The organism is Sporosarcina sp. P20a (genome assembly GCF_002743175.1).
Lineage (GTDB): Bacteria > Bacillota > Bacilli > Bacillales_A > Planococcaceae > Sporosarcina.
Map to the genome: position 1 here is coordinate 1 of NZ_PDYT01000002.1, position 230,686 is coordinate 230,686.

At 40.0% G+C, this 230,686-nt stretch carries 233 protein-coding genes, 1 other RNA gene, 4 pseudogenes, 2 riboswitches and 2 other annotated features (1 of these 242 cut by a window edge); of the genes and pseudogenes, 46 read left to right on the forward strand and 192 right to left on the reverse strand.

Features of this window, described 5'->3' with window-relative positions; translation table 11 throughout:
* Positions 1–308: 308 nt before the first annotated feature.
* From CSV72_RS03435 to CSV72_RS03475, 9 genes are all read right to left on the reverse strand, one after another.
* Positions 309–779, reverse strand: coding sequence for a hypothetical protein (locus CSV72_RS03435; protein WP_099677141.1), 471 nt, complete (start codon positions 777–779; stop codon positions 309–311).
* A gap of 72 nt (positions 780–851) precedes the next feature.
* Positions 852–1,253, reverse strand: a complete 402-nt coding sequence (locus CSV72_RS03440) for a disulfide bond formation protein DsbD (RefSeq protein WP_099677142.1) — start codon at positions 1,251–1,253, stop codon at positions 852–854.
* Between the two features lie 167 nt (positions 1,254–1,420).
* Complete coding sequence (locus tag CSV72_RS03445) at positions 1,421–1,729, reverse strand: DUF3784 domain-containing protein (RefSeq protein WP_099677143.1); 309 nt, start codon at positions 1,727–1,729, stop codon at positions 1,421–1,423.
* A gap of 245 nt (positions 1,730–1,974) precedes the next feature.
* A complete protein-coding gene (gene hslO, locus CSV72_RS03450) occupies positions 1,975–2,838 on the reverse strand; it encodes an Hsp33 family molecular chaperone HslO (RefSeq protein WP_099677144.1) in 864 nt (287 codons plus the stop codon).
* A gap of 30 nt (positions 2,839–2,868) precedes the next feature.
* Complete coding sequence (locus tag CSV72_RS03455) at positions 2,869–3,084, reverse strand: DUF896 domain-containing protein (protein ID WP_085130816.1); 216 nt, start codon at positions 3,082–3,084, stop codon at positions 2,869–2,871.
* A gap of 22 nt (positions 3,085–3,106) precedes the next feature.
* Positions 3,107–4,075 carry an LLM class oxidoreductase gene (locus CSV72_RS03460; RefSeq protein ID WP_099677145.1) on the reverse strand — a complete coding sequence of 323 codons (969 nt, stop codon included), beginning with the start codon at positions 4,073–4,075 and terminating at the stop codon, positions 3,107–3,109.
* A 34-nt stretch (positions 4,076–4,109) separates the two neighbouring features.
* A complete protein-coding gene (locus CSV72_RS03465; RefSeq protein ID WP_099677146.1) occupies positions 4,110–4,583 on the reverse strand; it encodes an RrF2 family transcriptional regulator in 474 nt (157 codons plus the stop codon).
* A gap of 216 nt (positions 4,584–4,799) precedes the next feature.
* On the reverse strand, positions 4,800–5,447 hold the full coding sequence (locus tag CSV72_RS03470; protein ID WP_099677147.1) for an O-methyltransferase: 648 nt from the start codon (positions 5,445–5,447) through the stop codon (positions 4,800–4,802).
* 39 nt (positions 5,448–5,486) lie between these two features.
* Positions 5,487–5,846, reverse strand: a complete 360-nt coding sequence (locus CSV72_RS03475; RefSeq protein WP_099677148.1) for a winged helix-turn-helix transcriptional regulator — start codon at positions 5,844–5,846, stop codon at positions 5,487–5,489.
* 176 nt (positions 5,847–6,022) lie between these two features.
* On the opposite strand from CSV72_RS03475, the gene CSV72_RS03480 reads away from it, so the two are divergent.
* Positions 6,023–7,234, forward strand: coding sequence for an MFS transporter (locus CSV72_RS03480; RefSeq protein ID WP_099677149.1), 1,212 nt, complete (start codon positions 6,023–6,025; stop codon positions 7,232–7,234).
* 49 nt (positions 7,235–7,283) lie between these two features.
* On the forward strand, positions 7,284–8,114 hold the full coding sequence (locus CSV72_RS03485) for an aldo/keto reductase (RefSeq protein ID WP_099677150.1): 831 nt from the start codon (positions 7,284–7,286) through the stop codon (positions 8,112–8,114).
* Positions 8,115–8,310: 196 nt separating this feature from the next.
* Here the strand turns inward: CSV72_RS03485 and CSV72_RS03490 are convergent, their stop codons facing one another.
* The 6 genes from CSV72_RS03490 to CSV72_RS03515 form a co-directional block, all read right to left on the reverse strand.
* On the reverse strand, positions 8,311–9,057 hold the full coding sequence (locus CSV72_RS03490) for an ABC transporter ATP-binding protein (protein WP_099677151.1): 747 nt from the start codon (positions 9,055–9,057) through the stop codon (positions 8,311–8,313).
* 13 nt (positions 9,058–9,070) lie between these two features.
* Positions 9,071–9,820, reverse strand: a complete 750-nt coding sequence (locus CSV72_RS03495; RefSeq protein WP_099677152.1) for an ATP-binding cassette domain-containing protein — start codon at positions 9,818–9,820, stop codon at positions 9,071–9,073.
* Complete coding sequence (locus CSV72_RS03500; RefSeq protein ID WP_099677153.1) at positions 9,813–10,625, reverse strand: ABC transporter permease; 813 nt, start codon at positions 10,623–10,625, stop codon at positions 9,813–9,815. The genes CSV72_RS03495 and CSV72_RS03500 overlap by 8 nt, the downstream gene beginning before the upstream one ends.
* On the reverse strand, positions 10,626–11,594 hold the full coding sequence (locus tag CSV72_RS03505) for an ABC transporter permease (RefSeq protein WP_099677154.1): 969 nt from the start codon (positions 11,592–11,594) through the stop codon (positions 10,626–10,628).
* Positions 11,584–13,164, reverse strand: a complete 1,581-nt coding sequence (locus CSV72_RS03510) for an ABC transporter substrate-binding protein (RefSeq protein WP_099677155.1) — start codon at positions 13,162–13,164, stop codon at positions 11,584–11,586. Before CSV72_RS03510 ends, CSV72_RS03505 begins: the two co-directional genes overlap by 11 nt.
* A gap of 102 nt (positions 13,165–13,266) precedes the next feature.
* Positions 13,267–14,226, reverse strand: a complete 960-nt coding sequence (locus CSV72_RS03515) for an urea transporter (protein WP_233191061.1) — start codon at positions 14,224–14,226, stop codon at positions 13,267–13,269.
* Positions 14,227–14,658: 432 nt separating this feature from the next.
* Between CSV72_RS03515 and CSV72_RS03520 the strand changes: the two genes are divergently transcribed.
* Positions 14,659–15,051, forward strand: coding sequence for a DUF1259 domain-containing protein (locus CSV72_RS03520; RefSeq protein WP_099677156.1), 393 nt, complete (start codon positions 14,659–14,661; stop codon positions 15,049–15,051).
* Positions 15,052–15,433: 382 nt separating this feature from the next.
* Here CSV72_RS03520 and CSV72_RS16975 read toward each other — a convergent pair whose 3' ends face one another.
* The 4 genes from CSV72_RS16975 to CSV72_RS03535 all read right to left on the reverse strand — a co-directional run bounded on the left by CSV72_RS16975 (position 15,434) and on the right by CSV72_RS03535 (position 17,213).
* Entirely contained in the window at positions 15,434–15,574 is a 141-nt protein-coding gene (locus tag CSV72_RS16975) for a CPBP family glutamic-type intramembrane protease (RefSeq protein ID WP_369802876.1), read from the reverse strand.
* Between the two features lie 115 nt (positions 15,575–15,689).
* Entirely contained in the window at positions 15,690–16,016 is a 327-nt protein-coding gene (locus CSV72_RS16980) for a hypothetical protein (RefSeq protein WP_233191063.1), read from the reverse strand.
* Between the two features lie 174 nt (positions 16,017–16,190).
* A complete protein-coding gene (locus CSV72_RS03530) occupies positions 16,191–16,625 on the reverse strand; it encodes a hypothetical protein (protein ID WP_099677157.1) in 435 nt (144 codons plus the stop codon).
* A gap of 54 nt (positions 16,626–16,679) precedes the next feature.
* Positions 16,680–17,213, reverse strand: coding sequence for a dihydrofolate reductase family protein (locus CSV72_RS03535; protein WP_099677158.1), 534 nt, complete (start codon positions 17,211–17,213; stop codon positions 16,680–16,682).
* A 420-nt stretch (positions 17,214–17,633) separates the two neighbouring features.
* On the opposite strand from CSV72_RS03535, the gene CSV72_RS03540 reads away from it, so the two are divergent.
* Entirely contained in the window at positions 17,634–19,346 is a 1,713-nt protein-coding gene (locus tag CSV72_RS03540) for an ABC transporter ATP-binding protein (protein WP_099677159.1), read from the forward strand.
* 89 nt (positions 19,347–19,435) lie between these two features.
* Here CSV72_RS03540 and CSV72_RS03545 read toward each other — a convergent pair whose 3' ends face one another.
* Together CSV72_RS03545 and CSV72_RS03550 are read right to left on the reverse strand one after the other, a co-directional pair.
* Positions 19,436–19,972, reverse strand: a complete 537-nt coding sequence (locus CSV72_RS03545; RefSeq protein ID WP_099677160.1) for a CueP family metal-binding protein — start codon at positions 19,970–19,972, stop codon at positions 19,436–19,438.
* 142 nt (positions 19,973–20,114) lie between these two features.
* Positions 20,115–20,675 (reverse strand): YdhK family protein, encoded by a 561-nt coding sequence (locus CSV72_RS03550; RefSeq protein WP_099677161.1) that lies wholly within the window; start codon positions 20,673–20,675, stop codon positions 20,115–20,117.
* Between the two features lie 230 nt (positions 20,676–20,905).
* Between CSV72_RS03550 and CSV72_RS03555 the strand changes: the two genes are divergently transcribed.
* Complete coding sequence (locus CSV72_RS03555) at positions 20,906–22,264, forward strand: sensor histidine kinase (RefSeq protein ID WP_099677162.1); 1,359 nt, start codon at positions 20,906–20,908, stop codon at positions 22,262–22,264.
* A gap of 18 nt (positions 22,265–22,282) precedes the next feature.
* Complete coding sequence (locus tag CSV72_RS03560; RefSeq protein ID WP_099677487.1) at positions 22,283–22,957, forward strand: response regulator transcription factor; 675 nt, start codon at positions 22,283–22,285, stop codon at positions 22,955–22,957.
* Between the two features lie 155 nt (positions 22,958–23,112).
* On the opposite strand, the gene CSV72_RS03565 is transcribed toward CSV72_RS03560, so the two are convergent.
* Entirely contained in the window at positions 23,113–24,066 is a 954-nt protein-coding gene (locus CSV72_RS03565; protein WP_099677163.1) for a calcium/sodium antiporter, read from the reverse strand.
* A 585-nt stretch (positions 24,067–24,651) separates the two neighbouring features.
* Positions 24,652–24,769: riboswitch (TPP riboswitch) on the forward strand.
* A 118-nt stretch (positions 24,770–24,887) separates the two neighbouring features.
* Between CSV72_RS03565 and thiC the strand changes: the two genes are divergently transcribed.
* Positions 24,888–26,660, forward strand: coding sequence for a phosphomethylpyrimidine synthase ThiC (gene thiC, locus CSV72_RS03570; RefSeq protein ID WP_099677164.1), 1,773 nt, complete (start codon positions 24,888–24,890; stop codon positions 26,658–26,660).
* Positions 26,661–26,676: 16 nt separating this feature from the next.
* Here thiC and CSV72_RS17115 read toward each other — a convergent pair whose 3' ends face one another.
* The 4 genes from CSV72_RS17115 to CSV72_RS03585 all read right to left on the reverse strand — a co-directional run bounded on the left by CSV72_RS17115 (position 26,677) and on the right by CSV72_RS03585 (position 29,763).
* Positions 26,677–26,799 (reverse strand): hypothetical protein, encoded by a 123-nt coding sequence (locus tag CSV72_RS17115; RefSeq protein ID WP_255407580.1) that lies wholly within the window; start codon positions 26,797–26,799, stop codon positions 26,677–26,679.
* Positions 26,800–27,181: 382 nt separating this feature from the next.
* Positions 27,182–27,685: a hypothetical protein gene (locus CSV72_RS03575; RefSeq protein WP_099677165.1), complete on the reverse strand. Its 504-nt coding sequence runs from the start codon at positions 27,683–27,685 to the stop codon at positions 27,182–27,184.
* A gap of 369 nt (positions 27,686–28,054) precedes the next feature.
* A complete protein-coding gene (locus tag CSV72_RS03580; RefSeq protein ID WP_199170048.1) occupies positions 28,055–28,909 on the reverse strand; it encodes an aldo/keto reductase in 855 nt (284 codons plus the stop codon).
* 173 nt (positions 28,910–29,082) lie between these two features.
* A complete protein-coding gene (locus CSV72_RS03585) occupies positions 29,083–29,763 on the reverse strand; it encodes a DUF1361 domain-containing protein (protein WP_099677166.1) in 681 nt (226 codons plus the stop codon).
* Between the two features lie 186 nt (positions 29,764–29,949).
* Between CSV72_RS03585 and greA the strand changes: the two genes are divergently transcribed.
* Complete coding sequence (gene greA / locus CSV72_RS03590; protein WP_233191064.1) at positions 29,950–30,423, forward strand: transcription elongation factor GreA; 474 nt, start codon at positions 29,950–29,952, stop codon at positions 30,421–30,423.
* Between the two features lie 88 nt (positions 30,424–30,511).
* The gene (ytxJ, locus tag CSV72_RS03595; protein ID WP_099677167.1) at positions 30,512–30,838 is read left to right on the forward strand and encodes a bacillithiol system redox-active protein YtxJ; all 327 of its coding nucleotides are present in this window, start codon (positions 30,512–30,514) and stop codon (positions 30,836–30,838) included.
* Between the two features lie 299 nt (positions 30,839–31,137).
* Here the strand turns inward: ytxJ and CSV72_RS03600 are convergent, their stop codons facing one another.
* From CSV72_RS03600 to CSV72_RS03625, 6 genes are all read right to left on the reverse strand, one after another.
* The gene (locus tag CSV72_RS03600; RefSeq protein WP_029053893.1) at positions 31,138–31,395 is read right to left on the reverse strand and encodes an autorepressor SdpR family transcription factor; all 258 of its coding nucleotides are present in this window, start codon (positions 31,393–31,395) and stop codon (positions 31,138–31,140) included.
* A gap of 184 nt (positions 31,396–31,579) precedes the next feature.
* A complete protein-coding gene (locus CSV72_RS03605) occupies positions 31,580–32,023 on the reverse strand; it encodes a MarR family winged helix-turn-helix transcriptional regulator (RefSeq protein WP_099677168.1) in 444 nt (147 codons plus the stop codon).
* Positions 32,020–32,496, reverse strand: a complete 477-nt coding sequence (locus CSV72_RS03610) for a glutathione peroxidase (RefSeq protein WP_099677169.1) — start codon at positions 32,494–32,496, stop codon at positions 32,020–32,022. The genes CSV72_RS03605 and CSV72_RS03610 overlap by 4 nt, the downstream gene beginning before the upstream one ends.
* Before the next feature lie 14 nt (positions 32,497–32,510).
* Positions 32,511–32,930, reverse strand: coding sequence for an organic hydroperoxide resistance protein (locus tag CSV72_RS03615; protein ID WP_099677170.1), 420 nt, complete (start codon positions 32,928–32,930; stop codon positions 32,511–32,513).
* A 264-nt stretch (positions 32,931–33,194) separates the two neighbouring features.
* On the reverse strand, positions 33,195–34,808 hold the full coding sequence (locus CSV72_RS03620; RefSeq protein WP_099677171.1) for a GMC family oxidoreductase: 1,614 nt from the start codon (positions 34,806–34,808) through the stop codon (positions 33,195–33,197).
* Positions 34,809–34,985: 177 nt separating this feature from the next.
* Entirely contained in the window at positions 34,986–37,148 is a 2,163-nt protein-coding gene (locus tag CSV72_RS03625; RefSeq protein WP_199170049.1) for a M28 family peptidase, read from the reverse strand.
* A gap of 444 nt (positions 37,149–37,592) precedes the next feature.
* On the opposite strand from CSV72_RS03625, the gene CSV72_RS03630 reads away from it, so the two are divergent.
* Complete coding sequence (locus CSV72_RS03630) at positions 37,593–38,654, forward strand: thermonuclease family protein (RefSeq protein WP_233191065.1); 1,062 nt, start codon at positions 37,593–37,595, stop codon at positions 38,652–38,654.
* Between the two features lie 88 nt (positions 38,655–38,742).
* On the opposite strand, the gene CSV72_RS03635 is transcribed toward CSV72_RS03630, so the two are convergent.
* The 13 genes from CSV72_RS03635 to CSV72_RS03695 form a co-directional block, all read right to left on the reverse strand.
* Entirely contained in the window at positions 38,743–39,201 is a 459-nt protein-coding gene (locus tag CSV72_RS03635; RefSeq protein ID WP_099677172.1) for an OsmC family protein, read from the reverse strand.
* Between the two features lie 144 nt (positions 39,202–39,345).
* Positions 39,346–40,788 carry a DHA2 family efflux MFS transporter permease subunit gene (locus tag CSV72_RS03640; protein ID WP_099677173.1) on the reverse strand — a complete coding sequence of 481 codons (1,443 nt, stop codon included), beginning with the start codon at positions 40,786–40,788 and terminating at the stop codon, positions 39,346–39,348.
* A gap of 190 nt (positions 40,789–40,978) precedes the next feature.
* Entirely contained in the window at positions 40,979–41,398 is a 420-nt protein-coding gene (locus tag CSV72_RS03645; RefSeq protein ID WP_099677174.1) for a hypothetical protein, read from the reverse strand.
* A 162-nt stretch (positions 41,399–41,560) separates the two neighbouring features.
* On the reverse strand, positions 41,561–42,037 hold the full coding sequence (locus tag CSV72_RS03650; protein WP_099677175.1) for an RrF2 family transcriptional regulator: 477 nt from the start codon (positions 42,035–42,037) through the stop codon (positions 41,561–41,563).
* Between the two features lie 100 nt (positions 42,038–42,137).
* Positions 42,138–43,511, reverse strand: a complete 1,374-nt coding sequence (locus tag CSV72_RS03655; RefSeq protein WP_099677176.1) for an MATE family efflux transporter — start codon at positions 43,509–43,511, stop codon at positions 42,138–42,140.
* Positions 43,512–43,583: 72 nt separating this feature from the next.
* Positions 43,584–44,144 carry a class I SAM-dependent methyltransferase gene (locus tag CSV72_RS03660; protein ID WP_099677177.1) on the reverse strand — a complete coding sequence of 187 codons (561 nt, stop codon included), beginning with the start codon at positions 44,142–44,144 and terminating at the stop codon, positions 43,584–43,586.
* 399 nt (positions 44,145–44,543) lie between these two features.
* Positions 44,544–44,906 (reverse strand): hypothetical protein, encoded by a 363-nt coding sequence (locus CSV72_RS03665; RefSeq protein WP_099677178.1) that lies wholly within the window; start codon positions 44,904–44,906, stop codon positions 44,544–44,546.
* A 142-nt stretch (positions 44,907–45,048) separates the two neighbouring features.
* Positions 45,049–45,753, reverse strand: a complete 705-nt coding sequence (locus CSV72_RS03670; protein ID WP_099677179.1) for a hypothetical protein — start codon at positions 45,751–45,753, stop codon at positions 45,049–45,051.
* Position 45,754: 1 nt separating this feature from the next.
* Positions 45,755–46,627, reverse strand: a complete 873-nt coding sequence (locus CSV72_RS03675) for an ATP-binding cassette domain-containing protein (RefSeq protein ID WP_099677180.1) — start codon at positions 46,625–46,627, stop codon at positions 45,755–45,757.
* On the reverse strand, positions 46,620–47,000 hold the full coding sequence (locus CSV72_RS03680; RefSeq protein ID WP_099677181.1) for a GntR family transcriptional regulator: 381 nt from the start codon (positions 46,998–47,000) through the stop codon (positions 46,620–46,622). The genes CSV72_RS03675 and CSV72_RS03680 overlap by 8 nt, the downstream gene beginning before the upstream one ends.
* Before the next feature lie 225 nt (positions 47,001–47,225).
* Positions 47,226–49,055 carry a bifunctional metallophosphatase/5'-nucleotidase gene (locus tag CSV72_RS03685; RefSeq protein WP_199170050.1) on the reverse strand — a complete coding sequence of 610 codons (1,830 nt, stop codon included), beginning with the start codon at positions 49,053–49,055 and terminating at the stop codon, positions 47,226–47,228.
* Positions 49,056–49,211: 156 nt separating this feature from the next.
* Positions 49,212–49,925 (reverse strand): GntR family transcriptional regulator, encoded by a 714-nt coding sequence (locus CSV72_RS03690; RefSeq protein ID WP_099677183.1) that lies wholly within the window; start codon positions 49,923–49,925, stop codon positions 49,212–49,214.
* A 24-nt stretch (positions 49,926–49,949) separates the two neighbouring features.
* Complete coding sequence (locus CSV72_RS03695; RefSeq protein ID WP_099677184.1) at positions 49,950–50,564, reverse strand: sterol desaturase family protein; 615 nt, start codon at positions 50,562–50,564, stop codon at positions 49,950–49,952.
* 418 nt (positions 50,565–50,982) lie between these two features.
* Here CSV72_RS03695 and CSV72_RS03700 point away from each other — a divergent pair, with 418 nt between their 5' ends.
* Together CSV72_RS03700 and CSV72_RS03705 are read left to right on the forward strand one after the other, a co-directional pair.
* Positions 50,983–52,350, forward strand: a complete 1,368-nt coding sequence (locus CSV72_RS03700) for an MDR family MFS transporter (protein ID WP_199170058.1) — start codon at positions 50,983–50,985, stop codon at positions 52,348–52,350.
* A gap of 229 nt (positions 52,351–52,579) precedes the next feature.
* Positions 52,580–53,689: an alpha/beta fold hydrolase gene (locus tag CSV72_RS03705; protein WP_099677186.1), complete on the forward strand. Its 1,110-nt coding sequence runs from the start codon at positions 52,580–52,582 to the stop codon at positions 53,687–53,689.
* Between the two features lie 92 nt (positions 53,690–53,781).
* Here the strand turns inward: CSV72_RS03705 and CSV72_RS03710 are convergent, their stop codons facing one another.
* Positions 53,782–55,131 (reverse strand): S-layer homology domain-containing protein, encoded by a 1,350-nt coding sequence (locus CSV72_RS03710; protein WP_099677187.1) that lies wholly within the window; start codon positions 55,129–55,131, stop codon positions 53,782–53,784.
* 279 nt (positions 55,132–55,410) lie between these two features.
* A complete protein-coding gene (locus tag CSV72_RS03715; protein WP_099677188.1) occupies positions 55,411–56,625 on the reverse strand; it encodes an S-layer homology domain-containing protein in 1,215 nt (404 codons plus the stop codon).
* A gap of 206 nt (positions 56,626–56,831) precedes the next feature.
* Between CSV72_RS03715 and CSV72_RS03720 the strand changes: the two genes are divergently transcribed.
* On the forward strand, positions 56,832–57,632 hold the full coding sequence (locus tag CSV72_RS03720) for an arylamine N-acetyltransferase family protein (RefSeq protein ID WP_099677189.1): 801 nt from the start codon (positions 56,832–56,834) through the stop codon (positions 57,630–57,632).
* Positions 57,633–57,699: 67 nt separating this feature from the next.
* Here CSV72_RS03720 and CSV72_RS03725 read toward each other — a convergent pair whose 3' ends face one another.
* Positions 57,700–59,268 (reverse strand): Vga family ABC-F type ribosomal protection protein, encoded by a 1,569-nt coding sequence (locus CSV72_RS03725; protein ID WP_099677190.1) that lies wholly within the window; start codon positions 59,266–59,268, stop codon positions 57,700–57,702.
* An 816-nt stretch (positions 59,269–60,084) separates the two neighbouring features.
* On the opposite strand from CSV72_RS03725, the gene CSV72_RS03730 reads away from it, so the two are divergent.
* The 4 genes from CSV72_RS03730 to CSV72_RS03745 are packed head-to-tail and all read left to right on the forward strand — an operon-like array spanning position 60,085 to position 64,277.
* Positions 60,085–61,686: a spore germination protein gene (locus tag CSV72_RS03730; protein ID WP_099677191.1), complete on the forward strand. Its 1,602-nt coding sequence runs from the start codon at positions 60,085–60,087 to the stop codon at positions 61,684–61,686.
* Between the two features lie 12 nt (positions 61,687–61,698).
* The gene (locus CSV72_RS03735) at positions 61,699–62,889 is read left to right on the forward strand and encodes a Ger(x)C family spore germination protein (RefSeq protein ID WP_233191066.1); all 1,191 of its coding nucleotides are present in this window, start codon (positions 61,699–61,701) and stop codon (positions 62,887–62,889) included.
* 6 nt (positions 62,890–62,895) lie between these two features.
* The gene (locus tag CSV72_RS03740) at positions 62,896–63,129 is read left to right on the forward strand and encodes a hypothetical protein (protein WP_099677192.1); all 234 of its coding nucleotides are present in this window, start codon (positions 62,896–62,898) and stop codon (positions 63,127–63,129) included.
* A 35-nt stretch (positions 63,130–63,164) separates the two neighbouring features.
* A complete protein-coding gene (locus CSV72_RS03745) occupies positions 63,165–64,277 on the forward strand; it encodes a GerAB/ArcD/ProY family transporter (protein WP_233191067.1) in 1,113 nt (370 codons plus the stop codon).
* A gap of 386 nt (positions 64,278–64,663) precedes the next feature.
* Here the strand turns inward: CSV72_RS03745 and CSV72_RS03750 are convergent, their stop codons facing one another.
* The 3 genes from CSV72_RS03750 to CSV72_RS03760 all read right to left on the reverse strand — a co-directional run bounded on the left by CSV72_RS03750 (position 64,664) and on the right by CSV72_RS03760 (position 66,563).
* On the reverse strand, positions 64,664–65,128 hold the full coding sequence (locus CSV72_RS03750) for a hypothetical protein (RefSeq protein WP_099677194.1): 465 nt from the start codon (positions 65,126–65,128) through the stop codon (positions 64,664–64,666).
* An 82-nt stretch (positions 65,129–65,210) separates the two neighbouring features.
* The gene (locus CSV72_RS03755; protein WP_099677195.1) at positions 65,211–66,086 is read right to left on the reverse strand and encodes a DnaB-like helicase C-terminal domain-containing protein; all 876 of its coding nucleotides are present in this window, start codon (positions 66,084–66,086) and stop codon (positions 65,211–65,213) included.
* Between the two features lie 168 nt (positions 66,087–66,254).
* A complete protein-coding gene (locus tag CSV72_RS03760) occupies positions 66,255–66,563 on the reverse strand; it encodes a hypothetical protein (protein ID WP_099677196.1) in 309 nt (102 codons plus the stop codon).
* 266 nt (positions 66,564–66,829) lie between these two features.
* Between CSV72_RS03760 and CSV72_RS03765 the strand changes: the two genes are divergently transcribed.
* The gene (locus CSV72_RS03765; protein WP_099677197.1) at positions 66,830–67,237 is read left to right on the forward strand and encodes a DUF4181 domain-containing protein; all 408 of its coding nucleotides are present in this window, start codon (positions 66,830–66,832) and stop codon (positions 67,235–67,237) included.
* Between the two features lie 87 nt (positions 67,238–67,324).
* On the opposite strand, the gene CSV72_RS16660 is transcribed toward CSV72_RS03765, so the two are convergent.
* Both CSV72_RS16660 and CSV72_RS03770 read right to left on the reverse strand, forming a co-directional pair.
* The gene (locus CSV72_RS16660) at positions 67,325–67,681 is read right to left on the reverse strand and encodes a DUF6508 domain-containing protein (RefSeq protein WP_369802880.1); all 357 of its coding nucleotides are present in this window, start codon (positions 67,679–67,681) and stop codon (positions 67,325–67,327) included.
* 445 nt (positions 67,682–68,126) lie between these two features.
* Entirely contained in the window at positions 68,127–69,353 is a 1,227-nt protein-coding gene (locus CSV72_RS03770) for an S-layer homology domain-containing protein (protein WP_099677198.1), read from the reverse strand.
* A 290-nt stretch (positions 69,354–69,643) separates the two neighbouring features.
* On the opposite strand from CSV72_RS03770, the gene CSV72_RS16535 reads away from it, so the two are divergent.
* Complete coding sequence (locus CSV72_RS16535; RefSeq protein ID WP_143561147.1) at positions 69,644–69,859, forward strand: hypothetical protein; 216 nt, start codon at positions 69,644–69,646, stop codon at positions 69,857–69,859.
* Between the two features lie 346 nt (positions 69,860–70,205).
* Here the strand turns inward: CSV72_RS16535 and CSV72_RS03775 are convergent, their stop codons facing one another.
* From CSV72_RS03775 to CSV72_RS03845, 16 genes are all read right to left on the reverse strand, one after another.
* A complete protein-coding gene (locus CSV72_RS03775; RefSeq protein WP_099677199.1) occupies positions 70,206–70,976 on the reverse strand; it encodes an ABC transporter permease in 771 nt (256 codons plus the stop codon).
* A gap of 12 nt (positions 70,977–70,988) precedes the next feature.
* Positions 70,989–71,903, reverse strand: coding sequence for an ABC transporter ATP-binding protein (locus tag CSV72_RS03780; protein WP_099677200.1), 915 nt, complete (start codon positions 71,901–71,903; stop codon positions 70,989–70,991).
* A gap of 72 nt (positions 71,904–71,975) precedes the next feature.
* A complete protein-coding gene (locus tag CSV72_RS16665) occupies positions 71,976–72,122 on the reverse strand; it encodes a hypothetical protein (RefSeq protein ID WP_158232139.1) in 147 nt (48 codons plus the stop codon).
* A 57-nt stretch (positions 72,123–72,179) separates the two neighbouring features.
* Positions 72,180–72,323, reverse strand: coding sequence for a hypothetical protein (locus tag CSV72_RS03785; protein WP_158232140.1), 144 nt, complete (start codon positions 72,321–72,323; stop codon positions 72,180–72,182).
* A 356-nt stretch (positions 72,324–72,679) separates the two neighbouring features.
* Positions 72,680–72,919: an excalibur calcium-binding domain-containing protein gene (locus tag CSV72_RS03790; RefSeq protein WP_233191068.1), complete on the reverse strand. Its 240-nt coding sequence runs from the start codon at positions 72,917–72,919 to the stop codon at positions 72,680–72,682.
* Positions 72,920–73,159: 240 nt separating this feature from the next.
* Complete coding sequence (locus CSV72_RS03795) at positions 73,160–74,371, reverse strand: CaiB/BaiF CoA transferase family protein (RefSeq protein WP_099677202.1); 1,212 nt, start codon at positions 74,369–74,371, stop codon at positions 73,160–73,162.
* A 695-nt stretch (positions 74,372–75,066) separates the two neighbouring features.
* Positions 75,067–76,395: a (Fe-S)-binding protein gene (locus tag CSV72_RS03800; protein ID WP_099677203.1), complete on the reverse strand. Its 1,329-nt coding sequence runs from the start codon at positions 76,393–76,395 to the stop codon at positions 75,067–75,069.
* Position 76,396: 1 nt separating this feature from the next.
* Entirely contained in the window at positions 76,397–77,812 is a 1,416-nt protein-coding gene (locus CSV72_RS03805; RefSeq protein ID WP_099677204.1) for an FAD-binding oxidoreductase, read from the reverse strand.
* A 110-nt stretch (positions 77,813–77,922) separates the two neighbouring features.
* Positions 77,923–78,888, reverse strand: coding sequence for a 5-oxoprolinase subunit C family protein (locus CSV72_RS03810; protein WP_099677205.1), 966 nt, complete (start codon positions 78,886–78,888; stop codon positions 77,923–77,925).
* Entirely contained in the window at positions 78,876–79,607 is a 732-nt protein-coding gene (gene pxpB, locus CSV72_RS03815; protein WP_099677206.1) for a 5-oxoprolinase subunit PxpB, read from the reverse strand. Before pxpB ends, CSV72_RS03810 begins: the two co-directional genes overlap by 13 nt.
* A 504-nt stretch (positions 79,608–80,111) precedes the next feature.
* A complete protein-coding gene (locus tag CSV72_RS03820) occupies positions 80,112–81,536 on the reverse strand; it encodes an NAD-dependent succinate-semialdehyde dehydrogenase (protein WP_099677207.1) in 1,425 nt (474 codons plus the stop codon).
* Positions 81,537–81,692: 156 nt separating this feature from the next.
* On the reverse strand, positions 81,693–82,700 hold the full coding sequence (locus CSV72_RS03825; protein WP_099677208.1) for an ornithine cyclodeaminase family protein: 1,008 nt from the start codon (positions 82,698–82,700) through the stop codon (positions 81,693–81,695).
* A 22-nt stretch (positions 82,701–82,722) separates the two neighbouring features.
* Positions 82,723–83,994, reverse strand: coding sequence for a TRAP transporter large permease (locus tag CSV72_RS03830; RefSeq protein WP_099677209.1), 1,272 nt, complete (start codon positions 83,992–83,994; stop codon positions 82,723–82,725).
* Positions 83,995–84,010: 16 nt separating this feature from the next.
* Positions 84,011–84,508 carry a TRAP transporter small permease gene (locus tag CSV72_RS03835; RefSeq protein WP_099677210.1) on the reverse strand — a complete coding sequence of 166 codons (498 nt, stop codon included), beginning with the start codon at positions 84,506–84,508 and terminating at the stop codon, positions 84,011–84,013.
* 390 nt (positions 84,509–84,898) lie between these two features.
* On the reverse strand, positions 84,899–86,014 hold the full coding sequence (locus CSV72_RS03840) for a TRAP transporter substrate-binding protein (RefSeq protein WP_099677211.1): 1,116 nt from the start codon (positions 86,012–86,014) through the stop codon (positions 84,899–84,901).
* A 710-nt stretch (positions 86,015–86,724) separates the two neighbouring features.
* Positions 86,725–87,915, reverse strand: coding sequence for a sugar diacid recognition domain-containing protein (locus CSV72_RS03845; protein ID WP_099677212.1), 1,191 nt, complete (start codon positions 87,913–87,915; stop codon positions 86,725–86,727).
* Between the two features lie 620 nt (positions 87,916–88,535).
* Between CSV72_RS03845 and CSV72_RS03850 the strand changes: the two genes are divergently transcribed.
* The 5 genes from CSV72_RS03850 (at position 88,536) to CSV72_RS03870 (ending at position 94,593) form a co-directional block, all read left to right on the forward strand.
* A complete protein-coding gene (locus tag CSV72_RS03850) occupies positions 88,536–89,702 on the forward strand; it encodes an NAD(P)/FAD-dependent oxidoreductase (protein ID WP_099677213.1) in 1,167 nt (388 codons plus the stop codon).
* Positions 89,703–89,720: 18 nt separating this feature from the next.
* Positions 89,721–91,418, forward strand: coding sequence for a thiamine pyrophosphate-dependent enzyme (locus CSV72_RS03855; protein ID WP_099677214.1), 1,698 nt, complete (start codon positions 89,721–89,723; stop codon positions 91,416–91,418).
* Positions 91,419–91,435: 17 nt separating this feature from the next.
* On the forward strand, positions 91,436–92,746 hold the full coding sequence (locus CSV72_RS03860; protein ID WP_099677215.1) for an aspartate aminotransferase family protein: 1,311 nt from the start codon (positions 91,436–91,438) through the stop codon (positions 92,744–92,746).
* 21 nt (positions 92,747–92,767) lie between these two features.
* Positions 92,768–93,553: an SDR family NAD(P)-dependent oxidoreductase gene (locus CSV72_RS03865; RefSeq protein ID WP_099677216.1), complete on the forward strand. Its 786-nt coding sequence runs from the start codon at positions 92,768–92,770 to the stop codon at positions 93,551–93,553.
* Between the two features lie 269 nt (positions 93,554–93,822).
* Positions 93,823–94,593 (forward strand): LamB/YcsF family protein, encoded by a 771-nt coding sequence (locus CSV72_RS03870; RefSeq protein WP_099677217.1) that lies wholly within the window; start codon positions 93,823–93,825, stop codon positions 94,591–94,593.
* Between the two features lie 358 nt (positions 94,594–94,951).
* On the opposite strand, the gene CSV72_RS16985 is transcribed toward CSV72_RS03870, so the two are convergent.
* A complete protein-coding gene (locus tag CSV72_RS16985) occupies positions 94,952–95,107 on the reverse strand; it encodes a hypothetical protein (protein ID WP_233191069.1) in 156 nt (51 codons plus the stop codon).
* Positions 95,108–95,792: 685 nt separating this feature from the next.
* Between CSV72_RS16985 and CSV72_RS03880 the strand changes: the two genes are divergently transcribed.
* Positions 95,793–96,362, forward strand: a complete 570-nt coding sequence (locus CSV72_RS03880) for a hypothetical protein (RefSeq protein ID WP_099677218.1) — start codon at positions 95,793–95,795, stop codon at positions 96,360–96,362.
* A gap of 192 nt (positions 96,363–96,554) precedes the next feature.
* Here the strand turns inward: CSV72_RS03880 and CSV72_RS03885 are convergent, their stop codons facing one another.
* From CSV72_RS03885 to CSV72_RS03895, 3 genes are all read right to left on the reverse strand, one after another.
* The gene (locus tag CSV72_RS03885) at positions 96,555–96,734 is read right to left on the reverse strand and encodes a hypothetical protein (protein ID WP_099677219.1); all 180 of its coding nucleotides are present in this window, start codon (positions 96,732–96,734) and stop codon (positions 96,555–96,557) included.
* Between the two features lie 84 nt (positions 96,735–96,818).
* Positions 96,819–97,061, reverse strand: coding sequence for a hypothetical protein (locus tag CSV72_RS03890; RefSeq protein WP_369802877.1), 243 nt, complete (start codon positions 97,059–97,061; stop codon positions 96,819–96,821).
* A gap of 135 nt (positions 97,062–97,196) precedes the next feature.
* The gene (locus tag CSV72_RS03895; protein ID WP_099677221.1) at positions 97,197–97,466 is read right to left on the reverse strand and encodes a hypothetical protein; all 270 of its coding nucleotides are present in this window, start codon (positions 97,464–97,466) and stop codon (positions 97,197–97,199) included.
* A 445-nt stretch (positions 97,467–97,911) separates the two neighbouring features.
* Between CSV72_RS03895 and CSV72_RS03900 the strand changes: the two genes are divergently transcribed.
* Positions 97,912–98,340, forward strand: coding sequence for a HEAT repeat domain-containing protein (locus tag CSV72_RS03900; RefSeq protein ID WP_099677222.1), 429 nt, complete (start codon positions 97,912–97,914; stop codon positions 98,338–98,340).
* A gap of 176 nt (positions 98,341–98,516) precedes the next feature.
* On the opposite strand, the gene CSV72_RS03905 is transcribed toward CSV72_RS03900, so the two are convergent.
* The 11 genes and pseudogenes from CSV72_RS03905 to CSV72_RS03950 form a co-directional block, all read right to left on the reverse strand.
* Positions 98,517–99,992, reverse strand: coding sequence for a WD40/YVTN/BNR-like repeat-containing protein (locus CSV72_RS03905; RefSeq protein ID WP_099677223.1), 1,476 nt, complete (start codon positions 99,990–99,992; stop codon positions 98,517–98,519).
* Between the two features lie 579 nt (positions 99,993–100,571).
* On the reverse strand, positions 100,572–100,718 hold the full coding sequence (locus tag CSV72_RS16670) for a hypothetical protein (protein ID WP_158232141.1): 147 nt from the start codon (positions 100,716–100,718) through the stop codon (positions 100,572–100,574).
* Between the two features lie 127 nt (positions 100,719–100,845).
* Entirely contained in the window at positions 100,846–101,031 is a 186-nt protein-coding gene (locus CSV72_RS03910; RefSeq protein WP_099677224.1) for a hypothetical protein, read from the reverse strand.
* Between the two features lie 828 nt (positions 101,032–101,859).
* Entirely contained in the window at positions 101,860–102,024 is a 165-nt protein-coding gene (locus tag CSV72_RS16675) for a hypothetical protein (RefSeq protein WP_158232142.1), read from the reverse strand.
* A gap of 399 nt (positions 102,025–102,423) precedes the next feature.
* Positions 102,424–102,900 carry a YxiG family protein gene (locus tag CSV72_RS03920; RefSeq protein WP_099677226.1) on the reverse strand — a complete coding sequence of 159 codons (477 nt, stop codon included), beginning with the start codon at positions 102,898–102,900 and terminating at the stop codon, positions 102,424–102,426.
* A gap of 222 nt (positions 102,901–103,122) precedes the next feature.
* The gene (locus tag CSV72_RS03925; protein WP_099677227.1) at positions 103,123–103,506 is read right to left on the reverse strand and encodes a VOC family protein; all 384 of its coding nucleotides are present in this window, start codon (positions 103,504–103,506) and stop codon (positions 103,123–103,125) included.
* Positions 103,507–103,801: 295 nt separating this feature from the next.
* Positions 103,802–104,311, reverse strand: coding sequence for a MepB family protein (locus tag CSV72_RS03930; RefSeq protein WP_099677228.1), 510 nt, complete (start codon positions 104,309–104,311; stop codon positions 103,802–103,804).
* A 418-nt stretch (positions 104,312–104,729) separates the two neighbouring features.
* Complete coding sequence (locus CSV72_RS03935) at positions 104,730–105,638, reverse strand: TIGR03943 family putative permease subunit (RefSeq protein WP_099677229.1); 909 nt, start codon at positions 105,636–105,638, stop codon at positions 104,730–104,732.
* 15 nt (positions 105,639–105,653) lie between these two features.
* On the reverse strand, positions 105,654–106,598 hold the full coding sequence (locus tag CSV72_RS03940; RefSeq protein ID WP_233191086.1) for a permease: 945 nt from the start codon (positions 106,596–106,598) through the stop codon (positions 105,654–105,656).
* Positions 106,599–106,727: 129 nt separating this feature from the next.
* Positions 106,728–107,744, reverse strand: a complete 1,017-nt coding sequence (locus tag CSV72_RS03945; protein WP_158232143.1) for a CobW family GTP-binding protein — start codon at positions 107,742–107,744, stop codon at positions 106,728–106,730.
* A gap of 524 nt (positions 107,745–108,268) precedes the next feature.
* Positions 108,269–108,682, reverse strand: a pseudogene (locus CSV72_RS03950) (MepB family protein).
* A 325-nt stretch (positions 108,683–109,007) separates the two neighbouring features.
* Between CSV72_RS03950 and CSV72_RS03955 the strand changes: the two are divergent.
* Positions 109,008–109,979: a siderophore ABC transporter substrate-binding protein gene (locus CSV72_RS03955; protein WP_099677232.1), complete on the forward strand. Its 972-nt coding sequence runs from the start codon at positions 109,008–109,010 to the stop codon at positions 109,977–109,979.
* A 519-nt stretch (positions 109,980–110,498) separates the two neighbouring features.
* Here CSV72_RS03955 and CSV72_RS03965 read toward each other — a convergent pair.
* From CSV72_RS03965 to CSV72_RS04025, 13 genes are all read right to left on the reverse strand, one after another.
* Positions 110,499–111,059 (reverse strand): class I SAM-dependent methyltransferase, encoded by a 561-nt coding sequence (locus CSV72_RS03965; protein WP_099677233.1) that lies wholly within the window; start codon positions 111,057–111,059, stop codon positions 110,499–110,501.
* Between the two features lie 111 nt (positions 111,060–111,170).
* The gene (locus tag CSV72_RS03970) at positions 111,171–113,393 is read right to left on the reverse strand and encodes a transglutaminase TgpA family protein (RefSeq protein WP_099677234.1); all 2,223 of its coding nucleotides are present in this window, start codon (positions 113,391–113,393) and stop codon (positions 111,171–111,173) included.
* Entirely contained in the window at positions 113,390–114,436 is a 1,047-nt protein-coding gene (locus tag CSV72_RS03975) for a DUF58 domain-containing protein (RefSeq protein WP_099677235.1), read from the reverse strand. The genes CSV72_RS03970 and CSV72_RS03975 overlap by 4 nt, the downstream gene beginning before the upstream one ends.
* A gap of 11 nt (positions 114,437–114,447) precedes the next feature.
* The gene (locus CSV72_RS03980) at positions 114,448–115,392 is read right to left on the reverse strand and encodes an AAA family ATPase (RefSeq protein WP_099634475.1); all 945 of its coding nucleotides are present in this window, start codon (positions 115,390–115,392) and stop codon (positions 114,448–114,450) included.
* 2 nt (positions 115,393–115,394) lie between these two features.
* Entirely contained in the window at positions 115,395–117,026 is a 1,632-nt protein-coding gene (locus CSV72_RS03985; RefSeq protein WP_099677236.1) for an ABC transporter ATP-binding protein, read from the reverse strand.
* Positions 116,999–117,868 (reverse strand): energy-coupling factor transporter transmembrane component T, encoded by an 870-nt coding sequence (locus CSV72_RS03990; protein WP_099677237.1) that lies wholly within the window; start codon positions 117,866–117,868, stop codon positions 116,999–117,001. The genes CSV72_RS03985 and CSV72_RS03990 overlap by 28 nt, the downstream gene beginning before the upstream one ends.
* Positions 117,869–118,423: a DUF4430 domain-containing protein gene (locus CSV72_RS03995; RefSeq protein ID WP_099677238.1), complete on the reverse strand. Its 555-nt coding sequence runs from the start codon at positions 118,421–118,423 to the stop codon at positions 117,869–117,871.
* Between the two features lie 9 nt (positions 118,424–118,432).
* Positions 118,433–120,268, reverse strand: a complete 1,836-nt coding sequence (locus tag CSV72_RS04000) for a prenyltransferase/squalene oxidase repeat-containing protein (protein WP_099677239.1) — start codon at positions 120,266–120,268, stop codon at positions 118,433–118,435.
* Between the two features lie 18 nt (positions 120,269–120,286).
* Complete coding sequence (locus CSV72_RS04005; protein WP_158232144.1) at positions 120,287–122,419, reverse strand: DUF4430 domain-containing protein; 2,133 nt, start codon at positions 122,417–122,419, stop codon at positions 120,287–120,289.
* Positions 122,420–122,539: 120 nt separating this feature from the next.
* On the reverse strand, positions 122,540–126,115 hold the full coding sequence (locus tag CSV72_RS04010) for an S-layer homology domain-containing protein (protein ID WP_233191070.1): 3,576 nt from the start codon (positions 126,113–126,115) through the stop codon (positions 122,540–122,542).
* Between the two features lie 11 nt (positions 126,116–126,126).
* Positions 126,127–129,330 (reverse strand): S-layer homology domain-containing protein, encoded by a 3,204-nt coding sequence (locus tag CSV72_RS04015; protein ID WP_099677242.1) that lies wholly within the window; start codon positions 129,328–129,330, stop codon positions 126,127–126,129.
* A gap of 186 nt (positions 129,331–129,516) precedes the next feature.
* Positions 129,517–129,712: riboswitch (cobalamin riboswitch) on the reverse strand.
* A 128-nt stretch (positions 129,713–129,840) separates the two neighbouring features.
* Entirely contained in the window at positions 129,841–131,097 is a 1,257-nt protein-coding gene (locus CSV72_RS04020; RefSeq protein WP_099677243.1) for a hypothetical protein, read from the reverse strand.
* A 94-nt stretch (positions 131,098–131,191) separates the two neighbouring features.
* A complete protein-coding gene (locus CSV72_RS04025; protein WP_099677244.1) occupies positions 131,192–131,479 on the reverse strand; it encodes a 3-isopropylmalate dehydrogenase in 288 nt (95 codons plus the stop codon).
* 271 nt (positions 131,480–131,750) lie between these two features.
* Here CSV72_RS04025 and CSV72_RS04030 point away from each other — a divergent pair, with 271 nt between their 5' ends.
* The gene (locus CSV72_RS04030) at positions 131,751–132,170 is read left to right on the forward strand and encodes a hypothetical protein (RefSeq protein ID WP_099677245.1); all 420 of its coding nucleotides are present in this window, start codon (positions 131,751–131,753) and stop codon (positions 132,168–132,170) included.
* A 113-nt stretch (positions 132,171–132,283) separates the two neighbouring features.
* Here the strand turns inward: CSV72_RS04030 and CSV72_RS04035 are convergent, their stop codons facing one another.
* Positions 132,284–132,544, reverse strand: coding sequence for a hypothetical protein (locus CSV72_RS04035; protein WP_099677246.1), 261 nt, complete (start codon positions 132,542–132,544; stop codon positions 132,284–132,286).
* Between the two features lie 860 nt (positions 132,545–133,404).
* On the opposite strand from CSV72_RS04035, the gene CSV72_RS16845 reads away from it, so the two are divergent.
* A complete protein-coding gene (locus tag CSV72_RS16845) occupies positions 133,405–133,560 on the forward strand; it encodes a hypothetical protein (RefSeq protein WP_199170051.1) in 156 nt (51 codons plus the stop codon).
* A 524-nt stretch (positions 133,561–134,084) separates the two neighbouring features.
* On the opposite strand, the gene CSV72_RS16680 is transcribed toward CSV72_RS16845, so the two are convergent.
* Positions 134,085–134,264, reverse strand: a complete 180-nt coding sequence (locus CSV72_RS16680; protein WP_158232145.1) for a hypothetical protein — start codon at positions 134,262–134,264, stop codon at positions 134,085–134,087.
* A gap of 355 nt (positions 134,265–134,619) precedes the next feature.
* On the opposite strand from CSV72_RS16680, the gene CSV72_RS04040 reads away from it, so the two are divergent.
* The gene (locus tag CSV72_RS04040; protein ID WP_099677247.1) at positions 134,620–135,042 is read left to right on the forward strand and encodes a DUF1259 domain-containing protein; all 423 of its coding nucleotides are present in this window, start codon (positions 134,620–134,622) and stop codon (positions 135,040–135,042) included.
* A 430-nt stretch (positions 135,043–135,472) separates the two neighbouring features.
* Here CSV72_RS04040 and deoC read toward each other — a convergent pair whose 3' ends face one another.
* The 9 genes and pseudogenes from deoC to CSV72_RS04085 all read right to left on the reverse strand — a co-directional run bounded on the left by deoC (position 135,473) and on the right by CSV72_RS04085 (position 142,435).
* Complete coding sequence (gene deoC / locus CSV72_RS04045; RefSeq protein WP_099677248.1) at positions 135,473–136,135, reverse strand: deoxyribose-phosphate aldolase; 663 nt, start codon at positions 136,133–136,135, stop codon at positions 135,473–135,475.
* A 19-nt stretch (positions 136,136–136,154) separates the two neighbouring features.
* Positions 136,155–137,459, reverse strand: a complete 1,305-nt coding sequence (locus CSV72_RS04050; RefSeq protein ID WP_099677249.1) for a pyrimidine-nucleoside phosphorylase — start codon at positions 137,457–137,459, stop codon at positions 136,155–136,157.
* A 42-nt stretch (positions 137,460–137,501) separates the two neighbouring features.
* A complete protein-coding gene (locus CSV72_RS04055) occupies positions 137,502–138,683 on the reverse strand; it encodes a NupC/NupG family nucleoside CNT transporter (RefSeq protein WP_085426340.1) in 1,182 nt (393 codons plus the stop codon).
* 196 nt (positions 138,684–138,879) lie between these two features.
* On the reverse strand, positions 138,880–139,821 hold the full coding sequence (locus CSV72_RS04060) for a DNA-binding transcriptional repressor DeoR (protein WP_099677250.1): 942 nt from the start codon (positions 139,819–139,821) through the stop codon (positions 138,880–138,882).
* A 179-nt stretch (positions 139,822–140,000) separates the two neighbouring features.
* Positions 140,001–140,342: a hypothetical protein gene (locus CSV72_RS04065; protein WP_099677251.1), complete on the reverse strand. Its 342-nt coding sequence runs from the start codon at positions 140,340–140,342 to the stop codon at positions 140,001–140,003.
* A gap of 29 nt (positions 140,343–140,371) precedes the next feature.
* Positions 140,372–140,806 carry an SMI1/KNR4 family protein gene (locus CSV72_RS04070; protein ID WP_099677252.1) on the reverse strand — a complete coding sequence of 145 codons (435 nt, stop codon included), beginning with the start codon at positions 140,804–140,806 and terminating at the stop codon, positions 140,372–140,374.
* Positions 140,807–140,858: 52 nt separating this feature from the next.
* A pseudogene (locus tag CSV72_RS04075) lies at positions 140,859–141,506 on the reverse strand (HAD hydrolase-like protein); the annotation flags it as partial.
* Positions 141,507–141,615: 109 nt separating this feature from the next.
* A complete protein-coding gene (locus tag CSV72_RS04080; RefSeq protein WP_099677253.1) occupies positions 141,616–141,903 on the reverse strand; it encodes a MafI2 family immunity protein in 288 nt (95 codons plus the stop codon).
* A 271-nt stretch (positions 141,904–142,174) separates the two neighbouring features.
* On the reverse strand, positions 142,175–142,435 hold the full coding sequence (locus CSV72_RS04085; protein ID WP_099677254.1) for a hypothetical protein: 261 nt from the start codon (positions 142,433–142,435) through the stop codon (positions 142,175–142,177).
* Between the two features lie 100 nt (positions 142,436–142,535).
* Between CSV72_RS04085 and CSV72_RS04090 the strand changes: the two genes are divergently transcribed.
* Positions 142,536–143,552 carry a DUF1646 family protein gene (locus tag CSV72_RS04090; RefSeq protein WP_099677255.1) on the forward strand — a complete coding sequence of 339 codons (1,017 nt, stop codon included), beginning with the start codon at positions 142,536–142,538 and terminating at the stop codon, positions 143,550–143,552.
* Positions 143,553–143,584: 32 nt separating this feature from the next.
* Here CSV72_RS04090 and CSV72_RS04095 read toward each other — a convergent pair whose 3' ends face one another.
* The 7 genes from CSV72_RS04095 to CSV72_RS04125 form a co-directional block, all read right to left on the reverse strand.
* A complete protein-coding gene (locus CSV72_RS04095) occupies positions 143,585–144,022 on the reverse strand; it encodes a hypothetical protein (RefSeq protein ID WP_099677256.1) in 438 nt (145 codons plus the stop codon).
* A gap of 77 nt (positions 144,023–144,099) precedes the next feature.
* Positions 144,100–144,756, reverse strand: coding sequence for a hypothetical protein (locus tag CSV72_RS04100; RefSeq protein WP_099677257.1), 657 nt, complete (start codon positions 144,754–144,756; stop codon positions 144,100–144,102).
* 234 nt (positions 144,757–144,990) lie between these two features.
* Positions 144,991–145,209 carry a hypothetical protein gene (locus tag CSV72_RS04105; RefSeq protein WP_099677258.1) on the reverse strand — a complete coding sequence of 73 codons (219 nt, stop codon included), beginning with the start codon at positions 145,207–145,209 and terminating at the stop codon, positions 144,991–144,993.
* 19 nt (positions 145,210–145,228) lie between these two features.
* Entirely contained in the window at positions 145,229–145,699 is a 471-nt protein-coding gene (locus tag CSV72_RS04110) for a GNAT family N-acetyltransferase (protein WP_099677259.1), read from the reverse strand.
* Positions 145,700–145,726: 27 nt separating this feature from the next.
* A complete protein-coding gene (locus tag CSV72_RS04115; protein WP_099677260.1) occupies positions 145,727–146,149 on the reverse strand; it encodes a hypothetical protein in 423 nt (140 codons plus the stop codon).
* Positions 146,150–146,565: 416 nt separating this feature from the next.
* A complete protein-coding gene (locus tag CSV72_RS04120; protein WP_099677261.1) occupies positions 146,566–147,576 on the reverse strand; it encodes a proline dehydrogenase family protein in 1,011 nt (336 codons plus the stop codon).
* Between the two features lie 88 nt (positions 147,577–147,664).
* Positions 147,665–148,282: a DUF3298 and DUF4163 domain-containing protein gene (locus CSV72_RS04125; RefSeq protein ID WP_099634492.1), complete on the reverse strand. Its 618-nt coding sequence runs from the start codon at positions 148,280–148,282 to the stop codon at positions 147,665–147,667.
* 119 nt (positions 148,283–148,401) lie between these two features.
* On the opposite strand from CSV72_RS04125, the gene CSV72_RS04130 reads away from it, so the two are divergent.
* Positions 148,402–148,779, forward strand: coding sequence for a nucleotide excision repair endonuclease (locus tag CSV72_RS04130; RefSeq protein WP_099677262.1), 378 nt, complete (start codon positions 148,402–148,404; stop codon positions 148,777–148,779).
* A gap of 34 nt (positions 148,780–148,813) precedes the next feature.
* Here the strand turns inward: CSV72_RS04130 and CSV72_RS04135 are convergent, their stop codons facing one another.
* Together CSV72_RS04135 and CSV72_RS04140 are read right to left on the reverse strand one after the other, a co-directional pair.
* A complete protein-coding gene (locus tag CSV72_RS04135) occupies positions 148,814–149,164 on the reverse strand; it encodes a YolD-like family protein (protein WP_099677263.1) in 351 nt (116 codons plus the stop codon).
* A gap of 107 nt (positions 149,165–149,271) precedes the next feature.
* Positions 149,272–150,984, reverse strand: coding sequence for a methyl-accepting chemotaxis protein (locus CSV72_RS04140; protein ID WP_099677495.1), 1,713 nt, complete (start codon positions 150,982–150,984; stop codon positions 149,272–149,274).
* Between the two features lie 232 nt (positions 150,985–151,216).
* Here CSV72_RS04140 and CSV72_RS04145 point away from each other — a divergent pair, with 232 nt between their 5' ends.
* On the forward strand, positions 151,217–151,642 hold the full coding sequence (locus tag CSV72_RS04145) for a MarR family winged helix-turn-helix transcriptional regulator (RefSeq protein ID WP_233190439.1): 426 nt from the start codon (positions 151,217–151,219) through the stop codon (positions 151,640–151,642).
* A 591-nt stretch (positions 151,643–152,233) separates the two neighbouring features.
* Here the strand turns inward: CSV72_RS04145 and CSV72_RS04150 are convergent.
* Together CSV72_RS04150 and CSV72_RS04155 are read right to left on the reverse strand one after the other, a co-directional pair.
* A complete protein-coding gene (locus tag CSV72_RS04150) occupies positions 152,234–152,986 on the reverse strand; it encodes an SDR family NAD(P)-dependent oxidoreductase (RefSeq protein ID WP_099634441.1) in 753 nt (250 codons plus the stop codon).
* Positions 152,987–153,067: 81 nt separating this feature from the next.
* On the reverse strand, positions 153,068–154,066 hold the full coding sequence (locus CSV72_RS04155; protein WP_099677264.1) for an EAL domain-containing protein: 999 nt from the start codon (positions 154,064–154,066) through the stop codon (positions 153,068–153,070).
* 223 nt (positions 154,067–154,289) lie between these two features.
* Here CSV72_RS04155 and CSV72_RS04160 point away from each other — a divergent pair, with 223 nt between their 5' ends.
* On the forward strand, positions 154,290–154,703 hold the full coding sequence (locus tag CSV72_RS04160) for a DUF948 domain-containing protein (protein ID WP_233191088.1): 414 nt from the start codon (positions 154,290–154,292) through the stop codon (positions 154,701–154,703).
* A gap of 5 nt (positions 154,704–154,708) precedes the next feature.
* Positions 154,709–155,146: a DUF948 domain-containing protein gene (locus CSV72_RS04165; protein WP_099677266.1), complete on the forward strand. Its 438-nt coding sequence runs from the start codon at positions 154,709–154,711 to the stop codon at positions 155,144–155,146.
* Positions 155,147–155,319: 173 nt separating this feature from the next.
* Here the strand turns inward: CSV72_RS04165 and CSV72_RS04170 are convergent, their stop codons facing one another.
* From CSV72_RS04170 to yhfH, 4 genes are all read right to left on the reverse strand, one after another.
* On the reverse strand, positions 155,320–155,733 hold the full coding sequence (locus CSV72_RS04170; protein WP_099677267.1) for a hypothetical protein: 414 nt from the start codon (positions 155,731–155,733) through the stop codon (positions 155,320–155,322).
* Between the two features lie 485 nt (positions 155,734–156,218).
* Positions 156,219–156,713: a DUF948 domain-containing protein gene (locus CSV72_RS04175; RefSeq protein ID WP_233191072.1), complete on the reverse strand. Its 495-nt coding sequence runs from the start codon at positions 156,711–156,713 to the stop codon at positions 156,219–156,221.
* Positions 156,714–156,732: 19 nt separating this feature from the next.
* A complete protein-coding gene (locus tag CSV72_RS04180; RefSeq protein ID WP_099677269.1) occupies positions 156,733–157,155 on the reverse strand; it encodes a DUF948 domain-containing protein in 423 nt (140 codons plus the stop codon).
* Positions 157,156–157,469: 314 nt separating this feature from the next.
* A complete protein-coding gene (gene yhfH, locus CSV72_RS04185) occupies positions 157,470–157,601 on the reverse strand; it encodes a protein YhfH (protein WP_099627541.1) in 132 nt (43 codons plus the stop codon).
* A 687-nt stretch (positions 157,602–158,288) separates the two neighbouring features.
* Between yhfH and ilvA the strand changes: the two genes are divergently transcribed.
* Together ilvA and CSV72_RS04200 are read left to right on the forward strand one after the other, a co-directional pair.
* Positions 158,289–159,557, forward strand: coding sequence for a threonine ammonia-lyase IlvA (gene ilvA / locus CSV72_RS04195; protein ID WP_099677271.1), 1,269 nt, complete (start codon positions 158,289–158,291; stop codon positions 159,555–159,557).
* 918 nt (positions 159,558–160,475) lie between these two features.
* Positions 160,476–161,018, forward strand: a complete 543-nt coding sequence (locus CSV72_RS04200) for a GDYXXLXY domain-containing protein (RefSeq protein WP_158232147.1) — start codon at positions 160,476–160,478, stop codon at positions 161,016–161,018.
* 48 nt (positions 161,019–161,066) lie between these two features.
* On the opposite strand, the gene CSV72_RS04205 is transcribed toward CSV72_RS04200, so the two are convergent.
* From CSV72_RS04205 to CSV72_RS04260, 13 genes are all read right to left on the reverse strand, one after another.
* Positions 161,067–162,485, reverse strand: coding sequence for an NAD-dependent succinate-semialdehyde dehydrogenase (locus CSV72_RS04205; RefSeq protein ID WP_099677273.1), 1,419 nt, complete (start codon positions 162,483–162,485; stop codon positions 161,067–161,069).
* 14 nt (positions 162,486–162,499) lie between these two features.
* Positions 162,500–163,267, reverse strand: coding sequence for a tRNA threonylcarbamoyladenosine dehydratase (locus CSV72_RS04210; RefSeq protein ID WP_099634434.1), 768 nt, complete (start codon positions 163,265–163,267; stop codon positions 162,500–162,502).
* A 133-nt stretch (positions 163,268–163,400) separates the two neighbouring features.
* Positions 163,401–163,581: non-coding RNA, 6S RNA (gene ssrS / locus CSV72_RS04215), on the reverse strand.
* A gap of 76 nt (positions 163,582–163,657) precedes the next feature.
* Positions 163,658–165,427, reverse strand: coding sequence for an aspartate--tRNA ligase (gene aspS, locus CSV72_RS04220; protein WP_099677274.1), 1,770 nt, complete (start codon positions 165,425–165,427; stop codon positions 163,658–163,660).
* A 494-nt stretch (positions 165,428–165,921) separates the two neighbouring features.
* A complete protein-coding gene (hisS, locus tag CSV72_RS04225; protein ID WP_099677275.1) occupies positions 165,922–167,184 on the reverse strand; it encodes a histidine--tRNA ligase in 1,263 nt (420 codons plus the stop codon).
* A gap of 74 nt (positions 167,185–167,258) precedes the next feature.
* Positions 167,259–167,477, reverse strand: a binding site (T-box leader).
* A gap of 238 nt (positions 167,478–167,715) precedes the next feature.
* Positions 167,716–168,156: a D-aminoacyl-tRNA deacylase gene (dtd, locus tag CSV72_RS04230; protein ID WP_099634431.1), complete on the reverse strand. Its 441-nt coding sequence runs from the start codon at positions 168,154–168,156 to the stop codon at positions 167,716–167,718.
* A gap of 15 nt (positions 168,157–168,171) precedes the next feature.
* Complete coding sequence (locus CSV72_RS04235) at positions 168,172–170,370, reverse strand: RelA/SpoT family protein (RefSeq protein ID WP_099677276.1); 2,199 nt, start codon at positions 170,368–170,370, stop codon at positions 168,172–168,174.
* Positions 170,371–170,513: 143 nt separating this feature from the next.
* Complete coding sequence (locus CSV72_RS04240; RefSeq protein ID WP_085130996.1) at positions 170,514–171,026, reverse strand: adenine phosphoribosyltransferase; 513 nt, start codon at positions 171,024–171,026, stop codon at positions 170,514–170,516.
* A complete protein-coding gene (recJ, locus tag CSV72_RS04245) occupies positions 171,017–173,362 on the reverse strand; it encodes a single-stranded-DNA-specific exonuclease RecJ (RefSeq protein WP_099677277.1) in 2,346 nt (781 codons plus the stop codon). The genes CSV72_RS04240 and recJ overlap by 10 nt, the downstream gene beginning before the upstream one ends.
* Before the next feature lie 718 nt (positions 173,363–174,080).
* Positions 174,081–174,230, reverse strand: a complete 150-nt coding sequence (locus CSV72_RS16990) for a hypothetical protein (protein ID WP_233191073.1) — start codon at positions 174,228–174,230, stop codon at positions 174,081–174,083.
* Positions 174,227–174,439: a LapA family protein gene (locus CSV72_RS16995; RefSeq protein ID WP_233191074.1), complete on the reverse strand. Its 213-nt coding sequence runs from the start codon at positions 174,437–174,439 to the stop codon at positions 174,227–174,229. The genes CSV72_RS16990 and CSV72_RS16995 overlap by 4 nt, the downstream gene beginning before the upstream one ends.
* Positions 174,440–174,511: 72 nt before the next feature.
* Positions 174,512–176,779: a protein translocase subunit SecDF gene (secDF, locus tag CSV72_RS04255; RefSeq protein WP_099677278.1), complete on the reverse strand. Its 2,268-nt coding sequence runs from the start codon at positions 176,777–176,779 to the stop codon at positions 174,512–174,514.
* Between the two features lie 130 nt (positions 176,780–176,909).
* Positions 176,910–177,221, reverse strand: coding sequence for a post-transcriptional regulator (locus CSV72_RS04260; RefSeq protein ID WP_158232148.1), 312 nt, complete (start codon positions 177,219–177,221; stop codon positions 176,910–176,912).
* Between the two features lie 131 nt (positions 177,222–177,352).
* On the opposite strand from CSV72_RS04260, the gene CSV72_RS04265 reads away from it, so the two are divergent.
* Positions 177,353–178,870: a putative polysaccharide biosynthesis protein gene (locus CSV72_RS04265; RefSeq protein ID WP_099677280.1), complete on the forward strand. Its 1,518-nt coding sequence runs from the start codon at positions 177,353–177,355 to the stop codon at positions 178,868–178,870.
* On the opposite strand, the gene CSV72_RS04270 is transcribed toward CSV72_RS04265, so the two are convergent.
* The 7 genes from CSV72_RS04270 to CSV72_RS04300 all read right to left on the reverse strand — a co-directional run bounded on the left by CSV72_RS04270 (position 178,867) and on the right by CSV72_RS04300 (position 185,071).
* On the reverse strand, positions 178,867–179,502 hold the full coding sequence (locus tag CSV72_RS04270) for a DUF421 domain-containing protein (RefSeq protein ID WP_099677281.1): 636 nt from the start codon (positions 179,500–179,502) through the stop codon (positions 178,867–178,869). The genes CSV72_RS04265 and CSV72_RS04270 overlap by 4 nt on opposite strands.
* A gap of 108 nt (positions 179,503–179,610) precedes the next feature.
* On the reverse strand, positions 179,611–179,877 hold the full coding sequence (yajC, locus tag CSV72_RS04275; RefSeq protein WP_369802878.1) for a preprotein translocase subunit YajC: 267 nt from the start codon (positions 179,875–179,877) through the stop codon (positions 179,611–179,613).
* A 47-nt stretch (positions 179,878–179,924) separates the two neighbouring features.
* The gene (gene tgt / locus CSV72_RS04280) at positions 179,925–181,064 is read right to left on the reverse strand and encodes a tRNA guanosine(34) transglycosylase Tgt (RefSeq protein ID WP_099677282.1); all 1,140 of its coding nucleotides are present in this window, start codon (positions 181,062–181,064) and stop codon (positions 179,925–179,927) included.
* Positions 181,065–182,117 (reverse strand): tRNA preQ1(34) S-adenosylmethionine ribosyltransferase-isomerase QueA, encoded by a 1,053-nt coding sequence (gene queA, locus CSV72_RS04285; protein WP_099677283.1) that lies wholly within the window; start codon positions 182,115–182,117, stop codon positions 181,065–181,067.
* A gap of 18 nt (positions 182,118–182,135) precedes the next feature.
* Positions 182,136–183,134 carry a Holliday junction branch migration DNA helicase RuvB gene (gene ruvB, locus CSV72_RS04290; RefSeq protein WP_099677284.1) on the reverse strand — a complete coding sequence of 333 codons (999 nt, stop codon included), beginning with the start codon at positions 183,132–183,134 and terminating at the stop codon, positions 182,136–182,138.
* 19 nt (positions 183,135–183,153) lie between these two features.
* Positions 183,154–183,759, reverse strand: coding sequence for a Holliday junction branch migration protein RuvA (ruvA, locus tag CSV72_RS04295; protein ID WP_099677285.1), 606 nt, complete (start codon positions 183,757–183,759; stop codon positions 183,154–183,156).
* A gap of 745 nt (positions 183,760–184,504) precedes the next feature.
* On the reverse strand, positions 184,505–185,071 hold the full coding sequence (locus CSV72_RS04300; protein WP_099677286.1) for an NADPH-dependent FMN reductase: 567 nt from the start codon (positions 185,069–185,071) through the stop codon (positions 184,505–184,507).
* Between the two features lie 154 nt (positions 185,072–185,225).
* Here CSV72_RS04300 and CSV72_RS04305 point away from each other — a divergent pair, with 154 nt between their 5' ends.
* Positions 185,226–185,849 (forward strand): hypothetical protein, encoded by a 624-nt coding sequence (locus CSV72_RS04305; RefSeq protein WP_099677287.1) that lies wholly within the window; start codon positions 185,226–185,228, stop codon positions 185,847–185,849.
* A gap of 63 nt (positions 185,850–185,912) precedes the next feature.
* On the opposite strand, the gene CSV72_RS04310 is transcribed toward CSV72_RS04305, so the two are convergent.
* The 6 genes from CSV72_RS04310 to CSV72_RS04325 all read right to left on the reverse strand — a co-directional run bounded on the left by CSV72_RS04310 (position 185,913) and on the right by CSV72_RS04325 (position 189,152).
* Positions 185,913–186,437, reverse strand: coding sequence for a GNAT family N-acetyltransferase (locus tag CSV72_RS04310; RefSeq protein ID WP_099677288.1), 525 nt, complete (start codon positions 186,435–186,437; stop codon positions 185,913–185,915).
* A gap of 28 nt (positions 186,438–186,465) precedes the next feature.
* Complete coding sequence (locus CSV72_RS04315; RefSeq protein ID WP_099677289.1) at positions 186,466–187,011, reverse strand: hypothetical protein; 546 nt, start codon at positions 187,009–187,011, stop codon at positions 186,466–186,468.
* 122 nt (positions 187,012–187,133) lie between these two features.
* The gene (locus CSV72_RS16685) at positions 187,134–187,304 is read right to left on the reverse strand and encodes a hypothetical protein (RefSeq protein ID WP_158232149.1); all 171 of its coding nucleotides are present in this window, start codon (positions 187,302–187,304) and stop codon (positions 187,134–187,136) included.
* 196 nt (positions 187,305–187,500) lie between these two features.
* Positions 187,501–187,827: an SdpI family protein gene (locus CSV72_RS04320; RefSeq protein WP_158232150.1), complete on the reverse strand. Its 327-nt coding sequence runs from the start codon at positions 187,825–187,827 to the stop codon at positions 187,501–187,503.
* 31 nt (positions 187,828–187,858) lie between these two features.
* Positions 187,859–187,993 carry a hypothetical protein gene (locus tag CSV72_RS17120; protein ID WP_255407581.1) on the reverse strand — a complete coding sequence of 45 codons (135 nt, stop codon included), beginning with the start codon at positions 187,991–187,993 and terminating at the stop codon, positions 187,859–187,861.
* A gap of 202 nt (positions 187,994–188,195) precedes the next feature.
* Positions 188,196–189,152 carry a M23 family metallopeptidase gene (locus tag CSV72_RS04325; protein WP_233191075.1) on the reverse strand — a complete coding sequence of 319 codons (957 nt, stop codon included), beginning with the start codon at positions 189,150–189,152 and terminating at the stop codon, positions 188,196–188,198.
* A gap of 801 nt (positions 189,153–189,953) precedes the next feature.
* On the opposite strand from CSV72_RS04325, the gene tatA reads away from it, so the two are divergent.
* From tatA to CSV72_RS04340, 3 genes are all read left to right on the forward strand, one after another.
* The gene (gene tatA, locus CSV72_RS04330) at positions 189,954–190,154 is read left to right on the forward strand and encodes a twin-arginine translocase TatA/TatE family subunit (protein WP_099677291.1); all 201 of its coding nucleotides are present in this window, start codon (positions 189,954–189,956) and stop codon (positions 190,152–190,154) included.
* Positions 190,155–190,228: 74 nt separating this feature from the next.
* The gene (locus CSV72_RS04335) at positions 190,229–191,068 is read left to right on the forward strand and encodes a gluconate 2-dehydrogenase subunit 3 family protein (protein WP_099677292.1); all 840 of its coding nucleotides are present in this window, start codon (positions 190,229–190,231) and stop codon (positions 191,066–191,068) included.
* A gap of 17 nt (positions 191,069–191,085) precedes the next feature.
* Positions 191,086–192,834, forward strand: coding sequence for a GMC family oxidoreductase (locus CSV72_RS04340; protein WP_099677293.1), 1,749 nt, complete (start codon positions 191,086–191,088; stop codon positions 192,832–192,834).
* 81 nt (positions 192,835–192,915) lie between these two features.
* On the opposite strand, the gene isdG is transcribed toward CSV72_RS04340, so the two are convergent.
* The 34 genes from isdG to CSV72_RS04510 all read right to left on the reverse strand — a co-directional run bounded on the left by isdG (position 192,916) and on the right by CSV72_RS04510 (position 222,892).
* Entirely contained in the window at positions 192,916–193,236 is a 321-nt protein-coding gene (isdG, locus tag CSV72_RS04345) for a heme oxygenase (RefSeq protein WP_099634409.1), read from the reverse strand.
* Positions 193,237–193,382: 146 nt separating this feature from the next.
* On the reverse strand, positions 193,383–194,108 hold the full coding sequence (locus CSV72_RS04350; RefSeq protein ID WP_099677294.1) for a YebC/PmpR family DNA-binding transcriptional regulator: 726 nt from the start codon (positions 194,106–194,108) through the stop codon (positions 193,383–193,385).
* Between the two features lie 12 nt (positions 194,109–194,120).
* On the reverse strand, positions 194,121–194,990 hold the full coding sequence (locus CSV72_RS04355) for a phosphotransferase (RefSeq protein WP_099677295.1): 870 nt from the start codon (positions 194,988–194,990) through the stop codon (positions 194,121–194,123).
* Positions 194,991–194,996: 6 nt separating this feature from the next.
* Entirely contained in the window at positions 194,997–196,085 is a 1,089-nt protein-coding gene (locus tag CSV72_RS04360) for a LysM peptidoglycan-binding domain-containing protein (protein ID WP_099677296.1), read from the reverse strand.
* 595 nt (positions 196,086–196,680) lie between these two features.
* A complete protein-coding gene (gene pheA / locus CSV72_RS04365) occupies positions 196,681–197,565 on the reverse strand; it encodes a prephenate dehydratase (RefSeq protein ID WP_099677297.1) in 885 nt (294 codons plus the stop codon).
* Between the two features lie 31 nt (positions 197,566–197,596).
* The gene (locus tag CSV72_RS04370; protein ID WP_029053700.1) at positions 197,597–198,052 is read right to left on the reverse strand and encodes an ACT domain-containing protein; all 456 of its coding nucleotides are present in this window, start codon (positions 198,050–198,052) and stop codon (positions 197,597–197,599) included.
* Positions 198,053–198,079: 27 nt separating this feature from the next.
* Positions 198,080–199,375, reverse strand: a complete 1,296-nt coding sequence (gene obgE, locus CSV72_RS04375; RefSeq protein ID WP_099677298.1) for a GTPase ObgE — start codon at positions 199,373–199,375, stop codon at positions 198,080–198,082.
* A gap of 6 nt (positions 199,376–199,381) precedes the next feature.
* Positions 199,382–199,912 carry a Spo0B domain-containing protein gene (locus CSV72_RS04380; RefSeq protein ID WP_099677299.1) on the reverse strand — a complete coding sequence of 177 codons (531 nt, stop codon included), beginning with the start codon at positions 199,910–199,912 and terminating at the stop codon, positions 199,382–199,384.
* A gap of 329 nt (positions 199,913–200,241) precedes the next feature.
* Positions 200,242–200,535 carry a 50S ribosomal protein L27 gene (gene rpmA / locus CSV72_RS04385; protein WP_083031825.1) on the reverse strand — a complete coding sequence of 98 codons (294 nt, stop codon included), beginning with the start codon at positions 200,533–200,535 and terminating at the stop codon, positions 200,242–200,244.
* Positions 200,536–200,547: 12 nt separating this feature from the next.
* Positions 200,548–200,874: a ribosomal-processing cysteine protease Prp gene (locus CSV72_RS04390; RefSeq protein WP_099677300.1), complete on the reverse strand. Its 327-nt coding sequence runs from the start codon at positions 200,872–200,874 to the stop codon at positions 200,548–200,550.
* 6 nt (positions 200,875–200,880) lie between these two features.
* Positions 200,881–201,189 (reverse strand): 50S ribosomal protein L21, encoded by a 309-nt coding sequence (rplU, locus tag CSV72_RS04395; RefSeq protein WP_085131022.1) that lies wholly within the window; start codon positions 201,187–201,189, stop codon positions 200,881–200,883.
* A 13-nt stretch (positions 201,190–201,202) separates the two neighbouring features.
* Positions 201,203–201,279, reverse strand: a sequence feature (ribosomal protein L21 leader region).
* Positions 201,280–201,349: 70 nt separating this feature from the next.
* Complete coding sequence (locus CSV72_RS04400; protein ID WP_099632991.1) at positions 201,350–201,967, reverse strand: metalloprotease; 618 nt, start codon at positions 201,965–201,967, stop codon at positions 201,350–201,352.
* On the reverse strand, positions 201,964–202,506 hold the full coding sequence (locus CSV72_RS04405) for a peptidoglycan DD-metalloendopeptidase family protein (RefSeq protein WP_099677301.1): 543 nt from the start codon (positions 202,504–202,506) through the stop codon (positions 201,964–201,966). Before CSV72_RS04405 ends, CSV72_RS04400 begins: the two co-directional genes overlap by 4 nt.
* A 100-nt stretch (positions 202,507–202,606) precedes the next feature.
* The gene (gene minD / locus CSV72_RS04410) at positions 202,607–203,407 is read right to left on the reverse strand and encodes a septum site-determining protein MinD (protein WP_099632989.1); all 801 of its coding nucleotides are present in this window, start codon (positions 203,405–203,407) and stop codon (positions 202,607–202,609) included.
* A gap of 1 nt (position 203,408) precedes the next feature.
* Positions 203,409–204,080 (reverse strand): septum site-determining protein MinC, encoded by a 672-nt coding sequence (gene minC, locus CSV72_RS04415; protein ID WP_099632988.1) that lies wholly within the window; start codon positions 204,078–204,080, stop codon positions 203,409–203,411.
* 19 nt (positions 204,081–204,099) lie between these two features.
* Positions 204,100–204,621: a rod shape-determining protein MreD gene (gene mreD / locus CSV72_RS04420; RefSeq protein ID WP_099677302.1), complete on the reverse strand. Its 522-nt coding sequence runs from the start codon at positions 204,619–204,621 to the stop codon at positions 204,100–204,102.
* On the reverse strand, positions 204,618–205,511 hold the full coding sequence (mreC, locus tag CSV72_RS04425) for a rod shape-determining protein MreC (RefSeq protein WP_099677303.1): 894 nt from the start codon (positions 205,509–205,511) through the stop codon (positions 204,618–204,620). Before mreC ends, mreD begins: the two co-directional genes overlap by 4 nt.
* Before the next feature lie 24 nt (positions 205,512–205,535).
* Positions 205,536–206,549, reverse strand: a complete 1,014-nt coding sequence (locus CSV72_RS04430; RefSeq protein ID WP_099677304.1) for a rod shape-determining protein — start codon at positions 206,547–206,549, stop codon at positions 205,536–205,538.
* Between the two features lie 169 nt (positions 206,550–206,718).
* On the reverse strand, positions 206,719–207,417 hold the full coding sequence (gene radC, locus CSV72_RS04435; protein ID WP_085131030.1) for a RadC family protein: 699 nt from the start codon (positions 207,415–207,417) through the stop codon (positions 206,719–206,721).
* Entirely contained in the window at positions 207,417–208,016 is a 600-nt protein-coding gene (locus CSV72_RS04440) for a Maf family protein (RefSeq protein WP_099677305.1), read from the reverse strand. Before CSV72_RS04440 ends, radC begins: the two co-directional genes overlap by 1 nt.
* Positions 208,017–208,101: 85 nt before the next feature.
* Positions 208,102–208,728, reverse strand: a complete 627-nt coding sequence (locus CSV72_RS04445; RefSeq protein WP_099677306.1) for a hypothetical protein — start codon at positions 208,726–208,728, stop codon at positions 208,102–208,104.
* 91 nt (positions 208,729–208,819) lie between these two features.
* The gene (locus tag CSV72_RS04450) at positions 208,820–209,575 is read right to left on the reverse strand and encodes a prepilin peptidase (protein WP_099677307.1); all 756 of its coding nucleotides are present in this window, start codon (positions 209,573–209,575) and stop codon (positions 208,820–208,822) included.
* Between the two features lie 11 nt (positions 209,576–209,586).
* A complete protein-coding gene (locus CSV72_RS04455) occupies positions 209,587–210,273 on the reverse strand; it encodes a pilus assembly protein PilO (RefSeq protein WP_099677308.1) in 687 nt (228 codons plus the stop codon).
* Complete coding sequence (locus tag CSV72_RS04460; protein ID WP_099677309.1) at positions 210,266–210,973, reverse strand: PilN domain-containing protein; 708 nt, start codon at positions 210,971–210,973, stop codon at positions 210,266–210,268. The genes CSV72_RS04455 and CSV72_RS04460 overlap by 8 nt, the downstream gene beginning before the upstream one ends.
* A gap of 7 nt (positions 210,974–210,980) precedes the next feature.
* Positions 210,981–211,973 (reverse strand): type IV pilus biogenesis protein PilM, encoded by a 993-nt coding sequence (pilM, locus tag CSV72_RS04465; RefSeq protein WP_099677310.1) that lies wholly within the window; start codon positions 211,971–211,973, stop codon positions 210,981–210,983.
* A gap of 730 nt (positions 211,974–212,703) precedes the next feature.
* On the reverse strand, positions 212,704–213,150 hold the full coding sequence (locus CSV72_RS04470; RefSeq protein WP_099677311.1) for a type II secretion system protein: 447 nt from the start codon (positions 213,148–213,150) through the stop codon (positions 212,704–212,706).
* 118 nt (positions 213,151–213,268) lie between these two features.
* Complete coding sequence (locus CSV72_RS04475) at positions 213,269–214,480, reverse strand: type II secretion system F family protein (protein WP_099677312.1); 1,212 nt, start codon at positions 214,478–214,480, stop codon at positions 213,269–213,271.
* A 2-nt stretch (positions 214,481–214,482) separates the two neighbouring features.
* On the reverse strand, positions 214,483–215,520 hold the full coding sequence (locus CSV72_RS04480) for a type IV pilus twitching motility protein PilT (protein WP_099677313.1): 1,038 nt from the start codon (positions 215,518–215,520) through the stop codon (positions 214,483–214,485).
* A gap of 11 nt (positions 215,521–215,531) precedes the next feature.
* Positions 215,532–217,199 carry a GspE/PulE family protein gene (locus tag CSV72_RS04485; RefSeq protein WP_099677314.1) on the reverse strand — a complete coding sequence of 556 codons (1,668 nt, stop codon included), beginning with the start codon at positions 217,197–217,199 and terminating at the stop codon, positions 215,532–215,534.
* 15 nt (positions 217,200–217,214) lie between these two features.
* Positions 217,215–218,735, reverse strand: coding sequence for a VanW family protein (locus CSV72_RS04490; protein ID WP_099677315.1), 1,521 nt, complete (start codon positions 218,733–218,735; stop codon positions 217,215–217,217).
* A gap of 37 nt (positions 218,736–218,772) precedes the next feature.
* Entirely contained in the window at positions 218,773–220,638 is a 1,866-nt protein-coding gene (locus CSV72_RS04495; protein WP_099677316.1) for an autotransporter outer membrane beta-barrel domain-containing protein, read from the reverse strand.
* 4 nt (positions 220,639–220,642) lie between these two features.
* Positions 220,643–221,128 (reverse strand): PilW family protein, encoded by a 486-nt coding sequence (locus CSV72_RS04500; RefSeq protein ID WP_099677317.1) that lies wholly within the window; start codon positions 221,126–221,128, stop codon positions 220,643–220,645.
* A gap of 13 nt (positions 221,129–221,141) precedes the next feature.
* Complete coding sequence (locus CSV72_RS04505; protein WP_099677318.1) at positions 221,142–221,573, reverse strand: PulJ/GspJ family protein; 432 nt, start codon at positions 221,571–221,573, stop codon at positions 221,142–221,144.
* Between the two features lie 107 nt (positions 221,574–221,680).
* Positions 221,681–222,892, reverse strand: a complete 1,212-nt coding sequence (locus CSV72_RS04510; protein ID WP_099677319.1) for a bifunctional folylpolyglutamate synthase/dihydrofolate synthase — start codon at positions 222,890–222,892, stop codon at positions 221,681–221,683.
* Positions 222,893–222,951: 59 nt separating this feature from the next.
* Between CSV72_RS04510 and CSV72_RS04515 the strand changes: the two genes are divergently transcribed.
* From CSV72_RS04515 to CSV72_RS04525, 3 genes are read left to right on the forward strand one after another with little or no spacing between them, the layout of a single operon-like run.
* Entirely contained in the window at positions 222,952–223,818 is an 867-nt protein-coding gene (locus CSV72_RS04515; RefSeq protein WP_099677320.1) for an ATP-grasp domain-containing protein, read from the forward strand.
* Positions 223,815–224,600: an ATP-grasp domain-containing protein gene (locus CSV72_RS04520; protein ID WP_099677321.1), complete on the forward strand. Its 786-nt coding sequence runs from the start codon at positions 223,815–223,817 to the stop codon at positions 224,598–224,600. Before CSV72_RS04515 ends, CSV72_RS04520 begins: the two co-directional genes overlap by 4 nt.
* Positions 224,601–224,602: 2 nt before the next feature.
* A complete protein-coding gene (locus CSV72_RS04525) occupies positions 224,603–225,517 on the forward strand; it encodes an MBL fold metallo-hydrolase (protein ID WP_099677497.1) in 915 nt (304 codons plus the stop codon).
* 362 nt (positions 225,518–225,879) lie between these two features.
* Here the strand turns inward: CSV72_RS04525 and CSV72_RS17000 are convergent, their stop codons facing one another.
* From CSV72_RS17000 to CSV72_RS04535, 3 genes and pseudogenes are all read right to left on the reverse strand, one after another.
* On the reverse strand, positions 225,880–226,119 hold the full coding sequence (locus CSV72_RS17000) for a hypothetical protein (protein ID WP_233191076.1): 240 nt from the start codon (positions 226,117–226,119) through the stop codon (positions 225,880–225,882).
* A 114-nt stretch (positions 226,120–226,233) separates the two neighbouring features.
* A pseudogene (locus CSV72_RS17260) lies at positions 226,234–226,479 on the reverse strand (GIY-YIG nuclease family protein); the annotation flags it as partial.
* Positions 226,476–226,733 carry a DUF6980 family protein gene (locus CSV72_RS04535; protein ID WP_233191077.1) on the reverse strand — a complete coding sequence of 86 codons (258 nt, stop codon included), beginning with the start codon at positions 226,731–226,733 and terminating at the stop codon, positions 226,476–226,478. The gene CSV72_RS04535 and the pseudogene CSV72_RS17260, both read right to left, overlap by 4 nt.
* Before the next feature lie 93 nt (positions 226,734–226,826).
* On the opposite strand from CSV72_RS04535, the gene CSV72_RS04540 reads away from it, so the two are divergent.
* Complete coding sequence (locus CSV72_RS04540) at positions 226,827–227,411, forward strand: helix-turn-helix domain-containing protein (RefSeq protein ID WP_099677323.1); 585 nt, start codon at positions 226,827–226,829, stop codon at positions 227,409–227,411.
* 37 nt (positions 227,412–227,448) lie between these two features.
* Here CSV72_RS04540 and CSV72_RS04545 read toward each other — a convergent pair whose 3' ends face one another.
* The 6 genes and pseudogenes from CSV72_RS04545 to CSV72_RS04570 all read right to left on the reverse strand — a co-directional run.
* Entirely contained in the window at positions 227,449–228,045 is a 597-nt protein-coding gene (locus CSV72_RS04545; RefSeq protein ID WP_099677324.1) for a dienelactone hydrolase family protein, read from the reverse strand.
* A gap of 150 nt (positions 228,046–228,195) precedes the next feature.
* Positions 228,196–228,507, reverse strand: coding sequence for a hypothetical protein (locus CSV72_RS04550; protein WP_099677325.1), 312 nt, complete (start codon positions 228,505–228,507; stop codon positions 228,196–228,198).
* A 116-nt stretch (positions 228,508–228,623) separates the two neighbouring features.
* Positions 228,624–228,971, reverse strand: coding sequence for a hypothetical protein (locus CSV72_RS04555; RefSeq protein WP_143561149.1), 348 nt, complete (start codon positions 228,969–228,971; stop codon positions 228,624–228,626).
* Between the two features lie 139 nt (positions 228,972–229,110).
* Positions 229,111–229,629: a GrpB family protein gene (locus tag CSV72_RS04560; RefSeq protein ID WP_099677327.1), complete on the reverse strand. Its 519-nt coding sequence runs from the start codon at positions 229,627–229,629 to the stop codon at positions 229,111–229,113.
* Positions 229,630–229,675: 46 nt separating this feature from the next.
* A complete protein-coding gene (locus tag CSV72_RS04565; RefSeq protein ID WP_143561150.1) occupies positions 229,676–230,275 on the reverse strand; it encodes a hypothetical protein in 600 nt (199 codons plus the stop codon).
* A 17-nt stretch (positions 230,276–230,292) separates the two neighbouring features.
* Positions 230,293–230,686: pseudogene (locus CSV72_RS04570) on the reverse strand (S66 family peptidase) (it continues 638 nt past the right edge of the window).

Sequence of the window (230,686 nt, forward strand, 5' to 3'; positions counted from 1 at the left end):
ATTTCTGATTACTCTACAGAGTCTATTCAACGTATTTATCAGACACTGAATCAGTTGCCCAGGAAGATTTTAAACTATCGACAGCCATCCGTTTTGTTTGAAGAAGAGTTGGCTAGGTTAGCATAGTATTTCCAAAACGAACCCGCTAATTGAGAGATCACATTCCCCTTCATACATACACTGGATTTTATCTAAGTGGCTAATTTAATATTGCAATTTAGGATCTTTAATAATTACTAACTTTTGTAAATAAAAAAGCTACCTTTTAGAAAGGCAGCTTAAACTTCCACAATCAAACATCGGTTTACTTAAAAGGAGTGATGGTCTAATTGTTGCTTGGATACTTGCAAAATAAATTGGGTCAAGTATGCTCGAGTGATGTTTTCACTATTATCACCGTATAGAAAATCATCTATTAATTCACTTACTTCATACCAACGATCGTGTTCTTCACCATGGAAATGATCTCGCGCAATTGTATACACCTCATCAGCATTTTCAATTGCTAAGCCTGGATCATCCACGATTTGTCTTAACAAATATCGTACATAGTGTTTAGCACTATCTTCGTAAGAGGGTTCGGTAATGTCTAGCTCATATAAAGCCCTATTAAAGTACTCTTCTACTTCAAATATATTTAAAGGTTCTGTTAGAGAAGCTAGTATATTTAGAGATGGCGTTGACATTCGATTGTGCAACATAGTAAAAGCCCACTCTATATAATCAATAGCTAGTACTGTGCCTTCAAGTTTCTTAAAATACAAAACTTCCGTTTCCATCACCATACTCCTCATGTTGTACGCATATTCTTGAAAAACACCTGATGCTAGAATGGAATCTTTAAAGATTTGTTATACCTTTGTAGAATTCACATCACCAATCACTTTATAAATCACACTGCCAAAAGCTAATTGGATAGGAATCAACGAAAGTATAATAGCTATAAACTGACTAATTGTCTTGATCCATCCAGTTAAGCCTAACACGTCATTAATCAAGTAATTTGCTAGTTGAATAAGACCAAACACAATACCAATCGAGACAATAAATGCAGTTAATATTAATACAACTTGCGAAATTGTAATCTTTTTTATATTTTCCAATTTACTAATACTACCATCAGAAATGGAAAATAAAATATAAGTTAATGGCACTAATAATAAAAACCAACCTGTATAACCAAATGCGATCCAGAAAACCCCTATTCCTAAAAGCATAATCCATCCCATGGTGTTAAACATCTTTTCATTCACCTAAACACCAGCCTTCCGTAAGTAAGTTATAGCGTTATTTGGATTTAATTATTGAACAGGCATTAATTTAATATAATAAGTTCGCTTTCCATTATTAAGATCTTATGACCTTTTTGCATAGTTCGTGCTAGAGTAGCGCCCAAATAACTGTTTAAGTAGAGATTTTTCTATTTTTTAAATCTGTTTCCTGCATTCATATAAATTAGCATAAATACAACGATGGCAATAAATAAAACAAGACCAAAGTAGAACAACGAGTTGTTATCGTACACATCACTGAGTAACCAAAAAACCATACTAAACGACAATGCAAACATCATCTTACCCATGAATTTGCAGAGTGCAACCACGTCATACTTTGCTTTTTCAACTGGAGACATAGTGTTATAGCCCGCAATCAGTATTGAACCTTTGCCATTCATAAATACAATTCCTAAACCCATAAATCCTCCAATAATTAGTAGCGTTATTATCATATCGATCCCTCGCTTCGATATTCTTTCTTACTTTACATACGAATGAATATTTTAAAGGTTTCATTCCTTCGTGGAATAGTTTGATTATTGAATCATTTTGTATAATGCTATAAAAGTCTAGTTATTTTCTGTTTCCAAACACAGCACCTACATTTAATCAATTTAAAAAGCACCCGTATAAGAACGTTCATGAATGTTTACACAAACATGTTCGTTTCTCACACAGGTGTTCATTTTTTATTTTATTATAAAGCGACTTCTTTCAGTGCTTCCAAATGCTCGGTATCGAAGTGATAGGTTTCATTGCAGAAATGACAATTTGCTTCGGCATGTCCATCTGTTTGAATCATGTCTTGAATTTCTTCGCTACCTAAGCTGATAATTGCATTGGAGATGCGCTCTACAGAGCATTGACACTGAAATTGAACTGGCATGCTTTCTAACACGGTAACATGTTCCGAACCTAACACGTGCTCAAGTATTTGTTCAGGTGTACTGCCTTCCTCGATCATGGAAGAGAGTGGCGCAATTACTTTCATGCGTTCTTCAATCTTACTCATCACGTCTTCATCTGCGCCTGGCATGAGCTGAATAATGAAACCACCTGCGGCTTTCACCGTATTATCAGGGTTTACTAACACGCCAACTCCAACAGCCGATGCGGTTTGCTCAGATTTAGAAAGGTACGATGTATAGTCTTCTCCAATTTCCCCGGAAATGAGAGGGATTTGTCCTACGAAAGGATACGTTAGCCCCACGTCTTTTGAAACTGTTAGCAATCCATTCGTTCCGACTGCCTTTCCGACTTCGTTCAATTCTACATCCGTTTGGGGATTCGAGACATATCCACGAACTTCACCTTTTGCGTTCGAATCCACGATAATGGTACCGAGTGGGCCGCCACCATTAATTTTTACTGATATTTTCTCCTCACCCTTTAACATAGAGCCAAGAATTAACCCGGCAGTCATTGAACGTCCCAGGGCATCTGCAGCTGTTGGCCAAGCCGCATGCCGTCGCTGTGCTTCCGCTACTGTTGTAGTTGAATTCACCGCGTACGCGCGCACTTGATTTTGATACGCCACTGCTTTTACTAAATAATCATTCATTCTATACACCCTTTCTATAGTCCTAAACCTTTAGTTTAGCTTTGTTTCACGTAATTTTTCGGGTGTTACATCATTTCCAAGCGGATCGATGACTGTTAAACCTGAAAATGTACCGATGACTTGTCCGCGGATTTCACGCAAGTAATCTTGACGTAATACTGTCTGCTCGACTACTTCGGCATTTGTTAAGCCTTCTTCACGTTGTTTTTTAGCTAATTCATTAATACGACCTAATTGATTGATCATGTAAATCCCTCATTTTCATTTATTATTTACGTATACGTAGATTACTATGTGCACTAAAATGCGGAACAACAAATTCTTGTAGCTCCTGTATCACTTCCGTTATCGGACGGTCCTCATTACGGATCGCAAGAACGACATGATTTACTCCTATATCTTGCAGTGCGTACAGATAATCGATTAAAAACTGATGACCGGATGTGAAGCCGACTTTTATCGGAATGGGTCTGGGCGACGCATTCGGTTTCTCTGATAAATGAATAGTTAGGGGCTGTATGAACGGTTTAAATTCAGTTGTCGCTTGACGCCAAAGCTTGATCAGCTCTTTTTGGCGATTTGCTTCTTGGGCGTAAAACATCCAACCGTCTGTATTCTCAGCTAACCATTCTATCGTTTGTCCAGAATATCCGGTACCTAAAATCGGGATGTTAGACAATGGCGGCTTGGGAATCACATCACCTGCTTCGAGTCCAACACGTTCAGACTGGATTGTAGGGAAAGATTCTTTCCATATTGTTTTCATTACGTCTACAGACTCTCTAAACAGTTCATCACGTTGATCTCGGTTCACTTTAAATGCTGGGAATTCAATCGGACGATCTCCCGTTGCAACACCAAGTAATAAGCGCTGGTTAGATAAATCATCTAATGAAGCAGCTGACTTCGCCAAGTGAAGCGGATGCCGCAACGTCGTGACGACACTTGCCGTACCTAGCGCGATTTTGCTTGTATGCGCGCTTACATATGCGAGAAGTTGAAATGGATCATGCTTGACGCCGGCATCCCCGAAGTTCGGATCGAAAAGAGGTGAATCTCTTACATATAATGCTGCAAATCCTGCATCTTCAGCTTGTTTCGCAAGCTTTATTTGCTCAGCTATAGCCATCGGCATACGATAATCGGCAACTTGATCCATAGGAAATGTCAGGCCAAGTGTTAACTTATTTTCTTTGAACGTCCTAGCAAATCCTTGATGCGTTTGAAATATATTCATCATTACTCCACCTAGCTAGCTATCCTACTGGGACTTACACCATTTTTTCTTTTAGCCATTTTTGCAGTACTTGTACTTTCGGATTATATTCTATATTGATTTCTTCATAAAGTGACGCAACCGTTTCGCGTTTTAGAATGGATTTCCAAGAATTCTCAGCCTCTGCCATTAAAGCGGTTAATGCGCAGTCACGATCTTCTTCTATATTAAGCATGTCATGAAAAACACCACTTGGAGTAAAGAGTGATTGTTTGCCTTCAATCGCTAAATATATATCGTAGACACAAATCTCTTCAGGCTTTCTTGTTAACTTAAATCCACCTTTTACTCCAGGAACAGAAGTGATTAAATCCGCGCTGACTAATTTCCGTAGGATTTTTTGGGTATACGTAGGCGATGCGTGAAGTTGTTGACTAATAGCTTCCCCTGGTAATACTGCACGATCCGGTAGCATGTTCAGGATAAGAATGGCATACAAAGATTGTTCCACTCCGGTTTTCATCTGCATTACATCATCACCTTTTCTCACTCTTTTTTACACGTCAGATCCATTCTTTACTATCATGGATAATCATTGTCCTCTTTATAATAACATATACTTTTTTACTAAGTATAGTTTTCAACTTCGCTCACTCCAAAGAGTGTTTAAAATGTATAGTATCAATTAAAAAGCTAGCAAGCAGATGGTAGAATTCCATCTGCTTGCTAGCTATGTCTTTTAGTACTATGAGCGTACTGATTTCACTTGTGATACTGTCAATCCATCACCAATCGGCAACAATATGGACGTCAACCGAGGATGCTGTGCTGTGTATTCATTGAACATCCTCATATTCTGCGAGTATTGCTTACCTAGGATGGACGAGTCCGCTACTGAACCGCCCGCCAACACGTTATCAGCTACAATTACCGCATTCGGCTCAGCTAGCTCTAAACAGCCGTCTAAATAGTTTCGGTAATTCTCCTTATCCGCGTCAATGAAAAAGAAATCGAACGTTTTCCCTTCCGCTTTTAACGCTTCTAAGCTATCTACAGCAGGTCCAGTCTTATACGTCACTTGTTCACCAAATCCTGCCTTCGTTAAATTAGATTTCGCTAACGTCGCAAATGACTCCTCTAATTCTAGCGAAGTCAAATGTCCTTCATCGCCAAATCCTCTCGCAAGACATATACCGCTATATCCGCCAAGCGCACCAATTTCTAGAACATTTTTTGCACCCGTCATTGAAACAAGCATCGTTAATGCTTTGCCTGACGCTGGAGAAACCGAGATCGAACGCATACCATTTTCTTGTATGGAGAATAACACACGTTCGAGAACTTGATCAGTTGAAACAAAAGTTTTGTCAATATATTGGTTAATAATTTTCATTTTATAATTTCTCCTCCAACTAGTAAATTGAATGCAGCATTATTCATTTAACACACTTTCCGCAAGCACTTTAGATTTATCGCCATACACTTTTGTAATATGTACATCTCCCCATGCACATAGCGAGCTTAAAATAGCTTCTAAACTTTGGCCGTATTCACTCAATTCATACTCTACTTTAGGCGGCACTTGATTGTAGACAATTCTATTAATCACACCGTCCGCCTCTAATTCACGTAATTGTTGAGTTAACATTTTTTGTGTAATGTTTGGCATCAATCGTTTTAATTCACTTGTCCGCTTTCTACCATGTGTCAAATGACAAAGTATTACACACTTCCACTTACCACCTATTACTTCCAATGTTGCTTCCACACTAATATTATATATTTTGCTCATTTCTATCGCCTCCACTTTTGATAGGTACTAAAAGATGCCTACATTACTTTAAAGTGCGTACTTCTCTTTTAGATTTCTATACTTCATACTAACATTTGCAGGTACACTTCACTACATCAAACGTATTGATGTCATGAATATTGCATGCAACTTATTAGTAGGAGGAACGTGAGAAGATGTCAATTGATAAAAAACGCAGTACATTTGCATTGCTTGCATTAGCTATCAGTGCATTTGCGATAGGTACTACCGAATTTGTGAGTGTAGGACTATTACCACTCATCGCTCAAGATTTAGATATTTCTGTTTCACTAGCCGGATTAACTATTTCCTTATATGCTGTAGGGGTGATGATCGGGGCTCCAATCCTCACTAGTTTAACTTCTAGATTACCTAGAAAGTCCGTCTTAATCTGGATCATGGTCATATTTATTATCGGAAACAGTATAGCCGCAGCCGCAACAAGTCTAAGCGTATTACTGTTTGCACGAATCCTATCCGCATTTTCACATGGTGTCTTCATGTCTATTGGCGCTACAATCGCAGCGGATTTAGTGCCAGAAAATCGTAGAGCAAGTGCTATTTCCATCATGTTTACGGGATTAACAGTTGCTACGATTACAGGCGTTCCTTTTGGTACATTCATCGGTCAACAGGTAGGATGGCGTGCTGCTTTTGTTTTAATTGTGATTATAGGTGTGATAGGGCTTATTTCAAACAGCCTCCTAGTTCCTTCAAATTTACGACAGAGCGCACCCACTACATTGAAAGATCAAGCGAAACTCCTGACGAATAGTCGTTTACTAATAGTGTTCGCTATTACTGCCCTAGGTTATGGCGGAACGTTCGTCGTGTTCACCTACTTATCTCCTTTACTGCAAGAAGTGACTGGATTTAAGCAAAGCACGATTGTAATCATCTTGTTAGTCTATGGGATCGCAATCGCGTTAGGTAATATGATTGGTGGAAAACTGGCCAATAAAAATCCGATAAATGCTTTATTCTATATGTTTATCGCACAAGCTCTCATTTTATTCGTATTAACATTCACTGCACCATTTAAAATGGCAGGGTTAATAACTATTATACTGATGGGTATATTTGCTTTTATGAATGTTCCAGGACTTCAAGTATATGTCGTCATCTTAGCGGAGCGATTCGTGCCGAGTGCAGTCGACGTAGCCTCCGCTATAAATATTGCTGCCTTTAATGCGGGTATCGCCATTGGTGCGTATCTGGGTGGAGTCATTACGGAGTCAATCGGTATTATTCATACACCTTGGATTGGTGCAAGTATGGTAATGTTCGCAGCTATCTTAACTGGCATTAGCCGTTTACTAGAGCGTAAAGACAATGTAACAGTACTTGCAATGAAGGAGGTGATGTGAAAAAGTATGATGCACGATTATCCAACACTATGAAGGAGGAAGAAATTATATGAAAAACCTACAATCTACAACTACACTATCTAACGGGGTAGAAATGCCTTGGCTCGGTCTTGGCGTGTTTAAAGTGGAAGAAGGTACAGAGCTCGTAAACGTAGTGAAAACTGCAATTGAGCACGGCTACCGTAGTATCGATACAGCCGCGATTTACGGCAATGAAAGCAGCGTAGGTAAAGGTATACAAGCGACACAAGTGGATCGGAAAGAATTATTCATCACGTCTAAGGTATGGAATAGCGAACTGGGATATGAAAAAACACTTGTAGCTTTTGACGAGAGTATTACTAAACTCGGTCTTGACTACTTGGATCTATACCTTATTCACTGGCCTGTAGAAGGACAATTTAAAGAAGCGTGGCGCGCATTGGAAACCTTGTACGAAGAAGGAAAAGCTAAAGCGATCGGGGTAAGTAATTTTCAGCCGCATCATTTAGAAGAATTAATGAAAGATGCAAAAATCAAGCCAATGATCAATCAAGTCGAGTACCATCCTCGTTTATCTCAAAAAGAAGTACAGGCATTTTGCCAAAAGCACGACATCCAGATGGAAGCGTGGTCACCACTAATGCAAGGTGAGCTACTAGAGAATGCTGAATTACAAGAAATCGCAGACCGCTACAACAAATCCGTAGCCCAAGTAATTTTGCGTTGGGATTTACAAAATGGTGTAGTCACAATTCCCAAATCAACGAAAGCCCATCGCATTGCTGAAAATGCCGATGTGTTTAACTTCGAACTCACTTCAGAGGATATGGAACAAATCAATAAATTAAATCAAGATCAGCGAATCGGACCAGATCCTGACAACTTCGATTTCTCATAATCAAAAATGAATACTGTCCGAATTGCGGTTCGTACAGTATTCATAAATTATTCGAGCATTAGGGAGCAGCATAACTTCCATTGGAAATCCGATTCTGCAACTAAACGACAAAACCTCCCTACGTAAGGTAAGGAGGTTTTTTATCGTGTAAAGTCTAGAAATAAGTAATCAAGCATGATGGTTTGTCTAAAGTATTTTAATCCTTCATTCGACTACCAAGAACAGAGTCAAATAGTTGCCTGGCATACGTATGTGAAAAGTGAAATACTCCATCCTTTTTCACACTTTCATCTACCATTCGGCCATCCTTCATAACATAAATTCGATCACATGCATACATGACTGCTTGTAAGTCATGTGCAATGAATAAAATTGACATACCCATTTCTCGATTTAGCTCAAGAAGCAGGTCAATGATTTCTCTTTGAATTAATCGATCCAAATTGGATACGATTTCATCACAAATGAGCAGTTCAGGTTCAACTAACAATGAGCGAAGCAGATTGACACGTTGCTGCTCACCACCACTTAATTCTGAAGGATATCTATGTAAATGGGCTTCCGATAATTTTACTCTTTCAAGCATTCGTCGAATATGCGCTTCACGATCTCCTTTCATCGTACGAAGAGGTTCTAGCAAAATTTCGTGGACCGTCCAGGAAGGATTAAGTGCTGCTGATGCGTTTTGAAAAATTAATTGGCTCGCTTGATAAAATGACTTCCGGTTTTTTCGTGTGACTAGTTGACCGTTGAATGCAATTGAGCCCTCGTCTGCAGATTCAAGTTGCATCACGACACGAGAGAGCGTACTCTTTCCACAACCACTCTCTCCTACTAACCCCACAACTTCCCCTTTACTTACAGTCATGTCAATCTCATTCAACGTCTTTTTCGTATGGCTTCCACTAAAATAACTTTTCGAAACATTTGATACTTCTAACATCTGCTATCCACCCCTAAAATCTACTCTCCAACAATCGCTTCGTATAAGCATCAAGAGGATTCGAGAAAACCGTTTCTACTGTCCCCGTTTCTACGATAGTTCCTTGTTGCATAACCGCCATCTCATGAGCGGCTTCAGCGACGATGTCGAGGTCATGAGTAATGAGGAGAATTGTCGTCCCCCGTTCTTCATTCAGACGAATTAGCAATTGAATGAATTCTTTTTGAAGCACCATATCGAGTGCCGATGTGGGCTCGTCTGCAATGAGTACAGCGGGTTCCACGTAAAATGCGCACGCAATCATACATCTTTGCAACATTCCACCGGATAATTGAAAAGGATATTGCTCGACAACTTCCCAAGCTAGGCCCAACTGGTCTAAAATCACATGCATTTTTTCATTAAAAGTGTCTATCGAGTCTCCAACACGTCCCCCTGAAAATGCATACAGTTGACGCCCCAGCTTCACGGACGGATTAAAACTGTTCGAGGCGTCTTGGAATATAGTGAAAATATTTTGTCTTCTTAGGCTTGCCATCTCCTGAACAGACGCATCCAAAATGTTTCGACCTTCGTACATGACATATCCGCTTACTTTTGCGTCTATAGGCAACAAACCAAGCAGGGCGGATACTGTCATGCTCTTTCCGCTACCACTTTCACCAATCAAAGACGTGATTTTACCACGCGGTATTGTGAAATCGACGTGCTTCGTAATATGCTGATCTTTTATTTTAATCGATAGATCTCTTACTTCAATCATTGACACGCCTCCTCTCTGGATTCTTCCACGCTTCTCCAATAAAATTGATAGCGAGAATAGTCAAGAAAATCATAATGCCTGGAAATAATGCAATCCACCACGCGCCAATTAAAATATCGTTTTGCGCGTAGTACAACATATTCCCCCAAGAAGGAATCGCTGGAGGTATACCGATGCCGAGAAAGCTAAGCGATACTTCCATGAATATCGCGCCAGCAAAGTTAAATAGCGTCACGACAAATATAGCGGGTATGCTGTTGCGCAGCAAATGACCCCATAGTATTTTCCAAACAGGCGTCCCAAACATATTGGCCATTTTAACAAATTCTTCTTCTTTGAGCCGAATGAATTCGGAACGCACAATCCTTGCGGTGACAAGCCACCCCGTCAATCCAATGAGCAGTGCCATGCCCCACATCCCGCCTTGAATGATTGCTTGAAACACCAAAATAATAATGAGGGAAGGAATGGTAATGAGCGCTTCCAACAACCGCATCATAACGGTATCAATCACTCCACCGAAATAGCCACTAATCCCGCCATAGACAACTCCAATGACGAGTGACAAAATAACCGAACTACTTGCTACAGCTAGCGTTACTTTCCCACCTTCTAGTAAACGCGATAGAACATCTCTTCCTAAATGATCCGTTCCTAACCAATGCTCACTACTCGGTGCACTATATACTTCTTCCATATTCATTTCATTTGGACTAAATGGGGCAAGTAGGTTTGAAAACACCGTTAAAAAGACAATCAATCCAAGAAAGCAACACCAAAACCAAAGTGTTTTCCGTGACTTCATTTAGCGAACGCCCCCTTTGCGCAACTTCGGATCGATAGCGTACATAATGAGATCGACAATAAATAGTGTCATGACGACTAAAACACCCGTCACCATAATGCTGCCCATTAATAAAGGGAAATCCTTTGTTGCGACTGCCTTGACCGTCAATTGCCCTATTCCCGACCAAGCAAATAATGATTCCACAATAATAGATCCACCAAAGAACGATGGAATGGTCATGGCAATGTAATTCAAATAAGGAATGGACGCGTTGCGCACTATTCCCTTTCGAATAGAACTTTCCTTAACTCCATTTGCGCGTGCTACTTTCACATAGTATTGACTGTTTTCTATCTTAATACTTTCTTGTAGAAAACGAGCGTAAATTCCCACATGGGTTACAATGAGCACGCTAGCGGGCATAATTAGGTGACGGACTTTATCCACAACACCGCCATTCCCATCTACATCGCTAGATCCTGAAGAAGGAAGAACCCCTAGAGTTACAGCAAAGAAGTAGATGAACAAAATACCAAGCCAAAAGGCAGGTATGGAGGACGTCGCGATACTAAATGTGGAAAGTCCTTTATCCCAAATAGAACCTGCCCTCATACCCGCCACTGTGCCTAACCAGATGGAACCTATGACAATGAAAAACATCGTCACGCTAAATAACAGCAACGTATTCGGTAGCCGTTCCATGATGATCTCAGAAACAGGTCTGCCTTCTTTAGAGGACGTTCCTAAATTCCCTTTGACTGTCTCACCTAGCCATGCAACGTATTGCTCGGCAACCGGACGGTCTAATGCGTATGCACGGGTAATGCGTTCTTTTTCGGCTGCTGTTAACGTCTGCGCATTGCCTCCATAGAAAGCAGTAGCAGGATCTCCAGGCGCTGCTTGCATAATGAAAAAAGAGAGGAAGCTAACGATGAAGAGGACCACAATCCCCATCACCATTCGCTTCCCAACCCATTTACTGATCATTCCACTTCCACTCCTCGACGTTCCAGAGGAAACCAGATCCATGATGACCTAGCGTTCGTTCTTTCACACCACTTACATTTTTGTTTATACCATACACTGCATTTTCGTAGGCAATAAAGTCAAATGCCGGATCATTCGCAAGTTCTTCTTGGAACTGCATATAAATTGCTTTACGTTCTTCCGGATCCGTTGTTGTACGTCCTTTCGCAAGCAGTTCATCCACTTTTTCATTTGAATAACTACCATAGTTATAACCGGAGCTCTTTATGCTCGATTCATCCGAATGGAATAATATGTGTGTATGATGATCTGCATCATACGGACTGCCCCATCCAACCATAAACGCATCTGCGTCTTCTATCGTAATCGCGCTCCAGTCAAGCGCCGCTACTTTTACATCCGCACCAATGTCTTTAAAACCTTCGGCAACGTAATTTGCCATGTTCACACGAACGGTGTCACTTGCAGGTGCAGTAATCGTAAATGAAAGTTTTTCACCATCTTTAGTACGAATACCATCCTCATTTTCTTTCCAACCCGCTTCATCTAACAACGCATTCGCTTTCTCTAAGTTGTATGCGTACTTTTCAATTTGATCATTATTGAATTCATGACTTTGCAATGGTGAATAGGCAACAGAACCATGTCCTTTTAATATGCCTTTTACTATTTGCTCTCGATCGGTTGCGTAACTAAATGCACGACGCACATTGACATCTTTCCAAAGGTCCAAATTCATATTGAATAAAATGCCACGATAATCCGCGGATTCTATATCGTAAATAGTTAAGTTCTCTTCTCTTTCTAAGTTTTCAACTTGTACAGGGTCCAACAGTGCAACATCCACCTCGCCCGACTTCAACTGAAGTGCACGAACATTACTATCTGGAATAAACTTAAATATTACTTTTTCAATCGAAGGCTTCGTTCCGAAAAATTCACTATATGCTTGTAATGTCAATGAATTGCCACGATCCCATTTATCAAACATATACGGCCCTGCACCAATCGGATGGCTATTAAAGTCAGCTGTTCTCATATCCACTCCTTCAAAAGCATGTTTTGGAAGAATCGGTACGGTTAACTTGTCAAGTAACGGTGTAAATGGCTGTTTTAATGTAATTTCGACGGTATAGTCATCCAGCATTTTAGTAGATGCTACTTCTTCAAAATCAGATTTCAAAAATGAAGCATTTTGATCATCCATAATACTCTCAATCGTGAACACTACATCATCTGCTGTAAGCTCTTCCCCGTCGTGGAATGTAATACCTTCTTTTAGCTTAAACGTATACGTAAGTTTGTCCTCTGAGACATCAAAAGAGTCTGCAATATCCGAAACTACTTTATTACTTCCATCAAATCGCATAACTCCACGAAACAACAGTGCATCTAGATTCGTTTCTTCGAGTATTGGGTTCAGCCCTTCGAACTCTTCCTCAGAGGCATAAATGAGGCGATTCTCTTTAGATGGAGTTGATTCTTTTACAACCTCTTTTTTACTACAACCTGCCACAATAACTACAAGTACCATGACAAGTACAAGTATTTTCTTATTCCATGTAATCATTAGTATCTCCTTTTATCGTATAATTTTTTCCGCATTTCATAATTATTTCATGTTCGTCTACATTTGTCCTGTATAACGGTTTAGTTTTTCACTATAAACGAATTACAAATTCGGTAGAACTTTTCTAGCGCCTAAAATCAACCAAGTGCTCAGAACAAATGGCATCGTCAATGCGGGAAGTCCTAACGGTAATAACCAAATACTAACACTCGCCATGAGGGGAACTGTAATACATGCCGCCACCACACCTGTAACGGGTGCATAGCGATTTTCCTTCGTGTTGTACACAACCGATACGGCTAGAATGGTTAAAATAGCATTGTAACCATATAGCCCTAGCATGATCAGCGTATGTTCTCCGGCTAAAGCAAGGGCTGTAACACATGCAGCGGCGTTACCGATGACCGCATATATGCCCATTTTCCTGCTAGCCCAAAATACTGCAATGAATAATAAAAGACCAGGTAAAGTATCTGTGAGGAAAAAGATTTGACCGATACCATTGAAAGTTGCTTGGAGTAGATTGATTTTGCCTTCTATATGCAATTCCCAATTAGCTAAACTCTGAGGAGAAAGTGATTCACTTAACTTGATACTATCAAGCTTATAGGATGCTAGCAATGTAAACCAAGTTAATAATATAAATGGTAATGTTAGGATTGGGATGCCGAGGTGGCCTAAGAAATACATAAGTGTAGCTGTAAGTATGGCAGTGACCGCTGCTCCTACCAATGCAACAATCCAGGAAGTAGGTCCTGTTAGAAATGTTTGTAGTACTAATCCGCTAAGCACAGAGTTATAACTCATCAAACCTTTACTAACCAAAGCTTGGTCCGCACCGCCTACTTTGGCAACTAACGTACCGATCATGGCGGATAAAAGGGCAATGATGCCTAATGAAAATGACGATACTGTAATAGCTAATAAAATAAGGAGGCCAGTTATCGTGTTTTCGATATAAATGATTTGAGATATCCCCTTAAGAGATTCTTTAAGAAAAGTAGTTAAACTTCCTTCTTTTACCATGTACGTTGTTTGATTAGCCCTTTTTTTCGCTGCCAAATTGTCTCACCTATTTCATTTACTTTAGTGACATGCTGATTCAGTTAATATTGTATTTTTGTGAAGTGTGTAGTTTCCCTATTATCTAATTTTCTGCTAATGGTCTAGTTCTTATACATTCAATGTACATTGTTCTGCGATCAACTAAATGAGTGTATCAAACCACCTTTCTTAAACGTATAATTTTATGGAATAGAACTTCCACAGCTATTGCCCATAATAATCGTATTATGCTTTAAATTTCACGGACAAGATTCAATTGTCTTCTCATGCCCATAAGGTAAGAGTGTGTAAGGGGATAATTGACTAAAAGGGTTTATGCTTTAAATGAAATTATGAAAGTCGTATTAGTACGAATGATATGAGTATTACTTTTCGTTCTATGCATTTTCTATCCTCCATAAATTTCAAGGGAAATTGAGGTGTCTTTTAATGGAATACTTACAGAGTCTTTGCCAACAATATGCTCAGATTGTTAACGGAAAGCCTAAAATAGAAAAAGGTATTTGCTCTGTAGAAATAGGTAGAAACTTTCACTTGACTATACAAGGCCGTGAAAGTAAAAGTGCGCTTCCAGCTGGAATGACATTTGAATCACTGGATGCTCAAGGAAATGCACTTAATCTTGCAGAAGTAGTAGTACTTCAAGAAGAATTGCCCGGATTTATTTATGCTCTCGCTAGAAACGGATTAATCGTAAGCGCGATTCATAATCATTGGGTTTTTACTAACCCAACTATTCTCTATGTTCATGTCCAATCTGTTGAGCCGCCACTTTCTTTCGCTAGAAAATTCGCAGAAGCGTTTAGTGTATTGAAGCATTAACATGAAAACTTCTACATGACGTTACTCTTCTTCGATTTCCTAGAATGCGAAATCTGTTAATATTTACAAAACGACTGTAGTTATGACTGCTGACCGTCTTCGATCAGCAGTCTGTTGGCGCTTTATATTTCGAACTACGTAACAAGATTTATATTCCCATAAGACAGGTCCACAAAACGGTTTACTTATACATTATTGCAAAGGAGTAAAATGATATTAGCAAGAGCAATTATTGTTGAATATATTGCAATCCCGTGCTATGAATTAGTAGAGAACTAGGCTACAAGCACCAAAATGAAGCATCGTATTCTTGAAATCAGACACTATGAAACCTTTTGGCATCTATATATTTCTTTAATTGGAAAACAACCTACTCCATACATCACAATAATTTATATTTAAATAAAATGGTCATCCCGGTATTCATAATAAAATGAACAAAAACTGGAACTAAGATATTGTTTGTCTTAAAATATAACCAACCAAAAACTAGACTTGGGATACAGATATTTAATAACATCATAGGCTTTTTAAAATACTGGACGTGAAAGATCAATAAAAAATGTTAATAGAATCGCAATCCATTGGACATCTGTACTTATGAAAAGTACGTTTTAAATAATACCTCTAAATAATATCTACTCAAACATTGCAGCTATAAACATGAAAATAATAATATCTGTCAATGAATTATCTTGATGGGTTTTATTGGTATTATCAATGTAATTTGAAGGAATAGTAAAGGCTAAGATGACCCCGAATACTAATAAAGCAACAGAAGAAACTACTGAAATAATTATAGATTCTATTGGTTTGTCATGGGAAAGTAAGTTTTTAATTGTGAGTGCATCGAAAATCATAAATGCAAAGATAACAGCAAAACAAATGAATGTAAACAAAGAAAACACAGAAATTGCGTCTTTGATTTTGAACTCAGGCTTTTTATTTTCTGAACTGTTCTTCACATGATCCACATATGACGTCCACTCTAGATGACTTTAATAAAACTAGAATAGTGTAAATACCCATCACTACTTCTTCAGCACAACAAAATAGCTCTATTACAGAACAAAAAATGTTCAATTATTAAGACGGTCTTCATAGTCCATATATTTATTTATCAAAAAGCAATGAGTTTACTACTCCACTGACAACTCGTTCAAAAACGGTAATAACTCTTTTTCAAAGTCGACCGATTCATCATTGGCCAGTTGACGTAAATATTGTGCTGTTTTCGACTTTTGTTCAGCTGATAATTGTGCATATAAATCAGGATCAACAAATTCTTTCACAATACGTGCTACCGTGTACATTTCAGAATCTGTTGTCATACGCATATAGTTATATTGCACTTCCGCACATCCATACAGTGTATATAATGGCGCTACATACTCTTTTTTGTACTCTTCATTTTCAAAAAAGAGCGCACTTTCTCTTAGCATATCTTGAATGCCATTCTCCATTCCTGCTTCATAAACAGATTTTTTATTATAAAATACACATGTCGTAATTCCAAATAGGGTTGCCAATATGAACAATATAATTAGAGTCACTTTTACTTTCATAGAATTCACCCCAATTTCTCCAAATCAAGTAGATTACACCCGATAACAGTAAAATATTCGTACTCATTTAATTACTGTATAATGTAATTCAACAAATTGATTGAAAGTTCTAGTACCTCTAAGGGAAAGATCGAGTTTATAATCGTCTGGTTTAAATAAAGGAATTCCCTCTCCGATGATTGTTGGTGCAACTGTTACAATCAGTTCATCGACTAACTTTTCCTTTAAAAATGTATGTAGTATATCTCCACCGCCAACTATCCAGATATCTTTACCTTCTTCTATTCTCAAATTATTAGTAAAGTTAACAATATCCCCATTTATAAATGTAACGTCTTTTGTATCCGTTAAGGAAGACCTGGAAAAAACGTAACAATTTTTATTTGAATAAGGGAATTGACCTTTTTCTTGTTCCATAACCCAATCATATGTTCTCTTACCCATTAAGACTGTATTTATCGTTTCGAAAAACTCCGAATAGCCATTATCTCCTTCCCCCTCAACTTTAAATAACCATTCAAGTGAGTCATCTTTTGTTGCGATATAACCATCTAAACTTTGAGCAATAAATAATACTAACTTTCTTTGTTTTTTCATCATAATCCTCCTACTAAATTCATTTGATTTTCTCCGCCAGTTGTAAAACAATTTTCTCTAGACCACGAACGTAGCATAGCTTAATAGCTTTCTTCATATTGCTGAGTTTAACTAAAAATTTCTATTATTTCCTTATACGAACAGCCAATTTCTTCATTCCTGTTTCATCTAATTTTTTTAAAAAAACACATTACACTTCTTTTGAAACCGTCACGCCATTAGGATGCTATACCCGTTTAAAACCAGGTCAGGGACAAGCAAGGAAAGGCCTACTAGAGCAGAAATATTAGATGGTATTTTCTATGACTACGTTTGAAGTTCCTTCTATTATATATTTTACCTTTATTGACACGCGTCTAAGGTGATTTTTTCTCAGTCTTCTCTTATACTACTAGTACATCAACGGAAAGGAATTACTACATGATTACACAATTTTTCTCCTACTACAAGCCACATAGGCGCTTGTTCTTGATCGATTTTTTCAGTGCCATTTTCGTAGCGCTTCTTGAACTAGCTTTCCCTCTCGCTGTTCAGTGGTTTATTGATGGACTCCTGCCGTCAGGAGATTGGAATCGAATTATCACCGTGAGCTTTTTACTATTGCTCGTCTATTTAGTAAGTACGTTTCTTCATTATATTGTGAGTTATTTAGGACATAAGCTCGGGATTAACATCGAAACCGATATGCGTCGTGAATTGTTCGAACATGTGCAGAAGCAATCTTTCCGATTTTTTGACAATACAAAAACGGGCCACATTATGACGCGCATCACAACCGATTTATTTGATATCGGCGAACTGGCTCACCATGGACCAGAAGATGCTTTCATTGCGATCATGACTATTCTAGGTGCGTTCGGAATTATGTATACGATCAATCCTGAACTCGCTTTAATCGCTATCGTGATGGTACCGCTGCTCGCAGTAGTCGTCTCCTTCTCGAATAAGAAGATGAATGCAGCATGGCATAAGATGTATCAAAACATTGCGGATGTCAACGGGCGGGTTGAAGATTCCGTTTCGGGTTCGCGCGTAGTGAAATCATTCACGAACGAAGATTTTGAATTACGTCGTTTCCAGGAAGACAATGATCAGTTCCGCTTAGCTAAACTAAAAGCGTATAAAGTCATGGCTTGGGCTACGTCTTCGATGTATATGCTCACTCGCCTCGTCACACTTGTCATTTTGATTGTAGGCGCTTGGTTCACAGTGAATGATAAATTAACGTATGGTGAACTAGTAAGCTTTATTTTATTCAGCAATATTTTAATTAAACCTATTGATAAAATTAGTGCTTTGCTAGAATTATATCCAAAAGGTATGGCGGGCTTTAGTCGTTTCCGTGCGTTAATTGACCAAGAGCCAGAGATAAAAGATAAAAAGAATGCAAAAGTCGTCGATCAGTTACGCGGAGATATTACACTTAACGACGTAACATTTGGTTACGACGTAGAGCGACCGGTCTTACGCAATATCGACTTAACGATTCATGCTGGACAAACCGTTGCGTTCGTCGGTCCGTCAGGTGCTGGAAAGACGACTATTTGTTCACTTATCCCTCGTTTCTATGAAGTCAATGAAGGGTCTATTTCAATTGATGGATTAGATATTCGAGAAATGACGCAGAAATCATTACGCAGTCAAATTGGAATCGTCCAGCAAGACGTGTTCTTATTTACAGGAACGATTCGTGATAATATCGCGTACGGTAAATTACATGCGACAGACGAGGAAGTATTTGAAGCAGCAGAAAAAGCACATCTAACCGACTTGATCAACAGTATGCCGAATGGCTATGACACGCAAATTGGTGAACGTGGATTAAAACTTTCAGGTGGTCAAAAGCAACGCCTGGCCATTGCTCGGATGTTCTTGAAAAATCCACCGATCCTTATTCTAGATGAAGCGACTTCCGCACTCGATACAGAAACAGAGCGCATCATTCAACAATCACTAGAAGAATTATCCTTTAATCGCACTACACTCATTATCGCGCATCGTCTCACCACGATTCGCAATGCCGACCAAGTCATCGTGATGACGGAAGACGGTATTGAAGAGCAAGGAACGTATGAAAATTTAGTACAACAAAACGGTACATTCGCTCAATTACACCAAGCTAACCAAGTATAAATAAACAGTAAAATACCTGTGCCACAAACGTACATGTTTGTGACACAGGTATTTTTTTATATGGAGTTCCAGATAGAACACTTTCGAAATTACTCCAAACGCATAGTCGTGATGCATGTGTTATCCCCATCGAACGTAGTAATTTCAGACACTGTCTCTTTCGCATCTTGTTTAATCGTTACCGTGAATGTGTCATCACGTGGAAGCCACAAGTCGATAAATCCATTAGTTTCAGTTGTTTTGACTTCATCGAGAATTACATTACCTTCTGAATCTTCTATATGCACATCGAAATCTTCCTCAACGAGTTCACCTTGACACCCTGTTAGACTATGGACGTCACAAGGGTGTGTAGTGTTAACGAATGGAGCAATCGAGACAAAAAATTCATCTTCAGGAAGATCATACTTCGTCACGTTTTTATCATCATCTGTGACAATTAGTTCAGACGATGTAATCGAAGCGGACGCAGCTACAGCATTTCTCACTGTATAGTCGTTTACTAATTTTTTAATATCTACTGTCTCTTGTGGTGATGGTTGTACTTCATTATCCGCATTTTCATTGCTGCAACCGACTGATAAAGCGGTGATTAGTAGCAACACGGCCATCAATTTCCCTTTCATCTTCTCACAACCTATTCCAATTATTTTTATGTCTGTTTAGAAGAGCACATGTAACGAAAGTTTGACCTTTAAATAAAGTGTACATGACCTTTACATACATACAATGAAAAGAGCTGCGCGAGGCAACTCCATCATTGGACCATTACTTTTCTGATAGCTCGTCTTCAACAACCCACTTGTGATTCTGTACTTCTTCTCCATCAGTTGTAGACGCATAATCAATCATATAGACAGTCGTTTGCTCTACAGATTCAATTTCTGCTTTCGCGCCTTCCATGCCTTCCATATGATCAGCGAGTACAGTCACTTCAGTTCCCTTGTCTAAAGGAGCAGGTGCTGGATCTTCTATTTCTTCATGGACGACCCATTTATGATCCGACACTTTCTGGCCGCCATCTGTCGGTGTATAGTTGATAGAATAGGCAACCGTATCAAATGCGCGAACGATAGTTGCAGTAGCGCCCTTCATGCCTTCCATATGATCCGTTTCAATAATTGCTTCCGATCCAACCGGGTATGTCGGGTTTTCCGCTTCCATTAAACCTTCAGGAATACTGCCATCGCTCGAATGGTCCATCCCTTCCATATCATGGTGTGAAGTTTCTTCGCTCTTAACAGACTCTTCTTCTTTTGGCGTCGCCGCTCCACATCCTGCAAGCACTAGAGCAAACGCTGCACTTATTGAAAGTACTTGTTTTTTCATATGTCTTCACTCCTTTATTAAATTAATACTAGTATAGCAATTTCTGTTCTTAGTTTAAGCTAAATCCCTAAACTCCTAAGAAACTCCTTAATTGTCATAAGGCCAACGTAAAGAGGTTGGCACGATTTTTGTATAAGTATTGCCAGTCACACACGTAATCGGTGCTTTCTGCATACATTTTCGATACGTTTATCTTATACTGCTCAATAGAGGGAAAAGGAGCGCATGCTATGAATAAAATCTCAACGAAGTTAGCGGCTTCATTCATTATTTCATTTCTTATTTTGGATACATTGCTAATGGTCTATTTACATCAGACCATCACACATGCCCGGGTTGACGAAGAACTAGATCGACTCTTGAAGACGGGTAGCAATCATCGAAATGTGTTGGAAGATAATTATACTGAAACGACTCTGCACCATATTATTCTTATGGAAAGGGGTGGTGAACGAGACGTCGCGATTCTCGATGATAGAGGAAATATCGTACAGCATTCATTAGATAATGAAGATATTCTCGGTCCATATGTATCCCAAGTAAATGAAAAGCTGCTGACTGAAGATACTATATTACCCGTTGATTGGGAGAAGTCTCCTTATCTTGTCAGTGTGCATCCGTATGAAGCAAAAGGTGTTTCAGGGAATCTTGTCATGCTTCAAAGTACGGTTCCTATTCGACAACTTGTCAATCAACTCAATGTACATTTTCTACTTGCTGGTGGCGGAAGCATTGTCGTTCTGTTTGTTGTCTACTCATTACTATCCAAATGGTTGACACGTCCACTCATTCGAATGAAAGAAGCAACGGAACAGATGAGCGAAGGTTTGTACGATGTGGACTTGCCGAAGCTTTCGAATGATGAGCTAGGAGAACTGGCAGCTTCCATCCGAAAATTATCCAATGACTTGAGTCGTGTCAAACGCGAACGAAAAGAGTTTCTAGCGTCCGTGTCTCACGAAATGGGAACCCCACTTACGTACTTGATCGGTTATGCCAAAGTTGCTCAACGCACAGAACTGAGTGATACGGAGCGGTTCAACTACTTATCGATTATTGAGGAAGAAGCCGAGCGCTTAAAAACACTCGTGAAAAACCTGATGGATTTAGCTCAAATGGATGAAATGACGTTCACTGTGATGAAATCCGAATTCTCTGCTGAGGAGTTCATCCGAGATATTGTACAGCTCGTCCAACCATCATTTGATTTGAAAGGAATTACGCTTATGATTGAACAAGTCCGCGATTTCCCTATCGTGGCAGATCGAATGCGTCTTGAACAAATTATTCTTAATCTGTTAGACAACGCATTACATTATTCTGAAACTGGCAGTACCGTAATCGTTCGTGCGTTTAAAGATAAAAAGCATAGCATTTTACAAGTGGAAGATAGCGGATGCGGCATTGCAGTTGAAAATCAGCAACAAATATTTGAAAAGCTCTACCGTGTCGAGAAATCGCGTTCCCGTTCATTTGGCGGTGCTGGTCTTGGTTTGGCGACGGTGAAGGAATTAACAGAAGCACACGGTGGCACGATCGAGGTAGAAAGTGAATTAGAAAAAGGTAGTATCTTTACGGTACGATTATAATGAAAGTAGATGATGCATATGAAAACAATTTTGCTTGTTGATGATGAACAACGCATGCTCGATCTGCTCGAACTATTCCTCGCACCACACGGATATCGTTGCTTGCAAGCGACTGACGGCCAAAAAGCACTTGAGCTATTCAACGTGGAGGACGTACATCTTGTATTGCTCGATGTCATGATGCCTGGCATGGATGGATGGGAAGTTTGCCGCAGAATTAGAGAAGTGTCAGCTGTACCTGTAATTTTATTGACGGCTCGATCCGATAAATCAGATGTTGTAAAAGGACTTGACCAAGGGGCAGATGATTATATTACAAAACCATTTGACGAGCGTGAACTTACCGCGAGAGTGCGCGTGGCATTACGGCGTACAGAGGACGACATTCAACCGAAGTCTGTTCATGAAGGTCCATTCACTCTTAACTTGGAGTCCTATTCCATCCTATACGACTCGCAGGAAGTTCGTCTTACGTTAAAGGAATTCTATATTATTGAAGCGATGATGACTCGGCCAAATCGGACGTTCACACGGGAAGACTTGCTTCAAGTAGCTTGGGAATATGATACGTATACGGAAGTTCGAACAGTCGATTCGCATATTCGAAATCTACGAGATAAGTTGAGGAAATCAAATTTCCCTATTGACGAAATTTTGGTGACAGTTTGGGGCATCGGCTATAAGTGGAGATAACTATAGATCATGCCATACAGATAAAAAAGGCTACTTTCCATGAATGAATGGAGAGTAGCCTTCTCTTATTGATCGGCATGCCGATGATCGACTCTTTTGCCCTGTTGTACATAAGAGTAAGCAAGTCCCGTTATAGCAAACTTGGTGATTTTTTCTTAATTACGTAAAATAACATACACTAGATACAAAACGTACGCTACAGCTAGCATAAGACCTTCACGCTTACCAATTTTGAAGCCCGTTCTAGCGAATAGCAACAATACTAAGGTCAATACAAGCATAATGATGACGTCAATAAATACTTTATCGTTCACCGCGATGGGCGTGATGACAGAGGAAGCCCCGAGAACAAACAGGATGTTGAAAATATTACTCCCGACGATGTTCCCTAAAGCAATTTCGCTTTCCTTTTTCAATGCCGCTGAAATCGATGTAACTAATTCAGGCAGAGAAGTACCGATTGCGATGATCGTAAGACCTACCAATGTTTCACTCATGCCAAGAGAATAAGCTATTTTCGTGGCGTTACTAACGACTAAATCTCCTCCGAAAATAATTGCCGACAGCCCGACTAGGGTAATTAGTATATTCTTCCCCCACTTCACATTCTCAGTGGTTTGTGTAAGCGTAGCATTTTGACGGCTTCGGAGGCCAAGTTCAATCACATAGTACATAAAGATCGAAAGGAATAGTAAGAAGATAATCCCATCACCGCGCGTAATCATATTGCTGCTGAAGCCTTGTAGTGCCATATCACTCATCAACACCAACATAACTATACCTGCCAGTAAAGTGAACGGAATCTCTTTACGGATCGTTTCACTTTGTACCTTCAACGGAAACAGAAATGCTGCCATTCCGACAACGATGGTAATATTGAATATATTACTTCCCACTACGTTCCCTACTGCAACGTCCGCGTTTCCGCCCATCGCTGCAATTATACTGACCGTCGCTTCTGGTGAGCTAGTTCCAAGTGCTACAATAGTCAACCCAATCAATATAGGCGGAATTTGTAAAAGTCTTGCGATATTTGAAGAACCATCCACGAAATAGTCGGCTCCTTTTATTAATAATACAAATCCAATAATGAGTAAAACATAGGACATATATTGGTTACCTCCTCCATAGGAATGATATTTCTAATTAGCTGTATGCAAGCGTGTCTAGACTACAATAAAATCATTGCTTCAATTACTGCATACTTGAGGCACATAATGACATGCACCAAGATGAAAAACAGAATATGTATTTGACTTTACTTTCCCATAGCATTCATCCTTCTCAATCCCAGATATGTTATACGATGTAAGCTCTACTACTTTGCTCCTTCCCTCTTTTGTTTTTTCATTTTTGATTATCTCACGTCATCACTACTTATGCATCTTACAAGTCATACAAAGACATTCACATCTCGTCATTACATGCTTTCTTGAGTGGTGTTGAAATCTTTTATAAAAATAGCTTGTCCATAGATCTATCTTTACAGACAAGCCAGCGATATACTTTTCTACAAACTTACTATAGGACTGAATGTACAGTATTTTGGAGGTTTTCTTCTGATTATGCATTTCTGTTTCCTCACCGATCACACTAGTTACATGAAAATAACGGAATCTATGGAAATTAAAAGTATAATTACTCTTTGAAAACCGATTAAGGTATGGTAGACTGTTCCTGTTCGAACAATTAAATACTATAACTAGGGGTGTCCAACGTTATTGGACTGAGATGGAATGATAGTACACGCATTCCGGACTCTTTGGACCTGATCTGGCTCGTACCAGCGTAGGGAAGTTTTCATTTTATCAGCGACGCGTATTTTTGCGTTTTGAAGACCAGGTCCTATATACGGAACTGGTCTTTTTTGTTGCCGATTCCCATCACTTAAATCGAGTCATGTCGCCCCTTAAAAGGAGACGATGACAAAATGCAAGAGAAGCAAGAAGAAATCCATATCCATGAATGTTTTCCAGCCAGTAGAAAGATTTACGTACGAGGAAGTCGTCCAGACATACTCGTACCGATGCGTGAAATTGAGCTATCACCAACTGTAACTGATCAAGGTGAAATAGCGAATGAACCTTTCCGTGTGTATGATACAAGTGGTAAATATACGGAAGCTGGTTTTCAAGTGGATATCAAAAAAGGACTTCCAATTATCAAGAAGAGCTGGATAATTGAACGAAATGACGTGGAAGAGTATGAAGGCAGGCAAGTGAAGCCGCGGGATAATGGATATCGTTCACTAGAAAATATGCAAAAAGATGCAGAATTTCCATTGTTGAAACGTAAGCCATTACGTGCAAAAAGCGGTATGAATGTTACACAAATGCATTATGCGCGCAAAGGAATCATTACACCTGAAATGGAGTTCATTGCAATCCGTGAAAATGTAACGCCTGAACTTGTACGGGATGAAGTAGCGATAGGACGGGCAATTATTCCGTCTAATATTAACCACCCAGAAGCGGAACCGATGATTATCGGAAGTAAATTCCATGTGAAAATCAATGCGAATATCGGTAATTCTGCGGTCTCCTCATCGATTGCTGAAGAAGTGGAAAAAATGACATGGGCTACACGTTGGGGTGCAGACAATATCATGGATTTGTCAACAGGAAAGAACATTCACACAACACGTGAATGGATCATCCGCAACTCCCCTGTCCCAGTAGGAACGGTACCACTATATCAAGCGTTGGAAAAAGTAAACGGCAAAGTGGAGGATCTCTCATGGGAAGTATTCCGCGACACATTGATCGAGCAGGCAGAGCAGGGTGTCAGCTACTTTACAATCCATGCGGGTGTTCTGCTGCGTTATATTCCCATGACGATTCATCGTGTGACTGGAATTGTCTCACGGGGTGGTTCTATTATGGCTCAGTGGTGTATGTTGCATCATAAAGAAAGTTTTCTCTACACACACTTTGAAGATATATGTGAAATTATGAAACAGTACGATATCGCGTTTTCATTAGGAGATGGATTACGTCCCGGCTCAATTGCTGATGCCAATGACGAGGCACAATTCGCTGAACTTGAAACACTTGGCGAACTGACGAAAATTGCTTGGACACATGATGTGCAAGTCATGGTAGAAGGTCCTGGACATGTGCCAATGCATTTGATTAAGGAAAACGTTGATAAGCAAATGGAGATTTGCCAAGAAGCACCTTTCTATACGCTCGGTCCTTTAACGACAGATATTGCGCCTGCCTATGACCACATCACATCTGCTATTGGTGCAGCTATGATCGGTTGGTTCGGAACGGCAATGTTATGCTATGTAACTCCTAAAGAACATCTTGGTTTACCGAATAAAGATGATGTGCGTGAAGGCGTCATTACGTATAAAATTGCAGCCCATGCAGCTGATTTAGCTAAAGGTCATCCGAATGCACACAAACGTGACGACGCATTATCAAAAGCCCGTTTCGAATTCCGTTGGCGAGATCAATTTAATTTAAGTTTGGATCCTGAACGCGCGATGGAATATCATGATGAAACATTGCCGGCTGAAGGAGCCAAGATCGCCCACTTCTGTTCGATGTGCGGACCTAAATTTTGCAGTATGCGAATTTCACACGACATTAGAAAATACGCTGATGAAAACAGTTTAGAAGAGAAGCTAGCAATGGAAAGTGGCATGAAGGAGAAAGCTGAAGAATTTAAAAAATCCGGTGCTGAAATCTATCTTTAATAAGGAGTGAATGGAGTTATGACAACCGAACAGTTAATTCATCAGATCTCTGTAAAACGCCGAAATCTTCATCAGTTAGAAGAACAGTTGGCTCTCCTGCAAGCACAGTGCATACACGAATATACAGAAAACGTAACATATAGGAAGTGTATGAAATGCTTGAAGATCGAGAGTGTCCATTATTAATACATGTTCTGCTATTCAAGAACAGGATTTGTGCTCTTTTAGCTTCCTGAAAAACTCATCGGTATTGTGACTCAATATCGTTTTCCATTCACGCGCCCGATTACACAAATACTTTTAGCCGTTGTCCTTTAAAAGTTGAATTTGAAGTTGGTACAATAAAAAATGACCCACCTCGTCCCTTTACAATGCGGACCTTGGTGAGTCATTTTCATCATAATAACAGGATCTGAAATCGCAGACATTTTCAATGTACCCCTTTACTAAGTAAGTTACACTCAAAAGCCCTCCATTGCTGGAGGGCTTTTGAGTATTAATCTCAGTATTTAATCTATAGATTATTTTAAACACCCAGCTGCCGCACTCCCTGCTAGCCATACCCCGCCAACAACAGTACCTAAAGCCCATCCTGCTGGACCACTAACACCTGCAACTGTCATAAGCCCAGTAAAGGCTCCAGTATGTGCAAAACCAGCAAGAGTTGCAGCGCCACAGCCACTTATTTTAGCCATCGACACAACATTCGAGTTTGCTTCTTCGATTATTTCTTTTTTGTACTTCTCACCTTCTGGACGCGCTAAAACTTCATTAAGTTTTTCTAAGGTTTTTACTAACTCATTAAAATATTCTTTACCGATTCGAGATTCCAATTCTACTTCTCTTTCGATGATCACTGTGCCATCATTTTCATTCAATACAAGATATTCCGAAGTAATCTTAGCTACCTCATCCACATGTAAACTAGCAGCCTGAGTATTTTGTGGTGTCCATACAATACTAACCATCATCACTAAACAAGTAATAATCGTAAATATACTGAACTTATTTTTCTCAAATAACATTCAAGTCATTCCCCCTACTTCTAAGCAATAACCATAATAAATGTAAAATTAATTACAAATCTCATTTTTCCTTACGTGATAATAAAGAGATAAAAAAGTTTATTACAAATCCCGCTACTAACAATAGAATTAATAATGGCCAGGTAATTTCGTTTTGCACACTACTTATTAGGATAAAAACAAGAACAACACAAATTAACGTAATTAGCAAGTGGCTCATTTTCATTGAGATCACCTCCGCCATTGATATATATATAAAAATCTGTTTGGATATTACACTAACATATGGATTCAAATCACAATAAAGTAAATAAATAATTACATGTATTCATTAAACTGAATGTAACTTAATACTAAAAAATGATACGTTTAATCAAACTCTTCGTATTCATTCGGGTGCTGTCCTTCTACTCTTCCCGCTTCACCTTTATCTAAAGAGTCAATTTGTCTTATATCTTCTTCGGACAATTCAAAATCGAATACATCAAGATTCGCTTTTTGATGGGCATAGTTAGATGATTTTACGACCGTTAAAATATCATTCTGTAGGTTCCAACGAATAATAATTTGCGCTGGTTGCTTATTGTGTTTTTTAGCTATCGAGACAATCGTTTCATTTTCTAACACGTCGTTTAATTCGCGCCCTAAAGGACTCCAAGCTTCTGTTACGATACCGCGGCTTTTATTGTATTCTACTAGTTCGTTATTGTTAAAATACGGATGGCGTTCAATCTGATTGGTCGCCGGCGTTACACCTGTTTCCTCAATGATACGCTCTAGATGTTCCGGTAAGAAATTAGAAACACCAATCGTCTTAATCAGTCCGAATTTCTGTGCATCGACTAAAGCTTTCCACGCTTCTACGTATTGATCTTGTTTTGGAAGCGGCCAATGAATCAAGTATTTATCAAAGTAATCGATTCCGATACGATACAGTGACTCTTGAATCATCAGAATTGCTCTTTCGTAATCATGTGAAGCTCCGGGGAGTTTGGAACTGATCATCAGTTCTTCTCTAGGTACAGATGACCGCCGAACCGCTTCTCCTACCATTCCTTCATTATTATAATTCGTTGATGTGTCTATCAGTCTGTATCCTGCTTCAATCGCTGTTAACGTACTGACTACACCTTGCGCACCTTTTACTTTAACCGTTCCGAAAACAATTGAAGGAAGGCTCGTTCCATCATTCAATCGCATCAATTGTATATTCAACTGTTCCATTTTTATCTAACTCCTTTTTTAAAAGTACATTCTTCTACTCGTCTCATCCATGTAATTTCCCTTGCTGAAAGTGAACTAAACATTCATTCCCCTTTAGAATCAAAAAGCACCTGTGTCTGCAATACACATGAATAGCTAAACATCCACGTGTATTGCCGGCACAAGTGCACTTCTTACTTTTCCTTAAACGATCGATACAGCATATAGCAGAATAAAACAAAGCCAGAGAATGCGATAATAAATTGAATGGCAAATCGATCTACTTGCGCTACTTGTTGTAACACTTGAAGCGGATTGAAAACAACATCCCAACTATTGAAACGTAAAAACCTTCCAATATAAACGCCGATTCCTGTCAGTAAACCGATACTTAAAATATTAGCGTAGCCGATCTTCCTTGAATACTTCTTTCTGACAATCTGTTCGAAAATATACACAGACTCCAGACCCACTACGATGGAATAAAAGAAGCCCATAGCAATTACTAATAACTTGGTCCATATGAAAATGTCCTGGCTGTATACTATACCGCCACCTGGCGCATAGGGTCCTGCATTTGACACCCATCTGAACTTTTCATTCGCTATATGAATAAAATCCGTTACAAGATAGACAGAATTGGGGAAGAAAAATAGCCAAAGTAGTATCCAGAAAACAGTCCAACTGATCTTCTTCTGCCCTATCGTCGTGACCGCTTGATTAATGAAGAATAACGGTAATATGGCCAATAACACATTCCAAGACAACACAGCATAAAGGAAGTCCATACTCTTAAAGAGCATGACTAGACAGACGCCCCAATAAGCCAACATGAATAATACTAGTATTTTATGTTTCTCAATAAATGTTTTCATTGAACCTCCTGTTAGTAATAATTGGTATATGTTTCCCCTCAATTTCAAATTAACTACTAGTGTAAACGAATCCAATCAAGTTAAGTTGCAACTGCATAAAAAATTGTATAGAGTTCTCTAGATATAGGGAAGGTATTTCAAAAATAAACGCATCATGATACTTTATAAGAAAGGAGCTTAAATTACGTGGAACCTAACAAATACTTAATGACCAAAATGGGTAAAAAAGCTCTAGTAAAAGAGTTAGACGAGTTACAAACAAAGAAGCGCGAAGATGCATTACAGCGCGTTAAAAACGCACGCAAGTTTTGTGATTTTAGAGAGGACTCTGAATACGAAGCTGCAGTAGAGTCGCAAGCACAAATTGAAGAACGTATTGTATTTATCTTAGATAGACTTCGACATGCCGAAGTCACTTCCGTACCAGATCATGAAACAGATACTGTCGTTTTCGGTGCACCTGTGACATTCATTGAATTACCGGATGGTGAAAAAGAAAGCTATACGATTGTTGGTGTCGAAGAAGCTGATTTACTGAACGGGACTATTTCGAATGAATCGCCACTTGCCAACAGCTTATTAGGACATTCTATAGGTGACCAAGTATCTGTTCAAACACCAAGTGGAGAAATGACCCTTCTGATCGTAGCGGTACGATGATTACAATTAATCGTTTGATTATATACCGACAGGGGTATATAGTTACACTAGATACATTATATAAAACCTAGTAACTGGAGGACGTAAATTGAAACGCATAAAAACTATAGAAGAATGGCGTACTGTTAGAGATAGTTCTGAAAAACAATCCGTTCTTCTCTTTAAAATGAGTTTGACATGTTTCAGCAGCCTATCCGCAAAAAAAGAATTACATAAGCTTGTTACGGATTTACCACTCTATGTCATTGTCGTACAAACGGATCAAGCCATTTCAAAAGCGATTGAAAGTGACTTAAACGTTAGACATGAATCGCCACAATTGTTAATCGTAAAAGATCAAAAAGCAACATGGCAAGCGACACATTATCACATTAAAGAATCTGTAGTCCGTGATGCGATTGAAATGTATAGCTGATTTTAAAAACATCTGTGCAAGAGATTTTCAGCAATGTATATACATTCACGTTAGTTTCAGTCATGGGGATTTTTATAGACTTTCCCAAAAGCAAACAAAGTGTTATTTTGTTTGCTTTTGGGAAATGTGAAGCTTGTAGTGGTTCCCTTGTAGTCTCAACATCGTACTATCCGTTCTCTATCTCCCTTGTTAAGCACCTGTATCTCTTAACTCAAAGCCACGTACTCACCTTTACAATAGGACAACTCCACGCACACTAGAAGTATGTATAGATACATTTCCTAAAGCACTTTATGACTTTATTTATTCAACTTAATCATCCATACAAGAAGATCTTGCAGAACCGTTGTGTGGAGAGTGTAATGAATGTACTGCCCTTTTTTCTCCGAAGTTACAAGCCCTGCATTACGTAAAATGTTTAAATGATTGGAAATGCTCGGCTTACTCATCTCGAATTCTTCGTGTATTTCACTGGCGGTTAGAGATCCTTTTTCACTGAGTAGCGTTAGTATTTGTCTTCTAGTTTCATCGTTTAAAGCTTTAAAAATATCGTCCAAATCGAGTTTCCCCTTTTACTTCAAGTATTTAGATGTTTGCCTAATTAGTTATATGCCTAATTATATACTACTTAAAGCAATTAAAAAAGTACCTGTGCTGAAAACAAATAGGTATGGTTAAACACGCCTGTTTGTTTTCGTACAGGTACTCTTCGAAGAAATGTATACTTCAAGTTCATACGGCTTACAGCTTCGTGCGCTCTTTCAATTTACCGTGCAATTCGTTTAATCTCGCCATCAGTTCTTCATACTCCGACAAGCCGATATTGCACAATTGAATTTCTTCATTGACTCGCTCTATAATCGTATTTTTTTCGTTTTGCGCCTTTTTTTCGAGCGTGACATACACTTTACGTTCGTCTTTTATAGAACGTTCTTTGCGTAGCCAACCTTTTTCCTGCATACGAGAAATCATCGGCGTGAGCGTCCCTGTACCTAGGCCGACTTGTTCGCCAAGCTCTTTCATCGTGATTCCGTCCTGCTCCCATAACGCGAGTAGCACCAAGTATTGTGGATACGTAAGTCCAAATGGTTTCAAGACATTAGCGTATAGCTTAGTAAACTCTCCTGCCGTTTCATAGACAGCAAAACACAACTGCTTGTCCAGTGTCGAAAAGTCTCTCTTCATAATAGCTTTTCCACATCTTCTGTAAGTTTTGCGGGATCTGTTTGGGGTGCGTATCGCTTCACGACTTGTCCGTCGCGATCTACTAGGAACTTCGTGAAGTTCCATTTGACTTTCTTCGACAGCAGCCCGCTTTTTTCTGTTGTGAGGTGATTAAATAACGGATCTGCTTCATCGCCATTTACATGAACTTTCCCCATCATCGGGAATGAAACACCATAATTTAGCTGACAAAATTCAGTTGTTTCATCAATATTATCAAATTCCTGATCATTGAATTGATCGCAAGGGAAGCCAATTACCATCAAGCCATCTTCTTTATATTGTTCATATAGCGATTGTAAACCACCGAACTGTGGAGCAAAGCCGCATTTACTCGCTGTGTTGACGATGACTAAAGGTTTCCCTTCATACTCTTTCAAAGACAATATCTCGCCATTCGGTTTTTTTACTTCAAAATCGTAAACGGATACCATTTGAATACCTCCTCTTATTTTACTGTGATTTCAACTTCTACATTTCCATTAAGTGCTTTAGAATACGGGCAGTAATTATGTGCCTTCTTTGCATATTCTTCTGCCGTTGCTTGATCGACACCCTCAATTGTCACTTCAAGTTTCGCACCTAGTTTGACACCGCCATCCGTTTTATCTGGATAAAGTGCCACAGTTGCGATGACTTCACTACTAGCATACTCTATTTTGCCTTTATCTAACTGAATTTCGAGTGCACTGTTGAAACATGCGCTATATCCAGCCGCAAACAATTGTTCAGGATTCGATGCGCCAGACACAACACCGCCAAGTGCTACAGGTTTCGCTACATCTAGATTGAATATATTATCGGGTGAATAAACAGAGCCATCGCGTCCGCCTGTGTTAATAATCGTCGTTTCGTATAGTGGTTTCATGTAAAATTCCTCTTTTCATTTTTATGTTGTGTACGATTTAATCCTAAGCGATCTATTGAGTAATTGCAATGATTTTGTTTCTGAATAGAAAATAAAAAATATCCGCGCATGAACTTTCATGACTGTTACACAATCACATAAGTTCTTTTGCACGGATACTTCTTTTACAATTTATTTTCATTACACCAACTCGTCCGATATTGTTACATTACATAAGGTGACATTCTATAGGATATGATTTCCATTTGAATGAAAGAGTTATCTTTACGCATTCCCTTCATCCTGCTTTACTAATTGATCTGCAATGTTTGCGCCAATGAAGAAGGCTGGCGCCGATGTATTGCCGTCCGAAACAAACGGTGCAATGGAATCATCTGCAACAATCAAATCTTTCACACCGAATACTTCTCCCGTAGCATTCACAACACCACTTTCTTCATTTGGGGCCATTCTTAGTGTGCCTTGTATATGGTGTGTTGGAGCTAAGTTTTCCTTAATGAACGCTTCAAGTTTGCTGTCATCCTGCATCGTTTCCAGTGTAGGTGTAACGAGTTGGTAATGTGAATCAATTTTCGATAGTTCTTCTGCAATATTTTTGATATATACCTTATAAACATTTTTTATAGTTTCTAAATCAGAACGATTATTCAAAAACTCTACATCAGCAAGTACAATCTTTAATGGATCCGCGTTTTGGATTCTGACAGTTCCTTGGCTTTTGGGTTCCAATAAAATCAAGACGATACTTAGCGTTCCGCCAGTCCCGATTTGGCCAATTAGCTGGACGCCACGTCGGTTGGGGTCAGCACCAGGAGTTGGATCTGGCAGGAAGGCTCCACCTGTATAAAGCGCAAATGGATCCTCCTCCGGAAGTGCTTTATCGGTTGAATTCGTTGTGAACATCGCTGTATTCACCGGGTGGGTAGTCATGTCCTTCCCCACATTCGCATTATGATGAACAACGGGAATGCCGGCTTTATTCAGTGTATCAGCTGGTCCGATTCCAGAAAGCATTAATAACTGAGGGCTATTCATTCCCGCCGATACAATGATTTTTTTGCTAGCATATGCGGAATAACATTTTCCGTTTTTAAGAAATTCCACACCGATTGCTCGCTTTTCATTATCAAATATCACACGCTGTACCGTTGAATTATAAGATACTAATAACCGTCTTCCGTTTACCCCTTCACCATTTTCATTCATAACATCCGGTGAAAGAAAAGCGGTATCAGCACTTTCTCGTTGACCATAGGGAGTCTGGTATAGTTGCCATCTTGTAAAGGGGCCTAGTGGTGTATTGGGATCATTATAGTCTAAAATTCTAGTGAAACCCGTGGCCCTTTCCATTGCTGTCACCAATTTTTCAGTCATACTAGTTGGATTAGCAGGAGCCTGTCTAATATCCAACTGTCCGTTATATCCTCTAGCATTCGGATTTTGAGTTTGGCCATTGTAATTTTCTAGTTTCGAAAATTGATACGTTTCTTGTTCAGGTGACCAAAGCGGACCTAAAAGATTTTCCCATCGTTTCATATTTACCTGCGACGGTCTTACATATTGGTTATTGTTAATGGAGGATCCACCTCCCAAAGTTCGCCCTCCTGTCCAATCAAATGTTCTATTTTCGACATTTTTCTGCGCGACACTTTTCCCTTGCCAGAAGTATTGCGGGAAAAAGTCGTCAGTGAGAATAAAAGGTGGCGCAAACAAAGAATCTCTAATTGGCTGTTCCTTACTGTTATTATCTCCTGCCTCTAAAACTAACATAGAATTTTGGTGATCATCGGTTAGCTTTCTTGCAACGGCAGCACCTGCTGGCCCCGTTCCAACCACGATATAGTCATATGTCGGTTGGTTATTGGTTCCTTTATTCATTTCAATCCCCCTAGACGATTTTTGTGCAATATATCCTATGGCAAGGAGAGTTGGTTTATGAAGCATTGCATGGACTATAGAATTAATGCTAGCGATGCGGTAATCAACGAAACATAACAAAAAAAGCACCGCAATATGCGATGCTTCTAATGCACTAATTCTATGTCAAGCGGCTTGTTATTTCAGTTCACTCAACAGCTCACCTAGTTTTTTCACGCTAGCTGTTTCTTCTGTTACGGTTTGTTGCAATAGCTCTTTCTGTCTGCCGAGCGCATCTGTCAGAGTAGTGATTTCTACTGACAAATCTGGCTTCTTTTGTTCCTTCTTTGCTTTCAAAGACTTGATCGTGTCGAATAGGTCTTCATGATCGACGATTCGTCCAGCCCCCCACATAAGCTGCTCTTTCGGTGCTTTTATGACATAGTCCGTGAAGTAGTTGAATACTTCCTGATCGAAGTCATACGCATACCAGTTGTTGTCAATTGCGTATAAGTACTCGTCCAGTGGTGTGGCGATATCACCTGTCTTTAATGCCACAATGGAAGCAGCTAAGTTTTTCACGTTATTTTGCGCATGTTCATGAGGGAAAATTGGTTCATCTTCCCACGTCAATCGCACGAATTGGTCTTCCGCGTATTTATAAGCAGCCAACAAGTCGCTATTCAACTTACGACTTTCCTCGTACAGCTTCTTCGCTCCATCTGCATCCTCTTTTTTGAGTGCTTCGGCATACTTTTTATTCACGTCAGCGACTTTTGTATTCACTTGTTCTGCACTGGACATGGCGTGATCGATCTCTTTCATCAAATCGCCCGAAGCAACAGATGCCTGTTTAAATGCATCGGCGTCGATCAAATCTTTCATTGCTTGCAAACGTGTCGTAAAGTCTAAAGGCACAATCGCAGTTTGATCGTAGTGAATGGTCAATAATCCATAAATATTTAAATGGAATTTCAGCGCCTCTGCATTGAACGCCTCTTCACTGTCGAATTGAGAATGATAATGAGAGTGCATAAATTCACTATCTTGGAAATCATTCCGCAGCGCTGGCACACCGGCAATACTGAATGAAAAGTCATCTGACCATGTACGTAGTGGAGAAACGACTGAAATTCCATCTTTGTACACATCGGATAATGGCGGCACTTCTTTTGCGAACTCCGTCAAGTAGTTATTTAACTCGTAAGTCGAGCGAATTTCATCTTGTGTCGTATGTTCAAATGCTGGAAGTTCGAAGTTCATATTCGCAAACGTCTTTCCGACCCACTCGGGATGAATATTGAAGATTTGATTGTAAGCACCTGTCGACCAGTCGTATCGAGTATTCGACTTACCCCATTCTTCCGCTGCAATCGCATTGAAGATCAAAGTCTTTTCTGGTTGGTAGCCGCTGTCAATCATGCCTTTAGCGATTCCTAGCATCAAACCGATTGCTGCATTGTCATCTTGGAACCCGGCGAAATACGAATCGTAATGGCCAGATAATAGGATATAGGAATCCGGATCTTTTCCGACAATTTTCCCGTAATAATTATATGCTTCTTGATCCATCTTCACTGTAGACTTAGCATCAAATTTAACGGTAAGTGTGTCATTTTCACTTACTTCAAGTGCCTTCTTCAGTTCACCTGCATCGGTCTGAGACATCGAGAAAGCAGGTGCATCGTCCGGTCCACAAATATCCTGTGCATTCAACGCATCGGGATCAACTTCGGCATAACCAGCTTCTTGCACCGCAATGACCGCCGCTGCACCTTTCACATGGGCTTGATACGTAGGATAATTAATCCACCATTCTTCACGTTGATTAATGTCGATTAACACAAGTTTCCCTTCGATATCCAACCCTTCTAAATCTTCCGCAGTTCCTTTTCCTGCATAGACTATCTCAAGATCTTTCACACCGTTCGTGTCAAAGTTCACTTGATACCCACCTAGCACCGCGAGATGTTCTTTACCAGTAGTATCTGTGAAGGTTAAATCGGCTTTCTCAAACTCCCAACTATCTACCGTAAATGCATCTTTCGTCACTTCGGTCAATCCGATTTCCTTCATTTCTTCTCCAATTTTCTCCCCAGTCTTTCGTTCCGCTTCTGATCCTGCAGTACGATAGCCCAGTTTCTCATTGGTTTTATATTCTTCCATTCCTTTAGCGAATTCAAAAGCATATTCTACATCTACTTCAGACAAGTACTTGTCCTTTTCATCTGATAGTGGAACGGTCTTTACATCCTCCACAGGCTCTTTCTTATCATTGGAAGTATCTTGTTTAGGCGTACATGCAACGAGCGACGTTGCAACGAGCATGGACAACGTTAAGTAACTCACCATCTTTTTCATATATCACAGTCCTTTTCATTTTTTGCAATCAATTCATTAAACGATATAGAGTGAGTTTTCGCAATAGAAATTTTCAAATTTTATGACTAAATCTATTGAAACTTTTCGCTGAAGTATACTAGCGTTATTAATAGCAAACAAAACTAGTTATTGTTTGCTTTTTTTGCTGACGAATGGATTTTATTCCAATGGTTATGTATCTATGAGCGTGCGAACATCATTTCTATTTCTGTGTATCTCCATCTAATTCCGATGCAGTATTCAAGTGGTGCAGACTTCCTTACGTAAGTTCGCGTTTACATAAATGAAAGTACGTTTTCTAACGTGATCAGTTGTGATCTAATCGCACTACGTATTTAGTTGTGTATATCTTTCTTTAAAAATATGATAATCTCACTATTGGAAGCAAGTGTTAAGTAATTAAAGTGAATTGAGAGTGATAGTATGTTTGTGTTTTTTGCGTTATTTGGTTTTCTATTTATTTTGATTGGGACTGTCGGCTTCCTTATTAAAGCAATCTTTAAAAAGTCGAAGAGAAAGTTTGGCATTCTCGCTTTAGTAGGTATTGCGATGTTCATGGTAGCTGTAGTCATTTCACCAGATGATATAGAGCCAGAGAAAGAGAAAGCTGATTCAGTAGAACAGACACCTACGGATGAACCTGTTGAAACGAAGAAGAAAGCACCTGAAAAAGAGTCTGTAGAAGAAATAGAAAAACCTGAAAAGAAAATATCTAAAGATGTTGAAGAAAAATCCGTTCCAGTCGTCATGCCTTCAAAAAACCATTCTTCAAAAGTAACTCCTGAAAAACTAAAAGACTCCACAGAGACAAGCGGTACGACAGCGAGAATCCCTGTAGAATTAGTGAAAGTTATAGACGGTGATACGATTAAGATTATATATAACGACAAGGAGCAAAACGTTCGATACTTGTTGATCGACACGCCTGAAACTAATCATCCTAGACTAGGTAAGCAACCGTTTGGGGATGAAGCCAAAGCTAGAAATAAAGAGCTAATCGAGAGCGGTACGCTGGAAATTGAATTCGATGTCGGAGAGCGCTTTGATAAATACAACCGTTTACTTGCCTATATTTATATAGACGGAAAAAATGTTCAAAAAATCTTGTTGAGTGAAGGGTTAGCCCGCGTGGCATACATCTATCCTCCTAATACTCGATACGTGGATCCGTATGAGAAGACACAAGCGATAGCGAAAGAAAAGAAGTTGGGTATTTGGTCAGTTGAAGATTATGCTACGGACACAGGCTTTAACGCGCAGGCAGTAAAAGAGAAACCTGCAGAACCAGCACCCAACTCTTTAATAACAGAACAACCAGTTGCTCCAGCACCTGCAGCTAAACCATCACAACCAGTTCAAAGCACGGAATTTTTTCAAAATTGTACAGAACTAAGGAAGACCTATCCTAACGGTGTACCAAGCAGTCATCCCGCTTATCAATCTAAAATGGATCGCGATAAAGACGGATTTGCTTGCGAACGATAAAAATATGACTCTTTAAATAGTAGTTAAATAAAAAACCGTGTGAAATCAAGTTGCAAACTTGGTTTCACGCGGTTTTAATTTTGCATCATTATTTCTTTATCCATTTCGACTCAACAGGAATCCCTGCATCGGCAAATAGATTATATACCGGACATCTTCTTTCTACTTCTGCTTTCAATTGCTCGATCGCTGCATCTGATTCATTCGTAGTGATTTCACAAACAAAACGTACTTTTTGGAAATGCGTTTTCACACCTTCTTCGCCCATCAAACCTCGAGAATCTACGATACCCGTTGTATCAAAATTAATAGCTGTAAAAGCAAAGCCTTGTTCGTTCGCAATTAGTGGAATCATCACTGCTTTACAGCCATTTAGTGCTGCCGCGATAAACTCGAGTGGATTTGCACCAGTATCTGTTCCGCCTAAATGAACAGGCTCATCCATCGGAAATCCTTCAAAGTCCCGGATCGTATGTGTAGAGCGAACCCCTTCATCCCACTTCGCTGTAGCCGCAATCTTTACTAACGTATTGTTTGTTGTTGACATAACACCCATCCCCTTTTAATTCATACTAATATAATATGTATTGTAGCATATAAAAGTATTGAATGAAATAGGTATCGAGAATTTATTATAAGAATTAACAGAAACCTTTAAATTAAGTGGAAAGTATATGACGAAATCAGCTGATCAGCTATTATACAATTTGACTCGCTTAATAAATAATGAACAGATGAAACCAAGAATTGATATAACGGTCGCAAATAAAAATGCATTTTGTACACCTGAAATGACGGCTTCCGCTTGATGAGCAGCTGTAATGGGGTCGCTGATATTTCGTAAAAATGTATTTTGTGACGTGTTTAATATAGTAATACCAATCGCTGTACCTATTGCTCCAGACGTTTGGATTGCAGAGTTAACGATTGCCGTACCATCCGGGTAACGGTTTAGCTGTAGCGAGTTAATCCCATTTGTTTGAGATGGCGTCGTCACCATCGACATGCTCATCATTAATAACATAAAGAAGATGATAATTAAATAAAAACTAGTCGTCGATGAAATCGTAGCAAAAAATAGTGCAGCTACTGTACTCATTGCAAATCCACCAATTACTAAGCCGCGCGGACCATATCGATCAAAAATTCGACCACTGACCATCGACATAATCCCGTTAAAAATACCACCTGGCAACAGTAACAGACCTGCTTTCGAAGCAGATAAACCAAGCCCTGCTTGCATAAATAAAGGCAATAAAATATTGGAAGAGAATATAATGAGATTAGCAAACAACGTAATGATGATGCCTAACGTAAACATTGGATGCTTAAACACTTCCAAATGAAGCATCGGTTCTTCAATAGATAATTGACGAAAACCATATATAACGAGAGCGGTCAAGCCAGTTACAAACGCTATAATCACAATCGGGCTTGACCATCCTTCACTTTCGCCCGCATAGCTAAATCCAAAGACAATACCGCCAAAACCAATGGTAGATAGAATAATGGATAACACATCAATCTTTTGCTTCTGAACAGCGGATAAATTCGGCAAGTAAATGATACCAAATATCAATGCGAAAACAAGGATCGGTGCAATCATCCAAAATATCATATGCCAATTGAAATAATCAATAATCAATCCGGCAGATATCGGACCAATAGCAGGCGCAAACATCATCACAAGGCCCACTAAACCCATTGCAGTCCCTCTTTTCCATGGTGGAAAGAGAATAAGAACTGTATGGAATAACAATGGCACTAATAAACCCGTACCAATCGCTTGAATAATTCGTCCTGTTAACAATATCGTGAAACTCGGGGAAACCGCTGCAATAAGTACACCCACGATAGAAAAACTCATACTCGTTATAAAAAGATTCCTTGTTGGAACACGTTTTATTAGTAATCCTGAAACAGGAATGATAATACCGAGCACGAGTAAATACCCTGTAGTTAACCACTGCGCTGTAGAGGCAGAAATAGCGAATTCCTTTATCAAGTCATTCATCGTCATATTTAATGCGGTTTCGCTAAACAATCCGATAAACCCGCCAATCAATAGCACTGTCATGATTGGCGCGACTTTTAACTCTTTCCTTTTTATCTTTTCTTGAATTGAATCCTCCATCTATCGAACCTTCCTCCATAACTTTTACAGACCATAAAAAATAAGATAACATCTAGCCACTGCGATAGCTAGATATTACCTCAGAAAAGTGCTTATATAGAGTGCTTGGGAAGGATTCAGACATTCATTTGTTTTCATATTGAGTATTTTTTCTCGCCTTTTATCAAAAAACATAAGCTATATCTACTAATTACTGTATCTTTTCAGCTGGAGTAATCGCCTCATACGGAAGAGATGTCGTGCTGATTTTTGTAATGAACCAATTCTCACGGCCCAGTTCGGGATTCTTTTCTACCGTAATCAATTTATGCCCTTTGCCGAAACTCGCATACGAAGTGATCAGGTCGTACGCAAGAGTAAATTGTTGTGTTGTTTCACTGATTTTATTTACATGGACAATATGAATATTTGACACCCACGGACTGGATTGTCCAGTTACCCAATGGTCTTTTGCAAATTGCTTTTCTGTTCGTTTTTGAAGTGCTGGGGATAATACTGCATGTTGAACGGCGCCGCTTCGGTTTTGCACTCCTAGTATCCATAATTCAACCGTTTGTAAAGGATTTCTAGTTTGTAATCCATATATAAATGAACGTAATTGACTATCCATACACGTAGTCACCTTTCAAAATACGTTTCTATCATTGTATGTTTTGAAAGATTTTTCAGGTACTACATATTACTGCTGTTATCGTGCCTGTTGATAGGATTCTAAATTACTGGTTACTAAAATCAATCAGTACCGTGTCATGATTAAGCTACTTTATTCCTTTTATAATTGATTATGACGATCTTTAGTAGCCTCATCTAAAGTAGTTTGTATGGAGTGACTGTTTAAAAATTCGTGTAAGAAAATTTCAGCACGATCCATGACCTCTTTAATTCGACAAACACGTTGATCCTTTTCTTGCTCTAGTAATTGTCCATTACTTTCATCTATCAATAATGTATGTTGTTTAGAATCTGAATTGGAACAAGTAAACATGTTTTGTCTTCCTTCAGTGGACAAAATAACATCTAAAAACGTGATATCACTAGCTGGACGTGATAATTCATATCCACCTTTTACGCCAGGAACGGCTCGTATGATACCATCTTTCCGTAACTGAGTCATAATTTTCGATAAATAACTCTCCGATACGTTTAGCTTATTGGATAATTCTTTAATACCTACTTTGTCTTCGCTCTCTGAATTAGCCAAATACACTAAGGCATGTAGCGCATAATCCGTACTTTTCGCAAATTGCATTCTTTCAACTCCATTCATTGTATTTCTTCACGTTTAAAACTATCCATACTATCTATAATAGACAATTAAAAACCCTCCGAAAACTATTTGAACGTACTGTTTATTCGTCTTGTCCTTTTACTAAAATAGTCTCTTTATCTCGATAAAGCATAAAACTCGCTAACATAAATGATAGTACATCAGCGATAGGGAATGCAAGAAAGACTCCGTACACGCCGAAATAAATCGGTAAGATTATCACTAAAGGTACCAAGAAAAACACTTGTCTGGAAAGAGACAGAATTAAAGCTTGTCTAGGTTTCCCTATAGCTTGGTAAATACCTCCGGCAATAATTTGTACGCCCACAATAAAATAAAGCGAAAAAATGATCTGCATTGCTTTTGATCCTATTTCTATAAATTCTGGATCGCGTGTGAAAATCCCCATTGCATACTCAGGGAATATTTGAACGAGAAGAACGACGACTACAGAGATCATGACAACATACCTGAGAGATAACCATATCGTCTTTCTCATTCTTTCATATAGTTTTGCACCATAGTTGTACCCTACAATTGGTAACATTCCCTGCATGATTCCATTAATCGGCATAACCGCAAAGGCGATGACACGTTGGGCGACACCATAAGCTGCTAGATATACATCTCCTCCATACCGTAGCAACATCGTATTAATCACTATAGCTACTAAGCTAAATGATGCCGTGTGTACAAAGGTTGGAAATCCTATAGCGATAATCTCTTTTAAAGTAGAAATCCTCATTCTTATATAGTTAAGATGAATGGTAAGTGAGCTATAGCCTTTATGATAATATATTAAAATGATTATGGTCATTATCGCGTGTGAGATTACAGTTGCTATCCCAGCTCCCATAACACCTAAACCAAAGCCGAAATCGAATATAAGTATAGGATCTAGGATTATGTTAAGTATGGCAGGTATAATCATTGCATACATTGCAAATTTAGCATTTCCCTCTGCACGTATCACTATATTTGTTGCCATTGAAAAACTAACAAAAATGAAACCCAAAAGAATAGGTAGCATATAAGCAGAAGCATACCCAATAATATTTTCTGTTGCTCCAAATAATATCAAAAGATCATCTAATAAAAAAAATCCAACTAGTATACTTACTATACTAATGAGAAGAAGCAAATATATATATGTCCCGAAAATCTTGTTCGACTCGTTGATTCGTTTTTCTCCTAATCTTCTAGCTATTACAGAAGATGTACCCACTCCTACCGCTGCTGCTAATGTCATAACAATCATCATTACAGGGAAAGAAACAGTCAAACCTGCAACTGCATGTACACCTTCCGCAAGTGAAATATAGAACATATCAACGAGATTGTATAAAGCCATAACGAATATACCTATCATTGCAGGTATAGATAAATTCATTATTAATTTAGATGGTTTTTCAGTTCGAAGTTTGTCACTAGAATTCGGCTTTTCTTTTGAACGCATTTAATACTCCTTTTTACAGTACAAACTAAAACTAGTTGCTAAATTTAAATTAACAACTAGTTCAATACTGTTTTATTTATTTTTTTGTGCCACAACTATATAAACAGATTGGTTAGCCAATTTAGTTTGAGGATACAGAACATCGACAAGATCAAAGCCAGCAGCAAGAATTTCTTCTTTCATATTTTCCGATGAAACTCTCGGACCAGTTGATAACTCTGATTTCTCTAATTCAACGCAAAGGAACATTCCTTTATTTTTTAAGACTCTATATACTTCGCCTAATGCAAGCGAAAGTGGTTTCACTTCGTGAAGTGATATTGAAGCGACAGCCTTATCAAATTCTTCGTCACCTAGTTGTAGATCTTTGAAATCTGATACAAGCGTTTTAATATTGGTAATTCCATTTTCCTCAGCTTTTGTTTCCAGGTATTTTAATATGTCTTCATCAAAATCAAGTGCTGTCACTTCATCTACATACTTAGAAATGGGAAGACTTATATAACCAACTCCCGCTCCAAGATCTACTAATTTATCCTCTTTATTAAATGATACGAACTGAAATAACTCTTCAGCAGAGCTTCTCTCTATATTCTCCAGATTATTAATTTTCCTCAGTAATTTTTCATTCATTTCATTTCCTCTTTTCATTGTAGATATTTTGAATCTACAATGACTATAATTGATATATTATTTTTTGTAAACATTTTTGTTTCACAGGATATGAAGACTGTATCATTTAGTAAGAACTTTCTTGCTATATCATTAGCGGCAAAGTAATCGGAAAACAAATAAAAAAACAAACGGTCCCTATAAGTAAAGGTATCGTTTGTTTTTGTGCATATATTTTTAGCGTTTTAAACCGATATTCCTATTGCTACTTCTTTTAAACAAAAAGAGATTTTTCATGAATCTAAGCTAAAGACGGTTTAAATTTTGCCTTGCGGTAATTGCAATTCATGCTTTTCTTTATTATACAATCTGACCCAATTCTAGCGTAATGCAGATTCACCCACTGCAAAAGCTGCTCTTTTATACAAGACGGTTCTCCAATGATTCAATCGCTAATTTAAGTGCGATTATACGTCGTTCGTTCACTGTTTTTTGTGGACTACCCTTCTTTGCTTTTGCTAATTGTTTATCAATAGACGGAATGATACTTAGTAAAATTTCCGTAGATTGTACAATTGTTTCTCTGTCGTAGAAAAATTCTCCATTACACCAAACGTCTTGTAAGCTCTCCAACCCAACCTTTACAGCGTCGCGCCGTTTTTTCACAAGTGTTGTATTGGAACCTTTTACCGTCATACTTGTATAAGCATTCGATAGTTTAGTAAAAGTAGACTCTAAAGATTTAATGGACAATTCTTGTACTTCTTGGCTAACCGTTTTCATATAGAAACCCCATCTTTCATTTCAAATAATGTAAAGCCTATAAGTTTTTATACAGGTACTCAGATTGCAGGAGTGAAAGCCCAATTCTACCATTGCTGCTTAAGCTTTTCACTCCTTATACTCTGCACTTACAAAATGAAAGTTATGCTATTTTTATCGGTGTTTCTTTGACAATTTTATAAACTGTTATAGCCATGATTGTTGCTATAGCGAATGATGCAATCATCGCAACTACAACATTAGGTACTGGAATTTCAAAGTTAAATAACCCCATTAAAGGTTTCGGTGTATTGAACGACCATAGTAAGTCATTTACAGATACGACTACGAGAGCAACTACAATGGTTACAAATCCACCAGCTCCTCCATAACGATAAAATCCTAATCCTATGAGCCATCCAACTAGAAAATAGATCATCACTACGAAGAAATAAGAGACACTAGTCAGTAACCAACTGTTTACTCCAAGTGAGGATAATACAACTTCTTTAAATACATTGATGTTAAAGACACGTACTATCCAAGTTAAAATGGTTGTTAGACCTATGACAGTAATCGCTAAGCCTATCGCTGACAGCAACGCTCCTTGAAAATAAGACTTTCTAGTAACACCATACTTCACATACATGGTGAGGAATACTGAACTTGAAATGATCCCACACACGAGCATAAATATTGTGGTTGTTTGGAATGTAAAAGTTAGTAATGACATCGATCTTATATCTGGTTCATCGAGGAACCAAACAATTGCAGTGTACGCAACATACAAAATCGGCAAATACCACTCGACCCATTTCATTTGGGCCAAGTACAGATCAGCACCTATTTTCTTTCCCATTGCGTTCATTTTACATTCCCTCCTTTGTTAAATGAATAAATAATTCATGAAGTGAAACATTTCCTATTTCTAGATCTTTTCGATTTATTTCGTCCGCTTTTTCTTCCGTTAATTCCCCGTACAGCATCATCGATTTTGTGCCACCTAGCTGCTCTTCATTTAATACATGAAGTCCGGCGACCACCTCTATTACATCGCTGGTTGGACCTGTAACAGAAAACCCTCTTTCTAAAAGAGTATCCACTTCCTCTTGAAGTAGTAATGTACCTTGATGAATAATCAAAACTTCGTCAAATAAGTATTCCATTTCTGAAATTAAGTGTGTTGATAAAATGAAAATTCGAGGATTGCGTGCTTGCTCTTCTAATACTTCATTGTAAAAAATTTCACGTGTTGGAGCATCCATCCCTTGATAAGCCTCGTCAAAAATCGTGACTGGAGTTCTACTCGCTAACCCGATGGTTACATTAAAAGCTGACTGCATACCTGCTGATAACTTCCTTAGTGGTTTATTTGTTGGAAGGTGAAATAGTTGAACTAATTGCTCCGCATATTTCCGATCAAATGTTGGACGAAATCGCTCGGCTAGATCAAAGTATTTAGTGATTGTGTCATAATTATCTTTATAGTCTGTTTGATGAACAAACGTTACTTGAGCCATTGCTTTCTCATTTTCAAAAATGTTCTCTCCATCTATTTTCATTTCCCCACTCGTCGCCTTTCGGTAGGCGGCTAATACAGATAGTAGACTTGTTTTTCCGGCACCATTGCGCCCGATCAATCCATATACTTTCCCGTTTTCCAACGTGAAGTTAATATCTTGTAACGCTTCAAACTCGTTATAAGAAACACGTATGTTAGTTGCCTCCACTTTTCTAGTCATCCTTTACACTCCCTCTCAATTTCTCTATTATTTTCACGATATCATGGTCCATCAACTTCAGTTTTTCCGCTTCTTTTAACATTGGCCAAACAAACTCCTCAGCGAATCCTTCTCTTCGTTTGAGTATCAATTTTTCTTTTGCGCCTTCCATCACAAACATTCCTACACCCCTTTTTTTATAAATAATCTCTTCTTCAACAAGGAGGTTAATTCCCTTCGAAACCGTAATGTGATTAATTTTATAAAATTGAACGAGCTGGTTCGTCGATGGTATTTGATCATGTTCTTGTAGTTGATTATTAATAATTTGATCTTCAATCATTTCTTTTATTTGAAGGTAAATAGGCTTTTTATCATCCAATGATTTGCTCATCGCTTACGTCACCTCTTTTCATGATATGCTGTACTTAGTTATATGGTTATATGGTTATGTATATGACCATATAACAGATTGAATTTTTAGTCAACTAAAAAACGATCACTTTGAATGTGATCGTTTTTTCTGATATAGGCTTATTCAATAGAAAGGATAGAAAATAGTCGTAACTCCATGTGTTGAATTCAAGCAACTACGTTTTGGGCTTGTAACTCTATACGATCAGCTTTTCTTTTTACGCTTTCTTCGTCTCACCATAAACATAACAAGCAAAGCTAGTAAGCCAATAAGCGTAAGCAAGACTGCGTAGACGGTTAGGATGATTCCATTCGGATTTTTAAGGATGGCCCAAATGTTCGCATCATGCTCTACGTTTTTTCGGCCATGTGTTTGATCGTAATATGTCGGTACTTGAGCAACACCGTTGACCTTATTAAAGGACTTGAAGTAATTCGCAATAGCATACCATTCCTTCACTTCTTGGTGCTCATTCATATAAATGATTTGATTTTCAAAGTCTGTTACCGGTGTACCTTCCTTAGTTTTCGGCACAACAGATAGGATTCCGAACGACTTTTCATTTACAAAAGGAAGCATTTGAACGGAATATAAGCCACCGACCACCCGATAGAGCTTTTCATCGTCAATTTCTGTGTTTACCCCATCTATAGACTGCAAACTGATGTCGGTTACTTTATTGAAAATGAAACGATTCGGATTAAACGTATAACTCAAACCCGCGATATACAGTTGAACTTCATTCATAATAGGCGTAATAGAGGCATCGACTTCTGCAATGGTTTTCAATTCTTTACCGGTCAAATATATGTCCAGAAGTGGATAGCCAGAAATTCCATCAGGACCGATGCCTAAAGAATTTGCATTGAAGACGTTTGAAACCGTGATCTCGCCTTCGCTAAATGAATCCCTGATTGTCCCGACAGGAACTACTGCTGCAGCAATTGGTTCATAGTCGTCTCCTTCGAGTTGTTGAATCATGTGAATGAAAGAATCGCCTATCAAGTTTCCAATGGGTTCTTCTTTTTGCTCAATTCCTAACATAGAAAAAGGCGTAAAATCGAATGGAGAATAGGCTAACATTTCATCAAACTTCATTCCAAAATCATTGAGGTAGTTTTCTTGAATTACTTCTTTATATGTCTCAATTGTTTTAGTAATCGTTAAATCTACAGGAAGAGAATCGTCAATTGGCCGTAACTTATAATTATTAACAGTCCAATTATTGGTTTCATTTCGTATTATATTGAGGACGCCAAGGTTTTCTCCATATTGCCCCGCCGAGCCTAAGATAGTAGTACCTACGAAAATCGGTTCCTCAAATGTAGTATGACTATGCCCACTAATAATGACATCAATGTCGGGAACTTTTTTGGCGATTATTTCATCTTCGGATTGCGACGGAACATCCGACGTACCTGAATGTGATAGAGCGATGACTAGGTCTACATGTTCTTCATTCTTCAATGTAGCAACCGTGGACTTGGCACTTTCCACCGCGTCATCAAACGTCACACCGGACATAGGTGCATTGCCAGCTGCTTCTTCTCCCATTAACCCAACGATGCCAATTTTGATACCTTTACGTTCTATCACGATATACTCTTTAACGTCATATTTGTCCATCGCTTTTTTTAATGTTCGAATGTTGCTAGGTATCTTGCCGTCTTCATCTTTTGGGAAAATCGTATTCGAAGCGACGATACTAGGCAATTCTTCACCACTGTTTTTCGCAGCACGTAAACTACTTGCTAAACCTTCTGCTCTAAAGTCGAATTCATGGTTCCCTAATGTAGTCACGTCATACCCCATCCACCCCATCATCTGTAAGCCTGGTGCCTCTGTTGAATAAATCGTTTGAAACAATGTCCCCATCGCAAAATCTCCAGCATCAATTAGAATTGCATCCTGATCGATGTCTCTTTGTTCAGCTATCGCGGTATGCAATCTAGCATATCCGCCGACTGATATCTTCCTATTCCCTCTTTCCACTTCAAACGGCAGGAAATTGTCGTGTAAATCATGCGTAAACAAGATCGTGATCGATTCTTTAGCCGTATCAGCGTTTCCTTTTGGAGCATCTAGAATGGAGATTGTTGCTAGAAGTAGAATAATTGAAAGGGACTTGACTAGTATTTTCGTAATGATGATGTCCTCCTCTTAACGATGTTTATGTATGAAGCGTACATATCATATACTGTCGAGCTTAAACTTCACACCGATTCTCTCATCTGGTGATAATTGATTTTTCCATAGATCATAGCTTTTTTTCATCATTTCCTGGGAAAGTTTTTCTGCTTGTTGATCATCACCTGATAATGCATAGGACAATAACTTTTTATAATAACTGAGTGAAGCTTCACGACGAAATGAGCTTTCAAAGTATTTTAACGCCATTCTCAAGTAAGCTGGTTCAAAACTGTTTAGGACGAGCGAAAAGAGCGGATTCTCTGATAATCTAGCTAACTCCTTTTGAACTTTCCAATCATACGACGCAAAAGCTTCCGCAGTGTCTGTTAATTCATCGATTTCCGCGAGAAGTCCCACGACTTTAGGATAATTGAGCAGTACTGCTTTTTGTACATATTGAGGTGTTAGCGCAATACGCAATTCCAAAAAGTAGAGGACGAACGCATCGGGCACTTGATCAAAGTACTCTATAATATCCACGATGGTAGTAATATTTCCTCCGTTCCAGTAATCATTGACTATAGCGCGCTGTCCTTTTCGTAACGTCAGCCAGCCTCCGTGACTCAGACGCTGTAAAACTTCGCGAATAGCGGGCCGTCCCAGTTCATACAGCGCCGCCAGTTCTCTTTCCGTTTCGATTTGACTGCCCGCCACATATTCACCTTGAAGAATGGCTTTAATCAATTCTTTTTCAACCATTGCTGTTCGATTCATGGCTAGATCTCCTTTATTCAATACTTACGTACGATTCTCTAAGTTTTTAGCGGTATCGCTTTTATCGACCTCTTTTTGATCTTTATACGTACCGAATGTTTTATCGATAGCTGTATGCGTTACGCCGAACCAGTAGTTTTCATTTTTAAAATGATGCCATAGATGTGCTTTTTTAATACGTCTTCCCATTTCGGTACGCGGTTGAACGGGGCGATGCGCAATATAATGTTTCCATTCATAATACATGAAATAGGCGATAATTCCTGAAAGATAAGCAATCGTGAATGGCAAACTACCTGTTATGAAATAGAAAACTAGTGCAAAAATAGTGAAGCCAGGCAAGCTGAACCAAATCGGCAAAAATAATAGTTTTAAATTTGCCGGATCTACGTGATGATCAAAGTGTAATCGTTTAATCGTTTTCAATAAAAATGGATTTGTTGGCGTTTTCATATGGAATAAAAACCTATGAATCAAATACTCACTCATTGCATAAGTAGCCATCCCTATTATGAAGGAAATCCACACACCTAAGGAGAATGCATGTAAAAGAGTATAACTTATGAGCGGAATAAATAGCACCAACATCATCGTTATATCCGGAAACATAATGAACTCTTTCATATATTTCGTATTCATGAACCGTCCTCCTATCTTATAGTTGATCAATCTATGAAGCATGTCTGCTAGTAAGTTTTCTTGGTAAGACCAGAATATACTTTGGAATTACCAAAAGTATACATTATTCAGAATTTATAGTCAATATTGTTTTAAGAAAATAAAAGCACCACATGAGAAACCATCATGAATGTGCTTTCTGTAGGAGCTATTCTATTCCTCCAGTAATAAATACATGGTATAATGCTCAAGCGGCAAGTTATGAATAGCAACGGACTTATTTCAGCTAAGGATATCTGCTTCTGGTTGTTGCCAGGGTGGGTATCCTTTGTTGCGTCAAAATACGTTTCATGCATATGTACTTTGCGTCAGTCTTTTTTTAGAAAGGAAGTAAATCGTGTCCTCATTACAAATCGTTCAAGTACGTTATCCAAAAGCAATGGCTTTTACTCTGATGTTTGGAGCTTTTATCGGGTTGTTTGGTGAAACAGCTTTAAATATGGCACTGACTAATATTATGGCCGACTTCTCCATTAACTCGGCGACTGCACAGTGGTTGACTACCGGGTATTTATTAACGCTAGGTATTCTAGTACCCGTGTCTTCTCTCTTAATTCGGTGGTTTACAACGAAACAATTGCTCGTTGCATCTTTGGCCTTTTCCATAGCCGGTTCATTTTTAGCTGGGCTCGCTCCGAGTTTTGCCGTGTTATTTATAGGTCGTGTCGTGCAAGCGATTGGAACAGGAATATTATTACCATTAATGATGAACGTTATTTTATTAATATTCCCGATCCATAAACGCGGCGCCGTTATGGGCGTCATGGGGCTTGTGATCACGACAGCTCCCGCAATTGGACCTGCACTTTCCGGATTAATCGTCGACACACTCGGTTGGTCATACATTTTCTGGGTCAGCCTGTTATTTTATCTAGGATTAATCGTATTTGGTCTCAAACAAATTGACAACGTCTCACAAATCACGAAGCCTACAATTGATGTCATTTCGATTGTATTATCAACGGTTGGGTTTGGAGGAGTCATTTATAGTTTAAGTACTATGGCAGAAAAGTCTTTAACGTCTGCATACGTATATCTTCCATTAGTAGTCGGTTTCGTTTCTCTACTTTTATTTGTGGTAAGACAGTTCAAGATGAAGCAGCCGATGATCAATTTACGTGTGTTTAAATATCCGATGTTCACGTTAGGGATCGTACTATTGTTCATTGGCATGTTTTTAATCTTATCCACTGCCATTTTACTGCCATTGTATATGAGAACGTCTTTGCTCGTCAGCGCAGCAGTAGCGGGACTTGTTTTATTACCAGGCAGCGCGTTGAACGCATTGTTGTCTCCAGTCATAGGTATGCTGTCAGACAGATTCGGCGTCAAAACAATATTACCGATCGGCTTCCTATTAACTGCGATTTCGAGTGTATTGTTCATTATCATTATTTCCGCTGAAACGCCTATTTGGCAAGTAGTCATCGCTTTCTTAATATTCTTCGTAGGGATTGCCATGATTATCATGCCTGCCCAAACGAACGGATTAAACGAATTACCGCGCGAACTCTACGCAGATGGTTCGGCTGTCACGAATACTCTCCAACAAATCGCTGGTGCTACGGGAACAGCTTTGGCAATTACATTCATGATACATGGAGAAAACTTATTTCTAGAAGCTTCTCCTAGTGCTTCGTCTGTTGATGTGATTGCAGCGGGTACGAAATATGCATTCTACTTTATCGCTGGATTCGCTATTTCTGGATTCATTGCGTCACTGTTTGTGAAACGGGTTCGGGTGTAAGTGGACACAGTTGGTAGAGGTGCCAGGTCCCGAAACAATTCTGAATAGTGTCGGGACCTGGTACTAAAAACACTTGTGCAGCAAACATTCACGTTTGTCGCACAGGTGTTTTTTATTTTAACTCTATCCATAAAGTTGACCGAGGGAAACTTATTCGATATGTTGAGTATACATTAAATGGTTTCTTCAGTGCTCACTAATTGAATAATAACGCTCGGGAGGTATTTTCATGTATGAACAAGTATTTAAACAAGTAAATTTTAATTTTCAATTAAATCGTGTGCTATCTTTCGGAGAGAGAGGCTGCGATCGAGAGGAAGTATTACAAGCAATGTTGGCAGTTAAGGATAATGAAAGCTGGTATACCGAATGGAAGCGTATTGCTGAAAAAGCACGCAACGAGTCCCGACTTTTGCATAGTATGTATTATTATCGCATGGCTGAGTTCATGCTGCTGCCAAGTCGACCGGAGAAAATGGAAATGTACGCAGCGATGCAGGAGATGTTTCGAGATGCATTTCCAGAAGTAGTAAAAGTAAACATCCCGTATAAAGATCAGTACTTATCAGCTGTTCGTATCGTTTCGTCAACAGCTACTAAAACGTTACTGATTCATGGTGGATTTGATTCATTCATTGAGGAATTATATATAGTGGCTGAGGAATTCATTGATTCAGATGTACAAATCATACTATTTGAAGGAGAAGGACAAGGTGAACCGATGCGACAAGGGTTATATTTCCATGAAAAGTGGGAGCAATCCGTCAAAGCCATACTCGATTATTACGAGCTCAAAGATGTAATCCTAATGGGAATATCGTGGGGTGGATATTTTGCGTTACGGGCTGCGGCTTATGACAAGCGCATACAGCATGTCATCTGCCATGGAGTGCTCTATGATGCCCTGGACGTACAGCAACAGTCCATCAAACAACCGGCCAGAGCCGTTTTCAAATTACTATACCGCTTACAGCTTAAACAGCTGATCAATACATTCGCTCGCTTAAAAAGTTCATCTGACCAACTAACCGAATGGGCGTTAGCACACGGCATGTTCGTTACACATACACACTCCCCTTTTGACTTTTTCAAATCTATCGAGAAGCATACTCTACAGGATGAATTATCGAAAATTACACAGGACGTCCTTTTGCTGTCAGGAGAAAAGGATCATTATATTCCAGCGTGGCAGTTTACGCATCTCAAAGATAACTTGCTTAATGCATACGTGGAGAGTCGAATATTCACCGAAGCAGAAGGTGGCGAGCAGCATTGCCAAGTTGGAAATTATGAGATTGCCATTGATTATATGAAAGAGTGGATTAAGCGGAGAGTATAGATGTACCAGGTTCCGATACTATTTAGAATGGTGTCGGGACCTGGTACATTAAATAGGTAAATTTCACTTTAGTTCCTGGCATAGATACTTACTCACTTCTTAAACACATATTTCTTCCCATCTTGGCCAGTTACAATCAGCTGTGTGTCAGTGATTGACATGTGCTTCCCTTGGATATTCGACAGTTTACTAGTCTTCTTTTCAAGCAAACTATACGTATAAATACCTGTTTTATTGAAGTAAAACATCGTCGAATGATCGAAAAGCACCGATGCATTATTTTGATTTTCATCTGGAATAAATGACTTTTCTTTTGGATCCTCGTAAAATAAAATTCTTGCATCAAAATCACGTTCTTTTTTTCTGTCCGATCCATTCATAGCGACAGAGTTGAGTGTCAACTTACTATCTTTTGGTATGTTAGGTGTTCGGTAGTAGTCTCTTTTCGTTGCTTCATTTGTATAATAGATGCGGTCATTCCAAATAAATACGTTTCGCATCGTCTCACCGGAAAATGACGGCATAATCATAGAATCTTTCGGTCCCGTGAAACGTTCTGTTTTCGTCCGAATGACACCATACTCCATCGGTAATTCTGAAGCTTGGCCAATTGCACTTAAATAGGGAATGAATACTTCATCATTATAGACAATGACATCAAACCAATTTTCCATATAACTAATCCAATTCCCGTCGCTACCTTCGAAATCTAGCTCACTCAAGATCTCTTCACTTTTATTCGTTTTCAAATCTTTTTTCATCAATCCATTACCTATACTGTACGAAAAACCATTCTGCTCAACTGTTTTTCCTTTCTGGCTGACATATGAATGGTAACGACTGAGTTTCATCGAATCGTCAAGCGCTCGTGTCAGAAAAGCAGAGAACTGTGCGCGCGTCACCGATTGGGCCGGCATATACTTGCCTTCCGATCCGCCAGCAATGCGTTGTTTGGCAATGCCGTTAATGTCGGCATACGCCCAGTGCGCCGGAACCACATCGACAAATGTTGGTTGACTATCAAAAGGTATATTGAATGAACGACTTAAAATGGCTGCCATTTGCGCTCGTGATGTATTTTCCCCTGGGCGCATTAAACCTTGATCACCGCGGAGAATTCCCTTTTCATTCACCGTCGCTAGAATTTTATAATAAGAGGACTTCTTTGAAACATCCTGAAACACTACTTTTGGATTTTCCACGAGTGGAATCTTTAGAGCTTTGATGAGCATGGCGGATGCTTGTGCTCGTGTGATCGGTTCATTCGGTTTGAATGTACCGTCTGGATATCCTCCAATAATATTGCGGTCATATAAATACTTGATCTCTTTTTGTGCCCAATGCCCATTCATGTCCGTAAACTCGGCCGCATGTGCTTGAAACGGCATGGCTGCAACGATAAATAATAATGCGATGAACGACGCTGTAAGTTTTTTCTTCATCTGTTTCTCTCCTTTTTTTGTAATACGCGCTGTGTACTTTCACCATATACGCACCGTACAGACGGAGATATTTAGAAAAAGTTTCAAATAAAAATACCAAGTCCTCACATAATCGTGTAGGGACTTGGTATCTGAAATTTAGTTATCCCCTTGCAATTCATATATAGCAGATGGCGCGACGTTGATTAAGCCGTTCAATTATTGAACTACAGGTATTTTAAATCGCTTTTTCAGTTTCTCCACTCATTATTTGTTACAACTCATTTTCACGAATCAAATTCACTTGTCATCTACTATCTTTGACGTCTTCACTTGATAATACAACATATGTTGATCTGGAGCTTTCACTTCTACCGCGTAGCGCGCTTCTTTTCCGTCAGTAAAGCGGACTGTCGCGATGAAGTTGCCTGGCTTGTCGACACGAATGAACACATCTGGCGAATCGGTATACCCTTCAATTGGCATGTTACTAGATAGGACTTCCCCGTCTGTCCGTTCGAATCGAATATTTTCAACTTTTTCATTCGAAGCTAGCTTCAACCGCGCCCGTGTCTTTAAAACATCGCTCGCGTAAAGCAACTGCACTTTCAATTTGCCATCGACCTTCTTCACATCCACATAGTATTTATGATAGTAGCGTTTGATATTTTGACTTTCCATTCCATAATTACCGCCCAACTGCAATGTTCCTCTTCCTTCTTTAAACGGAGTTACTTGTACGCGATCGCCAGTATATCCTGACGGCGTCTGTCTGCCTTTAATAATGGCTGCGTGATACAACTCGGAGTTAACCACAAATTCATCCGTGTCCTCATCGGTCATTATCTCCGAGAAACGTAGCATTGGACCCCATGTCTTTAATGAATACGTCTCGGGTTGGACACGCTCCGTTAGTTGCATCAACTTCGCCGCTTGTCCTCTTGTCACGAATTCATTAATGCCGAATCTGTCAGACGTTATGCCTGTCGTAATGCCGAGTTTATGCAGAATCAAGACGTTCGCACCATGGGACGTGTTAGGCTTGACGTCATCAAATGGATTTTCTTCCTCGTTAAAAGCAAAGCGTGGCAAATCGAACGCTTTGACGAGGATTGAAGCCATTTGTCCCCGTTTGACCGGATCATTCGGCCCGAAACTTCCATCTGCATATCCCCCAATCACTTCGAGCTCCGCAAGCTTGGCAATGGCATTATGATAGCCATTCGCTTTTGAGAGGTCCTTGAATCCAGGATCTTTCACCATGTAATCTGGATTCAGTCCCATCAATTTCGCAATAATTGCCGATAGCTGACCACGCGTGATCGGATTGCCCGGCTTGAACATGCCGTCCCCATCCCCCGTAATAATATGACGTTCGGCCAATTCATTGACCGCCTCCGCAAAATGCTTTGTTGGTGGTACATCCGTGAATTTCTGGTTACTTGCGGCCATACTCGATAATGGTAGGCTGAGGGCAAGAGCCACTGTGCCAACTGTCATGAAAATCTTTTTCATCGTGTTTCTTCCTTTCTATTATGTAATCATAGATCGACGTACAGACGGAAAAATCCGTAAATAGTTTCATCGTATTTATCATATATTTATGGTCAAAAGTAGATTTATTCGCAAGCGTAAAATAGGCCCAGGTCCCAACACTATTATCATCGCAAGTAAATTTGCTATGATGGTGTTAGCCCTACGGAAGAAAGGACGGATGAAATATGTTGCAATGGATTTCAGAACGGCTGACACTTACCGGCACACCACTAGAGCAGATTACCCAAGTTCAGAAGCTTTTCGCCGAGCAGTTCGAATTTGAAAACTTGGATGTTTTGCTTGCGAATGATGAACCTATTACGGAGCAATACCTTGAAGATAAAATGATGAAACAAGGACGTGGTGGCCTGTGTTATGAACTCAACGGGCTGCTGTTTAGCGTACTTAGAGATCTAGGATTTCCCGTTCAACTCGCTGCTGGCACTGTATGGGCACCGTCACCGCGAGACAGCTTCGTCATGGCACAGACACACGTTGTGAACTTGCTCGAATACGAAGATACATTGTACTTAATCGACAGTGGTTTCGGCAATAACCTCGTCATGCAGCCTGTCGCATTAGATGGAGAACCTGTCACTTCACCTGCTGGGACATTCCGGTTGCGGAGCGAAACGACTGAAAAAGGATCGATGGTATTTGAACAATTAAAAGATACCGGCTGGGAACTTCGCTACGCACTCCATCCCGACGCGATCGACTGGGAGCACTTGGACAATGTGAAACAGCAGATTCACCACAGCCCAGAATCTTCATTCAATAAAGAGTTGCTCATTGCTAAATTAACAGATGTCGGCACGTACTCAATTAATGAAGAGCGTTACTATCGTAAGTGTAATGGCGACGAAGAAACTCTGACGTTCCATGAACAGGGAGAATTGCTTGAGCAAGTTAGACAGCATGCTGCTCCAGCCGTTTATGAAGCGACTGTGAATTATATGAATCAACAAAAACCCTTCTGTGACTGATTTAGTCGCGGAAGGGTTTCTTATATTTGACACGATGTTGAATTGCGGAGGGATATAGTGTCTTACATCATCCTTGCAACTCTCTTTTTTTACTAAGTAGCCTTTGAAATTCCTTTTCTAATTCTTTTGTCGGATTTACACTTAACCGACTAATAATTTCCGAGATTTTTGTCTCCAGCAAAAGTAATTCATTTTGTCTCAAGTTGTATTCTTTAATAGGATTGCGGCTTTTATATTGTTCGTATATCCCATCGAATACTATTAGTTCTTTGTTTTGAATATCTATTATTCGTGTGGAGACATTTTCTATGAATTTTCTATCGTGTGAAACGAAAATAATTATTCCTTTGTATTGTTTCAATAACGTCTCCAAAGCTTCCAGTGATTCCAAATCTAGATAATTAGTTGGTTCATCAAGTACAAGCATATTTACGTCACTAAGAAAGATTTTGGTCAGAGCCACCTTAACGCGTTCTCCACCACTTAAAACGTTTACAGACTTATATACATCATCAGTAAAAAAGTGCATTCTTGCGAGCACAGTTCGAATCAGCGTTTCGTCCTGAGTTGAAGTGGATTGAACATTTTGCAAAATAGTTTTATCCAGATCTAATATTGATAAATTTTGAGTGAAATAACCAATCTTCACAGATGGTGAAACAGTGATATTCGTTTCCTTTTCTATGATCTTTTTAATCAATGTGGTTTTTCCGGTACCATTCGATCCTATAACAGCTACTTTATCGCCACCACGGATATAAAAGCTTGCATCATTCCATAGGACACGCTCTCCAACCATTCCATGTACTTTTTCTGCTCGAAGAACTACTTGGTTTTTTAAAGTCCCTTCATCCGGCAAGTTCATTTGGATTGGGGAAATATCTTTTTGCTTCTCAATAGTCTCTAAATTTTCTAACCTAGTTTCAAAAGCGGATACAGTTTTCCGTAATTTCTTTTGTTTATTTGCGAAATATGGTTTTACACCTTTAATTCTAGCTTCGGAGCCAGTTAAATTTTTAGGTTTTTTTGTTGCTCGTTGGGCTTGCTCTTCCTTTTGCTTTATCGCTTCTTCCAAGTGATGCTTTTGCTTTTGATACTTTTCAAACGCTTGTTGTTTCTGTTGGAACTCCACATCCTTTTGCTTAGAATATTGAGTATAGTTTCCTTTGTATTCTTTAATGCGTCCTTCATCTATTTCCCATATGGTCGTACAAAGTGAATCCAAAAATGTGCGATCATGGGAAATTAGTATAAGAGCACCCGGCCAATTATTTAACTTTTTCTCCACCCATTCAATATGTTCTGTATCGAGATTCGTAGTTGGTTCATCCGCTAGCAATAGTGCCGCGTCACTAGCAAGTGCCTGCTGAATGTATTCTTGAGTGATTTCGCCGCCACTCTTGGCTGTATCTGTTCGTTTCAACTGTGGCAAAAGCTCAACGCTGGCATGCTGGATTACTTGACCACCTTCAAGAACAACTTTTTTAGCCAGTATATTTAATAAGGTCGTTTTACCGCTTCCGTTTCTACCGACTATACCAATTCGATCTTTTGCATGCACTACCAGTTGATCTATATCCAACAACAAGCGGTCTTGAATATAGTGTTTAATGTGGTTAGCTTCAACTATTATCATACGATCATTCCTCCTTTTTAACTTCGGGGAATACAAAAATACCCCCTATCTTCTTTCAGAATAGGAGGCATGTATTATATAGGGGTACACAAAAAGAGATCATTATCCCTTAAGGTCCAACTATAGAAATACCATCCTATTCTGAAAAACACAATAAAAGGCATCAAAAAAATGCAGGGTCGCCTGCAGAATACCTTTATTGTTTTTTTCGTAAAATAGGATTAATACTTCATGTAGTTGGGTCACCCTTTCGTTGTAATAGTTTTTTAACTATACCGTGATGCAATCCTCGTTGTCAATGGGATTGGCTTAGAGCGGAACCCATTATTTTAAAAGGTACCAGGTCCCAATACGATTTTAAATTGTGGCGGAACCTGACAATTAATATACGATTGAATTCAATATTTCAGCATCCTCGGTGAGCTGACGTACACTTTGATTATAGTTAAAAAGGTAGTGATTTATAACTGTTTTTTACATCTCCATTTTTCTGACTTTACTACCAATGCCAATGACGGATTTATGAATGGAATATTAAATAAGAAGACTTAAAAAGTTTTTATGAAAAACAAAATTTAAGGGATAAACAATCTTGAAAGTCTCTCAATCAGACAAATCCCACTAAAACTAACACAAAAAAGCAAGCGTCAATTCCACACCCCTATCCCCAATCAACACATTTGGTCAACTCCCCCAAAAAACCCAACCCCTCCCGCATAAAAAAGGAATAATAAGGACATGATGAATAAAAGAGTGAAGAACCACCAAAAATCATGCGTACAAACGCAAAACACCAAATAGTAAATGAGGTAGTGTATGGGCTTTTTCAAAAAGAAAGATCACACTAAAGAACAATCCACTTCCCCTAGCCAAACGAAGGAAAGCACTTCAACAAATGCTTTAAAGACAAGTCTTCCAGACAATATACAATTCGTAAAGGATAGCCTGGGCGAGAGCTCGGATATTGTCATTCGAGAAATACGAATTGGTAAAGGTGGATCGGTGAAAGCGGGGATTTTTTATACTGACGGTTTAACCGATACACCTGCTCTGCAAAATTTTATTATGGAATCGTTGATGTTAGATATAAAAGGTACTCCATTGGAGAAGAAGTTAACGCCTGAACATAATCTGTTAACCGTATTAAAAGATTTTGCCATGACGGTAGGAGAGATTACAGATCTAACCAATTTTGATGATCTTTTTACTTCCCTTTTATCAGGGGATACTATTCTGTTGATTGATGGACATTCCGAAGGTCTAGTCATTGGCAATAAACATTGGGTTGAGCGTGGGATCACTGAGCCAGCTTCTCAGACAGTAGTTAGAGGACCGCGCGAAGGTTTTTCCGAAAACCTACGTGTTAATACGGCATTAGTTCGTCGGAAACTTAAAGATCCGAATCTGTGGATGGAGTCAAAAGTGATTGGAACACGCACGAAAACGAATGTGGCCATTATGTATATCAATGGCGTTGCAAATGACAAAATTGTCAATGAAGTTCGTTTACGTTTGGACCGAATAGATATTGATGGAATTTTGGAAAGCGGTAATATTGAGGGATTTATTGAAGATTCAACATACTCCCCTTTCCCGACCGTTTTTAATACCGAACGACCGGATACAGTAGCTGCAGCGCTTCTCGAAGGACGCATAGCCATTTTAGTAGATGGAACACCTTTTGTACTGATCGTTCCAGCACTATTTGTTCAATTTTTCCAATCTCCTGAAGATTACTATGTGCATACGGGGATCGGGAGTCTGATTCGAGCCCTTCGCTTCCTCTCATTCGTGATTGCTTTGCTTGTACCTGCGTTTTTTATAGCCATCACCACTTTTCATCAATCTATGCTACCTCCTGCACTTCTCATTAGTCTGGCTGCCCAACGAGAAGGTGTGCCATTTCCGACATTTATTGAAGCCCTCATAATGGAAATCACTTTTGAGATTTTAAGGGAAGCCGGCATACGAATGCCCCGCTCCATCGGTTCAGCCATGTCCATTGTAGGCGCATTTGTTATTGGGACCGCAGCGGTCGAAGCTGGCATTATTTCAGCTGCCATGGTCATCGTCGTTTCCATAACCGCTATATCAAGTTTTGTTTCGCCCACTTACAACCTTGCGATCTCTGTGAGGATACTACGCTTTGGGTTTATGGCGTTGGCTGCTTCGTTTGGTTTATACGGAATTGCCATAGGTTTAGTTGCTCTCATTCTCCATTTATGCAGTTTACGTTCTTTTGGTATACCTTATATGTCACCATTAGCTCCATTTAATGTTTCTGATCAAAAGGATACGTTGATCGTCGTACCAATATGGAAAATGTTTACTAGACCTCGCCTAATCAACCAAACAAATAAAGTTAGGCAACAAGATCCAGCCACCGCAAAACCACAGCCACCTAAAAATGAGGAATAGGAAAGGGAGTACATGATGAAAAAATGCATATTTCTACTCCTGATTCTCACCCTCCTTTTGTCGGGGTGCTGGGACAAGAGAGAATTAAATGAGCTGGGTATCACCATGGCATTAGGAATCGATAAAATAGAAAATGAATATGTAGTAAGTGCTCAAGTGGTTGTACCTTCGGAAGTATCCATGAGGGCAAGTACGGGACGTTCAGCAGTAACCCTCTTTCAAGCAACAGGAGATTCAGTATATGAGGCCTTTCGAAAGATGACAAAGATCTCTCCTCGAAAAATGTATCCAGGACATCTTCAAATACTGGTCATCAGCGAAGACCTGGCAAAAGAAGGAGTAGCTGAATCACTAGAGCTGCTGTCAAGGGATTGGGAGCTTCGATCAGACTTCTATGTAGTAGTTGCGAAGGATATAACTGCTTCTGAAGTATTGAATGTTACTACGGCAATAGAAAGTATTCCAGCCAATAAAATGTTTAATGCTCTTAAAGTATCAGAGAAAAACTGGGCTGGAACAGAAGGCATTATATTAGATGAGCTAGTAACTAATCTTATAAGTGACGGAAAGGAAGCTGTGTTAACAGGGATTCAAGTATTTGGTAACAAAGAAACAGGATCGAGCAAACAGAATGTGGAATCGATTACTCCTTCTACGCGAATTCAATATGATCATTTAGCTGTGTTTAAAGGAGATCAGCTAGTCGGTTGGTTAAATGAAGAGGAAAGCAGAGGCTACGCAGATATCACTAACGCTGTTAAAAAAACCGTAACATCTATATCTTGTCCTCAAAAGGGAGAAATCGCTATAGATATTTTTCAATATAACTCTAAAATTAAAGGCGCTATGAAGAAAGGAGAGCCTGAGGTGGATATCAAAATTCAGGCAGAAGGCAATATTGGAGAAGTACTATGTTCAATTGATATTATGAAACCAGAAACAATTGACGAACTAGAGAAAATTTATGAAAAAGAAGTGAAAGGAATTATTACTCGTACAATAGAGACAGTACAAAACGAGTATAAATCAGACATTTTCGGGTTTGGTGAAGCCATTCATCGATCCAATCCTAAAGAGTGGAACCAGATGAAAGAACATTGGGATGAACATTTTTCCGACTTGACCGTAAATGTTCAAATTGACATGAAAATTCGTCGCACCGGTACAGTAAATAATTCTTTCTTAGAAAAGATAAAGGACTAACTGATCATGTTAAATAGTATAGGCATACTCTTGATAGCTGCAGCCATTGTATGGTTTGAAGTTCCCTCTCTTTTGGAAAAAAAACATAAAAAAGAATTGCTCGTGTTTTCCATTCTTCTTACGATTGGAGTCGTGCCAGGCATTATACTTGGTTTTGGAAAAACCATTCCAACTCCAGTGAACTTACTGAATTTTTTGTTTACACTGTTTACTGACCTTATTGCTCCTTTACTGAAGTAACGAACTGTGTAGAGGGAAAGGTAGGAAATGAAATGATGCAAAACGTTAAAATCAATCCATACCAATTTCTCATTTTGGTTATTTTTTTCACTATTGGCTCGGGCATCCTAATTGTCCCGTCAGTTTTAGCTGCTGAAGCGAAGCAAGACGCTTGGATTTCCGCTATCATTGGTACGGGAATCGGCTTATTGGTCATATGGCTATTCACCACTATAGCTCTTTGGTTTCCCCATCTCACCTATATACAAATCAACGAAAAGATATTTGGAAAATGGATAGGGAAAGCCGTTTCCGTTCTATTTGTAGCCATGGCTACTTTTTACACCTCTAGTCTTTTGTATTATTCCGCGACATTCGTAACGACTAATGTGATGCCAAATACCCCTATGGTAGCCCTAAATATTCTTATGGTAGGAATTGTTGTGATGGGAGTCCGTCTTGGATTGGAAACGATCGCTCGTTCTGCTGAAATTTTAATTGTCATTTTCTTTGTCTTATTCCTCATTTTAATGGTGTTTGTTTCACCTGAAATTAAGTTTGAAAATATACAACCTGTATTTGAGGTAGGCGCAAAAACGATCGTTCAATCTAGCACATATTTAGTCACTTCATCTTCTGTCAATGCGATTGTTTTATTAATGATTTTCCCCGCCTTTATTAACAAAATGAAACAAGCTAAAAAGTTTTTTTTACTCGGAAACTTTATAGGCGGAATCTTTATCATCATGCTTACATTTTTGAGTGTTTCGGTATTAGGTGCTGAGGATACGGCTAGACAGATTTATCCAGGCTATGAATTGGCCAAAAGGATAAATGTGGGAGATTTTGTACAGCGCATTGAAGAGTTTATGGGTTCACTTTGGTTTATTGCCCTCTACTTTAAGACGATTCTTTATTTTTACGCTTCCGTTTTAGGGATCGCGCAAATTTTAAACATGAAAGACTACCGCCCCTTAACGCTACCGTTAGGCATGATTGCCGTAATTCTTTCTCTCGTGATCTATCCGAACGTCGTCTATCAAAAAGTAGTGGAACAATCGACTGAAATATTCTTTACTATAATTATCGGACTTTTCTTCCCTCTTATGCTCGTTATCGTATATGCCTTACGAAAAAATAAGTTACAAAAGGAACCCGAAAGCCATTAGAATGAATTCGCTTAGGAATTGATAGTAAATCATGTAGTAATCCAGCTTATCTTCTTATGTGAAAATAGCTGGATTTTACTATGGCTTACGAAAAACAGAAGGTATGTATCTTTTACAGTGAATTTCTTAATGGTCCACTTCCCACTACTACCTTCCCCCCACTATACAAACCGCCAGCAGACTGTCCCATGACAACTCCACTCAACACCCCACTAGACCAGTCCCCTGGAAACAAATTCACAACCCCGCCAACTATACCAAGCAACACCGATACAACCGGCCATCACTTCTTCGGCAGCCCATACCCTCTCAACGCATCCACCAACCCAATAATCACCGGGATCAACACCATATCCGTTATCTCCAACATCCATCCCTCCTATTGCTCATAACGCACGATGCACCAAGCGCTTCCCCGACTCTACATGCCCCACATACACCGGAAACTGCACTATGCGCTTTCGATACTCATACAAACTTTCTTCTTTTCCCGATTCCGCAAATGTTAGTAAGTTCGGCATCAAACGATCGGCGTGTGTAACCTTTACACCGGTCTCACGAAATGTTTCGCTATGTAACCGATAAGCGTCTGCTTCTTTCTTACCAAGATAAAACGCATACCAATTTGGTTGCTTACTTTCCACCACAAAGAGCTTGATCTCGCCAATTCGCAATATGTTCTCTTGCATCGATTGCTGGATCGCTTCCTCGTCGAACGCGATATCTTTAAGTTGTTTACTATCTTCATCCATGCGGATCTTTTGATTCGTGATCGCCCAGAAGATGCTGTGGGCGGTTAGGGACATGTCAGTGTCCACTGCGTAATCGAATAGTTCTTCAACTGTGATCATAGGTACACTCTCCTTTTTTGGGGGACCAGGCCCCCAAAGTATTCAGAATTGTTCGGGGACCAGGCACCAAAGCGATGATGTGTCACCGAATTAACGCCAGTCGCCCATTGTCTTTGTTGTAGTAAACCATGAAGCCACCAACTGGGCCGTTGCGATGTTTAGCGACGGTAATTCCAAGATGGTTTTTGAGCTCTGAATCTTGGTCGTAATAATCTTCTCTGTAAAGGAAGCACACGACGTCTGCGTCTTGTTCGATATTGCCGGAGTCTCGTAGGTCGCTCATCATCGGTTGCTTATCTTGTCGTTGTTCGACTGCTCTTGAAAGCTGAGATAGTACGACGACGGGACAGTTAAATTCTTTAGCCATTGTTTTTAAATCTGCGCTAATTTGGCCGATTGCTTGATTTTGGTTATTCGTTGTTTCTTCCGGTCGAATGATCTGCAAGTAATCAATGAAAATAATCGGTCGCTTGTCAGGTTGTGCTTTGATGATTTTACGGGCAGCGGCTCTTATTTGGCTCACTTTTATTCCGCTTCTGTCGTCAATACGGATCTTAGCGCTTTGCAAATGCTTTTGCTTAACTTCGACAGGTGCACATGGCGCTTCTGAGCAAGTGACTTGCTCAAGTTCGAACGTACTTACTGGTAATTTGGTGTAGTCGATTCGATACCATTTCGTGTTGTCGATCTTCATTCGGTTATGATGATGTGCAGAAATGAGATAGCCCTTTTCTTCAAGATCATAAATAATGCGTCTAATCGTGTTCGACGACCAGAACGTAAATTCTTTTGTCCAGTCCTCATACGTTTTATAGATCCACCTATGGCCATCCCGAACATTCTTAGATATGAGCGAGCGGAAATGCACTTGTTGCATAACCAAGGCCCCATTAATTCCCACTAAGTGCACGAGCGACGGTAGTAGCGGTATCGGCTCTTCATCAATTAATAATTTCATTTGATTGATCCCCCCTGTAGATGAGTAGTAGATGAGTGCTCACTTTGCACTTCTCATACTCCATATAGAGAGTTTTTCAGAAAAGGATACTCATTTTAAAAAATAATTTTACATACGCTAAAAAAGGAGTGGGAGTATAGCTCTCCAACCCCTGTAGACTTTATGTTTTCACAAACACATCGCATAATTGATTTGATAGCAATTTGAAGTAGAATCTTGTTTGCCGGCCATTACGTCTAGATAACCCATGTTTTCAAGATTGAATAGAATTTCTCCGATCATGTCCTTCGTCCAGAACGGAAACATCTCTTGCCACTCCTTCGCTGTTTTGTAAATCCAGCGATCTTGGTCGTGTTCATTTTTCAAGCTGTAGACATACGCATGGATTTCCTGCAGCGCGATATATTCATACCAAGCGTTCTTCTCCATTAACAGTGCAGTCGTTTTCAAGTATTGCTTCGTAGCTATTTGGTGCATATCCAATTCCCCCTCGATTTATACTGCTCGCTTCATATGTTATATAAAGGGATTTCTGTTTATGGATACACACTCATTGAAACTTACTACTATTGGATTGATCTATCATCATGTTTCGTGATACTTTTAAATTTTCTAATAGTGATTTAGGATATCTTTGGTATAATTATGTAGAAGTATGAAAATCAAGTGGTATTCAACCATCATGTCCATTTATAGAATGATTACGATAAATAACAGGTGTTTAAAGAAAGAGGAGGGATTTTGTGTTCTGGTTAAGATTTGGGGTAATTATAGTATGTGTTCTTGCTGTTAATTCACTACTTAAGGTTCTTCTGAGGAAGCTACTTAAAATTGAAAAAGTAAAAAAAGAGGTTTTTTCTCCTAACCATATTAATGAATTACATCGAAAAATCGATAAAGGTTTGCGTATATTTTCTACAATTAGCCTGATTTCTTTATATACTGTTCTACTTTTTTATTATGAAGATTTCATTTATCTGTTTTTCTTCGCCCTCACGGCTTTTACGATACTAGATTATATAATCAGTGCATTTTTCGAATGGAAGTATACACTCTATCCAAAACAATCGATCCTGACGATAACCGAAATACTAGTCATAATAGCAGCCATCATCATCGTGGTTCAATTTAATTTACTTGGTCCCTATTGAACGGAGCGATGGATCCATGAATAAACAAAAAGTTTCCTACACAGGCACTTTTTTACAACCAATCGTGCATGCTTTTCACTCAGGCACTCATCGTAAGGTGTCCGATTCCTTCAGCCGGCACAGCACATCGGCGACCATGCCGTTTCTCGCATATTGTGCAAGCGCTCCTGCCGCGAACCGTTCTTCTCGGACCATGCGGGTCAGCAACGCCTTGAGCACTTCCATGTCCGCAATGGGAATAGCCTCTGCCATCTGTTCAGCAGTGGAGATACCCACCGCTTCGAGCGTGTCCGGATAACGGGTATCTGTCCAGTCCAGCTCATGATAGTCTCTAAGAAATTCATTCAGGCCCTGTTCATATTCTACATGAAACAGTGATCCTTCTGTTATGAAGCCCCCCAGGTTTCCGTTCAGCCGCCTATTCGAAATAAGGTAGATGCTGATACCACTTCCGCCATCTTGTCATACGATTTCTTCCTTCGATGCTGATGCCTTTGTAACACTCCGCTTGGGACTTGTCTTCCGCACTCCGCCATCACCTACCGAGCACATCCAAATTCAACATCATGTACGAAAGGATCAATCCATAGGTAACTAACCCTAAGTTCCACAAATAGACCCTTTTCTAGCTCGCGTTGTCTCGATGCAGCGGGATAAAAGATGAAAGCCTGTGGTTCACATCGCTCTGTAAGGCAGGAACAATCAAAATGGACGGACTCATACTGTCTTATGTTAAAATCAAAATCATTCATTTACGGAATTACAAGATCAGTTAATCATCGTCCACCCATCAGCTATTTCCTTAACCATTGCTCCTGTTATACGATTTTCGGATTGCGCTGTCAATCCCGCGTATCAACCATCGCATTCTTCATCGGTTACATTTTATTCAGTTGACACCTTTCATCTTCGACGTCTTCACTTCATAATAAAGCATATGTGTAGGCGGTGCTTTCACTTCCACCGTGTAGCGCGCTTCTTTTCCGTCTGTAAAGCGAACTGTCGCGATAAAGTTGCCCGTCTTGTTGACACGAATGAAGACGTCCGGTGAATCGGTATACCCCTCAAAAGGCATGTTGTCTGATAGGACTTCCCCATCCGTCCGAACGAAACGAATGTTTTCAACCTTTTCACCAGCAGCCAATTTCAGTCGCGCCCGTGTTTTTAAATTATCGACCGCGTATAAAAGCTGCACCTTCAATTTGCCATCAATCTTCTTCACATCCACATAGTATTTATGATAGTAGCGTTTGATATTTTGAGCTTCCATACCATAATTACCACCGATCTGTAATGTTCCTCTTCCTTCTTTCAACGGCGTCACTTGTACGCGATCGCCTGTATATCCCGACGGCGTCTGTCTGCCTTTGATGATCGCAGCATGATAAATCTCAGAGTTCGGAATGAATTCATCTGTATCCTCATCAGCCATGATCTCAGAAAATCGCAACATTGTCCCCGACTTGTCCCCATTCGTTTCTATTGAATACGTCTCAGGATGCACGTGCTCTGTTGTCAGCATTAGTTTAGAAGCTTGTCCTCTCGTCACAAATTCATTGATACCGAATCTGTCGGACGTTACGCCAGTCGTAATGCCGAGTTTATACAGATTTAACACATTGGCACCATGAGAGTTAGTGGATTTCACATCATGAAACGGATTTTCTTTGGCAATGAAATCAAAGCGTGGCAGATCATACGCCTTGACAAGAATAGAAGCCATTTGCCCTCGTGTGACGGGATCATTCGGACCGAACCTACCATCCGAATAGCCTGCCATTATTTCATGTTCCGCAAGCTTTGCGATGGAATTATAATAACCATTCGCTTTCGAAACATCTTTAAATCCTGGATCCTTTACCATATAGTCCGGATTCAATTCCATCAACTTCACAATAATTGCCGCAACCTGTCCGCGCGTGATTGGATTGCCCGGTTTGAACATGCCATCCGCATATCCCGTAATGATATGACGTTCTGCCAATTCATTGACCGCTTCCGCAAAGTGTTTCGTTGGGGGTACATCAGTGAACTTTTGATTGCTTGTAGCCATACTTGATAATGGTAGGCTGAGGGCGAGAGCCACCGTGCCGAATGTCAACCATATCTTTTTCATTATATTTCTTCCTTTCTGTTATGTATTCATGGGTCGACGTACAGACGCAGAATTCCCAATATAGTTTCAAAACTATTTAATTTATTTTATGCAGCATAAAAACAGGCATAGAATATATGCCTGTTTTTAGAATACTCACCTATCACACAAATGAGATACTATTATGAATTAGGCGGTGTACTGGTGAATGCGAATTTTTTTAATTGAAACAACAGTCATCGAACTGTAATCCACATCTTCGCTCTTGCAGAATCTCTCAAATTCCTTAAACTATCCCACTACAAAATAAAATGATAAGTCTATTTTTTCTTTGGTGGAAGGATTATTCTGATCTGTTTGAAGGACTCGTGGCACTAGAAGCCGCTACACTCGTAGACGACAGTCAGAAGATGTTGGGCGTTGTGTTTATCGAGACGACGTTTAATAAGAATGACTCTGAAGATATGACAGCAACGCCTATTGATTTGTTGGGATTCTCTGCTGCACAGCAAGCAATGCAATTTTAAATTAGAAAAGACTCCTGACAGGCCCACGCTGCGAAGTGAGCTTATCAGGAGTCTTTTGTATTGTTTATTAAATAGAAGAAATTTTGTAGTCATTTTAGTATCAGAAAACCTTTAAAATGTTTCAGTGAATTGTGTGTGAATTTTATCGGGACCTGGTACCTCAAATCCAGAATGTGTGGCTCTTGTTCTCACCTCACTTGTGATGCCGTATGACTCAGTGAGTTTTGCATACATTGACAGTGTCTTTACTCAATGAAAAATGCCCAGCAGTTAGCTGAGCACTTCTCGGAAGGATTACCTATGTAATTCACAATCTAGTAACTCGTGCGAGTAAGCACAACAGATGTTAACTTCTCAGTCCACGACCTTTTTCAATCAAATACCAGTTAATTACGTAAAGTACTACGATAAACGTAATCGAAATGAGAATAGAAAATAAAATCGGAACGTCGATCACACCGAGAATCCCGAATCGGAATCCGGAAATCATGTAAACGATCGGGTTAAACTGTGAAATCACCTGCCAAAATGGAGGCAACATCGAGACGGCAAAAAACACCCCACCTAAGTAAGTCAACGGCTGAAGAATAAACGTAGGCACAATAGACACATCGTCAAATGACTTGGCAAAAATACCGTTCAACAGGCCGGCCAACGAGAACAAAATTGCCGTCATCAAAAACGTCAAGACGACAATGCTCCACGAGTGGACTTGCAACGGAACGAAAAACAGAGAGATTATCGTGACCAGTATCCCTACTAGAACACTTCTTCCTATTCCTCCAATTACAAAGCCCCAGATAATAATATGAGTCGGTACAGGGGCAACTAATAGTTCTTCGATGTTCTTTTGAAACTTTTGTGAGAAAAATGATGACGAGACATTTGAGTAGGAACTGGTGATGACTGACATCATGATCAATCCTGGGACAATAAATTCCATGTAAGAGAATCCGTCCATTTCGCCAATCCGTTTACCAATCAAATTCCCGAAGATGATAAAGTACAAAGTAGTTGTGATGACTGGCGGGACCAGTGTTTGGATCCAGATTCTTAAATAGCGGTTCGTTTCTTTGACCGATAAACCTTTTAATGCTGTTAAATATAATTTAAACATGTACATCCTCCACTACGCAGTTTCTTCTGTAAGCTTTAAAAATAACTCTTCTAATCGATTGGACTTGTTGCGCATAGATAACACTTTGATCCCTTGTTCTGTCAATTGATTAAACACTTCGTTGATCCCTTGATCACGTGCTACTTCTACAGAAAGAGATCCATCGTCCATGAGTTCACTGGTGTAGCCTTTAACACTTGGTGCTCGTCCTGAAGATTCGATATCTAAAATAATGGTTTCATACTGAAGCTTAGCCAGCAATGATTTCATACTAGTATCTTCAATCAGCTGCCCTTTTTGAATGATCCCGATATTACGACATAACATTTCCGCTTCTTCTAAGTAATGTGTTGTCAGAATAATGGTCGTGCCGTTGTCATTCAATTCTTTCAGAAACGTCCACATCTCTCGTCTTAATTCAATATCTACACCAGCTGTAGGCTCATCAAGAATAAGTAAGCGCGGTTCATGCATCAAAGCACGTGAGATCATCAGTCGACGTTTCATCCCTCCAGAAAGCATCTGGGCCTGAACATTTCGTTTCTCCCACAAATCAGACTGCTTCAAGTATTTTTCACTACGCTTTAGTGCCTCTTTCCTTGACACACCGTAATAGCCCGCCTGGTTCACTACAATCTGCTGAACCGTTTCAAACGGACTGAAGTTGAATTCTTGAGGAACCAGACCGATCTGCAGCTTAGCTTGCATTAACTGCGTATCCATATCATAGCCAAAGACATTCACTTTTCCTGATGTCTTATTGACGAGAGACGTCACAATCCCGATAGTTGTAGATTTGCCGGCACCATTAGGACCCAAAAGAGCGTAAAAGTCCCCTTCTTCCACTTTCAAATCGATGCCACGCAAAGCCTCGACACCACCAGCATAGACTTTTTTAAGATCTTTAATTTCTAATGCGTATGTCATTCTATTTATCTCCTCACGATCTTTTTAATCAGCTGCATGTAATTATCCATTTGCCAGTATACCACTCCTATATTAAAGGTACCAGGTTCCAGCACCAGTCTGAATGGTGTTAAAACCTAGTACTGTCAATAAAAATAAACTCAATAAAAAGTACCCGCCACCGATACGATTATCGAAAGCGGGTACTGTATTGGAGTAGCAATACTTTCTGTCGTTCATTTTTTGGTATCTTGACTTTATAATACAGCATATGTGTCGGCGGAGCTTTCACTACCACTACGTAGCGCGCTTCTTTTCGTCAGTTAAGCGGGCTTTCGCGATAAAGTTGCCCGTCTTGTTGACACGAATGAAGACGTTAGATGAATCGGTACATTCCTCAAGAGGCATTTTTTCGGATAGGACTTCCCCGTTCGTCTTCACGAAACGAATGCTTTCAACCTTTTCAGCCAACGTCAATTTTAGTCGTGCCCGCGTCTTTAAGTTTTCAAAAGGGTACCAGGTTCCGACACTATTCTGAAATGTGTTGGGACCTTGTACCTCAAATCAATATTCGTAGCTTTTGTACGAACTGCTAAAATAACAAAAGCTAGCATCTGTGGCATATGATGAACCCCTCTCAGGTTCTAAGACTTTATTTATAGCAACACACAGTTACTTGAGAAATGAGGCAAATCTCAAAAGTAATTTATGATACCAAATAAATTTATATCCACGATAAAACAGCATTTACTGTGAAGTCACAGTAAATGCTGTTTTATCGTTCTATACTTTATATATCATCTCTCGCACGCGATACCATCTTTATTACGATTGAGCCCCTTATGCGTTATATATATACTAGCCGCCACAGTTGGTTTGTATTTAGTCTTGCCACCCTTATTCTTCACAATAGCATTCATTGCGACACCGCCAGCGTAAGATTTATTCAATTGCATACAATTCTTAAACTTTACTGCCGCTGCATCAGCTGGATGAACGGGTAGTAAAAAGACACTGCAAACCAATAGTCCAGCCAAATTTTTTCAATAATGTAGTCATTGTATATTCTCTGTTGTTACTCTTTATATCAAGAAATCCCTTGTAACATTTATACCTTTCAATGACGGTACACCTATCGATCCCACTGCACTCTATGCCGCTGCAATCCTTCTTCCCCGAAAACAGTCACTATATAGTTCTCTTCCGCACGTTGGGTACGAATGTTAAGTGATGGAATCTCGCCTGCCTAGTTGTCGTATTCTTCATGGGAGTATGTTTTAAATACTCGGTTTAGAAAAACTCCCTATTACTAGGCGTTCTTTTAATCCTTTAATTTCATCAGAAGTATACCCCAATTCCGCCATTACTTCTTCTGTATGCTCACCTAACAACGGGGGATACCTCGTTATAGTTGCAGGAGTGTCTGAAAGTTTAACTGGAAATCCTGGTACTTTTAAATTTTTCACTATAGGATGCTCAACATCCAATACCATTTCCCTTGCTTTAACCTGGGGATGTTCAAGGACTTGATCTAAAGTATGGATTGGCCCACAGGGAACTCCCACAGCATCTAGTTTCTTAAATATCTCCTCGTTCGTTAATTGAGCTAACCTCTCACTAATAATTGGAATCAAATCGTTTCGATTAGCTACTCTATTGTTATTTGTTTTATATTTGTGATTATTAAATAAATCTTTCCATCCTAAAGCATCACAACATTTTGCCCATTGACCATCATTCCCAACAGCTAAAATAATATCTTGATCCTTGGTTTTAAAAGATTGATAGGGAACAATAGATGGATGACTAGATCCCATACGTACTGCTGGTTTTCCTGTGGCGAAAAAGCCAGTTGCCATATGATTTAAAAGTGAGATTTGACCATCTAACAAACTTACATCGATAAACTGGCCTTTATCTGTCTGGCCCCGAGCCAAAAGAGCGGTCAGAGTACCATAAGCCGCGAACATTCCTGTCGTCAAGTCAACAATCGCCATTCCAGCTTTAGCGGGAGGCCGATCGGCATCTCCAGTAATACTCATTAAGCCACCGAAACCTTGCAAAAGTAAATCATATCCCGCTTTACTTTTTTCTGGACCCGTACGACCAAAACCTGATATTGAGCAGTACACTAGACGTGGATTAATTTTTTTAATTTCTTCATAACCAAAGCCTAACTGATCCAAGGCACCCGTACGAAAATTCTCAAGTAGAACATCAGCTTCTTCTACAAGTTTATAAATAATTTCTTTGCCTTCGGGCGATTTCAAATCGATTGTAATACTTCTTTTGTTACGATTTGTGGCTAAAAAGTAACAACTTTCTCCATTCCATGTTGGGGGAGTAAAATATCTTGATTCATCTCCTTTTCCTGGTTGTTCCACTTTTATGATATCTGCGCCCATGTCTCCAAGCAACATACTACAATATGGCCCCGCCAATGTTCTGGATAAATCAAGAACTTTAATTCCGTTTAATGCTTGTTTCATCAAAATTCAACTCCCTTAATTTATATTTTGATATCATATCGCTTGAGATTTTGTTTGTATTAATTTATTTTTTTGTAAATATTAAGCGCTAATATCTATATAAAATTAAGAACGATATTAAGAACAATAGGGTAAAAGACCAGATTTATCTCGCTTTAAACATTTACTGTCTAACTTTATGCAACATTAGTGGCTGCTTATGTCTTTATGATATTTTTTCTTCGAACTAAGTATTTAACAACATAATCTCCAGTTCCAATAAGATCTTTTTTATGATAAAGACTGCAATCAATTCGGTTTCCTTTTAAATAGCGTTGCTGCCAAGATAAAGGTCACCAAACACTCGGATTCATCCAAAAACACTTATGAATTTTAACTATGGTCAAATAATCTTCGCTTCTATATAAAACACAATATAGTAGGTTTTACTCAAATAAGGGTAAAATCCGGAGAATTGATCAATCTTCGGTGATGGAGGTATTCAAAGTAGAATATAGGAATCCCCCCTTACTAACAAAAGCAAGAATGTGATGGGAACGATTGTTAGTTTTTCTCCAGACATGAAAACAGCAACCCTTGATACGTTAATCGTACGAAGGAGATGCTGTATTTTGACATGTGTTGTTTGTATAGGGTCTTACAGTTGATGACTAATATACCTTGCTATAATAAAACTTAAACGATTCACTTCTATATTAATTAATTCCACACGCTTCTGCTATTACTTCTATTAAATGAAGTCCTTGCATTTTATTCTTACTGCCACTACGTTCAATTCCTAAACGCATTTGTAATAAACAACCCGGGTTTGTGGTCACAATTGTACTTGCTTCAGTATTTATTACGTGTAACATTTTCTCATCTAGTATTTCCATTGACTCTTTAAAGTGCAGTAAATTATATATTCCACCGGATGCACAACATAAATGACTGTTTTTCAGTTCTACAAATGTTGCTCCTGGAACTGATTTTAATAATTTTCTAGGTGGATCAATGACTCCTTGAACATTTCGTAAATGGCAAGAATCTTGATAAGTGATAACACCTTTCCATTCTTTTTTATATGGAATTTCTTCAATTTCAGCCAATACTTCAGTAATATCTCTAGATCTATCAACAAATTTGTTTACACGATTCTTCCATTCAGGTTCATCAGCGAGCAATTTATCGTATTCATGTAACATCGCACCACAACCACCAGCATTGTTAATCAAATAAGTGACACCTAGTTCATCAAACGCTTCGATATTCTGTTTCGCCAATTTCTTTGTTGCATCTACCTCACCTTGATGACTATGGAGTGCACCGCAACATGTTATATTTTTAGGTATTACAACTTCAATTCCACATTTTTGTAGTAATTCAATAGATTGACGATTAATTTTTGACATAACTGCATCCATAATACAACCTGGAAAAAAAGCGACAATCATTTTCCTTTCTCCAACAGCTTTATAATGCTCACCAAATTTATAACGCCTATTTGGCGATTCTACTTTTGGTAAAGCCCGTTCAAATTGCCCCATTGGTTTAGAAAACATTTCCATAATATTGGTTTTTTGTGTTAATTTACTTAAAGCTGATGATTGATAAAACCATAAAAAGCTTCCTGCTGCGCGTAGACGTTTCTTTTCAGGAAATAATTTTTTCAGCATAGTTTGTAACAATTTATCTGGCATAGTATGCGATGATTTTGAAGCCTTTTTATTTTCAGCAATAACATTCAATGCCGATTCATAAATTTCACCGTATGGAACGTTAACAGGACAAGCAACCTCACACGCTCGACAACCTAAACATAATTCCATCGGTTCTTTTAAGTCATTTAAAATATCAATCTTACCTTCAGCTGCCATCTTTACTAAATTGATTCGTCCTCTTGGAGATTGTGCTTCATTACCCATCGTTAAATAAGTAGGACATACTGGTAAACAATAACCACATTGAACACACATATTTGCAGCATCATAAGCTGATTCATACAATTTATTACTGTACTTTTTATCAATTTCATCTGTTTTCATGTTAAATTAACACCACCTTTTTTTGTCCTTCCTCTGGAAATATTTTTCCTGGGTTCAAAATGTTGTTCGGATCCCAAGCTTCTTTAATTTTTTTCATCATCAATAATCCGTTTTCTCCCAACTCTAAAGACATATAAGGAGCTTTTAATAAACCAATGCCATGTTCACCTGACAATGTTCCACCTAATTCTATTGCCGCTTCAAAAATTTCACTAACCGCATCTTCTACTCGCTTCATTTCTTCTACATTGCGTATATCCGTTAAGATATTCGGATGTAGATTTCCGTCTCCTGCATGTCCAAAAACAACTAAGTTTAATTTATACTTTTCCCTAATCTCACCGAGTCTTTCCATCATTTCAGGAATTTTACTTCTCGGAACAGTTGCATCTTCAGATATTTTTGTAGGGCCTAATTGTGTTATTGCTGGTGAAACCATTCGTCTACTTCTCCAAATCCTCTCTCGTTCTTGTTCATTTTTAGCTACTTTTACACTTGTTGCATTGAATCGTTCACATACCTCTGCACATTTATCAATTTCTTCCTGTATTGCAGCTTTATGACCATCTACTTCAATAATTATGATTGCCGCTGCTTCAGTTGGTAAACCGCTTGGCATATAATTTTCTACTGCAACTATACATGCATTATCCATTAGCTCCATGGCACTCGGTAATATTCCCGATGCCAGGATATTCGTAATTGCTTTCCCAGAGTTAATCACTGAATCGAAAGATGCCAAAAGCGTTTTTCGATCAGCAGGCTTAGGTATAAGTCGAATTATTGCTTCAGTTATAACACCTAAGGTTCCTTCAGAACCAACAATAAGTCGTGTCAAATCATATCCCGTTACATTCTTAACTGTCTTTCCTCCAGTACGAATAATTTCTCCTGTAGGTGTAACAACTTCTAAACCGATTACATATTCTTTAGTTGTTCCATATTTCAAACCTTTAGGACCACTCGAATTTTCCGATATATTACCACCGATTGTCGATACATGTGAACTACTTGGATCTGGCGGGTAGAAAAGACCAACACTTTCAGCTGCTTCATGAATTTCACTAGTAATAACACTTGGTGATACAATAGCTAATAGATTTTCTTGGTCAACAATAAGTTTTTTTTCGAATTGCGATATATCTAACATTACGCCGCCATGTACCGCCAAAGAACCCCCACTTAATGACGTAGCGGTTCCACGAGGATATACTGGAAATTGATGTTCATTTGCTAACTTTAATAAAAATGAAACCTCTTCCTTCGTAGCGGCCTGTACGATAATGTCAGGTAAATATTCACCAAATGATGCGTCAAAACTGTATGAGTAACGATTAGCTAAGCTATCCAGTATTCTTTCTCTTGGTATTTCTTGCTCTATAAGATTCAATAGCTCACTTGTAGATAGTCGATTCATCATACCACTCCTTAAAAATTGTAAATTCCGTTTTCTAATAAAATAAATACTCATTTCCTTTTATTAAACAATAAACGATTGGAATAAACTTCAATTCCAATCGTTATATACTAATTTCTCAACAATAATTTATTATTCAATTCAATATCGTATAATATTTTCTCAACTTTTCGATATTCACTTTGTGCCTCGTTAATATCACATACTTGAAATTTAATTTTATCGCCAGGTTTTTTCTGAGCAACATGGGGAATATCACTAGTAATGACAACACCAATTTTTGTATAACCACCGGAAGTTCCGCAATCGGCCATGTGAATTATTGGATAACCATTACCTGGCACTTGAATTGTTCCCGGTGTTATAAAGTCAGATATAATATCAGCACCATCTTTATGGATTAATTGTTCACCATCTAAACGATAGCCCATTCGATCTGATGCATTTGATAAACTATATGTACCACTCGAAAAAAGTTCAATGGACTTATTTTCAAACCGTTCTATATGTGGACCCAATATAAATCTAATCGGACGCTCTTCATCAAAATCTGGGATGTCATTCGTTCGTAATCTTCTACCTTGTAATTGTTTTATATTAAAATTAGGTTTATTAAAAAATAATTTGTCTCCTCTTTTTAATGCCCTTCCCATATATCCACCGTAATGACCACGAGTAAATGTCGCACGACTTCCCATAACCTCTGGAACGTTCACTCCACCAGCCAGAGCGATATATGATCTACAGCCTGAAATATATTTACCAAAACTTAGTTCATCACCTGCCTTGGCAAAAATAACTTTCCACATATCAATGCTCTTTCCGTTCAATTTCGGGGATAAATTACCGCCCGTAATAGAGAATGCAGTCTTCGCCTCAAATTTAATCGTAGGTCCCATCATCGTTATTTCAATTGCAGCATCATTTTCATCATTTCCTACTAAAGTATTAGCCAATCTAAATGAAAGCGGATCCATTACACCTGATACTGAAACACCATAAATTCGATAATCTCGTCTTCCAAGATCTTGAACTGTCGTTAATAATCCGGGTTTTAAGATGTTTACATATTCCAATTACGATTCCACTCCTTCTCCTTCTCTTCATCCCACGATTTAACAAAATCCGAACTAACAGGTTCTAACTTTACATAATCTCCAGCGCTTAATAACCCAGGAGGTAAATGATGTGGATTAAAAACTTCCATAGGAGTCCAACCAACTATATGCCATCCAGATGGTGCATCCATAGTGAATATTCCTACCTGTTTATCAGCAATTTGAACTGTCCCTTTTTTCACACTCATACGAGGATTGGAACGCCGTTTAAAACGTAATTTTTCATCGATATTACCACAATAAGGATATCCAGCTATGAATCCTATCATATATACATAATAACTTTTACTCTGTAAATTTTTAATTACTTCGGTCGATGTCAGATCTGCCCTTTCAGCAATTTCATCTATATCTAATCCATATTCACCGCCGAAGGCTACTGGAATATGAACTGTTTTACTTTCTATTTTCACATCATCGGATATGTCTTTATCGATTTTTTTAAATTCCATAATCAGTTCATCGTATTTGATAATTACCGGATTATATACGATTGTTAAATTGTTATATGCCGGTAATAGTTCTATAACTCCTTTAATGTCTTGTTTTTTAATCATATATAAAAATGATTGTATTTTTCTACTTACATCTATACTTATAATGTTTTCAAATTGTGCCACAATCGCACGATCACCCATAGGATAATAAGAAGGATATTGGTTATTTTCAACACTCATATTTTCACCTCTAAAATTTAGTCTTTAGTAGAATATTGATTGATTTCTAACTTCATTTTCAAAAAATCTTATTATGTATACAAGCATTTGATTACGATTTCATGAGATAAAAAATCAATTGAAGTTATTTGTATTTTCATACATCTGATATTATACTAATTGTAAACTATCTATTTAGTTAATAGATATTGACAATCTGTACGAAAATAGTTATTAATAGTATCGTGAAACCGTACACTTTTAACAAAGTAATTTAAATTGAGCTTTAACCTGAATGAAACTCATAACTCCAAGCCCTTGTACACTACAGAGTAAATGTACACAAAAAGTAAATATTTGGTAAGTATTTGGAAAAGAAGCCCGTTTAAAAAAGTCAAACCACATCATTTCTATTTTGAAATACAATTTGTAAGTTCTGTCTTTTTTCGTACTATAAAAAAAAGCAATTATGAAACTGACTTACCTATTAAGAGGACAGTTCATAAATGCAATCTATTTTATAGCTTATAGGTTATATTTTATAGCAACTAACTTTTCTTCAAGATAAGCATCTAACCCTTGGTGTCCACCTTCTTTGCCGACTCCACTCTCTTTAACGCCACCAAAAGGACTTTGTACGACAAATGGAAGTGGATCGTTTACACCTACCATCCCATACTCTAGTGCTTCAGATACGCGAATAATTCGAGACATATTATCAGTGTATAAATATGAAGCTAAGCCATAGCTCTCATGATTAACCATATTTAAAAGTTCTTCCTCAGACTTAAAGATAATAATTGGAGCAACAGGGCCAAACGATTCTTCAGTATATATATTCATTTGAGGTGTAACATTTGTTAATATTGTAGGATTAACAAAGTTTCCATTTTCTTTTTCAACCTCAGATAGCTCCATTTTATTTTCGAATTTATGGGCTCCTTTATTTACTGCATCTTCTATTTGTTCTTTAACTAAAGTTACTGCATTTTGATCAATTAGAGGACCAACATTCGTTTCTTCATTAAAACCATTTCCTACTTTTAAATTTCTAACTTTATTTACAATTAACTCTGTAAACTTTTTCGCAATTGTATCTTGAACGTAAATGCGATTGGTTGAAGTACACATTTGACCAGAACATCTAAATTTAGTAGATAATAAGTCTTCAGTAGCCTGTTCGATATTGGCATCATCGAATACAATAAAAGGTGCGTGACCGCCAAGCTCCATTGAAATTCGTTTTACTGTTTTCGCCGATTTTTCCATAAGTAATTTTCCTACACCTGTAGATCCAGTAAACGTAATCTTTTTTACTTTTTTACTATCCATTAATACTTCAGTGAATTCAGATGAATTAGCCATTACGACATTAAATACACCTTTAGGCAAGCCAACTTCTTCAAATATTTTTGCAAGTTCCATTGTCGATTGTGGTGATTTACTTGATGGCTTAATAACAAGGGTGCATCCCGCCGCAATTGCAGGTGCTGCCTTACGAGCACCCATAGATAACGGAAAGTTCCATGGAGTGATTGCTCCAACAACGCCAATCGGTTGTTTAATAACTAAAATTCTTTTATCATGTGAATCGGAAGGTATTGTTTCACCATATATTCGACGAGCTTCTTCGGCAAACCATCTAAAATATTCAATTGAAGATTGAACTTCGCCTCTGGCATCGTTTATCGGCTTCCCCATTTCTTTGGTAATAACTTCCGCTAAAAACTCTTTCTTTTCCTCCATTTCCCTATAGACAGCTATCAAATAATTTGCTCTTTCTTTTGCAGAGATTTTCGACCACGTCTTAAATGCTTCATCCGCTGCATCAATCGCTTGCTGGACATGTTCCTCTGTTCCATTAGTTACCTCATAAGTAAATTCTCCAGTTGCTGGACTAGACATGCGTAATTTATCTTCAGTTTCAATCCATTCCCCATTAATATACATAGCAGTAATCCCCCTTCTTGTATACCTTAGTTCATTATTTACTTATATCAGTCAATATCATAATCAATCATTTACAAAATCGAATTCCCATATAGTTTTAGTCTTTTTAAATCGATTGGTGCTCGATTTCTGGTTGGTTGATAAAATGGTTCATCATCATATTAAAGGATTACATTTGATGAATTCCGAATATTTTTCATCTTGCTTTTTAAAACTTTCATATATTGATGCTGCACACACGGTATCTAAAAAGCCTACTCCAACCGAATCAAGTATAGTAATTTCTTCTTTGTTTTCACGCCCTACTTTTTCACCTACTACAATATCTGCAAGTTCACTATAAATATTCTCGATTGACCATTCTCCTTTTTCATTGGGGATAACCAGTCCGCCTGCTTCACCTTTAGCTCCTTCTAAGGTATCTACGACAACTTTATTCGCTTTTTTTAATGTTTCAACATCATACTCTTGTTTAGTTGGCTCACATGAACCAATTGCATTAATATGAGTTCCTGCATTTAAATATTCCCCTGAAAAAACTGGTGTATTTGCCGATGTGCTAGAAACTATTATATCCGCTTTACTTACAGCATCGTTTGCAGCATCGACAATTAATATTTCACCATTCCAATTAGGGTATTGCTTGGTAACCTTTTCTTTTAAATCAAATGCTTTGTTTTTTGTTCGATTATAAAGATAAATTTTATCAATGTCTCGAACCTCCATAATTGCAAGTATTTGACCAAATGATTGAACACCACAACCGATAACCGATAGGGTTCTTGCATCTTCTCTAGCCAAATGTTTCGTTGCGACTCCACTTATTGCACCTGTTCTTAACATTGTTAAAGCAGATGCAGCGATATTTGCTACGTGTTGACCTGTTTTTGATTCTGATAACACAATAGTACTTTGGATCCTCGGAACGTTATATTCTTCATTGCCAGGAAATATACTCGCAATTTTCACGGCAGAATAATTAATTTCTGGGACAAATGAAGGCATGTATAATGTATGTGCGCCATCATCACCTTGATGCATAAGCGTTCTAAAAGGTATTACAATTTCAGATCTTTTAGAAAGTTCAAATGCTCTTTCAACATCCTCTATGCACTGCTTCATACTATAATTTTTTAGTACCTCTTCTTCACTAATAATTAACATAAGCATTCCTCCATCAAGAGAGTTATTTTGTTAGTACAGTACTGAACCAAGGTACGTATATAAGAACAATTGTAGCTAAAACTAGCGCAACTAAATATGGAACAGATCCCCTTATGACTGTAGTTACCTTTACTTTAAAATGACCACTTAATACGAACAAACTAATTCCTACAGGTGGCGTTACTTGTGAAATCATCATACATGCTACTGTAATTACACCAAAATGTACTGGATCATATCCTAATGCAACAATTGTAGGGAAAACAATTGGAATAGTAATATATAAGATTGGTAATGCATCCAAAAACATACCGAATATGATATATAACCCTAAAATAGCAAGTAAAATAAGCCAACTTGGGATGCTTAACTCAGATACAAATTGAGTGATTTGAGCCGGAACCTGTATATACATTAATGCTGTTGAAAACAAAACTGCTCCACATAATAATAAGTAAATAACTGTCGTTGTTTTGATTGAAGCAATAAAACTATTAATAATATTCTTCTTTTTAAAGTCCTTACGATTAAAAATATAACTAATTAGAAGTACGTAGACAACTGCAATTGCTGCTGCTTCAGTCGGTGTGAATATCCCTAAATAAATACCGCCCAGTATGATAATCGGCATTAATAATGAAGGTAATCCATCGATGAATGATTTGATAATTTCTTTTTTACTAGGTCTTACTTGTGACATTGGTTTAACTTTATATGTGAGAATAACTGCAGTAATAATCAATACGGCTGCAATAAATAGCCCAGGTATTATTCCTGCCATAAACATAGTTCCGACATCTAGTTGAGTCATTGATGCATAAACAATCATATAAACACTAGGCGGGATCATTTGTCCTAAAGTACCAGAAGTTGCAACGATCCCCATGCTTTGTTCTTTTGAATAACCAAGTTTGAGCATCTGTGGAACAACCATTGCCCCAACAGCGACAACCGTTGCTGCAGATGAGCCAGATAGTGCTCCGAAAATCACACACGACAATACTGCGGCAGATGGCATTCCACCAGGTAAATGACCAACTAAGTTTGTAATGAATTTCAACATTCTTTTAGCCATTCCTAAATCAGTCATTAAATTACCTGCCAATAAAAAATACGGAATAGCCAATAAAATCCAACTGTCAGTTGCAATTAAATATTGCGACACAACAGTTTCGATAGGTAGACCTAAAAAACCAAAGAGTATTGTTCCTCCACTTATACTTAAACTAAGCCATATCGGAGCTCCTATAATTAAAAAAGCTAAAAATATAACTAAACCAATTAATATAATCATACGTCACCCCTACCTTTTATCTGTCGTTTATCGTTTTAATACCTTTTATAATTTCTAGTATTGAATAAAGTAATCCGATAATCATTCCAATTAAAATCGCTAGCGCCGGGACGAATAATAACATTCCACCGGATAAAGTTTTTATATTCATACCTAGTAAAGAGAATGACCAGTTATATCCACCGTAGATTAAAAAGGCAAATGTTAGAGCAAGGACTATATTAATTAGTAAATCAATGTATACCAAAACCTTTTCATTAAGTATTTCGTGTAATGCACTCATTTTAATATGTTCATTTTGTCTAATTAATGGTCCCATATAAAAAAACACGCCATAAACAATCGTATAAGTCGAAATTTCCGCTAAAATTTCGTGTGAAATTCCAAATGCATAGCGCATTATCACATTTGAGAAAGCCAATAAAACACTGATTCCCAACATTGCAATAGCGAAGTATTCCAAAACCTTGTCTAATGTATCAATCGCTTTATCTAATACGTTTATTTTTTCCATATTTCTAACTCCTCTTTTATCCTCTACTATGCTTATTTTTTTACATTCATCCAGAACAGTGTAATACAGTATAGAAAGTAAACGAATAGATAAATCAAATTACTTACTTACATAAGCAACAAATCCGTACCATTTTTTAATATTCATCAAAATCTTGGATACGAAAAAGTTACGTTCCTTTCAAAGTGACATTTATTCGTGCAATGACCTGTATCTAGCGAACCCCATCAAATGTAAAACCATCCTTGACTACTTTCGCTAGATACAGGATATACAAAAAATCGATATCGTATAGAAAAAATATGTAGATAGGGTAGATTGGGAATCCCAATCTACCCTCTTCTTCAAGCTACTTCTTAGTTCAAAGTTATTGTTTTGTGTGATAATTACTTATTTCATTTCATCTTTAATTTTTTCCGCTTCTTCAATAAATTCTACAGCACGCGGCTCAGTTTTTGCGTAACTATCGTATATGCCTTTTGTTGCTTCTTTCCAATCTTCAATTTCTTCATCTGTTGGATAGTATGTTTTCACGCCATAATCATTTTCAAGCTTTTCGAAAACATCTTTGCCTTTTTCTCTTACTAACTTATCTGCATACTCTTCTAAGTCCCTGCCTGTTTCAACTAAAATTTCTTGTAGATCTTCTGGTAATGAATTGAACTTATCCATCGAAATCATTACTGGCATAACATAACTAATTAACGGATAAAGTGATTGAGTTTTAATTGGTAATTTACTGTCGTATACATATAAAGGAACAATAACCATGCCATCTACAACGCCTTGTTGTAATGCTGTTGGTAATTCAGGTCCTGGAATAGATGTTCCGCTTGCCCCTACCGATTTTAAAGTCTCTGAAGCTATTGGGCCTCCCGGGACTCTAATTTTTAAACCTTTAGCACTTTCTGGACTAGTGATTACTCTCTTTTCATCTCCGGTCCAAATAGTACCGTACATATCAGTGGAACTCATTGAAAGAACTTTAACCCCTTTAGTTTCCATGAGTCCAGCAATTTTTCTTCCACCATTTTCACTATCAATAAAAGCTTTCTTGTTGTCTAAATAGACATCGTTATCATTCGGGTCATAGTTAAATAGAAACGGTAAATCGAAGAAGTGCCAAATTGGATCGAAACTACCAGCAATTGCTGAACTTGAGTGAACCATATCAGCTTGCCCTTGAAGCATGGCCGGAATTTCCTGATCACTAGGCATTAGCTGACCATCTGAATAGGTTTCAATTTTCAAACGTCCATTACTACGTTTTTGAACTTCCTCATCAAACCACTCAACATATTTATGGTGCATTGAAGACTGTGGGTGTGAATGTACTAATCTTAATACATATTCTTCGTCATCTTTTTCTCTATTCGTTTCTTCTGAAGTACCTTTGTCGGAATTTTCTTTGTTAACGGCAACTTTTTCTTTCTCGTCCTCGCCACCACAAGCCGTTAGTACTAACAATACCATTGCAACGAGCAGTAAAAGTAATCTTCTTTTCATAAAATCCCCCCAAATCAGATTTTTTGAAAACGCTTTCTAAATTTGCACTATTTAGTTATTTACGTTTACAGCTTCAGTCTAATTCTTTTTCTTATTGATAGCTATTCACAATATATACAATCTTTGTTTCGAATTCACGTATAAATTTGTGCACTTTATACGTGGACCCTTCAATTAGAAGCGTTAATATGTGGTGACGCCTAAAATTCAGTGTTTTATATTGCGCAGCTAATTGAAGGGTGTGAAGACGGTATTGTATCCGACTAATGCAAGCCAATTTTTATTTGCTTCGTTCGTTATTATAGTACTCAAGATATAATTCGAATTCTCGTTTTAGTTCTTAGTACGTGCGGTTTTTAACTGAGATACAGTTTACGATCAACAGAACATATAAATTCCGTAATGTCAGTCGTTGTCCTTTCTTATGGTTTACTATAATTCCTTTATTTCTTAGTGCTTACTGAAATCTAAGATAGCTACAACTTCTGTCATTATATTAAAATACAGACTGTCTTTCATAAAGCTTTGTACATCAAGCTTATATTGAACAGAACAAGCTTTTTAGTTTTATCTCTAGCCAATCCTTCTATACCTTATTTATTATAGACTTTTATCCAAAATTCCGATCAAGATATTCCTGAACAATTTTCATCTGAAATCCAACGCTATATTTAGCCATAAGAAAACACCCCGAAAGTTTGATCTTTCCTCTAACTTTCAGGGCGCACCTCAATAAGGTGCTTTTTTATATATATATATAAAATTATACAATGATTAAAGTTATTAATATCAATATTTGTAATCATTTTTATTTGATTCATTCTATAGATTAATGAATTTCGATGGAGATGTAAACTACGGGCTGCATCACTGAAGTTAAATTTACTTTCACAATAAATAATAAAAGTTTTCGATAATACTTTGAAATTATTGTGATTGATAAATGGATCTAATGTAGAGGAGATATTTTCAAACTTTTTTTTAGGAAGTGAATTAATAATAATATTTAACTTGTTTGAAAATTCATTATAATTAAATAAGAATTGTTTTGGATATGTTTTTTCACTTGACTCCATAGCTATAAGCGCATTGTTATATGATTTTTGTATTCCTTCAACACCACTACTAGGATCTCCTATAGCAATTTTTGCTGACACATTATATCGTTCCAACAAAGTATTATTAAGCTGCTGTGCGTTTCGTTCAATCTCATTGAATAGTTGTTCGGTATCTTCACCGACAACTTTCAGTATACAAAACTGTTCAAATGTAAGTCGACCCATAATATCAAGAGGACTTACATTAAAGACTTCATTAATTGTTTCATAAAATTGATCGTAAATTTGTAATGATGGTTCCGTATTATCGTCATTATTTTCTCGGCTAATTTGAATAATAATACATATTCTTTCCTTATCAATATTAAACCCCATCATACTGCCGTAGCGTGTAATTTGTTCGATGTTATTTCGTGAACTTTCATAGTTCAATATATAATGAATGAGAGTATCCACTGCATTTGATTGTAATGATTTCATTTCTTTCATCAAAGTTTCATGACAAATCATTTCAATATGGTTTTTAACGAGTCGAATGTAGTTTGATGTTTCAATATCTTGTCCAGTTTTCCCAATTATTCCGACCGCTCCTAAAACTTGTCCATTTACAATAATCGGACTGGCTACCCCAGGGAAAATACCCGGATAATCTTTGACAGCCTGTTCATCAAAGAATGTTAATTTCCTCGTTTTAATAACTTCCGCTAAGAGAGAGTCGAAAATCCCAATACGACTATTGTCATTTACACCTATTAAATATCCGTTTTCATCAGAAATAGTTACTGGAAAACCAATTATTTTAGTTGTATCTTCTGATATTTTCTGTGCAATTTGTTCTAACATTGTAATATTCCACCTATCTCATGATTTATTAGTAACCCTATTATCATTAGCTTCACATAAGCTGTGACTAAGCTTTAGTTACCAGTTAAACAAAACGACTGCGAAAAAGGGAAATACTCAAATAAAGGTAAAGCTGTTGTTTTAGTAGCCTTTTACAAAATAAGAGGAACGATTAATAATGACCTTATGTGATAGTTTCAAATTAATTTGTATTATTGGAGAAAGCCCAAGTACATTTGTAGATCGTCATCCATGTTTCTATCTTTCATTACACGAAGACCTCAATCCCATCTAAAATACAATAGAACAATAAGAACACGAAAGATTGTATTGTTAACTTCGTTATTTGGGGTAATTTAACTTCTTTATTCAATTATTACAACACTTCTGTTTTATTATATATGACAAAACAATTTAAACAAATACTTATTCAGTATTCTTTGTTCAAGTTGCACTATAAAACCAAATCAAAAGACTGAATATTCGTAAATAATGGTAATGGATTCTGTCAATCTATTTAGAATACAATTAATATGCGAAACTCTATAAGCGTTTTACGTAGTTGTAGAGGTGTCCTATTAAACAGGAAAATAAATTCTAAATATTTAGGGGAGATATTAATGACAAATAATTACGATTTGATTATCGTTGGCGCAGGGATTATGGCAACTAGTTTAGCCTACAATTTATACAAAGACGGTTTTACGGGGAAAATTGCACTATTCGAAAAGGATGACAAATACGAATATTCCTCTACACCTAGAAGTGAAGGTGGAATTCGTCAAACTTTCAGTACAGAAGTTAACATTCGTATGAGTCAATACAGTTACCAAGTATATAAGAAATTTGAAGATGAGATGGCATTCGATGGTGAGAATGCACAAATCAACTTTAATGAAAACGGTTACTTATATTTACTTGATAAAAAATCAATGCCAATCTTTGAAGACATTTTAAAAATACAAGAAACTTTAGGTGTTAAAACAAAGTTTATGGATCAAAGAGAAACGCAATCTTTTTTTCCCGAATTAAATGTTGAAGATTTAGTAGGCTCAGTATTTGACCCAGAAGCTGGAAACGCAGACCCTTATTCTGTGTTACAAGCGTATATCAGGAAAATAAGAGAATTCGGTTTTTCATTTATATATGAAGAGGTTGATACAATTTTAACAGAGCGCAATAAAGCAATTGGCATTCAAACTACTAATGGTGATAAGTATTTCGCGCCGATTGTTGTTAATGCAGCAGGTCCCTGGTCTGGTGATTTAAGTGCAAAAATAGGACTTGAAATTCCGGTAAAACCATTAAGACGTCAATTGTTTTCAATTGATACCCAACTGAAATTCCAAAATGAATTTCCATTTACATTTGATCCGACCGGTCTTCATTTCAGAAGTGAAAGATCAAAAGTAGTAGTTGGCTGGGCAAATGATGTTCCTTATGGCTACGACTTCAAACTAGAAAAGAGTTTTTTTGAAGAAGAAATTTGGCCTGTTTTAGCTGCACGTTCATCTCATTTCGAACAACTTAAATTAGAAACTGGATGGACTGGTTTATATGATTATAACTATATTGACCAGAATGCAATTATAGGCGGTCATCCAGATATGAGTGGGTACTTTATCGTATCAGGATTTAGTGGTCACGGATTCCAACATGCACCAGCTGCTGGAAAAGCGTTATCTGAACTAATTCGTTTAGGAAAGTTTGAAACAATAGATGTATCTTCACTTTCAGTAGAGCGATTTAAAACAAATAAATTAGTAATTGAAACAGCAGTCTATTAAAAAAAAAGGGTGAATAAAATGAAATTAACAGACGGACAGATAGCAGTTGATGTATTAGAAGATGAAGATGTAAATACAGTGAATTTGACAGGCGGTCAGTTAATAGTTGATGTATTAGAAAAAGAAGGCGTAACTAAGATCTTTGGTGTGCCAGGTGAAAGTTATTTAAACGTTCTTGATGCAATTTATGAGCACCAAAACATTGAATATATTTCTACCCGACAAGAAGGTGGAGCTTCTTTTATGGCTGAAGGATATGCAAAGGCTTCAGGTAAGGTTGGAGTGTGTATGGCAACAAGAGGACCCGGTGCAACGAATTTGTCGATTGGTATTCATACAGCACATCAAGATTCAACACCACTTGTAGCATTAATTGGTCAAGTAGAACGTGAGTTTAGAGATCGTGAAGCATTCCAAGAAGTTGACTTCGTTGGCTTTTTCAGCCACCTATGCAAATGGACAGTAGAAATTAACCATGCTGATCGTGTTCCTGAGTTACTGCACCGCGCTTTCCATATTGCTCGTTCTGGACGTCCAGGGCCAGTACTTGTCTCATTGCCAGAAGATATGCTCGATGATATTGTTACAAAAATAACACATCAAAAATTTAAATCGAGTACAGTCTCCCCTGACTATTTGGCAGTTAATGAGGCTGCTAACTTAATTCAGAAAGCGGAACGCCCAATTATTATTGCGGGTGGAGGAGTCATATTATCTGATGCAACTGAAATGCTAGTTAAGTTATCAGAGTTATCTCAAGCACCCGTTGCTTCAGCTTTTAGACGTTTCCACTCCTTTCCAAACTCCCACGATAACTATGTAGGATCATTAGGAATTGGCGCACGCCCAGACTTATTAAAATATATTAAAGATAGTGATTTAGTTATTGCTTTAGGAACTAGATTCTCACAAATGACGACATCTGATTACACATTACTAAATGAAAATTCAAAACTCATTCATGTCGATACTTCTGAAGATACATTAGGGAAAGTTTATACACCAACATTACCGATAGTGTCGGACGTAAAACGTTTCCTTGAAGAAATTGTAAAACTAGTTCCAGAAAATAAAGACGAAAAAAGAAAGAGTAATAAAGAAGAAATTCGTAATAATTACGTTGAGTTTTCTACTCCAAAATTGATTGAAAAAGATAATTATGTTGATATGAACAGTCTTGTTCATCATTTATCTGAACAACTGCCGAAAGATGCGATTATTACGAGTGATGCAGGTAACTTCTTCTCATGGTTATCACGTTATTACCGTTATGATGAAGGTGGTAAATATTACGGACCAACTTCGGGTGCTATGGGATATGGAATGCCAGCCGCAATTGGAGCTAAAATTGCGCATCCTGACAAAGTTGTCGTATCGTTATCAGGTGACGGTGGATACATGATGACAATGCAAGACTTTGAAACAGCTGTTAGATACAACGTTCCAATCGTTTCTATCGTCATAAATAATAATATTTTCGGGACAATTCGTACACACCAAGAGCGTAAATTTCCTGATAGAATGGTTGGTACTCAATTATCTAACCCTAACTATAAAGAAATTGCTGAATCTTTCGGTGGTTTTGGAGAAAGAGTTACCAATACAAATGAATTTGTTCCGGCATTAAAGAGAGCTTTAGCATCTAACAAGCCTGCTTTAATTGAAGTATTAACAGATCCGCGTATTTTATCTGCAAATCATGATCAAACGATTTAATAGTAAAGGAGATTACAATGACATCGATAAATATAAAAACAACAATACCTGGCCCCAAGTCGACTGAACTATTAAAAGAAAAAGAAGAATCTGTAGCAAGAGGAATCTCTACAGCTTATCCTATTGCAGTAGAAAAAGGTACAGGAGCAGTTCTAACTGATATTGATGGAAATTCTTATATTGACTTAGCAGCGGGAATTTCTAGTTTAAATGTAGGTCATTCTCCAAAACCTGTAGTTGATGCATTAAAAAAACAGCTCGATTTATTTATAAATCCTGTTTTCAATGTAACGATGCATAAACCGTATATTGATTTAGCTAAAAAACTAAATCAAATTGTCCCCGGTGATTTTCAAAAAAAGTCTGTTTTCTTTAATAGTGGAGCAGAAGCAATTGAAAATGCTGTGAAAATTGCTCGCCGATATACAGGTCGCAAAGCAATAATATCTTTCGATCGTTCATTTCATGGCCGTACAATGTTAGCAATGACTTTAACTGGGAAAGTTAATTCGATTAAAAAGGGATTTGGTCCCCTAGCATCAGATGTCCATCATGCGCCCTATCCGTATTACTTTAAAGATGAGCGTACAGATAAGCAGTTAATTAATGAACTTAAACGATTGTTTCAAGTGTCAGTTTCTCCAGAAGAAGTAGCTGCAATTATTTTAGAACCTGTCCAAGGTGATGGTGGAGTTATCATTCCTTCAAAACAATTTATACAAGAAATTAGAGCTATCTGTGATAAATACGGTATTGTATTAATCGCAGATGAAATACAAACAGGATTCGGTCGTACAGGTAAAATGTTTGCTATGGAGCATTTTAACTGTGCAGCTGATCTGACAGTAATGTCGAAGTCGATTGCTGCAGGTATTCCACTAAGTGCTATTACAGGTAAAAATGAAATCGTTAATTTCCCAGAGGTAAAAGAACTTGGAGGTACACTTAGTGGAAATACTTTAGGATGTGTTGCAGCATTAGAGGTTATTAAGATGATAGAAGATGAAAGCTTACTAGAGCGTGCAAATGAAATCGGTCAATTTATTAAAGACAAGCTTTCTTTCGAATCAAAACATATTGGTGAAATTCGTCATTTAGGAGCTATGATTGGAATTGAAATTGTATTAGATAAACAATCTAAAGCATCTCATCGTAGCTTTGTAAGTGATGTAGTAAATAAATGTTTTAAAAGAGGGGTTTTATTTATGAGAGCCGCGGATGGAGATGTTATCCGTCTCCTACCACCGCTCATTATAACTAATGAGCAACTAAACGAAGCGACGTCTGTTATCGTAAACACCATAAAGGAACTTGAATATTTACAATAAACTAATTATGAGGTGAAATTAATGCGACTAGAAGATAAAGTATCAATAATCACCGGTGGTAGCCGTGGAATTGGTGAAGCAATAGCTCAAATGTTTGGTAAAGAAGGTTCAAAAATTGTTATTGCTGACGTTAACGAAGATACCGGAAATGCTGCACTTGAAGGTTTGATGGCAGAAGGAATTGATGCAATTTTTGTTAAAACAGATGTTTCTAATGAAGAAAGTGTTATTAATCTAATGAATAAAACATTAAATGCATTTGGCGGTATAGATGTTTTAGTTAATAATGCTGCAGTATCGATTAGAAAGTCTGCAGAGGAGACATCATTAGATGAATGGCAAAAGGTCCTTGGCGTTAATTTAACCGGCGCATTTTTATGTTCAAAATATGCAGTTCCCGAAATGAGATTAAGAGAACGTGGGGCAATTGTTAATGTTGCCTCTTGGCACGCCGATAAAACAATAACTCGCTTTGCTGCTTATGCAGCTTCAAAGGGTGGTATGACAGCTTTAACTCGTCAGATGTCGCTTGATTGTGGTAAAGATAATATTCGTGTTAATGCAGTATTACCAAGTACAGTTGATACACCTATGTTGTATGATACGATGAATAATTTACCTGATCCGGAAGAGGCGTGGAAGCAAACGCTTGACTATCAACCTTTAGGAAGAATAGCTACTGCTGATGATATTGCTCATGCATGTTTATTTTTGGTAAGTGATGAATCTTCCTACATTAGCGGGCATTCATTACGGGTAGATGGTGGAACTTATTCAAAAGTAGCAAGACCATTAATGTTCGATTAACTAATGTTACTCAACTTTCGCACCGAATTAAACAACTTAATCTGTAAGCTATACAAACTTTGTAGTTCTGCTAAAATGTCTAGTTATAATATCCAAGCTAGTTATTTTATACAAGTATATATAAGGAATCTAAGTTAACCTGTCCCTACTTGTTTTTGCTTTATTTTGCAACGTAGAACTTTATGCAAACAATTTACTGTATTGGTTTTTATTTCGTTAGCTAATTGTCATTAAATTCATTTAAAAGATTAGTAGAAAGGAAGTTAATGATGAAATACATTGATTTAAACTGTGATATGGGTGAAAGTTTTGGCGCTTATAATTTAGGTAATGACGAAGAAGTTATTGAACTAATTTCATCTGCTAATATTGCTTGTGGTTTTCACGCAGGTGACCCAAATGTAATGGACAAAACTGTTGAAATGGCGAAAAAACATGGTGTTGGTATTGGTGTTCATATGGGTTACCCTGATTTACTAGGATTTGGCCGTCGCGATATCGATATCGCCAAAGATGATCTAGTCAATTACATTATTTATCAAATTGGTGCGTTACAGGCGTTTTGCAAAAAACATGGTGTAGAAATACAACATATTAAGTCACATGGGAGTATGGGTAATATGTCATATGTAAACCATACAGTAGCAGATGCTGTCACAGATGCAATATTACACATAGTACCTAACACAAAATTGTTTGTAATTGCAAATACAGTTATTCATAAACTAGCTGTCGAAAAAGGTATTGCTGTTGTTCTCGAGGTATTTGCGGATCGCACGTATACAAATGACGGTACGCTTGTTTCTCGTAAACAAGAAGGTGCAGTAATTAAGGATCCAGAAAAAGCCGCTGAACAGGTTTTACAAATGGTTTTAGAAGGTAACGTTACTACAATTGACGGTAATGTTATCGATATGAGCGCTGACAGTATTTGTGTTCACGGTGATACCCAAGGGGCACTTGAAATCGTTAAATGTGTAAAATCAAAACTTGAAGAAAATAACGTTATAATTGCCCCAGTAGGTACATGGTTAAAATAATATTTTTAAAAATGATATTCCTGAACTATTTGGGAATATCATTTTTTTCCAGTTAGTATTTCAAGCTTTCTCAAGTAATAGTTCTAAATTTGAAAATGGGTGTTTTAGTGGATAAATTTACCTTGATATAGTAGATTTCATAATTAGAATTGTCTTTTAGTTCTTTGGTGATTGCTGAGTATTACCGACAGAATGAGCCACTAATGCGGAATTTCGAGCCGGTGAATATTGGCACGAGAGCCACCAATCAGATGAATGAGTAATTGAGCAGCAGGGAGCGATTCGCACCTGGTCTTTCACCCCACCTAACGTACCGTTCTTAATACGACAGTTCAATTAAGATTTATAACGCAAAATTTCATAACGAAATACTAAACTTTTGATCCCTTGGGAGCTCCAGTAGAAGTTCCACGAATTTAGTAACTGGTTCCTTCCATTTCTTCCACATACTAATGCGTAATCTTCTTCCAATCCACGAATCAAATGCAGCAAAAGAGCTTGGTGTTTCTGTCAAGGCAAAGTATCCAGCCCCCCTTCAGATATTGAATACGTTTCTTAATTGGATAGCTATATGCCTCACCATACGTAAATTCGATTTCTCGACAAAGTTTCTGCTGTGTCGGATACTCGTTATCTGAACAACTACTTGCCCATGTTACTTGATCATCTTTACCAACACGCAATGTCACACCAATCTTAGGTCTTTCCATATCATTTATTTGAAAATGACTAACTACATGCCCTACCTCATAATGTTTTTGGGAAGTTCTGACCTCCTTACTCGGATAGTTTTTCAGATACTCACTAACTGTCCTGTATACTTCTGCATGACTATTCGTTTTAAAAGTAGCAATAGTATAGAAAATATCCTATATAGCCTATAACAAGTATGTTAGATAACGTTATAGATAGCCTTTTTCTGAAAATAAGCCAAAGAACTACACTTAGATAAAATCAATTATAATACTTCACCTGGATTCCTGTAATCGCTACTTTTTAGGTACCAAGGCCCGAAACAATACTTCAGGAACAACGTAAATGAATGATGGTGCATTAAGAACATCTTGTTCAGTGTGAAAAGGATACAGAAGAGTAGGAAGTAAACGGTGTCATGCTAGAATGGGGTGGACAATCAACTAGTACTGTGTGAAAGTATAATAAATAGTTGTGTGAAAATAACTTACGAGGTGAAATACATAGTGGATATTGAAGTTTTACGTAATGTAGAACCAGATCAAGATTGGGTAAACTTACATGGAGATTATGATCAATTTCATGTCTATGGTGATTATGCTCTTCATGAAGATTACGTAGAATACACAGCAGCTTTAATGCAAAAAGCCGCTATCAAATGCTTTGCTTTCCCCTTTTATATTCATTTTGAGGGGTACGAAGATCAAATCGATTCGATAGTATTACATCAAAGGGACTTCCCCATTTATTATCAAAATTCTGGAAGGACAGTTCTCACCACGTCGGACGGAAAAACTTACCACGCCGAGATTCCATCCTTCACTGTCAAAATAGTTAACGAAGATTCATTACAAAAAGCATTTGCAGAGTGGTTCCATTTAGCAATGGAAAATTGCATGTGGATAGTTACACAAAGCAATGATTTACACTATAAAAACCAATTTGCACATATAGATATGGAACAACAATCCGTAATTTTGTTAGCTGATCACGATGCCCATAGTGTATCGTTCATCACTAATGATCCATCCTATCGAAAAGAGGAATATTTACGATTGGTATTTGAAGACGAATAAATCTACTTTTAAAAAAGCTTTCAATGTGTTCCGTTAACAGAGATAATTGCGTTTATCACGTAAGTTCAGAAGCGTTCGCTCGTTCCTACGCCAAATTTATCAGGCTACGCTCATATCGACAGGTTTCATACACCTTCCTGTTATCTGGGTGCATTTCTAAAAAGATGAGCAGAATATTCTCTCTCGTACTAATCACTTTGCTTTCCCAGTAGCACTTTTATTAAAACCATAATAGGCGGTACCTGCTATAAACAATGCTGTACTAAGCCACATCGTAATGCCGTTCCAATCCCCTTTTGATAATGTTATATTTGCGAGATTGACAAGATGTATGGCTATAAAGAAAAGATATAATCCAGTCGTCGTCTTCATTACTTTACACCTCCAATACAAAGCTTTTGCGTAATATGAACACTATCACTTAGTAAGTAGCCCTATAATTGATTCATATTATTCTTACCTTTGAGGCATAGTGTACGTCACAGAAGCACCGGCACTCTCTTCAATCCTACTAAATATTTCTTCAAGAATCTCTATTGCTCTTTCATTAGATTCATATTTACCCATACTTTTATTCCATTGATCCAAAAGACTACTTTCAATAAATCCTACGATATGTTTTCCTTTTACAGAGACATCTCTTACATTCATCAAGCTTTGTTTATTTTGTGTAAGTATCCATAACATATAATCATTCATCCTTCCTGCTCAAACTTCTCGCTTTCATTAGTAACCCCTTTATGATTTAATAGTTCATCTTCTACAACTGCAACGGTTTGCTGGGAGTCGTTGTATTATTTCAACCTGTCTCATACCCAATTATTTTGGAAGTATTTAATCACTTATTTTAATTTGATATGAAGGAACTAATACATGATCAACGAAGACTTTACAGTGGGTACTAAAAAATCCTCCTAGAGTCACTTTTATGCTCTTTGATTCATTTTCTTTATTCCTAATACGCCCATTTAAAGTCCCTCTAAATGCTAAGCCTAAATTTTCATCTTGCAATTCTCCATCTACATACAAATTCTCCCCTGTAAACCATCTATTCTCAACTTGTATTCGATGACCGTCATAAATAGCTTCAAATACTTTCTTCATTCCGTCACCCCTATATTAGTCTTTGTCCGGTTATATAAAAATTGCTTATTCTACGAATACATCCAATAACTATATTTCTTTACTTTTACACCCTTAATTTATATACGGATGAATGCCCTATAGGTTTCATTTAATTAAATGGATCGATTACTGAAAAACACAGATCCTTCATTTTAGAATCGCATTCGGTAAAGGGATAATCTTCGGAAAACGTTGATATAATAAAACCAGGCACGTTCCGGTGGGCGATGAACCGCACCCCAATTGTAAAGACGGCCCCTACTACTTTTCAGGTGCCAGGTCCCAATACAATTCTGAATAGTTTTGGGGACCCGGCACCTCGATTAACTAGCGATTCATCGCTATTTTCACCCAGACAACGTATAATGATACAAGCAGAAGAAAAATTCATTTTTTCTTTAGTTAAAAAAAGAGGTGCAATTACGTGAAAAATTTCGAAACAGCATTACCTGAGCAATATGAAGCATTAAAAAAACAGGCCAATTATACGTCTAGCTGGCGAGATCGTTTGGAAGCAGTGAAAACATTATCGGATTATAAACATGACAAAGTCATAGATTTATTAAATAATCGTATGCAGCATGATACTGTCTACCAAGTTCAATTAGCAGCTTACGAAGCACTTGCCGCATTTGGCGAGGATGTGGAAAAACCATCTCCTGCACGTTTTGATATTATTAAAAACACAGACAAGATCTTCCTACGGGTCAAAAAGAGCTTGCCGAAAGACCATACTGTGGCTGACTTTGCGGATAAATTAAAGCGTATGCGTGTAGACGTCTTTGATGCGTATGAAGGCGACAAAGGCGTAGAATTTATGAGCTGGTTAGAGGAACGTTGGTCAAAACTGTAATCCGTAGTTTTGCAATATGTGAAAGTTAGCCATCCTCTCCCCTAGTGGAGAGGATGGCTTTTTTATCTTACGGTACGGTTCTTCGAAACTACTAGTACTATCGAATGAAGTTTCACCGTAGATACTAAAAAAACCACCGATATTTCTACATTGTAAATATCCATTTTATAAGACTATTAACTGTTAACCTCTTTTATATATTCCCAGATTTCACCGTTATCATTTGATTGATAAAGTCCACTACTATTACCATTATAATCACCATCTGATCCTTGCCCAACTAACATATTAAGAACCCCATCTTTCTCAAAGGGCAGACCTGGAAAATCAAAAGGATTTATAGATTGCCCACTATCTAACTTCATTTCCTGTATGGCATAACTTACCTCTTCGAAGGATATCCCTCCATCACTTGTACGATATAACACTCCTTCAGTACCAGAAGGTCTTGCTGCCCTTAAGAATCCAATTTCATCATTAATAAAAGTTATTCCTGCTGCACTACCAACTGTTCCATTGAATGGATTTTGATTTATGACTGTCCAAGTTTCACCACCGTCACTGGTCTTTCTAAGTGAATACAAAGTACTTCCTAATGCTTTATCCGTAACATTTAACATATATCCTACTTCTTTTGAGTAATAAAACTGTTCATTGCTATTAGCTATCTCTTGCCGATCAGCTTCAAAACTTTCTTGATTTTGAGTCGTATTTGACTGACTCCAATCTGGAACACCAATTAAATTATATCTTGCAGGTAGTATCTCTTTCTCTTTTCCAGGGACAAAAATAGATACCGTATAGCCAATTATTTCAGTTGTGATTTTTGTAGGAGTCTGCTCTATACCATTCTCATCGATGTGAATAATTCCCTCAGTATTGTAGCCCCAATTTCTCTTCCCGTAATACACTACTCCATACTTACCTTCATTCCACATACCAACTGTCTGCTTAACTGGAATAACTTTAACCGTTCTTATTAAAGGCTCCACTAGTTTGTCCTCATCATAATCGGCATGTAGATATCCGTTTACTCTTATAGTAATAGTGGACGCTTTATTTTGATCATAAGTGATTAGAAAACTTTCTTCTTTCTCATCAGCGTTTTTCCCATAAACAAATGTATCGATAGATGTGATTGTTCCATCCGGATTAAATTCAAGATGAAAATCACTTTCCATATATAATTTCTTCGGCAAAGCATATTCTTTATTTATATCTGTAAAAATCCCTTCTACTCCATCCACATATATATTGTTATGTTCAAATTCAACTGAAACTTCATTTTTTAATCTATCAATAAACCAAGCTAGTTCGCCTCCGAAATTGGTTGCGCTTTGATAAATCTTCATTCCATAAAATGATGTTATGACTATCATAATTACAACAGAAACATATCTCCATGCCTTTACATGAATCTTTTTGTTGGGTTGAGGTTCTTTACCTTTCACAATTTTTATTGCAGTAAATGCAATGAAAGAAATTAAAAATACTGTAGATACGAATAAAATAGAAACAGTATGATCTATTCTTCCATACATGCAAAGTAAAGCTAATTCATAACAAAAAATCCAATATACAAGTATGAATAGTGGATTTGTTAATAATGATAGCAATATCTTTTTCGGATTCCCTCTAAATATGTAAACCACTCCTAACCAAAGTTCGTAATAACTTCTTATTTTGAATATGCTTTTCGTAAAATTTCAGTCTACTATACTATTGATTGAAGCAGCCGAAATCGTTATTGAATCATCGGCCCCAATTGAAGCGTAATTATTATTTATTCTTTATTTCCTCTAAGAGAGAGATGATCTTATCATTCTGCTCAATCACTGTTTGATTCTGCTTTCTTATTTTTGCAAAGTCGAACAAATATACGATCAAAACTACTAATATAAAGATCGCTAACACTTTTCTCCCTCGTTTCATACACCGCTCTAACGAAAATATTTACAAACCCAAAGTAAACGACAATTTGGCCCGTTTGGTGCGCAACAGTTGTTCAGTTAACGCGCCTGTTTGGGGCATAGTTATTATTCCTTTTCCCACAAAATCCCGATAGGATTAGGTGGTTTGTTTTCTTTTCCACCATTCACAAAATATATATGCGAATTAACATCACCATACTGCATAATATATGGCATTTCTAAAGACTCAAATAATTCCCTCTCATCATCTTCAATCCTAAATATGTATGCCTCATAACCTTCTCCATCAGACGCAGTAAGTTATCTTTCAGATTCGCGTCCCTTCAAGGCCTCATCAATCGCTCGTCTCAATTCTAATAGTGCTAATTTATTTCCCACAATCACTGCCCCGTCGTGCGGAAAATGCTGAGCGTAAATATGTAGATATTTTTCATCTTTAAAAGTCATCCCAATCGCCATCTTTCATCTGTTTTTAATAAAATAGTTTTTCTTTCTTCTGGTTTGAGTAACATAATGGCCAGTAAACAGCATAAATTTTGTTAAGCAATCGCCCCTGTTAAAGGAATAATAGCGTTCAATTGGTTCTATAGTTTCTAACCAAGTAAGTACCTGATATAACAAAGAAAGCCACGATAGCTGTACCAGTTGTATAACCGATTACTGTCCAATTTATTTCTCCGTTTCGCATCATACTCACAATTGTAATCCCTGTAAGTAAGCCTAGAATTAGATAGAAGAATGCTCTCGATATATTGACCAAATTGTGACCTCCTTAAATTATCAAACAATCAATCTGGCCCGATAGAGGCTCTAACCTTCTGCCGTTAATACACCCAGAAAGATCAGCTTTTGAACCCGTTGATCTGAGCTGCAGCCGGACGCGTGTCTTATGGGCGGGCGGTGAACCTTCCAGAGTCGCCGGCTTCCGCTCCGATCAACTAAGCGACTACGAATAATATTCTTCGACAATCGCCCCAGATAAATCAATACGGTTTATTTTTCTTTATTCATTTGAAAGGCTGTTATGATGCCCGAGAACATCAACAAACCTCCTCCGAAATGCATTATTTTATTACCTGTGTCGCCTAAACTATTAATCGTCAACGAAAGCATAAAACCCCCAATTGCCACCGTAAAAATTATTAATATCTTTTTCCACATGGTAAATCAACCCCTAATATTTACGTCATTTTGCTACAAAATGGCCCGATTGAAAAAAAGGTAATACTTTACATAACATAAACTAATCACTTCTCTTTTTGTACTCATGAGGTTTACTTGCCCAATCTACAAACGTAGACACTAACGTAACTCCAATAGTTAAGATTATATTCTCAAGCCATTGAATTTTTGAAGTAGAAAACCACTTCCAGAGCGTTATCAGCACAAAAAATATTAAGGCGAACTTAAAGCTTTTTTTCACCAAACGATCACCTCATAATGACTTCGCTATTTTAATTTCCAACAAATGGACCGATTGTTGAAATCTATTCTATCTTAATCTACCTCTATTTTTTTATATTATTCCAGATGATAATACCATAAAAAGTAAGTGTGTTTTTTGTTTTTTCTGATCTTTTATCTTTTCTTAAAACTTATTAAGTAGCCAGAAAATCAGTGTAAAAAACAACATTAAACTTATTTCTTTTATACCTACATCTGGATTAAGAATAAGTGTATAAATAGAGATAAGCCCGAAAAAAGTAAGTGTGGTATTCAAAAAGTTTTTATTTGTAGACTCTTTTTCATTCATTCCAAGCACTCCTTTATATATTTTTTCTAAATCAAGTGTACAGAAAAAAATGTAAATACTCTCCCCTCATTCTAACTTTTATACTCCTAGATATTTACAGCCCTTTTAGTAAATTCAACAAACGCTTCTGGAGATAATTCACGCAATTTACTATCGTACTTCGAACCTTTCCAGAGCGAACAGAGCAAATGCGTATAGATATTTCATCGCTTCTTTGAATCCGTCCAAATCGCCTTTTTCGTAATTTTTGGCACTAATACTGAATAGAGTGCAGATCTCCTATACAAGGATCGTATTCGCTTGTTTAAGTCAAATAGACGAAAGCTGCTTTTATGAAGCTAACATAGTTACATTGTGTTAGCTCCGGTGATTTAAGAATATTATAGTAAACTTTCTAATTTAATATGGACTTTTAATAGTTTCTTCGTCTACGATTAAATTCCGATACACTTTTTCGTTAATCATCAGAGAATTTGCTTCAATAAAAAAACAATCTTTATTATTAACTTGGAAATAGAAATTAGTTGAAGAACTTATAGATTCAATTTCTGGTAATTCGGGTTCTAGGCTCTTAATATTTATTTTTCCAAATCCATTAGGATGATAACTAATTTCTGAAAGTAAAAAAGGATCATTTTCTTTATAGTTATTTAATCTATATGTTTCTATTTCAGCGTCTTGATAAATAAACAGTGACATAACTTGTTTAAATTTAATAAATGTTTTTAAAATCTGTTGATTACTAACACTTACTAAATTTAAGACAATGGTTTCTTCTAAGTAATTAACTTGTATGTCATTAATAATCCAGAATTCAGCATTGTCGGCAAATAAACTTCTTATTTCTTGAGATACTAAGTCATTATTATTTTTCATTTATATCACCTTTCAATCATCTCTTGTTTTATATAAAGTATAATAAATTTTATTACGTTCTAGTTTTTCATTATAGTTATTTCTTCATTTTAATTCACTTTTACTTCAAATGTATTTTCAGGAAGTTATAAAACCTCTTCTTTCACTAAGTCTATCCAATTGCCAAGTAAATTTATTGAAGTGATTTCAAAATCCTCCTTTTATGCGACGTGTTACTAGAAGTTATTTACTCTTTTCCATAACTGCAAAATAGTTTTGTTCGCTATCGGCAAAATTGAATACTTTTCCCGAAGGCATAGTTACAATTTCTCCGACTGTGATATTTTTATTTGACAGTGTGCTATGCAACTTATCGAGATCCTCCGAGAAAAACATTAATGAAGGTGTGCCAAGATTCATTTCTGGCTGCATTTCAGAAATCATTCTCTTGTTGTGAAGTATAATGCTTGTTTCGGCTTCCTTAGTTGGTGCTATTTCAATCCATCGCATTCCTTGACCATTGTCTTCATCTGAAATTACAATAAACCCTACTTTTTCAATCCAAAAATTCACTGCTTCATCTTGATTGTTAACATACAACATAACTTGACCGATTTTATTAATCATTTTTTTCTCCCCTTATCAATAATTTGTCGCTGATATTTATTGTTGGATTTAATTTGATATTTATACAATCTGTTGGCCTTATTACTAAAAGATCATAAATCTTTCATGATACAATCACATCCTATAAAGGGATAGTCTTCGGAAAACGTTGATATATGATGTAGCAGGACGCGTTCCGATGGCCGGTCAACCATAACCCAACCGCAAAGATCGGCTTCTCAGGTACCAGGTCCTAAAAACACTCTGAATAGCGCCATAACTTGGCGCTTGAATACAGGCACTCGATTGCAGTGTGTTAACAAAAATACAGTTCCATTATTTTGTCTTCGGTTAATGTATTTAAGGTCCTCATATCAACAAAATGAGGTAACTGCCATTGCTGTGTTTTCATCGCTTGTTTACTAGTGGGACTATCCCAGCTTGGATACACTCTTATTGCCATTTTTCCTTTTGTTGAACTGGATCTGAGAATTTTCTTTTTGAACATAACTTCCTTTGGGAAAATAAATTGTCCAAACTCATGTTCACTTTTAAAAGTAGTGATCACGAACAAATCAGGTGCTTCCTCATATGAATACGGCTGGTTTTTATTGTTTTCATCCTTTTCCCAAAACGCAACAAACTGCCCTACTTTACTAGGTGTTATATTCGCTACTCTGAATCGAACTGTTCTAGAAGATATTTGAAATGTACCAGCCCCATACTTAGCATTTTGTTTTTCTTCATGCACCGAATTTAAAATTAAATTATTTGGCTCATACATCATTTCGCTAATATAGGTTAATGCTCTATAAAAATCTTTCATTGTTTTACTCCTCAAACTCGTTATTTTTTACAGTATTATCCTGATAAATATAATTACTAGCATAACACCCTTCTATCAATTGTAGGGTTCAGTTCATTCAATAACTTGTTTTACACCTCAAAAAGCTGGAAATAATCCTAGTTGTTCACTTTACGAACGCGTCCTTTTTTTGCAATCAGGTGCCAGGTTCTTGAGAAAAAGTACCTGTGTGAAAAACAAACATTCATGAAATTTTCGTGCACAGATACCTTTAATTTTATTGGAATCAACATCAAATCCAACATTCTAAATGAGTACAAAGAAGGCCATCTGAATAATTTCTCAATCAGATGGCCTTCTGCTATATCTATATTGTACGGGAACTACTACTCCGATTCCCACGTATAAACTTAATTGTTCCAGGACCTGGTACTTTGAATCAATAAAGTGGCGTCAAATACGGATTCTTCGGCTCCTCGATTTCATCGACTTGCTCCGCCCGTACGGAAGCCATTCTCTGATCGTGATAGACCAATTCTTCTATCGTCCCGGTCACTTCGATCCACGTGTCATCTTGGAGGGACCCAACCTGTTCGCCCAACGCAATAGTGCCGAATACGCTGGCATCAGCGACACAGCAATTCATCGCAAAGCGAGCTACGATGATCTGGTCTTCGGCGAAGTCCGGCTCGCGGTAGACGAAGCCTTTGATGGAGACAGTTTTGCCGATGAAATCGTCTAGGAAAACGTTGATCAAGTAACTTACATCTAGATAGTTTTCATCCGTGATTTCAATATGGTTCATGGCTGAATATTTCTTAAGCTGGTCGCCGTAGATGGCCATGATGTCCAAGTCAGCGTCCGCCTCCGTGGTGCCTTCTTCTTCGCTCACGCTGTTCGCACCTTCTCCCCCGCCGTATTCACTGTCCGTTTGTGCGATACCCGGCGTATTGTACAGCCCGCCGCCATATTGGACACCCCTGTTGGAGGCGACCATGCTATCTACGGCCTTCTCGGGTAGCCCTAGACCGAGGACGATAGGCAGGATGAACAGCAGATAGATGCAGGTCTTGGTAATGAAAGAGCCTTTCATCTGATGGTCGACCCCGCAGTTGCATTCCATATCTTCCTTCAGTTTCGGCGACAGGCTCTTGAAGAAGAGAAAGATCCCGATGATCAGGAAGCAGGCCCCGGCAAAATAGACGAACGGCAGCATTTTAGGCGCGATATACAGCTGAATCGTATCATTCACGACGAATTTTACGATGAGCAGGGAGAAGCCGAGGAAGATGATGGCCCTCAGGAACATGTGGAATTGCAGTGAAGCGTTCGTTTTCCTGTTTCTCATGAATTTCCCTCCTCCCTACATCAGGAAATAATGGACCAGCATCACTGAACCAAATGTGACAGCGGTGATGGTGATCATCAATATGAGTACGAATCTGGTCTTGAAATAGGCAAAGTACAGTAGGGTGTTCTTCAGGTCGAGCAGCGGTCCAAACACTAGAAACGCCAGCAGGGAAGTCGTCGAGAATTGATTGGAGAAGGAGGACGCCACAAATGCGTCGGCTTCCGAGCAAAGGGACAGGATGAACGCCAGGCCCATCATGATTCCAGTCGCCCCCGCTTCCGTTGATGTCAGCGCAGCGAGCATCGTCCGGTCCAGGAAAACATTGACGATACTTGCCAGGAAAGCGCCAAATATCAGGTATTTCCCCATGTCAAAGAATTCATCGCTCGCATGATAGAACGTCTGCTTGACCTTGCTGGTCCTGACAGTTTTCCGGATACCCGGCGCGCCGGTCAGCCCGTCCTTCGTCCATCTCAGCTGGTTGGTGCTCCCAAACAGCCGGTAGATAATGAAGCCAATGACGATCGACAAGATAAAGCCGAGCCCCATGCGGAAGTACAGCACGGACAGATCTTGCTGGAACGCATAGTAGGTGGAGGCTGCAACGATCGGATTCAGGATGGGTGCTGACATCATCAGGACGACGCCGAAATGGAGCGGCATCCCTTTCTTGATGAGCCTGCGCACTACCGGGATGATGGCGCATTCGCAGACAGGCAGCACCGCCCCTAGGAGAGCCGCTGAAATTAGGCCGAAATAGGCATGTTTCGGCAGCACCTTCCGCAAGGTTTCCTCCGAAACGAACATCTGGATGAACGCCGACGCGAACACGCCGAGGAGGACGAACGGGAACGCCTCCAGCAGGATACTGATGAAAATGGCGTTCACGTGCAGCCATTGGTCGGGAACTATGATACCGAAGTACTCGAGCACTTGGGTGTTGAAAAGGAACAGCATAACGAACACGAAAAAAGCCAGTATTCCGATTATATCTCTTATTACGGTTATCATTTGTCGCGTCACAGCCTCCTCTTTGATCGGTTTGGTGATGACAGCGCGTTCATTTGCTATACGGGTGCAAGGTGGTCATGGGACGGAATCCGCCTTCGCGTGTTCCAGGAGTCTCCGGTTCATTGCTTCCTCTTGCAGACCTTCGCCGATCAGGACGATAAGCGGTTCACGGCCATCTTCCTTCATATGTTCCAAACTCAGCTCCCCCGAGGAAAACTGGAAGAGATAGGTGCCCGGTTCATTCAGCAGACGGACGAGCCCTTTTCCTCTGAGGACTTCCCGCGGCAGCTGTTCAATCCACCGGATGAGAGATTCACGAGTCATATCCGGCACGTCTTGTATACGAATGGAACGGATGACGGCTTGATGGTGACTGTGCACTCGGTCGGGTGCTGGCTGTGCATGTGGTCCAGACAATGTGTACCTCCTCCTGAACAATTGTGCGCTTTCCAATTTGCCGAACGTGGTGCGGAAGACAGGTGTGTCCGGCTGCAGCAGGTTTTCCATCTTTTTCTCGACCTTTGCCAGTACCGATGGTTTTGCTAGGTCAGTTTTGTTGATGACAACCATCTTGGCGCATGTCATTTGATCCTGCAGCAATTGGCGGATTTCCCTGTTGCTAGAAAAGCGGTTCCGGTATTCGAGGAATTTGCTTGCGTCCACCACGCTGATCATGGAATACAGATCAAATAATTCCCGAAATTCCGCACTGATGAGCGTTCGCTCTATCGCCAATGGATTCGCCACGCCTGTCCCTTCGATGAGGAGGATATTTATCGGCTCGGCCGCGATTGATCGTAGCGTTTCCTGAAGACCGTCCTGCATCGTGCAGCAAATGCAGCCGTCTAGCAGCTGTTTCAGATTCTGTCCTTCGAAATAGCCTTCCTCTATATTTTTCTCTCCCAATTCATTCAGAATGATCCCTGCTTTCCAACCGTTCTGCTTGCATTCTTCCATCATCGCAAGTAAAATCGTCGTTTTTCCACTGCCGAGAAATCCACTAATCGTATATACCGGTATCTTCATTTTCTTCTTCCCTTCTACCTGAGTGTTTGACGAAAAGGTGTTAATCGGAATGATTACGATTTGCAAATCGCCGTCTTTCCACTATAGGACCCACTATACGCAGCAGCCGGAGGGAATATGAACGGAGTATGCAAACAGGCGGGGAATACCTTACTCACCGCTTATCGTGCGGGCCACCGATTAAGTGAACAAGGATTAAATGTAATATACGATTAATCTTTAAAAACTCATAAGTCATGACTTATGAGAAAAATTAAGTATTTGTTAAAAAGACTGATTTCTCAGTATCAAAATTGAGAAATCAGGCTTTTTTCGTCACTCTGGAAAATGGCCCGATTACTGAAAGATCATAAATACTTCATAATACAATCGCGTTCAATAGATCTACAGTCCTCTAAAACTCTGATGTTTTCTAGGTCTTGAACTAATTCTGAATATTACAGGCACCTGATCGCAGTGAATTATCACAAATACAGTCCCATTATTTTGTCTTTGGTTATTTCATTTAATGTCCTCATATCTACAAAATAAGGTAACTGCCACTGCTGTGTTTTCAACGCTTGTTTACTAGCAGGATGATTCCAGCTCGGTTACACTCTTAATGCCATTTTCCCTTTTGTTGAACTGGAGCTAACCATATCCTGTTGCAACATCACGTCCTTTGGGAAAATAAATTGTCCAAACTCATGTGTATTTTAAAAAGTAGTAATCACGAACAAATCAGGTGCTTCCTCGTATGAATAAGGTTGATTTTTATTATTGTCGTCCTTTTCCCAAAACGCAACAAACTGCCCTACTTTTCTAGGTGTTGTATTCACTACTCTAAATCGAACGGTTCTAGAAGCTATTTGAAATGTACCAGCTCCATACTTAGCATTTTGCTTTTCTTCTTGCACAGAATCTACAAGTAAATTATATGGTTCATACATGATTTGATTGATATAGTCTAATGCATAATGAAAGTCTTTCATTGTCTTGCTCCTCAAATTCATTCTAGATTCCATTATTTTAATAATAATTTATAACATTCTTCTATTGGACTTAGTCTCTAATTCGTGTATGCTACTATTTCTCATTAACTTCCACTTGAAGATGATAGTCATTATCATTTGTTTATTGTATACTAAATGTAGCCTTTACCTTATTCTTTGCTTGTAATAATTCGTTACTACACGTTCTGGTAAGCATAGGCTCCATTATACAAAGAAAGGAAGAGCTGATAAAATCATATACTTGTTTTGAAATAAATAATAGGTATTCCATACATATCAAGATTTACTTTTGGAGCAGTAGTCATTCCAAAATTTTATACAAAGAGAGGTAATTGTCATGAAAAAGTGGTCATTATTTGTATTCATATTTGCCTGTATGCTAGTCATCTCCGCATGCGGATCGAAGAAAACGGATACACAAGCGGACGAATCGTCTAGCACTACCCAAGAAGGCGCAGAATCGACTGAAATAAAAATTAAGCATGACCTTGATGAGCAAGAAGTTGTTTTGACTAAAGTGCCAGAAAAAATTGTTGTACTAGATTTTGGCGTTTTAGATACGTTAGATTCGCTGGGTGTTGAAGTTGCAGGCGTTCCACAAAATGCGGTACCTGAGTATCTAAAAAAATATGCTGGCTCTGAATATACGAATGTAGGAAGTTTAGTGGAACCAGACTTTGAGGCAATTGATGGAATGAAACCGGACCTTATTATTATCGGGGATCGTCAAGCCGAAATGTATGACGAATTTACAGATATTGCTCCAACCATTTATATGAGCGTGGATTTCACGAACTACATGGATTCACTTACACATAATTTGGAAACTATCGCAAATATATTTAATAAAGAAGAGCAAATTGACAAAGAACTAACGGAAATAAATGAAAAAGTCGATGCCATTAAAGAGAAAACAAAGGATTTAGATGCGAAAACGTTGATTGTCATGGTGAATGAAGGAAAAATAAGCGCTTATGGACCAGGGTCGCGTTATGGTGGATTCATCCATGATGTAGCGGGCTATAAAGCGGTGGATGAGAATATTGAAAAAGCCAAATTTGGTCAATCCATTAACTTTGAATATATAACAGAAAAAAATCCAGACATTATTTTTGTTGTGGATCGTAGCGCAGTACTAAATACCGCTCATGATAGCACAAAGGAAATGTTTGAAAATGAACTAGTAAAAAGAACAAACGCTTATAAAAATGACCATATAATTTATCTAGATACGGAAGCCTGGTTCTATGGCGGCGGTTTGCAATCATCGAAAACGATGATTGAAGATACAAATGCCTATTGGAATTAAAAGAATCGTATTTCCTAATTTCATTTCACTAAGTATAACCTAAAGAAAAACCATCTAAATCTGTCGGGGTCTCTCCGTTTGCATTGGATGGTTTTTTCTATGTAATCAAGTGAATAGCAGCGGAACCTGGCGCTTTATAAAAATTCACTATTCCCCTATGTATTTCTCTTGGCTACTTAACTTCACTAACAACGGATATAGAATGATAACCAAAATGAATAAAGTGGGAAATAAGCTAAGTATTATAGCTTCTGGCAGATCAAAAAGCATTTGAATGATCAATGGCAACAAAACAATTGGAGTGACCATAGCCACCCTCCCTTTGGACTTTTGCGTTTGAAACTGTTTTTCGCCGCAGTATGGACAAGTCATGGCAGGGTTCAATGTCGCCGTCTTTTTTATTGTCTGTTTCTAGCTCCACTGAGTATGGCAATTTTCACATATAGGCATCACACTACCTCCTGTTTTCAAACTACCTCGATTGCAGATATAAGCAATCTAGCTAGTTCATATAGAAATTTATTTCCTACTAGTGGCTATAAACATTGAGGCATCTTGATTCGCAAAAAGCTGTTTTCCATGATAGAACGTCTTACATGTACTAGACGTAAATCCAACTTCGGATAATATGTTTTTTAATTCATTATGTGAAAAGCCATTATGAATTTTCGGATGGTTGACTCTTTCATTTTTGTCAAAATCAACAATGATTAGTTGGCCATCATCTGGTAAAATACTAAACAACTTCTGCAAAATTAATGTAGTGTCGGGAATATGAAGTAGCACTAGTGATACTAACACAATGTCTGCCTTAAGTTCGGGCATGTCTTCAGTGAAATCTGAATACAAGACTTCACAGTTCGTAATGCCTCTTGCACTAATTTTATCTTCAGCATCCTGTAACGCTTGTTTTGAAGAGTCCACTAGCACTATAGAATCTACTAAGTCCGTGAGTTCTAAACTAACTAAACCAGAACCACTCCCATAGTCCACTAACTTTTTTGATTCACTACCTCGTAATAGCGGTCTTACTTCATCTACAATAGCGTTAACTAATTCCATTCGTTTTTCTGTTTCCATACTTCACTCTCCTGTATCATTACTCTACTATTCATACGTTTAGCGTGTGTGAAAGGATTCGTTTTGTGGTTGCCAGGTACTAAAAAAGCACCGCCAAAAGCGGTGCTTAGTTCATTGGTGACGCACAATAAACCGTAATCTCTTAATCCCTTTTTCCGATTGCTTCACAGCGCTATGAATATCCGCAAATAAGGTTTCTATCTTCGCGCGCTCTTCATCGGTCACGCCGTGTGGACTGTATTTAGCTTTTTGATAAATTTTCAATCCTTCCTCCGCCTCTTGGCGAAGTTTTGGATCGATATTGCCAACTGCTTCAGGTATCGTTTCGAATGAAGGCAGCTTCGCAACGATTTGTTCTTTCTCTAACATTTGCACAATGTACTGTACATGATGAATGACAGCCAAACGGTGATCTTTCACCCCGAGTTTTTGCTGACGTTTTCTTTTTCTTACGTAGTACAGCACGAACAGGATTAATAGAACAATCAATATAATGATATTCAACCAGAACCATACAGTAGTGTTTGGATTCACTTGCTTGGAATCTTCCGGCTTATCTTGATCTTCCTGCACTTGCGTCGGATCATTCGGTTCAGGTTCGACCGTGCTTCCACCGGTTGCGTCTGGTGAATCCGATCCGTCTAGAGCTGGATAGTCTTTTTTATTGATCTCCGGCATTTTCTCAGCGTAACTTGGTGTCACTTCAATCGGCACCCAGCCAACCATGTCAACGTAGATTTCTGTCCACGCATGGGCGTTTTTCTCACTGACATTGATTTCACTAAATGACGGTAAATCTTTCACATCATCCAGCCCAACGATATATCCTTCTGCATAACGTGCGGGCGTGCCGAGCATTCTAAATGCCAATGTAGCAACTGTCGCATAGTGAACGGAATAGCCTTCTTTTGATTCTTCCAAAATCCCCGTTAGGAAGTCCTGATCTTTTATTGGTTTGGCATTTTCATTATAACTTATTGTCTGTGCCAAAAAGTTTTCTACTTCCTGAATCGTTTTCTCATACGGTAAACGTGTTTCTGAATCAAGTATGTTATCGTCCATATGATTGCGCAAGACATTTAAACTATCTTGCGGCACAGCGAGGTATTCGTTGTAGACATATTGATTGTAATGACTTTCACGACGTAAATAGTCGGTATCTTTTGTCGTGTACAACGCATTCGCGATTTGTGGATAATCGGTATACGGTGTCAGCATATAGTTCATTTCCACTGTCCGTCTGCCGAAAATACCTGTCGCGTGGAGCGCATCAGCTTGTTTAGAACGGACAAGATTGGCATCTAGCCCAGCCAACTCATACGGTGCATAAATATATTGACTGGATGCACCGACGTTTTGAATAACGAGTTTCGCTTCTTCATACTGTTCTGGCAAACTACTTTCCGCTGCCAAGCTCAGTTGTTTCGCTCCAGTGAAATCCTCTTTCTGTAACGCTTCAAGCAGAGACTTCTGTTCCATATACGCATCCCCATCGATCCCCTTCCAGCCGCTTGGCGTGTAAGTTGACCCGACGAATCCTTTTAAATACAGAGGACTTGGATTTTCCATTGCGACTTTTAGCGCAGTATGATCATTCGGTGTAAACGTAGAAAGTCGCTGGAAGTTGCCAGCCGTTAGAACTGGCTCTTCATCTTTATAATAACGCCACTTCTCCCCTTGATAACGTACTATGTCTTCGATTTTCGAACTGCCTGTAAACTCTTCATCACCGTTTGGACTGATCGCCGTGTAGACGAACATGAGCACGACGAGTGAAATGGGTACGATTGCCATCCGTTTCCACCAGCGTACTGTTAGTTGGTTCATATACAACAATGTCACAATTAGCAATGCGAAAAATAGAATATCGAGAAGCAATGATGGCGATGTGCCAAGTATTAATTGTATCAACCAAATCACGAGTGCTAGCGCAACAAGAATCCAGCGTTTTTGATTCGCTACGGCGTAATACACCGCACTGCCGATGAGCAACGCGATTTGACCGAGGATCATGCCGTTTAGCCATGACGTCGTTTCATTGATGGATAATAGATCTATATATATATGCTTTTGTTCCGCAAGCGTGATCAACAATGCGTTGATCGTTCGTTTGACGTCATCTATGTACATGGATAGGAAAATCAAACTGAACACAACGCTCGCAATCAAGACAATATCGCCGCCACGCTGTTTCCACTGTATACGCGCGACCATCCATAGTAAGACGAGAACGAGCGCAGGTACGATACTCACCTCTGGAAACAGCATCGTACGGATTACGAGGAAAGCCGCTACGAGGACACTATACGCAACTACTCCATCTAGCCATTTCATACAGTCGATCCCTCCTTCTGATCCGAGATGACGACGGTCTGATATTCGGTACTATGCGCGATATTCGTCGTCAATACGATACAGTTTGGATACGTTCGTCTAAGCTTTTTCCACTGTTCATCTGACAGTGATAACTCTGTAGCGTTTCTCGTCAATACTTCTTTGATGGCGTTCGCTGCATCTCGTTCATTGTCGATTGTCAACTGCTCACCCGTCGAATGATTCAAAATGAATTGCACTTCGTGATCGCTTGCGACGTACGAGTAGAGCAATGCAGAAAACGTCTCGATGAATTCGTCATAGAGTGCTACGCGATTCGTAAACGACGTGAAGTCGAGCGTCATCATGACCGCATCTCCTGTCAACGTTTCATGCTGTTTGACGAATAGCTCATCCCCCTTACTCGATAATTTCCAATGAATGCGTTTAACCGAGTCACCGAGTTTATATACCGACAACTCCGCCAGCTCTTCCCCATCTATTTTCTTCATCGGAATTATACCCGGTGTTTGCAAGACATGCTGATTTTGCTCGATGTGCTGAAGTTTTAAGAAATAAGGATTCGGCACAATCAACATCGTAGACTGGGTATCTAGTTTCTGCACGGAACGGAAAAACGTAAAACTGTCTTTGATCGTCAGTTGTTTAATTCGTATATTCACTTGTCCCATATATTTCTGCGGCAGAACAAACGTAAATTCTTCCGCACTTTTCGCCGGGATAGACAGGACGTGATGGTGACTCTCTTGTCTACCAGTGAATAGATGTTCGATGACGAGATGTAGTTGTAGTTGCGTAACAGGCAAACGGCTCGTATTTTGTACGCGCAGTTGATAGCTCATCTGTTCACTTTTATAGATTTCATTTGCCGTGATAATCTCGCACTCGATTTTCCCTTTAACGAGATAGACGCTCAACACGAGCCACAGCCAGACAATAAGCGAACCGACTGCGAATAATAGAGCGAAATGCGTCGTCGTGAAGATGAAAAATGCGAGCGTAAATAGCAGCCACACGACGCTAATGAGGAAAGTCCCTATCATACGATCAGCCCTTACAATGTCGCAAGCATTGCTTGGTCGGGCGTGGCAACACTTTGCAGTAATTTTTCGAGTAGCATATCCTGCTCTTGTTCTGCACCGGGGACGCTTGACATGACAATGCGGTGTCGGCTCGTTGGCAACCACACGGCATGGACATCTTCCGGAATAACGTAATCACGCTGTTGTAAGAAGGCATGTGCTTTCGCCATCTGGCAAAGAGCGAGAGCGCCACGCGGGCTGATTCCTTGATGAATCGATGGGTGATTTCTCGTTTTCTCGGTTAGTGCTGTAACGTAGCGCAGAATCTCCTCATGAATGAACAAATTCTGTACTTGCTGCTGTAGCGCAAGCAATTCATTTTTCGTAATGACTTGTGTGAGTGAAGATAGCGGGTCTGCTTGCTGACGGTTTTTCAACATCTCCACTTGGTCTTCAAAATCCGGATACCCTACACTCAATTTAGTCATGAAACGGTCAATTTGCGCGGTTGGTAGCGGCTGCGTACCGATTGTGCCATATGGGTTTTGCGTCGCGATTACGTGAAACGGTGCTGGTAGCGGGTAGGTCACGCCGTCCACTGTCACTTGTTTCTCTTGCATCGCTTCAAGTAATGCTGCTTGCGTTCTTGAAGATGTGCGATTGATTTCATCACCAAGCAATAAGTTGCACATAACCGCGCCTTCTTTAAAGACGAATTCGTTTTTCTCTTTGTCGTACATCGTGAATCCGATGACGTCAGACGCTACGACGTCCGGTGTGAACTGGATACGATTGGAATCGAGACCGACGACTCGGCTGAATGCTTTCGCAAGTGTCGTTTTCCCGACTCCCGGTAAATCTTCTAGCAGTACATGTCCTCCAGCTAAGAACGTCATCCATACTTTTTGTATGACGTCGTCTTTCCCGTTAATTACTTTTTTCATTTCATGAAGTACTTGTGTTGATGGATTGCTCATTTTTAGTTCCTCCTGTTGTTCAAGTTCACAGCAGTAACGATGTCTTCCGCTGTGATGGCATATGGAAATAATCCGCGTGCAATCTTGCTGGCCGCGGTTGTGTAAAAGCGGTTAGACGTGAAAAACGTTTTCGGATGATTGATCGCGATGAGTGATTTATCGAACAGCATGCCGACGCGTGTAGAGACTTCTGCGGCAAATTCAATATCATGTGTAACGATAATCGTCGTGATATTCTGTTTTTGAAGCGTTCGAATCAACTGGGTCACTTCTTGTTTCGACATGACGTCCATTCCTTTAGTCGGCTCATCCAGCAATAAAATATCCGGTTTATGCAGCAATAATTTCGCAAGCGCTGCCTTCTGCTGTTCTCCACCACTTAAGTCAAACGGATCTCTTTCTGATAAATGTTCGATATGTAACTGTTTCATCATACTTGATACAGTCAATTCCCTCTGTTCTTTCGGCAATTTTTGCACAGGAACCGCATGGATTAGCTCTTCTTTCACGGTCGAGTACATGAATAACGTTTGCGGGTTTTGCGGCAATAAGACGATATTCCCTTTCCACTTGCTAGGTGCAACGTCATCGATCCATACTTTACCTGCATACGGCTTATGCAGTCCGGCGAGTAACCTTAGTAACGAAGACTTACCGACTCCATTGCCACCGACAATCGTGAAGATTTCGCCGCGATGGACGGTGAACGTTAATCCTGCGAGTAGATCATCACTCTTCCGATTATATCGGAAATGCAACTCTTTTACGGTGATAAGAGGTGGATGCTTTTTTCTCATCGGCTCCGTCGGTAGAACGGTCGGTGGATAGTGCCGAATGAAATCCATCCCATCGCGCACCGTAATCGGCGTCTCATCACGGAAACCAAGCTTATAATAAACACGCATCGCTGTCGTAAGTGCATCGAGCATCGGATGTTCAAGCAAGAAATTGCCGATTGCTTTAGGCGTCGTGTCATATAGAAGCGAGCCGTTTTCCATAAACAACACTCGATCGCACACCGGTAATAACTCTTCTAGCCGATGTTCTACAATTAAAATCGTCATGCCGAGCTCGCGATTGATTTTCTCAAGATGTGTCAAGAACTCGGAAGCCGCAATGGGATCAAGCTGCGAGGTCGGTTCGTCAAGCAATAAAATATCTGGCTCCATCGCAAGCACTGCCGCGAGATTGACGAGTTGTTTCTGCCCACCTGACAAATCACTAATACTATCGTGTAGCCAGTTTTGAATACCGAAGAAACTGGCCACTTCGGCGACTTTTCGCTGCATGTCTTCCGTCGATACACCCATATTCTCAAGACCAAATGCTAACTCCTGCCATACTTTTTCCATGACCATTTGTTCATCTGGATTTTGCATCATGTAGCCAATCGAAGTTGCCGTAGTCGACGTGGGCAGGTCATCTATTTTTTCACCGTTGAAATACACCGTGCCACTGAGTTTACCGCTCGGCCGCATTTCCCGCTTCAACATTTTCAATAACGTAGACTTTCCTGAACCAGTAGGTCCGAAAAGCGTCACGAATTCTCCACGCTTAATCCAAAAAGACACGTCTTGCAACACATGATGTTCTTCGTAACGAAAGTTCAGATTTTCGACTGTAAGTATCGCCATTTGACACTCTCCTTCGCTTCATAGATAAACGGGTAGAACATAAGCAAGCCGATGATGACGTAATGCCCTGCGCCTAGTGTCTGTTCACTGATTTCGGGATAATACTGCGTTTGGTGCTGCGAGAAGTACCCGATATAGTAGAGAAGAAATAACACGAGTCCAATCGTCAACATGCCGTCCCGTTTCGTGAACCGCATTACTCTATACTGCGTTCTCGCTTTCGTCATGCCATAGCCTCGCGCCTTCATGACATCCGGCTTCACGAAAACAAACTCCGCAGTCTGAACGAGCGTTTGGCGCCACAGTGCGAACGCGCGACGAAACTTCTCCACTCTGCTGTTTACTTTGTAAAAACCTATTCCGCGTTGTGCCATTTGCTTTTCACGCCATTTCGTTTTAAATAATGGGATGAAACGCCACAGCATGGAAACTAGAATGCCAAGGTTAGCGGACACTCGTGTCAGTACAGCAAGCACTTTATTTGTCGTAAATATCTCGAAATAACTCTTCATCCAAAAACACGTGGCGACAACGGTACCTGCCAGGACAAGCCCTTTCGTCACCGCTTCAAGCGTTACCGCGTGGTCATTGAGGAAAAACAATGGGGTAAAACCGTTATGTACATACGATGGATAGGCTGCGGCAATTAGCAGAAAGACGAAAAAGTAATAGACTACGTCTTTACTTGCTGTCCGCATTCCATGCAACATGAAGAAGTACAGAATACCACCGATCAAAGCAAGCGCCACGATGATCGGATGAAAAGAGCTGAACATCGTGACGAGAACGACTGTAACGTAGACAAGTAGCAATATAGGGTGAAAGTTTGAGAATGCGCTCATCTAGTTTCCTACTTTCTTTAATTGTCGTATATAGCCATCTAGATCTCTACCTAAATCACACGTGTAATGGAACTCCACTTCATCGCCGTCTTGCAGCTCGTATTGACTAACGCCACGGCTAGGGAATTCGCCGTTTACTTTGTACATCCAGCCACTTAACGGACCACAATTGAACTCATATAAATAATTAATGCCTTGGACGTAAATACTGTTATAAATATTGTAGTCGGCTCCTTGGTACTCCATCGGGATGCGGTGATGACGTGTCGCGCGATCGAGTAAATCAAATGCAGTATCACCACTGCGCAGCACGTATTCCGTTTTTTTAAGGATCTCGCCGTCCGGTTCCACATATTTCTCGAGACCCGGTTTCAGCTTATCCATCGAGTCAAGGACGGTATCACTGCGTATTTCAAGCGTCACCGTCTCTGAGTCTTCCGTAATTTCGTCGATATGGGTCAAGTAATATTCTTCCACGGATTGAATCTTCGTTCCCGTGACGAGCCACCCAACGATAAAGAGGACGAATGCTACAACTAATAGATCTTTCTTCATTATATCCCTCTAATCTCTTTGACGCCTTCTTTTTTGGATTCTACTAATCACTACGAGGATTAAACCTACTGCAACGATTCCGAGCACCCATGAAATTCGCTTCGCTCTCACAGCATTGTCAATTTGAGTTTTCGATTTCTTGAGGTCTTCATAGTTCAAGACTTTCCCTTGATCGTAAGGAGATAACGCGTTAAATCGCTCTAGAATCGCATCGACATTGTCTTGATCTTTGCTTGTTAATTCATTGAATGGATACAGTTGATCGAGCACCATATCATTAATGCTTTGGATCTCGGCTTCCATTTTCTCCATTTCTTCTTTGTATTCGTAGAGTTTCACCAATTCTTTTTCAAAGTCGCCTTTATTGTCTGCTTGTTCGAACTGGTCGATCATCGAAACGACGTCAATATAATGCTCTGTCGTCAAAGGTGTAGGAATCGCGTCAATTTTTTCTACATCTTGTTCGGTAATATTTCGTGGCGCGGTTTGTTCCTGATAGATCGGTGCAATAGTGCCGTTACCTTTCGTGTAGACTTCATAGGCTTCACTGAATGCGGGAAGATCGAGCTGGATCGACTGCTTTTTTGCAGCTTCCGCGAGTTTATGGAAGTTGTAGACAAAGGAACGCTCCTCTATAGGAAAGTTTTCATATGTATCAAGCAATTGCTGAAGCTGTTTGGCATCGGTGTGTTCATTGATGTTCTGAATATCTTCCATTAACTTCAGCATTTGCTGCTTCATCTCTTGCGGATTTTCAGGACGGAAATCATACATCGTACGGTAGCCGTTTTCCAGTCGGTAGAGCGACACAAGTGCATAGAGTACTTGCTCGGAAGCCATCGAATTCGATTCATCCGGTAAGGAGGAAGGATTGTCCGCGTTATATGTTTTTGCGTGGACAAAACCGCCATCTTCCATTTGGAAATCCATGATGAAATCAAGCAATGAGTGATCGCCTTTCTTGAAGCGTTCGTCTTCATCTGGATGGATACCTAGTGACGTCAATGCAACGAGTACTTGCGCCGCACTTTCGACGTTGTCGTCATCTAGCGTACTGAAGCCACCCGTTGATGTTTGCATGTCCGATAACTTTTCTAGTGCTTCGTCGACAATCGTGTGAATCGTTTTCGTAACATTCTCACCTGTATCTTTTTGTGTATAAGTGAATTCTTCCGTGCTTTGGTAATATGGCGCGAGCGCTTGGATCGCCATGGCGGTCATATCGGTCTCTGCTTCGTCTTGATAGAACGAAAATCCGCCATCTTCAAGTTGCAGTGAGATAATTTCTTTAATGATCTCGATTCTTGTCATATCCGCGTCATCCGGCACTTTATAACGCATACTGTCAAGCGTGATCAGCCCCCAGATCCAGCCGTTGATACCTTGTGCACCTAACGACGTTTTCAATCCACGGTTATACGTGCCGTCCGCGATCAAGTTACTATCCCCAACCGCCGTCGGATCACCGCCAGCTGCCAATATTGCCAATGAAATCCGGTGCCATTCCGTCGCTTTCATATCGCTGAGCTGATCTTTCGTTTTATAGCGTTCGATCACATTGTTCTTGATGACTGCAAGATACGCCTGGTAATCGTCCGGATAACCAATACGGCCGAGGCCTACCGGATACCAGTCACCGTTTGTATTCCCCGCATGTGCAAGAAACGGTTTGCTCAGCAACGGATCAGACTCTGCGATATGTTCATCTTGTTTTTTCCAAGCAATGATTTGTTCAATGGTGTGTAGCAATGATTCTTCTTTTTCAGGTGTCGCGAACGCAACAGACGGCAGGAGTACCGCCGTCATCATCACGACTGTCACTAGCCATGCATAGATATCTCTCATTCCGTCACTTCTCTTTCCTTACCATTCTTTATTCCAATTCGCTTCGCTATCACCTGAACTGTCATGTCCGCCAATATCTTTACCGTAATGAAGTGTGTAGCGAACGCGCACCACATCTCCATCGAGGAAATAGGCATCCGAGAATCCATAGTTCGGGAAATCGCCATTGACGCTGTACATCCAGCCGGAGCCGTTAGCGAAATCGAATTCTCCTAGGCTGTCAGGTGAATACGCATCTATATTCGCTACTGATGACGAAGCTTCCACTAACGACCACAAATCTTCAGGAATTTGAATCCGGTTCAACATGCCAGGTTTCATTACTTCTTTCAAATAGAAACTGCTATCAAGACTACCTGTGTTCCCATAATCAAAACCGTGGTTTCTTAATACTTGATCCAGGATATACGTTCCACGCTCTCCTTTGTGAATATCCATCTTTGTAGGAGGAATTAAGTATTTGATGCCGATTGTAGAAGCTTCTACACTAATTGTCACTTGTCCAATGACACCATCGTCTCCTGGTGCTTTGGAATGGACTTTGAATGATTCTGTCACCGTGCGCCCTTCATCATCCCATACTTTGATGGAGACGTTATTCTCTCCCTCTTTCAGGTTGAGTTTATAACTAGTTTTGGCGCTATCATCCCATGTAAACGGCACATTCCCACCATTTACTTTGACCAGGACGTTTTTGCCCCGAATACGGTCGCCATTAGCGGTCACCGGCCATACATTAATAGTTTTGATGTCACCTTTGACTGTGATTCCTGATTTCAAATCTGTCACCAATTTTGGTGCTTTTGGATCGACTTCAGGCGTCTCTACAACATTTGGGTCTTTATATAAAATCTTATATTGACGTTCGAGTCGTTCCTTTTCGAATTGTCCTGTCAAATTAATGACATTTGTTCCGTTTTTCAGTTGGACACTATAATTCGTTCCATCCGCCGATGTCACGGTTTGACCATTCAATAAAATAGTCAGTGGTACATTCACGGTATGAGCGGAAGCTTTTGCGAAGAATGAAAACTCTGGATCATTCGCACGTCGATCTTGAAGGTCGGTATCGAGCGTTATAGAAATTTTTTCTTTCTCATAAATCACCGTATAGCTCTGCTCCGCTTTTTTATCCTTCAGCTTAGCGGTAAGGATAATCTGGTTAGGTCCTTCTTGCAGCTGTAATTTATAAACATTGCCTGCTACCGGTTTCAGTTCCTCTTTGCTTGTGAGAACCGTCAACTCCGCTTTGGTATCTGCTAATTTTGCCTGTGCTGTGAATGTCAAGGATTCCTCTGTCACCGTTCGGTCTTTTAATTCTGTATGAATGACAATATCTTTTCTATTGAGAATAACTCGGAAAGTTTGACTGACACGAATTTTCTCGCCATTCTTTTTTGCATAGATGACTTGAAACTCTACATCGTTTGGGCCTTCCGCTAACGTAAGTTCTCCCTTGAAATCAGCCACTTTTTTGCTATTTAGCAACACGGTCATTTCCTGGGCAATTAACGATTCATCCAAGTGCGTAACCGTAACATAGTATAACGGATCCGTTACTACTTCATTATTTGTAAGATTGGTAGTGAAGTAGTTATTTTGTTTATCCGCCACAGCTACGATTTCAATAACGTCGTCCTTTTCAGGGGCCGGTTTTTCCGGTTCAGGCTTCGGCTTGTCCGGTAATGGTTGGGTACTCCCCCCGGTTGAGTTATCGTTTCGATTAGTAGGTGTTAAGGTATCCGGAACAGTTTCATTGTTATTTGATACACTGTTCGCTGGTTTATTCGTATTCGTTGCATTATTGGTAGGTTGCTGAATCTGTACATCCTTTTCTTTTTTCGGTGTTTCATCTTGAACTGGTTGTTTTTTTGAGTCCACTTCCGCATTTTCGTTATCAGGCTCATCCGGCGTAATTTGTTCGTCTGCCGGTTGTTCTTTTCGATCGTTCTCAGGCTCGCTATCAGATGCCACCGATCCACCTCCCGCTAATTTCAACGTTGAGGCTTCGGCTATTTCATTGAAATCAAATGGATCCTCTCTAGGGTCTGATATCGCTGCATACGATATGCTACTAAACATCAATAAGAGAATCACACTATAATAAATAAATTTTCTATACTTTCCATAAAAAGTTTTTACATTCCCCATTACCATCCACTCCTCTTCGCAATAAAAGAAAAACTTTAAATCATTAAAGACTTTCTTTTATTGTGAAAAAAGATAGGAGAAACAAAAGCAATAAATCATTCGCTTTTGTTTCTCTGCCTCTTACATCATGTTGATTTTCTCTAATGTGTTACGCAAAATCTTCGCCATTTGTGCACGAGTCAAATTGCCTTTCGGATCGAATGAGCCATCGGGCTTTCCATCCATTATATTAAGAGCCCGCAATGTAGCTACAGCTTTTATGAATTGCGGTTGAACTAATTTCTTGTCTGTGTATTTTAATTCATTCGTTGCTAAATACTCTTCACCTTCAATATACTCCATTACTCGGTACATGAACGCAGCCGCGTGTTCTCTGCTTAACGGTGTATTCGGATTGTAATTACCTGGAGCATTGGTGATTCCCGCTTCATATAGTGCCTGGATTTCTTTCTCAAACCATTTCCCTTTAGTATCCTTATAGTTCGTTTCTTCTGTTGCTGTCAGGTTTAGGGATCGTGCAATCATTGCACCAAACTGCGCACGTGTAATCGCCTTTCCAGGTTCAAATGTTTCTTTCGTAGCACCTTGCACAACATAGCGATCAGATAAGAACTCAATATTGGAGATGGCTGTTTCATGTAATTTCTTAATATCTGTAAAAGTAACTTTGTCTGTAGAATAAACAAATTGACCGCTTGAGTTTACTTGCAATACTACTTGTCCTTTACGGATTTGATGCGGAACAGCACGATAGTCACCTTCCTGATAGCGCAAGAATACGCCGTCGGAAGATTTGTTTTTTGTAAAGGCTGTCAGTGGCATAGACACTTTCACGTATGTTTCAGGAATTGTGATACTGCGCTTGATTCCAAGTGCTAGAATCTCTTCAATCTGTACGTTTACTGCAGTTTGACTATTAGCGGTAACGATATCTGTTTGTATAGATAGTTTAGCATTGTTCGAGACGGCGTTTTTAAAAACTGCCGCTGGAATCTGCAAAGTTTCATTATTCGAGCTAGTTATGAGCACTTGATGTAGTTTCTTGTCGTTAATTTTCTGAATTAGCTCTTTTGAGAATATGACACCTATAACAGATTCCTTACTTTTCGAAACGATTTCCAATGTATTCGTCAGTTTGTTCTCTTTAATTTCATCAATACCGACAGAGCCTTTCACACTTTCCTTCAGGTCTTCCGGAATCTTTTGGTCTGCTTTCTTCAACTCGACCATTATAGCTTCTGCTTCTTTTAGTTTTGCATAGTTCGTCACGTCAGTTTGCTGTTCTTTTGTTAATTCGTCATAGGCTTTACGAATCGAACGGATCGTATCTTCGCTGTTTACGGTCAAATCTTTACTTGCCGGAAGTGCAGCGATTTCATTGATAATGAGTGTGACAGTGATTTTAGCATGTTCTTTTTCAAGCGTTGCAATCTTTGCTTCTGCGTTGACTAATTTCGCAACATTTGTCACATTGCTTTGCTGGCTCCCGCTCAATGCATTGTATGCATTGCGGGTTGCTATAACTGCGTCCTTATTTAATAAGGACAAGTTACTTTCAGCTGGCAATTGTTTAATCATCGCCGTAACTCGCTGTGCTAGCGACTGATCTTGTTGTAAGGTTGCGATTCTTGAGAGTAGATCAGTGATTTTTTCGCTATTAGTTACTAACTGCTTTTGGTCAGAAGTCAGTGCGTCATATTCCACTTTCGCAAAACGAACTCTTACATCATCCGATAGATTGACAGATGATGGATTTGGTAACGCTGCGATGAGAGATATCACATGGCTTGCTGCCAGTTCGTCAGCTTTTAGCTTTTCTAGTTGTGTTACTAATTCGTCTAGCTTTTGGATATTTATTACTTTCGATTGTTGAGCTTCCGGCAAATCTTTATATGCAGCTAGTGCTGCTTTCACTGTAGACTCGTCTGTAAGCTTAAGTGCTTCTTTGCCTGGTAGTACGGCGATTTGATCGATCACTGCTTGCACAACTGCGACTTCAACTTGCAATTTCTGGAGATTTTGAACTAGAGTTTCTAACTTTTCTTTATTTGTTACTAAATCTTTTTGTGTTGCAGTTAAAGCCTCATACGCTGCTTGTGCAGCATTGATTGCTTCTGCGTTGGTCAGATCTGCCTCAGCTGGCAGTGTGGTAATTTGGTCGATTACATCTTGTGCTACTTTCTGATCGACAGCATCTTGTAATTGTTTTAGTTTTTTGGACAACTCGGTTAGTAGAGTTGTATTTGTTACTAACGTTTTTTGTTTTTCGGTTAATGCATCATATTTTTTTTGTGCTTCTATTACTAACGCAGCATCTGCTAGCTTAATTTCTTCTACTGAAGGCAATGTGGCGATTTCATCATATACAGCCTTTGCTGCCTCTGCATCTGCTTGATCTGCCGCTTTTTGTAGTTCGTCCAGTTTTTCTAGCAATATGAGTAATAGATTGCTATTCGTCACTAGCTCTTGCTGGGGTCTAATTAGTTCATCAAATGCTGTTTGCGCTTCATTCACTTTAGCTTCATCCGTCAGTTGGAGAGCTTCTATAGATGGTAATTCTTCAATTTTATTGATCACTGCTTGTGCAGCATTTTGATCGATAGATTCTATGTCTGTTTTATCCACTATATTTCTAAGACTTTTTTCTGCTGTATCAATGATTTCTTGACTCGCATCGACTGTGCGTAACACTTCAAGTGCATTCGTATAACTTGTTTGAATTTCCTTGACACTGAGAATGGAATCTTTCTTCGGGGAACTGTTCACTTCCGCTATGATGTCAGTTAGAGAGTCTTTGTTAACTTTTGGAAACATCGAACTAAAACCGCCACCGATATCACTTCCCAAATTCACAGTGAATTGTACACGCATTACGTCATCATTCATTATATAATAATCTGCGAAACCTACGTTAGGGAACACATTGTTGACTGCGTACATCCAGCCAGACAAGTGATTAAACTCAAACTCTCCTAACCACGGATCACTCGAGTCGTAACCTGCTGTAGTAGGAGGCATACTAGATTCAGCTTTAAACGCATCAATCACAGCTTGCGGAATAATTGGCTCTCTTCCGATTAGCGCTCCTTCACTCACTCCTGCTAAATAAAAACTACTATCTAATCTGCCTGTATGTTCATATTCATAGCCATACTCTTTTAATATGCGATCCAAATGTTTGGCTGCATTATCTCCATTAATAATGGGAACTTTGACTGGTTCAATCAAATAATCAAGCCCTACTATAAAAGCATCCATACTAAAAGTAAATTCCCCAATGACATCGCCTATGGCTGCTTCTTCATATTTAACTGTAATCCGCTTTTCTAGTTGTTGATCATTAAAATCTACCTTCACCAACAAGTGATTTGTACCTTCACTTAAGTTAGCGGTATAACTTGTTTTTTCTGAATCCGTCCAATTAATACCTACCGGCTTTTCATTATTCGTTACATCCACATGTTTATCTGGGATTTTGTTATCATCCGCATCACGTGCCCACACGTCAAAAGTGATTTTATCGGATTTTGTTTCTATCGAATCTTTTAACCCGACTTTTAATGTAATCGACTGATCTTGTGTGTCCGCATGAGCAACCGGGGTAAATGAATTACCCCATCCTGCTCCGATCAACTGTGTGAATAGTAATAGAATAGCTAGAAAGCTAATAGCGACCCGTTTACATTGCTGATACAATCCCATCACTCCTACATCATTTCCGATACGCCTAATGTGCGTTTCAGTATTTTAGCCATCTGTGATCTCGTTAGGTTGGAAGCAGGCATGAATTCTCTTGATAGATTACCTGTCATGATATCCAAACTATTCAATAAACCTGCATCTGGCAGCGCTTCTTTAGAAATTTTATGAACGTCTTTATAATTGGTGTTTGGCTTAACTGAGCCGATATCCGCTTCTGTATAGCGCAAAATTCGTGCCATCATCATCGCAGCTTGTTGTCTCGTCAGTTTACCTCCCGGATTATAGGTAGTCGGAGATGTACCATTTGTGATCCCCGCTTCATATAATGCTTGCACAGCGCCTTCCGCTTCTTTACCGCGCATATCCTTAAATGGAGAGGGTTTTGAGCTTGGTGTTAATCCCAATGCGCGTGAAATCATTAGCGCAAATTGACTGCGTGTAATTTGAGCGCGTGGGTCATAGATACCGCCTGGCTTTCCTTTGATTACTTGACGATTGGCTAAGTACAGAATCTCATCTTTATTAGAAATTTTATCGATATCTACAAATTCCACGTCTGGGTTAGCAAAATTATACGTTCCCGCCTCTTTTACTTTAATCGTGACTTCCTTTGTATTTGAAATATGGGATACAGCTTTCGTTCCATTGTCTTCTTTTTTCAACAAGACTTTTTTATTCAAATCCTTACCGTCGATAAAGAACCTATACGGAACTGTAACTTGTATATAACTCTTGTTCGTCTGTATGTTGCGTGTGTATCCTTTTGAATCTTTTGTTTGTAACGTAAGAGTGAATAAACCTGTATCAAAGTTATATTGTGTGATTTCCACATGGATCGCTTCAATATTTTTTTGTTGTTTAAGATGTTGCTGAAGTTCCTGTAAATCCATTTTTATTTTCACGCCACGTTCATCCGTTATTTCAAGTTTTGCAAGCTTTTGTTTGTCAGCGAATTCCAATACAGTTAGTGGGATTGCCATCTTGAAAGCACCGGCACTTTTATTGGATTTGATGCGTAATGTTTTTCCGACGATGACCATTTCATCGTACGAATCGAAATCTGTATCATCTTCTAAATCTTCTTTCTCTAACGCTTCTTTCACTAATTCATCGAGTCTCTTTTCAAGCGTGAATAATTTATCACGATTTGTGACAGTTTTCTTTTGTGCATCTGTCAATGCATCGTAATAGACTCTAGTTTTTCTTACTTCTATTGTTCCTTCTAGCGTTAATTTGTCAACGCTTGGTAACGCTTTGATTAAGCGAATGACCGTATCCACTGTCTTCTCACCTTCACCTATCGCTCCTTGATAGGCATCATCTTCTTTATTGTTTTGGCTAACGAGGATGGCCATCTTCGCTTCAAGGTTTTGCAACTGTCTAATATTCGTAATTTTAAGTCTTTGTGCCGCGGTTAATGCATTATATGCTCTTCTCGCATTGCCAACTGCTAGTTCATAATCGACAGTAAGTGGTTCGACCGCTACGAGTGAATCGATTGTTTGGATCAGGTTATCAACTTTTAGTTCATCATCATATTGCGCTAGTATTTGATTCATTCTTCCTTCTGCAACTACCAATTTATTATGATTCTTCACTTTCAGTCGATCTTCGCTTGATAGTTTTTCGTACAATGCTTTCGCTCGTAACACTTCACCTTCATGTTCCCTTGTCAGCATGTTCGCTTCAGGCAATTCTGTGATCAGATCTATGACCTTTTGAACACCTTGAACATCTCCTGTTTCACCTTCTACATCTGTTTGGGCATACAAAATAATATCGTGTTCCGGCATGACTAATTTCTCACCCGGCAAGTATCTGGATCCTGTACCATCCGCCTTTGTGTTCCAACTTTCAACATTCGCTTTTTCTGGTATAGTCAACAAGGCGTAAGGTGATAATTTTTCCACCGAGCTATCGCTCGCTCGCTTGTGGGTATATGTGACTTTGTGTGTTTTCGCTTTCATCGTTTTATATTCGCCATTTGTCATATCCCTCATGTCATAAAGCGGTTTTTCCTTTTTCAGAAAACGATCATACGCAATCAAACCGTATAAAGCCTGGTCTGTAGCCATTCCATTGACACCCGTTCCGGATCCACCACCGCCATCATATCCTGTCGTGACGTGCTTGAATCCACCTACTTCAGGAGTAGAACCTTTCGCAGCACCACTATTGGGAGCCCAAAATGTCAACAAGCCGTCAATCATATTATTTGACCAAACTCCATCTTGCATGGCGCCTTCTGTAATAAAGTTTGCAATTTTACCAATTCTAGGTAAGTTGATATTGGACGACATCGGATCCATATTTAATGCAGTTAACGCTACAATAACTTGTGTAGTACTTTCAGAATTCAGCGCTCCTACACTATGGTATCCACCGTTCGGTTTTTGGATTTGAGATAGCACAAAAATGGCTCTTTCTACAGATTTCGCAAATTCGTTATACGTTGCCGTTGCTCCTGTTTTTTTATACAAAGTTTCGTCTAAATAATAGGGTGCTAAAGCTTGAAGTGCCATTCCTGTAATATCTGGATCAGGGTTTTTTCCTGTTAGAGCCCAACCACCATTAGATTCATTTATTTCCAAATTCAAAATATGATCAATCATTTTTCCAAAAGTATTTGCATCCTCATTTTGAGGATCTGCTGGTAATAATGGATATCTACCTGTATTCAGAGCGATAATTTCCCAAATAGGACCATTGATTCCTTGTCTATAGGAGAATTTATGTGATTTAGAAAGCTCTTCAATAAAGTCATACCCCGCTACGTTTTTAATGTCATAGCCAAGTGAGGATAATGCTAAAATCAATCTCGACCATTCTGTAGATTTTGCTCGGTGAAGATTCCCTTTTTTGTCTGTGACATATCCTTCGATACGCGTTAGATAATCTTCAAAATAGTTATTAGGAATATAATTGATATAATCATATCCTGTATATTTCCCGCGGAGTAAATCCATAACAGACCACTCACCTGAACTTGTACCCATAGCCGGCTCTGGTACCGTTTCTAATATGTACCGAGCAGAAGCATTGATATAGAAGCCAATAGGTGGCTTTTCATCCTCCCAAAATCTTGCTTCAAGGCTTTCATAATCAGTTTTCGGATCAAATGCGGCGGCTAGTGACTGTAGTGGCATCATAGAAAGTACCATCACAAACGACAGCAACATCAACGATATCGCTTTTACAATACGTTTCATTTTATTCTCCTTTTAGTTTTATTTTTTGTTTGAATTTTTTATTTATTCCTCGTTCGATTCCCCTCCTTACTATTTTTTTACATAAAAAAGTCCCCATCTCCGAAAAAGAGAGATGGGAACCATGTATGTTCAATAAATATACTACGCCAATTGAATGATACACAATTCACCCTTTACCGGAAGGTGTCATGTTTACATACTTTGGCAAGTCTCCTGACTTATGGGGATATATCGTACCTTCTGCCTTCCCAGTTTTTTAACCAGTGGCTAATTATTTAGAAGTTACTTCCCATTTTACAGTGGCCGGACCGTTCAGGATTTGCACCTGATTCCTTTTTAATCTTTGCAATTTAGGCAAAGTACCAAAATATTCTATATAACTGCTACTAAGCATATAGGTTTTGCGGTGTAAAATCAATAGACAGTATAACTAGATTGAAGCTCTGTTTTAGTGAGATTTACCAATAAGAAATTGCTTTGCACTTTCACATTTAGAGAGACATTACTTTCTTAACTCCGTTTCTCTTGTTTTAGCAATCTTCTTCCTAGTGCTCTATTGTAATTAAAAATTCCCGTTGTGACGGCAGCGCGAATATTTGTTGTTTCAACTACTTGTTTACAAGAATTGCACAACGTCACTATATTATTTAATTGGTGTAGTCCCCCATATTTTTGAGGTATTCTAAAGTGAGCATGAATATCTGTGTTACTTGTACAGATCACACATACCCCAGCATCTCGAGCTATTATTTCCGATTTTATAGAATTAGCTAATTGGTCGTTCGCTAAAGTATTAAAACGTGCCAAACCTTCTGCCTCTTCAATTTGATCCAATAAATCAAGGTATGGCAACATGACCATTTCCACTGCAAATGTAATATGAGCTTCTACTTCGTCAAGGCTATGAATCGGTTCATCATCTATCTCATTTTCATTCTTATTGTCAAAGATGATACGTGAAAGATCTGAGGCAAAGCTCATCAGTTGTTCGCGTGCAACTTTACCTTGTGTTGAAATAAGTCTATTAGCCTCAGTATATATTTGCTGTAGTGAACCGGTTTCCCAATCACTGTATTGCTGCTTCATATAGTCAGGCACGTATTTTCTCCATAACTCGTCTCTTTTTTTCGAACCTTTTAAAAACCTTCTTACACTTTTCACCAGTTCATCTATTGGATAGTCATTCAGTAGGCGTTCACAATCGATTTCTTGAATTAGTCGCTCTTCTTCATTGGTCGTTGAATCAAAGTCAGATGCCAATCTCAAAATCATATCTATCAATTCATATTTCGCAAACACAATGTGAATTTCAGCAGTACTCTTTAAGTGTAAATCCGCATGAACTAGTGTTGCTTGGTTCGAATCTATATAGTTTATTAAACGGAATATATACTCGACCAACTCGTTCTTAGGACTAGTATGCAAACATTCCCTACAAATTTCGATATTGTATGTAAACTCCTGGGGCTCTCGTTTCAAATTACAACGAATACAAGGATGTTCGATGACCTTATGGACAAATCCCCGCTCTACAAAAAACTCCGTTGTTTGTGGCAATTCAATTTGCAGAATCATTTCGATTAATTCATCTCGTGTATAAAGATCATACAGTTCGGCTGAAGTTCTATTTTTGAGCCGTAATAATAGGAAAGAACTTCTATTATCATATGAAGCTTCACTCACTTTTCTATTCAATACATCTGCTATATCTTGAGTATCCAATGGTATTAATTTATTCAGAAACTGTTCTGCTATTCGACGAGTCATTTATTTACACCCCACTATTTTAGTAGTTGTTCTTCATATATGCACTGGTTTTCATCTAAATGGCTAGCTTAATAGTACATTTCAAGTATTAAAATTACCAAGCCGTTAATTTTCTTTTGACAGTTGCTAAAATGGCAATTGAAAAAACGATGACGCTATTTATTAATAGATAGTATGCTATCTGCATGCCGTAAAATATCGCAAAGGCATCACGAATAACAAAAAGCGCTATTGCGCCACCGATTGCCCCTAAAAAAACTGCTGATAGTAATACGGTAAAAGCTGCATAGTATAGGCTTTTCTTTTTCTTGTAATATATATAACCAATAAGATTTACAACGACAATAAAAACGCCCATAAGTATTAAGAAAAAACCACTCATCTAGCTCCCCCTCGTAGAAATCCATCTACCCCTTTAAACTAAAATCATTTGACCTTTTCGTCATAACACTTTGCAATTAACGTCTTCAGATTATTATTTAATTTAAGTTTTACAACCAAGCTATGTTATTTTAATTGAATAACAAAAAATAAAGTTATTATAAAAATATATCTTGATTCATTTTTTATGATCTTTATAGTATCATTTTTCATGTGTCACACGATCGTTAGTTCACTTCACAGAAATTTTTATATTGAAAGGATACGTGACTATGGAATATACACTAAAAGATGAAAGTTTTGATTTTAGCGAAACAGAAGTAACACATGAAGTATTTAAAATTGGAGAGCCAGAAGATGGCCTTTTCGAAATTGAATTCAAATTAACCTTCTCTTACGGATTCTTGAATTACTCACATAACTTTGTTTGGCTCAATCAAGATATCGAAACATTACTTGAACAGTTGAAGAAAATGGATGAAAAGAATAATGGAACTTTAAGTGTGCTTTCACCAGGGGTTTCTTTCTCTTATTTACAAGACCCTCATGATGAAAACTTTTATGAGTTCACGGTTTTCATGGATACTGGCTATATTAATTCGTATATGGGAACTGAATCAAAACTCGGAATCACTCTATCCGCTACCCGGGAAGATATTGAAAATTGGGTTGCGTCTTTTCTAAAAAACTAAAAGACAAAACTGCCCATATTAATATGAAGATTTTATACTTTGTTTATGGTCAATAATTGCCCTTCCGCTAATAGGAGTTGCTTAGGATCAATAATATCATGTAGTAATATACTTTATTTATTTTGTATCGATAATTCAGTTGGATTAATTACGTGTGCTATCTGAACGGTGCATACATCATAAGGTGCAGTATTATTATGGATATATTGAAGTAACTCACGCAATTCCCAATGTTTTTCTACACCATTTATAATTTCTCGTTGAATAGGATAATCAAAACCGGGAATGAGCCACTCTTCCGTCTCTACAAATTGTAGAGATGCATTACCATCTTCCAACTTTTTATCCGAGGCAATATAATAATAATTTGTCATTTTATCACTTCTTTCTATCATCATCTGCTATTTCCAACATGTTCTTTTTTTGAATCTGTTGGAAATCTTCCTTTTGCAATTCAACGTAATCCCCCATGTATCCTACTAATATATATTCGAATGAATGTTTTCATTGACCTTCCCCATTTCCTTGCCTTTGTCATCTTGGGTTTTACACAATCAAGATGAATCAATTGCAAGCAACATCGCCTTCTAATTGATTGGAAAGTAATGGTGTATTTTGTTTCAGTATATAATAACTTCTAATAGTATGGAGATATATTCCAACCGTTGATATAATTTGACTTATCTGAATTACCTTTCATTCTTACTAGTCTTCTTTTAGATAGCAATTCCTTTAGTAAAAGTTTCGTGTTCTATATATGTTGTTTTTCTTAATTTAAAGGAGGTATATTACGGGTGTAAAACTCCCCTAAGAAATCAGATGTAATTTTGATAGTAAAGGGTTAGTAAGAATGAAAAATCAATCATTTCGTTTTTTATGGAATGGCCAATCAATGGCTAATTTAGGTGATGTTTTTTATATTGTCGGGATTATTTCTTTATTATACACACTTAGATCGGTTTCAAATCCATGTACATAATAAATGAAAAATAGGTGATCATATTTATGTATTCAATTAAAAGATTGCAGTACCTAGATGCTTTCACTACTATTACACACCGGTATAAAGGGGGGCAATAAACTTGAAAGTCAGACCATCTGTCAAACCAATTTGCGAAAATCTTAAACATAAACAAAGTCAAGGTTAGTACACGATGCTCTATACCAGTCTTAAAGAGTTTAGGGAACGTAAATAGATGCCTATCCGAAATAGAACTTAAAAGGAGGTTATTAAATGGATAAGAAAAAATTTACGGTAGCTGGAACGAATATAGACGAAGTAAAAAAACTTAATGCAGAATCTGGTCTATCCTATAATGAAATTAATGAAGTTCTTACCAAAGAAATTGAACAGAGAAAAAGATTAAATGCTGCTGAGCATAAAAAGTAATTGGCAATATAAAACTTTCCGATTTCTAAATCGTAATTGGTTTCTCTTGATAATATATCCCCCTGATAGCTGTGTTCGTTTATGCAGTTATCAAGTGCTTTTCCACCGTTTTTCTCACTATATTTAACTGCTACAAAAATCAAAGTAACACCGGGATAATAACAATATAACTAATAAAAGTTTTTTCATACGACCATCCTCTTCCTGCCCATTAACCTATTAAGAACTCTTGACCTGTAACGAACGAAGCCAATAGAGACGCTGCAAAAGCAAAGCCCCATGTGCAAATATATAATGTAGAATCCTTAGCAACAGATCCCCCTTCTCATTCACCAAATTAATATCCTTTAGAGGCACTAACCTTCTGCCGTTAATGCCTCTTTTAGCTGAATTCAATCAAGAGATTTTACCATCGCTGTTACAATTCTATTTTGATATTTCCTGTGATATCTCATTTTCGACATTTTTTCGAGGTTAAAAGTCCCAATAATATGACGCACCTTGGAATTATTGAAAATCAATTCTCAATATCTATTGCATGCCAGGTATTCTTGGAACCACTCTTCTTGCTTTAAATAAGCAATATTTTTTTCGATTTCATCTTCTGTAACCTCTTTTAAAAAAGAGAAAATGACTACACTAATATTGCTAATGAATTCAATTATGGATTGCATATAACAGCCTCCATTTATTAATCCGGCCATATTGCTGAGCCGGCGCGAATCCTAGTTCAAGAATTGCCCCCAAAGATTGAACAGTAAAAATACTAAAGTAACCAATAGTAAAATCTGTCTCAACTTAATCTCCCAGTCTATTTACAATACTCACATTGCCGTTTATTCATATGTCAGACGATCTGTATTGGTAATGTTTTCAAAAATAACGTAATTCTATTGAAGTGAATGGCTCGTTATTGTTTCATAACTACACAGCCTCTTACACAAGCCGCCATTAACTGGGAAACTATTTTTAATTGAGCTACGTTAACAATTGTTCTAGACATTTACATTCGGTGGACTTTTTTTAAGTATACGCATAGGATACTCTGGGAGGGAAACCATGAATAGTAAAGTGAATTTTAATTCAATTTGCAATGATTTTGCCAACATTTTAAACGGCAAAAGCAAAACAAAGAATAAAACTTGCTCTGTATCTTTACATCGCACATTTGGTGTCATAATGATGGGAAAGGATGCTTCTTCTATTTTAGGAGTTAGTGTTGAGTTTTACGATCTAGATAACCAAGGAAATGCCTTAAATATCTCTGAAATAGCAATATTGCAAGAGGAAATTCCGGCGTATCTATACGCATTGACACAACAAGGTATTATTGTAAGTGCTATTCACAATCATTGGCTTTTTACTGACCCACCGCAAATTATGTACATTCATGCCCAGTCAGTTGAACCGCCGCTTCAGTTTGCGAAAAAAATGGCTTATGCATTTTCGCAATTAAGCAGTTTGCCGGTAGCGTCAGCATAATATCTGTAGGTATTTGATTAAAGACTTCTCATGTGATCTGAATTATTTATCTAATCCAGCACCCTCCCCCTCTAGGTGGGAGTGGCTTATTATAGACCGTTCAAAAGCATTGAGTGTTTTTTATTTGTAGACGCTAAAATTGATCCTCTTTGACAAACTTCTTTAATTCTTCTCTACCATAGTCCTTATTCGATCCACCATTTAATGATAGACGACTTCCAGTACATATACTTCCTTAAATAGTTCCTGAAGTACGGAAAGCTCTGCAATAGTAGACAAGCTAATGATTGGCGTAGTTTACGGCCTATATGAGACGTTTCAAGTCGAAGCGAGAAGTACAATGTCAATTGCTTGAGACAATCTAGGTTAGTAAGTTCCATAAAAACAGGACTGCCCTGCATATATGCAGAACAGTCCTGTAACGGAACTATTAATAATTCGAGTCTGATACTTCGCCTTTTACAATGCTTATACCCGAGCTTGCACCAATACGTGTAGCTCCTGCTTCAACTAGCGCATCGAAATCTTCTCCGCTGCGCACGCCGCCGGACGCTTTGACACCAATGTCTGGGCCAACCGTCTTCCGCATAAGAGCCACGTCTTCTACCGTCGCCCCGCCTGTTGAGAACCCAGTTGACGTCTTGACGAAATCAGCGCCCGCTTTGACGGATAGCTCGCATGCACGAACGATTTCTTCATCTGTCAGCAAGCATGTTTCGATGATAACTTTGACCAATGTACCGTTAGCTGCTTCGACTACCGCACGAATATCTGATTCGACCCATTCGTCATTTCGATCTTTCAGCGCTCCGATATTGATGACCATGTCGATTTCTCCTGCTCCGTTCGCCACTGCATCTTTAGTTTCGAATGCTTTGACTGCAGATGTAGTCGCTCCAAGAGGGAAACCGATTACCGTGCAGACCAACACATCGGTGCCTTTTAGTTGATCAGCGGCATATGAAACCCAGCCCGGGTTAATGCATACTGATTTAAATTGATAGTCTTTTGCTTCTTGTATGAGCGCCGCGACTTTGTCTTTCGTTGCGTCGGCTTTCAATAATGTATGGTCGATCATTTGTGCTTTATTCATTTATGAACCACTCCTTTAATTATTTTGTAATTTCGTCATGTATAAGTGTTACAAGCTGTACTTTAGAAGCCGAAACTCCGTAAGCATGATAGATCTTTTCTTTTACGTCTTCGATATTTTCCGTGTTGCTATGAATCGTTACGAGTGATTCGCCCACTTCTACGGAGTCCCCGATTTTCTTGTGCAGCACTAGCCCAACCGCCAAATCGATTTCGGATTCTTTTGTTGCGCGTCCTGCACCTAGAAGCATCGCAGCCGTACCGATTTCATCCGCAGTAATCTCAGAGACATATCCCGCTTCTTTCGCTGGCACGTCGATTGTATACTGGGCCGTAGGAAGCTTCGATAGATCGTCAATGACGGATGTGTCGCCGCCTTGGGATTGCAAGAACAGTTTAAATACCTCAAGCGCTTTGCCGTTTTGGATAACTTCTTCGAGCATTTTTCGTGCTTCCTCCGTAGAGTCCGCTTTTCCTGCCAAACGAACCATATGGCTGCCGAGCGTCAAGCACAGTTCGTGCAAATCTTCCGGTCCATTGCCTTGCAACGTTTCGACGGCTTCTTTGACTTCGAGAGCATTTCCGATCGCATAACCGAGCGGCTGGTTCATGTCCGAAATTACGGCCATCGTTTGACGACCGATTTTATTTCCGATTTGCACCATTTCTCCCGCCAATTCACGAGCCATGTCGATGTCTTTCATGAACGCGCCTGTTCCGACTTTTACATCCAGAACAATTGCATCCGATCCCGCCGCAATCTTCTTGCTCATGATGGAGCTTGCGATTAACGGAATGGAACTGACCGTTGCCGTGACATCACGCAGACTGTAAATCTTTTTGTCTGCGGGGGTGATATTGCCGGATTGTCCGATCACCGCAATTTTGTTCGTATTGACAAGATCGAAGAATTCCTTGTCTGTAATTTCGATATGGAAACCGGGAACGGACTCCAGTTTATCAAGTGTTCCGCCCGTATGACCCAATCCGCGGCCAGACATTTTAGCTACCGGGATACCGAGTGCAGCGACAAGTGGTGCTAGCACGAGTGTTGTCGTATCGCCAACTCCGCCTGTAGAGTGTTTATCCACCTTGACGCCTTCAATAGCAGACAAATCGACTTGGTCGCCTGACTCTACCATCGCCATTGTGAACTGCGCGGTTTCTTCCAACGTCATCCCTTGGAAATATACCGCCATTTGAAACGCCGACATTTGGTAATCTGGAATTGATCCGTCCGTATATCCATTGATGACAAATGAAATTTCTTCGTTTGTTAACACATGTCCATCTCGTTTTTTCTCAATCATATCTACCATACGCATAGCATCCACCACTCCTGTTTTTAAATTTATGTTTCATTTCTATTATAAAAATAGGCCAATGACAGTCGCTGAAAGGACTGAAGCCAATGTTGAACCCAAAAGTAATTTCAAACCATTTCTTGCCACTTCGTCTCCTTGTTTTGAACTTAACGCCTTGACAGCTCCTGTAATAATCCCAATGGAACTGAAATTCGCAAAACTAACAAGGAAGACAGATATCATACCTACTGCTTTCGTTGATAGGCCTGCCGAAATTTCCTTAAAACTCAACATGGCTACAAATTCGTTTGTGACAAGTTTGGTCGCCATAATACTTCCCGCTTGTACACTGTCTGCCCAAGGCACGCCCATTACAAAGGCAATTGGTGCAAAGATATACCCCAAAATGGTCTGGAAGGAAACGTTGAACATCATTTCAAAGAGATAGTCGATTCCGTTCATCAATGCGATGAAACCGATCAGCATGGCAGCTACAATAACCGCGACTTTAAAACCATCCATAATACTTTCGCTGATCATCTGGAAGAATGACAACTTCTTCTTCGACTCGATCGTTAGCGTATCTTCTTCTTCCGACAATTCATAAGGGTTGATGATACTTGCGACAATCAGTGCCGACATAATATTGAGCGCAATCGCCACTACGACAAACTGCGGTTCGATGATTTCCATGTATGCACCAACGATGGCAACACTGACTGCACTCATCGCGGAAGTACAAAACGTATACAAACGTCTTTTCGAAATATCATCCATTTGGTCCTTGATAGTTAAGAACACTTCGGACTGCCCGAGCACCGCAGAGGATACGGCTATATAGTTCTCCATTTTCCCCATGCCATTTAACTTACTCAGAACGATTCCCACGTATTTAATGATGAACGGTAAGATTTTGAATTGATTCAATATACCGATCAACACGGAAATGAACACGATTGGCAATAAGACGTTCAAGAAGAATACGTATTCTCCTTCATTTTCCAATCCGCCAAACACAAAATTGACACCTGTTACCCCAAGATCAACTAGCTTCGAGAATAAAGCCGAAACAAAGCCGATGGAGACTACGCCCACTTTTGTATTTAACAAAATAAATGTCAAGACAAGCTGGGTTATCAGCATGATCACAATCGGTTTATAGCGAATTTTCCTGCGGTCTACACTGACAATCAAGCCCACGATTAACACGAGCAACAATCCAGTTATATAAAATACAAAGTTCATCATACTTCCTCCCTCGCATGTTGGTTACGCTTACACTTTGCTTCTTGTACACCATTTTCCTTAGGATACCATTGCGACCTGACTTTATGTATAGTATATCACAGACTTTGAGCAGATGTGCAACGCAAGTGAAACATTGTTCATTCTGAATAAAAAAAAGAATCACACTTTTAAATAAGTGGATTCTCATGTATTACTATTGGTGGAGCAACAAAGCCTGTGCTGTGTACTGGTCGGTTATGAAGACGTTCGCATAACCACCCTGAAGTGCTCCGTGAATGGCCTCTACTTTACGGTTTCCGCCAGCAACAAGAATAGATTTTTCTTTTTGCTTCAACTCTTCCAGCCGGATCCCAATCGTTCGGTCACTGACGGTGGTCTCGCAAACTTCCCCCGTACGTTTGAAGAAGCGTGAACAAATATCGCCAATTGCTTCTTGATGGAGTTGCCGTTCTTCTTCAGTCGTCAAATAACCAAGACGGAACAGTAGCGATTCGCTGTCGACTGCACCTACCGTAAACATGGCGATATTCGCCTGTCTTCCAAGTTCAATGAGACGGTGCATATAGCGGTCCGATTCAATCACGACTTTGACTTCAGGCGTGTCGACCAAAACGGGAAGCGGCAAGTAACCAGGAACGGTATGGAAGGCTTCTGCAAATTTATAAACCGTTTCAGAATCGTATGTATTGACGTCCGACAAGCCGATGCCGCCTTTGAGCTGGATGACCTCGACTCCTTTTACATCTTTTTTCTTCAATTCTTTGGCCACCTGATACATCGTCCGGCCCCACGTCACACCAAGAATATCACCGTCTTTTACGGTTCGATACAAATAGTCCGCCGCTTCTGTGCTGATAGCTTGGATCACATCCCGCTCATCTTCCACTGCCGAGTACGCAATTTTCACTTCTTCGATTTGATATTTGTGCTGCAAGGATTTTGCTATTTGATTATTATCATGAAATGGATCGATGATGTCGATTTTCACGTAGCCATTTTTTTTCGCTTGCTGCAGGAGCCGAGAAACCGTCGGCCTTGAGACGCCTAGTTTTTTTGAAATGGCGAGCTGGGTATAATCAAATTGATAGTAAAGTTTGGCTGCCTCTATGATAAGTTGTTTTTTATCGATCTCCAACGCAAGTCCTCCTTATGTTACGACCTAATCATGAGTCCGAAACTGCTGAACTAGGCCGAGTATATCACATTCGTAAATCAGCGGAAAGCCGCTCTCACATTTCTTCCTCGCGAGGCGATTTCTTGAAGATCGTTTTACTCTTATAAGATCGACATCAGCTTCTTTAGCAATTCGTACATTTATCTTTTCACACTAGCGATAATACTTATGAAAAACATAATCCATAAAAAGGGGTTTGTTAAAGATAAACCGACTTGTGAAACGCCCCCCATTAAAGTAAAGATCATGATTAATGCAATGAAATACGCAAGTAATATAATTTGCCATAGAGGATTGAATCTTGGGACATTCTCTTTTTGAGGTCGATTCATAAAAAGGCCAATAAGAGCAATCACTAGTATGAGTACAATAAGTATTGATTTGGGTATATTTATAAAAGAAATCAACTTTGGGAAGAAATCATAAATCAGTAATAATGTGAGTGCTGTTAGTGCTATAATGCCCCAAGTTTGACGTTTCACTTCACTTCACATCACCTTTCCTAAGTTTTTTAATCAGATATTTCCCCAGTAATCCAACCTTTGAGAAACGTTTCGATCGAGGGCGCAATGGGACGTCGGCTATCATCTTCATGATCCCATACATAGATATTTTCATTCCAAGTAGTATCGTTTTCTCTCAAATACGCAAATAAATCTCCATTGCCAGCGTCGGAAAAGAATAAAAAATGGTCTACTGGCTGCATGAAATCTTGTTCCTTTTGAAGAGACCTGAGAAATAAATTTTCTCTTACTATCTGTTCGGTTGACCACACAAAAGAAATTCCGTAGTTTCCAAATACGCCATTTGTTTCGTTGTATAAAGCCACCAATTGATTAGGTAAATCCATACCTAGTTCTTTTTTAATCGATGCGATCTCTGTTTCTGTTGCGGGTGATTCGAACTGACATTCATTTGATATATTATGTAAATATTCTTCCCACATCATCTATGCACCTACTTTCTTTTTAATTTAAAGAATATGTTGAGCGAGTTAGTCATTTTTTAAATCTCGGCAATATGGTTTGTAATTCAAGTAAATCATCTATCACAATATCCGCCTGTGACAGTTCATCTTCTTTCGCGAAGTCGAAATTACAACCGATCGACACCAAATTATTGTCTTTAGCTGCAGTTATATCTGAAAGCCGGTCCCCCACTACCGCCCCACAAGTAATAGCATACTTTTCTTTAATACTTCGAACTAGTTCTGACTTATGTAAAGAGTCAACTTGTTGGATACTAAATGTTTCCGTGACCCAACTTTCCAAATTGTAATAACTAACAATTGCTTGTAAATAATCCGTTAAACCATTGCTTGCTATGTATATCGAAAAATGCTGATCTTTTAAGTAACTAAAGATCTCTTTTACATGCGGATATAAGGCGCCTTTTCCCTCTTTTATATTCTCAATTAACTTTTCCAGAAAGTACGCATCAGTTTGTTGTCTTTCCATAATGGAGTGATGGGGCAAAAGAGTTTCCCATACTTTCGGCAACGGAACACCCATAATTTCTCGGTATTGATCAATCGGTGTTGCCTCATTCCATCTTTTCAGTGAGCGTAAATGGTTAAACGTACCATCAAGTGATAATTCCAATATCTTATCCGTTTGAAATAGCGTTCCATCCATATCAAAGATTATCGATGTAGACAATTTATCCTCTCCCTTTAAACATACTCTGCTGCAAAATAACTCATTTAAATAGGCGATCAAACTGCACTCTACTTCATAAAATTAAATAATGGCTTGGTCAAGGTTCCCATCTAACAAAAGCCCACTCTTCAATAGCTTGAATATTTAGTGGCGCGGGATGGTATAGGAATTCTTCTTCTATTGTATGAATATCCGGATAGTCTGCTAAAACCTCTGTACTGGCTATACTTAATACTTCCTTCTCTTCTTCAGTTGGTTTGGCATCAAAAAATGCTTGCCATATTAACTTATTATTTTCTTCTATAACTACCCTTAATCCTTTTAGATTCTTAGGAATAGCACAGAATAATGCTCTATGTATACTAAGCGCTAGCGAATTATCCATTTTCACACTCCTAACATCTATTTTATATATCATCTTTAACTCTTCTTAATCAACTTACGGATAGAATCCATAATTAGTATTATTATACAGTTTTAAAATGGAATATACACCTCGTTCTTAAAACGTAAAAATTATAGGATCAAATAGCAAACGACGACAGTAAAGACCATGATGAACTTCAGCATCTTTGGCAATCATATACGCACCAAACAACAAAGCCCCTCATTCATGTCCATTCACGACATAAACAAGGGGCTTATTTTTGTGAAAATCACTGGTCATCTTCTTCATCACACGGCGGCTTCCTAACAATCGTCTTCCCACTCGAATACAATCCACTTGCCGACAACCCCATAATAATCCCGCCCAGTATCCCTGACTTCCAATCATGTGGAAACAAGTAGAAGATCCCGCCACCGATGCCTAATAGTAAAGAAAAGATTGGAATCAGTTTCTTCGGCAATCCATACATCTTCAAAATTTCCGTTAACCCGATAATAACGGGGATCAGTACAATATCTGAAACTTCCAATGCGTGTCCCTCCTCTTTTTCTATTCTATTCAGACTGTATGCAAGATGAATCGGCATTTTGCATACAGTGTAGAAGAAAGATTGCTGAAAGGAGATGCCCATGGTCACTGGATTGCTTATTATTTTAGGTTTGGTGTTAGTTTTGCCGTTTACGATCCCTCGCATTGAACGTAATTTGGAATTGTTTTTATTCGTCATGGGTTGTGCTGCGGCATTTGTTAGTGGGGTGTTTCAGTGGGAGTTGTGGAATAAGGCTTTACACGATCCACTGCATATTACACTCGCGGTTCTTATAGCGGGGATCGTGTTTCGCTGGATACGACACCCATTTGAGAAAGCAGTATTATCGGGTAGTCGAATCATTCCTTTTCGCCTATTCTTAGCGCTAATTATTATGGGATTGGGATTAATATCAAGTGTTATCACTGCGATCATTGCTGCGCTAGTCCTCGTAGCCATCGCATCCGTCTTGCAAATGGATCGACTATCAGAAATCCGCTTCGTGATTTTAGCTTGTTATGCAATCGGCATGGGCGCGGTGTTGACACCGATCGGAGAGCCACTATCAACGATTGCGACGAATAAACTGAATGAAGACTTCTATTACTTAATGAACTTGCTCGGGACAGATATTCTAGCCGGTGTATTCGTCTTCGGCCTTCTCGCATTCTTCATAATTCGCCCACGCAACCGCTTGCGGCACGGTTCTTCCGTACAAGCGGCAGAGTCGTACATAAGTATTTTCGGGCGCGGTGTGAAAGTGTATATATTTGTCTTGGCTTTGACGTTGCTCGGTGCGGGGTTTGAGCCATTGATTACACTGTACTTACTCGATCTTCATCCATTGACGCTTTACTGGATCAATATGATTTCAGCTGTACTCGACAACGCAACACTCGCTGCTGCGGAAATCAGTCCCGCGATGGACGAACCAACGATCCAAGCACTGTTACTTGGCTTGCTCATTAGTGGCGGGATGTTGATACCGGGAAATATTCCGAATATCATCGCGGCTGGTAAGCTCAATATTCGTAGTGGAGAATGGGCACGGGTCGGTGTACCGCTTGGATTGCTTGCGATGGTCGTCTATTTTATCATTTTACTTTACAGACAATGAAAAAAAGACCGCGTTTATGCGGTCTTTTCATGTTACTCGATTTCTTTCACCCAGACTCTATACTTTTTGTCATCAGTCTGAACCAGTTTCGTATTAGGACTCGGAGCGCTATTCTTCTTTGTGAAACCCGCTTCAAACGAAGGGGTTTTAATACTCTCCCCTATATTTTCCTCTGAAGGCATACCGATTCCCATCGCATCCGTTACCGTCCACGTATCATCTTTCTCTTTGTTCAACTTGGCGACAAATATTTCTTCCGCGCCGTCTAATATCCCTTTATAGACACTGATGACCTTATTATTATCGATTTCCAACGTGCGATACATTTTCACGACTTCCGCAAAACCTTCCTCTGTATGAAGCTGTTCGAGTGCCTCTTGTGGCGTGTTCGATGTACTGTTCTTATCTGCGGTCTGACAACCTGCGAGTACCACCGCCATAAACGTAATATAAAATAGTTTCCGAAGCATGAGATCCTCTCCTTATCTATTTTATTGAATACCCTATTGTCGGCTATATTCAATCCTCATTTAATTTTTATCTACATTTAAAAAATACGTTCTTTCTTTTCTTCAACTAATTTAAAGTGTACATCTGATGTCGATCCGCTAAAGATATGATCCTGCACATCGGAGACATCTAGTATTTCATTGAGCTCAATAAATTCTGCCTGATTTCCTTCTATTGTTATCTTATAGGGGCCTGCTATATTCATCAGCGACACCATTTTCATTTCTTCTTGGCCAAATCCAGTATCCATGAACTCCAGCTCGAATGATACGGGCTGATGGCTGTGATTTTTCAGAGTCAGCTGGCAGTCTCCATTCATCCGTTCACTGTCCTCTAACGTATCAAATGAACACTTGCCTTCCTGGTCGTAGGAAATCGCTGCAATACCACTCGCCAATGTTTCTTGATACGCCGTAACAAGATATAACGGGATCAACGCATACAGGAAGAGGACAAGTACAGCCAGCACAACATAAAATTTCTTTAATCCGTAAATCAGAAGCGCCATCGCGATAAGGAATAAAGCAGTGCCTAGTATTCCTTTCCAGACGAGCCCATCCTCATTTTGAAGAGGAAACGACATGAACGTCACGGAAGATCCGATTAACGGATTATTAGGATAGGGAAAAAACAAAATCATGCAAATGGCAAGAAGTACCACGGCGCTTATAAGTGCGGTTCTATTTTTTATCACGGTGTTTCTCCTTCTGTTTAAAATGGTTAATCTTCTTCCTTCTACTTAGTGAGTCTGTCTGCGATCGATTGAAGGATTTCATTTTTACGTTCTTGTAGTTTAAGGAATTTTAACGCAAACCAGACTGTGAAAATTAGGAATGCGATCGGAATGATGTACATGAATATGCTGAATATAGAGAGAAACGAAAAAAGTAAATTATTGCTGTGCATATGTATTTCCTCCCTTCATGACTTAGGCTGACTGCTCCTTTTTCGGAAATAGATAAGATACTAATAATATAGCGATTGCGACTCCAAATCCTATATACATCCATAGATTTAGCGTCCTTTCAGGAATCGTATATGCCACTTCCGTGATATACAGAATCAGACGAACAATCTGTGTTCCCAAGACAATGAAAAGTGCCAAGTATTGCAATACATCGCGGGTATTTTTCTTTTGTTTCTCCACTTGTATGACCTCCCACTGCTCAGGATAGCAATTTCTCCATTGACACTACGGCAATCGACGTACCATCCGTTCTATGTAGTACAGATTCTTCACACACGTGATAGCCGATTGATTGATAGAGTGAGATGTTTTTCGGCACATCCGCTCGTACTTTGCATGCTACTACTTTCTTCCCTTGTTGCGTCGCATACTCCTCTAAAAATCGCAGTATTTCTTTCGCGATGCCTTGACCTTGTCTTTCCGGCACGACAGAGAACCTAGAAAAGTAGAGGCTTTTATCTTCTAACCGAAAACGAACCATTGCGACCGGCTCCTCTTCTATATAAGCAATTAAGGCCTCTACACCACTTTGCATTTCAGCGGCGATACTTTCGACGGTCTCTTTCAACGCACTCGTCGGAGGTGTAGCGTGCTCGTATTCCTGAAACGCTCGGATCATTACGTCACGAATGACAGGAACGTCGGAAAGGTTCGCTTTGATAATGTTCATAACCGCCCTCATTTCGGTTTATGCAAATTATGAATAGACAGAGGTGAATGCTGCCATATCTCCATTCTCAAACAGCTCGATCGTTTCATACTCTTTGTCTAATTGAATTCTATAGAATTGCTGTTCTTGAAAAGTTTTCGATTCACCTCGGTCTTGATTCTTATCATACAGAATGCGCAACGTGTCTCCGTCGCTTTCTACGTCAAAGTTTGTAAAGTCCACGGCATAATCTTCCTGGCTTTCATGGGCGGTATTAAAATAAATGACCAATTTATCGTCCGACGTGTCGTAAAATAAGTACACGCCATTTTCAGCTTGCGCGTGTTCGTAGAATTTCTGATCGCCCTTACCCAAGTCCTTCATGGCGACTTCCTCGTAAGACAATGCTCGGTTCGTGTTACATCCAACCAGTACGACTGCACATAGAACGATGACCCAAAGTTTTTTCATCAACTCTCCTCCTGTCATTGGTGTAATGAAGAGTGAATAGTACTTTAACTATCTCTAACACTACTATTTTCCACGTTTTCTGTAAAGTTAGTACAAAAAAACACTGCAGGGAATGCAGTGTTTTGGAATCCAAGGAAGAGATAGTTAAAAATAGTGATCCGGGATTTGCGCTACAAAGGGGACGCTTTCTCTCCAATCCTATCGTTAGACTTTGATAATAGTAGAGACGCGACCGTGCAATGAGCGGTCAGAGGCCTTGATAGAGCGGTAATCGTCCATCACAGAGCACTTACGGTCCGCAATAGAGCGGTTGGCACTTGCCATAGAGCGGTTATGCATAAACTATGAGCGCTTAAACAAATTTATGAGCGCGTCCACCTGGAAAGTCTAGATCCACGTTGCCTCTATCCTACCGTTCATCGATACCTCACCCAACCACCATCTTTTTTCTCGTCGCTCCCACGCTTGCTTAATCGCCCAAGCACAAACGCGCCGGCGACTAAGCCAATCATAGTGTTCGTTTTCTTATTGAACACTTGCTTCACCATCAAGTTCATATTCTGCGGACGCTCCGCCAATCTGCGCATGAAGTACCCGTACCAGTCCTCGCCAAACGGTACGTATGTACAGAAATTATAGCCTTCTTTTGCTAACTGCAACTGCAAATCATGGCGGAAACCGTACAGCATCTGGAACTCGAATTGATTATATGAAATGTCATGCTCTTTCACAAACTGCTTTACATGATTAATAATGTTGTGATCATGCGTCGCAATCGACGTGAATGTTCCATGCAATAAATGTTCTTCAATGATTTTAATATAATTTTCATCGATATCTTGTTTATCGGTATACGCAACGTCCGGCGATTCTTTGTATGCACCTTTTACTAGACGAATACGTGTATCGTTATATTTCTTCGTGTCACCTAATGCACGGTGAAAATAGGCTTGAATTACGGTTCCGACATTTTCATAGCCTTTTGCTTTTAATCCGTCCAGCAAACGGAACGTCGGTTCAAGTCGTGAGTGATTTTCCATATCCAAATTCACAAACACGCCTACCTCGTTTGCACGTTTGACGATCTCTTCTACTTGTTGTTCGCAAAATGCATATTCAATGTCGAGGCCGAGCTGTGAAGGTTTGATCGAGATGTGCGCATCCACTTGATTTTCTTGGATCGCGTCCACTACAGATAAGATTTGTTCTTTCGCTTCAGTGGCCTCGCTCTTGTCGTACACAAATTCACCCAAATTATCTATCGTACATGAAATACCTGCTTGATTGAGCTCTTTGACACTATCAATCATTTCTTCGATGTTAGTTCCTGCCACAACTTGTTGGGCTCCTAATTGAAAGCCGTATTTTTGGGCAGCCTGATTCAGTAGTTGATTTTCAGATAGTCCGATAAAGAAATTTCTTAGCATAGTTTCCACCTCATTTGTATATTTCGTATATCGAAATTATAACACTATTTCGTCATGTAAGCCCATACATTTGTTTATTCAATTTGTTTTAAGTTCCTATAAACGGTAACATGCGGTCTGCCGGACTATTTGGTTTGATGATATCTTGTAGATCGAGCAATGGAATCGGGAAATAGGGGAAGCCCGCTACGTAAGGTGAGATTTCATATAGTTGGAAGTAGACAACGAGACTCGTGTCTGCAAGGTAGAAGTCTTGATCAGGCTTGATTTTTGTAAATGGTTCAAGCACGGGCGTTTTCCATTGCTGTATATGACGTCTAATATATTCCGATATTCTCTGTACATAAGGACTACCTGGCTTGAACATATCTTGCAGATTGTATTGTCTTCCCGTCTTCGTATCAAACGTCAGGGAGTTAACGTAAGTCATCCCATGCGCTCCACCGGTGAATGAGTAGACAATTAAGTTGATACTGAAGAGATCACGCTGATTATTTTTAATTTCGTACGTTGCGACCAACTCGACAAGGCTTGGGTCATGATAATTATTGTCTTCTAGCATTTTATTCATTTCCTTGAACAGTAATTGATTTAGCTTTTCTTGAACTTTTGGATCATCTAATTGTGTAATGATGGGATAATACACATCCACTTTCGGTCTTGTATTCGATATGTGATACGTTTGAATAACAGCAGGGTTTTTCATTATTTCATCCTTCCCAAGACATTTGTTTACTATATGCAAGGAATGGAGAGAAAGTTTCTCGCTTTTTATTTTGTCATATGATAGGATAAACACTGACTGATATAAGGATGTGAAGTAAAATGATCAATATTACATTACCTAAACCGGACGTAACGATCGTTCGCAGAAAACAAGAAATGGGACCGGATGAAACGCCGATTAAGCCAATCTATGGTTTCATCGATTTTCATGACATTCCACGTGATAAAGGCGGCCTTTTGTTGTTCTTCAACCAAAGCGACGAGTTATTATTCGTAGGAAAAGCACGTAAATTACGTCCACGTCTGAAAAAGCATTTTGAAGACCAAGTGTCTCCATTACGTAATCACCGTGAAGAAGTAGCAAAAATTTCCGCTGTGATCATCGATGATCCAATGGAACGCGAAATCTACGAAACGTACGTAATCAACACAGAGCAAGCAAAGTACAACGTAGAAAAAGCATTTTTCAAAGATTAAGCTGTCTGCCTTCGCAGGCGGCTTTTATTTTTGTCTATAAACCGTCTACTGCTTTGGACAACTGGACATCTACCACATCCGCTACATGAATTCTTTCCGTTCCAAATGGATCGCGCAGTACGATCGTCATCGTCTGCAAGTCGAGCGCTTCGATCTCCCCTTGATGAAAGCGAACCTCTCCATCATGCCAAGTCTTGATTGATGTCTCGCTACGTCTGCGCAAAGCCACTTCAAGGGTCTCCTGCATCGTTTGTAGCTCCCAATCGGTTAACTCAGGTCGGTCTATATATTCGTCCTCCCGTTGCCAATCACGTAGTCTCTCGAGGTGTTCAGGCAGCATAAGCGACGTCCACTTCAATTTCCCTCTATCTCGGTTCCTTTCCATCAGCTATTCCCCATTTCTTAAGCGTATGTATGTTCGTATTATACAGAACATACATTCTAAAATCAATGGTTAAAAAGACCATCGCTTGATAAGCGATGGCCGAGTGTTTACTTAGGTAATTTGAATGAACCGACAAACACTTCCAGTTCACGCGCCATTTGATTGGTCTGCGTAGAACGTTCTGAAATTTCTTCTATGCTGGCTGTCGTTTGCTCAGCAGCTGCCGCAATATTATTCGTCATGTCTTCGATATTTTGTACAGCATGTGTCAAATGCTCGATCAACTGCACTGCCTCTGTTGATTTCGAAGCTTCTGACGTCATCAAGTTCGAGATATTCTTGATTTCCTTGACAGTTTCTCCAACTGCTACGGAAATATTACTCAATGACTGAGACGTAAGCTTCACTGTTTCTGTACCCTTCGTGATATGTTTCGTGTTTTCTGATGTAGAAGTAATGACTTGCTGGATACGATCCGAAATATCCTTCACTAGTTTCTCTACTTCGAGCACTTCCTGATTCGATTGCTCGGCCAAGTTCCGTACTTCTTCCGCCACTACCGCAAAGCCTTTACCGTGTTCACCTGCACGAGCCGCTTCAATGGATGCGTTCAGCGCGAGTAAATTGGTTTGAGCTGCGATTCCTGCGATAGAACCTGTGATATTTTGAATCTTCGTCGTAGATTCAACCAAGTTTTGGATCGTATCTCCAACTTCTTGTGAACCGTTTCGGATTAATTCCATATCGTGGCTAATTTCCTCTGCACGTTTTGCGCCTTCTAGTGCAATCTTCATCGTTTCGTTGGAGTTAACGAGCATCGAATCAGCGCTTTGTTTCGTGTTGTCTAAACCACTTGCTAATCCCGTCAAAATGCCTGTAGCGTGCTCCGCAGTTGATGTGCCATCCGTAACGGCTGTGACGACTTCTTCGATATTATGCGCAACCATTGTAATCGCTTCACGCATTTCAGAAAGTGATGCAGAGGTTTCCCCCGCGTTTTCGGATAAATGCTGTGATGTCGTATTCATCGTCGAGATCATATCTTGTAAATTCACCGTCATACGATTCAGTGTACGAGCTAAGTCGCCCACTTCGTCTTGTGATTTCACTTCTGTCGGTTGAACCGCCAAGTCGCCATCCGCAATTTTCTTCGCCTGCTCAATTAAGCTCGTGATCGGCTTCGTTTTCCGGCGAATCAGGAATCCTGTGCCGATTGAAGCAAGTATCATAGGGATAATACTGATCAAGATTCCGTCGCGTACGACATCCCATGTACGGTGCTTGACGATATTGGCATCGAAATCAATTACGCTGAATGCGATGATTTCCTTGCTCGCATCCTGGTCTGCGTGTATTGGCGCATAACCTGAAAGCCGCTCCATGTCACCATACTCGTAAGGCTGGGAGTATGTAGAATGTCGATGTTCGAGTAGATCGGCAATCGCTTCTTCGTCTAAATGGAACTGATCTCCCGGCTTAAATCCTTTAGCTTTCAGATTATCATCGAGGGCAATGAGTTTTCCATCCAAATCCAAAATATATTGAGTTTCAAATATATTCTTATGTTCGGTTGTCCAATTCAACGTCTTCCCAAGTGCATCTTGTGTATCAGTGTCGCCGGCCAATGCCTTTTCCATATCACCAGGCCGAATCAATCCAGTAGTAATATTGGCACAGCCGTACGCCTCAATTCCTGCAGCGTCGTATAACTTGTCATAAGCAGTCTTATATGTAGCCAGTGATGTAATAGCTAACATCACCACCAAGATTCCAGCTATGATCGTACCTAGCTGAAACGTTAACGAATCTTTAACTTTCATCAAACTTTATGCCCACCCTTCCAATTTGGTTCATCTAGCTCATTCGTTGTCTTTATCATACGCTATCAGTCTATAATTAAAAAGAAGAAAATGAAAAACTCTTTGATTTTAAAATATTGTGTAAGATGTAGGTATTATTATCGTGTCACAACGGTTTCATTTCGTATATAATATTGTATGATGAATAGTATATAAACATAAAGTTTCTTGAAGGAAAGGAAGGCGTTCTTTTTTGAATGAAGAACAGACAATTTTCAATTTGGTACATTTAATGGATCAAGTGACAAATAAAATGCTGATCCGTTTCCAGCAAGAATCCAAGCTATCCCTAGGAATCTCCCATATTCTTGTGTTGCTAGAGTTACATAACAAAGGTGAGCAACGTCCTTCTGACTTGGCTGAAACACTAGGCTTTACGCCCGCTTCATTAACGCATTTGTCGTCAAAGCTCATTAAAAGTGAATTTATCACGTTACGTAATGATGAAGAAGACCGCCGAACAAAGTATTGGAAAATAACACCCCTAGGCCTAGAAATTCTAGGCGAAGCGCAGAAATGTGGAATACAAGTGCGTTCGGAGTTCTTTAGTCACTTATCGGAGGCTGAACGAAATAGTTTAGTCCAAATTTACACTAAGTTAAATAACACGTTTGTTTGAAGAAAGCTGCTCCGTTATAGAGCAGCTTTTTTGTTTTGTGGAGAGTGTTGGTTGGATTGTTGGTGAAGGCGCTCAATAGATTCGCGTGAGCGCTCTATGGCGTGCGGTATCCGCTCTATCAACATTCGCGTGCACTCATACTTCCACCACGAACGCTCTATAGCACGCGCCAGCCGCTCTATCAACCCCCGCACGCGCTCATACGTACACCATGAACGCTCTATAGCACGCGCCAGCCGCTCTATCAACCCCCGTACGCGCTCATACGTACACCATGAACACTCTATCGCACACGCCAGCCTCTCTATCAACCCCCGTACGCGCTCATACATACACCATGAACGCTCTATAGCACGCGCCAGCCGCTCTATCAACATCCGCGTGCACTCATACATCCACCACGAACGCTCTATAGCACGCGCTAGCCGCTCTATCAACATCCGCGTGCGCTCATACGTACACCATGAACGCTCTATAGCACGCGCCAGCCGCTCTATCAACGGCCATATGCGCTCATACCCGCCCCCCTCATACTTACTTACACACAAAAAAAGACTGCCCCATAAAATCAGGACAGCCTTGAATGTTGTATTAACGTAATTTGATAGAACCGCCGTCTACCATCATCGTTTGACCGGTGATGTAAGAAGCGTCTTCGCTCGCTAGGAATACTGCGGTGCGACCGATGTCTTTTTCTGGATCGCCCAGGCGTCCAAGTGGATTTTTAGCAAGAATCGCTTTATACGATTCCGGATTTTCTTTTCCCCAATGCTCAATGCCAGGTGTTTTGGCAATCGGTGAAATCAGGTTACATGTGATGCCGTATTGACCCCACTCATTCGCTGCCACTCTTGTGATCCCGCGAATGGCTTCTTTCGCTGCAGCATATGAACCTTGGTTCACATCGCCATTTAATCCTGCGCCGGATGAGAAATTGATCACGGTGCCTTTTGACTCTTTCAAGTGTGGAAGTGCAGCTTGCATCAAGTAGAGCGTTGGATAGAATCCTGTATTGAACGACAGGTCTATGTCTTCTTGCGTCATCTCTTCAATAGATTTCATACGTGAAGCATGTGCATTATTAACTAAGATATCCAATTTCCCGAGCTTCGTTACGACTTGCTCGACAATGGAAGGTAATTCTGTTCGAACAGTTAAGTCCGCTTGAATAAAAATCGATTGCGGAGAGATTTTCTGCAATTTTTCAATCGCTGCATCGCCTGCTTCTTTGTTTAAGTCAACGATCGCGATAGTCGCACCTTCTTTAGCGAATGCTGTAGCGATACCTAATCCGATGCCGCCAGCCCCACCTGTAATGATTGCAACTTTTTTGTCTAATCTCATATGTACCATCTCCTTATTATTTATATTTTAACATTAAACCAATTTCAGTGTAAACTAATTACCCTCAACAACATGTATGCCTTATATAGAAATTTCAGCTTGTGGATTTGCCGACGGTTTGCCAAACAAATAGCCTTGAAATAGTTGATAACCTTTCTTTTTCAGCCACTCAAAATCTTCTACCGCTTCTATACCCTCTGCTAACGGAATCGAATCCACTTCCAACGCTTTTTTAAGAAAATCTGCTGCTATAAGCTGCTTTTCAGGATCCGTCGCGACACCTTGTACATACTTAATATCGAGCTTCATGTAGTTCGGACGAAGGAAAGAGAGTACTTCAACTGTGTTGTAGCCTTCCCCAACATCATCGAGCGCATACTCGAATCCTCTTGAATGATAGTACTCCAAAATCGTTTTTAAATGGTCCATGTCCTCCACTTTTTCCGACTCCACTACTTCAAAAATTAAACGATATGGGTCAATTTCTAATTCATTTGCTAAATTAATTGTCGATCTCAAGCAAAACTCTGGTGAATAGATAGAGGTTGGAATGAAATTAATGAACGCCTTTTGCGTAATATGTTTTGCAAAGCGAACTGCTGTCAAACGACACACTCTGTCTAGAGCATATAATCTACCGCGCTCTTTTGCTGCGGAGAAAACTTCATTCGGATAAATCACTCTCCCGTCTTTATGATAGAACCGCGCGAGCAATTCATAGGCATAAATCTCAAGGTCGGGTGTAACAATAGGCTGATAATGACTTATCAATTGTTCGTCTTGAATGACCTCGTCAATCCATTGCATTTCGACTACATGCATGACTTCCGAGAATGGTCGCCAATCGATTTGGTCTAGACGAAATTGAATAGTATCCATTTCTACTGCATGATCGACGCAAAAGTCGTATAATTCTTTTATCCCTTGTTCTTTCACATGAAAGGTTTGATCTACCTGGTTCACTAGCATGTTGGCTCGTTTCAAATGATCTTCTATTGATTCGAACAGTGCTGTTTGCTTACAATTTTCAAATGAGACTTCATAATCAATATCGCGGACAATGCAACCTTTGCAAGGCATTTATTTCACCCCTTCAGTATCTGATTTGAGAATCATATCATATTTCAGGTACTTTTCTCACATATGGGTGTGGAACTATAGTTTTTCTAGTTAAATAGCGTGCCAGTGTTTAGATTACTTTCATTTGTGGAATGACAAGGATATAGAACGTTTACCCGTTATGACGGAAGTTAGACGTTCAAGTTAGAAACGCACTTATTATGTGGAGGTGACTAGATTGAAGGTGCTCTTGTATATTAGTGCCATAGTCGCCGTTGCGGCTTTAGTAGTTATCGCAATTGCTATTATTAAGACAGCCAAAGCGGTCAAAGAAGCAATGACAGATGTAAAAGAAACGATGAAACGTGTGGAACTGAAAGTGGGCGGCATCACGGATAAAGCTGATCAGCTCATGACTCAGACGAACCAGATTGCCGAAGATGCGAATGCAAAACTGCAATCGGTTGACGGATTGGCGGCTTCAGCGAAAGAACTTCGCGAATCCACCCAGTACGTGCAGAACTCTATCGCTAAAATGGCGGATCAAGTATCAGCGCCTCCTGGCAAGTATGCCAAGCTGATGGAGCAAACGACTGCATTGTCCGAAGTAGCATCAAAAATGTACTACAAGATGAAGCAGAATAACGGAGAGAGGTGAACTTGATGGATTGGGTACTAGGAATAGGCGTATTGCTCATCGGCATCGCGCTAATTATTGTCGCAATCGTGTTAATTAAACCACTTGGAAAATTGACCGAAGTATTGGAAAGTGTCAAGAAGACGACCGATACCCTGCCGTCAACGGTAGCAGAAGTTACGGGTCAAACACAGCAAATTCTTCATACAACGAATGATACGATTAGTAATGTAAACAAACAGATTTATGAAGTGACACCGGTCTTCCAGATTGTTGGAGATGTTGGCGAGGCTTCACGTGAAGTGACGACTGCCGCACTCGATACGACGATTCGCTTTAAGGATCGTGTTGGGAATGCGAGTGAGTTTGTTCGCGAGAAAGAATATAAAGGGTTGTATGGAGTCGCTACACTGGCATTTTATTTGATGCAGCAGCGTAAAGAACTTAAGAAGATGCGACCGTAAGTGGAAGAGCTGTTCAGAGAGTCTTGTAAAGACTTTATGAACAGCTCTTTTTATGTTTCAAGAGTAGAAGCAAACGTTTTCCTACACGGGAGTCGCCATCCGAAATATAGATCAGCTACATTACTGCATAGAAACCGTGTACTGCAATCGCCATCGTTAGTTCAATTTAGTAGTTATTTTTTATTTAGTTTTATACTATCTTGCTTATCTTTGAATTTTATAGTGATTCTATATTCATCTTCCTCAAATGTCTCATTATTAACGGTCCCCACTAAAAAGGAAATTTTGTTACCTTCAAATTTCGTCTTCATATCTTCAACAACCCCCGTAATCAAGCCATCGTCACCTTCGAGTTCTATATTAATATTATTTATATCCTCCCGAGATAATTCTAAATCTTTTAATTCTATTTCAACCCAGTTCACCTTTTCCGCCTCATATAATACTGGATCGTATATGTAGCTTGCATTCCAATACTTCCCCTCTCCATAAAAAACCACTTCATCTGAAACTACTTTTTGAGTGGTGGATGAACAAGCTGTTAAAACTACTACAAGAAAAATACTCAACATCACTTCCAACTTCATAATTAAACCCCTTTTCAGAAAAAATATTTTATATTAACATTATTCCCCATAAAACTAAATGGCTCATTTGGTATAATGCACTTTCTCTAGAATCCAAAATTAATTGTCTAAAAAGAAATAAACAACACCCAATTTGTCCAAAACTTATCAAAATACTGTAATACTACAAAGCTATTCTTTGCGTTTTTAAAAGCACCAAGAATGACATTGAATAGCAGACTTAAGAGAAATCGTTTCACGCTGACTACAGATTCTTTTACTAACTCCATATTATTCCTTCAACTATTAATGATTAATACTTAATATAATAACATTTTTTCTGTTGTTTAATTATAAATTTTCCATTTAACACCATATACCTTTATCTATCAGACATAGCTCTACTTTTCTTACTCATAAACTTAACTTTTACCACAACTCGACAAAACCTAAAAAAGACTGAAGCTCAAGCCCCACTGGGATTGATCTTCAGTCTTTGTCAGCACTTAAAATGACGCGTTTTCCGGTGCTGGTAACTTTTTTTGTGGAACACCTTGTTCTGCACGATCCTTAGCAGCATTCACAGATTGCTTGCGCTTCTTAAAGATGTAATAGCCTAACATGGCTGAACCGTAGATGTTACCTAGTTTCTTGTTTTGCTCTGATGTGTCTGTGTGGTCTCCTTTTTGTTGAACAGAAGATGAGACATCCACTAACGAAGAAGTAAGTTGGTGTGTAGATTCTCCAAGGTCACCGATTACTTGGAACAATGGAGTCAGGTTTTCAATTTTTGTATTGATATCTGCTAATGAATCATTACTGTTTTTAATTAAATTTCCTGTTTCGTCCAAAATACCATCAAGTTGTTTCGGAAGCGCCCCTACAGTCTTATCGACGTCGTGTAGAATATTTCCGACTTGTTGTAATACCTTAGCGAAATAGATAGCCAAAATGACGAAGGCGATACCGATGAGTATGACGCCAATTCCAACGAGATCCATTCTCAACCCTCATTTCCTTTTACGTATTTTTTAAGCTCTTCTTGCCACGTTGCCATGAATCGTAAACTTGGACACCAAACTCTCCATATTGGATGGCTTGAACGAATTTTTCCGTTCCTGGAAGAGAACCATCCTCTTCAAATTGTCTTGTCCGCTTGTTTACTTCTTCACTCAAGTACTGGCTTGAACGTCCGATATTTTCAATAGTAGAAAACATAGGCGTCGTTGCAGCGAGTTTCACTTGAACATCTGTCGCCAGTTGTTCAGTCTCATTTAAAGTTCCATATAATTGCTCAATGCTCTTATCGAGCTCTGCCTCTACCCCTTTTACTGTTCCCATAACTGTCAGCAATAAGTTCGAAGACTTCGTTAGTAACAATGAAAGGTAGATGGCCACTATCAATACTGAGATTGCTATTAATAATAAACCAATGTACGCCATACACACATCCTCCTCTCCAACAAACTAAATACACCTTATCATTCTATACCACTCTTAGTTTTTCTAAAACATTAATCATTCAAAGTTCTGTGATATGAGTTAATGAACTCGATTTTCGTGTAACGAGAACACCGGAAATCTACAGCGAACACGGGATCAATTCTTCTTTTGTTCAACTTATATAGAGTAAGTTTAAACCCTTATATGTAGATGTTTGATACAATTTAACGGAATTCATTATCTGTAGTGTATACTCTCTCTTCTTCAACGCAAAAAAATCCTACGCTCCGTATGGGGGAGCATAGGATTTTTTATTATTCTTCATGTCGTCCGACACAACGCTCGCATTCGTACATTACAGACTCTTGCTTTTCCTTGAACTGGTTCCCACATTCCGTACAAACCTTTTCCACCATTTGTCTTTTCTGCTCTGTGTTCTTTTTCATCGTTTATTCCCCCATTCGTTTTTGTGATTCACTGTACTGATACAGTAACTTTTCTTAAGACTAATATATAACAGCGTAGTCAGATTTGTCACTCTTTTCAGACGAAATCTGTTATTTTGCGATAGAATCCAAAAGAGCGCGACGAATGAAGGTATTATAAAAAATGAAAATAAAAATGGCATGTCGATATCGTGACATACCATTTCTTGCCTCTTTACATCATCAATCCATATACTATTACAGCTGCGATGATGACAAGAGTTACGACAAACACCGTCCATTGCATATTATCCGGCTTTTCTGGTCTACTGTCCCATTTCTGCATGAATAAACGCTTCCTTTCTGGTGGTTAGTCCCTCACTCATTAGTTTTCCCTTCTGTTTACGAATTAAACACCACATATTTGTGTATAAACAGAACAAAAATCTACATGTTTTATTTAAATTAATATTTTTCCAATGCTATTGCAAGATAGCGAAATGCTCCATTACTACATAAATGTTTGATCCACCCTATTTATTGAAATCCCTTGTCAATCCAGTAACCGCTTACATTCACAGAAAGTTCCCAATAAAGTCACTATTTTTAAAATAAACACACAATTTAGAACTTTCGTGTGTTCATTCAGTTTTTTTCATGTTATTATGAGTAAACGTTGACTCAATAACGGAGGTTAGATGATAAGTTATGAAGGTGAAAAAAATGGAAACTCCAAGTGTTCAAGTAGAAGATATCTTAATTGCTAATCAGCTGCTGAAAGACATCGTAGCGCATACGCCTTTACAGAAAAATGATCGTCTATCGGAAAAGTATGACTGCCATGTGTATATTAAGCGGGAAGATTTGCAACATGTCCGTTCCTTTAAATTGCGCGGTGCTTATTATAAGATGAAACGCATCGAAACAGAAGCACGTAAAAAAGGAATTGTCTGTGCGAGTGCAGGAAACCATGCACAAGGCGTAGCGTTCGCATGTGCAAACCTGGACATTGATGGCAAGATCTTCATGCCTCAAACAACTCCTAGACAAAAAGTAAATATGGTGAAAATGTTCGGACGCGATCGTATTGAAATTATTTTAGTCGGAGATACGTTCGATGATTGTTTTGAAAGCGCGGTCGAATTGATGGAAAAAGAAAAGCGTATTTTCATCCATCCATTCAATGACAAGGATATTATCGCCGGACAAGGGACGGTAGCTGTTGAGATCATGAACGATATCGAAGAGCCGATTGATTACGTATTTGCAAGTATCGGTGGTGGCGGATTGATGTCGGGAATCAGCACGTACATTAAAAACCTGTCTCTGCATACGAAAATGATCGGTGCAGAGCCAGCAGGTGCAGCGAGCATGAAGGCTTCTATCGACGCACAAAAGGTCGTTCCCCTGGCAACGATTGATAAATTCGTCGATGGCGCGGCTGTCAAATGCGTAGGCAATCTGAATTACGACATTTGCAATAACTATCTCGAAAACATCGTCAGCGTCCCTGAAGGTAAAGTATGTACGGCAATTCTCGATCTATACAATGAACACGCGATCATCGCCGAGCCAGCAGGTGCCCTCCCGATCGCAGCCCTGGATTTCTATAAAAATGAAATCAAAGGCAAGTGCGTCGTCTGTGTGATCAGCGGTGGAAACAACGATATCGGTAGAATGCAGGAAATCAAAGAGAAATCGATGATTTACGAAGGCTTGCTGTATTATTTCCTCGTAGACTTCCCACAACGTGCAGGTGCACTACGCCAGTTTCTTGACGGCGTGCTTGGACCGGATGACGATATTACGATGTTTGAGTATACGAAGAAGAATAACAAAGAGAGCGGTCCAGGTCTAGTCGGAATTGAGATTAAGCACAAGGAAGACTATAATGGCCTGATTGCACGCATGGAGAAGAATGGATTCCCTTATAAAGAAGTGAACAAGGACAGTACGTTGTTCGGGTTATTGATTTAATAAAAGCACTGCCGTAAGAGTCATCGCGACTTCTTGCGGCAGTTTTTTTGTGGTTACATACATAGTAATGTAGTAATTAGACACCGCTGATCTGCGCTGCTGAGTGGTATTTTGTTTGTGGTTCTAAGAATGATAAATTGCGTACCTTACCCAACCTAGAACGCGGTTGATGGAAAGACTAGGCGGCTGCAGGCTTTTGTCACTTTTTCTTGGGGTCGTTGCTCGACTGGTTGTTGGGGACTGAAGTTAGTGAGTGTTCACTTTCCGGACTCGCGCAGGCACGTGGGGGATTGCCTACAGCCTAGAGCCAGCTGGCGGTGGTGCTTGCCAGTTGTCTCCTGGCCACGGCCTACCCCGCAGTTGTGCCTGCGCTACTAAGTGGTAGTTATTCTGGTTGTAGTTCTAATAGGAAGAAGATCAGTGACATCGTGATATCTATTTTGTATCTCTAGCGAAAGAAGTCTACGAACTGCCCTACACACTATACAACGAAGGCGACTGCTGTGGTAGGCGTAGCGAGGAGACAAAGACAGGCGAACTTCCTGTCTATGGCTCCTCGCGAAAGCCATCCACTAGCGCCGGAGTGGAGACAATGAACTCTCCACTTACACCGCCAGCTAAACAACCAACTCCTGATTGAACAGGAAAAAGAAAAGCACGTGCAAGAACAACAACCCACCGCCGCTTCTTACGCTCTCTTAACAGAAACGTAATCCAACAGAACTTCCAGGAGTAAAAACAACTACCCAAACTGCCCTACACCCAATCCAACGTGAATTTATTCAAAACAACTGTGAAAGGTTTCCGAAATAAATAAACTGGGTAATTAATTACTAAAATACACATAAACGGCACATGCTATCTGTACATAAGAAGTACACTTTTTATGAAAAATGCAGAAAAGGCGGTGACTTTGAAGTGGGCCCCAAGCATAGTAAATTCAGTATATCTATACTCTTCATAATTCCCTTACTCATCTTAGCCAGTCTCACGGTTCCTTACTTCACAACGATCCAAAACGGCACGGATATCTATCTCCAATCAGAAACGATTACCGAGCAAGACGCAAACGAAAATTATGTCATGCTTCGCTACGACGTCGAAAAAGTACCAAAGGAACGCATGACTCCTAGTTTAGTGACAGCATTAAAAAAACCGGATGAAATCGGCCAGACGCGAGTATTTGGCGTATTAGAACAAAAAGATGGTGTCACTGAATTGGTTTCATTGACTGACAAAAAACCGGCTGGAGGTGTCTATTTAATGGGTTGGTTGGCGCAGACGACCGATCGAGAGTATCGTCAAAACGATCATTACATCGTAAACTTCGGATTAGATCGTGTCTATGTCCCGGAATTCGGGCATCGGGTCGCGGCTGACAGTGTACAAAATAGCACGATGACAGCGCATTTTAAAGTACTTGACGGCAATAGCATTTTACGCGAATTTCAAACCAACTAAAAAAGCAACAAGGCAGAGTACGGCTCTGTCTTGTTGCTTCCTTTTTTATTATAAACCTAAAGAAATATATTTCACTTCTAGATATTCATCCATACCTTGATGTCCACCTTCACGTCCAAGGCCACTTTGTTTAAAGCCGCCAAACGGAGCTTGTGGTGCAGATGGCAAGCCGTCATTCAGACCCACGATACCATAATCTAACGCTTCACAAATCTGAATACCTCGTGTGATGTTCTCCGTGAAGACGTATGATGCTAGTCCAAATACAGTGTCATTCGCACGCTTGATCACTTCTTCTTGTGTCTCAAACGTCGCAATCGGCAATACCGGGCCGAATGTTTCTTCTTCCATACAAAGCATATCGTCCGTTACACCTTTTAAGACAGTTGGTTGATAGAATAACCCTTCGATATGTTCACCGCCCGTAACGACTGTTGCCCCTTTAGATTTTGCATCTTGCACATGCTCATCCACTTTATCGATTGCATCCTGGTCAATTAACGGACCAATTACGACGCCTTCTTCTTTGCCGTCGCCGACTTTCAATCTCTTCGTTTTCTCTGCAATGCGCGTTGTGAATTCCTCCGCGATTGATGAATGAACATAAATACGGTTAGCACAGACACACGTTTGTCCGGCATTGCGGAATTTCGCCGCGATGACGCCATCTACTGCTTTATCAAGATCCGCGTCAGCCATAATAATCGCGGGTGCCTGTCCACCGAGTTCCAATGAAATCTTCTTCATCGTATCGGCTGCACCTTTCATCAATGTCTTACCGATTTCAGTAGATCCTGTAAACGTCAGCTTGCGCACACGACCGTCTTCTTGCCATGCTTCTGCAATTTCACTCGCACTGCCAGTTACGATGTTAAGCACACCGTCCGGAATACCCGCTTCTTGTGCTAGCTCTATTAAACGAATTGCAGTTAGCGGAGTCTGAGAAGCCGGCTTCATGACGACCGTACAGCCTGCTGCAAGAGCCGGGGCGACTTTACGAGCAATCATAGCCGCTGGGAAATTCCATGGCGTAATCGATGCGATGACGCCGACTGGTTGCTTTTGCACGAACATCCGCTTATTGGATTGCGTAGCCGGAATGGTTTCACCATAAATCCGCTTGCCTTCTTCTGCAAACCAGCTGATGTATCCATTCGAATAACGCATTTCACCAAGTGCTTCCGCTAACGGCTTTCCTTGCTCAGTCGTCATTGTGTCGGCTACGCTTTCTTCATTTTTCTCAATCAACGCATGCCATTTCATTAAATACGCACTGCGCTCATACGCTGACAATGCTGCCCAGCCTGAAAATGCTGCAGAAGCCGCGTCTACTGCTTGCGTTGCTTCCGCTTTGCCGCCTTTAGGCACAGCACCGATTGTCTCACCCGTTGAAGGATTCACTACTTCGATTTGCGGTAGATCCGCGCCAAGTCGTTTTCCGTTAATGATCATTTCAGTTGATTTCATGGTTGACCTCTCCTTTATTTAGCATCATTGACACGTTCCACTGGAATATCTGCCACTATATCATTTAATACCCAACTGGCAAGAATTAAACCCGCGACTGATGGACAAAATGCATTGGAAGCTGGAGGCATTTGTGCTTTTCGTATCGATGCATCGGCATTCCCCACCGTTTCAAGGACGTCTTCCCGTACGACAATTGGGCTTTCATCGGAAAATACGACAGGCACACCTTTAGGAATTCCAAGCTTACGCAAACGAAGACGCATCACTTTTGCTAATGGATCCGTATGCGTTTTCGAAATATCCGCAATTTGGAAACGAGTCGGATCTGTTTTATTAGCAGCTCCCATACTCGAGATTACTTTAATTCCACGCTCGAGACATTGCTGGATCAAATGAATTTTATAGCTAATCGTATCCGATGCATCAATGACATAATCGGGCTTGTACGAGAAGAATTCTTCGGACGTTTCCTCCGTGTAGAACATATGTAGATCAATCACTTCACACTCTGCGTTAATATCCGCAATTCTTTCTTTCATGACAGCTGATTTCGAACGCCCTACCGTCGACAAATAAGCAACTAGTTGGCGGTTGATATTGGTAATATCGATCGTGTCTTTATCGACTAAGATAATACGCCCAACCCCAGTGCGCGCGCATGCTTCAGCTGCGAATGAACCAACTCCACCGACACCTAAAATCGCCACCGTCTTACCTTTCATTCTCTCTACGCCTTCTGTACCAATAGATAACTCATTTCTCGAAAATTGATGTAACATCTATACCGCATCCTTTATGATAAATTGTATTCACTCTATCCTAAAACAGTCACCTGCACTCGCGCAACTAACTGAATTTTGGACAATAAAAAACCTTCTCGCTTAAGCAAGAAGGTGAATAGTTGTTAGAAAGTGAAATCCCGACTGTGCCGTCTTTGAATATCGCTTTGAACCCGCTAAAAGCAGGTGGGTGTCCTGTATAACTCTTTTGGCGTCCCGATTAAAGGCATGTCATCCAAGCTATAACGTTGAACTCCCGACGATAAGATGTTGGGTCAAAACTAATTTACAAATGACGAACACTTCAGGATTTCTACTAACTTCATCTTATCATACGCTTTTTAAAAATTCAATCGATTTGTATAAACTCTTTTGAAAATAGTTGTTTACTTACTTTTTTACCGGTTCAGCGACTACTTTAATCCCGAGTTCTTTCAACTGTGCATCATCAACAGAACTTGGTGCTTCTGTCAATAAGTCACTCGCACTAGCTGTTTTAGGGAATGCGATTGTGTCACGCAAGTTTGTAGATCCAGCAAGCAACATCACGATACGGTCTAAACCGAACGCAATACCGCCGTGTGGAGGCGTTCCGTATTCAAACGCATCCAACAAGAATCCAAATTGCTCGCGCGCTTGCTCATCCGTGAAGCCAAGCGCTTTGAACATGGCTTCTTGTACGTCACGTTGATAAATACGCAATGATCCGCCACCTAGCTCATAACCGTTCAACACTAAGTCATACGCCTGTGCTTTTACAGTTTCCGGGCTAGTTTTCAATTCTTCCACGTCAGCAGGCATCGTGAATGGGTGATGCGCTGCGTAGTAACGAGCATCTTCCTCATCGTACTCAAATAACGGCCAATCCGTAACCCACAGGAAGTTATACTTCGACTGATCGATCAAGTCCAATTCTTTTCCTAACTTCAGACGCAATGCGCCAAGTGAATCGGCTACAACTGACTTCTTGTCAGCTCCGAACAAGAATAAATCTCCAGGTTCTCCGCCGCCAGCTGCTTTAAGTGCTTCGCCAATTTCTCCGTCGAAGAATTTCGCAATCGGGCCATTAAAGCCGTCTTCCGTCACTTTCAACCATGCCATACCTTTTGCGCCATACACTTTGGCAAATTCGCCAAGTGCATCGATATCTTTACGTGAATATTTTTCCGCCGCACCTTTAACGTTGATCAACTTCACCTGTCCACCCGCTTCAACTGCGCCAGCGAATACTTTGAATGAAGAATCTTTAACGATCTCAGATACGTCCGTCAATTCCATTCCGAATCGAGTGTCCGGCTTGTCTGAACCAAAACGACTCATTGCTTCATCATATGGAAGACGTTTAAATGGTGTTTCCACATCTACTTGCTTAACATCTTTCATTACTTTTTTGATCAAGCGTTCGTTAAGCTCCAAAATTTCTTCGATTGACATAAAGCTCATTTCCATATCGATTTGCGTGAATTCCGGTTGACGGTCTGCACGTAAATCTTCATCGCGGAAACAACGAGCGATTTGGTAGTAACGGTCGAAGCCGGATACCATCAATAACTGCTTGAACAACTGTGGTGACTGTGGCAATGCGTAGAATTCACCTTCGTGAACACGGCTTGGCACTAAATAGTCACGTGCGCCTTCTGGAGTAGATTTCGTTAGGATTGGTGTTTCCACTTCCAAGAATCCTTCATCATCCAAGAAGTTACGAACCGTTTTCGTAATATCTGAACGCATTTTGAACACTTTTGCAAGTTCAGGACGACGAAGATCGAGGTAACGATACTTCAGGCGCGTCTCTTCGCCTACATCCGTTTCGTCTTCGATTGTAAATGGTGGGTTCTTCGCTTCGTTGATGACTTTCACTTCTACAACTTGGACTTCGATTGCGCCCGTTGCGATGTTTTTGTTCTTTGTGCGTTCTTCACGTTCTATAACGAGACCTGTAACTTCGATGACGTATTCGTTACGCAAAGTTTCAGCGATTTCGAGTGCTTCTTTTGAGAGGTCTGGGTTGAAGACTGTCTGGACGATGCCTGCGCGGTCGCGGACGTCGATGAAAATCAGTCCACCAAGATCACGGCGCTTCTGCACCCAACCTTTAAGCGTGACTTCTTCTCCGATTTGTAGTTCTGATAAGTTCCCACAATAATGTGTGCGTTGCATAGTGTCTACACTACCCTTCTGATGTTTGAGTTTGTATTTTTTTAAGATGAAAGACTAAGTAGAAAGTAAAATTAGTGTTGTGGTTGGGGATTTCCGTTCCGAGCGGACGCTTTCCTGCGGGCATGGCTTGAGCCTCCTCGTCCGCTTCGCTACCTGCGGGGTCTCAAGGCTCATGCTATTCCCGCGGGAGTCGCCGCTCTGCACTCCAATCCCTACTTAGAACTTTGAAATAAGTTGTGACTGTACTTGAATTGGATCTTATATTTGCACTTGAAACAAAGTACAAGTATAGAAAAGAATCCTTTTACTGACTTTCATAATGTCTTGAAGTAACTAAAGTTGCTTAGTAGGATTGGAGCGTAAGAGGGGCGACTCCCGGAGGATCAGCTCGACAGGTGAGACAACCAAAGGGAGCTTGCGACCTGGTTGGCTCACCGCGAGCCCTCGGGAAAGCGTCCCCTCTGAAGCGCAAATCCCATGCGCTATCTATACTCTTACTTCTTCAATTCCCCAATCAATTCGTCAACCGTTACTTTTTTCTGTTCGCCGTCCGCCATGTTCTTTAGCTGGACGACGTTTTCGTTCACTTCGTCTTCGCCGATGACGATGACGTGGTGCGCTTTCAAGCGGTCAGCGGACTTCATTTGGGCCTTCATCTTGCGGTCCATATAATCCATCTCGCTGCGTAAACCATTTTCGCGTAGCTTGCCAAGAATCTCGAAGCCTTTTTCTCGTGCTGCGTCGCCAAGTGTGGCGATGTAGACGTCGAGTGAAGGTTCGTCTGTGAAGGACTTTTCTTCCGCTTCAAGTGCCAGTAATAGTCGCTCGATACTGAGGGCGAAGCCGATGCCTGGTGCTGGTGGGCCGCCGATTTCTTCAGCGAGTCCGTTGTAACGTCCACCACCACAAAGTGTCGTGATTGCACCGAAACCTTTAGACGTACTCATGATCTCGAATGCCGTGTGGTTGTAGTAATCTAGACCACGTACAAGATTCGGATCGTATTCGTACTCGATGCCCGCGATGTCCAAGTAGTTCTTCACTTTTTCGAAGTACGCGCTTGATTCTTCATTCAAATAATCAGCTAATGAAGGGGCTGTTTTCATCAACGGATGTTCTCTATCTACTTTACAGTCCAAAATGCGCAACGGGTTTTTCTCCAAACGGTTTTGGCAGTCTGAACAAAATTCTCCGATGTTCGGGCTGAAGTGTGCAATTAGTGCTTCGCGGTGTGCGTCGCGTGATTCTTTGTCGCCAAGTGAGTTCAGTACGAGTTTGATATCCGACAAGCCCGTTTTCTTATAAATATTCATCGCCAACTCGATTACTTCTGCATCGATAGCTGGATCATCACTGCCGATTGCCTCTACGCCGAACTGGACGAATTGACGGTAACGGCCAGCTTGTTGACGCTCATAGCGGAACATTGGACCTGTGTAGTATAGCTTCACAGGCTGATCTGCATAGCCGAACATTTTGTGCTCGACGAATGAACGCACGACAGGTGCTGTACCTTCTGGGCGCAACGTCATCGAGCGATCTCCTCGATCTGTAAATGTGTACATCTCTTTTTGCACGATATCTGTCGTATCACCGACTGTGCGCTGGAATAATTCGGTTTGTTCAAAAATTGGTGTGCGGATTTCCTTGTAGTTGTAGACATCACAGATCGAACGAGCGATCTTTTCAACGCGCTGCCACTTCCAGGAAACATCAGGAAGAATATCCTGCGTACCGCGGGGAACTTTAAAATTCATTAGAAAAACTCCTTTCGATGATCTGATGACGGGCGAACTTTCAGAGAACACAAAAAAGCTCCCATCCCTAATAAAACAGGGACGAGAGCTTGTAGCTTCCGCGGTTCCACCCAAATTGACACAAATGTGCCCACTCGAATCCGGATAACGGCCGGTTCCGTCCATGCCTACTAATTTCAGCATGAATCCTCCGTGGTGTTGTTCGCTTTACGGTACTGTCAGGGAATTTCAGCCAAGTTCCCCATTCTCTTTCCAGCCTGTAGTAAAGGTATTTTCCACATCATCGGTGTATGAATTAATTCGATTACTATCTATGTTAGTCGTAACCGCTACTACTGTCAACTTGTTTGATGAATTATGTATGGAGGCAGAACTAGCAAATGCTCATACAAAACGTTTAACCGCTCTATTACCTTCCATCAGCGCTCTATCAAACGTCTCAACCGCTCTATCGCACCTGTTATCCGCTCATAGATCCACGTCAAACGCTCTATCAAACCACGTAAACGCTCATAGATCCCACCGCTCCACTCACCTAGACTCAATCATCAACGTAACAGGACCATCATTCGTCAACTGTACGTCCATCATGGCGCCAAACTGTCCAGTTTCCACGTGAAGTCCAAGTCCGCGTAGCTGCTCATTGAAGTATTCCCACAAAGGTTCTGCTACGTCGGTTTTCGCGGCCTCGATAAAGCTCGGGCGACGCCCTTTTTGTACATTGCCATACAAAGTAAACTGGGAAACCGACAAAATCGCGCCATCGACTTCTTTGATTGAACGATTCAGTTTTCCCTCGTCATCTTCATAGATACGCAAGCCGGCAATCTTATTCGCTATATAGTTGGCGTCTTGTTCAGTATCGTCATGCGTGATGCCGACGAGTAACACATAACCATTTGAAATGGAGCCGGTTATTTCTCCACCAACTGTTACGGAAGCGTCTTTCGCACGCTGTAATAACACTCGCATGTCCACACCTCCTATTTAGTTCATTACCCGTTCAACGGAATATACGTCTTTGATTTGTTTGATTTTATCGACGGTACGTTGCAAATGCGTAATATTTTGGATTTTGATCGACATATGGATATGCGCGATATCATCTTTGTCTGCTTTGCCACTCACTGCGGTGATCGGTGTATTCATGTCCGCGACAACCATCATCACTTCATTCAGCAAACCTTGGCGATCGAATGCTGAAATTTCAATATCGACTTGAAATTCTTTACGAACTTGATCATCCTGCAATGCCCATTGGACTTCAATAATCCGTTCTTGCTGACCTTGTTCAGACAAGACGTTCGGACAATCAGTGCGGTGAACGGAAACGCCTCGGCCACGTGTAATGAATCCAACGATTTCATCACCTGGTACTGGATTACAGCACTTCGAGATACGAATCAGCATATTGTCGATGTCTTTGACGATTACACCTGATTCCGTCTGTTTCTCTGGCTTTGGTGTTTGAATGTCTGAGACGATCTTATCAATCGTTTCTTTCTTCACGCGTTCCTTGCGCATTCGCTCAGCTAATTGATTGACTACTTGTTGCGCGGTAATACCACCAGAACCGACTGCAGCGTAAAGGTCTTCTTCAGAAGTAAAGCTGAATTTATCAATGGTACGTTGCATATTTTCTTTATTCAACGCTTCCTTGATATCATACTCTTCATCTTTTAATTCCTTCTGGATCATCTCGCTACCTTTGTCGATATTTTCGTCACGCAATTGCTTCTTAAAATATTGGCGAATTTTATTTTTCGCTTGGGATGTATGTGCTAGTTTCAACCAGTCACGGCTTGGGCCAAATGACTGTTTAGATGTCAGAATCTCAATGATGTCTCCTGTCGACAACGGCGAATCAAGCGGTACAATTTTACCATTCACTTTAGCTCCAGTCGTTCGGTTCCCAATTTCGGAATGCACACGATAGGCAAAGTCGATTGGTACCGACCCTTGCGGCAATTCAACGACATCTCCGTCCGGTGTAAATACATAGACCATGTCCGAAAATAAGTCGAACTTCAAAGACTCCATAAACTCCTGTGCATTGGAAGATTCATTTTGAATTTCCAATATTTCACGGAACCATGTCAATTTCGAATCAATATCACTGGAAAGCTTTGCGACCTGCTTACCTTCCTTATACGCCCAGTGCGCTGCCACACCAAACTCGGAAATACGGTGCATCTCTTCCGTGCGAATTTGTACTTCGAGCGGATCTCCTGCGGGTCCAACAACTGTCGTATGAATCGATTGATACAAATTTTGTTTCGGCATCGCGATATAGTCCTTGAATCGTCCTGGCATTGGCTTCCACAATGTATGGATGATTCCAAGTGCCGCATAGCAATCTTTAATGCTTTTTACGACAATACGGACCGCCAGTAGATCATAAATTTCATTGAATTCTTTTTTCTGAATGACCATCTTTTGATAAATAGAATACAAATGCTTCGGTCTGCCATGAATTTCTGCAGCAATGCCCATTTCATCTAGTTCGACGCGCATCTGACTCATGACGTCTTTCAAATACTGTTCGCGTTCTGTCCGCTTTTGCTTCATCAGATTGACGATACGGTAATATTGTTGTGGATTGGAATAACGCAATGCGATATCTTCGAGTTCCCATTTGATTGTGGAAATTCCGAGTCGATGAGCGAGCGGGGAGAAAATCTCCAACGTTTCTTCCGATACACGGCGTTGCTTCGCTGCTGGAACATGTTTCAATGTCCGCATATTATGCAAGCGGTCAGCAAGTTTAATTAAAATGACACGAATATCCTGTGCCATTGCGATAAACATTTTACGGTGGTTTTCCGCTTGTTTTTCTTCATTGGATCGAAACTTTAATTTATCAAGCTTCGTTACACCGTCAACGAGCATCGCGACTTCATCACCGAATTCACGGATAATATCTTCGCGGCTTATATCCGTATCCTCTACCACATCATGTAAGAAGCCCGCTGCGACCGTTTCTGGATCCATTTGAAGACCCGCCAAAATGCCTGCGACTTGAATCGGATGGTTGATATACGCTTCACCTGAAGTCCTAAACTGCCCTTCGTGCGACTTTTCAGCCATCACATATGCCCGCTTAATGAATTCGACGTGTTCTTCGTTCATATATTTCGAGACCAAGTCGTATATGTCTTGTTCTGTCAGGTCTTGATTTTTCGCCATGGACTTACCCCTTTCAACCTATTTCGTAAATATTTAGATAATAATTTTTAGTAGTATATGTATAATATCACCTATATGTAAAGCGAATCAAACCCAGTGCCTATATAGCAAGAATCCTCCGCGTTAAGCGAAGGATTCCCCAATTAGTACGTAATTAATGCCTTAATGTTTTCATTCGTCAATTTTTCGCGACCGTTCAAGTACGATAGTTCAATCAAGAATGCGCAGCCAGCTACTACGCCGCCTAGTTTCTCAATCAATTCAACTGTTGCACCGACTGTACCGCCAGTTGCAAGTAAATCATCTACAACGAGAACACGTTGGCCAGGTTTGATGGCATCTTTGTGAATCGTTAATTCATCTTGTCCATACTCTAGGTCATAAAAGACTGAAATGGTTTCTCGTGGTAATTTGCCAGGCTTACGAACCGGTGCAAAACCGATTTCAAGCGCATAGGCAACAGGACATCCGATGATGAAACCGCGTGCTTCTGGCCCCACGATGATATCTACGTCCAATCCTTTCGCATATTCGACAATTTGGTCTGTCGCATATTTATATGCTTCTCCGTTATCCATGATCGTCGTGATGTCCTTAAAGCTGACACCCGGTTTCGGATAATCGTCTACAGTCGTTACAAACTTTTTTAAGTCCACAGTTTTTCCTCCTCAACAGCTTCTGTCTCACGCAAAGAGTCGAATACTTTCTTTAAGTCCTGATACGGAGCATAAAGCAATAACTCTTCAAGTTTAATCTGCTGTTGGCGTTTTTTATACGATGGCGCTTCTGCCAAATCACGTTTACCTGCAGAAGAGAGCATCGTCACCTTACCATTCTCTAGTGTAACAAATTCTAGTTCATAAAACACTTTTGTCATGAACTTTATCACATCTTTTTTCCAACCTTTATGTTTGGAAAGCATATCGATTTGATTGTACATATCAAATGTCTCACGCTTTTTCAAAAAGCTGTAATACCAACCAAATTGTTGGCGATCTGGCATCTTTTCAAAGTACATAGAATCATGCACATGTAGATGAAGATACACTCGATCCGCAAGCGTCTTGTCCATCACTTGCTTCAACTGTTCTTCGGCCTGCGGCATATCAAGCAATACGATAGAAGAGGACGGTTGAAGTTCATCGCGCCCAATCAAAACAATCGGAATGTCTTTAAAGAACGGCAAGAAATGTTGGATTGCCTCTTCACTGAACGCGATAAATTGTGCTTGGTCTGGAATCATTGGCAACCATCTAGCCGGCTCCCGGATTCCACGGTAATCGAACAACTGCCACTCATCACATTTCACATCTTCGACAAGTAACTGCGCTTTCTTATTGCCGTTCCATTCATTGATCTGTAAATCACCCGTCAAACTAAGCTTACTTTGTGGTGCCATTTCGTCCGCCAATGCTCCCGCTCCGAAAAATATCGCATCTAGACGGTCACTACGATCGCCCATTTCAAGCTTCAAATGATCTTTCGCTGAACCGATTTTACGAACTGAGATCGTGTCAAGTTGCTCTAATAAGAAAACAGGCTTCGGGAATCCCATACCAAATGGTCGGATTTTCTCAAGTGCTTCGATGGAGGCAATATCAATTTCATCTAATGCCAGTGGCACGTCGATGGATAAAATAGGCTGTAAATCTTCTTCTGTCAATACTTCCTTCGCCTGTTCATTCAAATTCGAACGCAAAGACTCAACGTCCTCGATTTTCAATGACATCCCGGCAGCCATCGCATGCCCTCCGAAATGTGGCAAAATCGACGCATTCTTCGACAGTTCCTTGTACAAATCAAAGCCCTCAATACTACGTGCAGAACCTTTGGCCATTCCTGTTTCATGATCAAGCGATAAAATGATGGAAGGACGGTAATATTTCTCAGTCAGTCTAGACGACACAATGCCGACGACACCCGGATTCCAGCCTTCACCTTCTATGACTAACACGTGAGGCACCTGATCGCCATAACGGATTTCCACTTGCTCTTGCGCTTCTTTTGCGATTTCTTTCACTAATTGTTGCCGTTCTTTATTCAAATCATTCAATTCTTGCGCAATTCCGAGCGCTTGCTGCTCATCTTCTGCTTTTAATAAATCGACCGCTGGATCTGCATCTCCAAGTCGGCCTGGAGCATTCAGACGAGGACCGATCGTAAAGCCAATCGTTTCTTCTGATAAAGCGTTCTGCTCATGACCACTCACTTGCATCAACGCTTTAATTCCAGCACGTTGCGTGCGTCGTAGTCTGCGGATACCTTCTTTCACCATATAACGATTTTCGTCTTCTAACGGAACGAGATCCGCGATGGTGCCGATTGCTACGAATTCCAACAAGTCGAGCGGCGGTTCTCCAAGTAATGCAGAAGCTAGTTTGAACGCCACTCCGACACCCGCGAGTTCTCCGAATGGATATTCACCTTCCGGATGGCGTGGATGAATGACCGCATCCGCCGCAGGTAGTACATCGCCCATTTCGTGGTGATCCGTTACGATGACCGTCATCCCAAGCGACTTCGCGAATGCGATTTGCTCAATGCCTGAGATCCCATTGTCTACGGTAATGAGAACTTCTGTGCCTTCTGTATGTAGTTGTTCAAAGTAGTCGCTATTCGGTCCGTAGCCGTGTTCGAAACGGTTCGGAATAGCAAAGTCCACTTTTGCACCGAGACGTTCGAGTGCTGTCGTTAGCACCGTGACGCTTGTTACGCCGTCCGCGTCATAATCTCCATATATTGTAATTTGCTGCTGTGTGTCGATTGCATGTTGGATGCGATCGACGGCTTTTTGCATGTCATGTAATAAAAATGGGTCATGCAAGTTGGACTCGTCCATGTGCAAGTACGCGTTTGCTTGTTCGCTTGTAGTGATTCCGCGTGCGACGAGTATTTTTGTCAGCATCGTGGAAAGTTTCAAGTCTTTCGCGAGCTGGATGACGAGTTCTTCGTCTGGCCGATCGATTTGCCATCTTTTTTTGGATTGTATCAATGCTTTCACATCCTCTGTTCTTATTATAGCTAATGTGGGTGGAGACTGAAAGGAAACGGTATGGGAAGATTGGGAGTTGGATGGCCCGTCGATCTACGTTCCAGGCGGACGCCTGGAACGTAGATCGACTAGTATCGTTTTCTTTCTTATGAGACTGGCAGTGGAAGTGATTAAATGACTAATGGATAGCCTGAAGTGCAGAAGAGTATCGATTGGGGAGCTACACGAGTTCGCATAGGATTCTGAAGATAGATAGTATCATGTTTTGGATTCTCTACTGATTAGGTAGTAGGCAAATAGTAATTAAAGTCAGTAGACGTTCTGTTCAGTTTGATGTTGATCCACAGAATAGGTTCTGGCAAGTGCTATTCACCTTCCCCCCTTTGCGAAAACAACTAACTGAACTGCCCTTCACCCTATCCAACGAAGGTGCTGCCAGTGGTAGGCGTAGCGAAGAGACTAAGACAGGCGCCCTTCCTGTCTCAGGCTCCTCGCGAAAGCCATCCACCAGCACCGAAGTGGGGCCAATGATCGCTCCACTCACGTCACCAGCAAAACCACTACCAAAATCCAATCCCCAATCGAAAAAAGTACTTGCAAGAACAACTACCAACGCCGCTTATTTCGCACTCACGCAAAAAACGTAGATTTACCCACACTCACCCATCAAAAAAACCACAACAAGTCGCAAATCACAACCTGCTGTGGTATCACCTATTCAATACAACTCTTTCGGTGGAATAACCTCCGCCTGAATCAACGGAGGCTCCATCAACGTATCGATGCGCTCCTCCATCTCCTGCATCTGTATACGCTGCGCCGCCAGCTCCTCTTCCTTCACATGCAACTGCTTCTCCAACTCCTTCACACGTCGCCCACTTCGATACGACTTATAAATAGCAAAAAACCACTAATGATCGCACCAAGCAATGCCGAGCCAAGAATAATTAACACAAGCGGAATCATCTCCGTACCAAAGAAATAATTCACCGGCACAGACTCCACATTAAACACAGCAAACACCGCGATCAACATAGCAAATAACAAACCGACTAGAACAGTCCATTGAAATTTCATACGCTTCATTCCTCCATTCAAAAAAGCAGGATATACCGAAGTATACCCTGCTTTTTATATAGTTCAAACGTATTACACAACAGGTTCGTCTGAGCCCCATTGTTTTTTCTCTTTTTCTACTTTCATTCCGCCACTCTTCGCTATTTGCTTTCTCTTTAGATCGAACCAAAGTTGAGCAGAGATGAAGATGGAAGAATACGTACCTGCGAGCAAACCGATCAATAATGCGATAGAGAATGGTCGAATCGATTCTGCACCGAGTGCCATCAATGCCACTACGACGAAGATGACTGTCAGAACCGTGTTAACAGAACGGCCAAGTGTCTGTCGCAAAGATTTATTGACGATTACCGCCAACTCGTCGTCAGTACTAATATGTTTCGAGCGATTCAAGTTTTCACGTATTCGGTCGAAGGTGACGATCGTATCGTTGATAGAGTAACCGATAATCGTTAGTACCGCCGCAATGAATGTGATGTCTACTTCAAGTCGCAAAATACTGAAGATCGCAATCATGAAGAACGCGTCATGCAGTAAACCAATAATTGCCGCTAGACCCATGCGCCATTCGAAACGGAACGCTACGTAGATGATGATACCTAGAGCGGCAATCGCAAGTGCATAGATTGCATTACGCACAAGCTCTTTACCTACCGTATTGGAAACGGTCGAAACGTTTGGCTCTGCACCATATTCTTCAGACAACTCTTTTTTAATTTTATTAACTTCTTCTTGTGTGAAGTCTTCTTTATATCGGGCAACCGCAATGTTCTTGTCGTCACCTGATATGACAACGTCGGACGTTGGATGACCGATCTCTTCCAGCAGTTTCGTTACGTCCGTTTCATCGAGCTGTTGTTCAGCAAGCATTTCCACGCGTGTACCACCTGAGAAGTCGATTCCCAAGTTAAGCTTGAAGACACCGAGCATGATAGCCCCGACGAGCAATAAGACGATAGAAAGAGTATAGAAACGTTTTCTTGAATGAACGAAATCGAAACGGTCAAATTTCGTCGTGAGATCAAGTGTTTCATAGCCTTCATCCGCTGAATGGACTTGTTTCTTGTTCAGTCCAAACCAGCTAACTTTATTGTCGAGGTATCCACTGTGAACGAGTAGTCCAAGTAATAGACGAGATCCCCAAACCGCTGTCAGGAAACTGACCAAAATACTAATAATGAGCATTGTCGCGAAACCTTTAACAGAGCTTGTACCATAAATGAACAATACTACTGCTGCAAGGAGTGTTGTGACGTTCGCATCGAGGATTGCGGTGAACGAGGACTTCGCTCCTGCCGTAAAGGACGTTTTAACCGATTTTCCGACACGTAATTCTTCTTTGATCCGCTCATAGGTGATAATATTGGCATCGACTGCCATACCGACCCCGAGCATTAATGCCGCGATACCTGGTAGTGTCAACACACCATTGATTAATGTGAACACTAGCAAAATCAAGAAGATATAAACAGAAAGTGTGACGACTGCGATTAGCCCTGGCAAACGGTAATATAGTGCCATAAAGATAAAGACTAAGCTGACACCGACAATTCCAGCAAATATCGTTTTATCCAGTGCTTGTTCACCAAATTGTGCACCGACAGAAGTCGAGTAAATTTCCTCTAAATCAACAGGTAATGCACCTGCGTTCAAAATGCCCGCCAGGTTTTTCGTCTCTTCAATAGAGAAGTTACCTGAGATTTCAACATTTGAAGAGTTGATGGTCTTAGACACATACGGAGCTGAGATAAAAGCAGGCTCCGGTTTTGCGGCTTCTTCAGCAAAGGAACTTTCGCCTTCAATGAAGTCCAACCAAATAACGAGCATGTTGTTCGGCTTCATTGCTGCAATTTTAGATGTAACTTCTCCAAATTTATTCGGATCTTTCATTTCCAATGTAACAACTGGGTTGTTGTTTTCATCGAAATTGGCTTTTGCTTTACCTTCTTTCAAATCATTACCGTCGAGCATCAATTCATCATCCGCATTACGGAATGAAAGATTGGCTTGAGTGGATAATAATTCGCGGGCAGTTTCCTGATCTTCTACCCCGGCAAGCTGAACTCGGATTCGGTTGTTCGATTCGATTTGAATGCTTGGTTCGTTTACACCGAGCACGTCAATACGATTCGTCAACGCACGAGCCGTATCGGCAACCGTTGACTCCGTAATCTTTTGTCCTTCTTTCAATGGTTTCACTTGATACAGAACCTCGAAACCACCCTGCAAGTCAAGACCTAGCTTGACATCTTTTAAAATCGGACTCGTCGTGGAAAACACTGTTGATGCCAAAATGACGATAAGTAGCAAAAACGCGACGATCCTTCCTCTGTTTTTCATATTTCCTTTTCCCCCTCATATACTAGAGCGGCATAGCACCTGTTATGTACTTTCTTCTCTCATTGTACAACATACCAATTATGAAACAGTAGATTGTCTGTGTCAAATACTTCATGATAGGAATTTCCAATCAATCCGTTTTTTTAGGCGAAAATAACACAGACCATTCTTCTTTACTCAATTCCAACACTTCTTCACTGTTACGTTGAGCCTCTGTTTGCGTATGGGTCATGAACTGTGCCGCCGTAATTGTTAAAACATCTGAAATCATTTCATATGAACGCATCGCAGAAATTTCTTTTTTTCGCCACTTTTTCTCCACTACATATTTCAGTAAATCTTCTTCCGTAATCTCCGAGTAGCCGTAAAACGTCAATTCTTGCTTTTTACTTTCTAGTGCAGGGAGCAACTGTCTGTATAAGTCTGTCAACTGTTGATCCAATGCCACTTCCCCCCTCGTGTATAGTTCCGGAATAAACTTGATTATATCACATACACTTAACTATATTTGGGTTTTGCACAAGCATTCTTATTGTATCGGAAAACGTGGCTAATCAGAAGGAGTGGTGTAGGGTGTCATCATTTATTCGGGGGACGATCTTTTTGATGGCGGCCGTGTTTTTATCAAAATTACTCGGCTTCGTCTATCGAATTCAATTTATGCGGGTAGCAGGAGAAGAAACGGTCGGGATCTATATGACCGCATACCCGGCGTTCGTCTTTTTCCTCTCCTTAGTACAGCTTGGTGTGCCAATTGCGATCGCGAAGGTGATAGCGGAACTAAAAGCGCAAGGCGGCACCGTACAATTACGACAAGTTATGAGAACCGCCACATTTATCACTATCTTATCTGGCGCAGTCTTCATTCCTGCGTGTATTCTGTTCATCCCTTTTCTAGCGGAAACTCTACTCGGTAACAGCGCGACTTCTACCGCGTTATATGTAGCGCTCGCCATCGTACCTATCGCCTCAATTGGTGGATTAATCAGAGGATATTTTCAGGGGATTTCACGTATTGAAGAAACGGCATGGGCACAAGTCATTGAGCAAATCTTTCGTATTCTATTGATTACCTGGATGCTGCCGTACATTCTAGCACCAGAAGATCCAATGATGAATGCAGCATATGCGATGGCTGTGACACTCCTCGCTGAAGTCGTGTCGGTACTTTATCTTCTTTACAAATACCGTCAGCAACAAAAAAAGGAGCCAAAGCCACAGAAAAAAGAACCGCGCTATCCGATGGAGCCCATCCTTGAGGTGGCACTTCCTTCGTCAGGCAGTCGTCTATTTGGAACTTTCACATGGTTTCTCGAGCCTATTATCTTTTTACGCGCACTTTCCATGGCAGGCGTTGGAACGGTAGCCGCCACTTCATTGTATGGAGTCATTTCAGGGGTACTTATTCCGTTATTATTGTTTCCTGCATTCATTCCGTACGCATTATCTGTCGTGCTCGTTCCAGCGGTCAGTGGTGCAGTCGCTTCGAGTAACGTCAAGAAATTGCAAGAACGCATTCATTTAGCATTGCGTTTATCCGCCTTAACCGGTGCATTTGCGGCTACCGTATTTTATATGCACGGGCAAGAACTTGCGGAGAAGCTTTTTCACATTGTAGATGGTGGCAGCTATATGACGATGCTTGCGCCTATCTTCTTCTTTTATTATATTCAAAGTCCGCTCTATTCGATTTTGCAGGCGACGGGCGATGCGAAAGCAGGCATGATGAACTCCGTCTACGGAGGGATCGCCAAGCTTGCGGTAATGTTCATTTTGGCATCACAACCAGGTCTTCAAGAAACAGGTGCCGTTCTCGCAATCGGTTTCGGCGTACTCGTTACATCTTTCCTGCATATTGCTACGCTCCGTCAAAACAAATCGACCGCCACTGGATTTTCGATGTTCGCGATGACGTATATTGTATTTCTGTTGACCGTCGTCATCCGCCCGATTTTTATTCCGATCGGTTCGCATCATTTATTCGTGGAATGCGCCATTACATCAGGCGTGTTGCTCGCTTTATTATTACTAACAAGACAAATCAAAACGCAGGACTTTGTCATGCTACGGAATTTAGTTAAGCGCTATTAATCATGTTTCAGTTGCACTCTTATTTGTCCTTTTTCATACGAGCAATAGAAAATCTTGCTCAAATCGGTGATGTTTTTAGCATGTAACTCTTGTAACAACCAGTCTTCTGTCTTGCCGATCAACTCCAGATGCTCTGGCTGAATATCGCCGTCGAGCACCAGTCCCACAATCGGTAGGTCACCGTCTTTTGTGAATACGGATAAATTTCCTGAAGGTTCGAGATACGCAAACGTCACATTATGAATCGAACCGACTTGATTTTCGCGTAATTGTTGAAACAAGTCGTCGAGATTATAACGCTGTTTACGCATTTCATCTTCCTGGATCTCTCCATGCTTAATAATTAGCGTAGGATCTCCATCGACCAGATCACGGAACTTCTTGCTTTTCAATGAAATCATCGACGAAATATATTGAATGACCAGCAATAGAAGGATAGGAAGAATCCCTTCGATAATAGGTTTGTCAGGGGATTCTACGATCATTGCAGCTACTTCCGCCATAATAATAAAGACCACAATATCAATGACACCCAATTCGCCGACTTCTCGTTTCCCCATAATACGTAATATTACAAGAAGAAAAATATATAAAAAGACCGTACGCAATCCGATGATGAGTAACTCATGCACAGCATATCTGCCTCCTTCACACTTAGTGTGCCGGCAGATCTTTTTTCTATACGTAAACAAACAAAAAAGCGGCAATCTATGGATATACCACTAGATAACCGCTTTTTATTATGACGCTGTTACAACTCTGCCTACTGCTTGCTTGTCAAAACGCAAAACTGTAGTTTCAGATACACGCAAGAAAATAGAAGTTTCATCTACTGCATCCACAGTTCCGTGAATACCACCGATTGTAACTACTTCGTCTCCACGCTTTAAACTAGTTTGCATCTCTTTCGCTGCCTTCTGTCTCTTCTGAGCAGGACGAATGAGTAAAAACCACATAATAGCTACCATGATTACTAGTGTAAAAATACCACCGTATTGTTCCATCATTATATATTTTCCCCCTTCCTGAAGCATCATTTTTTATTATACAAGATTTAAAAGTTTTTTGCATTCGGTTTGTTGAAGCCGTATTGCTCAAAAAACTCTTCGCGGAAATCACCGAGGCGATCTTCACGGATAGCCTGACGTACTTGCTCCATTAAATTCAGCAAAAAGTGCAGGTTATGATAGGACGTCAAACGTATACCAAATGTTTCACCCGCACGAATTAAATGACGAATATAGGCACGACTATAGTTTTTGCACGCATAACAATCACAGTTCGGATCAAGCGGACCAAAATCTCTTTCATACTTAGCATTTTTGACAACTAAACGACCTTCACTTGTCATCAACGTACCATTACGTGCAATGCGCGTCGGCAAGACACAGTCAAACATATCAATTCCACGGATTGCACCGTCGATCAATGAGTCTGGAGATCCAACGCCCATCAAATAACGTGGTTTGTCTTGTGGAAGCAATGGTGTCGTGAAGTCCAGCACTTTATTCATAATATCTTTCGGTTCCCCGACGGACAATCCACCGATTGCGTAGCCTGGGAAATCCATTGATACTAAATCACGCGCACTTTGCTTACGAAGATCTTCAAACTCGCCACCTTGTACGATACCGAATAATCCTTGATCATTCGGACGTCCATGTGCTTCAAGGCAACGCTCTGCCCAGCGAGACGTACGCTCGACACTAGCTTTCATATACTCATGTGTTGCAGGGAATGGAGGACATTCGTCAAACGCCATCATAATATCGGCTCCAAGGTCGTTTTGGATCTCCATCGCTTTTTCTGGGCTCAAGAACAACTTATCTCCATTAATATGATTACGGAAATGAACGCCTTCTTCTTTAATATCACGGAATTTACTTAAAGAAAACACCTGGAAGCCACCGGAATCCGTCAAAATCGGACGGTCCCAGTTCATGAACTTATGTAATCCACCTGCTTCTTTGACGATTTCATTTCCTGGACGTAACCATAAATGATACGTGTTACTTAAAATAATGCCTGCACCCATTGCTTTCAATTCTTCCGGAGCCATCGTTTTTACCGTAGCTTGTGTTCCAACCGGCATGAAAGCAGGTGTTTCAAAAGAACCGTGTGGCGTGTGGACAATCCCAAGTCGCGCACCCGTTTGTTTACATGTTTTAATATGTTCGTACGTAATAGCTGCCAATTAACCTCGTTCCTTTCTTGTAGCAGGGCGGATCAACATCGCGTCCCCAAAACTGAAAAAGCGATACTGCTCTTTCACTGCTTCTTCATATGCACTCATGACGTGATCGCGTCCGGCAAATGCCGACAACAGCATCAACAACGTCGATTTCGGCAAGTGGAAATTCGTCACGAGCCCGTCAATTGCTTTAAACTCATAGCCAGGATAAATAAATATCGAAGTCCAGCCACTCGCAGCGACCACTTCTCCGTTATTCTCTGAAGCAATCGTTTCAAGCGTCCGTGTAGACGTCGTACCGACCGCTACTACATTGCCGCCATTAGCTTTTGTCTCGCGAACAAGTGCCGCCGTTTCTTCTGTCATCACATAATATTCCGCATGCATCGTGTGATCTTCAATTGTATCTACACTAACAGGACGGAATGTACCAAGCCCAACGTGCAACGTAATGAAAGCGATCTGCACGCCTTTTTCACGCAATGCATCTAAGATTTCATCCGTAAAATGCAAGCCCGCTGTAGGTGCTGCCGCAGATCCACGCTCTTTTGCGAAAACAGTTTGATAGCGTGTCTGATCTTCCAACGTCTCCGTAATATATGGAGGCAATGGCATCTGACCGAGCTGATCGAGCAACTCATAAAAAATACCATCATAACTAAATTTGAATTCACGCCCACCTTGTTCACCAAGTGCTGTACATTCAGCTTGCAATAAGCCGTCACCGAACGTCACGATCGTCCCTACTTTTATTCGTTTTGAAGGCTTGACCAATGTTTCCCAGCGGTCGTCACCTGTTTCTTTTAACAATAACACTTCAATCGTTGCACCAGTTTCTTCTTTCGTACCGATTAAACGCGCCGGCAATACTTTCGTATCGTTCAACACAAGCAAGTCCCCTGCTTCTAGTTCATCCACCAGATCACGGAAATGCTTATGCATGACGAAACCATTATCCCGACCCATGACGAGTAAACGACTCGCTGTTCGGTCCAAAAGTGGTGTTTGTGCAATTAAATGCTCGGGTAAATCAAAATCAAAATCTTCTACTTCCATCACGCTAACTCCTATCTGTCACTCAGGAAGCGGATAACCGAAATGCTCGTAAGCCTTTTCTGTCGCCATCCGACCTCTTGATGTACGTTGAATAAATCCCATTTGTAATAAATACGGCTCATAAACATCTTCAATCGTCACCGATTCTTCGCCAATACTTGCAGCGAGCGTATCAATGCCGACTGGACCGCCACGGAACCGTTCGATCATGCTATGGAGCAACTGATGGTCGATTTGATCGAGTCCATGATGATCCACTTGTAACATATCGAGTGCTTCTTGTGCAATCGAAAGTGTAATGATTCCGTTACCGCGCACTTGTGCATAATCGCGCACTCTACGCAGTAGACGATTTGCAATACGCGGCGTTCCACGAGAACGTTTTGCCAGTTCCACAGCTGCTAACGGATCAATGTCCACTTCAAATAAATTCGCGCTTCGAATGACAATCTCCGTCAATGATTCCACTTCATAATACTCTAGTCTAAGCGGTACACCGAAACGGTCACGTAGCGGTGCAGACAGTGCTCCTGCACGCGTTGTCGCGCCGATCAATGTAAACGGCGGCAAATCCAGTCGCACAGAACGTGCAGTCGGACCTTTTCCGACCATAATATCGAGACAAAAATCTTCCATTGCAGGATACAGCACTTCTTCAATCGCGCGGTTCAGCCGGTGGATTTCATCGATGAATAAGACGTCACCCGGCTCCAACGAAGACACTACTGCCGCCAAGTCACCCGGACGTTCAATAGCTGGACCGCTCGTCATGCGGACATTGACACCCATTTCATTTCCTATTACCGTTGCGAGCGTCGTTTTTCCAAGCCCAGGAGGACCATACAGCAAGACATGATCCAAACTTTCTTCCCGCTTCTTTGCCGCCTCGATAAAGATCGATAAATTATCTTTCGCCTGTTGCTGACCAATATATTGTTGTAATAATTGCGGGCGTAATGATTGTTCAAAACCATCATCAAAATCCGTCGCTTCATTCGTCAGTATGCGTTCATCCATTGGAACCACCTCCATCGTATTAGCCTTGTTTCAATAATAACTTTAATGCCAGTCGCATATAGCCTTCTGTATCGAGGTCTTCTTTCTCGAGCTTCGGCTTCACTTTCTTTAGTTCGCGATCCGAATAACCAAGCGCAGTCAACGCAAGCAATGCTTCGTCGAGCTCGTCACTTTCAGCAAGCGTAAGCAATGTGTCTTCCGAATCCGGCAAATCAATCTCCGTAAATAGATCATGAAGTTTGCCTTTTAAGTCCAAGATCATTTGACGCGCCGTCTTCTTGCCGACACCTGGAAACTGCACAAGGAACCCTTCATCTTCGCGCTCAATCGCACTCACTACTTGAGAAGGCAAGCCGTTCGCAAGAATTGCGAGCGCGCCTTTAGGACCGATTCCCGAAACGGTAATCAGTTTACGAAACAGTTCACGTTGTTCCAGCGTCTTAAAGCCAATCAATAACTGCGTATCTTCACGCACATGCAAATACGTGAACACTTGCTGCACCTCTTCTGTTACATGGAAAGCAAATGGATTCGGTGTCATGACTTGCCAACCAATTCCAGATTGCTCCAGCACTACATATTCAGGTGTCACACGTGTCACATAGCCTTTTATGTAATCGTACAAAGTATTCTCCCCCTAAAGTATACCTGCTATTATAGCATACGAACGGGTTTTCTACTTGTACGACCTCCAGAATTTCGTATAAATAAAATAGGGCTGTATTTGAATTGTTTTAAGTTCGAGTTCAAATTCAAGGTCAAGTGAAAATAGTGAGTGAAATTTAATAGCGTGATGGTATGGAAGCTCCAGTTGGGGGACGCTTTCCCATGGGCCCGCGGTGAGCCAACCAGTTCGCTTTGCTCTCTTTTGGTTGTCTCACCTGATCGGGCTGATCCATCGGGAGTCGCCCCCAACTTCCGCTTCCATCCTACGTTGATAGTGCGAGTACTTGGATCACTCACTATAGGAAGTGTATGAATTATTATTTTGTCTTCACTTATTTTAATTTCAAATACTGAAGTTCAACATCGATTACAACACTTACTTTAGTGCGCAAAAAAGTATCATCTACTTTCACTGCAAGGGATTGGGGCGTAGGAGGGGCGACTCCGGGAGGATCAGCGAGAGCCGTAACGAAGAACGGCTTTTGCGAGTGAAGCGCAGCTAGAAGGAGCACATGTTTGCACTAGCGAACAGTTGGCTCACTGCGGGCCCTCTAGGAAAGCGTCCCCTCCGAAGCACCAATCCCCTTCCCCAACACCTCTGCCAGCCTTTTGTTTTCTTATCTCATACTATTTCGCATCAAAAAAGAGCTGTCACCAGTCGTCATTTAAAATAATGACGACTTGAACAGCTCCATTCATCCTACTTATGCTTGAGCGATTGCTTGTTGTTTCTTATGGAATGCGATGAAATTCTGTACGACAGTATCAAGGAACGCGATTGTACCTTCATCTGTAATATTTCCTTCTTCATCCATTTTCGTATGAATAGCACCGATATATACTTCGTTACCTGGCAATAAGTTAGGCGCTAGTGCTGGGTTAGAAAGAATTTCACGTAAGTGGATCTGTGCTCTTACTGAACCAAACACTCCCATTGATGATCCTACGATAAATCCTGTTTTGCCATGTAATGTAAAGTCGCCGCCACGTGACAACCAATCCAACGCATTTTTCATTGCGCCAGGAATAGAGAAGTTATATTCCGGAGTTGCGAACATAACTGCGTCTGAATCTTTCACGTCATCCTTGAATGTTTGAATCGCTACAGTTGGTTCGCTTTCAATATCAATAGAGAACATTTCTAAATCGTTGATGAGAACCGGTGTAATTTCCAATTCTTCTTTATAGCGCGCAGCCATGAATTTTACTAATTTTAAATTGTATGAAGTGGAACTTGTACTTCCGATTACTGCTTTTACTTTAATTGTCATAATGAAAATCTCCCTTGTGTTTTAATATCTGCAGGACATATCATAGCGCTTGCTCATTTTTATTTCTAATGATTTGCTTGACATTTGAAACCTTCTTTGCATGTAAACGTATACATATAAGGCAGTTCTACGTCGTTTTAAAGGAGGAAGCTATATGCGAACGATGATCTATGCAAGTTTTGCTATGTCGCTACTATTAGTCGGCTGTAATTCAGCAACAGAAAAACCTACCGAAGAAGTAAAGCCACCCGCAGAAAAACCTGTTGAAGATATACCCGAAGAAACGACGACGTTGCCGGAACGTGATTCCACGATGGATGTTGTGATATCTGTTGAAGGTGAAGACTCCACTATCAAGATGGACCTCGTCGAAGGCAGTGATGCAATGTACTCGATGTACATCGATACGGAACGTTATACGTTTGTGACCGGTGAAAAAGAAGACAAGCTCATGCCGATTGACGAAGTGCCTGAAGGTTATCCTGAGGTGAATATGACATTTCTATACGTCGAAGATCAAACTCCAGAAAGTGTAAAGGAAGATATGGAACAGGTATACAGTATGCCGCTTGAGGAAAATATTATTTCTGCACCAGTCAACGCGCTCTCATTGCACGGTACTTCAGGAGAAGAATCGGATAGTGAAGTCGTGACGATCTACATGATGGAAGTAGACGGAGGCACATTGCTCATTAAGGCGAACTATTTCCTTGAAGCACAAGAAGGTCACGGCGCACGATTTGAACAGATGTTGGAGACGCTGGAAGTACGTAAATAACTAGTGAAAAACGAATTCACATAACATGCCTAAAAAAATCCTCATTCGTAACAGAATGAGGACTTACCTAGTGTATTTGATAGTAGAATGGATGAACTTGGCCATATAATATTCGTCAACAAATTCTTTTCCTATACATAATGAATGCTTTTTAGTTCCCTCGATTTCAAACCCCATCTTTTTATATAAAGACAAACCCGCTTCATTTTGAGTAACGACCGTTAACTCTAAACGATGTATAGTATGATGCCTTGCCCATTGATCCAACTCCATAAATAGCTTCGTGCCTACGCCCTGTCCTCTGAAAACTTCAGCAATACCCACTACAATGTAAGCAGAATGTCTATTTCTTTTCGCATCACCACCGATAGCAAATAAATATCCTGCTAACTCGTTATGTTCATTTTCAGCTACTAAGATAGTAGAATTACCGCTCTCTTTTATACGTTGTATACTTTGTATTTGTTGCGCATGTCCAGTTTCTCTTTCTCCAGCTTCCATCAGCATATAATCTGAACTCGCTTCTACGTGCTCAATTAGACGGGAAAGTTTCACCGCATCCGCTATTTCTACTTCTCTTGCTATCAATGGATCACTCCTCATTAAATGACACTAACTATTTCCATACTGAAGCATATTTCTTTTTGTATTTCTTATCCTCTTCTTTTTCAATCAAATCCAATGCAAGTTGCTTAACTTGCTCGTCTTTTATTTCATCATAAAGCTTTCTAAGGCTTTCAATGATATCATAACGAATCAACGTGTAGTTTTTTTCATCGGTTCCGTTTATAAATCTGTCCGAAAGGGTTTTTAACACCAACTCTTTTTGCTCACAACCAGCTAAGGCAATGTTCCAAATGGATTTCAGACTATGTCTTGCTGTAACAAATTTCTTATCTTTTGTTACAGCCCAAACCGTTGGGAAATCCTTTAGAATTCTTTTTTCTGGATCACTTATCGCCAACTTACAGAGGAATTGTGCAGCTCTTGATCTTTGGTGGTTATCCCCTTCTGTTAAATCCGTCAGCAGTTGATCCCAAACCTCATAAGCCCAGTTTACTTTATCGTTCGTAATATCAAACAATTTCATAAATGCTTCGTATTGTACGTCCTTATCTTTATCTCTAAGGTTTTCAAAAAGTCTTTTTATTGTACTATCCATTGGACTGACTCCTTTTTAATGACTTATATGCCAATTAATTTTATTTCGTCATAAAGTTGCTTCTGCGCTTTCTAAATATGGTTGCAGCATGTGCCGTCTAAGAAAGCTTCGCGCCTCTTTATTCATCCTTTACTATTTTCAAAATAAGAGATGACATAGTCTTTTGTAAATTCACTGAACCTTTCATACCTGCCATGCACTTCTACCTTCTCTTCCTTTGCATTTCGAACTGAGTGATGGGGATCTACCATTCCTTTATCGAAGAGTGCTTTCACACTTTCAAAATCTTTCATCGCAATTTATCCACATGCATTTACAACCGTCTGACGAATTCGCTCACTCTCATTTTGAATTAATTCTCCAAGACATTGTAAAATATCGCACATCATATTTAATTCGTTTCGATATATCCTCCCAACAGCTAAATAAGCCGCTTTTCTGTAGTATGTGTCTTTATGATCAAATAGTGAATCTATTACTTACTTTTGATCAGCATTGTTCCATTTCCATTAGTTTTCTCTCTGTTAAAAGGAAAACAGGTAGGATGGAAACAACTACCCATCCCAATTCAAAGAACAAGTAATATTCATTGTCGAATTTCACAAATATCATAATTATTAGTCCAATTACAATATTAAGAACTGCAGTTATGGTTAAGACTTTTGCAGAATATTTTTGCGCAAAATCCCAAAGTTTTTGATTTTTTTTGGATCTTTTAGTTCGATAACCATACACACGATTGACATTCTGAGGACTTGCACTTTTGAGGATTAGACTTCCTATTAAGGTTCCAAGCCCCGTTATAAAAACTAACAATCTTATCATCTCCCAATTTATTTTGCAAAAATTAACCAGTTGGAAGCGCATCTTTTATTCCGTAATTACGCCAGCCCCTTGAACCTACGAAATAAATTAAAACTAAAGAAATCCCTATCCCATAATTTTTATGTGGGCTAGCCTTTACTTTCGTTTCATTTTTCACAAATTGGATCGATTGCGATATAGATGCAATCGCACCCGTTAACGGAATTTTTCTGGAAAAAGTTTATCTGCGTTCCGGAGGGCGAGCGTTGAACCTCCCGGAGTCACCGGCTTCCACTCTAATCAACTAAGAGCATACATATATTCTTTTCACAATCGCCCCCGAATATAGGGAAGCGTTTAAAACCCATTGACTTCTAAACCTATTCCACAAAATCACCTTGGATAAATGTATCCTCACGATCAAATTTAATATTGATACTTTTGGAAGACACAGGATCCGGAGAATCAGATACATGAAAATGGATATGTGGTTCACTGGAATTCCCAGAATTGCCAACTTGGCCAAGTACGTCACCCTGATTGACCTTATCTCCTTCATTTACTATGATCGACTGGTATTTAAAGTGAGCAAGATAGCTAAATTCCTTATTCCCATGGTCAAGGATGACGTAATTCCCCAAGGGCTGTTCTTCATTCATTATTCCAACTGGTTGATTATCCTTCACATTATTATTCACTTCAACTACTATCCCATCACCCGGGGCCAGGTATTCCTGGCCAAATGCATAATAACTCTCATTCAAGGATGGATCTCCTTCGTAGGTGGTTTCCTCATTCATTATTACGAAGTCGTAGGCATAGCGTTGGTTTTCATATTCATAATGGTAATTAATCAGACTGTTTGTACCTCCCCAAAACACATACCACGTATCCCGAAAAGGGAAATCCATAACTGTTTCTGTATACACATTGTCGGTTTTCGGATACATAGTGAGTGGCTTGATCTGTAATCCTTGAATAATATCATTTTCATCAAAGACTGCCACCATACCTTTCGAACCACTATTATCTGTCCACGTGTATTGCTTAGCCCCATTATTATAGGGAAGTTCAGATTGTAATATATATGTGGTAACGTCTTGATTAAAATCATTACCTAAGTCTCGCAGCTGCTTCAATGGAACTTCCTTTTGAAACGCTTTGCTCATCTGACTGTAAACCTTCTCATAGTCTCCATTTAGAAATGTATTGGAAAACTCTTCTGGCTTCATCAGTTTTCCTTTCTGGTCGTACTCTTTATCCTCCGCCATACCGCAAGCGGTTAAGAAAATCGTTGAAAATGCAATCCCTATTAAGACATGTTTAAAACATCTCATACTCGCCCTCCTAACAAATATTTGAATATGTCATAGTACGATGAAGCTGAGTCCAAATACAGAAGCTAGTTATTTTAGTAATTCCACAAAATAGCCTATTACTGACTAGATGATACGCTTAATCAAAGAGTCACAATCATTTCTAGTAACGTTGAATGCTTCTTGTTCATTCATTCTTTTAAAGAATTTCATACGATCACTTTCCCAGTTCTATCACTTTAATCTAGTATATTGAATCCATAACCGATTTCTCCTTTAATGGAAGTTACTACTATTACATATATGAATTTATCTACTAAATTGAATACGTTTATCCAGTGTAACAAGTTTCATTTTTCCTAATATTACATTTACTCTTCCTGTTTTTGTAACTCACACTGATTCGAGATAAGTAATACATAATTGAAACCAGAACAACTACAATACTCATCTGTTTTTTCAAAAGCATAGAGTAATTTGCTCTCGAACAAATTAATTACATAAACTAGTAAATTAAAATTGCATTACATCTTCTTAATAAAAACCAGTCAGTTAGTGTTAGATATTCGGCTATTTCAATACCGCAACTACTTATAATTTTACATCTATTCAGAAATACTATTATTAAATGATTTAAGCAGATTATTTTATTTATTCATGCAATATAATTGTTTAAAAACTTCGTAGAATTACTTTGCATTTTTTGTCGAATAACACTATCATATATAAGGGCCAGAATTCCCTTACGAATTTAGCAAACTAGCCAGAGCTCTACCAATACATTGTAAATATGTAAAAAATAATGTAAGAGGAGGGAGTTTTATGAGTTTGGCATCAATCGGTGTACCTGGATTAATAATTATCTTAGTCATTATTCTAATTTTATTCGGACCGCGAAAATTGCCGGAAATTGGTTCCGCTGTCGGTAAAACGTTAGCAGAATTTAAAAAGGCAACAAAAGATATTCTAGAAGACGACAAGGATAAGAAAACAGATTCAGAAAAGTCTGAGTCTATAAAGTAAAGAAACGGTGCGATTATACTTGCCACGGCAATTGTCGCCACATTTCATGACAAATGTGAAGGAGGAACTACACTATGACGAATAACAAAAATCCCAATCAAGATACTCAAGATTTAAGCCGAAGAAAGTTTTTGAAGAGTGGCGGTCTTGTCGCTGGTGGACTTTTAGGTGGATCACTATTTGGTGGTTTGCTAACGAATCAGTTCCAAAAAGGTACGAAGGATGAAACAACATCGCAGGCAGGCAAACAAGTATCGTTTGATGCACGTACGTTCTTCAGTCGAAATGAAGACTTTGCGTTGCTATCTGCTGCAACTGAAAGAATCTATCCAGAGAATAAAAATGGCATGGGGGCAATCGAACTAGGTGTGCCTTATTTCATTGACCGTCAATGTGCAAGCAACTGGGGAAGAAATGCGAATGACTATATGGTCGGTCCTTTCCCATCGATTACAAAAACGGACGTATACGAAGAAGAAAAACGTCAAACAAATGAAGTCATCACATCGTCCACTGTTGTGAAGTTACCTGCTGGTACGGCTAACTATCAAACTAAAATGACGAGAGGGACATTTTTCCTTGAAGGGCTTAACGCTATGGAGAAAACGTCACAAGATAAATTTAAAGAGCGTTTTGTTAATTTAGAACCTGAACAGCAAGATGAAATTTTACAAATGTTTGAAAAAGGTGAAGTGAAGTTCAGTGGGGTAGATTCCGCAGACTTCTTTAGCTTGTTACGTCAAACAACTATCGAAGGCGTTTATGCAGATCCTGTTTACGGTGGAAATCGTAATATGGAAGCTTGGAGAATGAAAGAATACCCTGGGCCGATCATGAGCTTTTTAGATAAAATCGAAGAAGAAGAGTTTATTGTAATGGAGCCTTCAAGTTTACGTAATTACCAAGGGCTTTAATTTAGGAGGACGCATAAATGGCTAAAAAATTAGATAAAGTAGACGTTGTAGTCGTTGGTAGTGGTTGGGCTGGCGGTATCGTTTCAGCTGAACTTTCCAAAGCAGGCTATCAAGTCGTAATGTTGGAACGTGGTAAAGATCAAACACGTTCAGATTTTATAGGTGTTAAAGATGAACTACGTTATACAAACAGACATGAAATGATCGAAAAATTAACAGGCGATACGATTACGTCTCGTGTTTCAATAGGCGATGCTGCACTACCTGTACGCTTGCAAAAAGATATGAACACAGGGACAGACCTTGGTGGCGGAAGTATGCACTGGGCAGGTTCCGTATACCGCTGGCGCTCGTATGACTTCGAAATTCGTTCAAAAACAATCGAACGTTATGGAGAAGACAAAATTCCAGAAGGCATGCAAATCCGTGACTGGGGAATTACGTATGATGAACTAGAGCCTTATTATGCTAAATGGGAACAAACGGCTGGAATTTCAGGAGAACCTGATCCACTTGGTGACAAGAGATCAAATGAGTATCCAAACCCACCTATGCTAGCTTCTCCTGCGATTAAGTTGTTTAAAGAATCGGCAAAAGAGATGGGCTTACACCCTTATCAAATGGCTTCAGGAAACATGTCTCAAACGTATACGAATCCTGATGGTGAGACATTGAATCAATGTATGTTCTGTTCGTTCTGTACAATGTACGGCTGTGACTTCGGTTCAAAATCAGATCCTCTTGCAACAGTTATTCCGACTGCTCGCAAAACTGGTAACTGTGAAATCAGAACCAATTCACTCGTCAGAAGAGTTCTTCATAAAGACGGTAAAGCTACAGGCGTTTTATATACAGACACAAGAACAGGACAAGAATTCGAACAACCAGCTGACGTTGTCGTTCTTGCGGCATTCACATTCTCAAATAACCGCTTACTTATGTTATCGGATATTGGTGAAATCTATAACCCTGAGACTAGAAAAGGAACGATTGGCCGTAACTTCACAGGACAATTCAACAGTACTTTCCTTGGTGCAACAGGATTCTTTAATGACAAGAAATTCAACTACTACATGGGTGCTGGTGGATTAGGTGGCGCTATAAGTGATTATGACGCGGACCTATTTGACCATACGGATTTAGATTTCATTCATGGTGGCGGAATCGAACTTCGTCAATACGGAGATGCGGCAATTAAGAATAACTTCGTTCCTAAAGGTACACCAACATGGGGTGAAGAATTTAAAGAGAAATCACTCTTCTATGCTTTCCGTACATTAACGGTTTGGTACTCAGCAGCAGTTATGCCTTGGTGGCACAACTTTATGGACTTAGACCCTACGTATAAAGATGAGTTCGGAGATCCAGTATTACGTATTACAAATAAATTAACAGAACAAGATAAGAACATCGCGAAATTCGGTATTGAAAAATGTACTGAAATCGTGGAAGCAATGGGTGCGGACATTATTGATCAGGACGAAATGCCAGACCAATTTGACCACACTTACGGCGGTATGCACTATATTGGCGGCGTAGCTATGGGTGAAGATCCAGAAACGTCTGCGGTAAACAACTACTTGCAACTGTGGGAAATGGAAAACTTATTCGTCGTTGGCGGATCTGCACTACCACACTTCAGTAGTCACCACCCTACCCCAACAATCGGCGCACTTTCATACCGTGCAGCTGAAGGTATTGAAAAATACTTAAAAGAAAAAGGCGGTCTTTTGACGCAGCCAAAATCTTCTGGCGTTAAAGCATAATTAATATACGATCACCTCTCACTTGGCAATTCAAAAGTGAGAGGTGATTTTTTTCTGAACATCCACACACGATGCTTGCATTTACACCGCAACAACTGGATCACGTACTACCCTAACATCATAGAATGACACTTTATTGCTAATAACGTATCCGGGCTGTCCGTCCCGATGTGAATGCGCTTCCTTAAATGCATCGCTTTTCGTCCATGCCTCAAAAGCTTCTTTTGATTCCCAACGCGTGCTGATCGTCACTTCGTCATAATCTGGTAAATTATCCGTGAACAATACTTCCAGTCCTAGAAACCCTTCCATCTGCTCCACTTTTCCTTTTTTATCAAAACGCGTAACCAATTCATGTCCACGATCTTTTATTATCTTATTTGTGTTTGTTACGATAATCATATTTAGTTCCCCCTTTTATTCTACTAAAGAGTATAAATTCTTCAGCAACTAAGTTAAATGATAATGAATCTCATTATCATTGTCAATAACAAAAAAGCCAGTTAACAACTTTACTTGCTTAAAAGTTGTTGACTGGCTAGCATTCATTACTCATCCGATACATTAGAATAGACGTTTTGTACATCATCGTCGTCTTCTAGTGCATCGATCATATTCATAAATTGTTCTTGTTGCTCTTCGGTCAAATCCGCATAAACGGATGGAACCATATCTACTTCTGCTGAAATAAATACTAAATCTTCCGCTTCAAGCGCTTCTTTTACATTCAGGAATTCAGAAGGTTCCGTCAGAATTTCAAATCCATCTTCTGTTGAAATAACATCTTCTGCCCCTGCTTCCAAAGCCGCCAGCATGACTGCGTCCTCGTCCGTTTCTTGCGTACGTTCGATGAACAAACGGCCTTTGCGTTCAAATAAATAGTTGACGGAGCCAGTTTCTCCTAAGCTACCGCCATTTTTATTGAATGCCACGCGCATATTCGGTGCTGTACGATTGCGGTTTTCTGTCAGGGTATATACGAGGACAGCAACGCCGCCTGGCCCGTACCCTTCGTAAATTACTTCTTCATAGTTTTCATCCGCACCCGAACCTGTTGCTTTATCGATTGCCCGCTGAATTACATCATTCGGGACATTCACACTCTTTGATTTATCGATTGCTAGACGTAAAGCTGGATTCGTGTCTGGATCGTCTCCGCCAGACTTTGCTGCGACGTAAATTTCACGCGACATCTTCTGAAAGATCTTTCCTCGTTTTGCATCCTGTGCGCCTTTTCTATTCTGGATATTTTTCCACTTGGAATGGCCTGCCATGGATCAAACCTCCTACTTCATCATTCGCTCTATATCATACCATAATCTTGGCCAATGTGAGAGCGCGGTATCCGTAAAATGCAGAAGTTTGCTAGCCATCCGTTGTTGTTGCGCTAGTGGCAATGACAACAGATGCAACCATTCCCGAAGTACTTCATTTGGGTATAGCAGCTTCGCTAATGACTGGTTTGACAAGGTTTGCAGCGCCGGATGCTCCCCCATCAAAAAAGTCGGATTATAGGAAATTTGCGGCAACACACGATGCATCCACAACACACGTTCATCCTCTTCCGTTCCGAGACACGCTAAATCAAAATCGATAAAGCGGATATTCCCGGTCGAGTCCCGCAAAATATTATGATGTACGACATCACCATGCAATAGCGTCAAAGAGTTAACAGGGGGCGGTTCTTTCTTTGCAATCTGCAACGCATCCTGTCCGTACTTTAACAACTGGTCTATCGTTGAGGAAGCAAGAAACGCCCCACACATTTCCCGCAACTCTTCAAAGCGTGCAAGCCGGACTTCCCACTTCTCAATCATATGATAATGCGGCAGACAGGAAATCGACTGCCAATCAATCGTATATTTCGTATCATGTAATGCTTGCAGCGCACGGAACGAGTCGATACGGTCAATTCTACGCTTAAAGTTGACCGCTTTCGCATTTTCGAGCCACGGCTGCATGATCAACAGAGGATCCGATTTATCGACAATCGGCAAGATATATGGAAAATGTTGTGCACTAAGTAATTGATGTACCTGCCGAACTTTCACAGCTTGAGCGAGTGATGCATACTTCTTTACAGAATACATGGCTCCGCCTGATTCCATTTTCCAGACATTCTTTTTGATTTTGGTAAATCGCTGATTGTCTGCCATACGCGGTTACTGGTTTCGGTGCCAGTCCTCCTGTATTGGCATCGGCTGTTGTGGAGGTGTATTACACCCACAATCACCCTGATATCCTGGAGGTTGTTGCCACATCGGCGGCATTGGCATCGGCATCATTTGTGGATACGGCATCCATTGCATCGCTGGCATACATTCCGGTTGTGTCGACCATTGAGGCTGGACTGGCCAATTCGGTGAGCAATGCGGCTGATTTGATGGACACCATGACGGCGGCATCTCCGCTTTAGGCGGCATCGTAGGTTGTTGCGGCATCGGCATAGGTGCAGGCTGTTGTGGCATTGGCTGCATCACAGGCGGCTTCGGTTGAGGTTTTGGTTGAGGCATCGGATTCGGTTTCATGTGTAATGAACTCGATTCGATCAACTGCCAACCGTCTGGCATAGGTGCGGGAACCGGTTTATGGTGATGAGGTGACTCTTCACACCACTTAGATGATTCTTTTGGCGGCATCGGTTTTATTGGTGCCTGCATCGGCGGTTGCATCGGCGGCATAGGCTGCATTGGTTGTTGCGGCATATGTGGATGGCAGTCCGCATCGAAAATTGGCATCCAACCGCAAATCGGGAATACTGCCTGCCACATCGGCGGAGCCTGCATAGGCGGCATCGGCATATGAGGCACTGCCGGTGAAGTCTGCGATTGTTGCGGCATCGCTGGCGGTGCTGGGGCCGGTTGCTGTTGCATCGGCGGTACTTGAGGCAAAGGCTTCTGCTGCATCGGCGGCATCTGTGGCGCTTGTGGTAGTGGCGGCACTTGATGCTTCGGTGGTTTCGTTTGTGGAGGTGCCGGCTTAGAAGGCTTCTCCTGGTGTGGCGGCTTCATCGGTGCTTCATGATGCGGTTTTTCATGTGGCTTTTCATGTGGCTTCTCCTGGGGTTTCGTATGATCACCTTTATGATGAGGCTTTTTCTTATCCATCGGCAAAAATATTTTCATGCCGGGAACGATATAGTCCGGATTCGCCAGGTGCGCATTCACCCGCTTCAGTTCCTCGAACGGTATACCGTATTGTCTTGCGATCTTCCATAATGTATCACCCTTGACGACAATATGAACTTCCACTAACAATTCCCCCTTCCATCAATCCATCGTATGAACGGATGCCTACTTTTGTGACAATATGTGTAGGCCTCCTCTCTTGTTATGTATATTCAACAGGGACTTGTTTATTCCAAATTAAAAACCATCCTGATGAATAGAGGATAGTGGAATGAAGACAGTTCAATTAGTGAGTGTATGGGATTTCCGCTCCAGCTGGGGACGCTTTCCGGTGGGCGTGGCTTGAGCCTCCTCGCTTCGCTGTGGGGTCTCAAGGCGCACGCTGATACACTCGGAGTCGCCCCAGCTTCCGCTTCAATCCTACGTTTATAGTGGATGGACATAGAACTCTTATTTGCGATTGCGCGTGAATTAGTAAAGCCCTTGAACTTAGTTAAGTTCAAGGGCAGTTCTAGTTCTAATTTTATTTCAAGTGCAGTTACCTATTACAAGCCAACATGCAATGAACATTGATAAGTATCAACTAGTCATACTGTTGAAGTGAAAGCGAAGCGTTGGGAGCATATCTTTGCACTAGTGACTAGTTGGCTCACTTCGAATGGGATATGCGTCCCCTCCGTAGCACCAATCCACTCACGTATACCGTGCCAGCCTATCCTTAAGAGATAAATTCACCAGACTCGTAGACATAGTACGTTCCGAACGAGCGTGCTGTACAGCCTAGTGCGTCTAGCTCTTCCATCGCGCCCTTCATCATCGGATGTTCCTCCGACTCGTTAATATCAATAATAAAGAAATAATGACCAAGACCCGTCTTTAATGGACGTGATTCGATCTTACTCAAGTTCAACCGGCGCCACGAGAACACCGACAGAATCTGATGTAGCATACCTGGACGGTCGTCTTCAGGCAACTTTACCATCAACGTCGTCTTCATCGAAGAAGCATGCTTCGAATGCTCTAGCTTCTCTTTGCGCAACGACAGCACAACGAAACGTGTGTGATTGAAGTGGAAGTCATGAATATTCTCTTCTGCTATATGTAAGCCGTACGTTTCTGCTGCCAAACGGTTGCCAATTGCCGCAACACGTAAGTCTGGCTGTTCAGAAATAGATTTCGCTGCCGCTGCCGTAGACGTCGTCTGAATCAACGGAACTCCGCGGAAACGATATTGCAAAAACTTATGACATTGTGCTAAAGCATGCGGATGAGACTGAATTGAATCCAAATCATCCAAGTAATCCATCTGCGCTTTATTTACCAACATATGCTGCTCAATTGGTGTGGAAATTTCAGCTGTGATAAACAATTCTTCACTATTAAATAAATAATCAATCGTTAACGGTACGGAACCTTCAAGTGCATTCTCTAGTGGAACGACCGCATAGGCTACATGGCCTTCTGTCACCGCTTCTATACAATCTGGAATCGTCGGACGTGGCGTTAAGCCTCCCATGCCGAATAAATCGGACGCTGCAATATGAGTGAATGATGCTTCAGGTCCCAAATATGCAACGGAAGGTACATACTTCTTTTCTGTCATGATTCTTTCATCTCCCCACTGATTTAAGAGGTCAGAAAACCCCTGAACTAATTAAGTCAACGGAATCAATAAATCGAGGTGCTTTGAGTCGCTGTAAAAATGCTTCTACTTTAATTTCCATTTCCGTCACATCTAGCGATAACGTAATATTAGCGCGGCCCTGGACAGGAATCGTCTGGTGGATCGTCAATACATTACATTTCGCCTCTGAGACGACTTCCAAAAGCACAGCTAAGGAACCTTTTAAATCTTCCAGTTGAATAAAAATCGTCAAGATCCGGTCCCGTGCGATCGATTCGAACGGGAACACGGCATCACGATATTTATAGAAGGCACTGCGTGACAGACCGACCCGTTTGGTTGCTTCTTGGATCGTCGTCACTTCGCCCCTTGCCATCATTCGTTTAGCTTCCAACATTTTCTGCATCGACTCAGTCAATACATCTTCACGCACTAAATAAAACTGACCTTCCCCGATTTGTTCCATTTTGCTCCCCCCAAAACGAGCCATTCCTTATTCCAAGAACTCGAATTCGTAGCTCATGATACGAACGATATCGCCGTTTTTCGCACCGCGTTCACGCAATGCTTCGTCGATTCCCATACCACGCATTTGACGTGAGAACTTGCGGACTGATTGATCGAAGTTGAAATCGGTCATTTGGAACAAACGCTCCAACGTATAACCGGTCAACATAAACGCTCCATCATCGTCACGTGAAATAACGAAATCAGGTCCAGTTGATTCGTGTTTATACAATACGGAGTTGCTCGCATCTTCTTCATCTGCATCAGTCAACATCGGGAATTCCGGTGTGGTTTCAAGCAGATCTAAAATTGCGTACAGCAATGGATCCAAACCAGTTCTCGTCAATGCTGAAATCGGGAACACTTGAATCTCTTCATCACCAAGCGCCTCTTTAAATATCTCCAGATTGTCTTGTGCATCCGGCATATCCATTTTATTCGCCACAATGATCTGTGGACGTTCAGTCAATCGCATATTGTACTGCTCAAGTTCTTTATTGATCGTCTGATAGTCGTCGAACGGCTCACGGCCTTCAAGTCCAGACATATCGATGACGTGCACGATAACACGTGTACGTTCGATGTGACGCAAGAACTGATGTCCTAGTCCGATTCCTTCATGCGCACCTTCAATCAATCCAGGTAAATCTGCCATAACAAATGTACGGTGATCATCCGTTTCGATCATTCCAAGGTTCGGTACTAGTGTAGTAAAGTGATAATCCGCAATTTTCGGCTTCGCTGAAGAAACGACTGAAAGCAACGTTGATTTCCCAACACTCGGGAATCCAACAAGACCGACGTCAGCGAGAACTTTCAATTCAAGCACGATATCCTTACTAACACCTGGCTCTCCTTTTTCAGAAAGCTCTGGTGCCGTGTTCTGTGGCGTAACGAAACGGCTGTTACCACGTCCTCCACGCCCACCACGCGCGATGACTGCTTGTTGGCCATGTTCAACCAAATCCGCGATAATCGTATCGGTTTCCGCATCTTTGACGACTGTGCCAGGCGGAACTTTAACGACCATATGCTTACCGCTACGACCATGCATATTTTTACTTTGACCATGTTCTCCACGATCTGCTTTAAAATGACGCTGATAACGGAAATCCATTAACGTACGCAATCCTTCATCCACGATAAAGATGACGTCTGCGCCTTTCCCACCATCACCACCGGATGGTCCACCATTGGCTATATATTTTTCACGACGGAACGAAACCATACCATCGCCACCGTCGCCACCTTTTACAAATACTTTAACGTGATCCACAAACATAATTTATTATCCTCCTAATTGTCCACTGATGGTAAACGTCCATTGATTCGGTTCACCGAGGACTTCGACCGTAAGCTGAGATGAGTATTCTGGGATGTCTAGTTGCTTCGCGTACAGCTCAGTAAATGTCAATTGCATACTCCAAGAAGCAGTTTCTGTCGTGACTTCAATCGTCACGGGACAATCTGCATAGCGCTGGATTTTGGCTTCCACAGCCAGCACGACTTGTTCCAAGTAATCGACCAACGCTTGATCAATTTCACTTGAATTAATTTTTTCTGTAATATCACAATACAGTTGCACCTTCAGAACTGGATATCGCCACCCAAGTGTCGTAATCCATTCCTCAGTAAGAGGCATATCCAATCTCTGCAGCAATGCCTCTCGCTGCATGTCCCCCGTTTTCTCGAGAATGCAGTTACGTGCTTCTGTATATTTCCCCATATCAATATTCATGAGGATTAATTGCAGATCATTCATGTGATCGTGTCGACTAAATCTCACTGCCTGCGACACATTTAGCTCATTCTTCCCCATTTTTTCACCACCAGCTGTTTTCGTACTTCTTAGTATAGCATTTTCACGCGCAAATCACTAAAATAATCTTCATCGAGTGACAATTTACGTGAAATATATGGCCAATCAACAATTAAATTAGTCAAGCGCTCATTATTTCCCGGTAAGCGCTCAATAATTCTTGTATCCGCTCATAGAAACGTACAAGCGATCATACACACTCGCTATCCGCTCTATCAACCAACCTAAGCGCTCATACTTCTCTAACATCCGCTCATAACACGACAATATTGACATAAGAAAAAGGACTGCAACAAGTGCAGTCCTTTTCACATCGTCACGCTATCCAATTAAGCTTCTTGCGTTGCTGCTGGGTAGACACTGACTTTCTTTTTGTCGCGGCCAAGACGTTCGAAACGAACGACGCCATCGATTTTTGCGAATAGAGTATCATCTCCACCGCGTCCAACGTTTTCACCTGGGTGAATTTTAGTTCCACGCTGGCGATAAAGGATTGATCCACCGGAAACGATTTGTCCATCTGCGCGCTTAGCACCAAGACGTTTCGAATGTGAATCACGACCGTTCTTAGTAGAACCTACACCTTTTTTCGATGCGAAAAACTGAAGATCTAAACGTAACATAGCTGCCACCTCCTACTTTTCAAAGGATAATTTTATATAATCTGCATAGTCTAATTCAATCGTTTGTAAAGAAATAATCATTGCTTGCAGGAGTAGCTGAACTTGCGCATCTTGTTCCGTTACCGGAAACGCCACACGTAAGTAACCACCGTCCGCACCTTGATCAACATCAGGCTCAATCGAAGTCAATAGCATAATAGCATTCACCGCACCAAATGATACGGCAGAAGCACCAGCACAAACTAGATCTTGTCCGTGTTCTGCAAAGTTTGCATGACCATCCATCTCAAAAACTGAGATGCGCCCAGAAGGCTCTTTTTTAATTCTGACATGTATCATGCCGGATTACAGATTGATTCCGTCAATAACGATTTTCGTGTATGGCTGACGGTGTCCTTGTTTTTTGCGATAGTTTTTCTTCGCCTTATATTTGAAAACAACAATTTTCTTTGCGCGGCCTTGCTTGACAACCTTACCTGTTACAGTTGCGCCTTCTACGAATGGAGCACCGACTTTAACGTCATCTCCGCCCACCATTAGCACCTTGTCAAAAGTCACCACTTCATCAGCTTCACCAGCAATCTTCTCAATGAAGATCTCTTGGCCTGCTTCAACTTTGATTTGTTTTCCACCAGTTTCAATAATTGCGTACATACTTGCACCTCCTCTAATTATACAGACTCGCCTTGACAGGTGATTCAACCTACGAATACTTGAACCTGTTTAGTGCGGTTGTAGCACGGGTGCTACAATCAATAACAGTAAAATATTATCACATAGAAAAGAGCAGGTCAAGCATTATTCCTATAATCTTTTAAAAGAAGGAAGTTTCTTTTTTAGTGAGCTGTTCAAATACCCGCTCGTACCTTCTAAAACGATAGGAAATAATGTTTTGCACTGCTAGAAATGATGTAATAATGACGAGAGGTAAACTGTCCGGTAAGTACACAATTAAATATGCACAAAGCGATGCTGACACGATGATAGAGTACAATAAAAAGTTCGAGCGCGTAGTGTATTTCGTTGCCTCCGTCTCCAGCAAAACAGACACGACTTGTCCACCGTCAAGCGGTAGAATCGGTAATAAATTCACACTTAACAAGATCAGTTGAATCTTTATAAACTGCGCATCACCCGGGAATGTCAAACACATGCCAAGCACTAACAAAACGGCTGTCGCGACAGGTCCACCGAGCGCCACGATCAGCCGTTGCTGTTTACTAGCCAGCTGCCGATTAACAAATTGCAATTCCCCTCCATACGGTAAGATAGTACAACTTCTAATTTTCATTCCGACGTGTCGCGCGGCCAATACGTGTCCTAGTTCATGAAAAAGTAATGAGAATAAGAGCATCGCGTACAATGACACACCACCGACAATCATGAAAAATAAAAAGATCGGTAACAATACCGGATGAATACGATACTTCATTGCTGACCGCCTGACATATACGTTGCCAACACAGTAGGCTCCAGCGGTATCCCATTACGTTTCACGCGGATGTACACCGCTTCCTCGTCCATCACCGCAATCTCATCCCCAAGCTTCACAGCGGTATACGGAAGCGTTGAGAACGACCCTACGAATCCATACGTCACTTCGTCGCCGTTATCGTACTGAACGGTCACCGTCTTCCCTGACTGCCTCGTGTAGCCCGTGAAGACCACTAGCCCACTTCCTTGCGACGTAATCGACATCGGTTGAGTATACGAGATAATGGCGCCGTCCTGATAAGGTTGGAACGATTCGTACGTCTCAAATGGATTAAATACGGAATCCCCCGATACCGTGATGACTTCATCATCTGCCATCCAAGAAGAAACCCACTTCTTCATCACGACAAAGTCTTTTCCAGTCGTCACATATTGCGTTATCGGTATATTAACTAGCTGGCGTTCTTCAAGTTTTGATAAACCTACAACAGACACCATCAGCACAATAGCGATGATCCATTTTGTTTTCCACTTCATCACGTCCCCTCCCTTACCTGCAGTGTATGAAAAGACGGAGAATTAAATGACGAATGAAAAAAACTCAGTACCATAAAAGGCACTGAGTTTTGAGATTGTATTATTTGCCGAACATGTTCTTGATTTTGCCGAAGAATCCCGCTTTGCTTTTCTCCATCGTCATCAATGGCACAGACTCACCTAAGATTCGTCGTGCAATATTACGATAACCAATTGCAGCAGGGTTTGTCGGGTCCATCACGACAGGTTCGCCTTTATTGGAAGCAGAAATAACGTTTTGATCATCCATTACGATACCTAATAAATCAATCGACAAATGCGTCGTGATTTCATTGACATCTAATGTTTCACCGCTTTCCATCATACCGCTTCTTATGCGGTTGATGATTAATTTTGGCGGCTCCAATCCTTCTTCCGCTTCAAGCAGTCCGATAATACGGTCTGCGTCACGCACAGCGGAAATTTCTGGAGTCGTCACGACAATTGCGCGATCCGCACCAGAAATTGCGTTTTTAAATCCTTGCTCGATTCCTGCTGGGCAGTCAATCAAAACATAATCATAATCTTGTTTTAATTCTAAAACGAGTTTCTTCATCTGTTCCGGATTCACGGCACTCTTATCAGTCGTCTGTGCTGCTGGCAGCAAGAACAATCGATCCTCGAAACGCTTGTCCTTCACAAGAGCCTGGTGTACTTTACAACGCTCTTCCACCACATCGACCAAATCATAAATGATCCGGTTTTCTAAGCCAAGAATAACGTCCAAGTTACGTAGACCGATATCTGTATCGATTAAACACACTTTTTTCCCTTGTAACGCAAGAGCGGTGCCTAGATTGGCTGACGTTGTTGTTTTACCAACGCCACCTTTACCAGAAGTAATAACAATTGCTTCTCCCAAATTATATACCTCCCTTAAATGTAGCAAGGTCCGGACGTAAATATCGGAGTTCCTGAAGACGGTCTATCGCAATCTGCCCATTCTTTTGAAGATACGCACATTCCATTTCAGGTTGCTCAGAAAGAACCGTCAATTCGTCGGTCATGATCTCGATCTTATCTGCAATTTTCAGATGCGTCGCTTCCAACCAAGATGCAGCAATGACTGCATCTTTATTGCCTTGTGCTCCCGCATGTGCGATGCCTTTGACACGACCTAGTACATAAATACTACCGCCTGCGATGACTTGCGCACTCTGATTGACATCACCGATAATGACCAAATCGCCATCAGCCTTTACGACCTGACCCGATCGAACGATTCCTATATAGGTTTCGGACTGCTTCTCGATCAACTTTCTCTCACACTCTTTTAACGAAATGACGTCACTATGTACCTTCGAAACTCGTAAATGAGGGGAAGTATGAATGACCGATTGAATCTTGTTCATGTCTTTCTCGTCACAATAACGATGCCCCAGATGCAACTGTACTTCAGACACACCTTCAAGTACGCTGCTCTGCACTTTTTCTTTCAACTCACTTAGTAAATCGGAAAATGCGCAATGGTCATCCAATCGTAAAACTAAGCCGTCTTTTGTTCCTTTTATCGTTATCAACTGTGATTTCGTCACCTACATCACCTCACAATACTTAAAAACCTGCTTGTTTTTGAAAAAATCTTTTCTCTGTAATCTGTTTGAACATATAGCCGAACATCACGATAAATAATGAATTAGCAATCATTGTCGGAACGAGTCGACTCGTGAAGAATTCGCCGAAGTCAATAGACGTTAACGCAATCACACTAGCAAAAAAGTACGACAACAATTCCAGTAACACAATCATTACTACTGATAATACCATAACCGTCACGATATGACGCTCAATTTGTCGAATTACCAACGCGGCAACATAACAAATCAGCGGATACATGAATGTGTATAATCCAATAATATCAATATGATACATATCATACAACAGTCCGAGGACAAATCCGTAAATAATCGCTCGCTTACTATTATAATACGTCGCAATGAAAATTAAATAGACAATTAGGAACCTGGGCACCATGATATATAAATCACCGTTTATTTCAATTGGTGAAAACAGACTGAAAATAGGTTCCAGGAAAAATAACAGGACAACAATTAAAGGAATGATGAATCGGATCATGACTCACCGTCCCCTTGTGTATCTGCGGAGTTGCCTCCGTCGGTCCCATCAACCACTGTCATCGTACGCTTCGCGATCATCACATGATCTAGTTGTGAAAAAGTAGCTGCTGGTTTTATATACGCTAGTTTGGTCAGGCCATAGTCATCCGTGGAAACTTCAGTTACTTCCCCTATTAAAATACCTTTCGGGAAGATTCCTCCGAGACCTGAAGATATGACTTGCATTCCTTTTTTTACATTGAAACTTGAATCTAGCCGCTTCATGATCAACTGACCAGAAGTTCGGTCGTATCCTTCGATCAAGCCAAACATTTCCTCTTCGCCAACTACCATCGCCGCCACACGGAAATCGCTATTTTCCGTCGAAATCAATTCGACTGTGGACGTGAATGGAGTCGACAAAATGACTTTCCCTATCAAGCCTTGCGCTGTCATGACCGCCATATTGACGTCCACTCCAGCTGTTGTTCCTTTGTCGATGATGATCTTCTCTTCCCATTGATCGGGATTACGGGAGATCACCGTGGACTGAATCGGCTCAAATGCGCGCAGATCCTCTTGCTTACCAATGATTCCCCGTAGCTTCACATTATTCGCTTTGACATCCACTAACTCCGCTTGCATGGCGGCATACGTTTCCAGACGCTCTTTTAATCGTTTGTTTTCTTCGTATGTATTAAGCATCGTATCAATATTTTCAATAAGTCCCGTCACAAAGTGGGCTGGTTTCGTAACGAGCGACTGCCCGAAACCTACGACATCCTTCACTGCTTGTTCCGGAACATTTGCATGATTTCGGTCGCGAAGTGAAAATGCAATTAATGCCACAAGGACGATTACTCCTACTAATAAAATGATTAATCGTTTATTGGAAAAAAAACGCGGCATTGCCTACATCTCCTCCAATTAATATTATGATTGAATTTTCTTAATGAGTTCTAAATTATCCAAAGCCTTACCCGTTCCAATTGCTACACAGTCAAGCGTGTCTCCTGCTACGTATGCAGGCATTTTTGTTTCTTCAGAAATAGCTTTATCGAGGTTACGAAGTAATGAACCACCACCCGTTAAGACAATTCCACGCTCCATGACGTCTGACGCCAATTCAGGTGGTGTCTGCTCAAGCGTCTTTCTCATACCTTCAATAATCAAATCCATCGGCTCACGCAATGCTTTCGTGATTTCTTGTGAATTAATCTCCATCGTTTTCGGCAGACCTGTCAATAAGTCCCGACCGTGGATATCCATCTTTTCCGTTTTCTCCAAATCGAACGCCGAACCAATTTGCATTTTGATGTTTTCAGCAGTACGTTCACCTATCATCAATTTATATTCTTTACGGATATACGTTATGATAGCCGAATCCATGGAATCTCCACCTACACGGATCGAAGTACTCGTCACGATGCCGCCTAGAGAAATAATTGCCACTTCCGTCGTACCTCCACCTATATCGACGACCATACTGCCGGTTGGTTCCCATACTGGCAAATCCGCACCGATAGCAGCCGCAAAAGGTTCTTCAATCGTATACGCTTCTTTCGCACCCGCTTGACGTGCAGCATCGAGTACTGCGCGTTGCTCAACAGATGTAATACCATATGGCACACAAACCATAACAGTCGGCTTCGTCCATGAAGTTCCTGCTGATTTTAGCGCTTCTTTTAAATAATGACGAATCATGGCAGTTGTTGTTTCAAAATCTGCAATAACTCCTTCTCGCATGGGGCGAATGGCCACGACGGAACTCGGTGTACGTCCAATCATTGCATGGGCTTCACTACCTACCGCAACGATTTCACCAGTCGTCGTATTTTTCGCTACGACAGAAGGCTCCCTAAGCACAATACCTTTATCTTTAATGAAAACTAGAGTATTGGCTGTCCCCAAGTCAATTCCTACGTTTCTTGATCTGAAACCAAACAAGTCAATTCTCCCTTTCTATAAAACCTTCATCGGTGTTCTTAAAAGCATACACCACATTATAACGGAAAGGTAACTTAATTTACAGTGTCACCCGGCTAGTTTGCAAAAAACATCGAAAAAGAGACTGATTTCCCAGTCTCTCCACTTTTTCGCGACAAAATCCATGCTTTTAGATGTAGCCTTTGTCTTTTAAACTGATAAATTTCTGATCACCGATGATGATATGATCCAGTACATCCACACCCATGATCTGACCCGCTTCCATAAGTCGTTTCGTCACCTCGATATCTTCTCTTGAAGGTGTAGTATCACCACTCGGATGATTATGCGAAATAATCATCGATGCAGCCGAGCGTTTAAACGCTTCACGGAACACTTCACGCGGATGGACGATAGATGAATTCAAACTGCCAATGAAAATTGTCTGCTTATGTAACACTTCATTTTTCACATTCAAAAATAACACTACAAAATGTTCTTGGTTTAACGACGACATATCCGTCATCAAATAATTCGCGGCATCTTCAGGTGAACGGATCTTATACCGTTCATGTGGTGCCGTCCGATACAATCGCTTGCCGAGTTCTGCTGCGGCTAATAACTGCACCGCCTTCGCCTCACCAATCCCTTTAATCTTCGTCATCTCGTCTACCGTCAGCTCTTTCAAATCTTGTAAACGGTCGATCGTCGACAAGACACGGTTGGCGAGTACGAGAACAGACTCTGAGCGGGAGCCAGAGCGCAACAGGATCGCCATCAACTCCTGATTAGATAAACTGCTCGCCCCTTCCCGTATCAAACGCTCACGGGGCCTGTCGGCGATATGCACATCGCGGATCATCATCTGCGGTGCCAGATCAAGAGGCATTACGCTCCACCGCCTTCTACAATCAGCAACCCTTCTTGACGCATGCGGTTGACTAGATCACTGATCGGCAACCCTACGATGTTTTGATAATCACCTACCATATTTTCTACAAACAACATTCCTTGCGTTTGAATGCCGTACGCCCCTGCTTTATCTGAAGTATCTCCTGATTTTACATAGGCACGAACAAGCTCTTCATCGAGTTGCCTAAACTTCACTTGAGACAAACCAGCAAACTGAATCGTTTTACCGTTCGCTAGGATCGTCACACCTGTAATCACTTCATGCAATTCACCAGACAGCTCCATCAAAAAATCAATGGCTTGCGCGTCATCTTCCGGCTTCGGGAATACTCTGCCGTCTTTCACAACAATCGTATCTGCTGCAATGATGATTTCCTGTTCTGATTCAATTACCGCAAGCGCCTTTCGCTCCGATAATCGAACCGCATACTCATATGGCTCTTCCGGTGTAAATGGCATATCTTCATCTACATCACTAGGTCTCACCGTGAAATCAATTCCTGCAAGCTGCAATAGTTCTTTACGTCTCGGCGAAGAAGATGCGAGGACGATAGGTTTTAGACTGATAAATTTCATTGGAACAACCTCCTTTTTCATAGTGTACGCTATTCTACACGATTTGAAAAAAGGGCGAAATTCAATTCCCCCCCCGTATTTTGGGTCAAAATTGAATTTTGAAGCATGGGTCTTGGTTCGAATAGTGTGCCAACAGATGCAATCTCGCGACAGAGGAATCCTTTGTAAACGCAGTGATGGCAGTCACTTTCTTCGTAAAGTCTCCGCCTTTCTTCGCATCTTTGCCATCCTTGGACAATTCAATTTTTGATAAATCTTCAGCGAGCAATGCTTTTTTCACTTCATTGGCATCTGCAGACTTGCAAGTGCCCGGTACGACCGTAATTCTCTTCTTGAACGCATCTTCACCTTCATTCAAAACAACATCGCTCTCTTTTAGCCATACGGCCCCCCAAACGTAGAACTGTCCGCCTGCTGGCACGACAGCCGTACTTGCGAGACCCGGATTCTCTGCCACGAAATCCGTCGCTGCTTCCTGACTAGAAAACACGCCATGTTGCTTGACGAACATCGTATCTCCACCTTCAACCGCCCCTCCCTTCTCCTCTGTCTTCGGCCCGGTTGTCGCCACCGTCTCTTTCGCCTTATCTTCTTTCCCTCCAGTAGTCGATATCGTTAGCCCGATCACTAGCACCGCGACCAAGCCGATCGCCACTCCTTGCACTAACGCCCGAATCACAATGTTCTTTGAATACGTCCTGCGGAAATTCATTCCATCACTCCACTAGTTTTCTTCCACCTTACCAAAATGAACGTAAAAAAAGACGAGACTGTTGTCGTCTCGTCCATAAACATTTACCGATTTAGTTCAACAAACCTGTATACCAACTGACAAGCTGCGCACCGTAGAAATAGGCAATGAGTGCAGCGACCGCAATCGAAGGACCAAATGGCACAGGCGTCTTACGTCCTTGCTTCGTCCTTTTTAAGAAGATCAGTCCGACAATCGCGCCAATTAATGAAGCGAGAAACAGTGTCACTAACGTCTGCATAGTCCCGAGCACTAAACCGATAACGAAGAACAACTTAATATCGCCACCGCCCATACCGCCGTTCGACACGACTGCAATCAACAGCAACAAACCAAACCCAACTGCCGCTCCAAGCAAACCATCCCACCATGGCGTCAGCGGACTAACGAAGCGCAAAATGAAAATTGCGATACCAAACGGCAACAAAATTTTATTCGGAATCAACATATACTTTAGATCAGATACTGTTAAAATAACCAACATCGAAATAAACAATAACGCTACAACGAGCTCCCACTGAAATCCGAAGTGCAAGTACGCATAAACGAACAACCCACCCGTGATCAACTCCATCGCGGGATAAAGAGCACTGATTTTCTCTTTACACCCTCGGCACTTGCCGCGCAAGAACACATATGAGAAAACTGGCACCAGATCAACCGCCGTCAAATTTCGATCACACGTCGTACAGTGAGAAGGAGGCGACACGATGGATTCCTTTAAGGGCACACGCATGCCGACGACGTTAAAGAACGAGCCGAACGTAATACCATAAAGGAAGAAAAATATACTATAAAGCCATTCCATGGATTACCTCCTTACTCCGCTTTCTCGGTACCTATCATTTTATTGATTGTCGTTGGATCGAATTTAGACGCTGGTGGCGGCGCATCTACTTTAGGCGCCTCATTTTGCAAATTGACAAGATCCGGACGGAAGTACGCGTTAAACGAAATGACGACTTTCATTTCATCCACATCGGATTCCTCTTCCGTTTTTTCGGCAGTCGCTTCAAATTGGATTGTCTCTACATTCATGATCCGAATCATTTCTTCAATCTCGTAAATGAACGTATCCACTTGCTTATACGTATCTGCAGCGAGTGTTACTTCCATCAACACCGTTTCAAGATTTTGTACGTTTTCAGGCAATAATTCTATATCGAATACTTCTTTAGAAAAATTAATTCCCTCTATACGACTATTAGACTTTACTTCCGCCTTCTCTAGACGAATCAACAATGCATCTTCTAACGGAATAACAGGCACGACTTTTTGAAGTGGCGCAGACGTTACCGTTTCATTCGGATCTTTATTCGCCAATTGTTTTTGTAATGAAAACAACACATCACGTTCTGAAGCAAACTGAGCCGCTGTCTGATCCTTTGTTTCTTTCGCTGGCAAGTAGACGTTCGTTACCGTGTAGTAGACAAGTGCAATAAGGAAAATCGAGGCCAATACGACCAAACCGATTTCCATCTGACGTTTAGATAGATACTTACTCAACTGTATCGCCTCCTTCCGTATTCGCATCTACAGGAGGTTGCGGTTCTTCAGGTGCAAGTTGCTGCGGTTGTTCTTCAGCAGGTGAGGCTTCCTCTTGCGGCGCTTCAATCGCATTTGGGTCTACATCTGCATCTGTACCTGGTAGCGCACGGTCATCCACAAACTGAATGAAATAGGTAGCGAAATATCTAGGCATGACATTCTCGCGTTCTTTAATATCTAATTTTCCCGTCTCAATTCCTTCAAACGTCGCATCAATTACTAACGAAGAAGCTTTCATTCGAGTTAAATAGAGCGCAGGCTCCATCAAATCATCAAATTGTACTTTCAAAGTCACTTCGTTTGGTGCAGTGAACGTTAGCTCTTGGAAAAACCCTCGATCAGGTAATGCTTTAGAAAGATCTTCTATAAGAGGTTGCGTTTTATATTGATGCCCCTTCAGAAACTCCACCGTGGCAGCTAACTGTTCTTTTTCTTGACCAAATGCGGACAAACGCATTTGGGACGTAATACCTTCTTGTTGTTTCTGTATTTCAAATGTAGATTGTTGTAAATTTTGAGCTTCATCATCATATTTTTGAGCGAAGAAATAAAGCACACCCCAACTAATGAAAGCGACTAAAAGAATGGCAATCGCTATCCATAGAAAAGTGGTCTTCTCCCGGATCTTCTCCGGCAGTAGATTTATATCGACTAACATACGCGTATTACACCTCTTCCTTCAGCGCGAGACCAATAACTCGGTGGAAATCCGCAGTAATAGCAGTTCCGTCCACACAACTAATCGGCTCCTTCACTAAGGGAAGTGCTTCGATCGCTAAACGTTCTCGTACCATCTGCAATAATTCCTCTTGTTGTAAATAGGTTCCATTCCACACTAGATGAGTAATAGTCGAATCATTTTCCGCCAAATTAAAGCGATAGAAGTTTGCAAGCTTCTCGAGCTCCATGACAATCGTAAGTGGCTCAACCCGTTGCTCCAACTCTTCGCCTGTCGACATACTAAGGGGCAACTCAAGCTCCATCGAGCGAATGAACAAAGGATAATGGGAATAGAAAATAGACACCGTCAAACTACGCCCACGCAAATCAGCCAGGAGAATATGTTCAGTCCCCTCAAATTGATGCACATGATGTGCCAGACGATACAGGGAGAGCGGTGCGATATCCGCCACAACCGGCTCCAGCTTTACTGACTTCAGCACTTCCTCATACGTCTGGATAATACTTTCTTTCGACGCAATCAAAATCGCTTCATTCTGCACGTTATTCGCTGTATAAGGAACGACATCAAATACCGGATCATCAAACGGCAAATAAATCGTCGAACCAATCTCGATAAAGAAATGGCTTTTCAGCTCTTCATCCCCCACCGTATCTGGATATGCAACACGTCGGATAATGACATATGTATCAGGCGCCAGAAACGCCACGTCACGCTTCGCAAGATTCCAATCTTTTACAACCTCCGTCAAGACGTCCCGTAGCATGTCTTCTTCAGCTATTCGGCCTTCTTGGATAACGTGTTCCGGTAGCAGCATCTCTTTTGCTATATCTAGTACGATTGGATCCAAGGACTTTATTCGTACGTACCGAATCGCATCATCGTCCAAAGTTAACGAATAAACACGCTTTTTACGGCTGAATGTTGGAATAGAAAGTTTGGAAAGCGGGCGTTTTAAATTAGCTAAAATAGACATGAACGAACTCCTTCCAGACGAGAAACTCATGGTGTTTGGTGATTTTTTCCTAGTGAACTAGTTATGGTAAGTATAGCAAATGTGGTGGGAGAAAGAAAGATTGGTAGGGAAAGCTGACGAAATATAAGGCACTGTAGTGAATTACCTGATACCGCGGGTAAATCACCACATCCTTCCATTCATACTTTTGTAGATTTTCTACTGTACTTAATTATATCGAATATTGCTTTACGAAGGTTCTACTTAATTTTTCATCGTAATCTCTTTACTACAGATCGAGGATAATTTCGCTTCGACAAGCCCAAATATGTCATTACCTAAATTCATATCTTGAAGTTAACTACGATTTATTAACATTGTCATTCCAACAGGATTTGTAGATAAATCAAGATATTTTCCATAAAAAGTATGTTTGAATGTTAATTAATAACACAGCATTAGTTCTCTTACATTTAACACTAGCGTTTTCCGTAATGTCGGAAATGGAGAGAATAGCGATTGCTGCAATAATACCAAAAGCCAATATCACTTCAAGTATTTCTACGAGTATCATCACATAATTACTGAAAATTGTTTTAATACATTAGCACTTCTTTCACAACTTAATTAATTGTATATATACTTCAATTGGATTTTTACACATACGAATGCCTATATTTCAAAAAAGACTCTGAAGAGAATAATCTCTGCAGAGTCTAATAATAGTTTCGGCTTACTATATATTTACATATTAGCGACTGACGACAACATTGGTGCCACCAGTTTTATTATTAGCTGCATTAATATCTGCAGCTGAAGCTTCCTCGAATTTCACAGATACATTACCGTTTGTAGAAGTACCATTTATAGTTGTAGTTGTAACTTCTCCAGTCCCTTTAGTTATAGTTGCATCAGAATCTTTAAAGCCCCCTGCATCCTCTAAGTAACCTTCATCTTTTAATACAGTTGTTGTAACTGTGTTAGCTGTAGCAGTAGTCGTTTCAGCAAAATAAATATTAGCAGCAGATAAAGCATTTTGCCCATCAGCCTTCAAAGCACTTACCTTCGAATTCGTAATAATGTTCCCAATAGCTGGCACCGCAATCGCAGCAATAATCCCCAAAATAACGATAACTGCTAGTAACTCGACAAGCGTCAAACCTTTTTGATTTAATTTCTTCTGCATAAACTTTTTCATATAATTTCCTCCTCTTGTTTTTTCTTACTCTATAAATCTAGTATATCAGAGGTATTAGGAAAATAACACTAGTTTTATTGAATTAAATAAAAATTATAGATAACATTTGTTATTTCTGTTACAAACTATCTATCTGTTCAAACATACTAAACATCGGCAACATGATTGCCAAAACTATAGTCCCGACTATGGCTGCGAGGAAAACAATCATTAAAGGCTCTATTAAAGCTTTTAAGCGGTCTGTTGCTGCTTCTACTTCTTTCTCATAAAAATCAGCAACTTTTCCTAACATGGAGTCTAAAGAACCAGTCTCTTCCCCTATTGCGATCATATGAGGTATTAACGGTGGAAATGCCCAGTGGTTTAACATAGGTTCAGTTAGCGATCCACCGCGTTCCATTGATACTCTAGACTCACCAATTACTTTTGAAATAACTTCATTCCCCACGACTCTTTCCGTCATTGTTAATGCCTGTAAAATTGGCACAGAGCTTGAGAACATAGAACTTAATGTACGAGTCATCATTGCAAGTGAAGATTTTTGCGCAATGCTACCGAATATAGGTAATTTCAACAATATGGTATCAAGAATATATTTCCCTTTTGGATTATTACGGACTAAGATATAACCTACGGCAATCGCTGAAACAATTAGAATTAACAAGTACCAGTAGTTTTCAATCCATCCACTAGCCGCCATAACAGCGCGAGTTAGCCACGGTAATTGTCCGCCAACACTATCAAACATGTCGACAAACATTGGCACAACAAACCATAATAGAAAAATAACTACTGCAACAGCTATAATCCCAACGACTACTGGATATGCCATCGCAGACGTAACTTTTTGTCTCGTGCGATACGCTTTCTCGAAATGCTCCGCTAATTGATCCAGAGATTCATCCACTGTTCCTGAAACTTCTCCAGCCGCTACCATATTCAAAATTAATGGTTCGAAAACTTTAGGATGTTTGCCAAAAGCTATGGATAACGGTGTTCCTGTACGTAAATCTTCCTGAATCGAAGTCAAGATCTTCCGAAACGAAGCCTGCTCAACTTGTGCGGACAAAATCCTAACCGCATCCACAATCGTAACCCCCGCTTGTAGAAGAGTAGAAAACTGTCGCAAGAACATGATCAACTGATCTCGCTTAACCGGACTACCGATTGTTATGTCTTTCGTCAAGACCGTCTCTTTCTGTTCCACAAGACTCACTACACGAATACCTTGCCCTTTAAGTTTGATAGCTGCATCTCGTTTGTTCGTCGCGGTTACGGTACCGCGACGAATCGCTTTAGCATCTCGCCCTTCATATGTAAAACGAGCCACTTTTAATCATCCCCTTGCAAAAACGGCAATGCCGCTTCATACGAAATGATTCTCTGATCCATTAAATTCTTTACCGAGTGATCCATCATATGCATCCCCTGCGCACGGCTTGTCTGAATGACGTTCGGAATCTGGTGAATCTTCTCAGATCGTATCAAGTTCGACACAGCAGGATTATTTATCATAATCTCCGTTGCTGCGCGTCTTCCTTGCTTATCCATCGTCTGGAATAAACGTTGGGAAACGACGGCTTTCAAAACGCCAGCCAACTGCACACGAATTTGCGCCTGCTGACCATGAGGAAATACGTCTATGATTCTATCAATCGTAGATGCGGCACTCCATGTATGTAAAGTTGCAAGGACTAAGTGGCCAGTTTCTGCAGCAGTGATCGCTGTAGAAATTGTCTCTAAGTCGCGCATCTCACCTACTAATATCACATCCGGGTCTTGGCGCAATGCAGCACGCAAGCCGTCCGCAAACGACAGCGTATCAAAACCAACTTCACGCTGATCAATAATAGAAGAACCGTGCGCATGCATATACTCAATCGGATCTTCCAATGTAATAATATGCTTTCGCATTGTTTCATTCATATAACGAATCATCGCCGCAAGTGTTGTGGACTTACCTGAACCTGTAGGCCCCGTTACTAAGATTAGTCCTTGTGCTGTATCAGATAAACTCTTCAACGTTCCCGGCATATTCAAATCATCGATCGTAGGAATTTTTGTAGGAATCGTCCGAAATGCCAATGAAATCGCACCACGCTGTTGGAATGCGTTGACACGGAAACGTGAAATGCCAGCGATTTCATAAGAATAGTCAATCTGTCCAGCTTCTTTAAAAGCAGGAATCATCTTTTCAGGAATCGTCTGATAGGCAATTTCTTTTGTGTCTTCTTCAGTCATAACGGTTTCACCAAAACGTTTCAAGTCACCATGTACTCGAAAAATTGGCGGCACTCCTATAGTTAAGTGAATATCGGATGCTTTGATTTTAAAGGCTTCAGTAAGTAATTGATCAATTCTTTCCGTCACGGCAAACACTCCTAATCTAACAAGGCTACTCTCAACACTTCTTCAGTAGTTGTAATGCCTTGCTCCACTTTTTCCAAACCATCGTCTATCAGGAATATCGTTTCACTTCTCTCTGCAATCTCACGGAATACTGTAGGTGCTGCTCCGCCATTAATGGCGTCACGCAATTCAGCATTAATAATCAATACTTCATGTATCGCAATCCTTCCGCGATAACCAGTCATATTACATGCAGAACAACCTGTACCGCGATGGATCGTTTCTATCGTTTTCCCACGTCTAGCAAAAATCTCTTTTTCACGATCGGTTGCCTGTTGAATAGTACCGCAGTCCCGACAAACACGACGAATTAATCGTTGAGCTACAATCGCATTCAAAGAAGCTGTCAACAGGAAAGGCTCCACACCCATATCAAGCAATCGTGATATAGAGGCAACCGAGTCATTCGTGTGGATTGTGCTTAAAACTAAGTGTCCAGTCAATGAAGCACGTATCGCGATTTCCACCGTCTCTTTATCCCGAATTTCCCCGACCATTACCACGTCAGGATCTTGCCGTAAAATAGAACGTAACCCTGTCGCAAATGTTAACCCTACATTGGAATTCACTTGAATTTGATTAATTCCTTCCAATTGATACTCCACAGGATCTTCAATCGTAATAATATTTACCTCTTCGCTATTCAATCGATTCAAAGCTGCATATAACGTAGATGACTTACCAGAACCCGTTGGACCAGATATCAGAACGATACCATTTGGCTTCTCGATTTCTTCGAGAAAACGCTCTAGATTCGTTGGCCCAAAACCAAGCTTTGTCATGTCGTTTAACGAGCTGCTCAAGTCCAAGATACGCATAACGACTTTCTCACCAAAGACTGTCGGCAAAGTCGATAACCGCAAATCAATTGGACGGAAATCAATCATTACTTTAATACGACCATCCTGAGGCATGCGAGATTCGGTAATGTTCAAATTCCCCATAATTTTAATCCGTGCAAGTAACATGGACTGCATATGCTTTGGTAAAACTCGTTCCGTCTGCAACTTCCCGTCAATTCTAAAACGGATGATGACTTGATGTTCTTGAGGATCAATATGAATATCACTGGACTTCATAGACACCGCACTAGAAATAATTTGGTTCACTAGACGCACAACAGGAGAATCATTGTCTACAATATCATCTTGTTGCTCCATCTGACTTGCAGTCATTTCTGGTTCTTCAAACAACAAGTCATCAAATAATGCATCATCATAATATCTAGTGATCGTTCGTGTAATATCATCTTTTGAGGCAATCGCGGCTTCTATATGAAACCCTGTGGAAAGTCGTAAATCTTCAATTGTATTGTAATCCATTGGGTCCGCCATCGCGACAAATAATTTATCTCCATCTTTTTTCAACGGAACAATCATTTTTTGCTGCGCTAACCCTTTAGGTACAATGTTAAACAACTTCGGATCAAAAGGATAACGGAATAAATTGACGTGCGGAATTCCGAGTTGGAACTCCAACACTTCAATTAACTGCTGCTCCGTAATATACCCACGCTGCAATAACGCATCCCCAAGTCGCTCATCTCGAGACTTTTCCTTCAATGTACTCATCAACTGCTCATCCGTCAGCAAACCAGACTCTATTAATAAATCTCCAAGACGTTTTCTAGTTGTCGCCATCTGAATCCCCCTTTATCAATCGATTGGATTACCATTCTTGTCGACTTTAATCAGATTTCCACCTTTGTCATAATCATAGTTTACGTCATCTTTTTCACCGGAACCGTTCGAGTTACTTGAACCACTTCCATTCGATGATCCGGCGCCAGATGATCCACTGCTGCTCGTTCCAGGTCCTGAAGAAGAGCCAATATTGCCTGATCCGCTACCAGTAGATGACCCTGAACCATTGCTACCCGATCCGCCACCATTCGAAGACGAGGAACCATTTCCATTACTAGAATTTCCGTTAGATGAATTAGATGGAGTATCAGTCGGGCCATTACCTGAATTGTTGCCTTCCGTATTGCCAGAATTACTATCCACATTACTATCAGGAACTTTCTCTACTACTTTTTCTAAACTATGACGCTCGATAACTGGTTGAGGTGCATAGAAATCAATCGATACATCTTCAATTTCTTCCAAAGAACCATTCAGCAGAACATTACGTTTAACCGCAACCTCCATGCCTTTCTTACCTTTATCCACTACTTCTATCACACCCGCATTTACAAAGGCGCTATAACGAATAACCGTTTTAGGATCATACTTTGTGATTTTTTCCACTTCAGTATCGTAGCTATGCACAAATGGTAGACCTTCAATCGACAGCTCCAATTGAGAACCTGTCCAATCCGTACGGATCGTGAAGACTGTTTGATTAGGATTTGTGAAAAGGAAATCCAAATCGAGCTTACGATTAATCGCCGCTTCGAATCCTGGTTCAACGCCTGCTGGCAATTCAGTAGAAATACTTCGTTCATCCATGATCCAATTCGTTTGCAACGCTGCTTTATATAGAAGAGACGCCATAATCGTCATCTGTAAATCTGTCGCACTAGCAGACTCTTTACCTTCTAAATATTCACGGAATGAAAACGAAGAGTTCGGCTGAATCTCCAATCCATCCAAGTCTTCCATCAATAAATGCAGACCTTTTGCTAGTTCATCCACTTCATATGCAGCAGAAGCAATCACTTGTTTTTGCTCGTACAACTCCGGAATATAGTTGGCTACATATACTTGTTGTGGCATAATACCGCTCCGTAGCTGAACTTCTATTTGCGCAGCAATCGTCTCCACTTCGTCTTCACTGAAAGTCAGTGAATTGAAATTCTGCTTCATGACAGTACGTAAACCTTCACGAGAGACACTCGCTACTAATGAATTATCATCGCCACTTTTTGCCTCGTTTAGCGTAGCGTCTGGATCAAAACTTACTACTTCTGCTGGAACATCGACTTGAAGGTCTTGTACAATCAGTTGTACTGACAAATTCTGTTCAAGCTCTGCAAAATCATTTACCAGCTTTGCTTTAGCATCTTTACGATTATGCTTTGATATGTCAAACGGCCCTGCGTACGTGTGCTTGCTGAACTTTTTAAAGTTTGAGAAGAAGCCGTCGCCAGCGTATGCTTGTTGGGCGAATACTGCGGAGATGACCAGTAGTAGAACGCCTAAAGCTAGACTAATGTTGTATTGTTTTGGTTTCATTTGGGTGATCACCTTTTCATTCATTTCTTTATGAAGATCAATATGTTACTTTTTCTAAAACAGGTGGCAGCCATTTAACAGATCCGGTTTCTTGAGGAGTAGCGGGATCTTTAGGTACATCTGAGCTAATTATGCCGCATTTCTTTTCAAATTCATCAGTTGAAAGTTTAATGATATTTTTCTTTTTATGATTAGAGGAATTGGAATAGTATATATTACTATCATCATCAATAATCAAGCTTCTAACATTAAAATCCTTGACACAAACTTTTGATTCTTCCATATTCATAATATCTAATTTTATATAATCTGCATACACTACAGAATCATCTAACTTTAATGCATTACCACTTGTAATTCTGTTTGCAATTAACAGGCTATCTTCCATCTCACCACCGTTACCCAACGTTAATATTCCACCAATTCTTAAATTAGTATCATCTATCTTAAATATTTGAGAGGAGCTGTAGTCTCCCATAACAACCATATTTACATCCTCTAAATCAGTCCCATTTGTAGCAGAAACACTTCCACCTACATAAACATCTGACTCGTCTATTTTTAGTGTCAAATGGTTATTAGTAAAATTGCCAACTATTTTTATTATTGAGTTTTCTATATCAGAACCTTTAGTTGTTCTAACATCTCCGGAAATCGAAACATTAGATTCTTTCACTTGGAATAGAGGGTCCCCATTAGTAGTAAGCGATCCACCGATATCTAAATTCGAGTTCTCTATAACGACGCCACCAGATGTGTAACTATTAGTTACTTTTAAATCCGTTTTATTAAATTTGTTATTGGAAGAATTAATAGTTAAATTTTTTGTGCTTATAACTGATTTTTCTATATTCGCTCTTTGTATGGTTAAATTACCTGATAAAGCCATTTGGACTGCATCGAATTTTGCAATTGAATCCTGTCCAGTATTGGTATAATTTACAGCTTTCATTTTTGTTTTATTTAGAGATGTAGAACCGCCATTAGCCGTTATATCATTACCAACTACCACTTCTGTATCTTCTATAACTATATTTTTACTTGTAAAGTTTTGAATTATATTCATAAATGAATTTACTATAGAGATAGTTCCCCATGAATTCAATGTATTATTTAAATATATACTAGATTTTTTTATAGTGTAGCTAGATTCACTAATACCGTTAACATCACACTTCTTATTTTCAATCTTATTATCAGATGATATACAAATCACACCTTGTTTTGGTATACCGATAATCTTCATAGGACTGAGTGGTTCTACTGGTTCCTTTAATGATGGCATCATCACAAGACTACCACCAGAAGGTGGTACAACTCCCGGATCAACAGGTACGGTACCACCTGCAAGTTCAACTTTAGGGAATCGATAGCTCAATTCAAACACCAATATCTTATCCTTTTCTTGTAACTTCACACTTTGAGGCAAGTATCCTCTCACTGTACCTTTTACAGTGAAAATAATATCTCCTTTTTCTATGGTTCTAACCACGTCTGCCGTAATCAGTTTATGGCTATAATCAACATTGTTTAGTGCTTTTGCTGTCTCAGATTCAAGCTCACTCGCACGCTTATTTAACTTACCTTCAAAATTCTTTGCAATCTCACTTTGTATAAACAAATAGTCGATTGGCGATTCTTCTCTCTCAATTGCTTTGCGCTCTAAGCTATTAAATTCAGCTTTTAACGCAACTTCGTCATAGATTTTTTTCAATTCCCACGTATAATACTCAACACCTGATTCCGCTGATACAACTACTAAGTTATTTTCATCCACGGTTTTCTCCTGCGTCATATTACTTAACGCCCCCCGCATAAAAACAGCAGTTATTATAGTAATAAAAACTACTACAAATAAAACAATAATTAACGCATACCCTTGTTCATCTTCTGATTGACGCATCACGTTAACTCCCTTCATTTGTTTTATTTGGATCTTCAGTAATATAACGTGATAAAATCGTAGATACTACAACTTGTCTAGGTTGTCTTTTCGAATTAACGATGGAATCGAACACAGTAAAATCAGAGAGTTCGTAAGGTGCCTTGGTAGGATTAATTAATTCTTCCTCCGTATTAGGTCCGTAATGATACTGATTACTAATCACACCATTGTAGGAATCTAGTGGCTCCTCCTTATCTTTCATGCATTCAGTAACTTTCACTTCGTCATAACTAATAGTCAATCTATATGTATAACATTGACGGTGTGTCTGCTGAAGTTGAGAAATAATATAATTTGACTCCTGTTGCAATCGTAAAACTGAAGTTTCAGATACATTAAATTGAGAAGCAATTGAAACAGTCGCCCACAGGATTCCAGTCACTATTGAAAGCAGAGTTAGGGTTGCTAATACTTCAACTAATGTCATTCCCTCTTCATTCTTCTTCATGACATCCCCTCCTCTAATCTAATTCTATATAACCGAATGTTTCACTAATTACTTTTTCCTCTTTCAGGATTTTAATATTTATTCTATATAGCTCTCTCACTCTTTCAGGTTCTTTTTTTCCTACACCACTACATGTTTGATTCCCTACATTATGACATTCAACCTCTAGAACGTAATCAGAACGCTCAATACTGTATATTTCATAATCATCAGGACCTAAACTATCTTTTGTTTTTGTACTTGCATTTAATACTGTTGAATTTCTCTTTAAATCCACTAATTCTTTCCTTGCTATATTCATAGTCTGCAATTTTGTCTCTGTCCGTTCATTCACATTCACCATCTGAGGAAATATCGTCATAAAGCTAATGAAAACAATCCCAAGAATCGTTAGTGATGCTAGTATTTCCACCAATGTAAAGCCTCTCTCATTCTTCCGCTTCATGACGTTACTCCTCCCCCAATAATATTTATCATCACATTTTACTACACCTACTAAAACTAAATACCTTACTATAAAACTAACAGTCTATAAATCTCACTCTATTAAGCCTATTGTCTCATTAAACCACTTAATAAGTAAAGAGAGCCAACGACTACTTTTATGTGTTTTTGCGAACATTTCAAATCTACTTCTTCAAATGAAATTATTTGGCCCTCTTCTATAGGACAAACAGCCCGCAAATCCCCCGCTTTAGCAGCCTGCTCATGCGGAAAATCAACAAACGTAAAACTATTCGCAAGCGGCGCCAATATCTCTAACGTCGCTTTATAATCTTTCGTATTCAACATGCCCACAACCCAGTCCACTTTCTCCCCTGGAAACTGCTCTTCAATTGTACGCACTAACATAGTAGCCGCTGCTGGATTATGCGCGCCGTCTATATAGACATTCTCGGCAATCTTCTGGAATCTAAACGGCAGTGAAACATGCGCAATAGCATCAGCGACACTGTCTTGTTTTAAAGGTACCCCCGCCAATGATAAAGCTTCCAATGCCACTGCATGATTCATTGCCTGATGCGGCCCTTTCATATTTCGTACAGGAATTTCAAAAGTAGACATACCACTGAATATCTCAGTCTCCCCTGATTCCATCATGAACTCTTCTCCATAAGCTCGCACCAAACTTTTATTCGTTTTCGCCTCTGCCAGCACAACTTCTTTCGCTTCTACCGGCAACTCCCCTATAATGACAGGAATGTATGGCTTAATAATGCCAGCTTTATGTTCAGCAATTTTCTCTATTGTATCCCCTAGAAACCCAATATGATCTAGCGCAATCGACGTAATGACGGATACTAAAGGCGTCACGACATTCGTGCTGTCGTATCTGCCACCCATCCCCGTCTCAAGCAACACATAATCAGGTCCTGCGTTACGGAACGCTAAAAATGCCGCCACTGTCAGCAATTCAAAGTCTGTCAGCATACCACTCAATCCTGCCGCTTCCATCTCCTCAAACACGTATTCGAGTTCTTTTTGTTTAATCGGCTTTCCATTGATTCGAATCTGGTCATGTACATCGAGTATAGCGGGTGAAGAAAATACGCCTGTTTCAAATCCATGTGCTTGTAACACAGCTTCCATGACCGCAATCGTCGAACCTTTGCCGTTCGTACCTGCCACATGAATAATTCGTAAATCTTTCTCGGGGTTCAACACACTCGCCAATGCCTCTTCGATCGCATATAACCCGGGTTTAATCTCATCGTCACTCATAATGTCAAATTGTTTTTTATATTCATCAAGTTTTGGAATCAAAGAAATTCCTCCTGTGCTAAAATTAAGTTATATACAGTATAGCAAAGGTGGCGTCGGGATTGAAAAGTTGTTGGGTTATTTATAATGGTAGTTTAACGAGTGATAAATTCGCTGATCAAGCACGGCTTATACAGGAAGCGGCAGAGCGTGCTGGTGTACAGACGACAATCTTAAAAAATTATGAAATTCAGATGGATCTGCAAAACGAAGTGAATGATGCACCTGATTTCGTCGTCTTCCTCGATAAAGATACGTTGCTTGCGCAGTATTTAAAAAATATGGGAATCCCGGTCTTCAATGATCCTGAAGTCATTGAGACATGTGATAATAAAGCAAAGCAGTATCTTGAACTAGCAAAGCATGGTGTCGCGATGCCGAAGACGATCATCGCACCGAAAGTCTATCCTAATTTCACGATTGCAACTAGCGGATATTATGAAAATGTCCTTGAAACTCTTCGATTACCTATGATTATTAAAGAAGGTCATGGCTCATTTGGTATGAAAGTATATTTGATCGAAACAATAGATGCGTTCTATGAGAAAGTCGACGAACTGCGTGGCGTCGATTATGTTTTTCAAGAGTTCATTGAGACGAGTAGAGGTCGTGACTTACGTGTCAATATAGTAGGCGATCAAATCATTGCGGCTATGTACCGCCACTCCGAGACAGATTTTAGAGCGAATATTACGAACGGCGGCGTAGCTGAAGTGGTGGAATTGACTAGTGCACAGAAAACACTAGCTATGGAAGCGGCGAAAGCAGTTGGAGCGGAATTCGCAGGTGTGGATTTGTTATTCGGCCCGGATGAACAGCCCCTCGTTTGCGAAGTGAACGGTGCAGCGCATATCCGTAACCTCTTGAACGTCACCGGCATTAACGTAGCCGATGCAATGATCGCGTTCATTTTGGAGAAGATTAAATGAAAGGCGCGGTCTACTATAATGAGGTCGAAGCGAAGAGGAATCACGCGTTTATCGATGATCTGCTGCTAGAAGCAAAAAATCTAGATATTGAATTAAAGCTACTAACTGATTCGCCTACTGAGCCGCTTGATTTCATTTTATTCCGCGATCGGGATCCTTCATTAGCTTTGGAATTGGAACAAGCGGGGTATCGAGTGTTCAATCGAGCGAGTGTACAGAAAATCGCTAATGATAAACTACGTACATTTGAACTTGCTACTCTACTCGGTATTCCCACCATTCCTACATTTAGAGTGGATCAACTCCCCCCCTTGCACTTTGTAATGAAAACGCGGGGAGGTCATGGCGGCAGCGAAGTATTTCTGTGTGAATCTGCACAACAAACTAAAGATGTTCTAAGTCAGTTCGGTCATAATGAACTAATCGCGCAACCTTTCATCAAATCTGCTGCGACGGACGTCCGCGTATTTATGCTCGGCAATGAGGTATTAGGTGCTGTAAAACGAACCGGAGCGAAAGATTCATTCAAATCCAATTACACGTTAGGTGGCACAGTGGAAAAATATACGTTGAACGACACTGAAACCAATCAAGTACAAACGATTTCCCGGGCAATTTCGAGCGACTATATTGGCATTGATTTCATACTTCCAATTGCAGGTGGCTGGTTACTGAATGAAATCGAGGATCCAGTTGGTGCCCGTTCACTCTATCAAACACATGAGTTTTCAGTAGCGGAGAAATTATTAGAATATGTCAAAAACCAGTTAGGTGATGAATGATGATAAGAAAACGCTATACTAATTTGGACGACGTAGATACGAGTAAATCAGTACGAGATATGATTCGTTGGCAGAAAGAACGTAATGAAAATAAGAAAGATTTACGGACCGTAATCAAACAAGCACCAAATAAAGAAATAGAAAAAATCGTTGCCAATCGATCCAATGCATCCATTACTTGGATTGGGCACTCCACGTTTTTGATTCAAATTAACGGGTTTAATATACTTACAGATCCAGTTTGGGCAAAACGAATGGGATTTCAGAATCGGTTGACGGAACCAGGAATTGAACTAGATGAATTGCCAGAGATTGACGTTGTGTTTATTTCACACGGACATTATGATCATTTGGACTTCGGTACGATTAGACGTCTGAAAGGTAAACCTACATATTTTGTTCCTGTTGGCTTGCGGAGAAAGTTCCAAATAAGAGGAATTAAAAATGTCATCGAAGCGGAATGGTTTGATTCATTTGTGTTTGAAGGCATGAAGTTCTCGTTCGTTCCAGCGCAACATTGGACGAAGCGGACATTGACCGATACGAATACCTCTCATTGGGGTGGCTGGATTTTGGAAAGTGCCGAGCATTCGATTTATTTCGTCGGGGATACGGGATATTTCCGTGGTTTTTCAGAAATAACAAAGAAATTCACGATTGATACGGTGCTTATGCCGATCGGCGCGTATGAGCCAGAATGGTTTATGAAGGAGAGCCATCTCACACCTGAGGATGCAGTGAAAGGATTTTTAAATGTAGCCGGGAAAATATTGATTCCGATGCATTATGGAGCTTATCATTTAGCAGACGATACAGGACCGGAAGCACTTGAAAAGCTGAATGCTGAGTGGAACAGATTGCAGTTGGATGAACATCGATTAAAGAGGTTGCTTATTGGAGAGACATTGTGGTTATAACAAAAAGAGACTATCGCAGAAAGTCATTCCTCAATGATTCACTGTGACAGTCTCTTTTAAGTGGGGAGTTGAAACCCATTTAATCTCTGGCGTTGGCTTTTGCTAGGAAGGCCGTCATGAGCGATAAAAAGATCGGTACGATACTCCATAAGAGAAATTTCCAATTACTCGTGACTAGTGATAAAACCAAGAAAAACATGAGTGCTAGAATCGCAATAATAACAGCGTGCCTTTGAAGTTTTTTCATTTTCAATTCCCTATCCATTAGATTTCATTATGTAATGTTAATAAGAACATCATGCATAGCGCCAAAATTGATATATTTACTACTATTATGTAGTAGATATAGCGCAAGCCGCTTCTTAAAACCAATCTTTATAGCGCCTTCTGCCTACAGCCACTTTTTTCGCTTCATAGCGTGGATATAAATCCATGAGTATATATTCCATTTCCTCCGTCGTTAATATATCAAGTATTTTGTTTCCTTTCGAACGTGTATATACGTCTGTTCGAAATTGCTTATCGATTTTTCTATACAGTTGTCTATATAATCTACCCGTATAGTTTTCTTTCATTTCTACAGTACCCAGAAACGTCACCATATGATATATCATCCTTTTATACCGTGTGACGATATTAGGAGTATACTCCGAGCCTGCCCTTTTTCTGTTTGTCGGTTGGGAAACTACAATCCAATTGCGTTCTTTATAAAACTCGATTGCCTCCAACTCAAACGTGTAAAACTCCAATTCTTTACTTCGATCGATATTTTTTACAATAATGTATCTTGTGTCAGGATCTATATATAATAGCAGCCTATGAAGATCATGTTCATATTTCTCAATGCGCTTAAGATGCTCTAGCCATCTGATTAAAAAATTCACTCGAGTCTGCCCTACATATACTATATTCAGTTTCTTATTTAGAATTACATAGATACCACAACCTAATAGCTCGTTCATAATGCATTCCCACACCAAGGACAAAAAGAAATACCGACACTAGAAGTACCCCCATCATGAATTAACAATCCATAATCTTGATCTGTTTCATCAAATAAAATCAATTGATCCGGACAATCAAACGGTTCGTCGTGTATATCACATGTGAAATCTGCATGATACGTCATATCCTCGCAACAATGTTGTTTCATTCCTATCCACCTTTCTTTCGCTTCCCAGTACTGTTCATTCATATTATCTAGTAATTTTACCATGCTAGTACATATGAGTGTAACAAACTCCACGGAACGTTTGTTGATGCACGTGAGATATACGCCTATGATATATAGAGAGCAGGAGGGAAAACGATGGATACAAGTAAAGTTGGAGAAGTAATCTATACATTGCGCAAAGAAAAAGGATTCACACAGAAACAATTAGCCGATCAAATGAATATCTCGGATCGCACCATTTCAAAATGGGAGCGCGGATATGGTTGTCCTGATGTAACGCTTTTATCCAGTTTATCTACGCTATTAGGTGTAAATATTGAAAATATTTTAGATGGTGAATTACTATCTAATGAATTTATAGGAGGAAATATGAAAAAATCAAAGTACTTTGTATGCCCGTCTTGCCAAAATATTGTATTAGCAACAGGAGATGTTACCATATCTTGCTGCGGAAGGAAGCTGGAAGCGCTCCAAGCGAAGAAAGCGAGCGAGGAAGAAAAGCTTACGATTGAAGAAGTGGATAATGAACGTTTTATTTCAAGCGATCACCCGATGACAAAAGAACATTATATATCCTTTATCGCATTCGCTACTGGTGATCAAGTTCAAATCATAAAACAGTATCCTGAGTGGAGTTTCCAAACACGCCTACCAAAACGAAAACATGGCACCTTGTTATGGTACGATACTCAGTTCGGTTTATATTATCAATATATCTAAAATGCAAGAAGCACTTCTCTTTATGAAGTGCTTCCCTCTATCCATTACTTCTGAAGAAGTCTATCGTTTGCTTACAGGTGATATAAGCTAATTCTTCATTGTATGCATAAGTATAGGGATCACTAAAACCGTGCTGCCCTTCATACATATATACATCTACATTCGGCTTCTCTAATTTTAAAAGCATTTCATTTACATCAAATGACTTCTCGGCATTCGGAAAATACAACAACGTCGGGCATGCTGGATGAATCCCTTCATAATCCCTAATTCGTGACCCATAATATCCAACAATGCCATCCACACACTCATCCTCACTGCATAACCAAGCAATTGTCGCTCCTACGCTGAATCCAAGGATAAATACTTTTTTGTACTGATCTTTCATATCCATTAGTAGTCCTTTTACTTTATGTGCGCTGTTTTCGAAACCCACTTGTTCCATAAATTTTTCATAAGCTAACTCTTCTTGCGAATATTCATAAGGTATTTCCTGTGGTAACAGATTTGGACAGATCACATCGAATTTTTTCTCAAACAACGATTGACAAACGTCTTTCATAAATGGATTGATTCCGTAGATTTCATGAAGAACTATGATACAAGTTTCAGAAGTAGGCTTGGTTTTAATCATTCATTTTCTCCTCACGTAACTCATCCTTATATTTATTCATGAAGCCGATTTACTAGAAGTTACCGATCCAATTAAGAGAACGACCACTAACGCAGAAACTACTTTTTTCATCATATCGAAAGCCTCTTTTCTAGATCATGTCTTATACAATTACATTTCTTCTTGATTACCATAACTCTCATAGGCAAAATACCCACCTAATAAACCAAATGAAGAACCTAGACTAAAGGCAAATCCTAACGAAATGGGAGACATCATACTGATTAGCAAACCAAGTATACAACCAGCCAACATTCCAAGAGGTATCAAACTATCCAACAACGTCTGAGCGCTCTTCGTTTTTTTCTTAGGCAACGTACCTTGCTTCATTTTCCGATCCAGTCTCTTAATAACAAATACTACAATAAGGCCAGCTATTATAATCGGTAAGACAATACCCAAGATTTCGATAATTACTTGCATAACTAAACTCCTCTCTGCTCTTACTGATAATAATATTATGTAAACTAGTTTGATGGATTTTTAGTATAAGCTTCACAATTCTTAAGGTGACTAGCACCACTAGGAATGATTCTCTACTACTCAATTAACACATTCCCTACATATTCTACCGTTCCACTATCTGCGAGAAGATGTAAAACCATGATATATTCACCCTTCTCATTAGGCATGTTGAAAACTTCCCCGTCTACCTTGATTTCTGTCTTAATGCCATTTTTAGTTACATAGACGTTCAACTTCCTGATAGCAAAATCCTGGGTAACAAACACGACTCTCATTTCTTGCCCTTTATGGTAAACTAATGTTTTCTGATCTCTTGCGACTGACAAAATATCATCTGTTTTCTTAGTATATAATTTGTCCGAATCCCACTCGATATTGACTACAGTCAATTCTTCTGTATCAGGATATTCCGTATTATTCATTAGCGTAACATCTGGAGGGGTGAAATCATAATTCTCTCCAAAACATGCTGTTACTAGAAGTGTTGAAAATACTATAATTCCTAACTTCGTGAATAACCTCACAAAACACCTCATTACTTTCTAGATACCCTTCTACATATTACTTCTTAGCATTATACCAACTAAGCGCATTTCGCTCCAATTCCTTCACAAACAGATCTTTTCCATCAATATAGGATTCTATGTCGTCCGGAAACATGGCAGCCAGTTTCATTTTCAAGGAGCCATAGCGCTTACTTTCCTCAGGATGAAAGCGAAGATAATCTCTAACCGCTAAATGACGAGCAATGTCGTATAGATTATCCTTCTGGAATACATGGATGTGATGCGTTCGAGTCTGTTCACCTTTTCTAAAATAACGTCTTCCCTTCATTCCAAATTCACCAAGCGCTTCATAACCGATTTTATTCATCTGAGTACTCAAGGCGTCAACATTTTCGATTGTCTTTACTACGGGCATTATATCGATTATTGGTTTAGCTGGTAGTCCTTCTACAGATGTACTGCCGATGTGATGAATATGTACTAATTCATCTTCAAAAACCTTGGCGATTTTTCGAGATTCTTTTTTAAACATCTCTGGCCATTGATTATTGTAGTCCACTACTTGCACTTTCATATAGTTCCTCCCTATTTATTTTATTGATCTACGTTTAACCACGTTGTTAATCTTCCCAATAAAAGATAGCATCCAAGACAAGATATTGTCGCTCATTCCGATAAATCGTCGGGATTTTTGTATTAAAGGATAGTGGTACACTCATTTCTTTTGTAGCTAATAGCTTGTAATCAAATTCCTCTAAAGCATTCTGTAATTCAAATGCTAATGTTTCCAATTCCTCACCAACAGTTAGCGAAATAGGATCATCAAGTATTGAACCTTGTCCACTGCTCAATTCTTCGGTCGTCTCTATACGAATGGTTCTATACCTCACATCTTCTCCCATTATAGCAACTGGGGCTAGACGACTTATATCGAGTATAATGCCTGTTATCTCTATTTCACGTATTCCATTATTTTCTTCCATAACAATACAATCTTCTTTGCGATAACAAAAAAACTCCACAAAGGAAGCATAGCCACTGCCGAAATGATCCCATTCCGCTTCGCAGAGCACATTGTGGATGCGATTGATTCGATAGAACAGTCGATCAATATGTGCCAAGATTTCTTTTTCATCATAGCTATCATAAGGATAGATTCCCCTTATAACATCACCTTTGATGAGCATTCGCAATTGCTGATCTGTAAAAATTAAAAACACCTCATTTAACTATTATTTTACTGAACGCCACTTTCGAGAATGGAAAACGTCATTTGTTCACAATCTATCTCCGCCAAAGCCCCATACGGTAATATAAATTTAGGTTCTGTATGTCCAAAGTTCAAGTTATATAAAATAGGTAAATGCTCCAAACCATATTCTTTCATCACGTGAAGAATTTCTTCTTTATACTCTTCAAAGTATTTCTCATCTTTCGGTTTCCCGAAAATAATGCCACTCACTTTCTGTAAGATTCCTTGTGCTGCATAATTTCTCAACCAGTAGCGAATCAAATTTGGATCGGGCTTCTCTTCAGATGTTTCAAAGAATACTATACTATTGTCCCAATACTTGTCTTCAGGCCAAATCACCGTACCCTTCGCAAATTCCAAGACTTCGATACATCCACCA

Excerpts from the sequence above, each read along its gene's own strand:
- pxpB (WP_099677206.1), bottom strand. The coding sequence starts at position 79,607 with ATGAGTGTTGAAAATAACCAATATCCTTCTTATTATCCTATGGGTGAT.
- CSV72_RS04130 (WP_099677262.1), top strand. The coding sequence starts at position 148,402 with ATGATCAATATTACATTACCTAAACCGGACGTAACGATCGTTCGCAGA.
- CSV72_RS04005 (WP_158232144.1), bottom strand. The coding sequence starts at position 122,419 with ATGGGGAATGTAAAAACTTTTTATGGAAAGTATAGAAAATTTATTTAT.
- CSV72_RS17115 (WP_255407580.1), bottom strand. The coding sequence starts at position 26,799 with ATGTTACGTTTTCTGTATATTCGTGTATGCACTGTGCTTGCAGGAGAG.
- CSV72_RS04140 (WP_099677495.1), bottom strand. The coding sequence starts at position 150,984 with ATGAAAGTTAAAGATTCGTTAACGTTTCAGCTAGGTACGATCATAGCT.
- CSV72_RS04495 (WP_099677316.1), bottom strand. The coding sequence starts at position 220,638 with ATGCGTCAATCAGAAGATGAACAAGGGTATGCGTTAATTATTGTTTTA.
- CSV72_RS03650 (WP_099677175.1), bottom strand. The coding sequence starts at position 42,037 with ATGCAATTTGCGAAAAGTACGGATTATGCGCTACATGCCTTAGTGTAT.
- CSV72_RS03770 (WP_099677198.1), bottom strand. The coding sequence starts at position 69,353 with ATGAAAAAGATATGGTTGACATTCGGCACGGTGGCTCTCGCCCTCAGC.
- CSV72_RS16670 (WP_158232141.1), bottom strand. The coding sequence starts at position 100,718 with ATGACTTTTAAAGATGAAAAATATCTACATATTTACGCTCAGCATTTT.
- CSV72_RS04165 (WP_099677266.1), top strand. The coding sequence starts at position 154,709 with ATGGATTGGGTACTAGGAATAGGCGTATTGCTCATCGGCATCGCGCTA.
- CSV72_RS03585 (WP_099677166.1), bottom strand. The coding sequence starts at position 29,763 with ATGAAAACATTTATTGAGAAACATAAAATACTAGTATTATTCATGTTG.
- CSV72_RS03730 (WP_099677191.1), top strand. The coding sequence starts at position 60,085 with ATGGGCTTTTTCAAAAAGAAAGATCACACTAAAGAACAATCCACTTCC.
- CSV72_RS04125 (WP_099634492.1), bottom strand. The coding sequence starts at position 148,282 with ATGAAAAACCCTGCTGTTATTCAAACGTATCACATATCGAATACAAGA.
- CSV72_RS03435 (WP_099677141.1), bottom strand. The coding sequence starts at position 779 with ATGGAAACGGAAGTTTTGTATTTTAAGAAACTTGAAGGCACAGTACTA.
- CSV72_RS03480 (WP_099677149.1), top strand. The coding sequence starts at position 6,023 with ATGTCAATTGATAAAAAACGCAGTACATTTGCATTGCTTGCATTAGCT.
- CSV72_RS16665 (WP_158232139.1), bottom strand. The coding sequence starts at position 72,122 with ATGAACGACAGAAAGTATTGCTACTCCAATACAGTACCCGCTTTCGAT.
- CSV72_RS04470 (WP_099677311.1), bottom strand. The coding sequence starts at position 213,150 with ATGAAAAAGTTTATGCAGAAGAAATTAAATCAAAAAGGTTTGACGCTT.
- CSV72_RS03970 (WP_099677234.1), bottom strand. The coding sequence starts at position 113,393 with ATGAAATGGCTAGATGGAGTAGTTGCGTATAGTGTCCTCGTAGCGGCT.
- CSV72_RS03665 (WP_099677178.1), bottom strand. The coding sequence starts at position 44,906 with ATGAAAACGGTTAGCCAAGAAGTACAAGAATTGTCCATTAAATCTTTA.
- CSV72_RS03470 (WP_099677147.1), bottom strand. The coding sequence starts at position 5,447 with ATGAAAATTATTAACCAATATATTGACAAAACTTTTGTTTCAACTGAT.
- CSV72_RS04305 (WP_099677287.1), top strand. The coding sequence starts at position 185,226 with ATGCGAACGATGATCTATGCAAGTTTTGCTATGTCGCTACTATTAGTC.
- CSV72_RS16995 (WP_233191074.1), bottom strand. The coding sequence starts at position 174,439 with ATGAAATTTCAATGGACTGTTCTAGTCGGTTTGTTATTTGCTATGTTG.
- CSV72_RS04205 (WP_099677273.1), bottom strand. The coding sequence starts at position 162,485 with ATGAAATCAACTGAAATGATCATTAACGGAAAACGACTTGGCGCGGAT.
- CSV72_RS03840 (WP_099677211.1), bottom strand. The coding sequence starts at position 86,014 with ATGAAAAGAAGATTACTTTTACTGCTCGTTGCAATGGTATTGTTAGTA.
- CSV72_RS03615 (WP_099677170.1), bottom strand. The coding sequence starts at position 32,930 with ATGAAACCACTATACGAAACGACGATTATTAACACAGGCGGACGCGAT.
- dtd (WP_099634431.1), bottom strand. The coding sequence starts at position 168,156 with ATGCGAGTGTTATTACAGCGTGCGAAAGACGCTTCCGTAACAGTTGGT.
- ilvA (WP_099677271.1), top strand. The coding sequence starts at position 158,289 with ATGAAGGTGAAAAAAATGGAAACTCCAAGTGTTCAAGTAGAAGATATC.
- CSV72_RS16675 (WP_158232142.1), bottom strand. The coding sequence starts at position 102,024 with ATGAATGAAAAAGAGTCTACAAATAAAAACTTTTTGAATACCACACTT.
- rpmA (WP_083031825.1), bottom strand. The coding sequence starts at position 200,535 with ATGTTACGTTTAGATCTTCAGTTTTTCGCATCGAAAAAAGGTGTAGGT.
- CSV72_RS04490 (WP_099677315.1), bottom strand. The coding sequence starts at position 218,735 with ATGAAACCAAAACAATACAACATTAGTCTAGCTTTAGGCGTTCTACTA.
- CSV72_RS03555 (WP_099677162.1), top strand. The coding sequence starts at position 20,906 with ATGAATAAAATCTCAACGAAGTTAGCGGCTTCATTCATTATTTCATTT.
- CSV72_RS04030 (WP_099677245.1), top strand. The coding sequence starts at position 131,751 with ATGGAATATACACTAAAAGATGAAAGTTTTGATTTTAGCGAAACAGAA.
- CSV72_RS03460 (WP_099677145.1), bottom strand. The coding sequence starts at position 4,075 with ATGAATATATTTCAAACGCATCAAGGATTTGCTAGGACGTTCAAAGAA.
- CSV72_RS04450 (WP_099677307.1), bottom strand. The coding sequence starts at position 209,575 with ATGGAATGGCTTTATAGTATATTTTTCTTCCTTTATGGTATTACGTTC.
- queA (WP_099677283.1), bottom strand. The coding sequence starts at position 182,117 with ATGGAAGTAGAAGATTTTGATTTTGATTTACCCGAGCATTTAATTGCA.
- CSV72_RS04080 (WP_099677253.1), bottom strand. The coding sequence starts at position 141,903 with ATGGATAATTCGCTAGCGCTTAGTATACATAGAGCATTATTCTGTGCT.
- CSV72_RS03995 (WP_099677238.1), bottom strand. The coding sequence starts at position 118,423 with ATGAAGAAAGATCTATTAGTTGTAGCATTCGTCCTCTTTATCGTTGGG.
- CSV72_RS04235 (WP_099677276.1), bottom strand. The coding sequence starts at position 170,370 with ATGGCGAAAAATCAAGACCTGACAGAACAAGACATATACGACTTGGTC.
- CSV72_RS03885 (WP_099677219.1), bottom strand. The coding sequence starts at position 96,734 with ATGAAGACGACGACTGGATTATATCTTTTCTTTATAGCCATACATCTT.
- CSV72_RS03855 (WP_099677214.1), top strand. The coding sequence starts at position 89,721 with ATGAAATTAACAGACGGACAGATAGCAGTTGATGTATTAGAAGATGAA.
- CSV72_RS03720 (WP_099677189.1), top strand. The coding sequence starts at position 56,832 with ATGTTGCAATGGATTTCAGAACGGCTGACACTTACCGGCACACCACTA.
- CSV72_RS03805 (WP_099677204.1), bottom strand. The coding sequence starts at position 77,812 with ATGAATCGACTATCTACAAGTGAGCTATTGAATCTTATAGAGCAAGAA.
- CSV72_RS03500 (WP_099677153.1), bottom strand. The coding sequence starts at position 10,625 with ATGAAGTCACGGAAAACACTTTGGTTTTGGTGTTGCTTTCTTGGATTG.
- CSV72_RS03935 (WP_099677229.1), bottom strand. The coding sequence starts at position 105,638 with ATGAGAAACAGGAAAACGAACGCTTCACTGCAATTCCACATGTTCCTG.
- mreD (WP_099677302.1), bottom strand. The coding sequence starts at position 204,621 with ATGATCCGATTCATCATTCCTTTAATTGTTGTCCTGTTATTTTTCCTG.
- CSV72_RS16685 (WP_158232149.1), bottom strand. The coding sequence starts at position 187,304 with ATGAAAGATTTTGAAAGTGTGAAAGCACTCTTCGATAAAGGAATGGTA.
- CSV72_RS03655 (WP_099677176.1), bottom strand. The coding sequence starts at position 43,511 with ATGCGTTCAAAAGAAAAGCCGAATTCTAGTGACAAACTTCGAACTGAA.
- CSV72_RS16975 (WP_369802876.1), bottom strand. The coding sequence starts at position 15,574 with ATGATGTTATTAAATATCTGTATCCCAAGTCTAGTTTTTGGTTGGTTA.
- CSV72_RS03490 (WP_099677151.1), bottom strand. The coding sequence starts at position 9,057 with ATGTTAGAAGTATCAAATGTTTCGAAAAGTTATTTTAGTGGAAGCCAT.
- CSV72_RS03690 (WP_099677183.1), bottom strand. The coding sequence starts at position 49,925 with ATGAATCGAACAGCAATGGTTGAAAAAGAATTGATTAAAGCCATTCTT.
- CSV72_RS04070 (WP_099677252.1), bottom strand. The coding sequence starts at position 140,806 with ATGTGGGAAGAATATTTACATAATATATCAAATGAATGTCAGTTCGAA.
- CSV72_RS03505 (WP_099677154.1), bottom strand. The coding sequence starts at position 11,594 with ATGATCAGTAAATGGGTTGGGAAGCGAATGGTGATGGGGATTGTGGTC.
- CSV72_RS03980 (WP_099634475.1), bottom strand. The coding sequence starts at position 115,392 with ATGAGCAATCCATCAACACAAGTACTTCATGAAATGAAAAAAGTAATT.
- CSV72_RS03780 (WP_099677200.1), bottom strand. The coding sequence starts at position 71,903 with ATGACATACGCATTAGAAATTAAAGATCTTAAAAAAGTCTATGCTGGT.
- aspS (WP_099677274.1), bottom strand. The coding sequence starts at position 165,427 with ATGCAACGCACACATTATTGTGGGAACTTATCAGAACTACAAATCGGA.
- CSV72_RS03740 (WP_099677192.1), top strand. The coding sequence starts at position 62,896 with ATGTTAAATAGTATAGGCATACTCTTGATAGCTGCAGCCATTGTATGG.
- CSV72_RS03800 (WP_099677203.1), bottom strand. The coding sequence starts at position 76,395 with ATGAAAACAGATGAAATTGATAAAAAGTACAGTAATAAATTGTATGAA.
- CSV72_RS04115 (WP_099677260.1), bottom strand. The coding sequence starts at position 146,149 with ATGAAAAAACTTTGGGTCATCGTTCTATGTGCAGTCGTACTGGTTGGA.
- CSV72_RS04300 (WP_099677286.1), bottom strand. The coding sequence starts at position 185,071 with ATGACAATTAAAGTAAAAGCAGTAATCGGAAGTACAAGTTCCACTTCA.
- CSV72_RS03445 (WP_099677143.1), bottom strand. The coding sequence starts at position 1,729 with ATGATAATAACGCTACTAATTATTGGAGGATTTATGGGTTTAGGAATT.
- CSV72_RS03795 (WP_099677202.1), bottom strand. The coding sequence starts at position 74,371 with ATGAAACAAGCATTAAACGGAATTAAAGTTCTTGATTTATCCAGAACA.
- CSV72_RS04445 (WP_099677306.1), bottom strand. The coding sequence starts at position 208,728 with ATGAATTTCCGCAGGACGTATTCAAAGAACATTGTGATTCGGGCGTTA.
- CSV72_RS04390 (WP_099677300.1), bottom strand. The coding sequence starts at position 200,874 with ATGATACATGTCAGAATTAAAAAAGAGCCTTCTGGGCGCATCTCAGTT.
- CSV72_RS03940 (WP_233191086.1), bottom strand. The coding sequence starts at position 106,598 with ATGCTGTTCCTTTTCAACACCCAAGTGCTCGAGTACTTCGGTATCATA.
- CSV72_RS03535 (WP_099677158.1), bottom strand. The coding sequence starts at position 17,213 with ATGAAAAAACAAAGAAAGTTAGTATTATTTATTGCTCAAAGTTTAGAT.
- CSV72_RS03640 (WP_099677173.1), bottom strand. The coding sequence starts at position 40,788 with ATGGAGGATTCAATTCAAGAAAAGATAAAAAGGAAAGAGTTAAAAGTC.
- obgE (WP_099677298.1), bottom strand. The coding sequence starts at position 199,375 with ATGTTTGTGGATCACGTTAAAGTATTTGTAAAAGGTGGCGACGGTGGC.
- CSV72_RS04315 (WP_099677289.1), bottom strand. The coding sequence starts at position 187,011 with ATGGATAGTACAATAAAAAGACTTTTTGAAAACCTTAGAGATAAAGAT.
- CSV72_RS03745 (WP_233191067.1), top strand. The coding sequence starts at position 63,165 with ATGCAAAACGTTAAAATCAATCCATACCAATTTCTCATTTTGGTTATT.
- CSV72_RS03620 (WP_099677171.1), bottom strand. The coding sequence starts at position 34,808 with ATGAATAAAGGAACCAATAACCAACCGACATATGACTATATCGTGGTT.
- CSV72_RS03485 (WP_099677150.1), top strand. The coding sequence starts at position 7,284 with ATGAAAAACCTACAATCTACAACTACACTATCTAACGGGGTAGAAATG.
- CSV72_RS04325 (WP_233191075.1), bottom strand. The coding sequence starts at position 189,152 with ATGAGATGTTTTAAACATGTCTTAATAGGGATTGCATTTTCAACGATT.
- CSV72_RS03870 (WP_099677217.1), top strand. The coding sequence starts at position 93,823 with ATGAAATACATTGATTTAAACTGTGATATGGGTGAAAGTTTTGGCGCT.
- CSV72_RS04135 (WP_099677263.1), bottom strand. The coding sequence starts at position 149,164 with ATGGAAAGGAACCGAGATAGAGGGAAATTGAAGTGGACGTCGCTTATG.
- CSV72_RS04400 (WP_099632991.1), bottom strand. The coding sequence starts at position 201,967 with ATGAAGTATCGTATTCATCCGGTATTGTTACCGATCTTTTTATTTTTC.
- CSV72_RS04015 (WP_099677242.1), bottom strand. The coding sequence starts at position 129,330 with ATGAAACGTATTGTAAAAGCGATATCGTTGATGTTGCTGTCGTTTGTG.
- CSV72_RS04150 (WP_099634441.1), bottom strand. The coding sequence starts at position 152,986 with ATGAGATTAGACAAAAAAGTTGCAATCATTACAGGTGGGGCTGGCGGC.
- CSV72_RS03575 (WP_099677165.1), bottom strand. The coding sequence starts at position 27,685 with ATGTTATTTGAGAAAAATAAGTTCAGTATATTTACGATTATTACTTGT.
- CSV72_RS03990 (WP_099677237.1), bottom strand. The coding sequence starts at position 117,868 with ATGAGCGCATTCTCAAACTTTCACCCTATATTGCTACTTGTCTACGTT.
- isdG (WP_099634409.1), bottom strand. The coding sequence starts at position 193,236 with ATGATTATCGTAACAAACACAAATAAGATAATAAAAGATCGTGGACAT.
- CSV72_RS04035 (WP_099677246.1), bottom strand. The coding sequence starts at position 132,544 with ATGACAAATTATTATTATATTGCCTCGGATAAAAAGTTGGAAGATGGT.
- CSV72_RS04055 (WP_085426340.1), bottom strand. The coding sequence starts at position 138,683 with ATGAACTTTGTATTTTATATAACTGGATTGTTGCTCGTGTTAATCGTG.
- CSV72_RS03925 (WP_099677227.1), bottom strand. The coding sequence starts at position 103,506 with ATGATTAATAAAATCGGTCAAGTTATGTTGTATGTTAACAATCAAGAT.
- CSV72_RS03965 (WP_099677233.1), bottom strand. The coding sequence starts at position 111,059 with ATGGAAACAGAAAAACGAATGGAATTAGTTAACGCTATTGTAGATGAA.
- hslO (WP_099677144.1), bottom strand. The coding sequence starts at position 2,838 with ATGAATGATTATTTAGTAAAAGCAGTGGCGTATCAAAATCAAGTGCGC.
- CSV72_RS03610 (WP_099677169.1), bottom strand. The coding sequence starts at position 32,496 with ATGGTATCCGTTTACGATTTTGAAGTAAAAAAACCGAATGGCGAGATA.
- CSV72_RS03545 (WP_099677160.1), bottom strand. The coding sequence starts at position 19,972 with ATGAAAGGGAAATTGATGGCCGTGTTGCTACTAATCACCGCTTTATCA.
- CSV72_RS03975 (WP_099677235.1), bottom strand. The coding sequence starts at position 114,436 with ATGATAGGGACTTTCCTCATTAGCGTCGTGTGGCTGCTATTTACGCTC.
- CSV72_RS03705 (WP_099677186.1), top strand. The coding sequence starts at position 52,580 with ATGTATGAACAAGTATTTAAACAAGTAAATTTTAATTTTCAATTAAAT.
- CSV72_RS04520 (WP_099677321.1), top strand. The coding sequence starts at position 223,815 with ATGAAAGGCGCGGTCTACTATAATGAGGTCGAAGCGAAGAGGAATCAC.
- CSV72_RS04440 (WP_099677305.1), bottom strand. The coding sequence starts at position 208,016 with ATGAAATTTATCAGTCTAAAACCTATCGTCCTCGCATCTTCTTCGCCG.
- CSV72_RS03475 (WP_099677148.1), bottom strand. The coding sequence starts at position 5,846 with ATGAGCAAAATATATAATATTAGTGTGGAAGCAACATTGGAAGTAATA.
- CSV72_RS03820 (WP_099677207.1), bottom strand. The coding sequence starts at position 81,536 with ATGTATATTAATGGGGAATGGATTGAAACTGAAGATAAATTACGCATG.
- radC (WP_085131030.1), bottom strand. The coding sequence starts at position 207,417 with ATGCCTCTTGATCTGGCACCGCAGATGATGATCCGCGATGTGCATATC.
- CSV72_RS03645 (WP_099677174.1), bottom strand. The coding sequence starts at position 41,398 with ATGGATAGTCAATTACGTTCATTTATATATGGATTACAAACTAGAAAT.
- CSV72_RS04540 (WP_099677323.1), top strand. The coding sequence starts at position 226,827 with ATGGATACAAGTAAAGTTGGAGAAGTAATCTATACATTGCGCAAAGAA.
- ruvB (WP_099677284.1), bottom strand. The coding sequence starts at position 183,134 with ATGGATGAACGCATACTGACGAATGAAGCGACGGATTTTGATGATGGT.
- tatA (WP_099677291.1), top strand. The coding sequence starts at position 189,954 with ATGAGTTTGGCATCAATCGGTGTACCTGGATTAATAATTATCTTAGTC.
- CSV72_RS04050 (WP_099677249.1), bottom strand. The coding sequence starts at position 137,459 with ATGCGTATGGTAGATATGATTGAGAAAAAACGAGATGGACATGTGTTA.
- secDF (WP_099677278.1), bottom strand. The coding sequence starts at position 176,779 with ATGAAAAACAGAGGAAGGATCGTCGCGTTTTTGCTACTTATCGTCATT.
- CSV72_RS03670 (WP_099677179.1), bottom strand. The coding sequence starts at position 45,753 with ATGAACGCAATGGGAAAGAAAATAGGTGCTGATCTGTACTTGGCCCAA.
- CSV72_RS04545 (WP_099677324.1), bottom strand. The coding sequence starts at position 228,045 with ATGATTAAAACCAAGCCTACTTCTGAAACTTGTATCATAGTTCTTCAT.
- CSV72_RS03605 (WP_099677168.1), bottom strand. The coding sequence starts at position 32,023 with ATGAAGAGAGACTTTTCGACACTGGACAAGCAGTTGTGTTTTGCTGTC.
- CSV72_RS04555 (WP_143561149.1), bottom strand. The coding sequence starts at position 228,971 with ATGAATAATACGGAATATCCTGATACAGAAGAATTGACTGTAGTCAAT.
- CSV72_RS16845 (WP_199170051.1), top strand. The coding sequence starts at position 133,405 with ATGGATAAGAAAAAATTTACGGTAGCTGGAACGAATATAGACGAAGTA.
- CSV72_RS04405 (WP_099677301.1), bottom strand. The coding sequence starts at position 202,506 with ATGAAGTGGAAAACAAAATGGATCATCGCTATTGTGCTGATGGTGTCT.
- CSV72_RS04535 (WP_233191077.1), bottom strand. The coding sequence starts at position 226,733 with ATGGTAAAATTACTAGATAATATGAATGAACAGTACTGGGAAGCGAAA.
- CSV72_RS03495 (WP_099677152.1), bottom strand. The coding sequence starts at position 9,820 with ATGATTGAAGTAAGAGATCTATCGATTAAAATAAAAGATCAGCATATT.
- CSV72_RS03890 (WP_369802877.1), bottom strand. The coding sequence starts at position 97,061 with ATGAATGATTATATGTTATGGATACTTACACAAAATAAACAAAGCTTG.
- CSV72_RS03715 (WP_099677188.1), bottom strand. The coding sequence starts at position 56,625 with ATGAAAAAGATTTTCATGACAGTTGGCACAGTGGCTCTTGCCCTCAGC.
- CSV72_RS03775 (WP_099677199.1), bottom strand. The coding sequence starts at position 70,976 with ATGTTTAAATTATATTTAACAGCATTAAAAGGTTTATCGGTCAAAGAA.
- CSV72_RS04380 (WP_099677299.1), bottom strand. The coding sequence starts at position 199,912 with ATGGGGAAGAATGAGCTAAATGTGTCGCAGGCAGTGAGATTTAGTCGA.
- CSV72_RS04095 (WP_099677256.1), bottom strand. The coding sequence starts at position 144,022 with ATGCTTCGGAAACTATTTTATATTACGTTTATGGCGGTGGTACTCGCA.
- CSV72_RS03565 (WP_099677163.1), bottom strand. The coding sequence starts at position 24,066 with ATGTCCTATGTTTTACTCATTATTGGATTTGTATTATTAATAAAAGGA.
- CSV72_RS03675 (WP_099677180.1), bottom strand. The coding sequence starts at position 46,627 with ATGACTAGAAAAGTGGAGGCAACTAACATACGTGTTTCTTATAACGAG.
- CSV72_RS03520 (WP_099677156.1), top strand. The coding sequence starts at position 14,659 with ATGGAATACTTACAGAGTCTTTGCCAACAATATGCTCAGATTGTTAAC.
- CSV72_RS04355 (WP_099677295.1), bottom strand. The coding sequence starts at position 194,990 with ATGGCAGACAATCAGCGATTTACCAAAATCAAAAAGAATGTCTGGAAA.
- CSV72_RS04505 (WP_099677318.1), bottom strand. The coding sequence starts at position 221,573 with ATGAAGCGGAAGAATGAGAGAGGCTTTACATTGGTGGAAATACTAGCA.
- CSV72_RS17000 (WP_233191076.1), bottom strand. The coding sequence starts at position 226,119 with ATGGTGACGTTTCTGGGTACTGTAGAAATGAAAGAAAACTATACGGGT.
- CSV72_RS04180 (WP_099677269.1), bottom strand. The coding sequence starts at position 157,155 with ATGGCGTACATTGGTTTATTATTAATAGCAATCTCAGTATTGATAGTG.
- CSV72_RS04155 (WP_099677264.1), bottom strand. The coding sequence starts at position 154,066 with ATGCCTTGCAAAGGTTGCATTGTCCGCGATATTGATTATGAAGTCTCA.
- CSV72_RS04350 (WP_099677294.1), bottom strand. The coding sequence starts at position 194,108 with ATGGCAGGCCATTCCAAGTGGAAAAATATCCAGAATAGAAAAGGCGCA.
- CSV72_RS03550 (WP_099677161.1), bottom strand. The coding sequence starts at position 20,675 with ATGAAAAAACAAGTACTTTCAATAAGTGCAGCGTTTGCTCTAGTGCTT.
- CSV72_RS04020 (WP_099677243.1), bottom strand. The coding sequence starts at position 131,097 with ATGACTCGTCGAATAGCAGAACAGTTTCTGAATAAATTAATACCATTG.
- CSV72_RS04025 (WP_099677244.1), bottom strand. The coding sequence starts at position 131,479 with ATGAGTGGTTTTTTCTTAATACTTATGGGCGTTTTTATTGTCGTTGTA.
- CSV72_RS03660 (WP_099677177.1), bottom strand. The coding sequence starts at position 44,144 with ATGAATGAAAAATTACTGAGGAAAATTAATAATCTGGAGAATATAGAG.
- yajC (WP_369802878.1), bottom strand. The coding sequence starts at position 179,877 with ATGATGGAACAATACGGTGGTATTTTTACACTAGTAATCATGGTAGCT.
- CSV72_RS03755 (WP_099677195.1), bottom strand. The coding sequence starts at position 66,086 with ATGAAATTATTAATTGATGAAGAGCCGATACCGCTACTACCGTCGCTC.
- CSV72_RS03680 (WP_099677181.1), bottom strand. The coding sequence starts at position 47,000 with ATGAGCAAATCATTGGATGATAAAAAGCCTATTTACCTTCAAATAAAA.
- CSV72_RS04090 (WP_099677255.1), top strand. The coding sequence starts at position 142,536 with ATGGTCACTGGATTGCTTATTATTTTAGGTTTGGTGTTAGTTTTGCCG.
- CSV72_RS04560 (WP_099677327.1), bottom strand. The coding sequence starts at position 229,629 with ATGAAAGTGCAAGTAGTGGACTACAATAATCAATGGCCAGAGATGTTT.
- CSV72_RS03955 (WP_099677232.1), top strand. The coding sequence starts at position 109,008 with ATGAAAAAGTGGTCATTATTTGTATTCATATTTGCCTGTATGCTAGTC.
- thiC (WP_099677164.1), top strand. The coding sequence starts at position 24,888 with ATGCAAGAGAAGCAAGAAGAAATCCATATCCATGAATGTTTTCCAGCC.
- CSV72_RS16535 (WP_143561147.1), top strand. The coding sequence starts at position 69,644 with ATGATAAGTCTATTTTTTCTTTGGTGGAAGGATTATTCTGATCTGTTT.
- CSV72_RS03540 (WP_099677159.1), top strand. The coding sequence starts at position 17,634 with ATGATTACACAATTTTTCTCCTACTACAAGCCACATAGGCGCTTGTTC.
- CSV72_RS03750 (WP_099677194.1), bottom strand. The coding sequence starts at position 65,128 with ATGATCACAGTTGAAGAACTATTCGATTACGCAGTGGACACTGACATG.
- CSV72_RS03760 (WP_099677196.1), bottom strand. The coding sequence starts at position 66,563 with ATGCACCAAATAGCTACGAAGCAATACTTGAAAACGACTGCACTGTTA.
- CSV72_RS03930 (WP_099677228.1), bottom strand. The coding sequence starts at position 104,311 with ATGAAAGATTTTTATAGAGCATTAACCTATATTAGCGAAATGATGTAT.
- CSV72_RS04170 (WP_099677267.1), bottom strand. The coding sequence starts at position 155,733 with ATGAAGTTGGAAGTGATGTTGAGTATTTTTCTTGTAGTAGTTTTAACA.
- CSV72_RS04460 (WP_099677309.1), bottom strand. The coding sequence starts at position 210,973 with ATGTTAGTCGATATAAATCTACTGCCGGAGAAGATCCGGGAGAAGACC.
- CSV72_RS03725 (WP_099677190.1), bottom strand. The coding sequence starts at position 59,268 with ATGATAATAGTTGAAGCTAACCACATTAAACACTATATTCAAGACCGC.
- CSV72_RS03860 (WP_099677215.1), top strand. The coding sequence starts at position 91,436 with ATGACATCGATAAATATAAAAACAACAATACCTGGCCCCAAGTCGACT.
- CSV72_RS03700 (WP_199170058.1), top strand. The coding sequence starts at position 50,983 with ATGGCTTTTACTCTGATGTTTGGAGCTTTTATCGGGTTGTTTGGTGAA.
- CSV72_RS04370 (WP_029053700.1), bottom strand. The coding sequence starts at position 198,052 with ATGGAACAAATCGGGGAAGGTCAGTTTTATTTAGTGCGTGAAGATGTA.
- CSV72_RS03695 (WP_099677184.1), bottom strand. The coding sequence starts at position 50,564 with ATGAATACGAAATATATGAAAGAGTTCATTATGTTTCCGGATATAACG.
- mreC (WP_099677303.1), bottom strand. The coding sequence starts at position 205,511 with ATGCCGCGTTTTTTTTCCAATAAACGATTAATCATTTTATTAGTAGGA.
- CSV72_RS03625 (WP_199170049.1), bottom strand. The coding sequence starts at position 37,148 with ATGAAAAAGATGGTGAGTTACTTAACGTTGTCCATGCTCGTTGCAACG.
- CSV72_RS03845 (WP_099677212.1), bottom strand. The coding sequence starts at position 87,915 with ATGTTAGAACAAATTGCACAGAAAATATCAGAAGATACAACTAAAATA.
- CSV72_RS03635 (WP_099677172.1), bottom strand. The coding sequence starts at position 39,201 with ATGTCAACAACAAACAATACGTTAGTAAAGATTGCGGCTACAGCGAAG.
- rplU (WP_085131022.1), bottom strand. The coding sequence starts at position 201,189 with ATGTACGCAATTATTGAAACTGGTGGAAAACAAATCAAAGTTGAAGCA.
- pheA (WP_099677297.1), bottom strand. The coding sequence starts at position 197,565 with ATGACAGAAAAGAAGTATGTACCTTCCGTTGCATATTTGGGACCTGAA.
- CSV72_RS03735 (WP_233191066.1), top strand. The coding sequence starts at position 61,699 with ATGATGAAAAAATGCATATTTCTACTCCTGATTCTCACCCTCCTTTTG.
- hisS (WP_099677275.1), bottom strand. The coding sequence starts at position 167,184 with ATGAATTTTAAAGTTCCCCGCGGTACGCAGGATATTCTTCCTGATGTT.
- CSV72_RS04120 (WP_099677261.1), bottom strand. The coding sequence starts at position 147,576 with ATGCTAAGAAATTTCTTTATCGGACTATCTGAAAATCAACTACTGAAT.
- CSV72_RS03865 (WP_099677216.1), top strand. The coding sequence starts at position 92,768 with ATGCGACTAGAAGATAAAGTATCAATAATCACCGGTGGTAGCCGTGGA.
- CSV72_RS03825 (WP_099677208.1), bottom strand. The coding sequence starts at position 82,700 with ATGTTAATTATTAGTGAAGAAGAGGTACTAAAAAATTATAGTATGAAG.
- CSV72_RS03465 (WP_099677146.1), bottom strand. The coding sequence starts at position 4,583 with ATGCAGATGAAAACCGGAGTGGAACAATCTTTGTATGCCATTCTTATC.
- deoC (WP_099677248.1), bottom strand. The coding sequence starts at position 136,135 with ATGAATAAAGCACAAATGATCGACCATACATTATTGAAAGCCGACGCA.
- CSV72_RS03830 (WP_099677209.1), bottom strand. The coding sequence starts at position 83,994 with ATGATTATATTAATTGGTTTAGTTATATTTTTAGCTTTTTTAATTATA.
- CSV72_RS04485 (WP_099677314.1), bottom strand. The coding sequence starts at position 217,199 with ATGGCGACAACTAGAAAACGTCTTGGAGATTTATTAATAGAGTCTGGT.
- CSV72_RS03630 (WP_233191065.1), top strand. The coding sequence starts at position 37,593 with ATGTTTGTGTTTTTTGCGTTATTTGGTTTTCTATTTATTTTGATTGGG.
- CSV72_RS03920 (WP_099677226.1), bottom strand. The coding sequence starts at position 102,900 with ATGAAAAATAATAATGACTTAGTATCTCAAGAAATAAGAAGTTTATTT.
- CSV72_RS04340 (WP_099677293.1), top strand. The coding sequence starts at position 191,086 with ATGGCTAAAAAATTAGATAAAGTAGACGTTGTAGTCGTTGGTAGTGGT.
- CSV72_RS04110 (WP_099677259.1), bottom strand. The coding sequence starts at position 145,699 with ATGAACATTATCAAAGCGAACCTTTCCGACGTTCCTGTCATTCGTGAC.
- yhfH (WP_099627541.1), bottom strand. The coding sequence starts at position 157,601 with ATGAAAAAGAACACAGAGCAGAAAAGACAAATGGTGGAAAAGGTTTGT.
- CSV72_RS03560 (WP_099677487.1), top strand. The coding sequence starts at position 22,283 with ATGAAAACAATTTTGCTTGTTGATGATGAACAACGCATGCTCGATCTG.
- CSV72_RS04175 (WP_233191072.1), bottom strand. The coding sequence starts at position 156,713 with ATGGATCTCGTTGGAATTGGCGTCATACTCATCGGTATCGCCTTCGTC.
- CSV72_RS04210 (WP_099634434.1), bottom strand. The coding sequence starts at position 163,267 with ATGTTACATCAATTTTCGAGAAATGAGTTATCTATTGGTACAGAAGGC.
- CSV72_RS03835 (WP_099677210.1), bottom strand. The coding sequence starts at position 84,508 with ATGGAAAAAATAAACGTATTAGATAAAGCGATTGATACATTAGACAAG.
- CSV72_RS03455 (WP_085130816.1), bottom strand. The coding sequence starts at position 3,084 with ATGATCAATCAATTAGGTCGTATTAATGAATTAGCTAAAAAACAACGT.
- pilM (WP_099677310.1), bottom strand. The coding sequence starts at position 211,973 with ATGTCTATTTTAGCTAATTTAAAACGCCCGCTTTCCAAACTTTCTATT.
- CSV72_RS04040 (WP_099677247.1), top strand. The coding sequence starts at position 134,620 with ATGAATAGTAAAGTGAATTTTAATTCAATTTGCAATGATTTTGCCAAC.
- CSV72_RS03510 (WP_099677155.1), bottom strand. The coding sequence starts at position 13,164 with ATGATTACATGGAATAAGAAAATACTTGTACTTGTCATGGTACTTGTA.
- CSV72_RS03710 (WP_099677187.1), bottom strand. The coding sequence starts at position 55,131 with ATGAAGAAAAAACTTACAGCGTCGTTCATCGCATTATTATTTATCGTT.
- CSV72_RS03580 (WP_199170048.1), bottom strand. The coding sequence starts at position 28,909 with ATGGAACAGTTGAATATACAATTGATGCGATTGAATGATGGAACGAGC.
- CSV72_RS04550 (WP_099677325.1), bottom strand. The coding sequence starts at position 228,507 with ATGCAAGTAATTATCGAAATCTTGGGTATTGTCTTACCGATTATAATA.
- CSV72_RS03895 (WP_099677221.1), bottom strand. The coding sequence starts at position 97,466 with ATGAAGAAAGTATTTGAAGCTATTTATGACGGTCATCGAATACAAGTT.
- CSV72_RS03985 (WP_099677236.1), bottom strand. The coding sequence starts at position 117,026 with ATGGCGATACTTACAGTCGAAAATCTGAACTTTCGTTACGAAGAACAT.
- CSV72_RS03850 (WP_099677213.1), top strand. The coding sequence starts at position 88,536 with ATGACAAATAATTACGATTTGATTATCGTTGGCGCAGGGATTATGGCA.
- CSV72_RS04500 (WP_099677317.1), bottom strand. The coding sequence starts at position 221,128 with ATGAAGAAGAATGAAGAGGGAATGACATTAGTTGAAGTATTAGCAACC.
- CSV72_RS16680 (WP_158232145.1), bottom strand. The coding sequence starts at position 134,264 with ATGGCCGGATTAATAAATGGAGGCTGTTATATGCAATCCATAATTGAA.
- CSV72_RS04335 (WP_099677292.1), top strand. The coding sequence starts at position 190,229 with ATGACGAATAACAAAAATCCCAATCAAGATACTCAAGATTTAAGCCGA.
- CSV72_RS04000 (WP_099677239.1), bottom strand. The coding sequence starts at position 120,268 with ATGAGAGATATCTATGCATGGCTAGTGACAGTCGTGATGATGACGGCG.